Source organism: Paracoccus sp. R12_2, from assembly GCF_017744015.1.
Taxonomy (GTDB): Bacteria; Pseudomonadota; Alphaproteobacteria; order Rhodobacterales; family Rhodobacteraceae; genus Paracoccus.
In genome coordinates this window covers 113,757-342,797 of record NZ_JAGHRA010000002.1, presented here as the reverse complement: position 1 = coordinate 342,797, position 229,041 = coordinate 113,757, and the positions used below count along the sequence as shown (strand labels likewise).

Below are 229,041 nucleotides of genomic sequence, written 5' to 3'. Positions count from 1 at the left end.
CCTCGTCATCGTCGTCACTGAGCGGCGCGGCACTGGGGCCGCTGGCGAAACGCTCCATCAGGGCGTTTTCCAGATTGCGATTCAACTCTCGGCTCAGCTGCACATATTCCGGGTTTTCGTCCAGCGGTACACCCGGTTTCCAAACCTCTGCCAGTTCGCGCAGGGACGCGCGATCGAGGCGATAGAAGATCCGCTCCAACTCGGACGCCTCGTATTCGGAAAGCCCCGCATTTTCGAGGACATAACGACCGGCCCGCAGAGAGCTGTCGAAGGTTTCGCGGACGATGTCGTTCGCGCCTGAACTGTAAAGCTGATAGACATTCACGCGGTCGCGCGCCCGCGCCACGATATGCAGGTCGGGGCGGCGTTCGCGGGCATAGCGGATCAGCTTGAGATTTGCCTCGGGATCGTCCAGCGCGGCGACCAGGATGCGCGCCTTGTCCAGCCCGGCGGCCGTCAGGATCTCGGGACGGGTCGGATCGCCGAAATATCCCTTGAACCCGAAACGGCGCATCAGCTGGATCAGCTTCAGGTCGTGGTCCAGTACGGTGGTCTGAAACCCCGACATGGTGACCATGCGGTTGATGACCTGTCCGAACCGACCCACGCCCGCGATGATGATCGGCTGCTGTTCCTCGATCTGGTCGGGATCCTCGGTCAGTCCCGTCTCGGATTTTCGCCGTGACAGCTGCTCGTGCAGGATGAACAGCAGCGGCGTAATCAGCATGGTCAGCGCCACGACCAGAAGAACCGATTTGGCCAGCGGTGTCGGCAGGATGGTCAAAGAGACCGCGTAGGAAATCAGCACGAAGCCGAATTCGCCCGCCTGCGCCAGTGACAGCGTGAACAGCGACCGGTCATTGCGGCCCATCTTGGTCGAACGCGCGATCACCCACAGGATCGCGGCCTTGGCGGCGATCACCCCTGCGGTGGCGGACAGGATGGGCACCGGCTGCTGCGCCAGAACCTCGAAATCCATACCCGCGCCGACGGTGATGAAGAACAGCCCCAGCAACAGCCCCTTGAACGGTTCGATCTGCGATTCCAGTTCGTGCCGGAACTCGGACCCTGCCAGCATCACGCCCGCCAGGAATGTGCCAAGCGCCGGAGACAGTCCGACAAGGATCATCAGCGAGGCGATGCCGACCACGATCAGCAGCGCCATCGCGGTCTCGATCTCTCGCAGCCGCGACGAGATCACGAAGCGAAAGACCGGGCGGATCAGATACTGACCCAGCAGGATCACTGCCGCCACGGCGGCAACCGTGACCAAAGTCGCGCCCCACGCAGGCAATCCCGCCATGAAGATTTCACCGATATGTTCCCCGCCATGGGTATCGGCGGCTGCATGTGCATCGGTGGCGACATTGCCGCCGAAGGGCGCCAGCAAGGGCATCAGCGCGATCATCGGGATCACCGCGATGTCCTGGGTCAGCAGAACCGAAAAGGCCGAGCGTCCGCCCGCCGTCTGCATCAGCCCCTTTTCCGTCAGCGTCTGCAGTACGATCGCCGTCGAACTGAGGGACAGGATCATCCCCAGGGCAACCGCCGTCGGCCAGCCCAGTCCGAACAGCATGGCCACACCCGCAACGGCGGCCATCGACAACAGCACCTGCGCACCGCCAAGACCGATCAGCCGGTGACGCATGTTCCACAAGCTGCGGGGTTCAAGCTCCAGCCCGATCAGGAACAGCATCATCACCACGCCGAACTCGGCGAAATGCTGAAGATCGGCCATCTGGTTTCCTGTCAGTTGCAGGACCGGGCCGATCAGGATGCCGCAGATCAGATAGCCCAGCACCGAACCCAGCCCAAGCCGCGCCGACAGCGGCACGGCGATCACCATGGTGATCAGATAGACCGTGGCAAGAAGCAGAAAGTTTTCCATCGTCGCCTGGTACCGTCCGCTTCGCTATTGTCCGTTCAGCACCGACAATTGCTGGGGCCGGCCGGCCTTGACATAGGTGATCCGGCTGTTGCCGATATCGGTGATCGTTCCGCCATTGATCTTGTCGCCCAGTCGCAGCGTGATCACGCGTCCGTTCGACAGCCGGACCAGCGCGCGGCTGGCCTTGCCGGCACCGACCGTGCCGATGATCTGGGTGCGGCTGAGGGTTATGCCGTCCTTGACAGTTGCATTGGCGGCGGCGCTGCCCTGTCCGCGTCCGACTGCCACATTGGCTGCAACCTCGGGCTCTTTCTCGGCCTCGGGCGGGGTATAGGTCTGTTTCCGCGCGGCGGCGGCGCGGGCTTCGGCCTCGGCCTGGGCGCGGGCGCGGGCTTCGGCCTGGGCACGGGCTTGCGCCTCGGCTTGAGCATCCGCGGCGGCGCGGGCACGGGCACGCGCCTCGGCCTGACGCTGCAGTTCCTCGTCCATCCGGGGTGGCAGAGCAGAGGCCTTGAGGGCTGTCAGCGCAACGGCCCCCGCGGGGGCCGGACTGTTCGCGACGGCTGCGGCGATCGCATCGTCGACTGCGCCGCTGGACAGGCTGGGATTGCCGGGACCGGAATCCGAGGGGCGGGTCCGGGGGCGCGCCGATCGGCTGAGCGATGCCTGGGCGCTGCTTGATGGCGCGGCAGCGGGTGGCGCGGCTGCTGATGTGTCCCGCGGGACAGGGCGTTCCGCAGTTGCGACAGCCTGCGCCACCGCGTCGCGAACCGCCTTGTCCGACGGGGCCGACACCGATACCGGCCGGCGCTGCGGGCGCGCATCCGCCAGCCGGATCAGCACATCATGCTCGGCATTGCTAAGACCCGTCGCACCGGCTTCGGCGGTGCGAAGATCGCGAAGCAATCCGGTCAGAAACGCTTCTTCGGCTGCGGTCAGCCGCGTCGGCGCGCCAGACTCGCTGGCACTGCCTTCCTCCAGCAGGGTCAGGCTTTCGGGCCGCACTGGCGGACGGCGCGACGATCCCAGCGGCTGCGCCGAGGGTGCGCGCTGCGGCGCGCTGGCGGCTGCCGGACGCGGCGCATCCGTCCCCGACGTGGCAGGGGCAGTGGCTTCAGGCCGCGGTGTCGACCGGGCTGCTGCGGCAGGACGCGCCGGGGGACGCGTGCCCGTCACGCGCGGCGGTTCCGGCTGAGTCCGCTGATCGAAGGGCAACGGGTTGGCCGGGACGGCGGGCCGGCTATCCGGCGCGGGCGGCGTTTCCGCGCGCACCGGCGCAGTGCCTGGCCGGACCGAGCGCGACAGCCGCAGCGTGCTTGCCGCAGCCGCCGCGCGGGCAGCGGCCTCGGGCGATGGTGCGGTGGACGATGTTTCGGGCGCTGCGGACGACGTCTCGGCACGAGGTGCGTCGGTGTCCTGCGCGGCAGCCTCGGATGTCGGGGTGTCCGCGATGCGCGGTGCTTGCGCCGAGGCTGTTTCGCGGGTCGTGCCGTCAAGGGCCTCGTTCAAGGCACGGGTCAAGGCATCGGAATCCGCCTCGTCGGTGGAAGGGGCCGCCGCGGCAGTTTCGGGGGCCTCCGTTGCCTCGGTTGGCGCGACAGGCTGTGCTTCGACTGATGTGGTATCGGGGGCGGTGGTATCGTCCTCTGCCATCGCGGGCTGTGTCGTTTCCGCGGGTGCGGCGGCGGGGTCCGTGACCGCGCTGTCCGGCAGGGCCGGTTCGCCGGCGATTTCAGAGGCAGGCTCTGACGCAGGAGAAATATCCGACGCCGCGGGACTTGCCGAGGACTGCGATGCGGACGACTGGTCTTCGGAAGGCTGGGGCGTTGACGACTGGGATGCGGGCGGCTGCGCGTCGCTTGCGATCTGCCGCGTGTCATCCGCGCCGCCGAAGAACAGCAGAACCGCGACCAGTGCCGCGACCAGCAAGCCCATCATGACCGGCAGACGTGCCGGGTCCATCCGCTTCAGCCGGGCCAGCAATGCCTGATGCGGTTTCAGCGCGGGTTCTTCGGTCGCGACGCGCCTCGCTCGGGCCTCGGCGGCGCGATCATGCACGGCCGCAGCGCGTGGCGACAGTCGGGGCGTGTCTGACGGCTTGCGGTCACCATGGCGGATGACCGGCGGGGCGGCCACCACCGGCGCAGCTGGTACAGTGGCCACCGAAGATTCGGGTTCGCTGGGACCGGCGGTCGACGGCTGGTCAGGAATCGGCTGCGGCTCTGGCGCGCCGGTGTGCGCGTGATCGGCTGCGACGACCGTTTCGCTGACCACAGGTTCGGGCAGGTGATGCGGCGTGATCCGCGATACGATTGGCGCCTCGGCGGGTTGCGAGGCCACAACGGGCGCAGGCTGATCCTCGATCACCGGTGCCGTGATCCGGGCCTGCGACAGGTCCGGCGCGCTGAAGGGCGGGATCGCCGCGTCGCGTGCGGCGGCGCGGCTGGGGCCGAAATCCGGCTGCCCTTCAAACCGTGCATCGCCGGGACGCGCCACGAAGCCGGTGGCAAAGAACCCCTGTGCGCGGGCGAATTCCTCGGCCTCGTCCAGCGTTCGGCGCGCAACCGCGGCCACGCGCAAGGTTTCGATATCGCCGGTCTCTGCGGGACACCAGTCGAAGGCCAGTTCGTCGGCCTGATAGGGCGTCATCGCCTCCAATGCGCGGGCCACCACCGCGCCGGTCTCGGCGCCGACAGGCACGGTCAATGTGGTGTAAAGAATCTGATCATCGGGGATCACCAGCACGGTGTCGGACTGGCCGGGTGCGCCGCCCGCCTCGACCCGCAGGGCGTTCAGTGTCGCACCCAGGTTTCCACCGCCGAACCGGGCCTGACCCAGCGGCAGCCAGTCTCGCCCGTCATGGCGTTCCAACAGGACGGCCTCTTGGGTGAAGCTCATCGCGAATTCGGGGGCAGGCGCGTGCTGGTTCATATCTATATATCATGCTCGAAATGGCGTCGCGGTTCTGTCTTGCCGCGATCTGGTGGGCCTAGTCTTGATCTACCCCAAATTGTGGTGTGAGAAAAGCGAATCTGGCGCAGGTGTGAACGCTTTTCGTCGAACGCTGCACTATGATCCCGCGTTGCGGCCGCAGTCGCGCAAACGAGAACAAAGGACAATTTTCATGACCCATCCGATCCACGTCATCACGCGCTCGGCGATGATCGCCTCGGCTGCCTTCGGGCTGGCGCTTGCAACGCCCGCTGTCGCGGCCCCCGGCAAGGGCATGATGCCCCATCATTGCGGCCCGGCCATGACCTCGCGTCTGACCGTCACGGGGCAGGGCGAGGCGCGCATCGCCCCCGACATGGCGACCATCCAGCTTGGCGTGACCAGTCAGGCCGATAGCGCGGCCGAGGCGATGCGCCAGAACGCAAGCCAGCAATCGGCGGTGATCGAGGCGCTGAAGGGTGCGGGAATTGCCGACACCGATATTCAGACCTCGGGGCTGAACCTGAACCCGATGATGGATTACGGCGAGAATCGGGCACCGTCCGTGACCGGCTATCAGGCAAGCAACATGGTCGCCGTCCGCGTGTCCGAAATGGGCAGCCTGGGCGAGGTGCTGGATGCGATCGTGGCGGCAGGCGCGAACCAGATCGACGGCATCACGTTCGGCCGGAAGGACGGAAAGGATGCCGAGGACGAGGCGCGCCGGGCCGCCGTCGCGGACGCACGCCACAAGGCCGAGATTCTGGCCGAGGCTGCGGGTGTGTCACTGGGACAGGTTCTGGTGATCGGGGACACGCAGATGTCCGGCGGACCGCGTCCGATGATGCGGATGGCCGCAGACGCCGCGCCGATGGCTGAAAGCATCCCCGTCGAGGCGGGCGAGTTGTCGGTGAATGCCGTCGTGCAGATTGAATATGCACTGAACGGCGGTCAGCAGGATTGCCGACCGCACAAGGGCAAAGGCAAGAAGGGCGGCAAGCACGGCAAGGACGCGGAAGATGCGGATGGCAGTACCGCGCCCGCAGATCAGGATGCCGTCGAGGCGCCCGAGAAAGATTCGAACTGATCGATCCAAGTCATTGGAATGAAAGGGGGCGATGGCGCCCCCTTTTTTCGTCACCGGGCGAGGATCAGCCGGCTGCCTTGGCCAGAGCCTGATCAAGATCGGCGATCAGGTCGTCTGCGTTCTCGATGCCGATGGACAGTCGAACCACCTCGGGCGCGGCGCCTGCGGCACGCTGCTGATCTTCGGTCAACTGCCTGTGGGTGGTCGATGCGGAATGGATCACCAGCGACCGCGCATCGCCAAGATTTGCGACATGGCTGAACAACTCCAGCCCATCGACCAGTTTCACCGCCGCGTCGTAGCCGCCTTTGATCGAAAATGTGAACAGCGAACCGGCGCCCTTCGGGTAAAGACGCTTGGCGGTCGCGTTCCATGGCGACGACGCCAGCCCGGCATAGGTCACGCTTTCGACACGTGGATCCTGTTCCAGCCATTCGGCCACCTTGAGGGCGTTTTCCACATGGCGCGGCATCCGCAGACCCAGCGTCTCGATCCCCATCAGCGTGTAATGCGCGCCTTGCGGGTTCATCGTCATGCCCAGATCCCGCAGCCCGATCGCGATCCCGTGGAAGGTAAAGGCCAGTGCGCCGAAGGTCTCATGGAACTTCAGCCCGTGATAGGCGGGTTCCGGCGCGGACAGGGACGGGAACTTGTCGCTGGCGGACCAGTCGAACTTGCCGCTGTCCACCACGACGCCGCCGGTCACGGTGCCATTGCCGGTCATGAACTTCGTCAGGCTGTGCACCACCAGCGTGGCGCCCATCTCGATCGGCTTGCACAGATAGGGCGTGGCCAGCGTGTTGTCGACGATCAGCGGAATGCCCGCCGCGTCGGCGACCTTGGCCACTGCCGGGATATCGGTCACATAGCCGCCGGGATTGCTGATCGACTCGCAGAAGATCGCCCGTGTGTCGTCGTCGATGGCAGCCTCAAGGGCTTGCGGGTCATCCATGTCGACGAACCTGGCAGACCAGCCGAAACGCCTGATCGTATGGCTGAACTGGGTGACGGTTCCGCCATAAAGCCTTGTCGACGCGACGATGTTCTTGCCCGGACCCATCAGCGGGAACAGCGCCAGGATCTGCGCGGCATGTCCCGATGAACAGCAGACCGCGCCCGCGCCGCCCTCAAGCATTGCGACGCGCGATTGCAGGGCGGCGATGGTCGGATTGGTCAGCCGGGAATAGATGTAGCCGACCTCTTGCAGGTTGAACAGCCGCGCCGCGTGGTCGGCATCGCGGAACTGATAAGAGGTCGTCTGATAGATCGGCGTCTGCCGCGCGCCGGTGGCCGGGTCGGGCGCCGCGCCCGCGTGGATCGTCAGCGTGTCGAAATCAAGGTCTTGTGTCATCGTCCCCTCCGTCTAGGTCGCCGGCAGCCTAGTCGCGTGGCGGGCACAGCGGCAATGGGCAATCCGCCGCAAACGCCTTGCGTGCTTCCCCAGACAGGTGGGTGCCGCCGCTATCGGCCCTGGCGGCGCGCAAGGAAGGCCAGCTTTTCGAACAATGCGACATCCTGTTCGTTCTTCAGCAGCGCACCGTGCAGCCGTGGCAGCATCTCGCCGGGCTCGCGCTTCAGATCCTCGGGCGACAAATCCTCGGCCAGGATCAGTTTGAGCCAGTCCAGCAACTCGCTGGTCGAGGGTTTCTTTTTCAGTCCCGGCGCCTCTCGCATCTCGAAGAACTGGCCCAAAGCCTCGTCCAGCAGGCGCGGCTTCAGGCCGGGATGATGCACTTCGACGATGGCCTTCAGCGTGTCTGCATCGGGGAACCGGATATAGTGGAAGAAACAGCGTCGCAGAAATGCGTCGGGCAGTTCCTTTTCGTTGTTCGAGGTGATGACGACGACGGGACGATGCGCCGCACGCACGGTCTGGCCGGTCTCGTAAACGTGAAACTCCATCCGGTCCAGTTCCTGAAGCAGATCGTTCGGAAACTCGATATCGGCCTTGTCGATCTCGTCGATCAGCAGAACCACGCGGGTTTCGGCGTCGAAGGCCTGCCACAGCTTGCCCTTGCGGATATAGTTTCCGACGTCATGGACGCGTTCATCCCCCAGCTGGCTGTCGCGCAGCCTGCTGACCGCGTCATATTCATACAGGCCCTGCTGCGCCTTGGTCGTTGATTTCACATGCCATTCGATGATCGGCATGCCAAGGCTTGCCGCGACCTGCCGGGCAAGCTCGGTCTTGCCGGTTCCGGGTTCGCCCTTGACCAGCAACGGCCGTTCCAGCGTGACGGCCGCATTGACCGCAATGGCCAGCTCTGGCGGCGCGACATACTGGTCTGTACCCGTGAATTGCATGAAAACTCTCCTTTCCCGTGAAAAGCTTGCCGGGATTAACGTCACCGGCGAGCCGCACGGCCGCATGTTCTGTATCAATCGCACAAATAGCGGTTCATCGACTAGTGACAAGCCTCACTTCATCCTTTAATGGGGCCGCAAGGTGCCGGATTTCAGATCCCGCCCGGCGCCGCCGGAGGACAAATGAAAGCCCAGACCTTCCTTCCCCAAGATTACCGCCCCGCCGAGGACGAGCCGTTCATGAACGAACGGCAGCTGGAATATTTCCGTCGGAAGCTGGAGGCCTGGAAACAGGAATTGCTGGACCAGTCGGCAGAAACGCTGGAAGGGTTGCAGGACAGTGCCCGCGCAGTGCCCGACCTGGCCGACCGCGCCAGCGAGGAAACCGACCGCGCGCTGGAACTGCGGACCCGCGACCGTCAGCGCAAGCTGGTCAGCAAGATCGATGCCGCGCTGCGCCGCATCGAGACCGGCGAATACGGTTACTGCGAGATGACCGGAGAGCCGATCAGCCTGAAACGTCTTGACGCCCGTCCGATCGCAACCATGACGCTGGAGGCGCAGGAACGGCACGAGCGGCGCGAACGCGTGCATCGCGACGACTGAGTGATCGGCCACCGAACCGATCGGCCGCGACACGATGAACGCCATGTGCCACAGACAGCGCGCCACGCCCGCAGCATCTGACACGGGCTTTGCAAATGGCCCGTCGATCCGTGTGATCGGCGGGCCTTTCCATTGTCGCACCGACGAGGCCCGCTGATGAACCACGGTGCGTTGCAGGGCAGGCCGGTCACCATTGTCGGTGCCGGGATCGGCGGGTTGACGACGGCAATCGCCTTGACCCGGCGCGGGGCCAGCGTGACCGTGCTTGAACGTGCGCCCGCGATCGAGGAGGTCGGGGCCGGGCTGCAGCTTTCGCCCAATGCCATGCGCGTTCTGCAGGCGCTGGATCTGGAACAGGCGGTCGAAGCCGTGTCCTTGCGCAGCCGCGCGGTCCAACTGCGCGATGCGACCGGGGCAGGGGTCGTCAGGCTGGATCTGGTCGGGCATCGTCCGCGGGCGCAGTTCCGGCTTGTCCATCGGGCGCGACTGATTGCGGTGCTGGAGGCCGCCGCGCGCCGGGCCGGTGTTCGCATTCTTCTGGACACCCCTGTATCCGAGCCTCCGGACGCCGCGCTGGTCGTTGGTGCGGACGGGCTGCACAGCGTGATCCGCCGCCATCTGAACGGTCGGGAAGTTCCCTTCTTCACCCATCAGACCGCGTGGCGCGCCGTCATTCCCGATGACAACCCGGACCCGGTGGCGGACATCTTCATGGGTCCGCGCCGACATCTGGTCAGCTATCCGCTGGCCGAAGGCAGACGCAATATCGTCGCGGTGCAGGAACGGCATGACTGGCAAGCGGAAGGCTGGTCGCATGCCGACGATCCGGCCAATCTGCGGGCGGCATTCGCAGGCTTCGGGGGGGCTGTGCCGCGCTGGCTTGCGGCGGTGGACAAGGTTCATGTCTGGGGTTTGTTCCGCCATCCGGTCGCGCCGGTCTGGCAGGACGGCAGATGCGTCCTGATCGGTGACGCGGCCCATCCGACCCTACCGTTCATGGCGCAGGGCGCGGCCTTGGCCATCGAGGATGCGTGGACCCTGGCAGCCTGCCTGAACGTCGGGACCGATCAGGCCGCCGCGCTGATCAGGTTCCAAGCGCTGCGCAGGCCGCGCGCCATCCGCGTGGTCGAGGCCGCGAACGCCAACGCGCGAAACTATCATCTGACGGGATCCAGGCGGCTTGTCGCCCACGCGGCGCTGCGGTTGGCCGGACGGCTGGCACCCGCCCGGCTGATATCGCGATTCGACTGGATCTATGACCATGATCCGGTCTCGGCGCCGGGCTGATCCATGCGAATACTGGCCCAATGATGGACCCGGCGCGGATCAGGCGGCCTGTTCGACCGCCGCGACGATGCCGTCGACGACCTCGTGCAGTACCGTCTCGTCCTCGGCCTCGGCCATGACGCGGATCAGCGGCTCGGTTCCCGATTTGCGGATCAGCACCCGGCCCGAACCGGCCAGCCGCAGTTCGGCGTCGGCGATCACCGCCTGGACCGCGTCGGCCGAGAGCGGGTCCGCCCCGGCGGCGTAGCGGACATTCTTCAGCAGTTGCGGGACCGGATCGAACTGGCTGGCCAGTTGGCTGGCCTTCATGCCGGTGTCGGACATCGCGGCCAGGAACTGCATCGCCGCGATCAGCCCGTCGCCGGTGGTGGCATAATCGGTCATCACGATATGTCCCGACTGCTCGCCGCCAAGGTTGAACCCTGCCTCGCGCATGCGTTCGACCACATAGCGATCTCCGACGCGGGTCCGCTCCAGCCGCAAGCCGCGCCCATGCAGGAAATGTTCGAGGCCAAGATTGGACATCACGGTTGCGACCAGCGCATCGCCCTTCAGTCGCCCCTGCGCCGCCCATCGCGCCGCCAGCAGCGCCATGATCTGGTCGCCATCGGCCAGCCGGCCCGTCTCGTCGATGATCACGACCCGGTCGGCATCGCCATCCAGGCTGATGCCCAGATGGGCGCCGTGTTCCAGCACCGCCGCCGCGCAGGCGCCGGGATGGGTCGATCCGACGCCGTCATTGATGTTGAAACCGTCCGGCTCGACCCCCAAGGGGATCACATCGGCACCCAGTTCCCACAAGACCTCGGGGGCGGCGCGATAGGCCGCGCCGTTGGCGCAGTCTACAACAACCTTCAGCCCGTCCAGCCGCTGACCGGCGGGGAACGTCGTCTTGGCATACTCGACATACCGGCCGCGCCCGTCGTCGATCCGCTTGGCGCGGCCGATATTGCGGGGCTGGGCCGGGTCAATCTGTCCTTCGACGATCGCCTCGATTTCGGTCTCGGCATGATCGGACAGCTTGAAACCGTCAGGGCCGAAGAACTTGATGCCGTTATCCTCGGCCGGGTTGTGACTGGCCGAGATCATGATGCCCAGATCCGCCCGCATCGACCGGGTCAGATAGCCGACCGCCGGCGTCGGCACCGGCCCCAGCAGCAGCACGTTCATGCCGGTGCTGGTCAGACCCGCCGTCAGTGCGTTTTCTAGCATGTAGCCCGACAGCCTGGTGTCCTTGCCGATCACCACGCGATGGCGATTGCGCCCGTCGCGGCGAAAGAAGCGCCCTGCCGCGGCACCCAGCCTCAATGCCATTTCCGCCGTCATCGGATGGCTGTTCGCGCGCCCGCGTACGCCGTCTGTTCCGAAAAGCTTTCTGCTCATTCCTGTGCCTCGTCATTCTTGTTGACGGCCTGCCAAAGCCGCAATCCCTGCGCGATCTCGGCCACGTCGTGGACCCGATGCAGCTGCACGCCCTGCGCCACCGCGGCCAGCGTCAGAGCAAGGGTTCCGGGCGACCGGTCTGCGGCGGTCTCGGCCCCACTGACAGTTCCTATGAACCGCTTTCGCGACACGCCCAGAAGGATCGGACATCCCAAACCGTGATACAGCGAGATCCGCCGCAAGATCGCCAGATTATGCGCCAGCGTCTTTCCGAAACCGATGCCCGGATCGATCACGATTTGTGACCGATCGATGCCAAAGCTTTCGGCGCGCGTGATCCGCGCCTGCAACGCGTCGTAGATGTCCAAGAGAACGTCGTCATAGCGCGGATCGTCCTGCATCGTCTGGGGCAGGCCCTGGGCATGCATCAGGCAGACCGGCACATTGGCCGCCGCGACCACGCCCGCAAGGCCAGGATCGAAGTCGAAGCCAGAGACGTCGTTGACCATCATCGCGCCGTCCGCCAGCGCGGCGCGCGCAACTTGGGCCTTGCGCGTGTCCACGGAAACCGGTGTCCGCCCGGCAAGCGCGCGTATGACGGGACTGATGCGGGCGATTTCGTCGGCCACCGACACCTCGACCGCGCCGGGGCGGGTGGATTCCCCGCCGATATCCAGAATATCCGCGCCAGCGTCCGCAAGCGACGCAGCTTGCGCAAGCGGATCATACGCGCCGCCATCCGAAAAGCTGTCCGGCGTCGCGTTCACGATTCCCATAAGCCGCGGTCGGTCCAGCGTCAGACCCAGCAACGGGCGACGCGGCGCCGTCAGCGCGGCAATCACCTTGGCCGGCGCCTCATCGACGATCTGTGGCGCGTGGCCGCGCCGCAGCCGCTCAAGATGTGAAAATCGCACCGATCCCCCGGCCAGCGGCCAGCGACCACCATGGGGCGACGGAACGGGACGAAAATAGGGACGTTCTTCAGTCATCGGACAACTTGGATCATGCGCGGCAGATCGTGACGGCCAGCCCATCCGGCGCCACGGGCAGCGGATCGGATTCCGCCAGTGAGAAGACGATCCGCCGAACCGACATCCGCGTGGCCAGCCAGAAGGCAAGGGGTTCCGCCGTCTCGCCGGCGGCGGCATCGTCGGCTGCAAGCCGCGCGGGCGCCCATATCACCGGGCGGCGATCGTGGATGGCAGCGTCAAGCTCTGTGCGGGTTTCGGCGATCTCAAGCCCGGTCCGCTCGGCCAAGGCCCATGCCGCCTGATCCAGCGTCAGCAGGGCGATACGGCGGCGCGCGATGCTGGTGGACGGCGGGGCAGGGTCGTGGATGGCGGGCAGGATGACGACGGCACCCCGCGGCACCTCTGTCGGTGCGCACCAGACCAGCAACTCGCAGGGCAGGTCCGGGGGCGTCGCTGCCACGCGGGGGGCATCGCGGCTGATGGTGATGCCAAGCGCACCCGGACCGCGATCCAGTTTCTCGACGCTGACCTCGGCGCGGGCCGCTGCGGGATGTGCCAGAATCTCGGCCGCGATCCTTTCGGCCAATGTCTCGACAAGCGCATATCTGCGGTCCGAAAGCGCCGTATCCACGGCCTGGGTCAGCACATCATAAGACAGGATGCGATCGACCTGATCGTCCGATCCGCTGACGGCATCGGCCAGATCGACGCTGATTGCGAATCTCAGCCGCTGGACTCGGCCGCGTTCCGATTGAAACGCACCGATCTCGGTCGACAAGACGTGATCACGCAGATGAATGCGGTCGGGCTTTTCCATGAAAGTCATTCACCTCAAAAAAAGGTGACTGACAAGCCCGAGTTGGATCAGTTCGATGCGACGCGCTGGCCGCGGCGATAGAAGATGTGGCGTCCGATCTGGACCGTCCGCTGGAAGCGATGCGACCATGCCGGGCGAACCGCAGGGGTGTGGAAATAGGTCGCGCCACTGGTCAGCACGCGGGGTGCCCCCGACAGTGCTGCCTCGGCGATCGCACGAGCCCGCATATAGGCCGCCTTGTTGCGGATCGCCTTGCGCCCGCCGATCGTATAGCTGAACTGGCTGGGCTGGTTCACCACGCCGCAGACCGTCGGCGGGAAGGCGCGGCTGTCCACGCGGTTCAGGATCACCTCGGCGACGGCGGCCTGGCCCTTGCTGCCCTCTCCGCGCGCCTCGTGATACAGCGCCTCGGCAAGGCACCCCAGATCCTCGTTCGAGTAGCGCGGGGTCGAGCGGGCAAGAAACACCTGCTCGGGTCCGTTTTCGATCTTCACAGGTTCGGCACCCGTGTATAGAAGCGGTTTCGGTCGCGGCAGATCCATCGGATTCGACGCGGCGGCGAACATCTGGGCATCGGTCGAAAACAGCGACCCGTTCCCCCCGGCAGAGGCGCTGTTCGTGATGGCAATGGTGGCAGCGGCGGTGCTGAGGCAGATCAGCGCCAGCCGCGAAAGCAGCGTTTTCATGTTTGGTCCTATAAACGGATCTCGTTGACAGGTGGTGAATGGCACCGCGACCGCGAGCAGGTGGCCCGGAACCAAGATCAGCGAGATGTCTAGGATTTTCAGGAACGAGAATTCCACGCTGTCGATGAGACAGACCCGGCTAACCCAGCGTTAACCAGTTTTCCGGCGGTTTTCTGCCGAGCCGTTCCCGCCCAACCGGCGAGAAACGGCAAGGTGCGGTTTGGAAAGGACCGTTTCGGACCGAAAATCAACAACTTGAAGTTGTTTTTCCGGGCTGGATCAGCGAATCGCAGGTCACGGCTGACTAGCGTTCTTCGCGCCGCGCCCGGATCGCCGATTGTGCTGCGGCAAGGCGCGCGACCGGCACCCTGAATGGCGAGCACGAGACATAGTCGAAACCGGCCTCGTGGCAGAAGCCGATCGATTCGGGATTGCCGCCATGTTCGCCGCAGACCGAAATCGTGATGCCCGGACTTTGCTGGCGCGCACGTTGCGCGCCCGTCAACAGCAACTCGCCCACACCGTCGCGGTCAAGGACGTGGAACGGGTCTTCGGCATATACGCCCTGTCCGACATAGGTGCCCATGAAGCGTCCTGCGTCATCGCGGGACAGACCGTAGGTCATCTGCGTCAGGTCATTCGTGCCGAAGGACAGGAACGCCGAATGCGCGGCGATGTCGCCTGCGCGCAGCGCCGCGCGCGGGGTTTCGACCATCACCCCAAGGCGATAGGTGAAGCTGCTGTGCCGTTCGTTCCGCACTGCCGCTGCCACCGCATCGACGCGGTTCTTGACAAGTTCGACCTCGCGCATGGCGCTGACCAGCGGGATCATGATCTCGGGCACGACCGGATCGCCCTTGCGGCTGGCTTCGACCGTGGCCTCGAAGATCGCCCGGGCCTGCATGTCATAGATCTCGGGCACCGTAATCCCCAGTCGGACACCGCGCATGCCCAGCATCGGGTTGAACTCGGACAGGGCATCCACGCGCCGCGTCACATCCGACAGGGGCAGGTCCAGCGATTCCGCAAGTTCGCGCAGCCCCTCGCGATCATGGGGCAGAAACTCGTGCAGTGGCGGGTCGAACAGCCGGATCGTGACAGGCAGGCCCGCCATGATCTCGAACAGCGCGGTAAAGTCCTTGCGCTGCATCGGCAGGATACGTTCCAGCGAAAGACGCCGGTCTTCGGGCGTGTCCGCAAAGATCATCTCTCGCATGGCGGGCAGGCGGTCGGCGTCGAAGAACATGTGCTCGGTGCGGCACAGACCGATGCCCTGCGCACTGAAATTGCGTGCGGTGCGTGCGTCCTCGGGGGTGTCGGCATTGGCGCGCACGCCGATGCCACCGGCCGCGTCCGCCCATTCCAGCAATTGCGTGAACGCATCGTCCAGCGCCGGTTCAAGCAAGGTCGCGGCCCCCGCCAGCACCTCGCCGGATGTGCCGTCGATGGTGATTTCCTCGCCCTCGCGGAATGTCCGCCCACCCGCCTGCAAGGTCCGGCGACGGCTGTCGATCACCAGCCCCGATGCGCCGACGATGCAGGGCAGGCCAAGCCCGCGGGCGATCACCGCCGCGTGGCTGGTGGTGCCGCCACGTTCGGTCAGCACGGCGACCGACGCGTGCATGCCGCGAATATCCTCGGGAACGGTTTCGCGGCGGACCAGCACGCAGGGTTCACCCCGCGACGCCGAGGCTTGGGCCGTCGCCGCATTGAAGACGATCCGCCCTGTGGCCGCACCCGGACTGGCATTGATGCCGCGCGTGATCAGATCCCGCGGTGCCCGAGGGTCGACCTGATGGTGCAGCAGGTCGGTCAGGGCGCGGGGTTCGACACGCATCACCGCCTCGTCTTCGGGGATCACCCCGTCGCGGGCCAGCGCCACGGCGATCCGCACGCTGGCACGGGAACTGCGCTGGACGCGAACTGCGTCGATGATCGATATGCGCCCCTCGGTCACGACGAATTCGATCTGCATTTCCTCGCGCAGGCGTTCGCGCGCCGCGACCCCGAAACGGACCAGATCGGCGAAGATGCCAGGTGCGACTTCCTCCAGCGAGGGGCCGCGCTGATCACGCGTCAGATACAGCGTCTCGGCGTCGCGACCGACCGCGCCTCCATGGTGCTGACCGCGAAACCGCCCGGTGACACGGGGTGTCCCAGTCACCGAATCGATGAACTGGATGCTGCCCGAACCCGAGAGACCGGGCCCCATTGCCAGCGCCATTTCCTGCACGACCAGTCCCAGCGGCGCATCCGCAGGCGCGCCCTTGGCCTGCCGCAGAAGCCGCGCGGTCGGACCCTCCCATGCGCGGGCCATGGATCTCAGGACGCCTGCCAGTTGCAGATACGGGTCTTGCGGGAATTCCTCGTCCATCTCGTCGCAATAGCAACGCAAGGCGTCCGCCAAGGCGCCCTTGCCCTCTTGCGCGAACATGTCGGGGTCAAGTCGGGCGATGTGGATCGCATAGCTTTGCACGAAATTCAGATAGATGGCATCCGCGTTCTCCGGGCCGATCCGTGCCGCAAGACGGGCATGGATCCTGTCGTTGATCCCGACATTCAGCACCGTTCCCGGACCGCCCCATTCGGGGGTGATGGCCGAAGGCCGAACGCTGACCAGCCCGTCACGGCTGTCGAACAGACCCGTGAACGCATCGATGGGCACCGCCTGGCCGGCCGCGATCGCCTGCACCCCATCGCCTGATATCGCGTGGCTGCGCGGCACCGGCAGGTCCATGCGGATCAGCCTTTGCAGACATTTCGCGCGCCAGCCATGACGCGATGTGTCGATTCGCGCCGATGGGGTGATTTCGGTAACGTCGCGTGGGTTGCTGATATCCATGGTGGCGCAGGATAGGCGCGCGCACCGTCACGCCGCAAGTGCGAAAAGGCCCCGCAAGGGGCCCCTTCGACTTGTCTTTTTCGCAGCCGAAGCAGCGGTTTATTCGGCGATGGTGACCTTCGCCATATAGTCGGGTGCCGTGACCGCGCCGTTCTGTGCGGAATCGCCCTTCTTGATCGCGGTCAGCACATCCCAGCCGTCGATCAGCTGACCGACCACGGTATACTGCCCGTCAAGGAACGTGGCCGGGGCCAGGTCGATGAAGAACTGGCTGTTGGCGCTGTTGGGGTCCTGCGCGCGGGCCATGCCGACGGTGCCGGCCTGGAATGACACATCACTGAACTCGGCCGGCAGGTCCGGCATGTCGGATCCGCCGGCGCCGGCCATCGACGTATCGCCGCCCTGCTTGCCGTGCTGAACGTCGCCCGTCTGCGCCATGAACCCGTCGATGACACGGTGGAACACCACACCGTCATAGGCGCCGGTCCCTGCCAGTTCGACAAGGCGTTCGACATGCTGCGGGGCCTTGTCGGCCAACAGGTCCAGCGTGATGGTGCCCTTGTCGTTGCCTTCGGCGTCGGCGATCTGGATGACCATGTTCGGGCCGGGGCCGTCCTCGTGCTGCGGCGCTGCAACCTGGGCGAATGCCGCGCCGGTACCCAGCGCCAGGAATGCGGGGATCAGGGCCAGATTACGCATCGGCGGCCACCTTGACCGAAATCATCCGGTCCGGATTCGCGGGCGGTTCGCCGCGCATGATCTTGTCCACATGCTCCATCCCTTCGACGACGCGGCCATAGACCGTGTACTGGCCGTTCAGGAAATGGTTGTCCTTGAAGTTGATGAAGAACTGGCTGTTGGCGCTGCTGGGGTTCTGCGATCGCGCCGCACCCAACGTGCCGCGATCATGCGGCAGCTTCGAGAATTCGGCCGGCAGATCGGGCAGATCGGACCCGCCGGTGCCGGCGCGGCCCGGATTGTAGTCCTTTTCCATGTTGGCGTGTTCCACATCGCCGGTCTGCGCCATGAAGCCGTCGATCACCCGGTGAAAGGCGACGTTGTCGTATTTGCCTGCGCGGGCAAGCTGCTTCATCCGCTCGGCATGCTTCGGCGCGACGTCGGACAGCAGTTCGACCACGACGGGGCCGTCCTTCAGTTCGATGATGATGGTGTTCTCGGGATCCTTGATCTCGGCCATGCGGCCCTCCTTTGCCACGTTTTGGCCAAGGTCTAGGTGCTCTTGCGTCCAAGGGCAACGCGCAACCGCGTCACGGCGGGATCACGCCCGCGTCAGGCCGCGGCGGCAGTTGACGCCGCGTGCGGCATGCGGGACAAGCGCGAGGCGACGCCCAACAGCCGGAAAAGGACGCGACATGGCCCAGTTCAAGACAATCGACGACATGGATCTGGACGGGAAAGTCGTCCTGACACGCGTGGACGTGAACGTGCCGGTCGAGGATGGCCGCGTCACCGATGCGACCCGGATCGAAAAGATCGTGCCCACCGTCAAGGATATCCAGGAAAAAGGCGGCATTCCGGTGCTGCTGGCGCATTTCGACCGCCCCAAGGGCAAGCGCGTCGACAGCATGAGCCTGAAGCAGATCGTGCCTGCGCTGGAACAGGCGCTGGGGCAGGATGTGGTTTTCGCCGATGACTGCATCGGCGGACCGGCCAAGCGTGCGGTCGCCGGGTTGCAGCCGGGCGATGTCGCATTGTTGGAAAATACCCGCTTCCACGCGGGTGAGGAACAGAACGATCCGACGTTCGCCGCCTCGATGGCCGCGCTTGGGGGCGCGTATATCAACGATGCATTTTCGGCTGCGCATCGCGCTCATGCTTCGACCGAGGGTCTGGCACGGCTGCTGCCTTCGGGGGCAGGGCGGTTGATGGAGGCCGAACTGAAGGCGCTGGACGCCGCGCTTGGAACGCCGCAGCGTCCGGTCATGGCCGTGGTGGGCGGGGCCAAGGTCTCGACCAAACTGGACCTGTTGATGAACCTGGTCGAGAAGGTCGATCATCTGGTGATCGGCGGCGGAATGGCCAACACCTTCCTGGTGGCCAAGGGCGTCGAGGTCGGCAAATCGCTGGCCGAACGCGACATGGCGGACACCGCACGGGCGATCATGGAGAAGGCCGAAGCCGGCGGATGTGCGATCCACCTGCCGCTGGACATCGTGGTGGCACGGGAATTCAAGGCAGGCGCCGCAAACGAGGTGCTGCCGGTCGACCAGTGCCCCGCCGATGCGATGATCCTGGACGCCGGACCCGACACGGTCGAGGCGCTGAAAGGTGCCATGGAAATCTGCAAGACCCTGATCTGGAACGGGCCGCTGGGGGCGTTCGAGATCGAACCCTTCGATCGCGCGACCAACGCCGCCGCGCAAGAGGCCGCGCGCCTGACCCGTGAACACGGGCTGATTTCGGTCGCTGGCGGCGGTGACACCGTTGCGGCGCTGAACAAGGCGGGTGCGGCGGCAGACTTCACGTTCATCTCGACGGCCGGCGGTGCCTTTCTTGAATGGATGGAAGGAAAGGAACTGCCCGGCGTCGCGGCCCTGCACGACTGACCGCCGCGCCGGTTCGCTGCCGCGCGCGATCAGTGCGAAGACAAGAAAGGGGCGGCATTATCGCGAAGACAAGAAAGGGGCGGCATTATCCGCCCCTTGTTCATGTCCGTGCCTCGGTTCAGCCAAGCAACCGCTGCAACAATCCCCCATTGCCGCCTGGCTGCGGATCCGCTGTCCCGTCGCCCTGCGAAGGCGCGTCTTCGCCGTCTGCGGCCGCTGCGCTTTCCGCCGGAGTGGGCGGTTCGATCGTGGCCTGATCGCCGCCGGGACCAGCCGGGGGCGGCACCGGGGACGCGCCATCAGCCTCGGCCTTGCGGGCTTCGTTGCGCAGCGCGGCGTTCCGGTAGATCAGCACCGTGTCCATCCATTTGTCGAAGGCCATCGGTGCCGTCTTCTTTTCGCCGGGTTGGACGACCTCGGCTGCGGGCAGTTCGGTGGTTTCGCCGCTGGCGGTGATCGGCCGCAGGAATATGCTGCGCTGATCGGCGCCGATATCGGTCGCCGAAGCGTTCGCCTGAAGGCCGAACAAAGGCAGTTGGAAATGCCCGAGGGACGAATTGGTAATCATCATAACTCCTTTCAAAATAAGCCCTCATATTCAGCTATGCAGATAAAATCCGCTTCAGACGATTCATTAATGGTTAAGGTTTTATGAATCGCCGGACGCGGATGAAGGCGGTGGGCGGATTCCGCAAGCGGTGGAAGATGCGGGGGTTTTGTTAGCGTCAACAGCGTTGTCACCGGCCATGTGCGTGCTATGGAAACGCCAACAAAGAGGAGACGTTTTCCATGCAGATGACCGATACGGTGCGGCGGATTCTGGCCAATTACGAGGGCGAGACGCCGGGGGTGAAGGCGCAGCTTGCGCGGATGCTGATGACCGGCAAGCTGGCTGGAACCGGCAAGATGATCATCCTGCCCGTCGACCAGGGGTTCGAGCATGGCCCGGCGCGCAGCTTTGCCCCGAACCCGGCAGGCTATGATCCGCATTACCACTATCAGCTGGCGATCGACGCGGGGCTGAACGCCTATGCCGCGCCGCTGGGAATGATCGAGGCCGGTGCCGACAGCTTTGCCGGCCAGATCCCGACGATCCTCAAGGTGAACAGCGCCAACAGCCTGATGTCGAACACGGCGGGCAAGAACCAGGCGATCACCGCCAGCGTCGATGACGCGCTGCGGCTTGGCTGCGCAGCGATCGGCTTTACCATCTATCCGGGGTCGGACATGGCGCTGGACATGTTCGAAGAGATCGTCGAGATGCGCCGCGAGGCTGCCGCCAAGGGCGTGGCGACGGTGATCTGGTCCTATCCGCGCGGCGAGGCGATCACCAAGGACGGTGAAACTGCCATCGACATCGCGGCCTATGCGGCCCAGATCGCGGCGCTGATCGGCGCCCATATCATCAAGATCAAGCTGTCCACCGACCACCTGATGCTGCCCGAGGCCAAGAAGGTCTATGAGGACAAGCCCATCGACATCGCGACCCAAGCCGCCCGCGTGCGGCACTGCATGGACGCAAGCTTCGGCGGGCGCCGGATCGTGGTGTTTTCGGGTGGGGCGGCCAAGGGTGCGGACGCGGTCTATGACGACGCGCGGGCGATCCGCGACGGCGGCGGCAACGGATCGATCATCGGGCGCAACAGCTTCCAGCGGTCGCGCGAGGATGCGCTGGACATGCTGGCCAAGCTGGTCGAGATCTACAAGGGCGCCTGATCTACCATATGGACGCGCCGCCAAAAGGCGGCGCGGCACGATCAGCGCCTGACGGCGCGGGTTTTGTCTTCCGCGTGCCCGACGGGGGTGTTTTTCAGCCCGTCAGTCCTGAATCCGACCGAAATCCGCGATCTGGCGGCCGGCATCGCGGATCCGCGACAGCAGGTTCAGACGGTTGCGGCGCAGGATCTGGTTGTCGCTGTTGACCTGAACCGCATCGAAGAAGGCGTCGATGGGCGCGCACAGACCGGCGATGGCGGCCATCGCGGCGGGGAAATCCTCAGCGGCCATGGCTTTCCTGATCGCCGGTTCGGCGGTGTCCAGCGCGGCGAACAGGGCACGTTCCTCGTCGGTTTCCGCGAATTTCACATCCGCACCGAAGCTGTATTCGACGCCGTCCTTTTCCTCGGCCTGCGACAGGATATTGCTGGCGCGTTTGAGGCCCTGGGTCAGGTTCTTGCCATCCTCGGTCGCCAGCATGTCGTTCAGCGCGGTGGCGCGATTGACGACCTGCACCAGATCGTCATTGCCGGGCTGGGCAAGGACGGCGTCGATGATGTCGTGGCGGATGCCCTGGTCGCGAAGGTGGACCTTCAGGCGGTCGTGGAGGAAGGCGAGGAGGTCTGGACAGGCTTCGGTGAGCACAAGGGCAAGATGATCAGCGTTTGCAGCCCCGCACGCGTCATCGAACTCACGATCTTCATACTTGTCAAACCCAGCGTCGAAAACCTCAGCGCGAGACGATGCATGGACAGAAACCTCATCGAACACTGCTGACTTGACTCCCTTGGCATCGAGCCAAGCTCCAAATCCGCGTGCAGCTTCTCGTGCCACCAACGCGCCCAATGGGCCGAAAGCAACCTGCGCGTTACGGATAAGTTGAGCAGCTATGAGACCACTCACTTCAATCCGCACGCCATTCCCCAGCACCAATCGAATAACCCCCAGCGCCGCCCGCCGCAGAGCGAACGGATCCTTCGACCCCGTGGGCTTTTCGTCAATCGCCCAGAACCCGGTCAGCGTGTCGATCTTGTCGGCCAGAGCCACGGCGACCGACACCGGGGCGGTGGGCACCGTGTCCGAAGGCCCAAGCGGCGAGTAATGGTCGCGGGCGGCGTCTGCCACCGCCTCCGGCTCGCCCGCAGCCAGCGCATAGTAGCGGCCCATGATCCCCTGCAGTTCCGGAAACTCGCCGACCATGGCGCTGCGCAGGTCCAGCTTGGCCAGCTTCGCGGCCTGTTCGGCCTGATCGGGATCGGCGCCGACCAATGGCGCGATCTCGCGGGAAAGCGCGGCGATGCGGGCGATGCGGTCGGCCTGCGAACCCAGCTTGTTGTGGAAGGTCACGGATTTCAGGCCCTCGGCCCAGGCCTCCATGCCCGATTTCGCCTCGCGCAGGTCGTTTTCCCAGAAGAAGGCGGCATCCGACAGGCGGGCGGCCAGCACGCGCTGGTTGCCGGCCAGGATCGTCGCGCCGTCATCCTGTGTTTCGATGTTGGCGACGGTGACAAAGCCTTCGATCCGCCCGGTTTTCGGGTTGCGGGCCGAGAAGAATTTCTGGTGTTCCTTCATCGATGTCTGCAGCACCTCGGGCGGCAGGTCCAGAAATCGGTCCTCGATCACGCCCATCAGCGGCACCGGCCATTCGACAAGGCCCGCGACCTCGGACAGCAAACCGTCATCCGCGACAATTTCCCAGCCCCGCGCGAAGGCAAGGTTGTCGGCCTGGCTGCGGATCGCCTCGCGCCGTTCCGCGGGGTCCAGCATGACACGGGCGCGGCGCAGCCTGGCGGCGTAATCATCGAATCCGATCACGGTGAAGGCATCCGGCGCCATGAAGCGATGCCCGCGGGTGCTGTCGCCTGCGGTGATGCCCTCGACCGTCAGTGGCACGACGGTCGCGCCGGTTTCGTCGCTGAGGATGCACAGGATCGAATGCAGCGGGCGGACCCAGCGCAGGGCGCCCGTGCCCCAGCGCATGGATTTGGGCCAGGGGAAGTTGCGGATCGTGCCGTCCAGAACCTTGGCCACGATTTCGGCGGCGGGGCGGCCGGGTTTTTCGATGGTGGCGAACCAGACCTGGCCCTTCTTGTCGTCGCGGGCCTCAAGCTGATCCCGGCTCAGCCCGGTGGACCGCAGAAACCCTTCCAGCGCCTTTTCTGGCGCGTCGGTGCGCGGACCCTTGCGTTCCTCGCGCGTGGTGGGGCTGCCTGCCGTCAGCCCCTCGACCGCCAGCGTCAGCCGGCGCGGGGTGCTGAACGCGCCCGCGCTTGCATAGGTCAGACCGGCCTCGACCAACCCATCGGTGATCAGCCGCTTCAGGTCGTCGGCGGCGCGGGCCTGCATGCGGGCGGGGATTTCCTCGCTGAAGAGTTCGATCAGCAAATCGGGCATCAGTCCATCACTCCGCGTTCCGGGGTCTTGTCGTTGAATTGGTGCCAGCCATAGGCGCGGCCGTCGGGATAGACCGCAAGAACGCGGTCCACATCGGGCCGAATCTCGGACTGGCTGAGGACGGCGCGTGCGGCGCCGCGTTCCAGGTCGGCGCCGATCTGCGCGGCGTCATAGCAATCGAACCAGTTCGGGCCGTTCAGTGGCGTGGCACCGTCGAAGGGCACCGCGTCGTCGGGCCATTCGCCCTCGATGCGGAAACAGGCGCGCCAACGGATGGGCGAGCTGTCGGCGTCGATCCCGTCGAAGCCGATCATGTCCAGCCGGACCGGCCCGTCCGATGTTTGGATCAGCACGACCGATTCCGGGCTGCCATCCTCGATCCGGTCATAGAAGCCGTATTCCTGCGCATACCAGACCCCGGCCCCCGCCGCGACGGATGCCAGCACCAGCGCGATCGTGGCGATCTTGCCCCAGTTCACGCCGTCGCCCCTGCGGCATCGGTGGTCAGGAACAGGTCCGCACAGGATTTCGCCAGCGCACGGACGCGGCCGATATAGGCCTGCCGCTCGGTCACGCTGATGACGCCGCGCGCGTCCAGCAGGTTGAAGATGTGGCTGGCCTTGATGCACTGATCATAGGCCGGATGCGCCATCGGGATGCGCCGGCCGGCGCTGTCGGTGTCCGCGGCGGCGATGATCCGGGCACATTCGGCCTCGGCATCCTTGAAATGCTGAAACAGCGTGTCGGTGTCGGCCTGATCGAAGTTCCAGCGCGAATATTCCTGTTCGGTCTGGCGAAAGATGTCACCATAGCTGAGCGGAATGGCCGCGTCGGGGTCGTTGAAGGGCATGTCCATCACATGTTCGGCCCCCAGCACATACATTGCCAGTCGTTCAAGCCCGTAGGTCAGCTCGCCCGAGACCGGTTTGCAATCGTGGCCGCCGACCTGCTGGAAATAGGTGAACTGGCTGACTTCCATCCCGTCGCACCAGACCTCCCATCCCAGGCCCCAGGCGCCAAGCGTCGGGCTTTCCCAGTCATCCTCGACAAAGCGCACGTCGTGGATCATCGGGTCCAGACCGATGGCGCGCAGGCTGCCCAGATACAGCTCTTGCAGGTTCTCGGGGCTGGGCTTGATGATGACCTGGTACTGATAATAGTGCTGCAGTCGGTTGGGATTGTCGCCGTAGCGGCCATCGGTGGGCCGGCGCGACGGCTGGACATAGGCCGCAGCCCAGCTTTTGCCGCCAAGCGCGCGCAGGGTCGTGGCCGGATGAAACGTGCCGGCGCCCACTTCCATGTCATAGGGTTGCAGCACCGCGCAGCCCTGACCCGCCCAGTAGGTCTGCAGGCGCAGGATAATCTCCTGAAAGCTGCGGGGTCGGTTGGGGCTGGTCATCGGGCCATCCTTTTGCGTAGATCAGGCAAAGCTTTCGCGCCTTCTAGGCGCGGCATCGGACAGGGTCAATAAAGGCCCACTGGGCAGGACCGGCGGACAGGGCCGGGAAGGAGTGCGGAATGCGGCGTTTGGGTGTCATGGTGCTGGCGGCGGTCTTGCCGGTCGCGGGGTTCGCGCAGGACGCGGTGATCCGGATCGAGGCGAAGCGCGGCGGCGATGCGGCCGCACAGGCGGCGGCAACCTGGGGCGCGCAGTTCGACGACGTCGTGACGTTTCCGCTGCCGCGCGGCTGGGTGGCGATCGGTCTGGGACCGCTGAGCCCCGACGAGGCCGAGGCACGTCTGGCGGCCCTCAAGGCGTCGCGACAGATCCCGCAAGACAGCTTCGTGGCTTTGCCGGGCGGATCGGTCGCGCTGACGCCGTTCGAAGGCGAGGGTGAAGAAGCCGTATCCGAAGCCGAGGCCGAAGAGGCGACCGATGGAGCGGCGCAGGACGATTCCGAGCCCGAAACGGCGTCCCCGGAAGAGGTAACCGTCCAAGCCGATGTTGCGCCGCCCGGAAGCTATATCCGCCTGCAATCGCTGCAATCGCGAACGGATGCCGAGGCCGCGTTGCAGACATGGCGCGAGAAATTTCCCGATGCCGGGCTGTGGTCGTTGCCCGGCGGCTGGTTTTCGGTCGCGCTTGGCCCGTTGGAACCTGCCGCGGCACAGGGTTGGCTTGGGGCGTTCAAGGCCAGCGGCGATCTGCCGCGCGACGCTTTCGCCTCGGATGCAGCCGAGATGGGGACGGCGATCGAACCGGGCGAGACACCCGATCTGCCGGCTGCGCCGGATCAGCCCGCCACCATGCCGCCGCTGGATCAGGTGCAGCGGGCCCTGCGTTGGGCGGGCCGGTATGATGGCGCGATCGACGGCAAGTCAGGGCCGGTGACCCGCGATGCGATCGCACGCGAGGTGGCAGCATTGCGGGTCTCGCCGGACGAGGGCACGGCGATGCAGAAGTTGATCGAGCGTCGCGAGGACTGGCGGCGCGAGATGGGTCTCAGCACGCTGCGGGATGAGGCGACCGGACTTTCGGTCAACGCGCCGATGGACAAGCTGCAGTTCGACCGGGCAGAGCGGGCGTTGTCGATCTATGGGCCGAAGGACGGCTCGGGCGCGGCGCTGATCCTGTTCAGCCAGCCCGGCGGTCAGCAGGAGCTGCTGGACCTGTCAGGGCTGGTGACGGCACTTGGCTGGGTGCCGCAACCCGAACGCACCATCGAGCGGGGCCATGTCCTGCTGGAAGGCGCCAACGAAAACCATCGCAGTCTGGCAGAAGGCTGGGTCCGCGACGGCCGCGCCGAGGGTTTCGTTCTGATCTGGCCCGCCAACGAAGCAGAAGATCAGATGCGCATCGCGGCCGAGCTGTCTGACAGTTTCAGCCGCTTTGCGCCGGCGGCGAACGACACCGCGGCGACCGCACCCGCGACACCGACCCAGACAGCGGATTGACATCTCTGATTGATCGGGGAATTTAGCTGACTACAGTCAGTTAAATTTGTTCGGGGGCTTTCCATGCATGACGATCCGATCCGGCGTTTTCGCCGATTCAGCCGCGCCGTCACAACTGAAGTCGGGGCCCTGGACGCGTCGTTCCTTGGGCGGGGTCGTCCGCTTGGCGCGGCGCGGGTGCTGAACGCAGCCGGCAAGGGACGGCGCGAGGTCGCAGAGATCCGCGACTATCTGGGGCTTGATACCGGGTTGATGAGCAGGCTGCTGCGCAGCCTGGAATCCGAAGGGTTGATCGAACTGAGTGCCGATCCACAGGATGCCCGGCGGCGCGTGGTCACCCTGACATCCGCAGGGCAGGCCGAATTCAAAGCCTACGAGGCGTTGTCCGACGAACAGGCGCGGGCCGTGCTGGACCGAAACAAGCGCGCGGATGCCCTGCTTGCGGCGATGGATCTGGTGGCGACCGCGCTGGGTCGCGACCGGATCGAGCTGAAGCCCGAGGATCCGCGCGCTCCTGCGGCCCTGCATTGTCTTGGCCGGTATTATGACGAGCTTGCGCGCCGCTTCGATCAGGGCTTCGACGTGTCCCTGTCCTGTGACCCCGAGGCGGGCGACATGATGCCGCCACGCGGTGTCTTCCTGATCGCGTGGTCCGACGATCTGCCGGTCGGATGTGGCGGGCTGAAGGGGCATGGCGGTGACACGGCCGAGGTCAAGCGCGTGTGGGTCGCGCCAGCCGCGCGCGGCCTTGGATTGGCGCGGCGCCTGATGGCCGCGATCGAGACGGCGGCGCGCGCACAGGGCGTCACCCGTCTGCTTCTGGACACGAACAGCCGGCTGCCCGAGGCGGTCGCGATGTATCGACACAGCGGCTGGATCCAGATCGAGCGGTTCAACGACGATCCCTATCCCGATGTCTTCTTCGAAAAGCGGCTTTAGCTGCGCCAGAATCGCGGCAGCAACAGGACCAGGACCGAGACCAGTTCTAGCCTGCCCAGATACATGCCGAAGATCATCATCCACTTGGCCGAGGTCGGGAACTCGGCAACCGAGCCATTCGCGGTCAACTCGGGTCCCCAGGCGGGGCCGATATTTGCGATGGCTGTCCACGCCGCGGTCAGCGCCGTCTTGGGGTGAAGGCCGGTCAGCGACAGGCCGACGATCAAGAGCCCGAAGGACAGCATGAACAGCGTGAAGAATGCCATGACCGAATCGACCACGTCCTTGTCCAGCGGCCGCCCCTCGTAGCGCAGCGGATAGACGCGGTGCGGCGAATGCATCCGACGCACCTGCGCGCGCACCGCCTGGAACAGCACCAGATAGCGAAACACCTTGACCGAACACCCGGTCGAACCCGTGCAGCCGCCGATCAGCCCGCAGACGATCAGCAGCGCAAAGGGCAGATGCCCCCAGGCCAGCATGTCGGTCGACGCGAAGCCGGTGCCCGAGAAGGTCGAGATGGTGTTGAAAACCGTCTCGCGCACGACTTCGACCGGATGCATGTCCTGATGCATGTAAAGCAGCCGATAGACGACGATGATCGCACAGGCATAGAAGATCCAGCGCAGATAGGCCCGGATCTGGGTGTCCTGCCAGATCGGCACGAAATTGCCGCGCATCGCCTGGACCATCCGGATGAACGGGATCGAGGCCAGGACCATGAACACAGATGCCGCCCATTCCGGGGCGCCCAGATAGGCCCCGAAGCTGGCGTCATAGTTCGAGAACCCCCCGGTGGAACATGTCGTCAGCGCGTGCACGACGGCGTCGAATCCCGACATGCCCAGAACGATATAGGTCAGGATGCAGGCGGCGGTCAGCAGGATATAGATGCGGGTCATCTCGCCCGCGATTTCTCCTGCGCGCGGCAGCACCTTGCCAAGCGTGTCGAAGCCTTCCGACCGGAAGAACTGCATGCCGCCGACCTTCATCACCGGCAGGAACACCATCGCAACGACGACGATTCCCAGACCGCCGGACCATTGCAGGATCGCCCGCCAAAGATGGGTTCCCATGGGCAGGCCGTCCAGGTCAGGAAACGCCGTGGTACCGGTCGTCGTGACCCCGGACATCGCCTCGAAATACGCGTCCGGAATGGATGCCTGCGGTTCGCCCAGGATGAAGGGCAGGGCGCCGAACACGGGCAGCACCATCCACAGGCCCGACGTGATCAGAAAGGCCTGCTGAATATTCAGCGATTCATGCCGCCCGCGCGTGGCGACCGTCATCAGCAGTCCGATCACGACGGTCAGGACACCGGTTTGCAGGAAAACGGCCCAGTGCGGGTTTCCGTGCCACCAGTCAACAGCCATCGGCAAGGCCATCCCCGCGCCCAGAGCGACGACGATCTTTCCGATCGGATGGACTACCGGGCGCAGGTCTATCATGGCGACTGCTTGCCGCGCGTCCTTGCCTGCGTCAAGCGCCCATCTTGGCAAGTCCGCGCTGCGACACCCTGTCTCGGTCAGTCTGATCTTGACATATTGAACATTGAATATGAATATCGGGTCGAGACGGGGCGCCATGCCGCGATCCCGGAACCGTGCATTCAGGCGCTACGCGCCCGAGCAAGAAAGAGAGGCCTGCCATGACCGACTATCCGGCCGATATGTCCGTTCACCCGGATGTCAGTGCGCATTTCGATCCGGCTACCAACACGATCAGCTATATCGTCAAGGATCCGGCTTCGGATGCCTGCGCGATCGTCGATTCCGTGATGGATATCGACTATGCCGCCGGGCGGATCACCTATGAACACGCCGATGCGCTGATCGCCGAGGTGACGAAGCGTGGACTGACGCTGGAATGGATCATCGAGACCCATGTCCATGCCGACCACCTGTCCGCCGCGCCCTATATTCAGGATCGTCTGGGCGGCAAGGTCGGCATCGGCGAGAATATCCTGATCGTGCAGGACACATTCGGCAAGATCTTCAACGAGGGAACCGAATTCCAGCGCGACGGCAGCCAGTTCGACGCGCTGTTCAAGGACGGCGATACCTACATGATCGGCGGCATGAAGGCATTCGCCATGCATACGCCGGGTCACACGCCTGCCTGCATGACCCATGTGATCGGTGACGCGGCCTTCGTGGGAGACACGTTGTTCATGCCCGATGGCGGATCGGCGCGGGCGGATTTTCCCGGTGGTGACGCCGGTATTCTGTATGACAGCATTCAGAAGGTGCTTTCGCTGCCCGACGACATGCGGCTGTTCATGTGCCACGACTATGGTCCGAACGGGCGCGACATCCAGTGGGAAACCACGGTGGGCGAGGAAAAGGCCAACAACATCCATGTCGGCGGCGGCAAGACGAAAGAGGAATTCGTCAAGTTCCGCACCGAACGGGATGCGACCCTGGACATGCCCAAGCTGATCATCCCGTCCCTGCAGGTCAACATGCGTGCGGGCGAAGTCCCCAAGGACAAGGATGGCAGACCGATGCTGAAAGTGCCGGTCAACGGTCTCTGAGACAAACAGGGAGGAAAGGAACGCGCAATGGAACTTCGCCAACTCGACGGGGGCGTCTATGTCGCCCCCCAGATCGCCGTGTCCGATATTCCCGCGCTGAAGGCGCAAGGCATAAGGGCGATCATCTGCAACCGGCCCGATGGCGAATCCGGCGATCAGCCGGGCTTCGAAGAAATCGAGCAGGCAGCCCGTGCCGAGGGAATCGAGGCGCGCTATCTGCCGGTCGTGTCAGGCAAGGTCAGCGACGAATCGGCGGTGGAATTCGGATCTGCCCTGGACGAAATGCCCGGTCCGGTGCTGGCCTATTGCCGCAGCGGGATGCGCAGCGCGACGCTGTGGGCGCTGTCACAGGCCGACCGCCGACAGCCGGCCGATCTTCTTGCCGCTGCAAAGGGCGCAGGCCACGACATCGGCGGCGTCGTGCGGCGCATCGTCAATGGCGGCCGCACGCCGACCGACACCGGCGACGCCAGTTTCGACATCGTCATCGTGGGCGGCGGCGCTGCGGGGATCGCGGTCGCTGCCAGCCTTTTGGGTCGGGTGAAGGATCAGTCCATCGCGATCATCGAACCGGCCGACGTGCATTACTATCAGCCGGGCTGGACCATGGTCGGCGGCGGGATCTTCCAACCGCAGGAAACCGCCAAGGTGATGGGCGGGCTGATCCCCAAGGGGGTGCGCTGGATCAAGGCCGCCGTCGCGGCGTTCGAACCCAGGGACAGCGCCGTGCTGCTGGATGGGTGCCGGGTCGTGAAATACCGCAGGCTGGTCGTCTGTCCGGGACTGAAGCTGGACTGGCACAAGGTCGAGGGGCTGGTCGAGACACTGGGTCGCAACGGTGTCACCTCGAACTATCGCTATGATCTGGCCTCCTACACATGGGAGCTGGTGCAGAAAACCCGGCGGGGACGGGCGATCTTTACCCAGCCGCCGATGCCGATCAAATGCGCAGGCGCGCCGCAGAAGGCCATGTATCTGTCCTGCGACGCCTGGCACAGGGCAGGCGCGCTGAAGGATATCGACGTGCATTTCTGCAATGCCGGCGGCGTGCTGTTCGGGGTCAAGGAATATGTCCCGGCACTGATGGAGTATGTCCGGAAATACGACGCGTCGCTGGACTTCTTTCACAACCTGGTGGCCATCGACGGACCGGGCAGGCGCGCCACGTTCGAGGTCAAGGCACCGGACACCGAACCCAGCACCGTCGAGATGGATTTCGACATGATCCATGTCTGCCCCCCGCAGACTGCACCCGACTTCATCCGCGTCTCGCCGTTGGCAGATCAGGCCGGCTGGGTCGATGTCGATCAGGCCACGCTGCGTCACACGCAATGGGACAATATCTGGTCGCTGGGTGACGTGATGAACGCGCCGAACGCCAAGACGGCGGCGGCGGCGCGCAAGCAGGCGCCGGTCGTCGCCGAAAATATCGCGGCCGACATCGCCGGGCGATCGGCAACGGCGCAATATGACGGCTATGGGTCGTGCCCCCTGACGGTCGAGCGCGGCAAGATCGTGCTGGCCGAATTTGGCTATGGCGGCAAGCTGCTGCCATCATTTCCGAAGTGGCTGGTGGACGGCACAAGGCCGACCCGAACCGCGTGGCTTCTGAAGGAACGCATCCTGCCGCCGATCTATTGGCGCGGAATGCTGAAGGGCCATGAATGGATGGCCAAGCCCGAAAAGCTGGCCGTGGACGCCTGAGGGCAGGCGTTCCAGACGAAAGGGACCAAGATGAAACGACTGGCCCGCTTTCTGCCGATCCTGGACTGGGGTCGGCAGTATGATCGCGGTGCGTTGCAGAACGACCTGATCGCGGCGGTGATCGTCACGATCATGCTGATTCCGCAATCGCTGGCCTATGCGATGCTGGCGGGGTTGCCGCCCGAGGCCGGGATCTATGCGTCGATCCTGCCGATCATCCTGTATGCGATCTTCGGAACCTCGCGGGCCCTGGCGGTCGGACCGGTGGCGGTCGTGTCGTTGATGACGGCTGCGGCGGTCGGCCAGATCGCGCAAAGCGGCACGGCAGGCTATGCCGCTGCCGCACTGACGCTGGCATTGCTGTCGGGGCTTTTCCTGCTGGCGCTGGGGTTGTTCCGGTTGGGGTTCATCGCCAATTTCCTGTCCCATCCCGTTATCGCAGGGTTCATCACCGCATCGGGCATCCTGATCGCGACCAGCCAGTTGAAACATATCCTCGGGGTGAAGGCGTCCGGGGACAACCTGCCCGAAATGATCGCCTCGCTGATCGAGAATCTGGGGCAGACGAACCTGATCACCCTGGTCATCGGGGTGGCCGCGACGGCATTCCTGTTCTGGGTTCGAAAGGGGCTGAAACCGGCGCTGAGAAGGGCCGGGCTGTCGGACGGCGTGGCGACCATCGCCACGCGTGCGGGGCCGGTTGCTGCCGTCGTCGTCACGACGCTGGCGGTCTGGGTGCTTGGGCTGGACGGGTATGGCGTCAGCATCGTCGGCAGCGTGCCGCAAAGCCTTCCGCCTCTGACCATGCCGGATCTGTCGCCCGAACTGCTGCGCCAACTGGTGGTGCCGGCGATCCTGATATCGATCATCGGGTTCGTCGAATCGATCAGCGTCGCCCAGACACTGGCGGCCAAGAGACGTCAGCGCATCAACCCGGACCAGGAGTTGATCGGCCTTGGGATGGCCAATATCGGCGCGGGATTCACCGGCGGCTACCCGGTGACGGGCGGGTTCGCGCGTTCGGTCGTGAACTTCGATGCCGGTGCCGAAACACCCGCGGCAGGTGCGTTTACCGCGCTTGGTCTGGCCATTGCCGCGGTCGCCCTGACGCCGCTGGTCTATTACCTGCCGAACGCGACGCTGGCCGCGACCATCATCGTGGCGGTGCTGTCGCTGGTGGATTTCGGCATCCTGCGCCACGCTTGGGCCTATAGCCGCGCCGATTTCGCCGCGGTGGCGGGAACGATTCTGCTGACCCTGATCTTCGGCGTGGAAACCGGCGTGTCGGCGGGCGTCATTCTGTCGATCCTGCTGCATCTCTATCACACCTCGCGACCGCATATCGCCGAGGTCGGCCTGGTCCCCGGAACCCAGCATTTCCGGAATATCCGCCGCCATGACGTGCATACCGATCCCGCACTGCTGACGATGCGCGTCGATGAAAGCCTGTATTTCGCCAATGCGCGCTATCTCGAGGACAAGGTGCTGGATCGGGTCACGGGGGATACGGCGATCCGGAACGTGGTGCTGATGTTTCCGGCGGTGAACGCGGTTGATCTGTCCGCCCTGGAAACGCTGGAGGCGCTGAACGAGCGTCTGCGCGACATGGATGTGCAGCTGCATTTGTCCGAGGTGAAGGGCCCGGTGATGGACCGGCTGCGGCGCAGCCACCTGCTGGACCACCTGACCGGGCAGGTGTTCCTGTCGCAATGGGATGCGGTCGAGGCGCTGACGCCATCGGTCTGCAAGGGCGGCGCGCCGGGTGTCCGCGACGCAGCGGCGCATTGACGCGCCGGATGCGCGGGGCAACACAGGGTCCATGGCCCCAACGAACACCGAAATCGCCCATCGGCTTTCGGCGCTGACAGCGCCGCAGCGCCGCCGTCTGAACCGGTCTGCGGTTGCTGCGGTGGTGGCCGAGACGCTGTGGCTGCCGCAGGCGGCGTTGCTGGCATGGGGTCTGGCCGGGCTGGCCACCGGACAGCCGCTGCCGTTGACATGGATGGGTCTTGGCGTCGCCGGGCTGGGCCTTGCGCGCGCGGGGTTGGCAGTGTTCGGCGCGGCACAATCCGAGGCTGCCGCGGACGCGGTCATCGGCTCTGCCCGCCTCGACTGCCTGAGGCGCGCGGACCGGCGCGCGCCCGAGGCTTCGGCCCCGTCTTCCGCCGCCACCGCCGCGCTGATCGTGGACAAGCTGGCGATGCTGCGCCCATATCTTCTGCGCTGGCATCCAGCCCAGGCGCGCGTCGCGGTCGTCCCGCTGCTGATCCTTGGGATCAGCTTCGCCGTGTCGTGGGCGGCCGGGTTGATCCTTGCGATCAGCGGTCCGTTGATCCCGATCTTCATGGCGCTGATCGGACTGGCCGCGCGGGACGCATCCGCCCGCCAGATGGATGAGATCGCAGGCCTCAACGCGATGCTTATCGACAGGCTTGCGGCACTGATCGACATTCGTCTGCTGGACGCGCGCGACAGGATGCTGGCGGATTTCGAACACCGCGCCGATCACCTTCGTCGCCGCACGCTTGAGGTGCTGCGGATCGCGTTCCTGTCCAGCGCGGTGCTGGAATTGTTCGCCGCGCTTGGTGTGGCGATGATGGCGGTCTTCGTGGGCTTTTCGCTGCTGGGACAGCTTGGCTTTGGCACATGGGGCGAAGCCATCACCATCGGCGAGGGGATCTTTCTGCTGCTGATGGCACCGGCGTTCTTCCAGCCGTTGCGCGACATGGCGGCCGCCTGGCATGACCGGGTGGCGGCGCAGTCGGTCGCGCGCGATCTGCTGGCCGATCAGGCAACCGGGGACCCACAGATCATCGGGCAGGGCGGTTCGGCCCCGGCGCGCGGCGGCCCGATCGCCGTGCGCGGCCTGGTGCTGCGGGGCAGGGACATGCCGGATCTGGATATGGCGCCGGGCGAGGCGGTGGCGCTGACCGGCGTGTCGGGGGGCGGCAAGTCCAGCCTGCTGTTGGCATTGGCCGGGCTGATCCCGTCGGGCGGGGCGGTGCGGATCGGCGGCGCGGTTCTGGATGACAAGACGGCCGACGCATGGCGCGCCGGGCTGGCGCTGATCCCTCAGAAGATCCATTTTCTGGATGCAACGCTGCGCGAGAATCTGGCGCCCGACGCAAGCGACACGGAAATTGCCGCCGCCATCCAGCTTGCGCGCGCATCGGCGGTGGTCGCGCGATTGCCGGACGGATTGCAGACGCGACTGGGCGAGGAAGGCGCGGGTGTATCGGGGGGCGAGGCGCGGCGGTTGATCATCGCGCGCGCCGCTCTGCGCCGGCCGGCGGTAATTCTGGCGGACGAGCCGACGGCCGATCTGGACGACCAGACCGCGGCCGAGGTGATCGAGGGGTTGCTGGGCCTGCATCGCCGCGGCGCGACGCTGATCGCCGCCACCCACGATCCGCGCCTGATCGCGGCCCTTCCTCGCCAGATCGAGGTCGGGCCATGAGGTCTCTTTGGCATATCCTGCGCCTGATCTGGCGCGATCGCGGCGCGGCGATGCGTCGCGGATTGGCGTTGACGGTGGTGGTTTCGCTGTTCGGGATTGGGCTTCTGGCGCTGTCGGGATGGTTCATTGTCGCGGCGGGGATTGCCGGTCTTGCCGGGTTGGGCACCGTGTTCGACGTCTTTCGCCCCTCGGCCGGGGTGCGATTTCTGGCCATCGCGCGGACCGCCGCCCGCTATGGCGAACGTCTGCTGACCCATGATGCCACGCTGAAGGCGCTGGCAAGCCTGCGGGTCCGGTTGCTGGCAGGCGTTTCCGCTGCCGATTTCGCGACTTTGTCCCGCCTGCGCGCAGGCGGCGCGCTGAACCGGCTGACGGCCGATATCGACGCGCTGGACGGGCTGGCGATCCGGCTGATCTTTCCGGCGCTGGCGGGCCTGATCGCGTCGATCGCGACGCTGATTGGGCTGTGGTATCTGGTCGCGCCCGTCGTGGCACTGTGGGCGGTGGGGGTGACCGTGCTTGGCGGCGTCGTCGTTCTGGTTCTGGCTGGCCGCGCGGCCTTCGTACCAGCGTCGCGCGCCGAAACGCGGCAGCAGGCCCTGAGGGCCGGCGTGATCGCACATCTGCGTGGACGCGCGCAACTGGTGGTGGCCGGCAGGCTGCTTGATTCCCGTAACACCTTGCTGGACCAGGACCGCGCGGCGCGTCGCGACGCGCTGCAGCAATCTCGCGTCGAATGGCGCGCGGCGGCGATGTTGCAGGCGGTGGCTGCCGTGGCCCTGTCCGGGACTTTGGTCCTGGCCGGACAACATGTGCTGGACGGTCGGATCGGACCGGCTCAGGCGGCGCTTGCGGTTCTGGCCACGCTTGCGATGGCGGAACTGACCGCCGCACTGCAACGCGGCGCGGCCGAACTGGGACGCATGCGCGACGCCGCGGGGCGGGTCGCCGCAGCGTTGGAAACGCCCCCCACGGTCCAAATCGCTGCGTCCGAAACTGCACCGGGGCTGCAGCTGTGCGGGCTTTCCGTCGCCCCGTTGCCGGGACTTCAGCCGGTGGTTGCGGATCTGGATCTGACCATTCTGCCAGGCGAGACGGTTGCGCTGACCGGTCCAAGCGGACGCGGAAAAACGGCTGTCCTGAATACCGTCGCGGGCCTGGTCCCAGCAATGTCGGGCAGGGTCCGTGCGGGCGGTCTGGTCGGCTATCTGACGCAGAGGCCGGCGTTGATCGCGGGCACCGTTCGCGACACGCTGAAGCTGGCCAGCCCCGATGCCGATGATGGCCCGATGCGCAATGTGCTGGCCGCGTGCGCGCTGGATCTACCGCTGGATACCCGCCTGGGCGAGGGTGGTGCCGGCCTGTCCGGAGGTCAGAGCCGCCGCCTGGCGCTGGCACGCACATTGATCCGCCGCCCCGACATCCTGCTTCTGGACGAGCCGACGGAAGGGCTGGATGCACCGACCGCCGCCGCGATGATGCGCGGGATCCGCGAATGGCTGCCGCAAGCCGCCATTCTGATCGCCGCCCATCGCGACCATGACCTGATCCCGGCCACACGGATCGTGGTGTTGTAAGCCGCAGGATCCCGCGACCGCGACACAAGCCGAGGGGATCAGAACAGAATGATCTGGGAAAGACTGGGTGAGAGGCTGGACAGCGACCCAAGCGGGGCTCGTTGCGGCTGCTTCCTTCCGGACCTGACCGGGTTGGCGAGGCGCTTGCCCGCGCCAACCTCTCGCGGCGACAGATAGTCAAGCGGCGCAGGCGATGCAACCCCTGCGCCGACATCGATTACAGGAACATCCGCAACTGCGCAAAGCCATCGGGCGCGGTGCCGACATGTTCGATCCGGGCGCCACGGCGTGCCTGCACATCGGGCAGGAAGCGCAACCCGGCGGGACCGGTCTCGAACAGGACCGAGGTTTGCGGCATCGGCGCAAAGCACCAATGCGGCGACGTGTCGATGGACAGGTGGCGCCGCCGCCGGACATAGTGTCGCAGGATGTCGCGGGTCAGCCCTCCGTCCTTCAGGGCGATATCGTTGCCGGACACCAGCGGGCTGTAAAGACCGCAACTTGCCAGCCGATAGGAGTTCGTCGCCAGCACGAAACGATCCTCGGCGGTGACCGTGAAACCCCGCCAGCGCAGATCGCGAACGCGGCGCGCGTCGGGATCGGCCAGACGGCCATCGGGCGCGAACCGCGCAGGCCGGGACAGGTCGATCTGCCAGGTGACCCCATCCACCACATCGAAATTGTAACTTGGGAAACCGGGGTCGATCAGCGTGGCGTCGGTCGCGCCGGGTTCGACCTGCCGGAACATGCTGGCCGAACGTTCAAGCCAGTCGGCAAGCTGCGCACCGCCGAGGCCAATGGCGCAGATCCGGTTGGGGAAAACATACAGATCGGCGAGGTTGCGAAGGCTCAGCCTTCCGGGGGGCACGTCGGTGTAGAAACCGGGACCGCCGCGCCCGCCGGCGCGGAACGGCGCCGAGGCGGAGAGCACCGGCAAGCCGTCCCATTCCGTCCCGCGCAGGCGTTGCCGCACGTGCCATCGCTGCGCCATGTTGACAAGCCGCAATCCCGGATCGTCGCCGATCAACGCGAAAAAACTGTTCAGCGGCGTGGCGCTGCGCCCGACCCTGCGGCGCAGGCGGCGCAGTGTTTCGCGATGGGCCTGTATCGCGGGCCGGGCAACGGATGCAGCGGTCGGCAGGGACGGATGCACCGGGTCGGCCCGGCTGCGCGCGGCTGCGATCCGCCACCCGCCCTTGGGTTCGGGCCTCAGATGCAGGTCGATCACACCCAGATGCGAGCCGCCGAAACCTGCCATGACCGCCGGTTTTCCCGCCAGAAGACCTGCAACCGGGTCGACCCCCGGTGCGGTGGCGATGTCCGGTCCGGGGAACACCTCATGCGTGTGTCCGGCGATGACCGCGTCAATGCCCGGCAATGCCGCAAGCGCGGCGGCGGCATGGTCGCTGCCACGGACGGGCGAGATCGTCCCGATGCCACAATGTGCCAGCGCCACCACGATATCGGCGCCCGCTGCACGGATCAGCGGAACAACGCGCCGCGCGGCCTCAAGGATATCCTCGCAATGCATCTGGTCGGAGAGGTCGCTGTCCCATTCCGGTGTCTGGGGGGGCAGAAACCCGACCACGCCGATCGACAGCGCGTGATCGCGCCCATGCCAGTCCTTGACGCTTCGGCGCAGCATCACGTGACCGGGAAAGTCCTGACCATGCCGCAGACGCAGATTCGCAGCCAGGAACGGAAAATTCGCCTGCCCTGTCACCATTCGCAGAAACGGCAAGCCGAAGCTGAAGTCGTGGTTTCCCAAGGCGGCGGCATCATAGCCCATGGCATTCATCGCGGCGATGGCGGGATGCACCCGGCGGAAGACCGACCCAAGCGCATCTGCGGCGATATCGCCGATCGGCGTGCCTTGCAGGAAATCGCCGTTATCCAGCAGCAGGCAGTTCGGAACCTCGGCCCGGAGCCTCGCGATCAGCGATGCGGTGCGGGCCAGGCCACCGCGGTCGCAGGGACGATCGGCAAGGTAGTCATAGGGCAGCACATGCATGTGCATGTCGGTGGTCGCAAGCAGGCGCAGCGTGACCATGGTGTCAAGTTCTTGACCCGCCGATGATCCGTGTCCTGTCGTCTCGCCTGTGCCGTCCGGCATCCCGTTTCTCCATCGGCGCGGGGCGTTCGTGAACGGCCATCAAGGCGCCTGCGGCATGACCTTAGGGCGGGGCCGGAATCTTCTCAACCCTTGATTGAACTGATTAATTTACTCGATCTTGAATCGTGTTCCGAACAAATTGACCAAAAGAACAGGATTTCAGCCCGGGGTTTTTCTGACATGGTCCAGTTGTGTAAAGAGTGAGTTCCGGCAATGTTGACGACTTGGTTGAACAGTACACCGTGTTTGGACTATGAGCGCGCTTGGGTTGCCCATGGTCGGGTTTGCGGCAGTATTGCCAACGGATTGTTTGTGATGAAATTTTCCACGCGTCACGACGCCGATTGTACGGCGGACGAACTTTTCGATGCGATCGGCGATTTCGGTCGGATCGAAAGGATGTTGATCGGTCGCGGTGCCAAGGTCACCCGCATCGATCCTGCACAAGAGCCGGGCACCGGCATGGGCTGGCAGATCGGCTTCGACTGGCGTGGCCGGCCTCGGAACCTGCGGCTTGACGTGACGCGCCACGACCGCCCCGAGCGGCTGTCGATGGCGGGAATGTCCGACGCGCTGGATATCACCATTGACGTGACCGTGATCGCCCTTAGCCGAACACGGTCACGTCTGATCTTCGAAACCGAGATCCGTCCGCGCAACATGAAGGCACGGCTGATGCTGCAGACGGCAAAACTTGCCAAACCGCAGCTTGACCGCAAGTTCGATCGCCGCATCGCAGAGTTCATTTCGGATCTGCAGCAAGCAGCATAAGAAATGGCGCGGCGCAGGCGTGCCGTCAGGGTCCGATGTTCGGATTCAACCGCCGTTGCGCTGGGTTTCGCGCAGCGGATCTGCCGGATAGACGCCGAGGACATTCAGCATCGACGTGAAATAACCCAGTTCTTCCAGTGCGCGGGCAACGGCGGGATCGTCGGGATGACCCTCGATATCGGCGTAGAACTGCGTCGCTGTGAAGACACCGTCCACCATATAGCTTTCCAGCTTGGTCATGTTGACGCCGTTGGTGGCGAACCCGCCCATTGCCTTGTAAAGCGCCGCCGGAATGTTGCGGACGCGGAACACGAAGCTGGTCAGCATCTGTTCGCCGCGCCGCGACAGATCCGCCTCGCGCGCCATGATCAGAAATCGGGTCGTGTTGTTCTGGCGATCCTCGATCCGGTCGGCCAAGCGGTCCAGACCGTAGATTTCGCCGGCCAGCGGTGCGGCAAGTGCGGCCAGGGCGGGATTGCCGCGCGCCGCGACGTCCTTGGCCGATCCGGCGGTGTCGGCACCGGTGATCGCATGGATGCCGTGCTGACGCATGAATCCCCGGCATTGTCCCAGAAGGACGGTGTGGCTCATGGCCTCGCGGACCTGTTCCAGACGGGTGCCCGGCACAGCAAGCAGGCTGATATGAACCCGCACGAAGGCTTCGTCGATGATGTGCAGCCCGGATTCAGGCAGCAGGTGATGGATGTCGGCCACGCGCCCATAGGTCGAGTTTTCGACAGGCAGCATCGCCAGATCCGCCTCGCCCGCGCGCACCGCCTCGATCACGTCCTCGAATGTCCGGCAGGGCAGGGCCTCCATCAGGGGGCGGGCCGTGCGGCAGGCTTCGTGACTATAGGCACCGGGTTCGCCCTGAAATGCGATGCGGTTGGTCGTCATGGGTCGTATTGTCCGAAATTTGACTGTCCGCAGGGTAACTATACCTTGATCCCGGAAAGCGAAAGCGGATAGATACCGGGCGAATTGACGAGCTTACCAGACGGGGATCGCCGCGATGTTCAACACCATGACCGTGACCAAGGCCGCCGGCGCGCTGATCGGGGCGCTGCTGTTTCTGATGCTGGCCAACTGGGCGGCCAGCGGCCTGTATCATGTCGGGTCCGCCGGCCATGGCGGCGAAGACGAAGAACATGCGCAAGCCTATTCGATCCCGGTCGAGGACAGCGGCGACGGCGGAGAGGCCGAGGCAGAAGAACAGATCGACTTTGCTGCGCTGATGGAAGCTGCCGATCCTGCCGCAGGCGAAAAGGGGTTCGGCAAGTGCAAGGCCTGCCACAAGCTTGACGGGTCCGATGGCGTCGGCCCGCATCTGAACGGCGTCGTCGGCCGTCCCGTCGCCTCGATCGGCGGATTTGCCTATTCCGACGCGATGGTCGCCCATGCCGACGAAGCGCCCGAATGGACGCCCGAGGCGCTGCAGGAATTCCTGACCAACCCCAAGTCCGACGTCCCGGGAACCAAGATGTCCTTTGCCGGTCTGAAAAAGCCCGAGGATCGGGCCGACCTGATCGCCTATCTTCAGTCCCAGCAGTAAGCCCGGGGCAACGGGGACGGCCAAGGCGCGGTGAAAGCCGCGCCTTTCCTGTTTGGGGTTGTCGCGCGTGGTTCACGAAAACGCGGCTTGATCCGCCGCATCGCGCTGGCCTAGCGTGTGCCGACATGTTTTCACGCCGGAGTCTGCCGATGCGCCATCTTGCCCTGACCCTTGCCCTGTCCCTTGCCGCGGCAACCGTGCCCGCGCTGGCGCAAGAGACTGCGGGGACCGACGAGGCCGGTGGCGAGAAGATCATCAAGACCCATGCCATCGCCCTGTTCGGCGAACCCGAACTGCCAGCCAATTTCGATCATTTCCGCTATGTGAACCCGCAGGCGCCGAAGGGCGGAGAGATCTCTTTTGCGGCGGTCGGAGGCTTTGACAGCTACAACCCGTTCACATTCCGGGGCCGCGCCATCGGCCTTTCGGTGATCCAGCTGGAACGGCTGATGGAAAGCCCGGCCGACGAACTGGGCGTCGATTACTGCCTGCTGTGCGAGACGATCGAGTATCCCGAAAGCAAGGACTGGGTGATCTTCAACCTGCGGCCCGAGGCGCATTTTTCGGACGGCACCCCGCTGACCGCGCATGACGTGCTGTTCTCGTTCGAGACGCTGCGCGATAAGGGGCTGTCCTCTTTCCGCACGGCCATGCAGCAGATGGTCGCCAAGGCCGAGGTGCTGGACGATCATCGCATCAAGTTCACCTTCACCGAAGACTATCCGCGGCGCGACGTGATTTCGCAAATGGGGTATCAGATCGTCTTTTCACGCAAGGACTTTCTGGACAACGAACGCGACCTTGAACAAAGCAGCGACACCCCGTTCATCGGGTCCGGCCCATACTTGTTCGACCGCGCCGACATGGGGCGCAACATGGTCGTCCGGCGCGATCCCGATTACTGGGGCAAGGACCTGCCGATCAATCGGGGGCGTCACAATTTCGACCGCATCCGCTATGAGATGTTCGGTGATTTCGATGCCGCGTTCGAGGCGTTCAAGGCGGGCGAATACACGTTCCGCAACGAAACCTCCTCGCTGCACTGGGCGACGCGGTACAACTTCCCGGCCGTCGAGAATGGCGCCGTGCTGCGCGAAACGCTGGCCGACGGCACCATCGCGAATGGCAAGGCCTGGGTGTTCAACCTGCGGCGCGAGAAGTTTCAGGACATTCGCGTGCGCGAGGCGATCGAGCTGATGTTCAATTTCGAATGGACCAATCAGACGCTGCTCTATGGTCTCGAGACGCGGGTGAATTCCTTCTGGGACAACAGCGAATTCAAGGCCGAGGGGGCGCCATCCGCGGCCGAGCTTGAGCTGTTGAAGCCACTTGCCGAGGACCTGCCCGAGGGTATCCTGACCGACGACGCCGTGCTTCAGGCGACGTCCGGAGATCGTCAGCTGGACCGGCGCAACATGCGTCGCGCCGCGCAGCTTCTGGATGAGGCGGGGTGGACGACGAATGGCAGCGACCCGCTGCGCCGCAATTCGCAGGGTCAGACCTTGCGCGTCGAGTTCCTGAACGACGATGTGGGAAATGACCGCATCATCAACCCGTTCGTGCAGAACCTTCGCGCGGTCGGCATCGACGCGGTCAACCAGCGCGTCGACAATGCAGAGATGGAGCAGCGCATCAGGGCAAAGAATTTCGACATCGTCGAAGACAATCTGGGCCAATCCTATGCGATCGGCGGGGGCACCGATCAGGTCTTCGGATCGGACAATGTGGGCGATGTGTTCAATCCGATGGGATTGGCCAACCCGGCCATCGATGCCTTGATGGAATATGGCCAGACGGTCGAGGACAAGGACGCCAACGTCACGGCCATCCACGCGCTGGATCGTGCGTTGCGCAGCCTGCGATTCTGGGTGCCGCAATGGTACAAGGCCGATTACACGCTGGCCTATTACGACATGTATCGTCACCCGGAAAATATGCCCCCCTATGAGTTGGGCGTTCTGGATTTCTGGTGGGCCGATTCCGACAAGGCCGCGGAGCTTCGCAGACAGGGCGCGATCCGGTAACAACCGGCGCTTGATTTCCTGCGGCGGATTGCCGAAAAGGCGTGACGATCGAACAGGGCCGCAAAGGCCCGCATTGACCCAAGGGGCGGGCAGAAGGACAGGCGGATGGGTGCCTATATCCTGCGGCGGCTGTTGCTGATCATCCCCACGCTGATCGGCATCATGCTGATAAATTTCACGCTGACGCAATTCGTCCCCGGCGGTCCGATCGAACAGATCGCCGCGCAGGTTCAGGGCGAGGGTGACGTGTTCCGCAACATCTCGGGCGGGGGCAGTGGCGGCGATACCGGCGCGACCGAAGGTCAGTACGAAGGCGCCCGCGGCCTGCCGCCGGAATTCATCGCGCAGTTGGAAAAGGAATTCGGCTTCGACAAACCCCCGGTCGAACGGTTTCTGAACATGTTGTGGAACTATATGCGCTTCGATTTCGGCACCAGCTGGTTCCGGTCGATCAGCGTCATCGACCTGGTGATCGAGAAGATGCCGGTGTCGATCACGCTGGGGCTTTGGTCCACGCTGCTGGCCTATCTGATCTCGATCCCGCTGGGGATCCGCAAGGCAGTGAAGGATGGCAGCCGCTTCGATACCTGGACCTCGGGCGTGATCATCATGGGTTATGCGATCCCGGCCTTCCTGTTCGCTGTGCTGCTGATGGTGCTGTTCGCGGGTGGCAGTTTCTGGCGGATCTTTCCGCTTCGCGGCCTGACCAGCGACAATTTCGCCGATCTGTCCACCTGGGGCCAGATCAAGGACTACGCCTGGCACGCGACCCTGCCGGTCGTCGCCTCGACGATTTCCAGCTTTGCGACGCTGACCCTGCTGACCAAGAACAGCTTTCTGGACGAGATCAACAAGCAATATGTCATCACCGCCCGTGCCAAGGGTCTGACCGAGGGGCGCGTGCTTTACGGCCATGTCTTCCGCAACGCGATGCTGATCGTGATCGCGGGTTTTCCGGCGATGTTCCTGGGCGTGTTCTTCGGCGCAAGCATCCTGATCGAGACGATCTTCTCGCTGGACGGGCTTGGCCGACTGGGATTCGAGGCCGCGGTCCAGCGCGACTATCCGGTGATCTTCGGCACGCTTTATGTCTTCGGCCTGATGAGCCTGATCGTCGGCATCCTGTCGGACATGATGTATGTCTTTGTCGATCCGCGCATCGACTTTGAATCGAGGGCCGGCTGATGGCGATGTCGGAACTGAACCGCCGCCGTTGGCGCAGCTTTCGTCGCAATGGCCGGGCCTTCTGGTCGTTGGTGATCTTCAGCGTCCTGTTCGTGGTCGCGATGCTGGCCGAGGTTGTGGCAAACGACAAACCCGTCGTCGTCAGCTATCGCGGAGAGCTGTTCTTCCCGGCCTATAAGTTCTATCCCGAAACCGCCTTCGGCGGCGATTTCGGGACCGAGGCGATTTATCGCGACGAGGCCGTGCAGTGCCTGATCGTCACCGGCGGGCGGCAGGAATGCTGGGACGAACCCGACAGCCTGAGCGCGGCGGTCAGGTCCGGCAGCAGCGATGTCCCCAAGGATGAACAGGGCTGGATGATCTGGCCGCCGATCCCCTTCCACTACAAGACGATCAACAATGTCGGCACCGCCCCCAGCCCGCCGGACGGCACCCATTGGCTGGGCACCGATGACACTGCGCGCGACGTTCTGGCCCGCGTGATCTACGGGTTTCGGATCTCGATCCTGTTCACGCTGATCGTGACCGTGATCGCCTCGACCATCGGTATCGCGGCGGGGGCGATCCAGGGATATTTCGGCGGCCGCACCGATCTGGTGTTCCAGCGCCTGCTGGAGATATGGGCCTCGACGCCGGGTCTTTACGTCATCATCATCCTGTTCGCGATCCTGGGCCGAAGTTTCTGGTTGCTGGTCTTCGTGACGATCCTGTTCGGCTGGCCGGCACTGGTCGGCGTGGTGCGGGCGGAGTTCCTGCGGGCGCGCAACTTCGAATATGTTCGGGCGGCCCGCGCGTTGGGGGTCGGTGACCGGACGATCATGTTCCGCCACATCCTGCCCAACGCGATGGTCGCCACGCTGACCATGCTGCCCTTTGTCGTGACCGGCACGATCAGCGGGCTGGCGGCGCTGGATTATCTGGGCTACGGCCTGCCGGCCTCGGCGCCCTCGCTGGGGGAACTGGCCCTGCAGGCCAAGCAGAACCTGCAGGCGCCGTGGCTGGCGTTCACCGCGTTCTTCACCTTTGCCATCATGCTGTCGCTGCTGGTCTTCATCTTCGAAGGCGTGCGCGATGCCTTCGACCCCCGAAAGACCTTCAAATGAGCCTGGGCAAATGACCGCGCGCGACGACGAGGCAGAACTGCACCCGACCCGCCCCGGCATCGCCAGCGCGGCGGCGGTGGCCGAGGATAACGCGCCCTCGCGCGGCATGCCGGGCGACGAGCACGGCCGCGCCGTTCCCGCGCCGCCTTCGGACGCGGTGCTGGCGGTGCGCGATCTGCGGATCAGCTTTGCGCAGGAAGGCCAGATCATTCCCGCCGTGAAAGGCGTCAGCTTTCACATCGGCAGGGGCGAGACGGTGGCTTTGGTGGGCGAATCCGGGTCGGGCAAGTCGGTCACGGCGCTGTCCACCGTGCGGCTTCTGGGCGAATCGGCACTGGTCGAAGGCTCCGTCCAGTATGAGGGACGCGAGATGATCGGCGCGCCAGACCGCGTCCTGCGCGACATTCGCGGTAACGATATCAGTTTCATCTTTCAGGAACCGATGACCTCGTTGAACCCGCTGCACACGCTGGAAAAGCAGCTTTCGGAAAGTCTTGCGTTGCACCAGGGGCTGACCGGGGCGAAGGCGCGGACCCGGATCGTCGAGTTGCTGACCCGTGTGGGAATCCGCGACCCCGAAACCCGGCTGGCCGACTATCCTCACCAGTTGTCGGGCGGGCAGCGCCAGCGCGTGATGATTGCGATGGCGCTGGCCAACGGGCCGGACCTGCTGATCGCGGACGAACCGACCACCGCGCTGGACGTGACGATTCAGGCGCAGATCCTTGATCTGCTGGCAGAACTGAAACAGGCCGAGGATCTGTCGATGCTGTTCATCAGCCACGATCTGGGCATCGTGCGCCGTATCGCGGACCGGGTCTGCGTGATGAAGGATGGCGAGATCGTCGAACAGGGCCCGGTCGAGGCGATCTTTTCCGATCCCCGGCACGATTATACCCGCAAACTGCTGGCGGCCGAGCCGACCGGCGTTGCCGATCCGGTTCCCATGGACGCCGAAACGATGGTCACGACCGATGATCTGAAAGTCTGGTTTCCGATCCAGCGCGGCCTGCTGCGCCGGACCATCGGTCATGTGAAGGCGGTCAACGGGGCGACGCTCAGCGTGCGGGCGGGTGAAACGCTGGGGATCGTGGGCGAATCCGGGTCGGGCAAGACCACGCTGGCACTGGCGATCATGCGGCTGATCGAAAGCGATGGCCCGATCCTGTTCATGGGGCAGGACATCGCGGGCTGGAACGGCAAGCAGCTGCGCAGGCTGCGCCGCGACATGCAGATCGTGTTCCAGGACCCGTATGGCAGCCTGTCTCCGCGCATGACGGTGGAACAGATCATCGCCGAGGGGTTGGGCGTCCATGGCATCGACAAGACCAGCGATCGGCGCAAGCTGGTCGCCGAGATCATGGCAGAGGTCGGACTGCGTCCCGAAACCATGCACCGCTATCCGCATGAATTCAGCGGCGGCCAGCGTCAGCGGATCGCGATCGCCCGCGCCATGATCCTGCGTCCCAAGGTGGTGGTTCTGGATGAGCCCACCAGCGCGCTGGACATGACGGTTCAGGTTCAGATCGTCCAGCTTCTGCGCGGCTTGCAGCGGAAATACGGACTGGCCTTCCTGTTCATCAGCCACGATCTGCGGGTGGTGCGCGCGATGTCGCACCAGATCATGGTGATGCGCGCGGGCGAGGTTGTCGAACAGGGCGATGCGGCGCGGATATTCGATGATCCCCAAAGCGACTATACTCGGACCCTTCTGAAGGCAGCCTTTGCGGATCGTTCATGAAAATCCTGTTCGTCCACCAGAACTTTCCCGGTCAGTTCCCCCATCTTGCGCCCGCGCTTGCCAAGCGCGGTCACGAGGTTCTTGCGCTGACCGATGAAAAGAACGAACGCACCGGGCCGGTGAAGACGGTCCGCTACAAGGCGCCCGAGCCTGTCCAGACCAACGGCGTGCTGGGGCGCAGCTATTCCAACCATGCCGAGCGTGGCTTGCTGGCGGCGCGCGGTGCGCGTGCGCTGCGCGACCGGCATGGGTTCACCCCCGACCTGATCATCGGCCATACCGGCTGGGGCGAGACGCTGTTCCTGCGCGAGATCTGGCCTGACGCGCGGCTGCTGGTCTATGCCGAATTGATGTATCGCACGCGCGGCCATGATGTCGGTTTCGATCCCGAGATTCACCCGGACAGCGACGAGGGTCGTTTCATGACCGTCGCGCGCTCGGCCCATCTGATCCAGGGGATCGTGCAGGCGGATGCGGCGATCGCGCCCACCGTCTATCAGGCCGACAGTTTCCCACCCGAATTGCGCGGAAAGATCACCGTCATTCACGACGGAATCGACACGTCGCGCGTGAAACCCGTTCCGAACGCGTGGCTGGAACTGCCGGGCGGGCAGCGTCTGGACGCGGGCGACGAGGTGATCAGCTTCGTGTCACGGTCGCTAGAACCCTATCGCGGCTTTCACATCTTCATGCGTGCGCTGCCGCAGGTGCTGGCCGCGCGCCCCGAGGCGCAGGTGGTGCTGGTCGGCGGCGACGGGGCCAGCTATGGCGGCCTGCCGCGCAACGCAAAAAGCTGGAAGGATGTGATGCTGGCCGAGTTGGGCGACCGGCTGGATCTGGACCGGGTACATTTCGTGGGCCGGCTGCGCTATCCGGACTATCTGGCGTTGATCCAGCTTGCGCGGGTCCATTGCTATCTGACCTATCCGTTCGTTCTGTCCTGGTCACTGACCGAGGCGTTGGCGGCAGGCGGCTATGTGGTGGCGTCCGACACGGCACCGGTGCGGGAACTGATCAAGGACGGCCAGAACGGAAGACTGGTGCCATTCTTCGACGTGCCGGCGTTGTCGGACGCGCTGATCCGGGGATTGCAGGGCGACCCCCAGGCCGAACGCCTGCGGGAGGCCGCCCGCCAGACCATTCTTGACGGCTATGACCTGCATCGCCACAGCCTGCCGCGTCAGATCGAATGGGTGGAAAGCTTCGATCCGATGCGCTAGAAACCGCGCTCTGGCAGACGAGGCGCAAAGATGGTCGAGATCCGGCTGACGAATACCCGCACACGCAAGAAAGAGGCGTTCGCGCCGCTGGATCCCCGCAATGTCCGGCTGTATCTGTGCGGCCCCACCGTCTATGACCGCGCGCATCTGGGCAATGCGCGGCCGGTGCTGGTCTTCGACGTTCTGGTCCGGCTGCTGCGGCATGTCTATGGCGCCGGTCATGTGACCTATGTGCGCAACTTCACCGATGTGGACGACAAGATCAATGCCAGGGCGGCAGCGACCGGCCGGACGATCCGCGAGATCACCGAGGAGACCATCGGCTGGTATCATGCCGACATGGACGCCCTTGGTGCCGAACGCCCCGACCACGAGCCGCGCGCGACCGACTATATCGCGCAGATGATCGCCATGATCGAACAGCTGATCGCCAGCCGCCACGCCTATGCGGCGGAAGGTCATGTGCTGTTCGACGTGCGGTCGTTCGCGGAATATGGCCGTCTTTCGGGTCGCTCGGTCGATGACATGATCGCGGGCGCACGGGTCGAGGTCGCGCCCTTCAAGCGCGATCCGATGGATTTCGTGCTGTGGAAGCCCTCGGACGCGGGTCAGCCCGGATGGGACAGCCCCTGGGGCCATGGGCGGCCCGGCTGGCATATCGAATGCTCGGCGATGGCGGCGGCGCTGCTGGGGCCGTCCTTCGACATCCATGGCGGCGGCATCGACCTGCAATTTCCCCATCACGAGAACGAGGTCGCGCAAAGCTGCTGCGCGCATCCCGACGCGGATTTCGCGCGTTTCTGGCTGCACAACGAGATGCTGCAGGTCGAGGGCAAGAAAATGTCCAAGTCCCTGGGCAATTTCTTCACCGTCCGCGATCTGCTGGACCGCAAAGACAGCGAGGGCGGCGGCGTCCCCGGCGAGGTGATCCGTTTCGTGATGCTTTCCACGCATTACCGCAAGCCGATGGACTGGACCGAATCCAAGGCGGCCGAGGCCGAAGCGGTGCTTCGGCGGTGGCATGGTCTCGTGGCGGGCATCGAACCCGCCCCGAGCCCGGCGCCCGCCGTCATCGCCGCACTTGCCGACGACCTGAACACCGCGGGCGCGATCGCGGCGTTGCACGAGCTTGCGGGGCAGGGCGATCTGCCGCTGTTCCTTGCATCGGCGCAGATGATGGGACTGTTGCTGCCTGAGATGGGCGCCTGGGCCGAAGCGGGTGACGACGCGGCGGCGCTGATCGAGGCGTTGCTGGCCGCGCGGGCAGAGGCCCGCAAGCAGCGTGACTTCGGCCGGGCAGACGCGATCCGCGATGGCTTCAAGGCTGCCGGTGTCGAGGTCAAGGATACCGCGGGCGGCGCCGAATGGTCCCTGTCGCCCGGCTATGATGCTGCGCGGCTGGCCGAACTGGCACGCGTGGTGGGCGCGTGACGCTTGAGGCCTGCACCGAGATCCTGCGGCAGCAGGATCCCGACCGCTTCGGCGCGGTGCTGGTCGCGGCCCCCGAACACCGCCCGGCGCTGGTCACGCTGTATGCACTGAATCTTGAAATCGCCCGCGCGCCGTTCCAGTCGGCCGAACCGATGCTGGCCGAGATGCGGTTGCAATGGTGGGCCGACCGTCTGGCCGAGATGGGGCGCGGCACCCCGCCGCCCTTGCACGATGTGCTGACCCCGCTTTGGGAGGCATGGGCCGAGGGTGCGGGTGAGCTGCTGCCGCTGGCCGAGGCACGGCGGCGCGATTGCGCGCGCGAGCCACTGGCCAGCACCGAGGCTGTCGTTGCCTATGTCGATTCGACCGCCGGGGCGTTGATGTGGCTGGCCGCACATCGTTTGGGTGCCCCCACCGCGGCCCGCGGCGTGGTGGCCGATCACGCGCTTGGGGCCGGGCTGGCCGCGTGGCTGCGCGCGCTGCCGCGACTGCAGAAGCTGGGCTTGGGCCTGGACGGCGCGCGTGCCGAGGACGTGCGGCGATTGACCGAGATCGCACGGGAATCGCTGCGCCGTGCCGCCCGCGGACGCCGCGCAGTGCCCGGATCCGCTGCCGCCGCGCTGTATCCCGGCCCCCGCGTGCCGCGTTTTCTGATCGAGATACTGCGCGGCAATATCGACTGCTTTGTCGAAACGCCCGAGATCTCTCCGTTTCAGCGCCGTGCGTCGCTGGCGCGCCTGGCCCTCAGCGGGCGTTGGTGGCGATAGACGCGCAGACGACTTTTCTCTTTTCATCGCGCGTTCGCTGTGGAAGGAATTGAGAAAAGAGCCCGCCGGAACCTCGGGCCGACAGGGAAGCAGACATGGCAAGACGCGGTTTGGATGCGGAGGCGAAGCAGGGGCTGACCCTGATTGCGCCGCCGTTTCTTTATGCCCTGCTGGTGCTGGCCGCGCCGGTCCTGACGATCCTCAGCTACAGCTTCCTGAAGGACGGCTATCTCGAGGTGATCCGAGAGTTCACCTGGGCGAACTATACGCAGGTCTTCACCGATCCCATCGTGCGAACGGTGATGCTGCGATCGCTGTTCGTGTCGGGGCTGGTGACGCTGGTGACGGTCGTTCTGGCGTTTCCGGTGGCGTACTATGTCAGCTTCGTGGTCCGCCCGGAACGCAAGTCCATGTGGCTGTTCCTGATCACCATACCGTTCTGGACCAGTTATCTGATCCGGGTGTTTCTGTGGAAGGTGATCCTGGGATATAACGGCGTCATCAACTCGTCGCTGACCGGCCTTGGGATCATCGACGAGCCGCTGACCTTCATCCTCTACAATGTGAACGCGATGGTCCTGACGCTGGCCCATGCCTATGCGCCCTTCGCGATCCTGCCGATCTTCGTCGCGCTGGAAAAGATCGATCGTTCGTTGCTCGAGGCCGGGCGTGACCTTGGCGAAAGCCGGTTGATGACGTTCTGGCGGGTCACCTTGCCGCTGGCGATGCCGGGGGTGATCGCGGCGACCCTGATCGTGTTCATTCCGACCATCGGCGACTATGTGACGCCCGAGGTGATCGGCGGCGGCAAGATCCCGATGATCGCCAACCTCATTCAGGTGCAGATGCTGGCGCTGGACAACAGGCCGCTGGGATCGGCGCTGGCGGTGACGGCGATGCTGATCGTGGCGGCGGTCAGCGTGGTGTTCCTGTTCGTGAACCGTCGTTTCCTGAAGGTGCGTCAATGAGACCCGGAGCGTTCGATGGCAGCGGTCTGCGGATCTACACGATCATGTATCTGCTGTTTCTTTATGCGCCGATCGCGCTGTTGCCGATCTTCGCGTTCAATTCGGGCACGATCATTGCCTTTCCGCTTCAGGGCTTCACCACTGGCTGGTTCACTCAGATGTGGGAAAACGCGACGCTGCGCAGGGCGCTGGCCAATTCGCTGACCATCGCGGTGTCCTCGGCGATTCTGGCGACCTGCCTTGGGATTTTCGCCGCCCGCGCCTCGACCAGGTTCGAATTTCCGGGAAAGGGCGGCATCATGGGGCTGATCATGGTGCCGATGGTCCTGCCCGAGATCATCGTGGCAATGTCGCTGCTGGTGGTGCTTCTGGGCGTGGGGGTCAACCTGTCGATCCTGACGGTCATCATCGGCCATACGCTGATCTGCATGCCCTACGGGATCGCGATCCTGTCCACAGCGTTTTCAACCCTCGACAAGTCGCTGGAAGAGGCGGCCTATGACCTGGGCGAAACGAAATGGGGTGCGTTCCGGCTGGTCACCCTGCCACTGGTCATGCCGGGGATCATTTCGTCTCTGCTGATCTCGTTCACGATCAGCCTTGATGAATTCATCATCGCGTTCTTCCTGTCGGGCAACGAACCCACGCTGCCCACCTATATCTTCAGCCAGCTTCGTTTCCCCAAGCAGATCCCGACGATCATGGCGCTGGGAACGGTGCTGGTCGCGTTGTCGATCGTCCTTCTGGCGGCCGGCGAGTATTTCCGTCGCCGCGGCATCGCGAAGATCGGCGGCAAGGACACCGGAGGCTTTCTGTGAGCGACGACCCCAAGGCCATGATCGAATGTCAGGCGGTGCAGAAATACTATGGCGACTACCACGCGCTGCGGGGCATCGACCTGACCATCCGGGCGGGTGAGTTCTTTTCGCTTCTGGGGCCGTCGGGCTGCGGCAAGACCACGCTGCTGCGCGTGATCGCCGGGTTTGAGGATATCTCGTCTGGTGCGGTGCTGATCGACGGAAACCGGATGGAGGACGTGCCCGCGAACAAGCGGCCGACAAACATGGTGTTTCAGTCCTATGCGATCTTTCCGCATCTGACGGTGGCCGAGAATGTGGCATTCGGCCTGCGCCGCGATCCGCGCGGCAAGGACGAGAAGGCGAAACTGGTCGAAGAGGCGCTGGGGATGGTCGGCCTCAAGGGCTATGGGGCGCGCGCGGCACATGCGCTGTCGGGCGGCCAGCGTCAGCGGGTGGCACTGGCCCGCGCGCTGATCCTGAAGCCCAAGGTCCTGCTGCTGGACGAACCGTTATCCGCGCTGGATCGCAAGATGCGCGAGCAGATGCAGGTCGAGCTGATCAAGCTGCAGCGTCAGGTCGGCATCACCTTCGTTCTGGTCACCCATGATCAGGAAGAAGCGCTGGTCATGTCCGACCGCATCGCCGTGATGTTCGAGGGCGAGATCGCGCAGCTGGACGGGCCCGAGGCGCTGTATGCCCGGCCCGCGAACCGGCGGGTCGCGGATTTCATCGGCGTCATGAACTTTCTGCCCGCGCGCATCCTGAACGACTTGCCGGACGGCGGCTTCCGGGTCGAGGTGGCCGGGCTGGGCGAGGTCGATCTGCCCGCCCGCCAGGTCAGCCGCGCGAACCCGGACGACGAAGGCGTAATGGTCGGGTTCCGTCCCGAGACGATGACCCTGATCGGTCCGGGGCAGTCCCACAACCAGGCCAGGGAAACCGCGGCGACCATCGACGAGGTCGTGTATTACGGCGACATGACGTATTACGATCTGCGATTGGACGGATCAGCGCGACTTGATGGCAACCCGCGCCCCGTCCGGATCTCGATGCGCAACGTCTTTGGCCGTGATGTGCAGGATGTCGGAACCCGCACGCGCCTGGCATGGTCACCCGGATCGCTGGTTCTGTTCCGCTGAGGCCCGACAGAAAACCGCGGGATCAGGTTCAGGATGGCCGCGGGTTCAGGCTTGCCTGAACTTTTCGCGGCAAGCTTTTGCGAATGTTGTCGTAACTGACCAGAATTCTGTGGCGCAGCTCATCTTCGGGGCAGTCCAGCGGCAACTCGACCCAACTGCGGTGGAAATAGGCGGCGCGCCGTGCGGGGCCTGCCTCGATCAGCATTTCTGCCGTTTCGATCCCGTCGGTCTTGACCGCGACCGCCTCGTTCATGGCGCCGATCAGTGCGAAGATCTTGCCGCCGATCTTCCAGCAATCATGTCCGCCGCCCCACGGGTCGCTGACCTCGGCGCCCGGCAGGTCGGCGCAGATCCTGTTGACGGTGGCGCGGGTCATGGCGTCTCTCGGGGTTGCAGCCGGATCAGGATGCCGTCGCGCCCGCGCACGGTCAAGCGCGCGACAGGAACGGGCGCCTGTTGGCCCGGCGACATACGGAATGCCGCAGTGATGCGCGCCAGCATGACCACACCTTCCAGCATCGCCAGACCCGCACCCGGGCAGGCACGCTGACCCGACGAGAAGGGAACATAGGCGTCCCGCGCGCTGGACCTTCCTTCTTCTGTGCTCCAGCGGGCGGGGTCGAACATGTCGGGACTTTGCCACAGTCTTTCGTGGCGATGCAGATGCCATGGCGACAGGACAAGCTGCGCGCCGCGCGGTACGGCGCGGTCCCGAAAACACTCGGGCTGCGCTGCCTCGCGCACCATCATCGGCACCGGCGGGTACAGGCGCAGCGTCTCGCGGAACACGGCACGTGTCGCCTTCAACGCGCTTACGGCGGAAAAGTCCGGGGTCAGGGCGCGACCCTCGGCGGCCACGCGATCCTGCCAGTCGGGGTTCGCCGCCAGCAGCCACAGCGCCCATGCCAGCGCCGATGCACTGGTTTCATGGCCCGCCAGAAAGAAGATTGCGACCTGATCCACCATCTCAGCGCCGTCAAAGCAGTGCCCGGTTTCGGGATCGGGCGTCGTCATGATCTTGGTCGCCAGATCGTCAGGCGCGGTTCCGCCCGCGATGGCCTGAAGGCGGCTGTCCACCAGATCCGCGATCAGTCCGCGAATCTGCGCCGCCGTGGCGCGCGTCCGACGCGAATGCCAGCGCGGCACCCACGTCGGCAGCGGCATCAGGGCGGCAAGGTTGACGATCGGCTGAGCCTCTTGATGGGCACGGAACGCGTGGAACACGCGCGCCGCGATCCGATGTTCGATCGGTAGCGAGAACAGCGCCCGGAAGATGACATCGGCGGCAGCGTGGCTGGTTTCCGGTTCGATGTCGATTTCGCCGGGATGCAGCCGCGCGATGGCCGCATCGGTGGCGTTCCAGATCGCCGGAAACAGTTCGCGCAGCCGACCACCTTCGAAGGCAGGGTCGATGATGCGGCGCTGATGCGCCCATTTGGCGCCGTTCGTCACGAAGACGGAATTGCCCAGCAGGGGCGCCAGCCCCTCGCGCAGCCTATCGGATTTCGGGAAATCGTTCGGACGATCCTGCAGGATCAGCTGGACCAGGGCAGGATCGTTGCATACGAAGCTGTGGATCAGCGGGCTTCGGAATTCCGCCATCCATGCCCGGTAAAGACGGGCGGGCAGGGCCGACAGAAGGTCGCGCCGAAACGCGAGCGCCAGACGCCAAACGGAACCGCGCCCTTCACTTGAACGAGGTTTCGGCGGGATCATCACGCGACGCCCCGTCCCGCAGGCCGCGTGATGCGACCGGGGGAATGCGGCCGATGCGCGAAACGCTGCGCCAGCGACAAAGGACCGCTGGTGATGGCGAAGTAATCATAGTCGCCGGGTCGGTCGAAGGCGCACAGATACTGGAAATGCAGCCGGAACCAGCGCCATTTCAGTTTCTTTTGTTCTTCGGCGGACAGGGTCTGAGTGAACGCGGCCGACATCACCAGCGGCCAACGCTGCGCCGGTCCGGCGACGCCGGTCACCGCGACCGGATCGCACAGTCCAAAACAGCAGGCATCGCCGGGCGCGCTGACATCCAGCCAGAAGATCTCGGGGCATTCGGACAGAAACGCCAGATCCGCGCGCAGCCTGTCTGCGCGCGGAAGGAACGAGGCCATCGGCACCACATGCCCCAGCGTCAGCAGGGACAGGGCGGGACCGTCTGGTCGCAGCCCTCCCGCGCGGATCACGTCGGCCAGCAGCGATATGGCCAGATACGCGCCCGAGGAATGCCCGACCACCAGCACCTCGTCCACCTCCTCGGCCAGCGCGTTGGCCAACCGATCGGCGAATTCGGCCAGCCGGGCTTCCAGCGCGCCCGGATAGGCGCCGCCATGGCGGGCGGTGAACGCATAGTCATGCATCAGGTAATAGGCGAAGATCCTGTTATCGATGCGCCGGAACCCGACCAGCACCGCCCATATCATCGCCAATCCGACCGGCACGCCCAGCCACCAGCCCGCAACCTCAGCCCCCAGCCATGCCGCAGCCGATGCGGCCAGCAGGGCGATGATCGCCTGAACCAGCAACACCGCGATCGGATACAGAGCCGCCAGAACCGGCCCGCGCCGCAAGCGCATCAGCCTGAACAGAGCCCCCGACCCGATATAGGCCCAGGCCGTCGTGACCAACTGAAGATAGGTGCCCGCGATGCCGCGCTGCATCGAATCCTGAACCAGATCGTCCCAAACCAGCACCTCGAATACAGCGTCGGCGGTGCCGTCCGCGAAGGCGCCATGGCTTTGCCAGCCGAATCCGACCGTTCGCGGCCGCGAAGTCATCTGGATCCTGTAGCCCGAGACGCGCGCCTGACGCGCCGCCTCGCGCCGATACAGTTCGCGATAGCGACGGGGCGGAATGGGATCGAAGCCGGGGATGTACAGGATCTGTCGGCGAAATGGACGCGTCATCGAATTCCTCATTGACACGCGGTAGTCTAGGAAAAATCCATGCGTCGGCAAGTCGTCGATCAGCGGTCGGACCAGCGCTGCTCGTGCGCCTCGATGGCGGCGATTCGGCGCGCGGTGGGCGGATGCGACAGAAGCCAGGCCGGCGCGCCGGCGCCGCGATTGCCGGACAGGGCGTCCAGCTTGCGAAACAGGGATTTTTGCGGCTCGGTCCCGAAACCCGCGCGGGTCATCAGGGCACTGGCGAACCGGTCCGCCTCGAATTCGTCCTGGCGCGACAGGCGTGCGGCAACCGCGCTGGCGACCATGCCCGCGATCCACGTTCCGAATCCCGGCAGGAACCGGCCCAGAATGCCGGCCAGGGCCAGCCGAATGGCATTCTGACCTGCGAAATCGATCATCCGGCGCCGGGCGTGGCCATGCGCCACATGGCCCAGTTCATGTGCGATCACGCTGGCAAGTTCTTCGGGGGTGACCTCGCAGGCATCCAGCTTGCGGATGAAGCCGCGCGTCAGAAAGATCCGCCCGTCGGGTGCGGCAAGACCGTTGACCGGCTCGACCTCGTAGATATGCGCCTTGACCGGCGGCAGGTCCATCGCCTCGCCCAGACGTTTCAGCATCGGCGTCAGGCGTGGATGGTTCAGCGGCGTCGATTTCTCGTTCAGTTCCTGCTTCAGGCGCCATGCGGAAAAGAACCACATGACGGCAAGATAGGCGATAAGCAGCAGGATCGGGGTCAGTTTCAGCATGTCGTCATATGTGGGGCGGCGGCGCGTGGGGATCAATCATGCATTTCGCGTCCCGCGGGCGATATCAGCAGGACGTCGTCCTTCGGTGCCACGCGCGGCGGATCAGCCAGAACAGCGCCGCCAGCGTCGCGCCGATTGCCACTGCCTTCAACGCCGCCGATTCGGTCCGGTGAACCTGCCGTCCAAGCACATGCCCGGCCAGCAGATGCAGGGCTGCCCATAACGCTTCGCCGGCCGCCGATGCGGCGACGAAACGCGGCAGCGCAATGCCGGACGCACCGGCGACATAGTTCATCGGCGGCCCCAATGGCGTCACAAGCCAGCGCGACAGGAATACCGCCAGCGTGCCGCGCCGTTCCAGCAGCCCGCGCGCCCGGTCCATGGCCCGCGCCGTGCGATGCCCGATCCGGCGCAGCCGCGGCCCGATCCGGCGCAGCCGCGGCTCGATCCGGCGCGCAAGCAGGAATGCCGTCGAGTCCCCCATCGTGCCGCCCAGGGCGGCGGCGATCATCAATTCTGGCAGTTGCAGATGGCCGGTGCCCGTCAACGCACCCGCCGTCAGCAGCAGGAACGAGGTCGGAACCGGGATCATCATGCATGACAGGAAGGCCGAGACCGCGACGATCCACGGTCCCCATTGCGGCAACAGGGCCAGCAATTCGGCTTTCATCTCAGTACGCGCATCGCCTGGGTCAGCCCGTCCAGTGTCAAAGGCATCATCCGGTTCTCGAAGATCTGTCCGATCATGGCGATCGATTGCGTATGACGCCAGTGTTTTTGGGGGACCGGGTTCAGCCAGACATGGTCGGGCCAGGTCTGGCACGCGCGGCGCAGCCAGGTCTCGCCGGTTTCGGGGTTCCAGTGTTCGTTGGCACCACCCGGCGCGACGATTTCATAGGGCGACATCGAGGCGTCGCCCACGAAGATGCATTTGTAGTCGCTGCCAAAACGATGCAGCACATCCCATGTCGGGGTCTGCTCGGCCCATCTGCGGCGGTTGTCGGTCCACACGCCCTCATAGAGACAGTTGTGGAAATAGAAGAACTGCATGTGCTTGAATTCGGCGCGCGCCGCGCTGAACAATTCGTTCACCAGCCGCGTGTGATCGTCCATGCTGCCGCCCACATCCAGAAACAGCACCACCTTGACGGCGTTGTGGCGTTCCGGCCGCGTCTTCACGTCGATATAGCCGTGTTCGGCGGTCGAACGAATGGTGGCGGGCAGGTCCAGTTCGTCCTCGGCGCCGTGTCGCGCCCATTGCCGCAATCGCTTCAACGCGACCTTGATGTTGCGGGTGCCCAATTCCACACTGTCGTCGAAATCGCGAAATTCGCGCTTGTCCCAGACCTTGACGGCGCGGCGGTGGCGGCTTGTGTCCTGGCCGATCCGCACGCCCTCGGGATTGTATCCATAGGCCCCGAAGGGCGAGGTCCCCGCCGTGCCGATCCATTTGTTGCCGCCCTGATGACGGCCCTGCTGTTCGGCCAGACGTTCGCGCAGTTTCTCCATCAGCTTCTCGAAACTGCCGCTGCCCTCGATCTGCGCGCGCTCCTCATCGCTGAGCAGCTTTTCGGCCAGTTTTTCCAACCATTCCCTGGGGATGGCCTGTTCATGGACCAGCGCTTCGACCGGGACCGCTTCAAGACCTGCGAAGCTTTCGGAAAAGGCGCGGTCGAAGCGGTCCAGATGACGTTCGTCCTTCACCAGCGCCAGACGGGCGAAGTGATAGAAACCGTCGACCGTCCAGCCGGTCAGACCGGCGCGCATGCCGGCCATCAGGTCCAGCCATTCCCTCAGCGACACCGGGACCCCGTTTCGCCGAAGCGCGTCGAGGAACGGCACGAACATCAGATCATCCGGTCGATGATGACGGTGACCAGGACGCCCGCGACACCAAGGGCCATCGCGAAGCCTGCAGCATACTGCAACCGGTCGCGGGTGTCGCCGCCCAGTTGCCCCGCGCGACGCCAGCCAAGGACTGCGCCAAGAAGAAGCGCTGCTAGTATGATCATGGCTGCCTCTGTTGATCTTTCCTGCCAGCAGATAGACCGTGGGGAAATTGCGCGCAACCGCCCGGCGATTCGCGGTGCTGCGCGGGCAGGGTACTGAGAGGAAGGCGACATGATCCAACTTGACCACATCCGTCAGACGATCCGCGAATTGCATCTGGGCGACGAAGAACAGCTGATCGCCGAATTGATGCGCGACCTTGCCCCCGATGAACCTGCCCGCATCCGCATCGCCGCCAGTGCCGCCGATCTGGTCCGCGCGATCAGGTCCGACCGCAAGCCGGGCATGATGGAAGTGTTTCTGGCCGAATACGGTCTTTCGACCGAAGAGGGCGTGGCGCTGATGTGTCTGGCCGAGGCCCTGCTGCGCGTGCCCGACGCCGAGACCATGGACGAACTGATCGAGGACAAGATCGCGCCGTCCGAATGGGGGCAGCACATGGGCAAGTCGTCCTCGTCGCTGGTCAACGCCTCGACCTGGGCGCTGATGCTGACGGGCAGGGTGCTGCGCGACGATCAGTCGCCGGGGATCGCAGGCCATCTGCGCAACGCCATCCGCCGCCTGGGCGAGCCCGTGATCCGTACCGCCGTTCACCGCGCGATGCGCGAGATGGGTCAGCAATTCGTGTTGGGCGAGACGGTGAAATCCGCCATCAAGCGCGGTCGCGAAAGGGTCGAGCAGGGTTATACATACAGCTACGACATGCTGGGCGAGGCGGCGCGGACCGAAAGGGATGCCCGCGCCTATCAGGCTGCCTACGAGGGCGCGATCAAGGCACTGGCCGGCGAGGCGAACAAGGGCGATATCCGCGACAATCCCGGCATTTCGATCAAGCTGTCGGCACTGCATCCGCGATATGAGGAAACCCAGCGGGATCGCGTGATGGCCGAACTGGTGCCGGTGGCCCTGCGCCTGTGCCGGATGGCGAAAGATGCCGGGATGGGCCTGAACATTGACGCCGAAGAAGCGGACCGGCTGGACATCTCGCTGGACGTCATTCAGGCGGTTCTGTCGGATCCTTCCCTGGCCGGATGGGACGGCTTCGGCGTCGTCGTCCAAGCCTATGGCAAGCGCGCCAGCGCGACCATCGACTGGCTTGATGCATTGGCCGAAAGACTGGACCGCAAGCTTATGGTCCGGCTTGTCAAGGGCGCCTATTGGGATACCGAGATCAAGCGGTATCAGGTCGAGGGTCTGCCCGGCTTCCCGGTCTGGACCCACAAGCCCGCGACCGACGTGGCCTGGATCTGCTGTGCGCGGAAACTGCTGGACAGCCCGCGCATCTATCCACAATTCGCAACCCATAACGCCCACTCCGTCGCCGCGATCCTGGAACTGGCGGGCGATGATCGGAACTTCGAATTTCAGCGTCTGCATGGCATGGGCGAGGCGCTGCACGACATCGTCAAGACGCGCCACAAGACCCGCTGCCGCATCTATGCGCCGGTCGGCGCGCACGAGGATCTGCTGGCCTATCTGGTTCGCCGCCTGTTGGAGAACGGCGCGAATTCCAGCTTTGTGAACCGCATCGTCGATGAGGATCTTCGCCCCGAGGATGTGGCGCCGGATCCCATTGCCGAATGGCAGGCGGCGGCCGGCACGCCAGCGCGCGGCGTGGTTCGCCCGGAAAAGCTGTTCGCACCCGACCGCGCGAACTCGAAAGGTTTCGATCTGCGCGATCCTCTGGAACTGGCGCAGATCGAACAGGCGCGTGCGCCATGGGCGGACCACCGGTGGCAGGGTGGCCCGCTGCTGGCTGCGGACCGTGACGGCGCGGACCGCGATACGATCGAACAGGTAAACCCCGCGCGCCCGAACGATCGGGTGGGGCAGGTGGGTTATGCCTCGCCGCAGGATATCGACGCTGCGCTGAACGCCGCCGGACCTTGGCAGGACGCCCCCGAGCGCCGGGCCGAGGTGTTGCGCCGCGCCGCCGATCTTTACGAGGAACATTATGGCGAGATGTTTGCCCTGATCGGTCGCGAGGCGGGCAAGTCGATGTTCGACGCCGTGGCCGAACTGCGCGAGGCGGTGGATTTCCTGCGCTACTATGCGAATTTCGCCACCGCAGACGCGCCGCGCGGGGTGTTTACCTGCATTTCGCCCTGGAACTTCCCCCTGGCGATCTTTACCGGCCAGATCGCCGCGGCTTTGGCCGCGGGCAACGGCGTGCTGGCAAAGCCGGCCGAAACCACCAGCCTGATCGCGTGGCGGGCCACGCAACTGCTGCACGACGCAGGGGTGCCGCGTCACGCCCTGCAATTGCTGCCTGGCGAGGGGCGTGTGGTCGGCACCGCGTTGTCCAGCGATGCGCGCGTGTCTGGCGTATGTTTCACCGGATCGCTGCCGACGGCGCAGGCAATCAACCGGGCGATGGCCGAAAACCTGTCGCCGGATGCGCCGCTGATCGCAGAGACCGGCGGGTTAAACGCAATGATCGTCGATTCGACGGCACTGCCCGAACAGGCCGTGCGCGACATCCTGGCCAGTTCGTTCCAGTCGGCTGGCCAGCGCTGCTCAGCGCTGCGCGTCCTCTATGTCCAGCAGGATGTCGAGGACAAGATCCTGGAAATGCTGCACGGGGCGATGGATGAGTTGCGGATGGGCGATCCGTGGCATCTGGAAACAGATGTCGGCCCGGTGATTTCGTCCGCGGCCAAGCAGGGGATCGAGGATCACATCGCCAAGGCGCGCAGCGATGGCCGCATCCTGCACCGGCTGAAAACCCCGGGGCGCGGTCACTATGTCGCGCCTGTCACCATCCGCGTGAACGGGGTCGAAGACATCGAGAAGGAAATCTTCGGTCCGGTTCTGCATGTCGCGCGGTTCGATGCAAGCGACCTGGATCGGGTTCTGGGTGCGGTCAATGCCTCGGGTTATGGGTTGACCTTCGGGCTGCATACGCGGATCGACGACCGGGTGCAGCATGTCGACAGCCGTCTGAATGTCGGCAACCTGTATGTGAACCGTAACCAGATCGGCGCCATCGTCGGCAGCCAGCCTTTCGGCGGCGAAGGGTTGTCGGGGACCGGACCCAAGGCCGGCGGGCCGCATTATGTCCCGCGTTTCCGCGCGGTTCAGATCTCTCGCAAGCCGTCCGTGGCCGGTGACGAGGCCGATCCAGTTCGGATCCAGAAGGATCTGGACGGCGCACTGACCGATACCGCGACACCGCGCGAGACGGTCGTCCTGCCCGGACCGACCGGGGAATCGAACCGCCTGACCACCCATTCGCGCGGCACCGTCCTGTGCCTTGGTCCGAATGCGGACGAACAGGCAGCCATTGCCGCGTCGCAGGGCTGCGCGGCGGTCGTCGTGGGTGGGCATCTGGACGCCAATGCGTTGAAATCGCTGTCCGGCATGGCCGTGGTGGCGTTCGACGGCCCCGAGGAACAGGCCCGCCACTATCGGCAGGCGCTGGCGGCGCGCGACGGGATCATCGTCCCGCTGGTCTGTTCGGCCGAGCTGGCGTCCTATGCGATCCTTGAACGCCATCTCTGCATCGACACGACTGCATCGGGGGGCAACGCCTCTCTGCTGGCCGCGGCGGAATGACATGACGGAGAAGCGGGGCGCGGCACTGGCGCCCCGCCGCATCCTGCCCTAGCTTTCCGTCAGGATTTCGGGGGGCAGGATGCAGGATTTCGGCGAATATGATTACATCATTGTCGGCGCGGGGTCGGCCGGGTGCGTGTTGGCCAACCGGCTGTCGGCCGATCCCAGGAACCGGGTCCTGCTGCTGGAAGCTGGCGGAAGCGACAACCGGCTGTGGGTGCATGTTCCGGTCGGCTATCTCTATGCCATGGGCGACCCGACGCTGGACTGGTGTTACCAGACCCAGCCCGAGCCCGGCCTGAACGGGCGTCGGCTGAGCTATCCGCGCGGGCGGGTGCTGGGCGGCTGTTCCTCGATCAACGGCATGATCTACATGCGCGGGCAGGCGGCGGATTACGACCGCTGGCGACAGATGGGCAATGCAGGATGGGGCTGGGATGATGTGCTGCCCTATTTCCGCAAATCGGAACGGCACTACGAACCCGGCAGCGATCTGCACGGCGACCAGGGCGAGCTGAGGGTCGAACGACAGCGGCTGAACTGGCCGATCCTTGATGCCGTCGCCGAGGCCGCGCAGGAACTGGGCTTGCCCGCCTGTACCGACTTCAACTGCGGTGACAACGAAGGCGTGGGTTATTTTCCGGTCACCCAACGCGCAGGCTGGCGCTGGAACGCGCGCAAGGCATTTCTTGATCCGGCCAGACGCCGCGCCAATCTGCGCATCCAGACCAACGCCCAGGTCAGCCGACTGACATTCGAGGGACGGCGTGCGACCGGCGTGATCTTCTCGCAAGGTGGACAAAGCTGGCACGCGCGGACCGGGTTCCAGATCGTGCTGGCTGCCGGTGCGATCAATTCGCCCGCGATCCTTGAACTCAGCGGGATCGGTCAGGCGCAGCGCCTTGCCGATCTGGGGATCCCGACAGTCCTGGATCTGCCGGGCGTGGGTGAGAACCTGCAGGATCACCTGCAACTGCGCACCGTCTTCCGCATCAGCGGGGCGCGGACGCTGAACGACAGGGCCAGGACCATCTGGGGCAAGGCCGGAATTGCGCTGGAATATGCGCTGCGCCGGTCGGGTCCGATGTCGATGGCGCCCAGCCAACTGGGGATCTTCGCGAAATCTTCCGACGCGTTCGAAACGGCGAATATCGAATATCATGTCCAACCATTGTCGCTGGAAAAGTTCGGTGACCCGCTGCATGATTTTCCGGCGCTGACCATCTCGGTGTGCAATCTGCGCCCCGAAAGCACCGGGCACAGTCATGTCACCTCATCCGATCCGGGTGCCGCGCCTGCCATCGCGCCGGGCTATCTTTCGACAGAAGGAGATCGACGGGTGGCCGTCGAAAGCCTGCGCCACGCGCGGCGGCTGATGCAGACGCGCCGGATGGCGTCGTTCAACCCGCAAGAGATGAAACCCGGCGCAGATCTGCAATCAGACGCAGAGCTTGCCCATGCTGCGGGCGATGTCGGCACCACCATCTTCCACCCTGTGGGCACCACGCGCATGGGACAGGATGCGGGCGCGGTGGTCGATCCGCAACTGCGCGTCAACGGGATCGACGGATTGCGCATCGCGGATGCCGGGGTCATGCCGTCGATCATCTCGGGCAACACCCATGCGCCGGTCACGATGATCGCCGAAAAGGCGTCGGACCTGATCCTGGCGGTCGCGCGGCGCGGCTGATCGGCCTGTGCCGATCAGGCCGTCAGCATGGCCCGGATCGCATGCCAGCTCGCTTTCGGAGTGCGCGTCATCGTGTCGTAATCCACATGAACAAGGCCAAAGCGCGGCCCGTAGCCGAAGGCCCATTCGTAATTGTCCAACAGCGACCAATAGAAGAAGCTGCGCAGGTTGACCCCTGCGTCCAGCGCCGCGCGTGCCGCCCGCAGATGCCCGGCGATAAAGTCGATCCGGGCTGCGTCTTCGATGATGTCGGCGCCCGCCGCCAGCGCCATGCCGTTTTCGGTGACGTGGATCGGCAGATTTCCGACATGATCGCGCGACAGCCGGATCAGGAACTCGGACAGGCCCTCGGGGCGGATTTCCCAGCCCATCTGGGTCTTGGGCAGCGGACCGTCGGCCGCTTCACTGCCCGGCCAAAGCCCCGGCGCCGGGCCGTGCAGCTTGCGCGTATAGTAATTGACGCCCAGCCAGTCCAACGGCGCAGCGATCAGGTCCATGTCCCGTTGCCAGCCATCCGGCAGATGCGGTTCGATCCCCTTCAGCGCGGCCTGTGGATAACCCTGACCGCAGAGGGCGCGAATGAACCACTGATTGTAGATCGCATCCTGTATCGCTGCGGCATCTTCGGCCTCGGGGCTGTCATCGACCGGATGGGCGGTCTCGAAGTTCAGGACGATGCCCAGGTTGCCCGCGCCCTCGGCGCGCAAAGCCTGCATCGCGGTGCCGTGGGCCAGCAGCACATGATGCATCGCGCGGCTGGCCGCGCGGATGTCGCGCAGGCCGGGCGCATGATGGCCCAGGAAATGCGACAGCCATGCGATGCACCACGGCTCGTTCAGGGTTGCGGTGCTGGCGACACGATCGCCAAGTCGCGCGTGAACGGCGCGCGCATAATCCGCGAACCACGACGCGATATCGCGGTTCCGCCAGCCGCCCAGGTCGGCCAGCGCGGCGGGCAGATCCCAGTGATACAGCGTCGGGAACGGCTGCAGCCCACGCGCCAGCATGCCGTCCACGAGACGGTCGTAGAAATCCAGCCCTTCGGAATTGAGATGCCGTCCGTCGGGCATGATCCGCGCCCAAGAGGTCGAAAAGCGATAGGCGTCGAAGCCAGCGTCGCGGACCAGATCCAGATCGGTTTGCCAACGGTGAAAATGATCGCAGGCGGTCGCGCCGCTGCTGTGGTCTTGGATGTTTCCCGGCGTCGCGGCGAAGCTGTCCCAGTGCGACGGACCCGCACCCCCGAACCGGGAACCTTCGATCTGATAGGCGGCGGTTGCGGCGCCGAAGACGAAATCCTGCGGAAAATCCGTGCGACGTGGCAGCATGTTCCCTCCATCCGTTTGTGCCATCACGCTGCCATGCCGTGCCTGTCTGTGGAAGAGGGTTTCCTTGCTGGACATCGCGCCCGCTGCAATGTTCGATACCCCTTCATGAACGAGGGGGAAACAAGATGCGTCACGCAATCCTGATCGCGGCACTCTGCGCAGGTCCCGCGGCTGCCTATGAGCCGCTGGTTGAGAAACAGGAATTCACCTTGGCCGATTTCACCACCCGCGGCGGCGAGGTGATCGGGCAGATGCGACTGGGTTATGAAACATACGGGACCTTGAATGCCGACCGGGACAACGCCATCCTGATCCCGCATTTCTTCAGCGGCAACAGCCACGCCGCCGGCAGATACGCGGCCGACGACGCGGCACCGGGATACTGGGATGCGATCATCGGATCGGGGAAACCCATCGATACAGACAAATGGTTCGTGGTATCGGTGGACAGCCCCGTCAATCTGGCGGCCCACGACCCCAATGTCATCACGACGGGACCGGCCAGCACGAACCCGGACACCGGAAAGCCGTGGGGCATGGATTTTCCGATCCTGACCATCGGGGACTTTGTCGATACGCAAAAGGGCCTGATGGACCAGTTGGGGATCCAGACATGGCATGCGGTCATGGGGGCCTCGATGGGCGGTTTGCAAAGCTATGAATGGGCTGCAAGCTATCCCGATCGGCTGACGCGCGTGATCCCGGTCATCTCGTCAGGGTGGGCCGACGCCGACCTGATCGCATGGCTGGACGTCTGGGCCTCACCCATCCGCCTGGACCCGAACTGGAACGGCGGTGACTATTATGACGGGGATGCGCCCGAGGCGGGCTTGGCCCAGGCGCTGAAGATCGTCACCCTGCATGCGCAGTCCGCCGAATGGTCGAACGGAACCTTCGGTCGCGACTGGGCGCTGGCCGACCGTGATCCGGCCACGGATTTCGCGAACGAGTTCGCCGTCGTCGACACACTGAATGCCGCCGGTGCGGCAAGGGCGAAGACCTCGGATGCCAACCATTTCCTGTATCTGGCTAAGGCCAATCAGCTGTTCGTCGCGGGCCACCCCGAGGAAGGGCTGTATCAAGGGCTGTTGGATATAGATGTGCCGGTGATGTTGATCCACTCAGACGAGGATCTGGTCTTTCCGGGAAACGCGGTGCGCGAGACAGGGGCCATCATCAAATCCGACGGAACGCCGGTCGAGATGGTCGAGATCGAGGGCACCCGCGGTCATCTGGACGGTGTTCTGAACATCGCTCAAGCCGGAGACCGTATCCGCGCCTTTCTGGAGGCCGAGTAGGTCGTTGGCCCCAAGCCCCCCACCGACCTCAGATCAGCGATCCGGTTGGTGCAGCGGTGGTGCCGGCCTGTGAAAGGGCGAATGACCGCCCTTTCACAAGGCAATGCCGCAGACCCTGCCGAAGCCGGCTGAATGCAGAACCGGGTCGCCCATGCCTTGGAAGTGGCGCGACGCCGGATCAAGGTCCCGGTCCGGCGTGCAACCTGCGCCGTTGGCGGTCCCGGTGGTTGCGTTGTCCTGTTCTAGAAAACTGCCAGATAGTCCGCCGAGACATATCCGGTAACCCCGGGCTGCGCGGCCAAAGAGACCCTGCACCAGGTTTCCCCAGCATCGGTCCGGCAGTCGCGGCGGGTCAGTTCGGTGCCATCCGGCAGGCCCACGATCACCCTGTGTTCAAGTCCCGGGCCTGATCGTAATTTCAGCAGGTCGTCCGGACCGGCCCCCTTGACGACAACGCGCCCGCCAGTTCCGGCGGTGCAACCTGCGACAAGAACAAGTGCCAGCAAGGCCGTGAATGCGGTTCTGCTCATGGTGTCACCTCGATCATTCTGTATGTCCGCCCTGCTTTCACGTCGAAGCAGGTTCCTGCAACAGCAACATGATTTCCGGCGCCCGGTCGAGCATTTTCGCAGTCTCGTGAGCAGGATCCAGCTACGCGAAATTTGCTGATCCATGCATGAAAGCAACGCGGCGAGGGATATGCTTGGCGGAGGGGGCGCGACAAGGGTCGAACCTTCTCTGACCTTCGTTCTGTAGCGCCAAGCGTCCCGAATGCCTAGCCGCCGTGGTCGAACCCGGCGAGTAGAACGGCGTCGCAGTCCGCAGCCTCAATCCTTTGGGTGAGAAGCGGCTCGTAAAGATCAGAAAAATACCATTCGCGTGCGGCCGCAACCGACTTGAACTCGATGAGCACTGGAATGTTCGGGCGCCAGCTCCCCTCAAGAACTGCCTCGCAGCCGCCAAGGACCCGGTACCGGCCGTCGAATCGCTCAACCGTCTCGAATACCCTGGACCTATATGTTGCCAGCAGGTCGGGATCCCGAACCTGCTTCACATCGAAGAACACGAATGCGGCCATGGCAAACCTCCTTTCCGACTACCGGGTGGTTTCGTCCGATGGTAGAATCAGGCATGCAAGCCGACCATGTCCCAGCGTCCGGATTTCGTGATCGATCGGCCGGTTTCGATCCTCTCTCGGATGTCCTCGAACTTGTGCACCTCGAAGGGGCGCTACTGTTCATGGTGGACGCCAGCGACCCTTGGTGCGTCGACGTCCCGCCCGTCGCTGCCTATGCGGAGATTCTCGGTGCGCCGCGCGGCCGAGTGATTTCATTTCACATCGTTCTGGAGGGCGCCGGCCTGGCCTCCGTGCCCGGTTCCAACCCGACCCGCTTCCAGCCCGGCGACGTTCTGGTCTATCCGAAGGGAGACGCCTATCGCATGGAGAGCGCGCTAGGCACGCCTCCCGAGTTCGATCGCGACGGGATGATTGCGTTCTTCGCTGCGCTTGCCGCCGAGAGGTTGCCGTTCGTCGTTCCCGAGGGCGGTGGCGGGACCCCGACCGCGCGCTTCGTCTGCGGCTTCCTGACGGCCGACGCGCCCCTCTTCGACCCACTGCTGTCGAATCTTCCCGCGCTGCTGAAAGTCGGGCGACCGAACCCGGAATCGGATACGCTCTCCGGCCTTGTCGATGCGGCGGGCGCGGCGTTCGCGCGGGACGGCCCCGGCCTGCGGACGGTACGACGGAGCATATGCCGACTGATGCTCGTCGAGACACTGCGGCAACACCTGATGAACGTTGGCGCGCAAGAGGCGGGATGGCTTGCTGCCCTTGCCGATCCGGTCGCAGGAGCAGCCATTCGGATTCTTCACGAGCGGCCATCGGAGGGGTGGACGCTGGCATTGCTTGCGCGGCAAGTCGGAACGTCGCGAAGTGTCCTCTCGGAACGGTTCACCAGGAAGGTCGGACGCTCTCCCATGGATTACCTTGCATTTTGGCGCGTACAACTCGCTGGCGATATGTTGATGCGTGATCGCGTTTCGATCGAAGAGGCCGCTGCGCAAGTGGGATACGCCTCGGCCCAATCCTTCAGCCGCGCCTTCAAACGCGTCGCGGGTGTTTCGCCTGCTGTTTGGCGCCGTGATGCGGGAACGCCGCCCGCTGCGCGGCGAGATGGAAGTTCCTGACTCTATGCGATAACAATAGATCTGAGTTCGATGCCGGTGGCATTCGATGGCGGAGGCGGTGGGATTCGAACCCACGGTGGGCGTTAACCCACGTCGGTTTTCAAGACCGGTGCATTAAACCACTCTGCCACGCCTCCGACCGGCGCAGACCTAGCCGGAGACACCCCGACGCGCAAGATGTTCAGCGACGGATCGTCACGACGTTCGAGGCACTTGCGATCTCGATGGCGGTGATGCCGGCAAGCTGACGATAAGACAAAGCGAACGCGGCCGTGATCTGATCCGTCTCGGCGCGCGCGGGCAGTCGCGCCGCCTCGCTGTCGGGCAACGGCGGCAGGCCGACCATTCTGAGGCGAAGGACGCCGTCCGCGTCAGGTGAAATGCGGCCACGGGGTTGGGGACGTGCGGTCACGATCTCGACCGAATTGTAACCCTTGGTCGGGGCCATCGCGGTGACGACCAGCAGACGCCCTTCGCCCAGTGGTTCCCAACGCGCCCCGGTGATCTGCGGAATTCCCGGCCTGCTGTCCGCGAGGCTCGCGTAGCCCTCTTCCGGCTCAAGCGTTGCGCGATCGGGCGTGCCACCGCCTCCGCCCAGCCAGCCCAGAGGGTTCCAGCCGCTGTCGCTGAAGCGCCCGCCGCAGCCAGACAGAACGAGGGTCGAGATCAGCAGCGGCGCGATCAGTTTCGTCATGTCACCATCCCTTCTTTCGCCCGATTGTTAGGCGAAAGCGCGGCGCGGTGAAAGCCTCTTTGACCTTGCCGGCGCATCGCGTTAACCCGGACGGCACAGACCGGAGAACCGACATGGCCAGCCCCGCCTTTGAAGACATCGCCGCCACATTCGATTTCCTCGACGATTGGGAGGAGCGTTATCGGCATGTCATCGAGATGGGCAAGGAGATGCCGCCGATGGACCCGGCGCTGCAGGTGCCTGCAACCAAGGTCGAGGGCTGCGCAAGCCAGGTCTGGATCATGCCAAGGATCGAGAGTGGTCGTTTCGACTTTCAGGGCGACAGCGATGCGATGATCGTGCGCGGGCTGATCGCCATTCTGCACGCGCTGTATTCGGGGCTGCCGCTGGAACAGGTGGCCCGGGTCGATGCGCATGCAGAGCTTGCGCGGCTTGGGCTGGACGAACATCTGTCGTCGCAGCGATCAAACGGTTTGCGCGCGATGGTCGAGCGGATCAGGCAGCTTTCCGACGCCGCAGCGTGATCCAGCCGCCCCCCAGGACGCGCGTGCTGTCGGGGGCGTAGAACACGCAGGCCTGACCGGGGCTGACACCTTCCTCGGCAGTCAACAGCTCGACTTCGGCGCGACCGGCACCTGTGGGGCGCAAGATCGCCGGACGGGGCGGACGTGTCGAACGAATGCGGACCATGCACGCGATTTCGCCCTCGAATGCGTCGTCGCCCAGCCAGTTCACCTCGGTGACCGGAACGATTGTCGTGGCCAGCGCTGATTTCGGGCCGACGACGACCCGGCGCGTCTCAGGTTCCAGGCGAACGACATACAGCGGATCGCCCAACCCACCGATTCCAAGCCCGCGCCGTTGACCGATCGTATAATGGATCACACCCCGGTGCTGGCCGAGGACGTTTCCGTCCATATCCACGATCTCGCCCGGATCGGCCGCACCGGGACGCAACTTCTCGATCACCGAGGCGTAATCACCATTCGGCACGAAGCAGATATCCTGGCTGTCGGGCTTGTCGGCCACCGACAGCCCGTACTCGGCAGCCAAGGCGCGCGTGTCGGCCTTGCTTTGCAGGTGGCCAAGCGGAAAGCGCAGGAAATCCAGCTGCTCTTGCGTGGTCGAGAACAGGAAATAGCTTTGATCACGGCCGGTATCGGCGGCCATGTGCAATTCGGCGCGCTGCGTGCCGTCCTTGCGCTGGATGTAGTGCCCCGTGGCCATGCAATCCGCATCAAGGTCCCGCGCGGTCTGCAGCAGGTCTCGGAATTTCACGCGCTCGTTGCAGCGGATGCAGGGAACCGGGGTCGCGCCGGACAGATAGGCATCGGCGAATTCGTCGATCACGGATTCGCGGAACTTGTTTTCGTAATCCAGCACATAATGGGGAAAGCCCATGCGTTCGGCCACGCGGCGGGCATCATGGATATCCTGGCCGGCGCAGCAGGCGCCTTTCTTGGCCAGTGCCGCACCGTGATCATACAGTTGCAGCGTCACGCCGATCACATCATACCCCTCGCGGCACAACATGGCCGCGACCACCGAACTGTCCACCCCTCCGGACATGGCGACGACCACCCGGGTTTGCGCCGGGGGCTTGGCAAAGCCCAGGCTGTTCAATGCGGTATCGCCCGCACTGGTGCGGGGCAGGGCTGTGGTACTGGTCATGATCTCGAAGGCCTGTCGCGAACTGTCTCGAGATATAGTCAAATGCGGCACATTCTCAACCCGAACCGGGCGAAAAAGCGGATCGGGCTAACGTCACCTTAAGGGCTTTCCACGACTTTCGCAGGACGCGATCAAAGGACAGGTGGAATGTTCGTGAAGAAAATCAGTGGCCCCCGCACCGTGACCCTGCCGAACGGGTCGATCCTGACTGTGGCAGACCTGCCGCCGGTGAACACCCGTTGGGTCGCCAGCCGGAAAGAAACGGTAGTACTGGCCGTCACACACGGAATTCTTGCCCGGGACGAGGCGCTGCGCCGCTATGGCCTCTCAGAGGAAGAGTTCGACGCCTGGACGGATGCCGTGCGGAAACATGGGCGCGCAGCGTTGAAAGTGACGGCTTTGCAAAGATTCAGACAACCATAAGTTGCGCGATCTTTTTTTCATGTCATAAGTAACGACATATTAACGAATTGGGTCAATTCTCGTTACAGGATATTGACGCGAATCAAGGGCGAAAAAAGTCATGCGAATACTTCTGGTTGAAGATGATGCCAGCACGGCGCGTGCCATCGAACTGATGCTGACAGCCGCCAGCTACAATGTCTTTCGCACCGACATGGGCGAAGAAGGCATCGATCTTGCCAAGCTTTATGATTACGATCTCATCCTGCTTGATCTGGATCTGCCGGACATGCACGGAATGGAGGTATTGCGTCATCTGCGTCTGGCCCGCATCGATACGCCGATCCTGATCCTGACGGGGTCCGACGACACCGAGAGCAAGCTGCGCGGGTTCGGTTTCGGTGCGGACGATTACATGACGAAGCCATTTCATCGCGAGGAACTGCAGGCCCGGATACAGGCGATCATCCGTCGTTCGAAAGGTCACAGCCAGGCGATCATCCAGACAGGCGAAATCATGGTGAATCTCGACGCGCGATCGGTCGAGATCAAGGGCAAGCCGGTGAACCTGACCGGCAAGGAATACCAGATCCTTGAACTGCTCAGCCTTCGGAAGGGCACGACCCTGACCAAGGAAATGTTCCTGAACCATCTCTATGGCGGCATGGACGAACCCGAGTTGAAGATCATCGACGTGTTCATCTGCAAGCTTCGCAAGAAACTTTCCGAAGCGCTGGACGGTGAAAATCACATCGAGACGGTATGGGGGCGCGGCTATGTGCTGCGTGATCCCCGTCCCGCCAGTGAAGGACGGCTGGCCCTGGGGGCATAGTCGCTGAAGCACGCCTCGACCGTATTACGTTTCCAGTCAGTCCCGCCGCGCGTTGCCATCGCGCCGGCGGGCTTTTGCGGCTTGGCTGTCGGCGGTGTCCTGCATGTCACAGATGATCATCGCGGCAATCGGCGCGATGCTCTGGCCGCGGCGGGTTTGGTCGTCGTATAGATCCCCTATCAAGCGAATGGCCGGGCAGGGCAGGCAAAGATGGTGAACGATACCGACCGGAACAGATCACAGCTATCCGACCTGGATCCGCAGCAGGCGGGCCGCGAGATCGCCGATCTTGCGGTGCAGATCAGCGCGGCCGATGATGCATATCACGGAAACGACACCCCGGTGATCAGCGACGCGGAGTATGACAGCCTCAAGCGTCGGCTGGCCGCGCTGGAAGCGGCCTTCCCCGAACTGGCCGCGTCCGAAAGTCCGACGGGCAAGGTCGGCGCGGCGCCGTCCGAGGGGTTCGGCAAGATCCAGCACGCCCAACGGATGATGTCACTTGGCAACGCCTTCGACGCCGAAGAGGTCTCCGATTTCGTCTCCCGGATTCGCAGCTTTCTGAACTTGCCCGATGACGCAGCCTTGGCTTTCACGGCCGAGCCCAAGATCGACGGTTTGTCGCTGTCGCTTCGCTATGAGCACGGCAAGCTGGTGCAGGCCGCCACGCGCGGCGACGGCACGGTGGGCGAGAACGTCACCGCGAATGCCCGCACGATCGCCGACATTCCGCAGGAATTGCAGGGTGATGCGGGTGCGGTCGTCGAGGTTCGCGGTGAAGTCTACATGGCGCATGATGATTTTGCGCGTCTGAACGCCGATGGCGGCGGCCGGACCTTCGCCAACCCCCGCAACGCCGCCGCGGGTTCCTTGCGACAGCTTGACCCGGCAATCACCGCCAGCCGTCCGCTGCGGTTTTTTGCCTATGGTTGGGGCGAGCTGTCCCAGCCGCTGGCCAACACGCAGATAGAGGCGGTTCGGCGCCTGGCCGCGTTCGGGTTTCAGACCAATGATCTGACCTGCCTGTGCGACAACGCGGAGCAACTGATCGAGGCGTGGGCCCGGATCGAACAGCAGCGCGCGACGCTGGGTTATGACATCGACGGGGTCGTCTACAAGGTCAACGATCTGGGCTATCAGGCGCGGCTTGGATTTCGTTCGACCACGCCACGTTGGGCGCTGGCCCACAAGTTTCCCGCCGAAACCGCGTGGACCCGTCTGAACCGGATCGAGATTCAGGTCGGGCGCACCGGGGCCCTGTCGCCCGTCGCCCGTCTGGAGCCGGTGACTGTCGGCGGTGTCGTTGTCTCGAACGCGACCCTGCACAACGAAGATTACATCGCCGGACGCGACAACACCGGCGGGCAGATCCGCGAGGGGCGGGATATTCGCGAAGGCGACTGGGTGATGGTCTATCGCGCAGGCGACGTGATCCCCAAGATCGCCGATGTCGATCTGTCGCGCAGACCCGACGAAAGTCAGCCCTACGTTTTCCCTGAACGTTGTCCCGAATGCGGATCAGATGCGATCCGAGAGCCGGGCGATTCCGTCCGTCGCTGCACAGGCGGCCTGATATGTCCCGCGCAGGCAATTGAAAAACTGAAACATTTCGTTGGTCGTGCGGCATTCGACATTGACGGTCTTGGCGCCAAGCAGATCGAGATGTTCTTTGCCGATGACCTGCTGCCCATTCGCGAGCCGGCCGATATCTTCACGCTTGCCGAACGCGATGCGCAAAATCTTGGCAAGCTGAAGAATCGCGACGGTTTTGGCGAACGCTCGGCGCAAAAATTGTTCGACGCGATCGAGGATCGCCGAAGTATACCCTTGAAACGTCTGATTTTTGCCTTGGGGATCCGTCATGTCGGAGAGGTTGCGGCGGGGACGCTGGCGCGCCATTTTGGAACCTGGGATGCGCTGGCCTCCACGGTTGACGCCGCCTCGCACGAACCGGCATTCGCAGCCAGCGACGACAAGGCACGTCGCACGGCGCTGCCGGACAGTCCGAACTGGGCCGATCTGACAGGGATCGACGGCGTCGGTGCCGTTCTGGTCAGGTCATTGGTGACAACCTTCCAGCAGCAGTCCGAGCGTGCCAGCATCGACCGGCTGGTCGCGCAGCTGGATGTTCTGCCCGATCAGACACAGAGCGCCGGTGATACCGAGATCAGCGGCAAGACGCTGGTCTTCACCGGCACACTGGAACGCATGACCCGGGCCGAGGCCAAGGCGGTGGCCGAACGAATGGGCGCGAAGGTTGCAGGCTCGGTCAGTGCGAAGACGGATCTGCTGATTGCCGGGCCGGGTGCCGGCTCCAAGGCCAAGAAGGCGGCCGATCTTGGTGTCGCCGTCATCGACGAGGACGAATGGCTGCGGATCGCAGGGCAATGAACCAGCCAAGGGGCCGGCCGCCGTCGCTTTTCCCGCTGTTTGCAGCGATCGACACACTGCCCGGCATCGGCCCCAAGGGGCAGGCGGCGCTGGCCCAGATGGGCGTTGAACGGCCACGCGACCTGGTTCTGACGTTGCCAGCCAGCGGCGTGACGCGGCGGCGAATCGATCGGATCACTGACGCCCGGGCGCCTGAGACCGTAACGCTGGCGATTACGGCGGGTCGTCACCATCCGCCGACGGTTCGGGGACGCCCGTGGCGCGTCCACTGCGGCGATGATCACGGCGGGGATCTGACGCTGGTGTTCTTTCATCCCCGCCGCGACTGGATCGAAAAACAGCTTCCAACCGGCCAGCGCCGCATCGTCAGCGGCAAGATCGAACTGTTCGACGGGCTGGCGCAGATGGTCCATCCCGATCACATTCTGCGCGAGGACGACCCCCTTCCAGCTGATTTCGAGCCGGTCTATCCGCTGTCCGCGGGGCTGACCCAGCGGATGATGGCCAAGGCGATCGAGGCCGCGCTGACGCGCGTGCCCGAGGTCGATGAATGGATCGACCGGCAGGTGATCACCTCGCGCGGCTGGCCGGATTTCGGGCAGGCGCTGCGCCTTGCGCATGCGCCGAATTCGCCGCGCGACCTGTCACCGGACAGCCCTGCGCGTGCGCGTCTGGCCTATGACGAATTTCTGGCCCATCAGATGACCCTGGCGCTGGTCAGACGGGAAAAGCGCCGGTCGCGCGGTCGGCCAACCGCGGGTGACGGGCGGCTGCGGCGCGCGGTTCTGGACAACCTGCCCTGGCCGCCGACCGGCGCGCAATCTCGCGCGGTCGAGGAAGTCGCCGCCGACATGGCCAGCGACCGCCGGATGAGCAGGCTTCTGCAGGGCGATGTGGGTGCAGGCAAGACGCTGGTCGCGATGCTGTCGGCACTGGTCGCGGTCGAGGCTGGTGGACAGGCCGTGCTGATGGCCCCGACCGAGATCCTTGCACGCCAGCATGCCCGCGCCTTGCAGCCTTTGGCGCAAGCGGCGGGAATACGCCTTGCCGCGTTGACCGGGCGCGACAAGGGCGAATTGCGGGCGCAGTTGCTGCAGGATCTGGCCGAGGGTCGGATCGATATTCTTGTCGGCACCCACGCGGTCTTCCAGAAAGATGTACATTTCAACGATCTGCGGCTGGCGATCATCGACGAACAGCATCGCTTTGGCGTTGCGCAGCGGCTGGAATTGTCGGCAAAAGGCACCGCGCCGCCCGACATGCTGGTGATGACCGCGACGCCGATCCCACGATCGCTGGCCCTGACGCAATATGGCGATCTTGATCTTTCGGTGCTGGACGAGAAGCCGCCCGGACGGCAGCCGATCACCACCGTCATGATCGGCGACCACCGGCTGGACGAGGTGACGGCGCGGTTGCGGCACGCGCTGGATCAGGGGGCACGCGCCTATTGGGTCTGTCCGCTGGTCGAGGAAAGCGAGGTCAGCGACCTGACCGCCGCCGAGGCCCGGTTCCAGTCGCTGCGCGCGCAGTTCGGCGATCAGGTCCGACTGATCCACGGCCAGATGCCACCCGATCAGCGCGATGCGGCGATGGCCGATTTTGCCGGCGGTCGCGCCACGATCCTGGTGGCGACGACGGTGATCGAGGTCGGGGTGGACGTCCCCGAAGCGACGATCATGGTGATCGAGCGTGCCGAAAGCTTCGGCCTGGCCCAGCTTCACCAACTGCGCGGTCGGGTCGGAAGGGGGCAGGGCGCCTCGACCTGTGTATTGATGTATCACGCGCCGCTGAACGACACCGGCGCGCGCCGCCTGACGACGCTGCGCGACACCGAGGACGGGTTCCGCATCGCCGAGGTCGATCTGGAGATGCGCGGCGCAGGCGACGTGATCGGCACGGCACAGTCCGGGTTGCCGCGCTTTCATATCGGCGATCTGGAACATCAGGCCGGTCTGATGGCGGTCGCACGGCAGGATGCCCGCGCGCTTCTGGAACGTGACCCTTCGCTGGACAGTCCGCGCGGGCGGGCGGTGCGGCTGCTGATGTGGATGATGAGCCAGGATGAGGCGATCCGCCTGATCGGCATCGGTTAAGAATCCTTAAGATGTTCCTAAAAAGTTCTTTACAGAACGCCAGGCGTGTGAGAACAAAGGGGCAACAAAGAGGAGTTGCCCATGCCGCCCCACTTCATGTCCCGCGAATTCGTCAGCGACGCCCTTGGATTGGCCGCGCTGTCAGTGACCACCATCGTCGTCTTGTGGCTTCCCGCCATCCTGCAAGCCTGATTTCTGCCCCGCGACGCAATCCGGTGCCACCGCCTGTGCACCGACCTGTCCCTGCTCGCGCAACTTGACCGGCCCTGCTTGGGCCGGTTTTTTCTTGCGGTGATCTGTGCTGATCTGCGGCGTCAGGCGGCGGCCAGCGCCTGGTCCAACGCCTCCAGCGTGGCGTCCCAGGCCAGCAGGATCGACGCATGGCGATTGGGGTATTCGCGCGCGGGCAGCAAAGCCTCGAGATCGGCGAAGGGCGCGGCGGGGGCGGGGCCGTCGTCCTTCAACATGGCGCGCAGTTGGTCGCGGGCGGCACAGATCTGGTCGCGGTCGCGTCCGATCACCGCTGAACCCAGCACGGCGGCTGAGGCCTGACCCAGCGCACAGGCCCGAACCTGCTGCGCGAAATCGGCAATCCGGCCATTCTGCACCACGACATCGACCGTGACCGAAGACCCGCATTGCGGCGAACGACGCATCGCGCTGCCATCGGGGGCGTCAAGCCGGCCCTGATGCGGAATCGCGGTGGTCAGCGCCAGAATGCGGCGCGAGTAAAGCTGCATCAGGTCGCTGTCGGCCATCGGTCCTTCCCCGCGCGGTCCATTCATCCTAGATAGGTGGCGCGTTTGCGAAAGGAAACCCGATGTTCGATCCGGCCAGCCTAAAATACGACATCAACGGCCTGATCCCGTGCATTGCGCAGGATGCGGATACGGGCGAGGTGCTGATGATGGCATGGATGAATGCGCAGGCGGTGGCACGCACGCTGGACAGCGGCAAGGTCACCTACTGGTCGCGGTCGCGCGCCGCGTTCTGGGTCAAGGGTGAAAGTTCCGGACACACGCAGCGCCTGGTCGAACTGCGGGTGGATTGCGACCGCGACTGCCTGCTGGCGCTGGTCAACCAGACCGGTCCTGCCTGCCACACCAACCGGCGCAGCTGCTTTTATACCGCGATCCGAGACAGAGAAGAGCGCGTGATCATGGAGCCCATGCAGCAGACCTAACGTGGATTGCCCCGGTGCGGATCATGCGCCCAGCAATTCGCGAATATCCTGCGGCGTGGCGCCTTCGTCGCGGAACATGCGGATAGCGCGGGCGTCGTCGCGTTTAGCCAAGCGTTTGCCCGCATCGTCGCGGATCAGCCGGTGGTGATGATACAACGGCGTCGGCAGAACCAGCAGGCGTTGCAAAAGCACATGGATCCAGGTCGAATCGAACAGATCCTTGCCGCGCGTGACCACCGTGATCCCCTGCGCCGCATCGTCGACCACGACGGCCAGGTGATAGGATGTGCCCATACCCCGCCGGGACAGGATGACGTCGCCGATCCCGTCCCGAAATTCGGCGCAGGTCAGGATGTGGTCGTGGTCGGGCAGGATGATTTCGTCCCGAAATCCGATTCGGTCGGTCCCGATCGCCGCAAAGGCGCGGGCCGCATCAAGGCGGATGACATCGTCCGGGCCCGCGTCGGACATCGCGCGTCCGCGGCAGGTGCCGGGATAGATCAACCCGTCCGGTCCGACCGGCAGGGCACCTTCTTGCGGTGCCGACAATGCCGCGCGGATGTCACCGCGCCGACAGCAGCAGGGATAGCACAGTGGCGCCAGTCGCTTCAGCGCATCGCGATAGGCCGACATGCGGTCGGACTGACGCATGACCGGGCGCGGCCACTCAACGCCCAGCCACGCCAGATCCTGATAGATCTCGGTCTCGAATTCGGGCCTGCAGCGGTCACGGTCGATATCCTCGATCCGCAGCAGGAATTCACCCCGGTCCGCTGCCCCCGACGCGACCAGCGCGGCGTAGGCATGGCCAAGATGCAGCGGGCCGGTGGGCGACGGCGCGAAGCGGGTTCGCCTTATTGCGCCGACAGCCATGCCGAGAAATCGTCCTTGGCGCGCTGGGTGTAGGCCGGATAGCGGTCCTTGCGTCCCTTGCGGCCGCCCCGCATCTGGTCCAGCGGCGGAAACAGACCGAAATTGACGTTCATCGGCTGAAACGTCTTCGCCTCGGCCCCGCCGGTGATGTGATTGACCAGCGCGCCCATCGCAGTGGTGAACGGCGGCGCGGTCAGATCCCCGCCTTGGGCGTCCGCCGCTGCCATTCTGCCCGCCAGCAGCCCCATGGCCGCACTTTCGACATAGCCTTCGACCCCTGTCACCTGACCGGCGAAACGCAGGTTCGGCTGGCGGCGCAACCGCATCCGGTCGTCCAGAAGCGTCGGAGAATTCAGGAACGAATTGCGGTGGATGCCACCCAGACGCGCGAATCCGGCGTTCTGAAGTCCCGGGATCATCCGAAAGACCTGCGTCTGCGCGCCGTATTTCATCTTGGTCTGGAATCCGACGATATTATACAGGGTTCCCAGTGCGTTATCTCGGCGAAGTTGAACCACGGCATAGGGTTTCTCAGTCGGATTGTGGGCGTTTGTCAGCCCGACCGGCTTCATCGGGCCGTGGCGCAACGTCTCGCGGCCGCGTTCAGCCATCACCTCGATCGGCAGGCAGCCGTCGAAATAGCCGGCGGTTTCGCCTTCGCGGAACTCGGTCTTGTCCGCGGTCAGCAGCGCGTCGATGAATGCCTCATACTCGGCTTTGGTCATGGGGCAGTTGATATAGGCGCGGCGTTCGACCTCGGTCTCGCCCTTGTCATAACGGCTTTGTTCCCACGCCACGCTCATGTCGATGGTGTCGGCATGAACGATCGGCGCGATCGCATCGAAGAAGGCCAGCGCCTCGGTCCCGGTCAGACGACGGATCGCGTCAGCCAGCTTGTCCGATGTCAACGGGCCGGTCGCGACGATCCAGTTGCCGTTATCGGGCAATTCCGCCACCTCGTCGGTCCGGATCTCGATCAGGGGTTCGGCACGCAACGCTTCGGTCACGGCCGCCGAAAACGCCTCGCGATCCACGGCAAGGGCGCCGCCGGCAGGCAGGCGGTGACGGTCCGCCATCGCCATAATCAGCCCGCCCGCCGCCCGCATTTCCCAATGCAGCTGTCCGACGGCGTTCATGACGTCGTCATCTGACCGGAAGGAATTGGAACAGACCATCTCGGCGCAGTCGCCGGTCTTGTGGGCGAAGGTGCCGGTATGGGGGCGCATCTCGTGCAGGATGACGGGCACGCCGGCCTGGGCCACCTGCCAAGCGGCCTCGGATCCGGCCAATCCTGCACCGATGATATGGACGGGCTGCATGCGGGATCTCCTTCGACAAGCCGGACGCATCTGCTAGCAGCGACCGCTGAATTTGAAAAGAGCGGCGCCAGCGGCGCCGCCCTTGAAGAAAGCCTGGGCCCAGGTCGGGCAAGGGCTTATTCTTCGGTTGCCTCTTCGGCTTCCGCGGCCTCGTCGGCATTGTCGGCTTCATCATCGCTGGAACGCAGCGCCGACGGTGCCGCGATATTGGCGATCACGAAGTTGCGGTCGATGGTCGGCTTGGCGCCGGCCGGAAGATCCACCTCGTCGATGTGGATACTGTCGCCGACTTCGTGATTCGACAGATCGACCGTGATATGGTCGGGAATGTCGCCCGCAGTCACCACCAGTTCAACTTCGGGACGCACGGTCACAAGCGTGCCGCCCTTGCGCAGACCGGGGCAGTTCTCCTGGCCGATGAATTCGACCGGAATGAACAGGTTCACCTTCGAGGTGCGGCGCAGACGCATGAAGTCGATATGGATCGGCAGATCCTTGACCACGTCCTTCTGGACGGCACGGCAGATCACGCGCACATCGTCCCGACCGTCAACCTTCAGGTTCCACAGGGTGGACATGAAGCGACCGGCACGCAGCTTGGTCAGCAGATTGTTGAAATCGAACGCAACGGCGACCGGTTCCTTGTGGTCTCCATATACGATGCCGGGCACCTTGCCTTCGCGGCGAGCTTGGCGGGCGGCCCCCTTGCCTGTCCCCGCGCGTGCCTCGGCCACCAGATCCGGGATCTCTTTGGCCATGATATATCATCCTATGATCAATGTTGACGCCGCCATCCTCCAAGGGTGCATGACGGCAGGATGCGGCGCATACTGCAATTCGGCATCGATGGGAAGAGACAAGTCTTGCCGCAAGTGAACAAAGATTGACTAGGCGAATAATTGCCGACTAGTGTAAGTTTCGATTCGTCGCCAGTTGTATTTTTGGAATTTCCATGAGCACCCGATATCACGGCATTGACTTCCTTCGGGTGATCCTGGTTTGTGGTGTCGCCTTCGCTCACGCTGCGATGCTGAACGGGCATTATGCCGATTGGGTGCCGATTTTCGGAAACGGCATCCTTCGATCGCTGGTCCCGACATTCGCGCTGATTTCCGGCTATGGTGCCTATCAGACCGTCAAGCGCGGAAGATTGAAGTCCTGGACCATTGGTCTGATGTGGCTCTATCTTCTCTGGTGCGTGATCTATGCGCCTTTGTGGTTGCGCGACATAGGCGGCGTTCAGGACTTCATCCGTCAGATGATCCTTGGGCCGATGCATCTGTGGTATATCGCCGCCTTGCTGCAGTCGGTGGCCCTGATGCTGCTGTTGTTCCTGCTGATCCCGGACCACAAGCGCGCAAGTCGTCTGGTCATGACAAGTGCGCTGGTCGTCGCGCTTCTGGGAAGCTTCCTGCAATACGGCTTCTATCTTGGCTTCATCGACCTGCATCTGGAGATGATCCGTTACAGTGCGTTCTTCATATATCCCTTCGTGGCCATGGGTTACCTGCTTGCGGAATGGATGGGGGACAGCGGACGGGACGTTCTGCCCGCAGCAGGATGGCTTTGGCTGGCGGTCATCGTGATGTCGGTCCTGCGGCTGCTGGAAGCGGGATATTTCCTGGGCCTGCCCGGAACACATGACTGGGATCCGCCAGAGTTTCCGTTGCTTGCATATGGTTATCCGCTGATTGTCATGCTGGCCTTCATGAGGCTGAACCTGCCGCAGCCACGCGTTGATCTGGTCACATTGTCGGTGATGATCTATCTGGCGCATCTTGGGGTCATTCTTGCCATGATGCATTTCGGGCTGAAGTCGCTGTGGCCGAATTTCGCGGCGTCGGTGCTGATTCCAACAGCGGTCGTTCTGGCGACGCCCGGCTTTCCGTGGCTTGGCGCGCGACACAGGAACCGCGATGCTACCCGGCACCCGCGCGACGGCGCATCGCGCGTGAACAGCCGCTGAATTTCGGCTCAGGCGCCGTATTCGGTCGTGAACCCCTGCGGGATCAAAAGGTTATGCCGGCCCAGGTCGGTGACCTTCCGTTCGCCGCACAGCGCCATGCTGATATCCAGTTCCTTCCGGATCACTTCCAGTGCCGAGGTCACACCGGGCTCGCCCATCGCACCCAGACCGTGCAGGAACGCGCGCCCAATCCATGTCGCATGTGCCCCAAGCGCCAGCGCCTTCAGCACGTCCTGACCGCTGCGAATGCCGCTGTCCATGTGGATTTCGACCCGGTCGCCGACAGCTTCGACGATATGCGGCAGCATCCTGATCGAGGACAGTGCCCCGTCAAGCTGCCGGCCACCATGATTGCTGACCACGATCGCGTCTGCGCCGAAATCGGCGGCGCGTCGCGCATCCTCGGGGTCCAGAATGCCTTTCAGGATCAGCTTGCCGCCCCACATGTCGCGGATCGCCGCGATCTTGCCCCAGTCCAGCCGGTCATCGAACTGTTCGGCGGTCCAGCTCATCAGTGACGAGGTGTCGCCAACGCCCTTCGCATGGCCGACGATATTGCCGAAATGGCGGCGGCTGGTCTTCAGCATGCCCAATCCCCAGCGCCACCTGGTCGCAAGGTCCAGCATCACCGGCAGGGTCAGCTTGGGGGGCGCGGACAGGCCGTTCTTCAGATCCTTGTGCCGCTGCCCCAGGATCTGCAGATCCAGCGTCAGCACAAGTGCGCTGCATCCTGCCTTCTTCGCGCGATCGACGATGGCGGCCAGAAAATCCTGATCCTTCATCACGTAAAGCTGAAACATGAAGGGCTTGCTGGTATGAGCCGCGACATCCTCGATCGAACAGATCGACATCGTGGACAGGGTGAAGGGCACGCCGAACTTCTCTGCCGCGCGCGCGGCATGGATTTCGCCGTCCGCGTGCTGCATGCCCGCCATCCCGATGGGCGCAAGACCCACCGGCATGCTGACCGGAAGGCCGGCCATGTCCGAGGCCGTGGAACGGTCGGACATGTCCACGGCAACTTTCTGGCGCAGCTTCAGCCGCGCGAAATCGGTCGTGTTCTCGCGAAACGTCTGTTCGGAATAGCTGCCCGATTCCGCATAGTCATAGAACATCTTCGGCGTGCGCGCCCGGTGCAGCGCCTTGAGGTCATCGATACAGGTTATGACGGGCATGTTCCGGCGCTCCGAACTGGTTCCGACCGTCTTAGCTGCGCTGTCACGTCGCTGCAATCATCCGGCGCTGCCGCCCATCCTGGCGCGGGATTCGGGTTCGATCACCGGACGCCGCAGCGCCTTTGCACGTCCGCGCAAGGCTTCGGCGCGATCCTCGGTTGCCGCATCGATGGCATCGGGATTCGCGGCGGCGTCCGCTGCATGATCCGGCAGCGTAGGTTCCGACAGGATCTGCTGCGTCGGCAACAATGTCGGATAGGGCGCGGCGTCGCGGTCGCAGCCCGCGGCAAGCAGCATGAGGGGCAGGGTGGCAAGGCGAACGACATGTCTCATGGCGGCAGGTTATGCGCCCCGTCCAGTGACGGCAACGGCGCATGTTGGGGCTTTCCGCGGGGCCGCGCGGGCTCTAGTAAGGCCAGATGGCAAGAACCCAGGGATCCCGCGCCGAAATCACCGGCCCTCTCATCCGCTCCGAGGCGCGCAAGCTGTTCGCCCGCAATGGGTTTGCGGCCGTTTCGATGCGTCAGATCGCAGCCGCCGTCGGGGTGCAGGCTGGCGCGCTTTACGCCTACACGCCCGACAAGCAGGCGTTGCTGTGCGATCTGCTGGAAAGCCACATGCAGGATCTTCTGGATGCATGGCAGGACGATCCGCACGCGGATCCGCTGGACCGGCTTGAACGCTTCGTGCGGTTTCACATCGGATTCAGCCTCGATCATTCCGACGCGGTTTTCCTGTCCTATATGGAATTGCGCAATCTCACCCCCCAGAATTACCGCAAGATCGCCGGACTGCGTCGCAGATACGAAGATCTTCTGGACGGAATCCTGCGTGACGGGATGTCTACCGGCCGCATGCACATAGATGATCGCAAGCTGGCGACCATGGCGCTGATCGCGATGCTGACCGGCGTGACCAACTGGTATCGCGAGGGGGGGCGGCTTGACCGCCAGCGGATCGGTGATGTCTATTGGGGCCTTGCGCGCGGTGCCGTCGGTGCCGATTGACCGCGGCCTCTTCATTGCCGAGATACGCCCATGGCGGCGCTTGCCGTCACCACCTGCCGTCCCGATAATCGCCCCATGAGTCTGCCGCCCGGCTTCCTTGACGAATTGCGCAATCGCGTCCCGATCAGCCGCGTGATCGGGCGCAAGGTGGTGTGGGATCAGCGCAAGTCCAATCAGGCTCGTGGCGACTGGTGGGCGCCTTGCCCCTTTCACCAGGAAAAATCGGCCAGCTTTCATTGCGACGATCAGAAGGGCTTCTACTACTGCTTCGGATGCCACGCCAAAGGCGATGCGCTGACCTTTTTGCGAGAGATTGACGGGCTGGATTTCATGGGCGCGGTCAAGGTGCTGGCGGCCGAGGCCGGCATGACCGTCCCCGAGCCTGACCCCGCCGCGCGCGAGCGCAGCGATCGCCGCAGCCGCCTGCTTGACGTGACCGAAGCCGCCTGCCGCTGGTTTCGCCTGCAACTGCAGACCGGCGCGGCCGCAGAGGCGCGCGATTATCTGGTCCGCCGCGGGCTGGATCGCGAGGCCGAGGATCGCTTCGAGATCGGCTTTGCGCCCGACAGCCGCACCGCCCTGACATCGGCGCTGCGCGAGAAGGGGTTCGATGAGTCGCTGATCGTCGAGGCCGGCATGGCCGCAAAGCCCGACAATGGCGGCGCGGCCTATGATCGCTTTCGCGGACGGATCATCTTTCCGATCCGGGACGGGCAGGGGCGCTGCATCGGCTTTGGCGGGCGGGCGATGGACCCGAATGCACGGGCCAAATACCTCAACAGTCCCGAGACGCCGTTGTTCGACAAGGGCCGCAATCTTTATCATCTGGCCCCCGCCCGGACGGCTGTGGCGCGCGGTCAGCGCCTTGTGGTCGCCGAAGGCTACATGGATGTCATCGCCCTTGCGCGGGCAGGATTCGAGGGTGCCGTCGCCCCCCTCGGGACAGCAGTGACCGAGGAACAGTTGCGGCTGATGTGGCGCATCTCGCCCGAACCGATCATCGCGCTGGACGGCGATGCGGCCGGACAACGCGCGGCGCAGCGACTGATCGACCTGGCGCTGCCGATGACCGGTCCGGGGCAGGCGCTGCGATTTGTCATGCTGCCAGCCGGGCAGGACCCCGACGACCTGATCCGTGCGGCGGGACCGGGTGCGATGGGGGCGCTGCTGGATCAGGCCCGGCCTCTTGTCGATCTGCTTTGGACGCGCGAGACCGAGGGGCAGATCTTTGACAGCCCCGAACGCCGCGCGGCTCTGGAACGCAGGCTGCAGGATGCGATCGCACGGATCCCGGACGAGTCGACTCGCCGACACTATGGCGACGAGCTTCGAGCCAAGCGCCGCGATCTGTTCGGGACCGCGTGGCGCGATCGCGGCAAGACGCGCGGCGCATCGGCGAAGGGCGCGAGCAAAGGACCGGCTGGTCGCGGACCCGCCACGCGCGCGCCGATTCCGGTTTCGGCGGCAGGTGCGGGCGGGCAGCCGGGCGAATGGCTGCTGGAAGGCGCAAGCCTGCTGATCTGCGCGCTGCGTCCTGATCTTGTGCCGTTGGCCGAGCGGAATCTGGAACGGCTGGTTCCCCACGATCCGGACCGCGCGGCTCTGCTGCATGACCTGTTGGCGGGCAGCGACAGCGCCGCGGGTCGCCGCGCCCTTGAAACGCTTCGCGCCGACGCCCATCTGGGCCTGACCCCGGCCGTGATCGAGGCGCAGGACGACGCGGCCGCCGCGGCGATCCTGACCAATCTTCTCGACCGGCTCGAGGCGCAACGTGCTGCGGGTGCCGAGCTTGCCCGCGCCGAGGCCGAAATCCAGGGAGAGGCCGACGAGGGTCTGACCTGGCGCATGCAACAGATCGCCCGCGCCCGTCATCGGGCCGAACGCCCGGACATGGAGGACAGCGGAGATCTGAACGAGGATCGCGACGCGTTGTCGGCACAGCTTGCCGGTTGGCTCAGCGATCAGATCTGGCGCAAGCCGCCGCGTCGCTGAACGCAGCACCTGGCAGGTGCGAATCGTTTCGCGAAGGCTTGCGAATCATCAAGCGGGGACGGCCTTTGATCCGGCCCCGGTTCGCGATAGAAGTAAGGGCGATTCGTGCTGATTCGCACCACCTCGCGAATCACCGCCCCGAGAAGGAGCCCTGGATGGCCGCCAAGGACGACGAACAAGACAAGACCGACAAGGACGAAAACGCGCATTCGCTGGACATGAGCCAGGCGGCCGTCAAGAAGATGATCGCCGAGGCGCGCGAGCGCGGCTACATCACCTATGATCAGCTGAATTCCGTCCTGCCGCCCGAGCAGGTCAGCAGCGAGCAGATCGAGGACGTGATGTCGATGCTGTCCGAAATGGGCATCAATGTCATCGAGGAAGAGGAAGGCGCCGAAGAGGCCGAGGGCGGGGCCGTCGTGACCACCGGCAGCGGTTCGCGCGAGGTCGCCGTCGCCGCGACCGAAACCGAAAAACTGGATCGCACCGACGACCCCGTGCGGATGTATCTGCGCGAGATGGGCTCGGTCGAGTTGTTGTCGCGCGAGGGCGAGATTGCAATCGCCAAGCGCATCGAGGCCGGTCGCAACACCATGATCGCGGGGCTTTGCGAAAGCCCGCTGACCTTCAAGGCCATCACGATGTGGCGGCAGGAACTTCTGGATGAAGAAATCCTGTTGCGCGACGTCATCGACCTGGAGACCACCTTCGGTCAGTCGATGGACGATGAAGAAGGCGCCGAGGAAGAAGAACTTGCCGAGGCCGGCACGACGGACGACGCTTCGCAAAAGCGCGAGGAACTGGACGCCGACGGCAATCCCATGTCGCGCGAAGACGACGAGGACGAGGACGACGGCGCCAATCTGTCGCTGGCCGCGATGGAGGCCAGCCTGAAGCCGAAAGTTCTTGAAACGCTGGAAGCGATCGCGCTGGACTATGAACGTCTGGCCGACATGCAGGATCAGCGGATGTCGGCGACGCTGAACGAGGACAGTAGTTTCTCCGCCACCGCCGAAACCGACTATCAGAAGCTGCGCAGCGAGATCGTCGTTCTGGTCAATTCGCTGCACCTCAACAACAGCCGTATCGAGGCGCTGGTCGACCAGCTTTACGGCATCAACCGCCGCATCGTCACGATCGATAGCGGGATGGTCAAGCTGGCCGACGCGGCACGCATCAACCGTCGCGAGTTCGTCGATGCTTATCGTGGCAGCGAACTGGACCCGAACTGGGTCGAACGCCTGTCGCAGAACGCCGGGCGCGGATGGCAAGCCCTGTTCGACCGCTCGCGCGACAAGGTCGAGGATCTTCGCGCCGAGATGGCGCAGGTCGGACAATATGTCGGCGTCGATATCGAGGAATTCCGCCGGATCGTCAGCCAGGTCCAGCGCGGCGAGAAAGAGGCCCGTCAGGCCAAGAAGGAGATGGTCGAGGCAAACCTGCGTCTGGTCATCTCGATCGCCAAGAAATACACGAACCGCGGCCTGCAATTCCTTGATCTCATTCAGGAAGGAAATATCGGTTTGATGAAGGCTGTCGACAAGTTCGAGTATCGTCGCGGCTACAAGTTCTCGACCTATGCGACGTGGTGGATCCGTCAGGCGATCACCCGGTCCATCGCGGACCAGGCCCGCACGATCCGTATTCCGGTCCACATGATCGAGACGATCAACAAGCTGGTCCGCACCGGTCGCCAGATGCTGCACGAGATCGGCCGCGAGCCGACCCCCGAGGAACTGGCCGACAAGCTGCAGATGCCGCTGGAAAAGGTTCGCAAGGTGATGAAGATCGCCAAGGAGCCGATCAGCCTTGAAACCCCGATCGGGGACGAGGAAGACAGCCAGCTTGGCGATTTCATCGAGGACAAGAACGCCGTCCTGCCGCTGGACAGCGCGATTCAGGAAAACCTGAAGGAAACCACGACCCGCGTTCTGGCCAGCCTGACCCCGCGCGAGGAACGGGTTCTGCGTATGCGCTTTGGCATCGGCATGAACACCGACCATACCCTGGAAGAGGTCGGCCAGCAGTTCAGCGTCACCCGCGAACGCATCCGCCAGATCGAGGCGAAGGCGTTGCGCAAGCTGAAGCATCCGTCGCGCAGCAGAAAATTGCGGTCCTTCCTTGACCAGTGATCCGATCATGTTCGACGGGCTGGGGTACTTCCTGTATCGCAGCACTGCGTGCGACGGTCTGAATGTCGGCGATCTGGAGGATATTCTTCAGGCCGCCCGCCAGCGCAACGAATCGGCAAGCCTGACCGGATGCCTGCATCACGAGGACGGGTTGTTCTTTCAGTGGCTGGAGGGACCGCAGCACCAGTTGCAGCACGTCATCCAGTCGATCCTTCGCGATACCAGGCACCGTGACATCACCGTGCTTGGCGAAGGCAGTCTGACGCAACGGCGGTTCCAGGACTGGCGGATGCGGTTTTCCGACCGCAAGCATGGCTCGTTGATGGACTGGTTTGCCAGTTCATCCGCCTCGACGGTTGATCGAAGCGACTATGCCGGCGGCGTGGCGGCGTTCCTGCAGTCGGTGGCGCTCTAGATCATTCGTTGCTATCCCGTCAGGCACGGGGTTGTATCGCAGCACAAAAAGTGAACACTGTCGCTTGAAAAGACGGAGCGTTCATGCCTGAGAACCTATCCCGGCAGATTGTCGCATTGTTCAACGATCTGGCGACGGTGCAGACGATGCTGGCGTTTGCCGTGGCCTGTTGGGTTCTGCTGTGGTTTGTCGCGGCAAACTGGCGGCGCGGACGCGCACAGGCGCAGGCGATCTTGCAGGAAAAGTCCGCGCAGCTTCACGATTTGCGCGCGGAACTTGACACGTCGACAGAACGCAACCGGCAGTTCGAGCTAGATCTGGGCCAACGCGAGGCGCGAGCCGAGGCGCAGGCGGCACGGCTTGCCGAGTTGGGTGACGAGCGCGACGGGCTTGCCGATGTTCTACATCAGACCCGGCAGCAACTGTCGCAAGCCCAGTCCGATCTGGCCGAGACCCGTCTTGGCGCGCGCAAGGATCGCGAAGCCGCAGAACGCGAAATCGCGACGCTGCGCGAGCTGCGCGAGGAAATGACAGGCCAGTTCAAGCTGCTTGCGGCCGAGACGTTGCGCGTTCAGCAGAACGATATCCAGAAGGCGCAGGGCGAACAGCTGACGGCACTGCTGAATCCCTTCCGCGAACAGGTGCATCGTTTCCAGACCGAATTGCAAAGCCGGAACAAGGTCTTGGACGAAGAAGGTGCGCGTCTGCGCGAACAGATCGCGTTCCTGCACAAACGGTCCGAGGATATTTCGCGCGAGGCCGTGAACCTGACCCGCGCATTGAAGGGCGACAAACAGCGGCAGGGCGCCTGGGGTGAAATGGTGCTGGAGCGTATCCTTGAAGGGTCGGGGCTGGAATCCGGCACGCATTACGACATTCAGGCCAGCTGGCGTGACGAGGATGGCAAGCTGTGGCGACCCGACGTCGTGGTGAAGATGCCGCGTCAGAAGATCATGGTGATCGACAGCAAGGTGTCGCTGAACGATTACGAAGTTTCGGTCAATGCCGAGGATCCGGCCGAAGTCCAGTCCGCGCTGCGTCGTCATGTCGCCGCGATTCGCGCCCATATCGTCACGCTGGGGGACAAGGGCTATCACCGCATGGACGACAATTCGGTCGATTATGTGCTGATGTTCATCCCGATCGAGGGCGCGTTCTCGGATGCGTTGCGCGCCGACCCGTCGCTTGCGGGCTTTGCGCTGGAACGCGGTGTCGGCCTGACCACGCCCACGACGCTGATGCTGACCCTGCGCACCGTCGAACATATCTGGTCGGTCGAGCGGCGCGAAAGCAACGCCATGGAAATCGCCAGCCGCGCGGGCGCGCTGTATGACAAGGTTGCGGGGTTCGTCGATTCCATGGAGGCCGTGGGCCGGGCGCTGGATCAGGCAAGCCGCGCGCACGGCCAGGCCGTGGATCGCCTGTCGCGCGGTCCGGGCAACGTCATCCGTCAGGTCGAGATGCTGCGCGATCTGGGCGCGCGGGCGCAAAAGCAGATCGCGATGGACCATGACCGACAGGATCAGCAGCAGCCCCTTTCACCGCCGCCCGCCGGCGCCAGCGAGGCGGCAGAATGAACCATGTCTTCCGCATCGAGACGCACGGTCCCGCCTGCCATGAGTTCACGCATGAAATTGCCGCGTGGCTCGGCAATTTGCAGGCCCGCGATGGGGTTCTGACGCTGATGGTTCGTCATACGTCGTGTTCGTTGCTTGTTCAGGAAAATGCCGATCCGGATGTTCAGGTCGATCTTCTCAACTGGCTGGACCGGATCGCGCCACCAGCCGATCACCCGACGATGGGGTGGATCAGCCACCGTGACGAGGGCCCGGACGACATGCCCGCACATCTGAAGGCTGCGGTGCTTCCGGTCAGTTTGCAGATCCCGGTCGTTGGCGGACGGATGCAACTGGGAACATGGCAGGGGATCTATCTGGTGGAACACCGTCGCGCGCCGCATCGGCGTCAGGTGGCGGCGATGTTCCAGTCAGCATGAACCGTTCTATGCCTGCGGCATCAGGAAGATTTCGCGGATCGCCGCGCGCTTCGGTGCATCGATGATCTGGATGACGGCATTCGCGACATCTTCGGGTTGCAACTTGTCCGGCGCACCCTGATCGAAGAACGGCGTGTCCACCATGCCGGGCGCAACCACTGCACAACGACCACCCCATTCGCGCATTTCCTCGGCCATGTTCCCGGCATAGCCGTGAACGAACCATTTCGTCGCGCCATATATTGACCCTGCGATATGCCGTCTGCCGGCGGCCGATCCGGTCAGCACCAGGGTGCCTTGGGTCTTCCGCAGTTCCGGCAGGGTTGCCCGCGCTGTCATTACCAGACCGGTGATATTCAGATCGATCATGCCGCGGATATCGTCCAGATCACCGCCCTCGGTCCCGGGCTTCGACAAGCCGCGACCGGCGTTGGCGAAAACCGCGTCAATGCCTCCGAAACGATCGACCGCACCGGATGTGGCGCGAAGAAGATCAGCCTCTTGCGTGACGTCGCCCGGAAAGATCGCCGCAGCATCGCCCAACTCGTTCTGCAGGGATCTCAACTTGTCCTCGGAACGCGCCATCAAAGCCACGTTCCAGCCACTGGCCACGGCGGCGTGGGCGGTTGCCGCGCCGATACCGGACGAGGCCCCGGTGATGAACAGGGTCTTGGGCATATCGCACCTTTCTTGAGCTGAAATCTGTCGCGTCGCTGCGCGATGAACGCGGCATTCGGGCCACAGGTTCCGCAGGCCGCATCTTGTGGGCTGTGGATAACGCTACCCAATCCCTGCGGTCGACCCTATAGTTCATGCGGAAGTCGCGGCCGAGGGGACATAGGGATGCGCTGCCCGTTTTGCGGAAATGTCGATACGCAGGTCAAGGATTCACGCCCGGCCGAGGACAATGTGGCGATCAGACGTCGACGTTTCTGCCCGGCCTGCGGAGGGCGCTTTACCACCTATGAACGGGTGCAGCTTCGCGATCTGGTCGTCGTAAAAAGCAATGGCAAGCGCGAGGATTTCGACCGCGACAAGATGGCCCGGTCGATCCGCATCGCCATGCAGAAACGTCCCGTCGAACCAGAACGGATCGAACAGATGATTTCGGGCATCGTGCGGCGGCTGGAAAGCACGGGCGAGACGGACATTCCCTCGAAGATGATCGGCGAGATCGTGATGGAGGCGCTGTCGCGGATCGATAATGTCGGGTACGTTCGCTTTGCCAGCGTTTACAAGAACTTCCAGGACGCCGACGATTTCGACAAGTTCGTGTCTGAACTGCGCCCCGGCAATCTGCCAGAGTGAGCCAAGACCTCGAAGACCGCCAACATATGGCCCATGCCCTGCGCCTGTCGCGGCGGGGGCTGGGCAATGTGTGGCCGAATCCGGCGGTCGGTTGCGTGCTGGTGCGCGCGGGCAGGGTGGTCGGTCGCGGCTGGACGCAGCCCGGAGGACGGCCGCATGCCGAACGTGTCGCCCTGGAATATGCGGGCGCGCAGGCGCGCGGCGCAACGGCCTATGTCACGCTGGAACCTTGCGCGCATCACGGTCGGACGCCGCCCTGCGCCGAGGCTTTGGTCGCATCCGGCATTGCGCGCTGCGTCACGGCCCTGACTGATCCCGACCCGCGCGTGGCGGGGCGTGGCCATGCGATTCTGCGCGAGGCGGGGATCAAGGTCACCGAAGGCATCTGCGAAACACAGGCGCGCGCCATTCAGGCGGGCTTCCTGATGCGCGTCACGCAGGGTCGGCCATTCGTCACGCTGAAACTTGCGACCAGTCTTGATGGACGTATTGCCACGCAACAGGGCGAAAGCCGTTGGATCACCGGCGCGGCGGCGCGGCGGCATGTGCATGCCATGCGTCTGCAGCATGACGCCATCATGGTGGGCGGGGGCACCGCGCGTGCAGATCATCCGGCACTGAATGTGCGCGGTTTCGGACCCGTTCGTCAGCCGGCGCGCGTCGTCCTGTCGTCGCGGAAGCTGCCCGAACTGCCGCCCGAGGGTCCGGATTACGGGCCCCTTTGGCATCTGTCGGGGCCGATCGACCCCATTCTTGACCAACTGGCCGACCGGGGGATTACCCGCGTCTTCTGCGAGGGTGGTGGGAAACTGGCCGCAGAATTGATCGCGGCGGATCGGGTGGACCAACTGCTTTGCTATTCCTCCGGGCTGGTTCTGGGCCAGGATGCTCGTGCGTCGCTTGGCGGGCTTGGGCTGGCGCGGCTGGCCGACGCGCCCCGTTTTCGCCTGCTCGAGACGCGGCGCATCGGCAATGACATCCTGCACCGTTGGGGCCGCGACTGATCGCGCGCAAGACCTATCTGCGCCAGATCCAGGAATGGCCGGACAGCGCGCCCTGCGCCTTCGACAGAATACGCAAACCCGCACCGCGTGGCACAAGCGACGGATCGGCCAGTCTTTCCAGTGCAACCTCGACAGGGCAGGGCAGCCCGGTGACCGGATCACGATAACGGGGATAGGCGATCAGACAGGCATGAACCAGCGCCGCAAGTGACGGGCGGGTCTGTCTGCGCGCGGGTTGCGTGCCCAGATCGCGGGTCAGCCCCCAACCGGCATAGAAGGGCGCGCCCAGCACCGTCACCGGCACGCCGCGCAGCAGGGCTTCGAACCCCAGCGTCGATGTGATCGTCCAGACCTCATCAACCACGGTCAGCAGCGCAGCCGCATCGGTCTTGCGCACCACCTGATCCGCCAGCCGCTGCAGATCCGTCTCGGCGATCACGCCGGGCCGCAACCCTGCCTCGACATCGGGATGCGGCTTGTAGATCAGATAGGCGTCCGGGTTCTCGGCGCGGGTTCGTGCAAGCAGATCAAGATTGCATTTCTCGCAACCGGCGCCCAGGCGGATCGAGGCGTCATCCTCGACCTGACCAGGAACCAGAATGACGCGCCGCCCGTCCGTGCCGGGAAGCGTCGGTGCCACCCCATCCAGATTGTATTTCGACAGGCCGGCTGCCCGGACCCGGTCGATCACCCGCAAGGCGCGCGCCTCGCCACCAGGCGGTGGGCCGGCTGCAATCAGTCTTTCAAGGCGGCTTTCACGTGTCGGATCGTAATAGATGCCCAGGTCATCCGCGACCAGCGACAGCGGAGGCGTCAGCGCCGCCCCCAGCCCCCGGGATCGCAGGAAACCGTCCTCCACGCGGGTCGCATGGGGGACATGATCGGCACGTCCGGCCCATCCCAGTGTAACCTGGGGCGAGGGCGTTGCGGTAAAGCGGACCGGATGGGCGTCGCCAAAGGCGCGGCTGATGAATGCCCGCTTCCACAGCCGCATGCCATAGGCCACGTGACCGGCGCGATCCTGTCGCCAGACCCGCGCCTCTGCATGGATCTGATCCACCGCGCCCTCGAAATCGGTCAGACGGTTCCGACAGGGATCATACCAGACGGGGCCAAGAAGATGACTGGCCGCGAACAGGGATTCGCGCGTGGCATGGCCGCGGCGCCCCTTGGGCAAGGCAAGTTCATCATCGCTGAGGCCCCAGCCCGCGTAGAAGGGTTGCCCGAACAATCGCGGACGACACCCTGCCAGGATCGCCTCGTACCCCAGCTGCGAACTGACGGCGTAGACGGCGCGGGCGTTCTCGACCAACCGCCACGGCGATACGGGCGCGCTGCAGATCTGGTCGCCCAGTTGCAGATCTTCGGGCCCGAAATGGCCCGGACGCAGCCCCGAGGCCGTCTCGGGATGCGTGCGCAGGACGATCCGCGCGCCCGGGTTTTCGGCGCGCGCGGTCATCAGCATTCTCAGGAATGTCGCGCGTCCTGCGCCCATCAGTGATGCGTCGCCTACTGTCTGATCGACGACCAGCACATATCCGGGCGGCGGCGCAGAAATATCGGGGTCGTGGGCGTTATACTTGGACAGGTCCAGATCGCGCAGCCGCTGAATGCCGCGTGCGGCGCGTTCCAGCAGTGGTGCGGGATGAGGCGCGGTGGCCAGGTGTTCAATCCGCGAGGGGCAAGCGGGATCGAAATGCACACCGTCGGGGTCGATGATCAGGCCGATCGGTCCGCGCCGCGCGACATGTCCCGATGCCCGCCCGGGCAGGATCGATCGCAGGAAAGCGTCTTCGACGGTGACCAGGTGGGCGGTGCGCGCCGCTGCAACCCGGCGGCCGCGCCAGGATGTGGGACTTGCGCCCCAGATGCCCACGCAATCCCGCCCTCTCGCAGGAAGGCCCGCAGACAGTCGCCATCCTGCAAGCCCCAGAATGCGCCGCAGGCGCGGCTTCCACCAGAATCCGCCATTGAATACGAAAAGCCGCCGGGGATCGTCCCCGACGGCCTGATCTTCGGTTTCGCGCATGCGCGGTTTATTCGCCGATCGAGGTCAGCGAGTCTGCCGAATCTGCGCTGCCCGTGACAGCGGCCAGGACTTTCGAGAACTGGACGTACGGCGCTTCGGTCACATAGACGGTGTCGCCGTCGCGGATCAGGAAGTCGCGCGCCAGGAACAACCCGTTCGGACGGGTCAGGTCCAGCACATAGGCGATCCGCTGCATGCCATTGACCGGCTTGCCCAGCACCTTGCTGGCAACCGATTCAGGTTCATCGCGCAGCACGAAGACCCCGGTCGGATCTGCCAGCGCCGAACTGAGGCCGCCGACCATCGCGATTGCTTCCACCCCGTTGATGGCTTCGTTCCCCAGTGGCACACGGGTCTGTCCGCCCAATGCGCCCAACGCGGTGAAGCTGCGCTGATCCTCTTCGACCAGGATGATGTCGCCCGGACGCAGCGCAATGTCATTGGATCTGCTGCCATACAGATCCGTCAACCAGACCTTGCCCTGCTGGTTGCCGCGCTTGACGGTAACCACCGCCACCTCGGGTTCGACCGAGACGCCGCCGGCGCGTGCAAGCATTGCCGACAGCGACCGCGTGGGCCGTTCGATGGGATAGACACCCTGCGCCATGACCTTGCCGATGACGGACACGGTCGCACCGTTCCCGGCGACGCGGCTGACGGTTACCTGAGGGTCGGGGGTCTGGGCGCTAAGCCGGTCCGTGATGATCTGGCGCAGCTGTTCGGGGCTGTTGCCGGCGGCGCGAATGCGACCTGCATAGGGCACGAAGATGTAACCGGCGCTGTCCACCTGAATTTCGGTCAGCGCGGTCGAACTGGATCCAAGCGCTGTCAGCAGGCCATCATCTACGTTTTCCCAGATCGACAGACCCAGCACGTCACCGGCGCGGATTTCATCGGCGCCGACCTGCCCGGCACTGAGGAAGCTGTTCGAGAAACCATAGGTCGGCGCAAAGTTCGTAGCGCGTGTCACATGATCGTTGACGTAGATCACATGGGCGTTTCCGCCGCGCTCGACCGCACCGGCGTAGATTTCCTTCTTGTTCGGTCCCGAGCGCGGCAATCCGCAGGCGCTAAGGACGACCAGCGCCGCAAGCATGCTCAGGCGCAGGATGCCGGCCCGTGAAGAAAAGACTGTCACCTCTGAAACTCCTGTTATTCTCGTGCCAGGTTATGATCTGGTTTCACACCCAATCTAGCCGCAGAGCCCCGCCGGCACCACCATTTCGTGTTCTTTCAGGATCCACGATCGAAAATCTGGTGCCGATGTGCGACACGACCCTGGGCAAGCGCCTCGTATGGATCCTCGGCCTGCAGGATCAGATCCGCGACAAGCCGCAAGGCGTGCGCCCGCGACCGTTGGGAATAAAATCCGCCGGGGATCTGGCTGGTCTGCAGAAGATAGTCGCGCAACACCCGATATGCGCCGGGATCGGGAGGTTGCGGGTCGGCGAAGAAATCTGGCAGCGACTGGTCTGCGATGATGCCCGGTTTGGCGTAGATCGCACGCCCCAGTGCCTTGACGGGAATGCCGCGCCACAGCGCCTGTTGTGCCGCCGTCGAGTTCACGGTGATCACCGATTTCGCATCGGCAAGCTGCGCTGCCAGCTTGCCGCCGCGCAGATAGTGCACGCGACCGGCGACCCCGAACCTTGCCGCGGCAGCCCGGACTGAACTGCGATTCCCCGCACGCCCATCCTCAAGCGGATGGGCCTTGAAAATCAGATGATGGTGGCGAGGCGCCGATCTGGCGAACTCTGCGACCACCGTGTCGATGAACTGCGCGTTGCTGCTGAACGCAGAATGGCCAAGGAAATTCGAATCGTGTTCAAGCTGCATCGGAACCAGCGAATACGGCCATCCCGCTAGCCTGCATTTGCGCCATTGCAATCGTGTCGTCAGGTTATACAGCGGCGACATCAGGAAACGCCGCAGATTCAGCCGGAACTCCTGCGCGACCGATATCGCACGGTGCCCCTGATACCGGCGATAGCCGCCATTCGCGACAAGCACCAGAAAATGATACAGGGCACCGTAAAACTTGTGGTGACGCATATCGCCCCAATGGGCCGGCGGGCGGTGTATCTCATTGCCCGAGTCGCGCAACGCGGCGCGCATCTGCGACAGCGGAATCCGAAGCATCGGCGAATGCCCGTTCGACCCGCCGCGTTCATAGCTGATCCAATACGGCCGAAGATAGCCTTCCTCGAAGACATGCAGGCGCAGGTCATCGTCCTGGGTGGCGCTGCGGGCGATGTCGTGGATCGGGCGCACATCGCCGTAAAGCACGATATCCGTTACGCCCTTTTCGACAAGGATCCTGTCCAGATGCGCCGGCCAATCCTGCATCGAGCCTTCATGACGAATGTAGTGCGCCTTGTCGGACCAGAAAAATTCGTCACCTGCGTTGAAGCCGCAGCGCCAGACCGAAGCGCCAGCATCGCGCAGCAGCCGTCCCAGTTGATCGAAGAACGGGCCGTGCGGTCCCTGAAGCAGCAGGAAGACGCGATCCGAAGGCGGATCACCATTCTTCTGGGTTCCAACGGGCACGGTCTGGTGAAGCATCCTGAAACGCGGCTCTGACGATTTCGGATCTCATCGCATGCAAGTGTTAAGATTTCCACAATTTTCGCGTGCAGCGTCATGGTTTGGACGGGTTGGTCCGCGTCTGCGGCGCTTGCGCGGGCGCGGGCGATGCCCTAGGTCAACCGCAACAAGGAATTGGGGGTTCGGGGATGTTCACCGGGATCATCACGGATATCGGAACCGTCCGCGCTGTCGAGATGCGCGGCGACATGCGTGCCCGTATCGGCTGCGGATATGACATTGCGACTGTCGATCTGGGTGCCTCGATCGCCTGCGACGGCGTGTGCCTGACCGTGATTTCAAAGGGCGCGGACTGGTTCGATGTCGATATTTCGGCCGAAACGATCGCAAAGACGAATATCGGTGCGAATGGATGGGCCGTCGGCAAACAGCTTAACCTTGAACGTGCATTGAAGGTCGGCGACGAGCTGGGCGGTCATATCGTCAGCGGTCATGTCGACGGCGTAGCGCGGATCGTCGACATGAGGTCCGAGGGCGACAGCCTGCGCCTGACATTCGAGGTGCCGGCGCAACTTGCGCGTTTCGTCGCGCAGAAAGGCTCGGTCGCGCTGAATGGCACGTCACTGACGGTGAACGAGGTGTCGGGCAACCGCTTTGGCGTGAACCTGATCCCGCATACCCGCCAGGTGACGACCTGGGGCGAGGTAGCCAAGGGCGATGCCGTCAACCTCGAGATCGACACGCTGGCACGCTATGTCGCGCGACTGGCCGAGGCCGGAATGACGGATCACTGAGGTGGAGCGCAGCGTGGACATGAACCGCAAATGGACGGGTACCAACCGGGCGCGACCGGCGGAATTTGCCGACAGCGCAGCGAATCTCGAGGGGAACCAGCATGCAGTATGAAAAACCCGGCCCGGTCGAAAGCGATCTTGGAGAGGCCATCTCGTCGATCGAGGAGATCATCGAGGATGCCCGCAACGGTCGCATGTTCATTCTTGTCGATCACGAGGATCGCGAGAATGAAGGCGATCTGGTCATTCCTGCGCAAATGGCGACCCCGGATGCGATCAATTTCATGGCGACGCATGGTCGTGGCCTGATCTGCCTGTCGCTGCCGGGCGATCGCATCGATGCGTTGGGCCTGACGCTGATGAGCCCGAAGAATTCCAGTCGTCACGAAACGGCGTTCACCATGTCGATCGAGGCGCGCGAAGGCGTCACGACCGGCATCAGCGCGCATGACCGGGCGCGCACGGTCAGTGTCGCCATCGATCCCGGCAAGGGTGCGGCCGACATCGCCACACCCGGCCACATTTTTCCGCTGCGCGCCCGCGAGGGTGGCGTGCTGGTTCGCGCCGGCCACACCGAGGCAGCGGTCGATATTTCGCGGCTGGCGGGGCTGAACCCGTCGGGCGTGATCTGCGAAATCATGAACGAGGATGGCAGCATGGCTCGGCTGCCCGACCTGGTGGCATTCGCGCAAAAGCACGGGCTGAAGATCGGCACGATCAGCGATCTGATCCGTTATCGCCGCCGCCACGACAACCTGATTGCCGAACGCAGTCAGCGCGCCGTCAACTCTTTGCATGGCGGCGACTGGATGATGCGTGTCTTCGCCGACGAGACGCAGGGTGCCGAACATATCGTGCTGACCAAGGGTGATCTGACTGCGAAAGGTCCGGTTCTGGTCCGCATGCATGCGCTGGATCCGCTGCACGACGTTCTGGGAATCGGTCGCGAGGACGCCGGCAGCCTGCCCGCGGCGATGGCCGAAATCGCGAAAGAAGGCAGGGGCGTCGTGGTGCTGATCCGTGACCTGACGAATGCCGTCGCGTCGCCGGGCGAGGTCGGGCCGCATACGCTGCGTCAATACGGTCTGGGTGCGCAGATCCTGTCGGCTCTGGGACTGTCCGAACTGGTGCTGCTGACGAATTCCGCCCCTGTGAAGGTGGTGGGGCTTGACGCCTACGGGCTTTCGATCCATTCCACGCGGCCTATTCCAAAGGACTGAGCGCATGGCATCGAACACCCAGCACCATCAGCTTGATCTGCCAGGCTTCGAACAACCGGTTCGGCTGCTGGCGGTGGTCGCGCCATACTACAAGGATATCGCGGACGCGCTGTTGCAAGGGGTGCGTGACACCGCACAACAGGCCGGCGCGGCGTTGGATGTGGTCGAGGTGCCGGGCGCGCTGGAAATTCCGACGGCCATCGGCATCGCTGCGCGACAGGCGAATTATCATGGGTTCGTGGCGCTTGGCTGTGTGATCCGGGGCGAAACGACCCATTATGATACGGTCTGCAATGACAGTTCGCGCGCGCTGACGCTGCTGGGATTGCAGGGTGTCTGCATCGGCAATGGCATCCTGACGGTCGAGAATGCTGCCCAGGCCGAAGTGCGGGCCGATCCGACCGGACAGAACAAGGGTGGCGGCGCAGCCGCCGCGGCACTGCATCTGGTGGCGCTGTCGCGCAAATGGTCGGGGCATCGCAGCCCGAACCGTCCCGGTGATCCGGATCTGATCCGCCTTGCGGGACAGCTGGAAGGGCAGGACCGGTCATGAGCGGACATGCCGACAAGGGGGCGACCCCACGCAGCGATCGCCGCACACTCAGCCGCGCCGCACGGCTCTATGCCGTTCAGGCGCTGTTTCAGATGGAATCCGCGGGACAATCCGCCGATCGCGTCCTCAAAGAATTCCGGACCTATCGCATCGGCGCCGAAGAGGCCGAGGGCGTATCGCCCGAGGCGGACGAGGCGTTGTTTGAACGGATTGTCGGCGATGCCGTTACCTGGCAGTCGAAGATCGACCAGGCCACAGATCGCGGGCTGGTCGCGAAATGGCCGATAGACCGGATCGACCCGGTGCTGCGCGCGTTGTTCCGCGCTGCCGGAGCAGAGCTGGTGACACCGCGAACACCGTCGCGCGTGGTGATTACGGAATATGTCCAGCTGGCCGAAGCCTTCTTTACCGAAGGCAAGGAGCCGAAATTCGTGAATGCCGTGCTGGATCATGTCGCGCGGCAGTTGCGCCCGGACGATTTCGCGAAAACATCAAACTGAGCTGTTCACTTCTTCGCGGGATCGGGTAAGGTGCTGGCAGCAATCATGCCGCCAGATCCGGGTCCGTCAATGCCGCGTCTTGTTCGCCTCTACATCATCAGCGCGCTTGTCGGGCTTGGCCTGTCTATCCTGTTCGTCTTGCTGCTGATGCTGCTGGATGTGGCCGGGCTGCGGCATCTGGTGCTGGGCAGCAGGGTCGGCTGGCTTGCCGGACTCATGCTGATCATCTTCAACATGATCGTTTTCACGGGCGTGCAATTCGGAATTGCCGTGATGCGGCTTGCCGATTCGAGCCCGCCATCCAGGGGGGGCGGGGTCTTCCCGGATCAGCTTCGGCCTGCAATTCTTCACGCGCGGGCCGGCAAATAGCCCGGATGGCGCTGCAACCTGCGGCAGAATTCATCCATCTCGTGTTGAATTTGCAACAGGAAGACGACAAGCAGGGCCGATAGAATTTGCCCATTTTTCAGGCAGTCACGGAAATATTTCGTTACAGCTGATCTGAAAACGCCCGAACACCGACCCGACCCGGGATGATTTTCGTTGCACGGTGCGCAGTTGGTGCGGCAATGAACTGGTTCCAACCTTTGCGGTCACAGTTGTGTTTCGGCATATATCCGCCGTCCTACAGCATTGCGTCCGCTCCTCACATTTTCGGCATTTTTCGATGTCTTGAGGCGGTCTATGAACCTTCGCCGGGCGACACTAATTCCTCCTCAGCAGAGATGCTCTGGCACCGAAAAACGGGTCAGGACAACGAAACTCAGCTCGTGAGGATAAAATGAAAAAAGTTACGCTGCTGACCGGCACCGCCGCAATTCTGGCCGCTCTGTCGGTTCCGGCTTTCGCCCAGACAGAAATCGCGACCGGCGCAAATGCGACCGGGGTTGCTGCGATCGACGATCGCATCACCGATATCGAAGACGACGTTACGGACGATTTTGACCGTTCGGCCGACGCTGACCGTTTCGGTCCGAGCGATCGTCGTCAGGGCCTGTTCGGTTCGATGTCGCTGCAGTACAGCGGTTCGACCGGCAACTCGGAATCGCAGGATCTGGCGATCGCTGGCCGCGTGTCCTATAATCAGGCACCCTTCGCCCAGTCGGTCGGCCTTGCCATTGAGTTCGGTGAGAACGAAACCGGCGACAAGGACAAGGAAGAAGTCAGCGCAATCTATGACGCGCAGTATTACTTCAATGACCGCTTCTATGCCTTCGCCCTGGGCCGTTTCGAAATCGACAGCCTGGTCGACGGTGAGGCCGAGGGTTCGGAAACCCCCGCAGACGTCGCCGACGAACTGACCGACCTGCGTCGCGATGGCTTCCTTGGCTTCGGTCCGGGTTACCGCATCATCAACACCGACACCACGACCTGGCGTGTTCAGGCCGGTGTTGGCGTTCGCTACACCCAGACGGGTCAGCAGTACATCGACGACGATTCGGAAACCGAAACCGGTTACATCGCGTCGTCGCGTCTGTATCACCGCATCAACGACATGATGTTCGTGACCAATGACACCGACTACTTGGGTTCCAGCGATGCCGATGACGTCATCACCAACGAACTGGGCCTGAACTTCAAGATGACGGATCAGCTGGCAACCCGCGTCAGCTACACGACCGAATATCAGGAAAACCGCGAGATCCGCACCGACAACACCCTTGGTGTGGCTGTGGTCTACGGCTTCTGATCCCAACCGGATCAATTGTCTCTCTGGAAGGGCGGGTTCACACCCGCCCTTTTCCATGTCTGCCATGTGACGGATACGCAAAAACCGCCGCTGCCGCAGGGCAGGGCGGTGATGGAAGTGGCGGGAACCGCAGCAGCCGCGGCAGCGCGAGATTTCCCGAAAGCCTGGAGTACCAGGTGGGTGCCAGGTAACGAGACCAGGGCCTCGACAGAGCCAGCCCCCTCGGAAAAGTTATAGGCCAGTGGAAAAATGGCCGCTCGCGAGCAGAGCAGAAACCCGCCACCGTCGACAGATAGGGCGCAGTTGCCGCGCTTTCAAGTCATGTCTTCAGGAATCGAGACGCCGTCGACCTTGCGCAATGTTGCCGCTTCGTTCTAGTCTTTCGGGATGCAAACCATTGACCCGACCGATCCCCATGACATCTCTCCGGGCATGCCCGGACAACGCCTCGCGCGCGGCGTGGCGCGGCTGCTGCACAGCATGAACCACGCCGCGGTGACCGAGTTCGTTCCACGTCGCGGTCTGAGGGTGGATCTGATCAGCATCGGTCCCAGGTCGGAAGTCTGGATCATCGAGTGCAAAAGCAGCCGTGCCGACTTTACATCGGACCGGAAATGGCAAGGCTATCTTGATTGGTGTGATCGCTATTTCTGGGCTGTCGATTCCGATTTTCCGGCCGAGCTTCTGCCTGACGACACCGGGCTGATCATGGCAGATCCGTATGGGGCCGAGATTGTGCGGATGGCGCCAGAGACCCGGCTTGCCGGTGCCCGGCGCAACCGTCTGATCCGTGACATTGCTCGCATCGCCGCCTTGAGATTGCAGATGCAGAACGATCCCCAAGCGTTTAGCGGCGCGGTTTCTTAGGCTTGTCTGATTTGCTGCGGATCTGCCGCACGGCCTCGGCGGCGGCCATCAGTTCTTCGGCGATCTCGACTGCCTCGTCGGGGTCGAAGTCCAGCGGCAGATCGACACCCTCTGCCTCGACATAGATCCGCACCATGCCCTGATCGGTGGGGCCGACCTGCAGGTTGGCGGAGATATTGCTTTCGCTATTGATGCTCACGTTCGCTGTCCTCGCTTTCGCTGACGCTTTCTGTATCCTGTGAGGAAATTCACGGCAAGTCGGGCTTGCAACCTGATGCGGGCCGGTTTACAGAACGCTCCCGTGCCGCCTTAGCTCAGTTGGTTAGAGCGCTGGATTGTGGATCCAGAGGTCCCCCGTTCAAGCCGGGGAGGCGGTACCATTCCCCAAGATAAGAAGACACGATTTTCAGACCCGGATGCCGCTTCAGGCTGTGCGTTGCGGCGGAAAGTCGCGCAATAGGCAACCCTGCCTACTGAAAAGGGCAGGTCTTCATCTGCTAACGTCACTGATAGAATACCCTCAGGCGCTCAGGAACGCCCGGTTGCCGCGCCGCGACGCGGAATTTTACGTGGGCAGGCGATGTGCCACCGCATCGGATGGAGCCGGAAATGACGATACTGGATGCGGCCGCGCTACAGTTTCTCGCCAGCCTTTCCGGTTCATGCCAGTCACGTCAAGACATCGCCGACCTGATCGCACGGGAAATGTCACCCGAGATGGGGGCGGGGGTGTTGCTGATGTATGCACAACATGCCGAGCATGCGACGACCGATCCAGTCTCGAAGGTAATCGTTCTTGCCAGCCGCAAGCTAGCTGGTCCCTGAAGGCGACGTTTCTGTTCCGGCTGAGCAATTTTCTTCGTTGCAGTGGAACGAAGCGGTATCGCCGCGGGTTTTCCACATGAAACGCAACTTCGACCTTCGGAAAGGATATTTCCATGGCTCAATCGAACCCCAGCGCCGAGCAACTTCAGCGTGACGCCGAATCCGCCGCCCGCGAGGCGCGTGACGACCTGCGTGACGGCGCCCGCAAGATCGCCGACGATGTCCGTGACACGGCCCGCGATCTGACCGACAATTCGGGTGCCGAAAAACTGCGCCAGCGTGGCTCAGAATTGGCTGAAAATGCGCTTGAAACCGGTCGGCATTACGCCGAGCAGGCACGCGATAAAGGCGAGGAATATGCCGACCGCGCGCGCGCCGAGGCAGATCGCCTGTATGCGAAGGGTCAGCGGACGGCTGATGAGGTCGCGCATTATGCCGAAGATCGGTATGATGAACTGTCCGACATGGTGCGCCGCAACCCCGCCCAGTCGCTTGGCATTGCCGCTGGCGTGGGCTTCCTGGTCGGGCTGATCCTGGCACGGCGCTAGGGTTCCGGAATGTTCGACTACGCGCAAAGACTGCAACTGGCGCTGGGTGATATTGCCCGGCGCTCTGTTCTCAAGGTCGTTGCAGGGGTGGTTCTTGCCGTCGCGGTAGGATTCCTGATCGCAGCCCTTTGGTCTTGGCTGGCCTATGGTCTTGGCTGGGGTGCGACCTTGGCATCTCTTGCCGTCGGTGGCGGATTTGCCTTGATAGGCTGTGCAATCCTGCTTGTAGCCTCGAAGCCCAAGCACACGATGCCGACGGGCGACGATCTTCGCCGTGAAGTCGGGGCTCGGGTCAGCCTGGCAACCGACGCTGCTGTAGGCCGTGCACAATCCGAGGCGCTGCGCGTCGCCGACATGGCCGAGAACAAGGTGCATTCGCTGATGGACCGCGTCGGCTTCCGGTCCAAGGACACCGCGAACCGCGCCGAAAGGGCGGTCCACGGGTTTGTCCGCAAACGTGCCGAGGATGTCGGGCTGGATTCCGAAAACGTGGCCGATGCGCGCGAACGCGTGACACGTGCGTCCGAAAGCAACGCGGGCAGCATGGCCAAGCTGATCGGAGCCTTTGCCATTGGCATCACCCTTGCAGCGAAGCTGCAGGAAAGGCGTCGCTCGGACGATGATATCGACGATTTCCTTTAGGCACCCAACAAACAGGGGACGCGCAAATACGCGCGTCCTCTTTCTTGTGGATGGGCTGGCCTGATTACATCGTCACGCTGCGCGACGACAGAGCGCCCACCAGATCGGCAAGATCGTCCCAGGTGAACGGTGATTCAAGGCTGAACCAGCCTCGCCGGGTGATTTCCTCCTTTGGGTCTTCACCAAGCCGGACCACGATTTCGGCACCACGTTGCTGCGCCAGATTCGACAGGCCAGTTTCCTCAAGCTGTGAAAGCGACAGCTTGGTGATCAGCACCGTACGCGCGTCGGCCGCAGCAGATGGAAGCTGCTCAACGACATCGCTGACATTCGGTAGCCATCTTGTATCGCAATCGGGCACGGCAGCCTGCAGCCCACTTTGCATGTCGTGGGCGATGAAGCTGTCCTTTTCGATGATGACGAAGCGGAGCTTTGAGTCGGTCATAATGCACACAGCATCACATTCCGCATATGCTAAGGCAATTAAACCTTTGTCAGCTTTTCGTAAGCCGGATCCGATCTAGTCATCTGCGCTTGCTGGACAGGGGCGCAGGGAAATCGCTTCGCCCGAAACCACGCCCAATTCGTGGCAGGCCAGCGCGCTGTCACAGATCCGCCAGCCGCCGCCCGTCGCGCCGCTGGCGGCCAACAGCAGTTCGCGCTGCGGCGCAAGATCGGGCGTCCAGACCCACCAGCCATCGCGCAGCACGGCGTCCGGACCAGGTTCCATGCCGGCACCAGACCCTTTTATCGCGGCACCTGTCAGAGACAGCTGCTCTGCCTCGACCCGCCAGAATTCGCGCCAGACCACATGCTCGATCGAATGTGTCCATTCCAAGGTGAAGTCCGGCGCGCTCAGGGTCAGGGCCATGGCCCCTGCCAGAAGGCAAGTGCTCATGCGCGACGCGTCCGCAGCCACCAGAGCCCGACGAACAGCGCCGTGAACGCCAGGCCGATCTCGTCCGTCAGCGGCAGTGCTGCGATCAGCGTGAATGCGGCGACCGCTGCCAGCACCCGATGCCAGATTGGCAGTCTTTGCCCCAGCCATCCGATCACGGCGATGCCCCACAAGCCAATGGCGATCACGCATTTCGCCACGATATATGCGACGGCGGCGGGATATCCGATAGCCTGCGCCAGCGGGCCGCCATCCTGCAGCATCAGGGCGGGCGTATAGACCGCCATATATGGGATCACGAAACCGGCGGCGGCCACCTTCAGTGCCTCGAAGCTGATTTTCAGCCCGTTCTCTTTCGCGATCGGCGCGGCGGCAAAACAGGCCAGCGCAACGGGCGGGGTCAGGTCGGCCAGGATCCCGAAATAGAACACGAACATGTGGCTGACGATCAGCGGCACACCCAGTTCCAGCAGGGCAGGCGCCGCGATGGTCGAGGTGATGATATAGTTGGGGATCGTCGGGATCCCCATACCCAGAACGATACAGGTGATCATCGTCAGGATCAGTGACAGGATCAGGCTGTTCTGGCCAACTGACACGATATACAGGCCAAAGGTGTTCGCGGCCCCGGTCAGCGTCATGGTGCCGATGATGACGCCGACAAGCGCACAGGCGACGCCGACGGGCAGGGCGGTCTTGGCCCCTTCGGCCAGGCTTTCGATGACCTGCCAGATCGTCTTTCGCCCGCCCGCATGGATCATGTTCCAGACCAGCAGCGCGGCGATCCCGCCCCACAGCGCGGCATTGCCAAAGCGCAGGAAACTGGCTGCCACAAGCCCCAGTCCGATCCAGAAGATCGCCTTCAGCACCGTTCCCGGCAGTCCCAGCGCGGCCGAGGCGCCAAGGATCAGCATGATGGTCAGTCCAAGGCCAACGGTGCCCGCAAACAGCGGCGTGTAGCCCGAAAACAGCAGATAGACCAGCACTGCCAAAGGAAGGATCAGATACCAGCGTTCGCGCAGCGCCTTGCGCGCCGATGGAAGGTCCTCTTTGGACATGCCGCGCAGATCGCGACGGCCCGCCTCGAGATGGACCATCCAGAAGGCGCTGGCGAAATAGAGGATCGCGGGAATGATCGCGGCACGGACGACCTCGACATAGGCGACGCCAAGCGTCTCGGCCATGATGAATGCGACCGCGCCCATCACGGGCGGCATGATCTGGCCACCCATCGACGATGTGGCCTCGACCCCGCCAGCGAATGCGGATCGATAGCCGAAACTTTTCATCAGCGGGATCGTGAATTGTCCGGTGGTCACCACATTGGCCACGCCCGAACCCGAGATCGTGCCCATCATGCCCGAACTGACGACGCTGACCTTGGCCGCGCCGCCCATGCGGTGCCCGACCATGCCCAGACTGACATCGGTGAACAGACGGATCATGCCGGCCTTTTCAAGAAACGATCCGAACAGGATGAACAGGAAGATGTAAGTCGCGCTGACATACAGCGGCGTGCCATAGATGCCCTCGGTCCCGAAGGACATCTGTTCGACCACCTGGGCGAAATCATACCCGCGCGTCACCAGCGGTCCGGGGAAATACTGCCCGAACAGGGCATAGACCAGAAACAGCCCCGCAACGATCGGCAGCGCCGGCCCCATCACGACATAGGCCGCCCCGAATGTGGTGATCAGCGCCAGCACGCCGACCACGACATCCCACTGGTTCAACATCCCGGAACGCATCATCAAGGGAACATATTCGACCCACTGATATCCCGCGACCACGACGCCAAGCCCCGCCAGCGCCCAGGACAACAGCTTGCCCATCCGACCGGGCCCACGCAGCGCCGCCAGCAGCGGAAAGCAAAGCAGCATCAGAAAGCCCAGATGCAGGGCCCGCTGGATCTGGCTGCTGAGGGTCACCAGATGGGCGGCGATAGCGATCTGGTACAGCGAGAATGCCACGGCAACCCAGAACAGGGCACGGCCTTCCCGTCCTTCGGGAAAGCTTTCGGCCAAAGGATCATGGATCGCCAGATCGGCATCGCCGACGGGGGCAGGGTGTCGCAGGTCGGTCATGATGTCATCCGATGTGGTCCAGGCGGGCCGGGATGCGTGATCCCGGCCCCCGACATTGGCGGCAGATGCGCCAGATCATTCGGCGCTGACACCGACCTCGTCGTAATAGCGCTTGGCACCGGGATGGACCGGCACCGGCATTCCGGTCAGCGCATTCTGGACATCGATGCTGGCAGTGGCGGCATGCGCGGCCTTCAACTCGTCCAGGTTTTCATACATCAGCTTGGTCATCTGATAGGCCGTGTCATCGCTGACCTCGGTCGAACTGACCAGGAAATTGATCACGGCGACGGTCGGGACATCCTCGGTCTGGCCGTCATAGGTGTTCGCGGGGATGGTTTCGGCGACATAGGGCGCCCCCAGAGTCGAGGCGATGTCCGCCGGGACCGAGACGACGGTGATCGGGATCGACGTGGACAGATCCTTCAACGAGGCGACGCCAAGACCCGCCGATTGCAACGTCGCATCAAGCTGACGGTTCTTCATCAGTTCGACGGATTCCGCAAACGGCAGATATTCGACCTTGCCCAGATCGTCATAGGCCATGCCAGCCGCCTGCAGGATCGCGCGTGCGTTCAATTCGGTCCCCGACTTGGGCGCCCCCACGGACAGGGCCTTGCCACGCAGATCGTCCAGCGTCTTGATGCCGGATTCCTCGCTGGCGACGATCTGGATGAAATTGGGATACATTGCTGAAATTCCGCGCAAGTTCTCCAACGGTTGCGGGAAACCGGCCTCGGGGTTGCCTTCCGCCGCGAACTTGACCGAATCGCCAAGCGCGATCCCGATCTCGCCCTTGCCCTGCTGCAACAGGTTCAGGTTTTCGACGCTGGCCTTGGTTGACTGGACCTGAACCTTCGCATCGGGGATCCCGTCCGTGTAGATCTTGGACAGTGCGCCACCCACCGGATAATAGACGCCCGAGGTTCCGCCGGTCAGAATATTGATGAATTGCTGTGCCCCTGCCGCGAACGGCACGGCGCCAAGCGACACCACGGCGGCGGCGGCCGCCAACTTGCTGCGAAGCGTCATTTTTTCCTCCCTGATTGCTTATGAGGCAGCAGGTTAGGAGGCTTTCCGACACAGGTCAAAGCAGAAAGCGCCGGCTTCGCGGGTTACCCTGCGGGCAATGCAAACGGCCGGGCAGGGTGCCCGGCCGCGCGTTGCGTCAGGTTGTCAAAGCCCCAGAAAATCAGGCGTTGGCTTCGCGGATCTTCTCGGCTGCCGCCTTGTCATAGGCGACCTTCTTCTGATCGAACAGCTGGTCCAGCTCTCCGGACAAGGTCATTTCGGTGATGATGTCGCAACCTCCGACGAATTCACCGGCGATATACAGTTGCGGGATTGTCGGCCAGTCGGAGTAATCCTTGATACCCTGCCGGATTTCCTCGTCAGACAGCACGTTCACGTCGCGGTAATCTACGCCCATATAGTTCAGAACGCCGGCGACGCGGCTGGAAAACCCGCATTGCGGCATTTCCTTCGTGCCCTTCATGAACAGCACGACATCTGCGGCATCCACCATATCCTGGATCCGGGTCTTCACATCGCTCATCTGGTCGGTCCTTTCGGTCGGAAACCCGCCCACGGGCGGGTCGATGTCATCTTGTTGCAGGTCGGGCGTCCGATCAGTCAGGCGCCTTGGTCGTCAGGGCCAGGGCGTGAAGTTCGCCTGCCGAGCCATCCATCTTGCCTTGCAAGGCGGCATAGACGGCCCGCTGCTGCTGCACCCGGTTCTTGCCGCGAAAACTTTCGTCGATGACCTCGGCCGCGTAGTGGTTCCCATCGCCGGCCAGATCGGTGATCGTGATCGCGGCGTCGGGGAACGCCCGACGGATCAGCATTTCAATGTCATGAGCTTCCATCGCCATGGCATAGTCCTTCCTGGTTCCTCGCCAGATGTAGGGGATGCAGGAAAGCGCCGCAAGGTCGCGGAAGAATGGCCGCCGCAAGGATGCGCAGTCGCAGCGGCCCGAAACCTGCCTATTCCGCGGTCGCGGCGCCGACCGTGCCACCGACGACGGCGCCAGCAGGGCCCCCGACTACGGCGCCACCCAAGCCGCCAGTCGCGGCGCGTTCGGTGGCATTGTTTCCACAGGCAGCAATCACAAACAGCATGCCGCCAACAAGCATCGAGGTCAGAGTACGCATGAGACGTTCCTTTTTTGTCGATCTTGATGAAAGATCTCTTGGAAGATGACGCCTGAAGCGGCCTGAGGGTTCCGAGCGTGGATGAGCGGGCCTGCGTGGCGGACAGGTGTTGACGAGGAGAAGTATGGGATCGACGCGACAAAACTGACCGAGAGAAGCAAAGGATTGAGGTCATCTTAAATCTGGATAATCAGTATTATGGAACATTAATGCGATATGCCAGCATTACATCCTTATGTTAGCATGTGTTCTACTGGAGGACTCCGATGAAAAACCTGACCCGCCGCCATCTTCTTCACTGTGCTGCCGCACTCGGATTTGTTGGTTCCCGTGCCTGGGCAATCACCGAGGCGGAGTTCGATGGCTTCTCGACCCAAACGCTTTCGGACGGCAAACTCGTATTGCCCATGGATTTCCTGATCCCAGAGAGCGTCAGTCGCGACCAGGTCGACGACATCCTGACAAACGCCGGGCTTGACGGCGACAGCTACGATTCCCCGCTGAACCTGACGCTGATGCGGCGCGCCGAAGATCTGATCTTGTTCGATGCAGGTTCGGGGCCTGATTTCATGCCAAGCGCAGGCAAGCTTCCCGAAGCGCTGGATGCTGTCGGAATCTCAGCCGATCAGATCACGCATGTTGTCTTCACCCACGCGCATCCCGACCATATCTGGGGCGTTCTGGATGATTTCGATGAGCCGCTGTTTAGCAACGCGCGCCACCTGATAAATCGTGTCGAACGTGACTACTGGATGGATCCCGCGACAATGGAAAATATCGATCCGTCCCGGCAAAGCTTCGTTGCGGGTGCGCGGCGGCGGATCGAGACACTTGGTGACCGGCTTGAAACATTCGAGGACGGTGACGAGGTCGCAAGCGGTATCAAGGCCATCCTGACCCCGGGACATACGCCGGGCCATACAAGTTTCGACCTTGCCGGCAAAGCATTCGTCGCTGGTGATGTGGTCACGACGCCGCATCTGGCCTTTCAGCGTCCGGGCCTGCCGTCTGGCAGCGATCAGAACCCTGAAAAAGGTGCGGAAACCCGTCAGAAAGTCTTGAATCAGCTTGCAGAATCAGGATCAATGATCATCGGGTATCACCTTCCCGACGGTGGAATCGGCAAGGTAGTCCGCGATGGAGATGCCTTCGTGTTCCGGGCCGACCAAGATTAACCCTGCGACCATTTACAGACTTGTCCCGGCTTCCACGCTTCCCCAAGATCGCCCCGAACAGCATGAAGGAGGATCACATGGCAGTTTCACCACCCGTGTGCGATTTCGGCGCGCCTTGGCATGATTTCACCCTGCCCGGCACGGATGGACGCAGCTACAGCCTGGACGATGTAACCGGTCCGAACGGCACCTTGATCATGTTCATCTGCAACCATTGCCCCTATGTCCAGTCGATCATTGACCGGATCGTTCGCGACGCGAAAGAAATGCAGGCCGCCGGCATCGGCGTCGTCGCCATCTCGGCGAACGATGTCGCGGATTACCCTCAGGACGGACCCGAGCACATGAAGACCGAAGCCGATCGTCACGGCTTTACCTTCCCGTATCTCTATGACGAAACGCAGGCTGTTGCACAGGCCTATCGTGCGGAATGCACCCCGGATTTCTTTGGCTACAACGCCGCCGGTCAGCTGCAGTATCGCGGCCGGTTCGATTCGTCAGCCAGAACTGCCGGCCCTCAGGATGCGCGCCGCGAGCTGCTGGAGGCAATGCTTGAAATCTCCGAGACCGGAAAAGGTCCGAAAAATCAGATGCCTTCGATGGGTTGTTCAATCAAGTGGAAAGCTGCATGAATGTCTGCATGGCGCCCTGCCCGGTCGTTTTCGATCTTGACGGCACGCTGATCGACAGCGCGCCCGATATCCATGCCTGCGTGAACGCGGTGCTGCGTGAGAACCAGATTGCCCCTCTCAGCCTCGACCGTGTGCGCAGCTTCATCGGCGGCGGTGTGGACGTGCTGTGGACCAAGGTCGTCGCGGCGACCGGGGTCGATCCGTCGCACCAGCGCGATCTGATCGCGTCGTTCATGACCCGATATCACACGGCGACTTCGCTGACGCGAATGTTTCCCGGGGTGCCAGAGGCGTTGGGGCAACTGGCGGATCGCGGGCATTCGCTGGGGATCTGCACGAACAAGCCGCTTGGACCGACACGGGCGATACTGGAGCATTTCGGCATCGACCGAATGTTCGCAGCCATCATCGGCGGCGATTCCATGCCCGAGAAAAAGCCCGATCCCGCGCCGTTGCGTGCCGCCCTTGCGGCGCTTGGCGCCGACCCGGAAAACCCGAAGGCGATCTATGTGGGTGACAGCGAATTCGATGCGGCTTGTGCTGCCGCGGTGCCGGTCCCGTTCCTGATCTATGATCGAGGTTACCGGCAAACTCCGTTGGAAAAGCTGATATTTCGCGAATCTTTCGGTGATTTCGAAAGACTTCCCGGCCTGATCGAAACCGAAGCGTTGCGATAAAACCCCAGTGTCGTGATCGGTGCGTGGCTGACTGAAGCCTGGGCAATCTTGCGGCTTTTTTCGCGGCACGCTGGTCGCAAACTTGACATCACGGTCGCAATGACGGCACTGCGGCAGTCGCATTCGACAATGAAAGGGTCGTCATGGATCTGCGTCAGCTCAGCCCCAATCTTGCCGTATCCGCGCAGATCAGGCCCGAGGATGTGGCCGATCTGGCCGCGGCAGGCTTCAAGGTTCTGATCAACAACCGCCCCGATCAAGAAGTCGGTGCCGATAGCGATCACGAGGTGATGGCGAAGGCGGCAGAGGCGGCCGGGATGCAGTATCACTATCTGCCGTTCCATCCCGGTCAGATCACGCCTGAACTGATTACCGATTTCAGCGCCGCGTCCGCCGGACATGCGCCGGTCATTGCCTATTGCCGTTCTGGACACCGCTGCACGGTTCTTTGGGCACTCAGCCAGGCCGGCCGGCGGCCCGAAGCGGAAATCCTGGAGACCGCCACGGACGCAGGCTACGATCTGTCTCCGGTCCGGCCCCTGTTGGCGTCGCTGGCCAATCGAAAGCTGTGATCGGCGCGTCGGGCGTCAGGCCGGCACGTCCAGCGCACGTTTGACATTCGCGGTCCAGCCAAGCAGCCGCAGGTCGTCGGCCATGATCGCCGGCCGCTTCATGACACTGGGCTTCTCGCCCATCATGGCGACCGGTTCGGCCAGACGTTCCTGTTCGGACATGCCGCGCCAAGTCAGGCTGGCCCGGTTGATGATCTTGTCGCCGAACTCGGCCACCAGCCTTGTCCGTTCGTTCTGGGACAATGGCTCTTTCTGGACATCGCGAAATTCGACCGACCAGCCGTGGTCCTGCAAGGCGGCCTGGGCCTTCTGGCAGGTCGAACAATGGGCCAGCCCGTACATCGTCAGTTTCCTGGACAAATCCGCATCTCCATATGGTTCAGATGAACGGCACGAAGGGCACGCCGCATGCCGACAGGGTCAGCACAGCCAGAAGCCCGAGATATCGTCGCATCGCCGCTTTCCCTTGCAAGTCCCCTGCCCGCGTTATCGCGTTCGCAAACGCGACCCGCAAGTCACAAATGCCCGCGTTCGCCGGGCTGCTGAAGGCGCCGTCGCACCTGCCGCATGGCCCACCAGACCAGCAGCACCGCAACGGGCGTGATCCCGGCGATCAGGTAGGACTTGTCCAGACCGACGGCATGGGCCAGCGGCGACAAGGCATAGGACAGCAGCCCGACCGCGTAATAGCTGATCGCGACGACCGACAAACCTTCGACGGTATGCTGCAGTCGCAGTTGCAGATCGGCCCTGCGGTCCATTCGTTCCAGCAGATCCTGGTTCTGCGCGGATCGTTCGACATCGACCCTGGTGCGCAGCAACTCGCCCGCGCGGGCGGCGCGTTCGACCATTGTCTTCAGGCGCGTCTCGTTCGATTTGACCGTCCGCATCGCAGGTTGATACCGGCGGCGCATGAATTCGGTCAGCATCTGCCGCCCCATGAAGCGCGTCTCGCGCAGCGCACTGATCCGATCCATCACGATGGCTTCATAGGCCGCGGTGGCCCCGAACCTGAACGAATGCTGGACCGCCTGCGCCTCCAACTCGGCCGAGACCGACAACAGTTCCTGCAGCAGCGCATCTGCGGGCCTGTCCTCGGTCATGCCATCGACGATCGCGGACAGGCGCGGCTCCAACTCGTTCAGGCGGCGCGACAGGCTGCGCGCGCGCCCAAGCCCCAGCATCGACATGGCGCGATAGGTTTCCAGTTCGACGACCCGATGGACAATCCGCCCGATCCTGCCGGAACCGGTGTCCGGCCTGACGAACAGCGCAAAGCGCATCCAGCCATCCGCATCGATGCGGAAATCGCCGGCGATCATCGCCGTCTCTTCCAGCACCCAGACGGCGGTCAGGCTGTCGCGTGCGAACCAGTCACCAATCCTGTCCAGCGCTTCTTGCGGATCCTCGGGCAGCAGGTCGATCTGGACCAGCACCGCCGCCACCCGCTTGCCCGGTGCCGCCTGTTGCCATTCCTCGGGAAAAATCGCGGCCGCCGAAGGATCGAAGGCGCGCCCGGGAAGCCCAGGGGTGGTGGCCATGTAGGTCACGAACTCGGTATGGCTTTCCCATTTCAGTTCGTGCCGTCCCAACTGGCCCTGATAGTGGCTTTCGTCGGGGTCGGGCCGCGGCGCGCCGTGACGGCCGGTCAGTTGTTCCAGATGGGCCACATCGCGGCCGCGATCACGGTTGACGGCGTCGCGGGGTTCCTTGAAGGCGACGAAGGCGCAGGTTGACGGCGCCCCCAGACGGGGCGAGGGCCGGGCATGAAGTTCATTCACCAGCGCATAGCGCAAGGGATGTTCGGTTGCCGGGCCCACGCCTGTCTCCTTTATCTTCTGCCGCACAGCACGATGTACAGCACCCCGCCCAGAACCGCGCCGATCAGCCAGCCAAAGCCCGACAGGGCCTGCAGTGCCGGAAGCCAGACAGTCCCGATCGAGAACAGGGCCGCAAGCCCGACCGCTGCGATCGCGCGCATGTTCCAGCCGCCATCATAGTAATACCGGCCCGCCGGGTCTTCGGTGAAAAGCTGATCTATGACCAAGTGTCGCTTCTGAACCACATAGTAGTCCGCGATCAGGATCCCGTAGAGCGGCGCCAGGATTGCCCCCAGCGTGTCCACGAACCCCGCGATCCCGATGGTCGAGATCAGAGACACCCACAATGCGCCGATCACGAAGGCGATGGCAGCCGTGATGATGCCGCCGGTCCGGGCGCTGATGGTCGAGGGCGACATGTTCGCGATGTCATAGGCCGCCGGGATGAAGTTGGCGACCAGGTTGATCCCGACGGTCGCGGCGAAGAATGTCACCGCCGCAATCAGCGTCAGCGCAAGGCTGTCCACCCGTTCGACGATCGCTGTGGGATCGGTCAGCCGCTCACCGAACAGCACGACCGCGCCTGCGGTGATGAACAGCGCGATGAAGCTGAAGAACGCCATCGACACCGGCAGTCCCCAGAAGTTGCCGGCCCGCATCTGCCCTTCGGTCTTCACGAAGCGCGAGAAATCGCCGAAGTTGATGACCACTGCGGCGAAATAGGCGACCATCGTGCCGACAACCGCGACAAATCCCGAAATGACCTGACCTTCGGTGTCGTCGCCCTGGAAGATCACCCCGATCTCAGAGAAGATACCGTTGCCGGCCTTCCACCAGATCATCAGCGCCAGCGAGATCATCACCACATAAACGAAGGGACCGGCCCAGTTCAGGAACTTGCCGACCCATTCGATGCCCATCAGGAACAGCCCGATCTGGAAGCCCGCGACGATGACATAGGCGATCCAGTCGATACCGGTCAGGCCCAGAAAGCCCCCTGCCCCATGTTCGATCCCGAACAGCGCATGGATTGCCAGCGCAACGGCGGTCGAGGCGAAATAGGTCTGCACACCATACCAGAAGATCGCGACGATCCCGCGCACAAGTGCGGGAAACCGCGCGCCCTTCACCCCCATCGCCGAACGCGCCATGACCGCATATGGAATGCCGTAACGGACAGACGGGCGCCCCGACAGGTTCACCAGCCACATCACCAGAAGCCCGGCCACCACGATTGCGGCGAAGGTCAGCCAGCCATTCAGCCCGTATGACAGGAACAGCGACGCCGCCAGCGTATAGCCGAACAGGCTTTGAATATCGTTGTTCCAGACATTGAAGATCTCGAAACTGCCCCAGTTTCGCCGCTCGTGCGGGACTGGCGCAAGATCCTCGTTATACAGCGACGGATCGCCGCCGCTGATATGAACATAATCCGCGTGATTCATTTTTCCGCCCCTGCTGAATTGTTAACAATTTCATCTCAGCGCGGGGAAAGGCAGCGACGCAAGCCTGTTGGCAAAGTGAAGGCTGCGGAATTCGTTGATACAGTATTTACGATTTCTTGCTAGTCGCATTGCCCGGATGGCGGGCAAGCCATGCACGAATCGATCTGGAACAGGAAAGGGGCACCCGCAGGCGCCCCTTTCTTTGCTCAATCCAGCAGCGGCAGCAGCTTGTTCACGCTGTCCTTGGCATCGCCGTAGAACATCCGGGTGTTCTCCTTGAAGAACAGCGGGTTCTCGATGCCCGAATAGCCGGTGCCCTGCCCGCGCTTGCTGACAAAGACCTGCTTGGCCTTCCAGACTTCCAGAACCGGCATGCCGGCGATCGGGCTGTTGGGGTCGTCTTGCGCGGCCGGGTTCACGATGTCGTTCGATCCGATGATGATGACCACATCGGTATTCGGGAAGTCATCGTTGATCTCGTCCATTTCCAGAACGATGTCATACGGCACCTTCGCCTCGGCCAGCAGCACGTTCATGTGGCCCGGCAGACGGCCTGCCACCGGATGAATGGCGAAGCGCACCTCCTTGCCGGCAGCACGCAGCTTGCGGGTCAGTTCGCTGACTGCCGACTGCGCCTGCGCCACGGCCATGCCATAGCCCGGAACGATCACGACGCTGTCGGCATCGTTCAGCGCCGACGCCACGCCGTCCGCGTCGATGGCGATCTGTTCGCCCTCGATCTCGGCTGCGGGTCCGGTATCGCCCCCGAAACCGCCAAGGATGACGCTGACAAAATGCCGGTTCATCGCCTTGCACATGATGTAGGACAGGATCGCACCCGACGAACCGACCAGCGCCCCGGTGACGATCAGCAGATCGTTGCCAAGGGTAAAGCCGATGGCGGCGGCGGCCCAGCCAGAATAGCTGTTCAGCATCGATACGACCACGGGCATGTCGGCGCCGCCGATCCCCATGATCAGGTGATAGCCGACGAAGAACGCCAGCAGCGCAATCAGCATCAGCCAGAACACGCCCGGCCCGACGCCGGTGCAATACAGAATGCCAAGCAGCAGCGACAGACCGACCGCGCCGGCATTCAGCATGTGTCCGCCGGGCAGTTTCTTCGGCTTGCCGTCGACCTTGCCGGCCAGCTTGCCGAACGCCACCACCGATCCGGTGAAGGTCACGGCACCGATGAAGATGCCCAGGAACACCTCGATCTTCAGCATGCCGATCTCAGCCGGGGTCTTGTGCGCCAGGACCGCCGCGAAACCCTGAAATTCATGCGCCGCGTTCTCGGCCTTCAGGCGCAGGACGCGGGCCAGTTCGATCTGTGCGTTGAAGCCCACGAAGACAGCGGCCAAACCGACCAGGCTGTGCATTGCGGCGACCAGCTGCGGCATCTCGGTCATCTGGACGCGTTTTGCCACGACCCAGCCGACGCCGCCGCCGATGGCGATCATGATGACCGACAGCAGCCAGTTGCCCGCACCCGGTCCGAACAGCGTCGCCAGAACGGCCAGCCCCATGCCGACAATGCCATACCAGATCGCCCGTTTCGCGCTTTCCTGACCCGACAGCCCCCCAAGCGAGAGGATGAACAGGATCGCTGCGACCACATAGGCGGCAGTGGTAAATCCGTATTCCATATGCCCTCTCCCTTACGACTTCTGGAACATGGCCAGCATCCGGCGCGTCACCAGGAAGCCGCCGAAAATGTTGACGCCCGCCATCAGCACCGCCAGTGCCGCAAGGATCAGAACCCAGGCCGAGCCCGAGCCGATCTGCATCAGCGCGCCAAGAATGATGATCGAACTGATCGCGTTGGTAATCGCCATCAGCGGCGTGTGCAGCGAATGGGCGACGTTCCAGATCACACGGAAGCCCACGAAACAGGCCAGCACGAAGACGATGAAGTGCGACATGAAGCTGGCAGGTGCGACAAGCCCGACCAGCAGCACCAGGATCGCCCCTGCCGCAAGCAGGGTAACCTGTGACTTGGTTTCAGCCTTGAAGGCTGCGATTTCCTGCGCCCGGCGTTCTTCGGGCGTCAGTTCCTTCTTCTTTTCCTTCGGCTTCTGTGCCGCGATCGCCGCGACCTTGGGCTTTGGCGGCGGAAAGGTGATGTCGTGATCATGCGCCACGGTGGCGCCGCGGATCACATCGTCATCCATGTTGTGGTCGATCACGCCGTCTTTCTTCGGCGTCAGGTCCGCCATGAAGTGACGGACATTGTTGCCATACAGCTCGGAGGACTGGGCGCCCATGCGGCTGGCGAAATCCGTATAGCCGATGACGACCACGCCATTGTCGGTCACGACGCGTTGGTCGGCGACGGTCAGTTCGCAGTTGCCGCCCTTTTCGGCGGCCAGATCGACGATGACGCTGCCCTTCTTCATCGCCTCGACCATGTCCTTGGTCCACAGCACCGGCGCGTCGCGGCCGGGGATCAGGGCGGTGGTGATGACCACGTCCATGTCCGGGGCCAGCTCGCGGAACTTCTTCAGCTGTGCTTCGCGGAATTCGGGGCTGGATGGCGCGGCATAACCGCCCGTCTCGGCACCGTCCTTGGTCTGTTCCTCGAAATCGAGATAGACGAACTCGGCACCCATGGACTCGATCTGTTCGGCCACTTCTGGGCGGACGTCGAAGGCGTAGACTTGCGCGCCAAGGCTGGTCGCGGTGCCGATGGCGGCCAGACCCGCCACACCCGCGCCGACCACCAGGATCTTGGCCGGCGGAACCTTGCCCGCCGCCGTCACCTGACCGGTAAAGAATCGACCGAAATTGTTCGCGGCCTCGATCACCGAACGATAGCCCGCGATATTGGCCATCGAGGACAGGGCGTCCATCTTCTGCGCGCGGCTGATCCGCGGCACCATGTCCATCGCGATCGCCGTGATGCCCTGCTGCTTGGCCTTTTCCAGCAGTTCGGCGTTCTGAGCAGGATAGAAGAACGAGATCAGTGTCTGACCTTCGCGCATCTCACCTATCTCGGACTCGGATGGCTGGCGCACCTTGGCCACGACATCCACCGCCTCGATCAGCGCGCCCGCCGTTTCGGCAACCGTTGCACCGGCCTTGCGATAATCGTCATCCGAAAATCCGGCCGCTTCGCCTGCGCCGCTTTCGACGAAGACCTCGTGCCCCAGTTTCTGAAGATGCGCGGTAGATGCCGGCGTGATCGCCACCCGTGCCTCGCCTTCGAAACTCTCCTTCAAAGCGCCAATCTTCATGGCGTTCAAGCCCCCCGATATCCCAGTTCGCAGTCGCGTCTGCATAGCATCGCGTCGCAAACAATCACAAGGCCGCGATTCGTCCGACCCACGGTCCCGACCGCAGATCGGCACGAGAAACGTGGTCCGATGTCGGCTGCCGTCGAATATTCATCCGTCAAGGTGTTGATAAAAAAGGCCGCGCGTTCGAAACGCGCGGCCCTCGTTCTCAAGTCTCGGCAAATCCGAGACTTTAGTTGGTGTTGGTCGTTTCCGCCGGGGTTTCGGTGGTCGTCGCGTCGTCGGTGACTGCAGGCTCTTCTTCCACCGAGATGGCGTCGTCCAGAGCATCGCCGGCGTCCTGTGCGGCGTTCTCGGCGGCGGTTGCAGCATCCGAAGCGGCTTCAGACGCGGCTTCACCAGCGTTGTCCAGCGCCTCACCAGCCGCGTCGGCGGCGTTATCGGCAGCAGTTGCAGCGTTGTCAGCCGCGTTCTCGGCCGCACTGGCAGCGTCGCCCGCAGCGTCTTCTGTCGCTGTGGCTGCGTCGTCCGCCATGTTCTCGGCACCTTCGGCAGCATCCTCGGCAGCGTTCTCGGTCGCGGTCGCAGCGTTGTCAGCGGCGGTCTCGGCCTCGGATGCAGCTTCGTCCGCTGCGGCTTCGGCGTCGGCGGCGGCGTTTTCGGCAGCAGCCTCGGCATCATCGGCGGCGTCTTCGACTTCGACGGCGGCTTCGTCGCCGACGGTCGCGTCTGCAGGCGCCTCTTCCGTGGTCGTGACGGTGGTGGTGTCACCCTCAACCGCGACGGTATCATCGGTCATGAAACGCTGCAGCACGAAATATGCCAGCGCCAAGGCCAGAAGCACGCCGATGATCAGCGGCAGCGGCGACGAGCGGCGTTCGACCGGCTCGACATAGGCTTCCTTCGGGGTCGCCGGATCGCTGTCCACCGGATTGGTGCGCTTGGGATCGTTGGGGTCGTAGGTCATCACTGGCCTCCATTATGACTGTCAGAACACCGGATTAGCGTCGCTACCCTGTGGTCCAGCCGCCCGCGCCTGTCAATCGGATAGGCGAACGCGGCCTGTCTTGCGACCCGGCTTTCAGCCGACTAACACAGGCAAAGACGAACAGGTTCCGCCTGCCGCACAGGTTTTTCAGCCGGAGAGCGCCATGACCCAGCCCGACAACCCGGATACGCGATATCTTGCCGATTACCAGCCGTTCCCCTTCATTCTCGAAGAGACGCGTCTGCATTTCGACCTGGCGCCGGATGCCACGCAGGTCCGCGCCGAGATGAGGATGCGCCCCCGCGACGGGATCAAGGATCTGGTTCTGGACGGTGGCGGCGCGGTCGAATTGCTGTCGCTGCATATCGATGGCAAGGTGCCTGACCCGGCGCTGGTCGCCCGCGACGATGAGACCCTGACGATCGCCGCCGCAGCCCTTCCCGACGCGCCGTTCAGCCTGACCACCGAGGTGCGCATCGATCCCTCGTCCAACACCGCGTTCGAGGGGCTGTATCTTTCGGGCGGCATGTTCTGCACCCAGTGCGAGGCCGAAGGGTTCCGACACATCACCTTCTATCCCGATCGCCCTGATGTCATGGCGCCTTTCCGCGTGACGATCCGGTCTGACAAGCCGATCCTGTTGTCGAACGGGAACCCGGTCAGCGCGGGCGATGGTGTCGCCGAATGGCATGACCCGTGGCCGAAACCGGCCTATCTGTTCGCGCTGGTCGCAGGTGACCTGGTGGCCGTCAGCGACGTCTTCACCACCCGGTCCGGACGCCGCGTCGATCTGAATGTCTGGGTCCGTCCGGGTGATCAGGATCGCGCCGGATTTGCCATGGAATCCCTGATCAAGTCGATGAAATGGGATGAAGACGTCTATGGCCGCGAATACGATCTGGACGTGTTCAACATCGTCGCGGTCGATGACTTCAACATGGGCGCGATGGAAAACAAGGGCCTGAACATCTTCAACTCGAAGCTGGTTCTGGCCACCCCCGAGACCGCAACCGATGCCGATTACGAGCGCATCGAAAGCGTGATCGCGCACGAGTATTTTCACAACTGGACCGGCAACCGCATCACCTGCCGCGACTGGTTCCAGCTGTGCCTGAAGGAAGGCCTGACCGTGTTCCGCGATCAGCAGTTCACCAGCGACATGCGCAGCGCGCCGGTCAAGCGGATCGAGGATGTGCGCGCCCTGCGGGCCCGTCAGTTCCGCGAGGATCAGGGCCCGCTGGCGCATCCGGTGCGACCCGACAACTATCAGGAAATCAACAATTTCTACACCGCGACCGTCTATGAGAAGGGCGCCGAGGTGATCGGCATGCTGAAACGGCTGGTCGGCGATGACGGCTATGCCAGGGCGCTGGATCTGTATTTCGACCGCCATGACGGCGAAGCCGCGACCATCGAGGACTGGCTGAAGGTCTTCGAGGATGCGACCGGCCGGGATCTGGCCCAGTTCAAGCGGTGGTACACCGACGCCGGCACGCCGCGCCTTGCCATGGCCGAGGACTGGGACGAGGCCGCGTCGGGCGGTCGGCTGACCCTGACATTCACCCAGCGAACACCACCGACACCCGGTCAGGACGACAAACCGCCGCGTGTGATCCCGGTTGCGGTCGGCCTGATCAGCCCGAACGGGGCTGAGGTGCAGGCCACCCGGATGCTGGAAATGACCGAGGCGCAGCAAAGCTTCAGCTTCGACGGCCTGGGCGCCCGGCCCGTCGTCTCGGCGCTGCGCGGGTTCTCGGCCCCGGTGGTCCTGGACCGCAATATCGACGATGCGACGCGCGCTTTCCTGCTGGCGCATGACACCGATCCGTTCGCGCGATGGGAGGCCGGGCGCGATCTGGCGATGTCTGCGCTGGTTTGCCTGTCGCAGGGACAGGCGGCTGGCGCCGACTATGTCGATGCGATCGGGCGTCTGGCCGCGGACGACGGCGCAGATCCCGCCTTTCGCGCGCTGTGCCTGATGCTGCCGGGCGACGAGGAAATCGCGACAAGGCTTGCTGCGGACGGCGTGACCCCGGACCCCGACGCGATCCACGTGGCCCGTGACGATCTTGCCCGCCGCGTGGCGGACGCGCATGCGGATCTGTTGTCCGATCTTTACGACAGCATGGCCGTTTCCGGGGCATATTCCCCCGATGCCCGCTCGGCCGAGCGGCGCTCGTTGCGGATCTCCGCGCTGGGATTGCTGAACCGGATCGACCGTGGCGACCGGGCCGAGGTGCTGTTCGGCACGGCCGGCAACATGACCGAGCGGATGGCCGCCCTGATCTGCCTGATCCGGCGCGGTCGCGGTCAGGCCGCGCTTGAAGCCCTGCACGACCAGTTCGGCGAAAACCGGCTGGTGATGGACAAGTGGTTCTCGGTCCAGGTGATGGTCGTCGATCCTGCCCAGGCGACCGGCATCGCGCAACGTCTGGCTGCCCGCAAGGATTTCGACTGGAAGAACCCCAACCGATTCCGCGCCCTGCTGGGGGGGCTGGCCGGCAATCACGCAGGCTTCCACGCGGCGGACGGGTCGGGATATGACTTCACCGCCGACTGGCTGATGCGGATGGACAAGGTGAACCCGCAGATCGCCGCGCGGATGTCGACCGCCTTCGAGACATGGCCCCGTTATGATGCCGGACGGCGCGAAAACGCGCACGCCGCATTGCAGCGAATGGCGGCGATGGACGGCATCAGCCGCAACCTTCGCGAGATGGTGTCGCGGATGATTGCCGCCGGAGAAGCGCGTTCATGACGGCGCTTGCGGGCGCGCGCGGGGCGATGCAAGATGCTGCAGATGAGTGACCGATACGCCGACGCACGGGCCGAGATGCAGGCCAGACTGGACCCGCTGATTGCCGAGCGGGCACCTTGGCTTTACTCGAACCGGCTGCATCACCGGATCGCACGGCGAGCGATGATGGGGTTGCTGCGCTATCCCCGCACGATCGAACTGGGGGCGGAATTCCGTGACCTGCCCGCGCCCGAGATCATGCGCCGGATGACCGATCTGATCGTCCGCGACGTGCGCGTGACCGGGATCGAACATATCCCGGCGACCGGGCCGGCGCTGATCGTGTCGAACCATCCCACCGGCATCGCGGACGGGATCGTGATGCACGCGGTTCTGGCGCAGATGCGCGACGATCTGTTCATTTATGCCAATCACGACATGATCCGCGTCCTGCCGCAGGTCGAGGATATGATCGCAGGGGTCGAGTGGCGGCAGGAAAAGCGCAGCCATGCCAAGACCAAGGCGACGATGGATTATACCCGCACCGCGTTGGAAGCAGGGCGGATCGGCCTGATCTTTCCCTCGGGACGGCTGGCCAAGCGGCGCGGACTGACATTGACGGAACGGCCATGGATGGCCAGCGCGGCGATGATCGCGCGGAAGTTCGGCGTGCCGGTCATTCCGCTGCGGATACGGGCGCGCAACTCCGCGCTGTTCTATTTGCTGGACGCGATCCACCCGACGCTGCGGGATGTCACCCTGTTCAACGAGGTGCTGAACAAGGCCGGTCAGACCTATCGGGTCAGCGTCGGCAGGCCGATCGATCCGGCAACCCTGCCACGCAGCAGCGAAGAGGCGATTGCGACCCTGCGCGACGCGGTGCTGGCATTGCCCGCACCGGGCGAGGATGCACCAAGGCTGACGCGCGGTGCGACCGGGGCGCGTTTGTCGCGGCCGTCGAAAAGCGTCGCCTGATCCTGGGGATCTTCTGCTGATGGCTTGGGCGCCCTGGCTGTGCAGACCTTCCGCTCAGCCTTTGCGGCTGTCGCGATCCAGATGTCCCAAGGATCGTTCCGGTGCGATCCGGTCGCGGATACGCTGCTTCAGCGTCCTGATATCCGGAAAACCGCCATCCGCCTTGCGTTCCCAGATCTGCTGGTCGTCCAGCGTGATGCGGAACACCCCGCCGCTGTCATCAGGCACGATCGTGACGCGCAGCGACGTGCCGAAGGTGGACAGGCATTCCTGCGCATACCAGCCCGCGCGCAACAGCCAGTTGCATCCCGTGCAATAGGTGATCTCAAGATGCGCCATCACAATGCCATGTCGTCTCGGTGGATCAGGGCCGCCCGGCCGGGATAGCCCAGGATGGTCTCGATCTGGGCAGAGCGGTGTCCGGCGATCAGACGCGCCTCGGTCGCCGTATAGCGGGTCATGCCCTGCCCCAGCGTTTCACCCGAAGGACCAGTGATCGCGACCGGATCGCCGCGACCGAAATCGCCCGAAACGGCACGCACCCCGGCGGGCAGCAACGACTTTCCGCTGCGCAACGCCTGTGCCGCGCCGTCATCGACGATCAGCGTGCCCTTGGGTTTCATTGCCGCGATCCAGCGTTTGCGCGCCGCCTGTGGATCGCCTTCCGGCAGGAACCAACTGGACCGCGCACCATCGGCCACCGCCGACAAGGGCCGCATCACCGACCCCTCGGCTATCGCCATCGCGCAGCCGCCCGCTATCGCCGTGCGCGCCGCCATCAGCTTGGTCCTCATGCCGCCTTTCGACAACCCCGAGACCGGATCGCCGCCCATCGCCTCGATCTCGGGCGTCAGGCGGTCGATTACCGGCAGATGACGCGCGTCGGGATCGGTCTTGGGGTTCGCGGTATACAGCCCGTCGACATCCGACAACAGCAGCAACTGGTCCGCACCACAGGTCACGGCGATCTGCGCGGCCAGCCGGTCGTTGTCGCCATAGCGGATCTCGTCGGTGGCGACGGTGTCGTTTTCGTTCACGATGGGCACCACACCCAGCCCCAGCAGCGTCTGCAGCGTCGCACGGCTGTTCAGATAGCGGCGGCGGTCGGCACTGTCTTCCAGCGTCAGCAGGATCTGCGCCGTCTTGACGCCATGCGGGGCCAGCGCCTCTTCATAGGCGCGCGCCAGCCGGATCTGGCCGACCGCTGCGGCCGCCTGCGCCTGTTCCAGCGGCAGCGCGCCCGGCGGCAGGTCCAGCACCCGCCGTCCCAGCGCGATCGAGCCCGAAGACACCAGAACGATATCGCTGCCGCGCCGCCGCCAGTCGGCCACGTCATCACACAGGCCGCGCAGCCAGTCGGCGTTCAGCCCGTCCGGCCCGACCAGCAGCGCCGAGCCGATCTTGATGACCAGACGCCGTGCCCGCGTCAGCGATGGTGCTAGGGTTGCCATGGCGCGTCAGGCTCGTCCTCATCGATGATCCGGGTGGGCGCGATCTCGGTCCACAAGGCACGCAGAACCTCGGTCACGCCCAGCTTGGCGACGCCGGACATCAGATGGACAGTGCCGCCGATCTCTGCCTCCAGCGCGGCCCTGCGTTCGGCGATGGTGTCGTCGTCCAAGGCATCGATCTTGTTCAGCGCAGTGATGCGCGGCTTTTCCATCAGCACCGGGGAATAGGCCGCAAGCTCGGTCAGGATGGTTCGGGCATCGCCCGCAACATCCTCGGCCGTGCCGTCCACCAGGTGCAAAAGCACGTTGCTGCGTTCGACATGACCAAGAAACTGGTCGCCCAGCCCCCTGCCCTCGCTGGCGCCTTCGATCAGGCCGGGAATGTCAGCCATCACGAATTCGCGCCCATCGACGCCGACCACGCCCAGATTCGGGTGCAGCGTCGTGAACGGGTAGTCCGCGATCTTGGGCCGGGCATTGGAAACGGCCGCGAGGAAGGTCGACTTGCCGGCGTTCGGCAACCCCACCAGCCCCGCATCCGCGATCAGCTTCAGCCGCAGCCAGATCGTCCGTTCGATCCCTGGCTGGCCCGGGTTTGCGTTGCGCGGCGCACGGTTGGTCGATGACTTGAAATGCAGGTTGCCCCAACCGCCATTGCCGCCGCGCGCCAACAGGACGCGCGCGCCCGGTTCGGTCAGGTCGGCGATGACCGTCTCTTCGTCTTCTTCCAGGATCTCGGTCCCGACCGGCACCCGCAGCACGATGTCGTCGCCCGATCTGCCGGTCATCTGGCTGCCCATGCCGTGCTGACCGGATTTGGCGAAGAAATGTTGCTGGTAGCGGAAATCGATCAGGGTGTTCAGCCCTTCGACCGCCTCGGCCCAGACATCACCGCCATTGCCGCCATCGCCGCCGTCCGGGCCACCATATTCGATGAACTTCTCGCGCCGGAAAGACACGCAGCCTGCGCCGCCTCCGCCCGAACGGATATAGACCTTGGCGAGATCGAGGAATTTCATGACGCAGCTCCTGTTCCGGGGGATGCGATACGCGCGCTGCCCCGATCGTGCAAGACCCGGGACGGCAGGGTTCGGGGCTGCCTTTGTGACATACCCTGCGATGCCGACCCTTTTCCGCGCGGGCTCCAGTCCCTAGATGTCAAGCAGGAGGCCCCCATGATCCACTTCGACAACAGCTATGCCCGTCTGCCCGATGGATTCTTCGCGCGTGTCGATCCGACGCCCGTGACCAAGCCGGTGTTGCTGGCACTGAATGAGGGATTGGCAGGCCGGCTTGGTCTGGATCCGGCATGGCTGAGCGGCCCGGAAGGCACGGCGATGCTGGCCGGGAACGCCATGCCAGACAGCGCCGAACCCATCGCCCAGGCCTATGCAGGACATCAGTTCGGAGGGTTCGTTCCGCAACTTGGCGACGGGCGTGCCGTGCTTCTGGGCGAAGTCGTGGCGCCGGACGGTGCCCGCTTCGATATTCAGTTGAAGGGCAGCGGCAAGACACCTTTTTCGCGCCGCGGCGACGGCCGGGCCTGGATCGGACCCGTGCTGCGGGAATACGTCGTCAGCGAATTCATGTCCGCCATGGGCGTGCCCACCACCCGCGCGCTGGCCGCCGTCGCGACCGGTGAAACCGTGTGGCGCGAGGACGGGTTTCCTGGCGCTGTGCTGACCCGTGTCGCATCCAGTCATATTCGGGTCGGCACGTTCCAGTACTTCGCCGTGCGAGGCAACGAATCGGCACTGGCAGCGCTGACCGACCATGTCATCGAACGGCACTATCCGCAGGCGACCGGGCCGTTATCGCTGCTGGATCATGTCGTCGCGCGGCAGGCCGAAACCATCGCGCAATGGATGGCGCTGGGATTCATCCACGGGGTCATGAATACCGACAACATGGCCATATCGGGCGAAACGATCGATTACGGCCCCTGCGCCTTCATGGATGGATATCATCCTGACACGGTCTTCTCATCAATCGATCACGCGGGGCGCTATGCCTGGGCACAGCAGCCTCAGGTTGCGGTCTGGAATCTGGCGCAGCTGGCCACCTGCCTGATCCCGCTGATGGGTCAGCGCGATGCGGCGATCGAGGCGGCGACGAAATCCGTGCACGGTTTTGCGCCGCTGTATCAGGCCGCTTGGTGTCGCCGCTTTGGCGAGAAGCTGGGCCTGACCGAGGCCGCCCCGGTGCAGGAACTGGCCGAGGAACTGCTGAGCCTGATGGCCCGCGACCGGGCGGATTTCACGCGGGTTTTCGCCGGCCTGCGCGACGGCACGGCACGCGGCGAATTCAAGGATCCGGCGGCATTCGACGACTGGGCGCTGCGCTGGCAGGAACATGACCCGGACCCGGCGCTGATGGCCCACGCCAACCCAAGACGCATTCCCCGCAACCACCGGGTCGAACAGGCGATCCAAGCTGCCGTGAATGACGATCTTCAGCCTTTCCGGCTGCTGTTCGATGCTGTCACGCATCCGCGTGAGGATCGTCAGGAATGGGATCATCTGGCACGCGCGCCGCTGGCGTCCGAGGCTGTGCGGCAGACATTCTGCGGAACCTGAGCATCCCTGCTTTCTTTGGCCCGACATTCCCCTGTCGTTCGGGGGAAGTCCTCTTGCGACCAGGCATCGTCGCGATATCTTCTGACGAACCTGATGAGGGCGCGACGTGGCGGTCATTCGAGTAGCGAGTTACAACCTGCACAAATGCCGCGGCCTGACCGGTCCGCACGCCCCCGAGAGGAATCTGGCCGTCATCGCGGCCATGCGGCCCGATATCATTGCCCTGCAAGAGGTCGATTTCCGCTTCGGCGCCCGCCCCGAGGCGCTGCCGCGGGCGCTGATCCAGGACCAGACCGGTCTTGTGCCCGCCGATATCAGCAGACCAAGCGGCGAGAACTCACTTGGCTGGCACGGCCAGACCATCCTGCTGCGTCCCGAACTGGCCCAGAACGCCGTCGTGCGGCGGCTTCCCCTGCCGGGATTGGAACCGCGCGGGGCGCTGGCCTTGCGTTTGCCCGGGCTGACGATCATCGGGGTTCATCTTGGACTGGTGCGGTCGTCGCGTCGCGCGCAATTGGCCCGGATCAGCGCGCAGGCCGCGCGGATCGCGGACGACAACATCGTGCTGATGGGCGATTTCAACGAATGGCATGATGAGCGCGGGTTGGAATCGCTTGCCGGATTCCGGGTCATTGCGCCCGGCCCGTCCTATCCCGCCCCGCTGCCGCGTTTCCGGCTGGACCGCATCGCGATGTCGCGACATCTGGAACTGCTGCGGCACGGGGTGTTCTCGGGTGCGGGGGCGCGCGATGCCTCGGATCACCTGCCGATCTGGGCCGAGATCGCCCTGCCCTGACAAATTGCGGCTTTCGACTTGCCGCCACGGCAGCTATGTAGGCGCTAACGCAAGCCAATGGAGGAGCCGATGAGCGCCATTATCGATATCTTCGCCCGCGAGATCCTGGACAGCCGCGGCAATCCGACTGTCGAGGTCGACGTGACGCTGGAAGACGGCACGATGGGCCGTGCGGCCGTGCCGTCGGGCGCATCGACCGGCGCCCACGAGGCGGTCGAGAAACGCGACGGCGACAAGGCCCGTTACATGGGCAAGGGCGTGCTGGAAGCCGTCGCGGCCGTCAACGGAGAGATCGCCGAGAACCTGATCGGCGAGGACGCGACCGAACAACGTGCCATCGACGCGATGATGTGCGATCTGGACGGCACACCGAACAAGGGCCGCCTGGGCGCGAACGCGATCCTGGGCGTGTCTCTGGCCGTGGCAAAAGCCGCTGCCGAAGACTGCATGCAGCCGCTGTATCGCTACGTTGGCGGCACCTCGGCGCGGATCCTGCCGGTGCCCATGATGAATATCATCAATGGCGGCGAACATGCCGACAACCCCATCGACATCCAGGAATTCATGATCATGCCGGTCAGTGCGGAGAATATCCGCGAAGCCGTGCGCATGGGGTCCGAGGTGTTCCACACGCTGAAAAAGGAACTTTCGGCGGCTGGCCTGTCCACCGGGATCGGCGACGAGGGCGGCTTTGCGCCGAACCTGTCGTCGACCCGCGACGCGCTGGATTTCATCCTGAAGGCGGTCGAGAAGGCCGGCTACAAGCCCGGCGACGACATCATGCTGGCGCTGGACTGCGCCTCGACCGAGTATTTCCGCAACGGCAAATACGAAATGAAGGGCGAAGGCGCATCGCTGTCGCCTGCCGAGAATGTCGACTACCTCGCGGCGCTGTGCGGTGACTATCCGATCCTTTCGATCGAGGATGGCTGCGCCGAAGACGACTGGGACGGCTGGAAGCTGCTGACCGAGAAACTGGGCGACAGGGTGCAGCTGGTGGGCGACGATCTGTTCGTGACCAATCCCACGCGTCTGGCCGATGGCATCGCCAAGGGCTGCGGCAACAGCCTGCTGGTCAAGGTCAACCAGATCGGAACCCTGTCCGAAACGCTGGATGCGGTGCGGATGGCCGACCGCGCGGGATATACCAGCGTGATGTCGCACCGCTCGGGCGAAACCGAGGATGCGACCATCGCCGATCTGGCGGTGGCGACCAATTGCGGCCAGATCAAGACGGGCAGCCTTGCGCGTTCGGACCGGCTGGCGAAATACAACCAGTTGATCCGGATCGAGGAGATGCTGGGCGAGACGGCCGAATACGCGGGCCGTTCGATCCTGCGCTGACATTCCCACCCTGTCCGCGAGCCCGTCGCGGGCAGGGTTTTTCCGGGCGCCAACGCCCGGATTTCGACCAATGCCGCGCCGTGGCGTGACATTGACGCCAGGGCAGCGCCCAATCCCGAAAATCTGTCCGCTCTGCCCCCTCGACAGGCGTCGATCAGTGGCTAAACTGCGGCGCCATGCAGGGCGGAAATTCGTCGGGGCAAAAGCTCCATCCGACCCGCTTGGAGGAGATTACATGAAAGATTCCAAAAGCCTGGACCGGCGTTCCTTCCTGACACGCGCCTCGGTCGGCGGGGCTGCGGCGGCAGCCGGAACGGCACTTGCGGCACCGGCGATCGCGCAGGAGATGCCGACGATCAACTGGCGGCTGGCCTCGTCCTTCCCGAAATCGCTGGACACGATCTATGGCGGCGGGGAAGAGCTTTCGACCCGGCTGAAGGAAGCCACCGACGGCAAGTTCAACATCCAGGTCTTCGCGGCCGGCGAGATCGTTCCAGGACTTGATGCGATCAACGCGGCAACCGACGGGACCGTCGAATGCGCGCATTCGGTCGGCTATTACAACTGGGGCAAGGACCCGGCCTTCGCCTGCGGCGCCGACCTGCCCTTTACCTTCTCGGCCCGTGCCAAAGCCGCCTACAACTATCAGGGCGGCGGCATCGAAAACTATAACGAATTCCTCGAACAATACAGCCTCGTCAGCTTCCCCGGCGGCAATACCGGTGTCCAGATGGGCGGCTGGTATCGCAAGGAAATCAACACCCTGGCCGACCTTCAGGGGCTGAAGATGCGGATCTCGGGTCTTGCGGGTCGCGTCGTGGAAAAACTGGGCGTCGTGCCCCAGCAGATCGCGGGCGGTGACATCTATCCGTCGCTGGAAAAGGGCACGATCGACGCCGCCGAATGGGTCGGCCCCTATGATGACAGCAAGCTGGGCTTCCAGAAGGTTGCACCGTACTACTACTATCCCGGTTTCTGGGAAGGTGGCCCGACGGTCAGCTTCTTCATCAACAAGGCGAAATGGGACGAGCTTCCCGACAGCTACAAGTCGCTGGTGCGGTCCTGCTGCCAGGCCACCGACCAGAACATGCTGGCCAAATACGACATGAAGAACCCGACCGCCCTGAAAGAGCTGGTCGGATCCGGCGCGCAGCTGCGTTCCTTCAGCGAGGAAATCCTGACGGCCGCCTTCGCCGCCTCGAACGAAGTCTATGCCGAACTGTCCAGCGAGAACGCATCGTTCAAGAAGCAATATGATGCGATGCAGCAGTTCCGCGACGACTGGTATCTGTACGCCCAGACGGCAGAATACACGTTCGACACGTTCATGATGATCCAGCAGCGCAACGGCAAGCTTGCGCCGGGCGGCGGGCAGTAAGCCCTTAGTTCACGATCCGACGCCCGCCGCGATCCCTCGCGGCGGGCGTTTTCGATTCCCGAAGCTGTGATGAAAGAAAAGGGCCGGTCTGGACCGGCCCCGTTAGATCAATTGCCGCCGCCCAGGCCCGGCGGCGGTCCGTCAAGGCCCATCCCGCCAAGCCCGCCGGACGGTTCATCTGCAGGCGCGTCCTGATCGGACTGCTGCGTGGGCGCAGGTGCATCCGCGGCTGCATCACCGGCGCTGCCGCCGAAATTCGGGGTGCCACCCAGACCGCCAAGCCCGCCGGATGGCGTACCGGCACCATCGCCGCCGGACGCCGGTGGCTGCCCGAACGGCGAGCCGCCAAGGCCGCCGCCAAGTCCACCGCCAAGACCACCCAGCCCCCCGCCATTCGAGGGGATCTCGATCCTGATATTCGAGGTATCCACCGGCGCGCCCTTGTAGTGCATGACCATCTGCGGAAACGCGATCACCAGCGCGATCATCATGACCTGCAGTCCGACAAAGGCGACCGCACCGCGGTAGATGTCGACGGTGCTGACGGCCCCGATTTCCTTGCCGGTGACGGCATCGCGATAGGCTTTGCGCGGCGCCACCGATCGCAGGTAGAACAGCGCGAAACCCACCGGCGGCGTCAGGAACGATGTCTGCATCGTCATCGCCAGAATGATGCCGAACCAGATCAGGTCGATCTCCAGCGCGTTTGCGGCAGGGATCAGCAGCGGCACGATCACGAAGGCCAGTTCGAAGAAGTCCAGGAAGAAGGCCAGAAAGAAGATGATCGCGCAGACCGCAATCAGGAACCCGTATTCGCCCCCCGGCAGCGCGGTCAGCAGATCGCGCACCCAGATATGGCCATTGATCGAATAGTAGGTCAGTGAAAAGACCGTCGCGCCGATCAGGATGAACATGACGAAGCTGGAAAGACGCGTCGTGGACAGCAGGGCCTGACGCACGACATCGACCGTCAGCCTGCCCTTGATCGCAGTCAGCGCCAACGCACCCACCGCGCCCATCGCGCCCCCCTCGGTCGGGGTGGCGATGCCCAGGAAGATCGTGCCCAGCACAAGAAACACAAGGGCCAGCGGCGGGATCATCACGATGATCACCTCTCGCGTCATCGGCGACATCAGCCCCAGCTTCAGATACCGGTCGGCCAGCGCCACGATCAGCATGACACCGACCGACAGAGTCGCCGCCCAGATGGCACTGTCATCGCCCAGGGTTGCACCCAGGTAACGCTCGGCCAGCCAGTAGATGGCGATTGCGGCGACGATCGACACGATCAGCGACCAGCCGCCGCCGCCAAGGGTGCGCGCCTCTGGCGGCAATGCGGGCATCGTCTTGGGGCGAATGATGGACAGCACGGCGATATAGGCCAGATAGATCCCCACCAGGACGAATGCCGGGATCAGGGCGCCCTTGTACATGTCGCCGACGGAACGGCCCAACTGGTCGGCCAGCACGATCAGCACAAGCGAGGGCGGAATGATCTGCGCCAGCGTGCCGGACGCGGTGATGACCCCGCTTGCCAGCCGCTTGTCATAACCATAGCGCATCATGATCGGCAGCGAGATCAGCCCCATCGAGATGACCGATGCCGCCACGACGCCGGTGGTCGCGGCCAGCAACGCCCCGACCAGAACCACCGCGTAGGCCAGGCCGCCGCGAACAGGACCGAACAATTGCCCGACGGTATCCAGCAGTTCCTCGGCCATGCGCGACCGTTCCAGAACGATCCCCATGAAGGTGAAGAACGGAATGGCCAGCAAGGTGTCGTTGCGCATGACCCCGAAGACCCGGTCGCCAAGCGCACCAAGCAGGTTCCAGCCCAGGTTGACCTGATCGGTATAGGGCGTGATGAAGACGCCGAAGAAGAAGAACAGCAACCCGTTCGCCGCCAGCGCGAAGGCGATCGGATAGCCGAACAGCAGAAAGACGACCATCGAGAAGAACATGATGGGCGCAAGATTATGGGCGATAAGGTCGATCACGCGCGGTTCTCCCGATCGTCGCTGATTTCGTCACGGCTGTGGTCCTGCGCTGTGCCGACAGTCATCAGCCGGGCCTCGTGAAGGGCGCTGTCGTGGGTCCCGGCGGGACCATGCGGGTCGGGGATCACGCCGCGCATCACGGCGATCTTCTTGACAAGTTCCGACAGTCCCTGTGCGAACAACAACACGAACCCGGCCAGCAGCACGGCCTTGGCCGGCCAGATCAGCAGCCCGCCCGCATTCATCGAGATTTCATGCGTGCGCCACGAACTCATCAGCGAGGGATAGACCAGCGATATCATGATCGCCGAGAAGGGCAGCAGGAACAGCGTGGTCCCCACAAGGTCGATCCAGTGCTGCACGCGGCGCGACCACCGCCCGTAGATCACGTCGATCCGGATATGTTCGTTTTCCAGCAGCGTATAGGCCGCCGCCAGAAGAAACGCCCCGCCATAGAGATACCATTGCAGTTCAAGCCAGGCGTTCGAAGATACACTGAAGACCTTGCGCACCACCGCGTTTACGGCGCTGACAAAGATCGCCAGCAGGATCAGCCACGACGCGGTGCGACCGATCAGCGTATTGATGCGGTCTATGCCGCGCGAAAGGGCCAACAGGCTGCCCATGATATCCTCCCCGGTTCGTTGGCAGGCAGCCTTGTTCGGATATGCCGCCTTGCGCTGCATTCTCGCACCGTCCCGGGGGTATGCGCGAGGGTTTTTGCAGCGTCAAGCGTGACCGCTGAGGGGTTCAGCCAGCCATCGCGAATGCTGCAAGAATTGCGGTTTCGGTCAGGATCGAAGCACTGCCCAGCACATCCCCGCTTTGCCCGCCCAGCCAGATCCGGGCCTGCCGGATCACCGCCGCGACCGCCACAATTGCCGCGATCAGAGCGATGACGCTGCCCGGTCCGGCGCAAAGCACCGCGACAAATGCGATCAGGCATGCAAAGGCTACGCCGGCCCAGGCAGGGCGACCGGCGGCGTGGCCCAGCCCGTCCGGTCGCGCGGGCGGCAGCGCCGTCATGACCACAACGCTTGCCGCGCGCCCCGAGGCCGCGGCGGCGATCAGCGCCGCCGGTCCCAGCACGGTCAAGGACGCCACCCGCACAAAGGACACCAGGATCAAGGCCATGACCCCATAGCTGCCGATGCGGGAATCGCGCATGATCCGCAGACGGGATTCGGTATCCTTGCCGCCGCCTGCATCGGCCAGATCGGCCAGGGCATCCTCGTGCAGCGCGCCGGTCAACCAGACGGCCAACGCCACCGACAGCGCCGCGGTCAGCATCGGCGGCCCCGGCAGCAACAGCGGCAGCGATGCGATTGCCCCAACCGCCGCGCCGACCAATGAAAAAGCCCATGCGCTGTGCGCCAGCCGCATGATGCGCGGCGGCAGCGCGTGTCCCAGCGGCAGCCGGGTCAGAAAGACCAGCGCCAGCAGAAACTGATGCCAGCGCCTAACCAATCCCTGCCTCGGCGAAGGTGGCCATGCCGTCATGGCAGGCGATCGCGGCACGCAGAACCATCAGCGCGACCCCAGCGCCCGAGCCTTCGCCCAGACGCATGTCCAGCGACAGGACCGGGCGCATCCCCAACGCCGCAATCAGGCGACGATGTCCGGGCTCGGCGCTTTCATGACCGATCAGGCAATGGGCCAGCGCCTCGGGGTCGTCGCGCCGCAGCACCGCCGCGGCTGCGGTGCAGATGAACCCGTCCAGGATCACCGGCAGGCCCAGTTCCTTTGCGCGCAGGATCGCACCGCAGATCGCTGCCTGTTCCCGTCCGCCGAACGCAGCCAGTGTTTCGCGCGCAGTGCCGGGGGAATGCAGGGCGATGCCTGCGGCCACCGCGCGCTGCTTGCGGGCAAGGACATCACCTTCGGCGCCGGTTCCGGGCCCGACCCAGTCTTCCGCCCTGCCTCCGAAAACGGACGCCGCCTGCGCCGCCGCGATTGATGAATTGCCGATCCCCATTTCGCCAAGGATCAGGATGTCGGCCTTGGGATCGACCGAATCCGCGCCGATCGACATGGCCGCATCGACCTCGGCCATGTCCATCGCCGCAGCTTGGGTGAAGTCGCGGGTCGGCCGGTCCAGGTCCAGCGGAACGATGGCAAGTTCAGCCCCGGCGACCGCGCAGATCTGGTTGATCGCCGCACCGCCAGCGGCGAAATTCTGAACCATCAACGCCGTCACATCGGCCGGAAACGGGTTCACGCCCTGCGCGACGATGCCATGATTGCCTGCGAAAACCAGCGCCTGCGCCCGGTTCAACTCGGGGCGATCCCGGCCCTGCCATCCCGCCATGAAGACGGCCAGTTCCTCAAGCCGCCCCAGAGATCCGGGCGGCTTGGTCAGCTGGTTCTGGCGATCGCGCGCACACTGTGCCGCGGCTTCGTCAAATGATCTCATCCGGTGACTCCCGCATAGGTTTCAGACGCAAGGGCTGGCCGCTGACCGATATCCAGACCTCATCGGCGATATCCCCGACGGCCTGATTCATCCAGCCGTGCTGATCGCGAAATTTGCGTGCCAGTGCGTTGTCCGGCACGATGCCCTGGCCCAGTTCGTTGGTCACAAGGACAACAGGACAGCATTGTTGACGCAACGTCGCGACCAATGCGCCGAAATCTGCCGATCCAAGACAGTTCGACAGCCACAGCGTCAGGCAATCCACCAGCCGAACCCCCTGCCCGTCGCTGGCGCGCAGCGCCCCGGCCAGATCGTGCGGCGCCTCGATCGTCGTCCAAGCGTCATTGCGACGCCGTTGATGTAATTGTATTCTTTCCGCCATCTCGGCATCGCCCGCCTGCGCGGTCGCGATGTAGATGCGCGGCCCATCATGCCGCACTACCAGCCGTTCGGCCAGTGCGGATTTCCCCGAACGGGCACCGCCGGTCACAAGGGTGATATGCCCGCTCTTCGTCATTGCCGCCCCATCTTCCACAAGCCCGAGGGCGATGAAAGCCGAAACCCGCTTTACCCCGCCGGATGATCTACTACCTTCGCGCCATTCCGGTGCAGAAGACACCGCACTCAACTTGGAGGAGATGCCTCATGACGAAGTTTTTCGCAACGACCGCCCTGGTCGCCTCGCTCGCCATGCCCGCCTTTGCCGTGCAGCCGGCCGAGGGCGAGCAGCTGGCAGAAAATCAGGTCTATAACTTCTGGCTGCTGGACGCGATCAAATCGGTCGACCCGGCAAAGAACACCGATGTCGAGGGTTCGGACGTGCTGCGTCAGCTGTTCGAAGGTCTGATGAACGAGGATGAAAAGGGCGCGATGGTGCCCGGCGTTGCCGAAAGCTTCGAGGAAAGCGACGACAAGCTGACCTACACCTTCAAGCTGCGCGACGCCAAATGGTCGAATGGCGAGCCGGTGACCGCGGGCGATTTCGTTTATGCCTGGCGACGCGCCGTGAACCCGGAAACTGCGTCCGAATATGCGTGGTTCATGGAACTGATGAACATCGTCAACGCCACCGATATCGTGAAGGGCGAAAAATCCCCTGAAGAACTGGGCGTGAAGGCGATCGACGACAAGACGCTGGAAGTCACGCTGACGACGCCGACCCCTTATTTCATCAAGACGCTGTCGCATGCCACGACTTTCCCGGTGCCGCAAAAGGTGATCGAGGAACACGGCGATGCCTGGACTCAGCCCGGCAATCTGGTCGGCAACGGCGCCTTCGTGCTGAAATCGCACAATCTGGGCGTCGATATCACGATGGAAAAGAACCCCGAATACTGGGACGCCGAGAATGTCGTGATGCAGACCGTCAAGGGCATCACCGTCAATGACAACAATGTCGCACTGACCCGTTATCAGGCCGGAGAGCTGGACCGTGTGCAGATCCCGGCCGGTCAGTATCCGCGACTGGAAAAGGAAGCCCCGGATCAGGCGGTTTCACTGCCTTATGCCTGTTCCTATGCCTATGTTTATAATGTGTCCGAGAAGGGCCCCGAGGCGCTGAAGGATGTGCGCGTCCGCGAGGCGCTGTCGCTGGCGCTGAACCGCGACATCATCGTGAACAACGTTTTGCAGGGTGGTCAGAAACCGGCGACCACATGGACCCATTGGGCCATCGAGGGGTTCGATCAGCCCGAGACCGAGCTTGCGACCCTGAGCCAGGAAGAAAAGACCCAGCGCGCGCAGGAATTGCTGACCGAGGCCGGCTATGGCCCCGACAATCCGATCTCGTTGACGCTGCAGTACAATACGGATGAGAACCACAAGAAGCTGGCGATCGCCGCGCAGCAGTTCTGGAAGCCGCTTGGCGTCAACATCACGCTGAACAATGTCGAATGGAAAGTGCATACCGACCGGATGCAGAACCAGGATTTCGACATGGCCCGCTATGCGTGGTGCGCCGATTACAACGAAGCCTCGACTTTCCTCGACTGGTTCCGGACCGACGGATATAACAGCGGCAAATGGTCGAATGCGGAATTCGATCAACTTATGGCAGATGCCAAGACGGCCGAGGACACCACGCCGATCTATACCCGTGCCGAGGAAATTCTGGCTGAAGAAGTTCCGGCAGCCTTCGTCTATCACTACGCCAAGGTCGATATGATCAGCCCCGACATCAAGGGCCTGCCGACCGAAAACGTGTTGAACTCGTGGTACGCCAAGGACCTGTATCGTCTGGCCGACTGATCCCGACCAGGAACACTGGCTTTCCGGAAGGGGCACTATTCCCTTCCGGACTCTGGTCATGGACGCTTAACTTTCCTTTGCAGGGAGGCTGCACGCGATGTTCGCATATATCATGCGGCGCTTGGCTGTGGCGGTACCCACGCTGCTGCTGCTGATCGTCTTTTCCTTCATCCTGATGCATCTTGCGCCGGGCGGGCCGTTCACGCAGGAACGTGAATTGCCGCCGCAGGTTCTTGCGAACCTGAATGCCAAATACGGCCTAGACGATCCGCTTTGGAAGCAGATCATCAGTTATATCTGGGGCATCGTCGCGCATTTCGATTTCGGACCCAGCTTCGTCTATCCCGACCGCAGCGTGAACGAACTGGTCGCCGCAGGTTTTCCGGTGACGCTGACCTATGGCTCGCTGGCATTCATCGCTGCGGTGGTGATGGGCGTCGGCCTGGGTGTCGTCGCCGCGATCTGGCACAACAGCTTTCTGGACTATCTGGCGGTGGGTATCTCCATCGGCGCGCAGGTGCTGCCGAATTTCGTGATGGCGCCGATCTTGGTGCTGATCTTCACGCTGTGGTATGGATTGTTGCCGGGCGGTGGCTGGTCTTTCAGCGATCCCAGCTTCTGGATCATGCCGGTGATCGCGCTAGGCACCAGCTACATGGCCTCTATCGCGCGGATCACCCGCTCATCGATGCTTGAGGTTCTGGGCAGCAACCATATCCGCACCGCCCGCGCCAAGGGCATGCCCGAACATCGGGTCATCATTCGCCACGCCCTGAAACCCGCGATGTTGCCGGTGATCAGCTATCTGGGGCCGGTCTTCGTGTCGATGATCACGGGTTCGGTGGTGATCGACATCTATTTCTCGACCGGGGGCATCGGAAAGGCCTTCGTGGATAGCGCGCTGAACCGCGACTATGCGGTGATGATGGGCGTGACCATCCTGGTCGGCGCGCTGACCATCGTGTTCAACCTTGTCGTCGATGTGCTGTACGCATGGATCGACCCAAAGATCAGGTACTGAGCCATGGTCATTCAACAAGACAAGATGCAATCGCTTGCCACCCGCATGTCGCAGGACGAGGTGAAGGGCCGCAGCCCTTGGGCGGATGCCCGCAAGCGTTTCCTGCGCAACAAGGCGGCGATGACCGGGCTGATCATCCTGATCGGGGTGGCGCTGTTCGCGCTGCTTGGCAACCAGTTCGCCCAGTGGTCGAACGAGGATCTGGATTTCACCGTCATGGGTCAGGTCGCAACCATGGGCATGCCCTCTTTGGAGAACGGGCATTATTTCGGCACCGACGATCTGGGCCGCGACCTTTTCGCGCGCACCGTGCAGGGCACGCAGATCAGCCTGATGGTCGGCATCGTCGGCGCCGCGATTGCGGTGATCGTCGGCACGCTTTACGGCGCGACGGCGGGCTATGTCGGCGGGCGGACCGATCAGATCATGATGCGGGCCGTCGATATCCTGATGTCGATCCCCTACATGTTCGTGCTGATCCTGTTGCTGGTGATGTTCGGGCGGTCCATCGCGATGCTGTTCCTGGGCATCGGCCTGATTTCCTGGCTGGACATGAGCCGCATCGTCCGTGGCCAGACCCTGTCCCTGAAGAACCGCGAGTTCATCGAGGCCGCGCGCGCCACCGGCGTCCCGTCATGGAAGATCATCATCCGCCACATCGTGCCGAACCTGCTTGGCCTCGTCGCGGTCTATGCCACGCTGCTGGTGCCGCTGATGATCCTGACCGAAAGCTTCATCAGCTTCCTGGGCCTTGGCGTGCAGGAACCGCTGACCAGTTGGGGTGCGTTGATCTCTGAAGGCGCGGGGACGATGAACTATGGCACGCTGTGGCAGCTGGCCTTTCCGCTGTTCTTCTTTGTCATCACTCTGTTCGGCTTTTTCTTCGTGGGCGATGGCCTGCGCGATGCCCTTGACCCGAAGGATCGTTGATATGGCGCTGCTGGAAATAGACGACCTTTCCGTCCGCTTTGCCACCAATGATGGCGAGGTGCAGGCCGTCAACCAGGTGAACCTGTCGGTCGAGGCCGGCGAAACCCTTGGCATCGTCGGCGAATCCGGGTCGGGTAAATCGCAGCTGTCCTTCGCATTGATGGGGCTTCTGGCCAGAAACGGTCGGGCCAGCGGCAATGTGCGCTTCGACGGGCAGCAGATCCTGAACGCCCCGCCCAAGGTGCTGAACCGCATCCGGGCCGAAAAGATCGCGATGATCTTTCAGGATCCGATGACGTCGCTGAACCCCTATATGCGCGTCTCGGACCAGATGGCCGAGGTTCTGACCCTGCACAAGGGCATGTCCAAGAAGCAGGCGGTGACCGAGGCGGTGCGGATGCTGGACGCGGTCAAGATCCCCGATGCCAAGGGACGCGTGCGTCTTTATCCGCACGAATTCAGCGGTGGGATGCGGCAACGGGTGATGATTGCCATGGCTTTGCTGTGCCGTCCGCAACTGCTGATCGCGGACGAACCGACCACCGCGCTGGACGTGACGGTGCAGGCGCAGATCATGACGCTGCTGGCCGATCTGCAGCGCGAATTCGGCATGGCGATGATCCTGATCACGCATGACCTGGGCGTCGTCGCGGGATCTTGCGAACGTGTCGCCGTCATGTATGGCGGGCGCATCCGCGAGACCGGCCCGGTCGGGCCGTTGTTTGCCGAGCCCGCGCACCCCTATACGCAGGGCTTGCTGCACGCGATTCCGCGCATCAACCAGGACGGCGACGAACTGTCCGCGATCCCCGGATCGCCCCCCAACATGACACAGCCGCCCGCCGGCTGCGCATTCGAGCCGCGCTGCCCCTATCGTCGCGAAGGCTGCGACAGCCAGCGCCCGCCGCTGGAGGTGTTCGCGCCGGGCCGCGCGCGCGCCTGCTTTGCGCCGCTGCCCGATGTTTTGGCCCGACAGCAGACCGTGCATCTGCGCGACATCGCGATCGGCGCGGAAGATCCGGTACAGGAAGAAGCCACGCCGATGGCCGCGATCGCGGGCGCCGGAATGGCCGGAACCCCAAGCAAGGTGGACGAATGATGACGAAACCCCTGCTCGATGTGCGCGACCTGCGCGTGACTTTCCAGATCCGCCGCGAGGGGGCGATGCCCTGGTCCGCCCCCCTGCCCCTGCATGCCGTCGGCGGCGTCGATTTCACCCTGAACCCTGGTGAGACTCTGGGCGTCGTCGGAGAATCCGGTTGCGGCAAATCCACCCTTGCCCGCGCCCTGATCGGCCTTGTCCCGGCCGAGGGACAAGCGGAGTGGATCGACGGGCGCGACCTGATCGGCCTGTCACCACGGCAGATGATGAAATACCGAAGCGATATCCAGATGGTGTTTCAGGATCCGCTGGCCTCTCTGAACCCGCGCATGACCGTGGGCCAGATCATCGCCGAGCCGCTGAGGACCCACCACCCCGGCCTGAAATCCGCCGAGGTCAAGGACCGCGTCAAGGCGATCATGGAAAAGGTCGGGTTGCTGCCCAACCAGATCAACCGCTATCCGCACGAGTTCAGCGGCGGGCAATGTCAGCGCATCGGTATCGCCCGTGCCCTGATCGTCGAACCCAAACTGATCATCTGCGACGAACCCGTCAGCGCCCTTGACGTGTCAATTCAGGCGCAGGTCATCAACCTGTTGATCCGGCTGCAAAAGGAACTGGGTCTTGCGCTGGTCTTCATCGCGCATGACCTGTCGGTGGTGAAGCATATCAGCGACCGGGTGATGGTCCTGTATCTTGGCAAGGTCATGGAGATCGGAAGCTCGGCCGACCTCTTTGCCGATCCGCAGCACCCCTATACGCAGGCGCTGCTGTCGGCGGTTCCGGTGCCCGATCCCGCGCATGATATGGCCGGTTCGGTCGTGCCACTGTCAGGCGATCTGCCGTCGCCCATGAACCCGCCCTCTGGCTGTGTCTTCCGCACCCGCTGTCCGCGGGCCCAGGCAGCCTGCGCCGAACAGGTGCCGGCGCTTCTTGGCCAGGATCACAGGACAGCCTGCCATTTTCCGGGCCCGCTGACCGACGCGGAAATCGCCCGCGCGCGCAACATTGAGGCCGCCTGAGCGTGGCCTCGTCCGACGCGCCCGCCTATGCCGCGCGTTGGGCCGCGCTGAAGAACATCCCGCCATTCCTGGGCATGGTCTGGCGTGCCAGTCCGGGCCTGACCGGTACCATGATCCTGCTGCGGCTGGCGCGCGCCGTGATGCCGGTCGCGATGCTGTGGATCGGCAAGCTGATCATCGACGAGGTGGTGCGCCTGATGGCTGCGGACGCGCGCCCCGACACGCTGGCCGAATGGTGGCAATCGGGACTTGCAGTCCAGTTGATCCTTCTGATCGCGGCCGAGCTTGGTCTGGCACTGGCCTCGGACATCTTCGGGCGGCTGGTGACCTATGCAGACAGTCTGCTGCAGGAACGCCTGGTCATCTCGTTGTCGATGCGCCTGATGAACCATGCCGCCGATCTGGATCTTGCCAGTTTCGAGGATGCCGGGTTTCAGGACCGGCTGGACCGCGCCCGCCGCCAGACCATGGGCCGGATTCCGCTGGTGGGTCAGGTCATGCAGCAAATGCAGGACGGCGTTACGGTCGTCAGCTTCGGCGCAGGGCTGATCGCCTATAACCCGTGGCTGGTGGTGCTGCTGCTGGTCGCGCTGATCCCGACGCTGGTCGGGCAGATGCATTTCAACGCCGAACTTTACGCGATGAACTGGCGCCGCGCGCCCGAACGGCGCGAACGCGACTATCTGCGGATGATCGGTGCGACATCCGAGTCCGCGAAAGAGGTCAAGATCTTCGGTCTCAACGCCTTTCTGCGCGACCGCTATCTGGAACTGGCCGAACGGTTCTACGCCGAGAACCGGGTGATCAACAGGCGGCAGCTTGTGGTGATGGCCGCGCTGACGGGCATCGGAACGCTGTGCTACTACGGCGCCTATCTCTGGATCATCGGCCGCACGCTCACCGGCACGCTGTCACTTGGCGATCTGACATTCCTGTCGGGCAGTTTCCTGCGCCTGCGCGGCCTGATCGAAGGATTGTTGTCATCATTCTCGAGCATGGCCTCGCAGGCACTGTATCTGGACGACCTCTACCGCTTTTTCGACGAACGTCCCGGTATCGCCTCGCCCCCCGACGCGTTGCCGGTGCCGGCGCCGATCCGCCACGGCATCACGTTCGAGAATGTCGGCTTTCGCTATCCCGGTGCCGGTCGATGGGCCGTGCGCGATCTGTCATTCCACCTGAACGCGGGCGAAACCGTCGCATTGGTGGGCGAGAATGGCGCAGGCAAGACCACGATCGTCAAGCTTCTGGCGCGGCTCTATGATCCGACCGAAGGCCGCATCCTTTTGGATGGGCGCGACCTGCGCGACTATGATCTGGACCAGTTGCGCGCGGCGGTGGGCGTGATCTTCCAGGATTTCGTGCGTTACGCCATGTCGGCCTCGGACAATATCGCCGCCGGTCGGATCGAGGCACGCACCGACCGTCCACGGATCGAAACCGCCGCCGAACGTGCGCTGGCCGATCAGGTGATCGCGAAACTGCCCGCCGGATATGATCAGATGGTCGGCAAGCGTTTTGCCCACGGGCTGGACCTGTCCGGCGGCGAGTGGCAGAAGCTGGCGATCGCGCGCGCCTATATGCGCGACGCCCAGATCCTGATCCTCGACGAACCCACCGCAGCGCTGGACGCCCGCGCGGAATTCGAGGTCTTCCAGCGCTTCAACGACCTGTCCACTGGCCGCACCGCGCTGCTGATTTCGCACCGGTTTTCCAGCGTTCGCATGGCCGACAGGATCATCGTGATCGAACATGGCCATGTGCAGGACGAAGGCACGCATGACCAGCTTGTCGCCCGCGAAGGGCGCTATCGCGAGCTGTTCGAATTGCAGGCACAGGGCTATCGCTGACGGGCTTCTTCCTTGCCCAGATACCCGGCTGAGCGTGCCGCCCGGAACATCGGAAGGATCAGCGCAGAAGCAACCGGCCCGCGCCCTCGGCGGCCTCGCCGATCACGGCTGCTTCGGCAAACCCGTGATCACGGAAAATCTGCAGAACCCGATCCGCACTTTTTGCGTCGCAGGCCACCAGAAGTCCGCCACTGGTCTGCGGGTCCGACAACAGATCCCGGTCGATCTGCCGAAAATCGTCTGCCAGAACCACGTCGCTGCCATAGCTGGCCCAGTTCCGGCCCGATGCGCCGGTGACAAAGCCCTGTTCGGCCAGATCGCGTGCCCCCGACAAAAGCGGCACGGCCGACCAGTCCAGCCGGATCTCGCAGCCCGATCCGCGCGCCATTTCCAGCGCGTGGCCCGCCAGCCCGAACCCGGTCACATCGGTCATCGCATGAACGCCCTGCAACCTCGCCAGATCGGGGCCGGGCGTGTTCAGCCGCGTCGTCGCCGCGATCATCGCCTGATATCCCTCGGCGGGCAGCGCCTCTTTCTTCAACGCCGCCGAGAAGACCCCGACGCCAAGCGGCTTGCCAAGGATCAGCAGGTCGCCCGGTCTGGCGCCCGAGTTCCGCTTGACGTGATCGGGATGCACGATGCCCAGTGCCACCAACCCATAGATCGCCTCGACCGAGTCGATGGTATGCCCGCCGCCGATGGGAATGCCTGCATCGCGACAGGCCGCAGCACCGCCCTCAAGGATGCGCGCGATCGTCTCGGACGACAGCGTGTTGATCGGCATGCCGACCAGCGACAGCGCCATGATCGGCGTGGCCCCCATTGCATAGACGTCGCTGATCGCGTTGGTCGCCGCGATCCGGCCGAAATCCAGCGGATCATCCACGATGGGCATGAAGAAATCGGTCGTGGCCACCAGTGCCTGTTCGTCGTTCAGGCGATAGACGGCGGCATCGTCCGAGGTCTCGATCCCCACCATCAGCTCCTCGGGGACGGGCAGCATCGCGGTGCCGCGCAGCAGCCCGGTCAGCACGCCGGGGGCAATCTTGCAGCCGCAGCCGCCGCCATGAGAAAGCGATGTCAGCCGGGGCTCGCCGGCGCTTGCGTGATCCATCGGAACTCTCCTTCTTTGGGCGGGCCGCCGAGAGGTTGATACGCGGCCCGCCGCCAGCCGACAAGACTGGCGGCGCCCGCAATCAGTCGGTCGGCTCGGCAGTGCCCGGCCGTGGAAAGGCCGTACCCCGGCCCTCCTGGGGCGAGGTGACCCTGGCGATGGCGCGATCAAGCGCGGCGATGCCCTGCTGCAGCGCGTCGCGGTCCGCCACGGGCATCGCCTCCAGAATCTCGGCGGCGCGCGCCTCGACCCCGCCGAAGGCACGCTGGAACACCCGACGCCCTTCCTCGGTTACCGCATAGTTCCGCAGCCTGCGATCCGATCCCAGCACCTCGCGGGTGATCAGCCCCTTGGCTTCCAGCCGCGAGGCCGCGCGACTGACCTGCACCTTGTCCAGAGAGGTGCGCTGTGACAACTGCAGCGAATTCAGCGTTCCGGCATCCTCCAGCAGGAACAGCAGCCGCCATTCCTCGCGCGTCAGGCCGTGTTCGCGACCGTAAACGGCGACAAGCTGGCGCGAAAACGCCTCGGCCACGACGGCGAGGCGATAGGGAAAGAACGTCTCGATACGCATGGCTGCCACCTTTCTGGGCGGATGACGTTACGGATGCACCGGATGCCGTGCGGACGGCCGGAAAGCAAGTTCCCGAACGGCCCTGCGGGCCGTTCAGGTGGCCAGATACAACGAAAGGACGGGCAGCATGATGATCAGCGCCAGACGCAGCAGGTCGGCCAGCCAGAACACATACACACCCCGGAATATCGTCCCCAGCGTCACATCCGGCAGCACAGAACGCAGCACGAAGACATTCATGCCGATGGGCGGTGTGATCAGGCTGATCTCGGTCACCACCACGACGATGATCGCGAACCAGATCAGGACGGCATCGGGATCCTGCAGGATGGCCAGCCCGAAATCCAGGTCCGAAACCAGCGGATAGAACACCGGCACGGTCAGCAGGATCATCGACAGGCTTTCCAGGAAACAGCCCAGCACCATGTAGATCGCCACGATCACCAGCAACACCACCCAGGGCGACAGGCCCAGATCCGTCACGATGGCGGACAATGCATCGGGAAGCCCCGCGAATGTGACGAAGTTGCTGAAGATTTCGGCCCCGATGATGATGGCGAAGATCATCGCCGAAGCGGTGGCGCTGTCCAGAAACGCCGTCCACAGCGCCCCGCGTGTCAGACCGCCGGTCGCGAATGCGATCAGCAGCGCGGCGGCGGCCCCCATCCCGGCAGCCTCGATCGGCGTGAAGAACCCGCCATAGATCCCGGCCATGATGAAGACGAACAGGGACAGGACGGCAACGACACTGATCGCATCACGCCGTGTCATCGGGTGAACCTCGCCGACCTTCGGGGCCAGTTCCGGCTTCAGGCGGACCGCGACCATCACGGCCAGAAGATAGCCGATGATGCCCAGGATGCCGGGGATGATCCCGGCAAGGAACAGCTTGCCGATATCGGCCTCGGTCAGAAGTCCGAAGATGATCAGCACGACCGACGGCGGGATCAGGATCCCCAGCGTGCCGCCCGCGGCAATCGCCCCGGTCGCCAGACTGTCGGAATAGCCGAAGCGCCGCATCGAGGGCATCGTCACCTTGGACATGGTCGCCGCGGTGGCCAGCGACGACCCGCAGACCGCCGAGAAGCCGCCGCAGGACAGGATCGTCGCCATGGCCAGCCCGCCGCGCATCCGGCCGAAGATCCGGTCCGCGGCCGAGAAAAGCCCCTGCGCGATGCCCGACCCTGCCAGCACATTGCCCATGAAGATGAACAGCGGCACGACCGATAGGGAATAGTTCAGCCCCGTTTCGAAGACCGCGTTGCCGACCATGGCACCGGCAGGGCCCCAGCCCCGCAGCAGCGCGAAGCCCACACCGCCGACGACCGCCATCGCAAACGCGATCGGGATGCGGATGAAGACCATCCCCAGCAGGATGGCGAAGGCAATCAGGGAAATGGTCATGCTGTCTCCTACCGCAGGATCATCGCGATGGCCGAGGCGACGCAGCTGATCGATGCCAGAAACGCCAGCGGCGCCATCGGAATGGCCAGCGATGCGCTGCGCGCGCCGTCATGCAACTGGTCCAGGCCGATCAGCGTCAGCCGCCAGGCGAAATAGACCAGCACCACCGCCGAAACACCTGCCGCCAGTCGTCCCAGCAGGCGCTGGACCCGGCGCGGCAGCAGGTGCAGTGCCAGATCGACCTCGACATGGCCGCCATCGGCGCTGGTCAGCGGCAGCGCCGCGAAGACCAGCGCAGCCAGCAGGATCTGGGTCAGCTCATACGCGCCGCCGAAGGGCCGGTTGAACAGATAGCGTCCCACGACATCGACGCAGGTCACGCCGATCAACAGCAGGATCAGAACTGCCGAGACGCCGGCCAGAACCCGATACCACCGCCTGTGGCGATGCGGGGTCCGTCCCGGCATCATCTCGGGTGCCGGGACGTCATTGCCATGTCCCTGCGTGGTCATTCCGCGACCGAAGTGCCGGTCATCTCGCGGAACCGGGCCAGCGCGGCGGCTCCGTCATAGCCGTCCCCCAGGCTGTCGGCCCAGGCCTGTTCCAGCGTCGCCGCCGCGTCACGCAGCGGTGCGACGACCTCGGCGCTGGCCTGATAGAAATCGACCTTGTCGCCGATCTCGGTCTTGGCGGCGGTATCGGCATCGTTCCAGGCCTGCCCGACGCGTTCGGCGAATGCCTCGCCCGAAATCGCGTCGATGGCCGCGCGGTCTTCGTCGGAAATCCCGTTCCAGCGGTCTTCGTTGACCACGAAGAACCAGGTCGTGTTGTAGATGCCGCCGGGCACCGTCATCGAATACTTGATGTCATCGACCAGGTTGAAGGCGGTCATCGCCTCATAGGTAAATGCCACCCCGTCGATCACGCCGCGCGACAGTTTTTCATAGACCTCGGGCGAGGACATGAACAACGGCGTGGCGCCAAGTGCAGACACCAGATCGGCGACATACCCGCCCGGCACGCGGATCTTGAGGCCCTGCATGTCGGCAGGCGTCTCGATCTTGCGGACATTGTTGTGCAGCAGGCCCGGCCCGTGCATGAACAGGCCCAGAAGATGCGTGCCCTTGTGTTCCTCGGCCGCATTCAGATCGGTTCCGTAGATCGACCAGTAAGCCTTGGAATTGGCGATGGCATCGTCGCCCAGAAAGCTGAACTGGCCCAGCTTGGCGCGGGTGAATCGGTCGTCCTCGGTAAAGGAATGCAGCCCGTAGGTGATGTCGGCGATGCCGTCGCGCGCCATGTCGAAATGTGCGGGCGGGCTGCCAAGCGGCTTGCCCATGATCCGCACCGTCACGCGGCCATCGGTGACCTTTTCGACCTCTTCGGCCCAGGGTTCGAAGGCATTGACGACGATGGGGTGTTTAGGCGGCAGCCACGAGGACATGATCAGTTCCTCGGCCAACGCCGGCTGCGCGGCAAGCAGCAGACCGGCAAGGGCGAATTTCAACGGTTTCATCGGCTCTCCTCCTGTGATGCCTTCGCCTGTCGCGAAGGGTCGGATCTGTCGGGATGTGCCCCGGCAAAGGCCGGCAACGTGGCGCAGTGTTCCGCCACCGCCGCAATGCGCGGCAGGTGGTCGAAGCCGACGCCCCAGCGGGCGGCATTGTAAAGCTGCGGGATCAGCGTGCAGTCGGCAATCGACGCCGCGCCGCCGTGGCAGAACCTCCCGTCGAACTGCGGATGGTCCAGCATCGCCTCGAACGCGCGCAGTCCGCGTTCGATATTGGTACGATTCCAGTCGCTGCGTGCCCCGGCGCCCGCCAACGCCTCGACCCGGCCAAGTACGGCCAGATTGGACAGCGGGTGGATCTCGCAGGCGATGGCAAGGGCGAGGGCGCGGACATGGGCGCGCGTGGCAGGGTCAGCCGGCAGCAGCGGCGGTTCGGGGCGGGTTTCGTCAAGATATTCCACGATCGCCAGCGACTGGGTCAACAGAAGGCCGTCGATCTGCAGGACCGGCACCAGGCCCTGCGGGTTGCGGGCCAGGTGATCGGCTGCGTGCTGTTGGCCGATGACCAGATCGACCGGGATCGCTGTATAGCTTATCCCCTTCAACCCCAGCGCGATCCGCACCCGGTAGGATGCCGAGGACCGCCAGTAATCATGCAGGACGATGTCGGTCATCGTCAGTTCGCCGGAAGGATCTTGCCGGTGCAGGGACCGAACCCGATGCGGTAACCGTCGCCTTGTGCGAATCCATAAAGCCCGATCCGGTCGCCATCCTCGATGAAGGTCCGGTCGGCGCCATTCACCTTGACCGGAGACTTGCCGCCCTGCGTCATTTCCAGCAGCGCGCCTGTCTGATCGGCGGTTGGTCCCGAGATGGTGCCCGACCCCAGCAGGTCGCCAACCCGCATCGGACAGCCGGACTCGGTATGATGGGCCAGTTGCTGGGCGCTGGAATAATACATCACGTTGTAGTTCGTCTCGCCCATCTTCTGGCCGTTCATGGTCCAGCCGACCGTCATGTCATAGAAGCCGGGACGTTCTTCACGCAGATAGGGCAGCAGGTCGTTGACCCGCGCCGCGCCTTCGCTTCGGAACGGTTCCAACGCGGCCTGGGTCACGATCCAAGGACTGATCGTCGTTCCCAGCGCCTTGGACTGGAACGGACCCAGCGGCTGGTATTCCCATGCCTGGATATCTCGCGCCGACCAGTCGTTCAGCAGCACATAGCCGAAGATCATCTGCTCGGCCTCTTCGACGCTGACGCGCTGCCCCATGGCACTGTCGGCGCCCACGATTGCGCCCAGTTCCAGTTCCAGGTCCAGCCGACGGCAGGCCGTCCATTCAGGGCCGTTCTCGGCCTTCACCTGACCCATCGGACGACGGATATCGGTGCCCGAGACCACCACCGAGGATGCCCGGCCATTATAGCCGATCGGCATATGCGTCCATTGCGGCGGCAAGGCGTTCTCGGGACCGCGAAACAGCACGCCCACGTTGAAGGCATGGTTCTTCGATGCGTAGAAATCCGTGAACTCGGTGACCCTGATCGGCATATGCAGCGTGGCCTTGTCCATCGGCACCAGCGGCACATCCTCGTCCGCGCTCTCTGTCAGCAGTTCGGTCAGCCGGGCACGAACCCGGTCCCATGCCGCCCGACCCAGCGCGATGAAATCGTTCAGCTGCGGTGCCCGAAAGGTGCCGCCCGCCTCAAGCATGCCGCGCGCCTCGCACTCGGCCAAATCAAGGATCATGTCGCCGATCGCGACCCCGCAGCGCGGCCCCTGCCCGTCCGAGAACACGCCGAACGGCAGGTTCTGGATCGGAAAATCACATCCTTCATCGTTCGCAGCCGATACCCGGCTGCGCAATGGCTGTTCGACCATCGGCATCTGATGTCCCCTGTGTCTGCTTCAGGTCCTGCCGGGCACACGAACGGACGCGTGGCAGGCAATCCCTTTTCCTGATCTGCTTAGCAGATTTCGTTTCAATTGCAACCATTATCGCGACGGCGTTATCGCGCGGTCGGAAACAAGGAAAGGATGTGGCCTATCCCGTCGTCCGACGGTCCATACACAGGGTTCGGTGTTACGAAGGAACTGCGGAACGGCGTCGTCACCGCCGCGCTGTCCAAAAAAGTCACCCCCCGCGATTGCTGCCACAACGCGGGGGGCGGGATGTCAGGATGCGCGCCTCTTGCCGGGCGGCTGGCTGCTTCGATAGGCGCGCGGGTAGGAGGGAGCCCCGCGCCCTTCGCCTGACATAAACTCGGGGGCCGCCGCAGCGGCCCCGGCTAGATCAGCTGCACCCCGAGGTGCCGCCGCAGGTATTGCACTTCATGCAGGTGCCGTTGCGGACCAGCGTGTAGTTGCCGCATTCTCCACAAGGATCGCCCTCGTAGCCCTGCATCCGCGCCTTGGTGCGGACATCCATCGCGGTGCTGGCGACCGAGGCGACCTGATAGCTGGCCGCCGCTTCGGACATGCCGCTGGCAACCGCCGATGACGATACGCCCCCCTGCAGCACCATCAGTTCCTGTGGCAGGCGCTTGCGCAGGTAACCCGCGCTGCTGATCTGTTTCAGCATCGTCAGGGATTTCAGTTCGGACTGTTCGCTGACGGGCGCGACGTTCTGACCCTCTTCCTCGCCGCCGCCCATGTCGTCGAAGCGCGCCCCTTCGGGCTTTACATGCGCCAGATCGGTGCGGTCCAGATAGCTGACGGCCAGTTCACGGAACACGTAGTCGAGGATCGAGGTCGCGTTCTTGATGCTGTCATTGCCCTGCACCATCCCCGCCGGTTCGAACCGCGTGAAGGTGAACGCGTCCACGAACTCGTCCAGCGGCACCCCGTATTGCAGCCCGACCGAGACGGCGATGGCGAAGTTGTTCATCATCGCCCGGAAGCCCGCACCTTCCTTGTGCATGTCGATGAAGATCTCGCCCAGCTTGCCGTCGTCGTATTCGCCGGTGCGCAGATAGACCTTGTGTCCGCCCACAACCGCCTTCTGGGTGTAACCCTTGCGGCGCTGGGGCAGTTTCTCGCGGTGGCTGCGCACAGCCTCCTTGACGATGATCTTTTCGACGATCTTCTCGGCGATGACGGCGGCCTTTTCCTGGGCGCTTCCGGTGGCAAGGATTTCCTCGGCCTCCTCGTCGTCTTCGACCAGCGCCGCGGCCAGCGGCTGCGACAGCTTCGATCCGTCGCGATACAGCGCGTTGGCCTTGATCCCCAGCGACCAGGACAGTTCATAGGCGGCCAGCGCATCGGCGATGGTGGCGCTGTTGGGCATGTTGATCGTCTTGCTAATCGCGCCCGAGATGAAGGACTGCGCGGCGGCCATCATGCGGATATGGCTTTCGACCGACAGATACCGCGTGCCCTTCTTGCCGCAGGGATTGGCGCAGTCGAAGACCGTCAGATGTTCGTCCTTCAGGAACGGCGCGCCTTCCAGCGTCATGGTGCCGCAGACATGGTCGTTGGCGGCGTCGATCTGGGCGCGGGTAAAGCCCAGGTGGCGCAGCAGGTCGAAGGTCGGATCGTTCAGCTTGTCTGAGGGAATGCCCAGGGTCTGCTTGCAGAACTCTTCGCCCAGGGTCCACTGGTTGAAGACGAAGCGGATGTCGAACGCCGTGGCCAGCGCCGCCTCGACCTTCTCGATCTCGCGCGGTCCGAAACCGTGACCGGCCAGCGCCGTGTGGTTGATGCCGGGGCAATTGCCCAGTGAGGCATGACCTACCGCATAGGCGATGATTTCCTCGATCTGGGCGCTGCCGTAGCCAAGCGTCTCCAGCGCCGCGGGCACCGACTGGTTGATGATCTTGAAGTAGCCGCCGCCCGCAAGCTTCTTGAACTTGACCAGCGCGAAATCGGGCTCGATCCCGGTCGTGTCGCAATCCATCACCAGACCGATCGTGCCCGTGGGCGCGATCACCGTGGACTGTGCGTTGCGGAAGCCGTGATCTTCACCCAGGGTCAGCGCCTCGTCCCAGGCCTCGCGGGCGATGGCGACCAGCCGCGCATCCGGGCAGTTGTCGGCGTCCAGTTCCACGGGGCGGACATTGATGCCGTTATAGTTGCCGATCCCGTGCGCGGCGGCGCGGTGGTTGCGGATCACCCGCAGCATGTGATCGGCGTTCTTGGCATAGCCCGGAAACGCGCCCAGTTCCGCCGCCATCTCGGCCGAGGTCGAATAGGCGACGCCGGTCATGATCGCGGTCAGCGCGCCACACAGGGCGCGGCCCTCTTCGCTGTCGTAACCAAGGCCCATGTTCATCAGCAGGCCGCCGATATTGGCATAGCCCAGACCAAGCGTGCGGAAATCATAGCTGCGCTGTGCGATCTCCTTGCTGGGAAACTGCGCCATCAGCACGCTGATTTCCAGCGTGACGGTCCACAGCCTTGTAGCATGCACATAGCCGTCGGCGTCGAACTGGTCGCCGGTCCAGAACTTCAGCAGGTTCATCGAGGCGAGGTTGCAGGCGGTATCGTCCAGGAACATGTATTCGCTGCACGGGTTCGACCCCCGGATCGGCCCGTCGGCGGGGCAGGTGTGCCAGGAATTCACCGTGTCGTGGAACTGGATGCCCGGATCGGCGCAGGCCCAGGCGGCGTGGCCGACCTGATCCCACAATTCGCGGGCGCTGACCGTTCTGGCGGTCTTGCCGTCGGTGCGACGCAGCAGTTCCCAGGGCTTGTCCTCTCGGACCGCCTCGAGGAACGCGTCGGTGACGCGGACCGAATTGTTCGAGTTCTGTCCCGAGACGCTGACATAAGCCTCGCTGTCCCAATCCGTGTCGTAGGTCGGGAATTCGATGCTGTCGAAGCCCTGCCGCGCATATTGCAGCACACGGTTGATATAGGTTTCCGGGATCATCGCGCGCTTGGCGGCGCGGATCGCGGTTTTCAGCCCGGCATTGGTGGCCGGATCGGTGGCGTCCGCCATCTCGCCGTCCCAAGCACGGATCGCGGCGAAGATCTCGTTCAGCTTTGCCTCGTGGGTCTTGGACCCGGCGACGAGGCTGACAACCTTCTGTTCCTCGATGACCTTCCAGTTGATGAAGGCTTCGATATCAGGGTGATCCATGTCGCAGATCACCATCTTGGCCGCCCGGCGCGTGGTGCCGCCCGACTTGATGGCGCCCGCCGCCCGGTCGCCGATCTTCAGGAAGCCCATCAACCCGCTGGACTTGCCGCCGCCCGACAGGCTTTCGCCCTCGCCGCGCAGGCTGCTGAAATTCGTGCCGGTGCCCGAGCCGTATTTGAACAGCCGCGCTTCACGGACCCACAGATCCATGATGCCGCCCTCGTTCACCAGATCGTCGCTGACCGACTGGATGAAGCAGGCATGCGGCTGGGGATGTTCATAGGCGCTGTTGGACTTGACCAGCTTGCCGGATTTGTAATCGACGTAGAAATGCCCCTGCGACGGACCGTCGATGCCATAGGCCCAGTGCAAGCCGGTATTGAACCATTGCGGGCTGTTCGGTGCGGCCATCTGGCGGGCCAGCATGTGGCGCATCTCGTCGTAATAGGCGCGGGCGTCTTCCTCATTGGAAAAATATCCGCCCTTCCAGCCCCAGTACGCCCAGGCGCCAGCCAGCCGGTCAAAGACCTGCCTTGCGCTGGTTTCACCGACATAACGCTGATCTTCGGGCAGATCGGCCATCGCGTCCGTGTCCGCTACGCTGCGCCACAAGAATTCCGGCACGCCCTTTTCCTTGACGCGCTTCAGGGCCGCCGGAACGCCGGCCTTGCGGAAATATTTCTGTGCGATCACGTCGCTGGCGACCTGGGACCAGCCCTTCGGCACCTCGACATTCTCGTTGCGGAACACGATCTTGCCGTCGGGATTGCGGATCTCGCTGATCGTGGTGGTGAAAGCGATGTCCCCGTAGGCCCCGCCGTCTGCTGTCGTAAAACGCCGTTCGATCTTCATGCCTGCCCTCTGGTCCTGATCTCTCTTGTCCCTCATCGGAAACCGGAACCGGACGCGCAGTCGGCCACCCCCGGACCTGCGGCAGATGCCGCAAGCCGGATGGTCAGGGACCACAGTCGTTGAAGTTCCAAATTCCCAGCCGTGCCGCGTCGGTGGTGGTCAGTGGCAGCTGCCACCATATCTTGTGCCGCTTTGGCCGTAGCACACAACCTGCCGCCTTCTTTCATCGCTTTCAACAGATTTTTTGCACGCGGCCGAGAGTGTTTTCCGTTGACAGAAGCGTGGACGGACGCCGCGCAGATTCGCACACAGCAATGTCCGAACAGAGTTGTCAGATCAGGGCACAGTAGGAAATTTCGTTTCGTTTACAATGCAGTACGAATTTGTCTTCAGGGTTTTTCCACAGGGTTATCCCCGATTCATCCTCAGGTTGCGCACAGCTGATGCAAAGGCGCAACAGCGTGCCGAGCTTCGTGCGGCAAACATTCGCGGGCCGCGATCCAAGGCTGCGGGGGCGCGTGTTCTTCCGATTCACCTCGACTCACTGGTCGAATAAGCCGTCGATCAGCTAGTGCCCGACGCCCCACCAGCGCAGCGTTTGCCCCAGATGACGTTCGATCTGTTCGACGGCCTCGCCAACATCGCCGTTCTGCAGCGCGGTGATGATATCCAGATGTTCCTGCATGGCGGGAACGACGCGGTCCGGCAAAAAGCTGCGCGCGTTCTGGATGACGGTGATTCGATTGCGATTGGACTGATAGGCTTGACGCAGGAATGGATTATCCAGGCCCGTCGCCATGAAATCATGCAGCGAAAGATCGGTGGCAAGCGCCCGGATAGACAGATCAGATGCGGGCTGAGAGCGCGCCTCTTCCAGCAAACGCTCGTGATTGTCGCGCAGTTGCGCCAGATCCTGCCGGCCTGCCGACAGAAGACGACGCACCCCCTCTTTCTCAAGCGCGGCGCGCATGTCCATGCAAGCCCGGGTTATCTCGGGCCCCGCGTCCATGATCATCACCCCGCGTTTCGGCAGGATCGTCAGCAGCGATTGCTCCTCCGCGCGCTTCACCGCCTCGCGGGTCGAGGCGATGGGAAATTCCAGAATCGCGGAAAGGCCCGGCATTGTCAGGAATTCGCTGCTGCGGACCCTGCCCGCTTTCAGCGCCTGCAGCAGCGCCGTAAACGCCTGTTCCGATTGCAGTTCCCGCGCCACATCCATGAAACACCCTTTCGATACGCGTTGATAGACTTTCAAGAATCCATAGCGAAACCATTCCGGAAACGCGCATAGTCAGAAGACTGACCTATCATGTAACATTTTACCAGAAATAAAACAAAGAATGCCAGATTCAACCGGCATCAGGAACAAGTCCAACTTGGCAAGACGACAGGGAGAAAAACATGTCGGACACGACCCACGAATCAACCGATGACAAGGCGTCGCGCGGTTTCCGCATGCCGCATATCTACGTCATCCTTTTCGTCTTCACCGCCATCGCCGCGCTGCTGACCCACGTGATCCCCGCCGGGATGTATGACCGGATCACGCTGCCGAACGGTCGGGTCGCGGTGGACCCGGACACGTTCCGCTATGTCGAGGCCGCGCCGGTCGGGCTGGAACAGTTCATGCTGGCGGTGCCGCGCGGGCTGATGGATGCGGCCCAAGTGGTGTTCTTCACCCTGATCATCGGTGGCATGTTCATGGTGATCCGCCGCACCGGTATCATCGATGTCGCGGTGGACAAGCTGACCCGTCGTTTTGCTGGGCGCAGCGTGCTGATGATCCCGGTGCTGATGACCACCTTCGCGGTCATTGCGACGCTGATCGGCACGCAGGAACTGGCGCTGGTCTATGTGCCGGTGATCCTGCCCCTGATGATCGCGCTGCGCTTCGATTCGGTCGTGGCGGTCGGCACCGCGCTGCTGGCGACGACGGCGGGGTTCACGGCCGGCGTGCTGAACCCGATCAATACCGGGCTGGGCCAGACCATTGCGCAGTTGCCGTTGTATTCGGGCTTTGGGCTGCGCGCATTGCTGTTGATCTGCCTGACCGTCGCCGCCATCGCCTATCTGATGCGCTATGCGCTAAAGGTTCGCGCCAATCCCGAACTCAGCCTGATGGCGGACGACGCGAAAGAGGCCGAAAAGCGTCGGGTCTATGTCCATGACGACGAAGCCGACGCGATGCGGTTTTCGCCCCGCCAGAAATGGGCCGGCATCGCGACGATCGGCTTTTTTGCGATCATGGTTTGGGGTGTGCTGACGCGTGGCTGGTTCATGACCGAGATGGCAGGTCTGTTCGTCATCATGGGCATTTCGGTCGGCCTGATCGCGGGGCTTACGACGACCCGGATCTGTGACGCCTTCAACGAAGGCTTCCAGGACGTTCTGGTCGGTGCGATCATCGTCGGTCTGGCGCGCGCCGTCGCTGTGATGCTGGAACAGGGCCAGGTCATGGACACGCTGGTTCACGGCCTTGGAAACCTTGTGGGCGGCCTGCCCTCGACCTTCTCGGCGCTGGGGATGTTCGCCTCGCAGTTCGGGTTCAATTTCGTGGTGCCGTCGGGCAGTGGTCAGGCGCTGGTGACGATGCCGATCATGGCGCCCCTGTCGGACTTGATCGGGGTCACGCGGCAAAGCTCGGTTCTGGCCTATCAGCTGGGTGACGGGCTTTCGAATATCTTCTTCCCGACCTCGGGCTATTTCATGGCGACCCTGGCGCTGGCCGGGGTCAGCTGGGATCGCTGGGTGCGCTTCTTCCTGCCGTTGCTGGGAATCTGGATCGCGATCGCGTCCATCTTCCTGATCTATGCCCAGTTGGTTGGCTGGATCGGCTGACCGGACCTCCCTTCCGGCGCGCGGGGTCTTGAACCGCGCCCCGCGCCTGATCCACGACCTGCGGCCGCGCCACCCATGGTGGCGCGGCCGCGAATGTTCATCATCAACATTGACTGCAAGTCCTCGTGAGGTCGGACCGCAGGCCTTTGGCGGGCGCCCCTTTCGCGCTAGGATCACTCCCGATGATGGGCGGCGGATGAGGCCGCCGTCCGAAAATCTGCACGCAGGAGGAAATGACGATGACCGATATCCTGCATGATCGCCGGACGCTGATCGCTGGCGGAACCGCCCTGCTGGTTGCCGGCGCGACCGGGCTGACCGTCCCAGCCAGGGCGCAGGGCGTGGCTCCGACCGCTTCGATGCGCGGAGGCGCCAACAACTATCTTCCCGGCGCACCGATCGTGGACCGCATCGGGGGCGGCGGCTTCTGGATGACGGGGACGGTGCGGCGCGCGGGCGATGGCGCACCGCTTGCAGGTCAGCGCATCCAGATCTGGGCGCACACCACCGAGGGGCACGAACGCGATCCGCACAGTCACGGCGCGACGCTGACCGACGCCGAAGGCGTGTTCCGGCTCGAGATGCCGCAGATCGTCCCGGCCTTTGGCCAGCCTCATGGCCATCTCGCCTATGACAGCGGGGATTTCGCGACCGTTTTCCTGCGCCCGGTGATGAGCAGCGCGGGCGACACCTCGCTGGAAGCTCATTTCGTGCTTCAGCAGGCCTGAACCGCTTGAGCCTTGGATCAATCCGCGCGGTCCTGACCTGGATCTGCATCGCGCTGCTGATCGCCGTGCCGGTCTTGATCGCGGCCCAAAGCCCGCTTCTGGCCTGGCGGAGGCCTGTCTATATCGTGGCCGGTTTTGCGGGAATCGTCGGAATGGCGCTTCTACTGCTGCAACCGATGCTGGCGGCGTCGATGCTTCCCGGATTGGGCGGCAGTCGCGGCCGCAGGCTGCACAGGCTCGTCGGCGCCGGCTTGCTGCTGGCGGTGATCATTCATGTCGCGGGGCTGTGGATCACCAGCCCGCCCGACGTGATTGATGCATTGCTGTTCACATCCCCGACGCCCTTTTCGGTGTGGGGCGTCATCGCGATGTGGGCGCTGTTCGTCACGACCTGTGTCGCGGTGTTTCGCCGCAAACTGCCGGGGTGGCGCGGGATTCATCGAAACCTGGCGATCGCCATCATGACCGGCAGCATCGTTCATGCGATGCTGATCGAGGGCACCATGGGGCCGACGTCAAAGGCGATGCTTTGCGCAGCGGTGTTCCTGGCGACGTTCATCGGGATCTTTTGGTCACGGCGCGCCCGCCGATCATGGCTGCGCCGCTAAGGCGCGATGCATACCGTTCTGACCGTTTCCCACTACGTTGGGGAGCACCTGAAACATCAGGCCGGACCACGCTTGCCGGACATGCTGCCGCCTGTGACGATCAAAGCTGCTTTCTTGATCTACAATTAAAGGTTGCAAGACGGGCGGCCCTTGTATTAGCCACACCGTTGCCCGATTGGATATCGAAGTCGGCTGCCGCCAGGCGCGAACCCACCCGGCCGAATATATATACACGACGTCGGATATGCGATAAACTTGCAAATAGTTGAAATTCAAACCGAGGCTGCCATCCGGCCAGGGATTAACGCACAGGCTTTCGGGCTATCATGTCGCGTCGGTCAGCCCCGTTGATGCGCAGGGAGGCTGTGTTTCCAGAATGATCCTCGTTCCCGCACTGATTGTCGCCGTGATATCCGGCCTCGTCGGCGCGGTGGCCTGCCTGATCGCCGGATACGGCATCAGGGCTTCGCTTGTCGCGTATTGGCTGTCGGGAAATCTGGGACTTATGGCTACAATGATGCCATCGCTTCTGTCGCTGGGGCCAAGTTCGGGAAATGCCGAAACAGTTCGCAAACCTCGGGTCGTGTTTCCGGCACTTTGGGCGGTGGCATGGATTTCTCTGGGGTTGGCCCTGATCGCCTGGCAACAGTTTCTTCCGGATCTGCAGGGCAATACGGTGGTCCGGCATGACGTCGCGGCGCTGTTCCACATCGCGCCGATCGGTGACGAACTCTCGATTGCCGAAGACCAGGGCGGAAAATTCATGGGCGCGATCATGTCGGTCGCGGCGTGGCTTGGTCAGTTGCCGATCTGGCTGCTTGGCCTGCTGGCCTATCTTTACGGGCTGACCCGGTTCTTCCTGACCGCCGCGAACCGCCTGACAGCTTCCGATTAGACCCCACGTTGTTGCGCCGCCGCTGCGCCCGTCTATGCTGCGCCAACCGGGCAGGAGGAGCGGGTTGCAGCTGGATCTGGTCATATTCGATTGCGACGGCGTGATTGCCGACAGCGAGGTTCTGTCGGCGACGGTGCTGATCGAACAGCTTGCAGCGTTGGGCATAGATGTCAGCCCCGGCTATGTCCGCCAGTATTTCCTGGGCCGCAGCTTTCCGACCGTCGCCGGGCTGATACGCGATCGGTTTCGCCGCCCGCTTCCGGATGATTTCGAAGCCCAGTATCGCCGCCGCCTGCTGGAATGCTATGAAACCGAACTGCACCCCACCCCCGGATTGATGCCGATCCTGTCATCCCTGACCGTGCCCTTCTGCATCGCCAGTTCGTCCTCACCGCCACGGGTGGCGCGGACGCTGCAGATCCTGGGGCTGGCCGGACGTTTTGGCGGCAATGTCTTCACCGCAAGTCAGGTCGCGCGCGGCAAGCCTGCGCCCGACCTGTTCCTGTTCGCGGCAGACAGCATGTGCGTATCGCCGGCCTGCGCGCTGGTGGTCGAGGACAGCCGCCCGGGCATCGACGCGGGGCTGGCGGCAGGAATGCGGGTGCTTCACTTCACTGGTGGATCGCATCTGCGCGGCGCGCCCGATCAGGTTGCCGATGTCCGGTCCTTTGACAACTGGTCGGAATTCCCGCAACTCTTGCTGGATCTTGAACAGGGGGCAGAACAGCCGTGAATTCTGGGCGCTTCACACCCGAGGCGTCGCGTCTGGACGATGCGGCGCGGGCGGGCTGGCTGTATTATGTTGCCGGCAACACGCAGGACGAGATCGCGCGCAAGCTGGGCGTCAGCCGCCAGTCCGCTCAGCGCCTGGTGGCGATGGCCGTCAGCGAAAAGCTGATCAAGGTGCGGATGGATCACCCCATTGCCCACTGCATGGATCTTGCCAGTGCGCTGTCCGACAGGTTCGAACTGAAGATCTGCGAGGTTGTTCCGTCTGATCCCGATGCGCCCGATCTGTTGACCGGCATCGCGATCGCCGCCGCGGCCGAGCTGGAAAAGACCCTGAAATCGCCGGATCAGAAGATCGTCAGCCTGGGCACCGGTCGGGCCCTGAAGGCAACCGTCGAACAGCTGCCGCGCATGGCCTGTCCGCAGCATATCGTGGTGTCGCGGCTGGGAAACATGATGCAGGACGGCTCGGCCTCGCCCTATAACGCGACGATCCGGCTGGCCGAACGGATCGGCGCACCGCATTTCCCCTATCCGCTGCCGGTTCTGGCCCAGGACGCCGAGGAACTGGCCGCGATGCAGCAACAGAAGGCCGTCGAGAACACCATCGCCCTGTGCCAGCGCGCCGATCTGTCGCTGGTCGGGATCGGGCAGATGGACCGCAGCGCACCACTGTTCGTGGACGGCTTCGTCAGCAGCGCCGAAATGGATCAGCTGGCCGCAGCCGGCGCCGCGGGCGAAATCACAAGCTGGGTCTATGACAGCCAGGGACGGGTGATCGACTGCGCGTTCAACGCCCGCGTCGCCTCGGCCCCGCTGCCCCGCGCCGCCGAACGTCCGGTGATCGCCGTCGCAACGGGCGAAGCGAAGCTGCCGGCGATTCGGGCGGCGCTGGCCGGAAAGCTGGTCAACGGGCTGATTACCTCGGAAGCGACTGCCTCAAAGCTTTTGAACGCTTAAATTGTGCAACTCCACGAATTCCGTGCGACAATCGACGACAATGCTGCCCTGATCACCTGTCAAGGAAGGCGCTGCAGGGTTCGGCATTGACATGTGTCGTCGAATGCGTGAGTATTTGCCCATCGGCGTGGCAATTGCCCACGCCGCCAAGGGAGGACATCATGAACAGGACTATCCGTGCCCTGATGGGCGCGACGGCGCTGTGCGCCACCGCCGGAATCGCCGCTGCCCAGGACACCACGCTGACCGTCGCGACCGTGAACAACGGCGACATGATCCGTATGCAGGGCCTGACCAGCGACTTTACCGAGAAGCATCCCGGTATCACCGTCGAATGGGTCACGCTGGAAGAAAACATCCTTCGCGAGCGGGTCACGACCGACATCGCCACGCAGGGTGGCCAGTACGACGTGCTGACCATCGGCACCTACGAGGTTCCGATCTGGGCCAAGCAGCAATGGCTGGTTCCGCTGGACGGCATGCCCGACGATTACGACGCCGACGACCTGCTGCCTGCGGTCAGCGAAGCGCTGTCCGTCGATGACAATCTTTACGCGGCGCCGTTCTATGGCGAATCCGCGATGGTCATGTATCGCACCGATCTGGCCGAGGCCGCCGGGATCACCATGCCCGAAAGCCCGACCTGGGCCGATATCAAGGCCGCGGCCGAGGCGATGACCGACAAGGACAACGAAGTCTATGGCATCTGCCTGCGCGGCAAGCCGGGCTGGGGCGAGAACATGGCCTTCCTGACCGCGATGGCCAATAGCTATGGCGCGCGCTGGTTCGACATGGACTGGCAACCCCAGTTCGAAAGCGAGGAATGGAATGCGGCGCTGACCGACTATCTGGACCTGATGACCAATTACGGTCCTCCGGGCGCCTCGTCGAACGGCTTCAACGAAAACCTGTCGCTGTTCCAGCAGGGCAAATGCGGCATGTGGATCGACGCCACCGTTGCTGCCAGCTTCGTGACCGACCCGGAAAGCTCGACCGTGGCCGACAAGGTCAGCTTCGCTCAGTTCCCCAACAAGGAAGGCATGGACAACCACGGCAACTGGCTGTGGGCATGGAGCCTTGCCATCCCGGCCTCGTCGCAAAAGCAGGATGCTGCCAAGCAGTTCATCGCATGGGCGACCTCGAAGGGCTACACCGAACTGGTGGCCAGCAAGGACGGCTGGCGCGCGGCACCTCCGGGTACCCGCACCTCGCTCTATGAGAACGCGGACTATCAAAGCGAAGCACCCTTCGCGGCAATGACCCTGCAGGCCATCAATGCGGCCAATACGCAGAAATCCTCGGTGCAGGACATCCCCTATACCGGCGGTCAGTTCGTGGCGATCCCCGAATTTCAGGGCATCGGCACCGCGGTCGGGCAGCAGTTCTCGGCGGCACTGGCAGGTCAGATGTCGGCTGAGGACGCGCTGAGCGCGGCTCAGGCCAACACCACGCGCGAAATGACCCGCGCGGGATACATCAAGTAAGTCACGCGACCGCGTCGCCCGGTATTGTCCGGGCGACGCCCTACGGGGGAAGCGCGCGGGCCGGACGCCCCGCCGCTGTCGGAGGAGGACACACGCCATGGCGACCCGCCAAACCGCGAGCCTTGCGCGGCTGATGCGCGCACCTGCCATCATTCTGCTGCTGATCTGGATGCTGATCCCGCTGGGGATGACGCTTTACTATTCGTTTCTCAATTACAACCTGCTGAACCCGGCGAACACAAGCTGGGCGGGCTGGTTCAACTATCAGTATTTCTACACCGACCCGGCCTTTTTCGAGGCGATCTGGAACACCATCGTCCTGGTCATGGGCGTGCTGTTGATCACCGTCTGCGGCGGCATCGCGATCGCCATGCTGATCGACAAGCCGATCTTCGGACAGGGCATCGTGCGGATCCTCGTGATCAGCCCGTTCTTCGTCATGCCGCCTGTCGCCGCGCTGATCTGGAAGAACATGATCATGCATCCCAGCTATGGCGTCTTCGCGGACATCGCCAAGTTCTTCGGCGCCTCGCCTGTGGACTGGTTCGCGACCTATCCGCTGCTGTCGATCATCATCATCGTGGCGTGGCAGTGGCTGCCCTTCGCGACACTGATCCTGCTGACCTCGCTGCAATCGCTTGACGGCGAACAGATGGAGGCAGCCGAGATGGATGGCGCACCCGCCATCAGCCGCTTCATCTATCTGACCCTGCCGCACATGGCCCGCGCAATCACCGTGGTCGTCCTGATCCAGACCATTTTCCTTCTGGGGATCTATGCGGAAATCCTTGTGACCACCAATGGCGGACCGGGCTACGCCTCGACCAACCTGACCTTCCTGATCTATCGCGCCGCCCGACTGAACTTCGATATCGGTGGTGCAGCCGCTGGTGGCATCATCGCGGTCATCCTGGCCAACTTCGTCGCCATCTTCCTGATGCGCGCCGTCGGCAAGAACCTGGACTGAGGAGGTCGGACATGGCACGCGCAATCTCTCGCAACAGCAAGATCGGGTGGACCGTCGCCGCATGGCTCGTGGCGCTGATCATCTTCTTCCCGATCCTCTATACCATCATTACAAGCCTCAAGACCGAACAGGAGGCGATCGCCGGTTTCGACCTGATCCCGTCCTTCTCGTTCTCCAGCTACGAGACGGTCCAGAACCAGAACAACTATTTCCGGCCGTTCATGAACTCGGTTGTCATCGCCGTGGGGTCCACCCTGCTGGCGCTGATCGTCGCGATCCCGGCCGCCTGGGCCATGGCATTCTCGCCCACCAAGCGGACCAAGGACATCCTGATGTGGATGCTGTCCACCAAGATGATGCCCGCCGTCGCGGTGCTGGTGCCGATCTACCTGATCTTCCTGCGCACCGGGCTGATGGATACCCGCACCGGTCTGGTCATCATCCTGATGCTGATGAACCTGCCGATCGTCATCTGGATGCTGTACACCTATTTCCGTGAAATTCCGGGCGAGATCCTGGAAGCCGCGCGGATGGACGGTGCGACGCTGCGCGACGAGATCCTGTATATACTGACCCCGATGGCCGTGCCGGGCATCGCCTCGACCATGCTCTTGAACATCATCCTGGCATGGAACGAAGCGTTCTGGACGATCCAGCTGACCACGACAAACGCGGCGCCGCTATCTGCGTTCATCGCGTCCTTCAGCAGCCCGCAGGGTCTGTTCTGGGCAAAGCTGTCGGCGGCATCCACCATGGCCATCGCGCCGATCCTGATCCTTGGCTGGTTCAGCCAGAAGCAACTTGTCCGCGGCCTGACCTTCGGCGCGGTTAAATAAGGAGAACCACGATGGGACGCATTACCCTTGAAGGCGTGGCCAAGCGTTTCGGCGATGTCGAAGTCATCCCGCCCCTGAACCTGGACATCGAAGACGGCGAGTTCGTGGTCTTCGTGGGCCCGTCGGGCTGTGGTAAATCCACCCTGCTACGGCTGATCGCGGGATTGGAGGATGTCAGCGACGGGCGCATCCTCATTGACGGGAAGGATGCCACCGACGAATCCCCGGCCAAGCGTGGCCTGGCGATGGTGTTCCAAAGCTATGCGTTATATCCGCACATGTCGGTCAGAAAAAACATCGCCTTCCCGATGAAGATGGCCAAGGTGCCGCTGGATGAACAGAACCGCCGCATCGATGCCGCGGCCAAGGCGCTGAACCTGACGGATTATCTGGAACGCCGCCCCGGCCAGTTGTCGGGCGGTCAGCGCCAGCGCGTGGCGATCGGCCGGGCCATCGTGCGCGAACCCTCGGCCTTCCTGTTCGACGAACCGCTGTCCAACCTGGATGCCGCGCTACGTGTGGGCATGCGGCTGGAAATCAGCGAACTGCACAACCGTCTTGAAACGACGATGATCTACGTCACCCACGACCAGGTCGAAGCAATGACCATGGCCGACAAGATCGTCGTTCTTCACGCAGGCCGGATCGAGCAGGTGGGATCGCCGCTGGAACTGTATCTGCGCCCCAAGAACGCCTTCGTCGCCGGGTTCATCGGCAGTCCCAAGATGAACCTGTTTTCGGGCGAGACGGCGGCGGAATACGGCGCCGCGACCATCGGCGTGCGCCCCGAACATATCGGCGTCTCGACCGAGGGCGGGAAATGGAAAGGCCGCGTCGGCGTCAGCGAGCATCTGGGATCCGACACGTTCCTCTATGTCGAGGACACCGGGCTGGCCGAGACGATCACCGTCCGTTCTGACGGTGAGGTTCGCCTGCGCCACGGTGACACCGTCTGGCTGACCCCGAACGAGGACAAGATCCACAAGTTCGACCAGGGCGGCGATCGCATCGACTGATCTGCCCTCAACCGCAGTCGGAGGCCCTCACACAAGGCGATCCGGCTGCGGTTTCCGGACCCGCCGCCTCGCCGCACAGCAGAACCGATCCGCGCCCGACCGGCGTGACATACCCGATGAAAGGTCCAGACATGGCCATCGCCCTGACGAGTTCCGCACTGAACGATCTGCCCGCCACGGTCGATCGTCCCGGCTATGACCGGGCCGGTCTGAAGCCCGGCATCCTGCATGTCGGCGTGGGCAATTTCCATCGCGCCCACATGGCCTGGTATCTGGATCAGCTTTTCGAGGCGGGCGAAGGGCATGACTGGGCGCTGGTCGGCGCCGGTGTCAGGCCGGGCGATGCAGCGATGCGCGACCGGCTGGCCGCGCAGGACTGGCTGACGACCGTGGTCGAACTGGATCCCAAGGGTCTGAACGCCCGCGTCATCGGCTCGATGATCGACTTCGTCGAGGTCGAACCCGCGAAGGTCATCGATGCAATGGCCGATCCCGCGATCCGCATCGTGTCGCTGACCATCACCGAGGGCGGGTATTACGTCGATGCCAAGACCGACGGTTTCGACGCCGCGCATCCCGACATGGCCCATGACGCCGCCCATCCCGACGCGCCGCGCAGCGTGTTCGGCATGATCCTGGCCGCGATGCGCAAGCGTCGCGCGGCGGGGCACGATCCCTTCACCGTCATGTCCTGCGACAACCTGCCGGAAAACGGCCATGTCTGCGCGCGGACGGTGACCGAACTGGCCCAGCTTTCCGATCCCGCGCTGGCCGAATGGGTCCGCCAGAACATCGCCTTCCCGAATTCAATGGTGGACTGCATCACGCCCGCGACCTCGGACCGTGAACGGGCGCTGGTGCGCGACAGGTTCGGGATCACCGATGCGGTGCCGGTTGTATGCGAGCCGTTCCGCCAATGGGTGCTGGAAGACAATTTCCCGCAGGGCCGCCCGCAGCTGGAAAAGGTCGGCGCCGAATTCGTCGCCGATGTCAGCAAGCACGAATTGATGAAGCTGCGCATCCTGAATGGCGGCCACGCAGCCATCGCCTACCCCTCGGCGCTGCTGGGGCACCATTTCGTGCACGACGCCATGGCCGATCCGCAGATCGAGGCGTGGCTGCGCGCGCTGGAATCGCGCGAGATCGTTCCGACCCTGACGCCGATCGACGGTGTGGATTATGCCAACTATCTGGAACTGATCGTCAGCCGCTTCGCCAATCCCGAGATCGGCGACACGATCCCGCGCCTGTGCCTGGACGGATCGAACCGGCAGCCGAAATTCATCCTTCCGACGCTGGCCGACGCGCTGCGTCATGATTTCCCCATCGACGGGCTGGCCCAGGAGGTCGCCTTCTGGTGCCGCTATTGCGAACGCACCGATGAGGCCGGCAACGAGATCGCCCCGAACGACGACAACAGCGACGCCTTGCGGGAATTCGCGCTGGCCTCGCGCAAGGATCCCTTGGCCTTCCTGTCGAACCGCACCGTGTTCGGGCCGCTGGCCGACAATCCCCGCTTTCAAGAGGCGTTTACCCGCAAACTGAAGCTGGTCCAGGAACAGGGCGTGGCGGCGGCGATCAAGGCCTATCTGGGCTGATCGCGACGCACCGACCTGAAGACGAACGCAGATCGACGTCGCACAGGACCATAAAAAACGCGGACAACCCCTTCACATATTCGCATTCATGATTGACTGTTTTCCCTCGTCAAACGACGATGCGCGTGAAGGGGGATCGACATGCTTGAGATCGGCTATTGGGGCGCTGCCGTCGCGGGCATCCTGTCTTTTCTGTCGCCGTGCATCCTGCCGATGGTGCCGTTCTACCTGTCCTACATGGCCGGCATCTCGATGGCGGAATTGCGCGGGGATGGCCGGATCGCGCCGGGCGCACAGCGCCGCCTGATCGCGTCCTCCATTGCCTTCGCGTTGGGGGTGACGTCCATCTTCGTGCTGCTGGGACTGGGCGCAACCGCCCTTGGCCAGGTCTTTGCGCAATGGAAACAGCCGCTGTCCTATGTGGCGGCAGCAATTCTGTTCGTGTTCGGGCTGCATTTTCTGGGCGTCATCCGCATTCCTTTTCTGTACCGCGAGGCGCGGCTGGACGGCCCGGCCAAACCCTCCAGCATGCTTGGCGCCTATGTCATGGGTCTTGCATTCGGCTTCGGCTGGACACCCTGCGTGGGACCGGCGCTGACGGCGATCCTGCTGGTCGCGTCCGGCACCGGCGATCTGCTGCGCGGCGGCACATTGCTGCTGGTTTACGGGCTGGCGATGACGCTGCCCTTCGTTCTGGCGGCGTTCTTCGCCCGCCCCTTCCTTGCCTGGGCCAATCGCAACCGCAGATATCTGGGCTATGTGGAAAAGGTGATGGGGGTCATGCTGATCCTGTTCGCCGTTCTCATCGCCACCAACACCGTCAACCTGATCGCCGACTGGATGATCCGGAATTTCGACTGGTCAGCGACCATCACCTGAGGAGGCACCAAGATGAGCTTTATCCGCATCACCCTGCTGGCGCTGTCGCTGGCCCTGCCCGTCCAGGCCGCGACGATCGGCGATGACGGGCTGCACAAGGAACCCTGGCTGCGCGAGACCTTCAAGGATCTGCGCGAGGATCTGGCCGAAGCCAATTCGGAAGGCAAGCGCCTGATGATCCTGATCGAACAGCGCGGCTGCATCTATTGCAAGAAGATGCATGAAGAGGTGTTTTCCGACCCCGAGATCGCGCAGGACATCACCGACAACTATTTCGTCATCCAGATCAACATGTTCGGAGATGTCTCAGTCACCGATTTCGACGGCACCGAACTACCCGAAAAGGAAATGGTGAACCGCTGGGGCGCGATGTTCACGCCGACGATGATCTTCCTGCCCGAAGAGGTGGCCGAAGGCCAGACCGCCGCGCAGGCCGCGGTGGCCACCATGCCGGGCGCCTTCGGCAAGGGAACCACCGCGGCGCTTCTGGAATGGGTTCGCGACCACGGCTATGAAAACGGCGAGAATTTCCAGAAATATGTGGCCGAAAAGATGAATGCCGCCGAATAGTCGAGGACTGCGGCTGCGCCTGAGGCGGATCGGAACGAAATCAGCGTATCCAGACGCTACCTTGTGCCGCCGTCTCGCCTATGCACTCTGATCGCCAAGCCCGGTTTCGCGCAGATACAGCCGCACCGCATCCGCGACATGGCGGAACCTGTCGCCGCCCAGATGTTTGCCGCCATACCATCGGGTGACGATCACGACGTGATCGACAAGCCCCGCACGTTCCAGCATCTGCAGCATAAGGGCGCCTGCCCCCGCCTCGCCATCGTCATCTTTCACCGGCTCGCCCGACAGGATTGCCGCCCATGTGTTGTGTGTGGCCTTCGCGAAACGCTTGTTGCGCTTCAACTGCGCCAGCAACGCCGCCGCCTCTTCGCGGCTGGTGGCCGTCCCGCCCGACACTGCATATCGTGACCCGCGATCCGAGATGATCTTGTCAAAGACCTGCATTTCTTCTTTGTCCAAATACCTCGCAATATCTATCACTTGCGGGACGTTTGCGCCATGGTGCCGATCCCCGAACCTTGCGGATCTGCATCGTGGTCCGGGCATCGCCTATTCCGACGGTGTCGCCGCCCCACGCTTTGGCCGGGCAAAGGTGTCGCGCCACAGCGCAAGGAAATTTGCCCGCTTCTGCCGGTCAAGCCCGACCAGCAGAACCGGCGACAGCGGAATGGGGCGCAGAACCGCCTCGTTCTGTCCCAGGCTGTCCGGCGCCACCGCCGTGGCATCGCCATACAGATGTTCGGCGGCCATGGCCCGCCGCCCCTGATCCGAGACCAGGAAATCCAGAAGCAGGCCTGCCGAAACCGGGTTCGGCGCATTCCGGGGGATCATCGCGCCGCGCGACAGAACCAGCGTATAGTCCTGCGGCGCCACGACGACCAGGTTGTCCGCCTGCTCGGCACGGTCCAGCGCATAGGATCCCAGAACATTATAGGCCAAGACATATTGCCCGCTGGCCACGCCGTCGATGATCTCGGCCGAACAGCAGGTGGATACGGCACGGCTGCGCGCGAAGGCCTCGATCAGGCTGCCGAAGGTGGTCGCCTGCTGTGCGTCCACGAATGCGAACAGATAGCCAAGCCCGGATTCCTCGATGTCATAGGTCGCGACCTTTCCCTCGTACCGGCTGCCCTCTGGCCGCAGCAGGTCGATCAGATCGAAACGCGTGCGCGGCGCCTCCTGCGCGGGCACGACGTCGCTGTTATAGACCATCACCGCAGGCTCCTGCGTGATTCCGAACAACTCGTCGCGCCAGTTCGCCTCGGCCGGCAGCGCCTCGGTCAGGGGCGAGATGTGCGACCGCGCGCAACCGTCATTGACCAGCTTCACCTGATGATCGACAGCAGAGCTGATCAGCAGATCCGCCGTCTCTGCGCCGGACCTGCACTCGGCCAGGGAAACGGCGTAAAGATCATTCGATCCCCATTGCTCATAATCGACGCGGATATCGGGATTGGCGGCCACGAACCCGTCAAGCACCGGGCCGAACAGGGCGATGTCGGTGGTGCTGCGAACCAGGATGGCAAACGGCGCGTCGGACCGGCCATAGTCCTGCGTGGCTTCCGGCACGGGCTGCGCCAGCGCCGGCGCAGCCAGGCACGAAATCAAGGGCAGCAGCATCCTCCAGCCAGCCATCATCGCGCCCCGTTTTCGGCAAGGGGCAGCACGATCGCCGCCTCGAACCCGGACGGCGTGCCCGTCCGAAATTCCAGCCGGCCGTGATGCGCCGCCGCGACCGACTGCACGATCGCGAGACCAAGCCCCGCGCTTTTCGCGGATACGCCGCTGCTGCGGGCAAAACGCGTCCCGGCCTCGTCCCAGTAATCGTGCGGTATCCCCGGACCGGCATCCCGCACCAGGATCCGCGCGCGGTCCCCATCCTGCGCGACCGAGACCCGAACCGGATCGACCCCGTGACGCAGCGCGTTTCCGGCCAGATTCTTCGTGGCCTCGATCAGCGACAGGGCATCGCCGTCGCACCATACCGGGTCTTCCGGCAGGTCCAGCATCGCAGCCGTCCGGCCATCCCGCACCGCATGATCGACATGTTCGATGGCGTCGATCACCACCTGTCGCAGATCCACGCGCGCCAGCGGCACGGAATCCGCGCGATGAATGATCAGGGCATGGTTCAGAAGCTGGTCGGTCAGATGGCTCAGATTGACCGCGCGGGCGTGAATCCGGTGAACGATCCTGCGCAGTGCCTCGGGATCGTTTTCTTCTTCTGCAAGTTCGGCCTGCACCCGCAGCGCGGCGATCGGCGTGCGCAGCTGGTGCGAGGCATCGGCGATCAGGTTGCGCATGATCCCCACCTGCCGGTCAAGCCGCCCCATGAAGCGATTGAGCGCCTGCACAAGGCTGGAGATCTCGCGCGGGACGGCGACATCCAGCGGGGTCAGGTTCTGCGGCGAGCGGCCTTGCAACGCCGTCCCGACCCGGTTCACCGGCGCAAGCGCCGCTCGCACGGCCAGAACCGCCAGCCCCGCCATCACCAGGGCGACCAGCCCGGCCGCGATCACGGCGTTGCGGGTAATCTGCGCGGCCATTTCTGCGCGGGCGCGCAGCGTATGGCCCACGACCACCTCTACGGTGCCGGCATAGCTTTGCTCGGCGAAGGGGCGGGTGACGCGGATGGCGCGGATCGGCTCGCCCGCGAATGTCGCGTCGTGAAATCGCCGGCCCTCGGGAAATGGCTCCAGCCCTTCATAGCCGGTGACCAGCCCGCCATCGGCCCCATAGACGGCGTAGATCACACGATCCTCCGGCGCCAGGGACAGCAGCTCGAACGCGCCGACCGGCAGATCGACCGACACCGCGCCATCCTGCAGCGTGATCGAACGTGCGATTTGATCGGCCGCCCCGACAAGCAGTCGGTCAAAGCTTTGCTGCGCCGCCTGACGACCGTAGGAAAACGCCGCCACGGCGACGGCGACCCCGCCAAGCGCGAAGATCAACGCGAAAGCCAGCGCAAGGCGAAGGGTCAGCGACCCGCCTTTGCCCGCGATCTCACGATCAGCTATCTGCGACAAGCTGGTAACCCAGGCCCCTCAGCGTGCGGATGGCCACACGGCTTGGCTGCAACTTGCGGCGCAGCCGGGCGACATACAGCTCCACCGTGTTGGTGCCCACCTGTTCGTGATCAAAGGCATACATGCGTTCGAGAATGCGTTCCTTTGGAATCACCCGACCGCGATTGGCCAGCATGATCTCAAGCAGGCTGAATTCGCGGCGCGTCAGCGTCACCGGCGCGCCACCGATCTCAAGGCTGCAACCGGCCGGATCGAACAGCAGATCGGCGAACTCGATGCAGCCCGCGACATCGCCGCTGTTGCGCCGCATCAACGCACGCACCCGCGCCTCCAGCTCGCGCAGATCAAAGGGCTTCACAAGATAATCGTCGGCCCCGCTGTTCAGCGCCGACACCCGGTCATCGATATCCGATTGCGCGGTCAGCATCAGCACCGGCGTGGCCTTGCCCGCGGATCTCAACGCGGCAAGCACCTCGGTTCCCAGGCCGTCGGGCAATCCGACATCGAGAATGGCGATGTCATAGTCCTGCACCGCAAGATAATCCTGCGCGGCAAGAACGGTCGCGGCATGATCGACGGCGTCACCGCGCCTAGTGAACATGGCCGAGATCGCCTCGGCGACATCCATCGCGTCCTCGACCAGCAGGATACGCATCGGACACTTCCTCCCCACGGCCCCCTCTGCCGTGACGGCCCAGTATAGGCCTTCGACCCTTTCTGACAATTGCGGATTGCGCGGTGTGACAGCTTCGCGACAGCCTCGCGTAGTACCACAGGGAAGGTCCGGCGCGGAGAGAGGCGTCCGGACGCCACACGACCCCGACGGGAGGAGTAACAGCAAGATGAAACCGAACATGATTTTCGGCCGCGCCTTTGCGGCGGCGATCCTGGCCACGACCATCATCGGCGGCCCTGCGGCGGCCTTCGAACCCGAGGCGACCGAATGCATCGCCCCGGCCAACCCGGGCGGCGGCTGGGACTTTACCTGCCGGCAGTTCGGCAAGGTCGCCCAGGATATAGGCGCGATCCCCGGCACGATGCAGGTGGTGAACCTGTCCGGCGGCGGCGGCGGCGTCGCCTTCGCCGAAGTGGTGAACAAGCGCAACGACAGCAACGATCTGGTGGTCGCGGCCTCGACCGCCACGGCGACGCGGCTGGCACAGAAGGCCTATCCCGGCAACACCTCTGATCAGGTGCGCTGGCTGGGATCGCTTGGCGCCGATTACGGTGTCATCGCGGTTGCCGCCGACAGCGAGGTCGAGACGCTGCCCGAACTGCTGGACATGATCAAGCAGGACCCACGGTCGATCTCGATCGGTGGCGGTTCGGCGGTCGGCGGCTGGGACCATCTGAAGGTGCTGATCGCCGCGAACGAGGCCGGCATCGAAGACGTGCGCAGCGTCAAGTATATCGCCTTCGCGGGCGGCGGCGAGGCGATCACCCAGCTTCTGGCGGGATCGCTGCAGGCCTATACGGGCGATCTGTCCGAAGCCAAGGGCTTTGTCGATTCCGGCGACATCAAGGTGATCGCCGTGCTGGCGCCCGAGCGTCTGGACGGTGAATTCTCGGAATTTCCGACCGCCATCGAACAGGGCATCGATGCGGTGGGCGCCAATTGGCGCGGTTTCTATGCCCCCGGCGGGATGAGCGACGAGGCCTATGAATACTGGGCCACGACCATCCACGACGTCTATGAAAGCGACGAGTGGAAGCAGGTGATGCAGACCAACGGCCTGGCGCCGCTGGATCTCAGCGGACCCGAGTTCCAGGAATATGTGGACGCCTCGATCGCCCGCATCGAAGAGCTGTCGCGCGAGATCGGACTGATCAAGTAACCATGCCGCATCCGCCAACGTGCTTCCGGCCGCGTGGCCGGAAGCCTTGGGCACATCATCAAGGGAGGTCACAATGAGCGACCGCATCTTCGGCGGGATCGGGCTTGTTCTCGCCATCTTCTTCGGCATTCAGGCGACGATGATCGAAGTCGCCTTCATGAGCGACGCCGTGGGGCCGTCGGTCTTTCCGATCATCGTTGCCACGATCATGGGACTTGCCTCGATCTATTTCCTGGTGAAGCCGGATCCCGCGCCGGACTGGCCGCAGGCCGGGCGACTGGCTGAAATCGGCTTCGCGGTCCTGGTGCTGTTCGCCTATGCGCAGCTTTTGCCGGTGCTGGGCTTCGTCGTCGCGACCATGTTCGCAGCCGGATATCTGGCCTGGCGGCTTGGATCGAAACCCCTCGAGGCAGTGCTGGTCGGCATCGGAACCTCGGTCGGCATCTATGTGGTGTTCCGGCTGATCCTGGGCCTGTCGCTGGCCCGTGGCCCCTTCGGATTCTAGGACCCTGATCAATGGAGCTTCTTTCATCTCTCGGCGACGGATTTCTTGTCGCTCTGACCTTCCAGAATATCGGACTGGCGCTTCTGGGCTGTCTTCTCGGCACCATAATGGGCGCCCTGCCCGGTCTTGGTCCCTCGAACGGGGTCGCGATCCTGATCCCGCTTGCATTCACGCTTGGCCTTGACGCCACGCCGGCGCTGATCCTGCTGACCTCGGTCTATTACGGGGCCATGTATGGCGGGCGGATTTCATCGATCCTGCTGAACATTCCCGGCGACGAGCCGGCGATGATGACCTGTCTCGACGGCTATCCGATGGCGCGCAAGGGCCAGGCGGGCGAGGCGCTGGCGCTGTCGGGCATCGCATCCTTCGTGGGCGCGTTCTTCGCGACCTGGGGCCTGGTCTTCCTGGCGCCACAGCTTGTGAAGGTGGCGCTGCTGTTCGGTCCGGCCGAATATTTCGCGCTGTTCGTTCTGGCCTTCGCCACGCTTGGCGGAATCAGTTCGACCAACCAGGCCAAGGCGGCCTTCGCGGCTGCACTTGGGTTGGGGCTGGCGATGATCGGTGTCGATACGCAGACCGGGGTTCCGCGCTTTACCTTCGGCGAGGTGCATCTTTACGACGGGATCGACTTCCTTGTCGCCATCGTCGGACTTTTCGCCCTGTCCGAAGTGTTCATCTTCCTGGAACATCGCGGCACGGATAAGGATTCCTCGACCGGGCCCAAGGTCCAGATCGGGCGCATCATTCCACCCTGGAGCATGGTCCGGTCCTGCATCCCGACCATGGCGCGCACCTCGGTCCTTGGCTTCATCGCCGGTGTCCTGCCGGGTGCCGGGGCCTCGCTTGGCTCGTTCATCTCCTACTCGATGGAAAAGCGCCTCGTGGACCGCGAAAACACCTTCGGAACCGGGGATCCGCGCGGTGTCGCCGCCCCCGAGACCGGCAACAACGCCGCTGCGGGAGGCGCGCTGGTGCCAATGCTGGCGCTGGGGGTGCCGGGGTCCGGGACCACGGCCGTTCTGCTGGCGGTGTTGCTGGCGTTGAACATCACGCCGGGGCCGTTGCTGTTCACCAACAACCCCGACGTGGTCTGGGGCCTGATCGCGGCCCTGTTCATCGGCAACGTCATGCTGCTGGTCCTGAACATCCCGATGATCGGTCTGTTCACGCGGGTGCTGATGGTGCCGCCGCGGATCCTGATGCCGATCGTCGCGATGATTTCCTTTGTCGGCATCTACGGCATCTCGGGCTCGACCTTCGATCTGGTCGTGATGATCCTGTTCGGCATCGGCGGCTGGGTGTTGCGCAAGCTGGATGTCCCGCTGGTCCCGATCATCCTGGGCACGCTTCTGGGCAACGAGATGGAGGTCAATCTGCGCCGCGCCGTCACCATCGCCGATGGCGATTATTCGGTGCTGTTCGGATCACCCCTGACCATCGGCCTGTGGAGCATCGCGATCATCGGCTTCATCATGCCCATGGTCGCCGGCAAGATGCTGAAGCGGCGCATGCAGCTGGCGAAGAAGACCGGCGAAGACACCGATCTGGTCGACTGACACCTGTCTTCCGTGTGAAAAACCAGCCCGCCCGGCGCCAGCCTGGGCGGGTTTTCGTTCCGGAAGGCCCCGTTGCCACGCAAAAAGCCCCCGGGCATGTGCCGGGGGCTTGGGCTTTCGGAACATGGCGACGGCCGGCAGACCGACCGTGGCGTTGACGCGATCAGACCTGCCGTTCGACCATCATGTGCTTGATCGACGCGATCGCCTTGGCAGGGTTCAGGCCCTTGGGGCAGGTATTGGTGCAGTTCATGATCGTGTGGCACCGATACAGCTTGAACGGGTCTTCCAGCTCGTCCAGCCGCTCGCCCGTGGCCTCGTCGCGCGAATCGATGATCCAGCGATAGGCCGTCAACAACGCGGCCGGACCCAGATAGCGGTCCCCGTTCCACCAATAGGACGGGCACGCCGTCGAGCACGAGGCGCAAAGGATGCACTCGTACAGCCCGTCCAGCTTCTTGCGGTCCTCGATGGACTGCTTCCATTCCTTGCCCGGCGTCGGCGACTTGGTCTGCAGATACGGGTTCACGCTGGCATGCTGGGCATAGAAATGCGTCAGATCGGGGATCAGGTCCTTGACGACCGGCATATGCGGCAGCGGATAGATCGCCACATCCCCCGCAATCTCGTCGATGCCGAAGATGCAGGCCAGCCGGTTGCCGCCGTCGATGACCATTGCGCAGGAACCGCAGATCCCCTCGCGGCAGGACCGCCGGAAGGACAGGGTCGGATCGATCTCGTTCTTGATCTTGATCAGCGCGTCCAGAACCATCGGTCCGCATTTGTCCAGATCCACGAAATAGGTATCCAGCCGGGGGTTCTCGCCGGTGTCGGGATCCCAGCGATAGATCTGGAATTTCTTCACATTGGTGGCGCCGTCCGGCTTGGGCCAGGTCTTGCCGACCCGGATCTGGCTGTTCTTGGGCAAGGTGAACTGGACCATTGGGTGCTCCTTTCAGGAAGTGCCTTCGGAGGGTGCGCAAAGCACGCCGCCGCGATGCACGGGCGCAGGACGGTCGACCGCGCGTGTCATCGCGATCCGCCCTGGCCCGTCTGGCTGTAATAAGGCTGCCGCGGCAACTGGCCGGAACGGCGCATCACGCAGCTTCGATAGACTTCGGCAGGATCACGGCCCATCAGATAGTCGCTGCTGATATCCAGCTCGACCCGGCCGAACCCGCCCGAGAATCCGTCGGAGCCCGCGCCGGCGCCCATCGTCACGCTGCCGCGCGGACGCTCGGCAAGACGCGCATTGCTTTGGCAGCTGGCCTCGGCCTGATCGACCGGGACCGGCCCGCAGGCCGACACGGAAGCAGCCAGCGACAACAGCGCCAGAATCGCAATGCGCGCCCGCCTCATCGCGTCACACGGACTGCGCGGCGTTGGCGATGCACTGGGTCGTCGAAGGCCGCGACACGATCGACGCAACGCTGTCGGCGGTGCCCATCGTGCCCGACCGGGCCATCTGTGCAATGTCGATCAACTCGGCCGTGGTGGCGTTGTTGATGACGCAATCGCTGTAAGGGGCGACGTTCACGCCGGGCAGACGCTTTTCCATCTCGGAATTGACGACGCTGCGCGCCAGCGACCGCGATGCGGCGTCCAGCGTGGTCGGCGCGGTCGTGGTCGGGGTGGAGGGGCCAGGCGCGGTCGTGGGCATCGGGGCGACACAGCCCGCCAGCGCCAGTGTACCCGCAGCAAGAACGGCAGTCAGATTGAAACGCATCAGTAAACCCTTTTCTTGGGAGCAATCTTCTTCAGGTCGATCCCGCCTTCTTGTTCCGTCGTCAGCGGGTCCATGTGGACAGGGCGGTAGTCCAGTTTAACCTTGTTCCCCTCGACCCACGCAAGCGAATGCTTGCGCCATGTGGCATCATCCCGCTCGGGGTAGTCCTCGTGGGCATGGGCGCCGCGGCTTTCCTTGCGTGCCTCGGCGCCGACGATGGTCGCCAGCGCGTTGGGCATCAGGTTCGCCAGTTCCAGCGTCTCCATCAGGTCGGTGTTCCAGATCAGCCCGCGATCGGTGACATGAATATCGTCCAGTTTCGCGGCGATCGCCTCCATCTTGCCGCAGCCGTCGGCCAGCGTCTTGTCAGTGCGGAAGACGGCGGCATCGGCCTGCATCGTCTTCTGCATTTCAAGCCGCAGTTCCGCCGTGGGCGTGCCCCCGTCGGCGTTGCGAACCCTGTCGAACCGGTCCAGCGCGCGATCCACCTCGGTCTGATTGGTGGACGGGATCGCGCCCTCGCGATCGACGACCTGACCGGCACGGATCGCGGCGGCGCGACCGAACACGACAAGATCGATCAGGCTGTTCGATCCCAGACGGTTCGCACCATGAACGCTGGCACAACCAGCCTCACCCACGGCCATCAGGCCCGGGAACACGGCGTCGGGGGTATCCTCGGTCGGGTTCAGCACCTCGCCCCAGTAATTCGTCGGGATGCCGCCCATGTTGTAATGGACCGTCGGCAGGATCGGGATCGGATCCTTGGTCACGTCGACCCCGGCAAAGATCTTGGCCGATTCGCTGATGCCGGGCAGACGTTCGTGCAGGGCCTCGGGCGGCAGGTGCATCAGGTTCAGATACATGTGGTCCTTGTGCTCGCCCACGCCACGGCCTTCGCGGATCTCGATGGTGATGCAGCGGCTGACGACATCGCGGCTGGCCAGATCCTTGTAGGTAGGGGCATAGCGTTCCATGAACCGCTCGCCCTCGCTGTTGGTCAGATAGCCGCCTTCGCCGCGCGCCCCCTCGGTGATCAGGCAGCCCGAGCCGTAGATGCCGGTCGGGTGGAACTGCACGAATTCCATGTCCTGAAGCGGCAGTCCCGCACGGGCCACCATCCCGCCACCGTCGCCGGTGCAGGTATGGGCACTGGTCGCGCTGAAATAGGCGCGGCCATAACCGCCGGTCGCCAGCACCACCATCTTGGCGTTGAAGACATGCATCGTGCCGTCGTCCAGCTTCCAGCAGACGACGCCGGTGCAGCGGCCATCGGTGATGATCAGGTCCAGTGCGAAATACTCGATGAAGAATTCCGCATTATGCTTGAGGCTTTGACCGTAAAGCGTGTGCAGGATGGCGTGGCCGGTGCGGTCGGCCGCGGCGCAGGTGCGCTGGACCGGGGGGCCTTCACCGAATTCGGTCGTGTGTCCGCCGAACGGGCGCTGATAGATCTTGCCCTCTTCGGTGCGCGAAAACGGCACACCGTAATGTTCCAGCTCGTAGACCGCCTTGGGCGCCTCGCGCGCCAGGTATTCCATCGCGTCGGTGTCGCCCAGCCAGTCCGACCCCTTGACGGTGTCGTACATGTGCCACTGCCAGTTGTCGGGTCCCATGTTCGACAGCGATGCGGCGATGCCGCCCTGCGCGGCCACGGTATGCGACCGGGTCGGGAACACCTTGGTCACGCAGGCCGTGCGCAGCCCCTGTTCGGCCATTCCCAGCGTGGCGCGCAGACCCGCGCCGCCCGCGCCCACCACGACCACGTCGTAATCATGCGTCTGAATTTCATATGCAGCCATGTCGTCCTCAGATCGCGATGGTGATGAAGGCCATCTTCGCCAGCGCGAAGACCGCGGCGGCGATGACCGCCCAACTGAAGATCACCGAAACGATGATCGCGCCCTTGCGGGCGGTGCCCTGGAAATAGTCGTCGATCATGATCCGGGTGCCCTTGATGAAATGGATCATGCCCACAATCACGAACAGCGCCGTCACGATGCCCGGATAGGGCCGGCCGAAATAACCGATCAGCGCCTCGCGCGGCAGGCCGATGGCGCTGCCGACGACCAGCAGGAAGGCGGGGGTCAGCAGGATCAGCGCGCAGGCACTGACCGTCATCGCCCAGTGATGGCCCGTGCCGCTATGGGCGGAACCCAGACCGGCGGCGGCTTTTCTTGGGGTGATATAGCGCATCTTCGAACCCTCGCCTCAGCCGATGAAGAACAGGATCAGGGACAGCAGCGTCAGCACGCCCGATCCGATGATGATCGCCCAGGACGACTTGCGGGCCTCGTCGATTTCCAGCCCGATCCCGGCGTCGTAGAACAGATGCCGGATCCCGGCCAGCGTGTGATACCACAGCGCCCACGCCGATCCGGTCAGGATCAGAAAGCCAAGCCAGGACCGCACGACCCAGTCCGCCATCGCGAAGGCCTCGGGCCCGCTGACGGCGCTGACCAGCCACCACACGATCAGCAGGATTCCCGCGACCAGCGCGTGCCCGGTGATGCGTGTCAGGATCGAGGTAACTGCCGCGACCGGCAGGCGATAGACCTGAAGATGGGGGGAAAGCGGCCGGTTTCCCCGATTCACGTCAGCCATGAAGCGGCCCTCCTTTGTCGGTTCTCACACGTCCCGTCGCAGGCTTTGGGCTGGCCTCGCGGGCTGGCGATTGGCGCATCATCTGTCGGCTTTTGTGCCATCTGTCACCCGCAGATACCAGTGCCTTGCAAGAAAAGTCGTGGATTCGCAGATTTGTGATCACGCGTGCCGCAGGCGTGATCACAACACCCGCGAAACGAAGGATGCGATCGTTCCGGCCACACGACAGCACGGCGGCAGCGCCTGCATCGCGCCTGAAACCTGCGGGAATCACGGCTTGCCTCGGTCGTCGCGCGGATCACCGGACAGGATCAGCCCCGGCCCCGGCATCGCGGGTCGGGTGGTCGCAAGAAAGCCGCGCAACTCGGCCGCACCGCGCAGATGTACGACCTGCAGATGTGCGGGCGCGGCGTCCAGCACGCGCAGCACGGCCTGCCGTCCGGTCTCGCGCGTGCGCCAGATGAAGTGCAGGAAATCGACCGTCTGTCTGCCGAGCGCCTCGGGGCATCCTGCGGCCATGTCCGGGCGCACCTTGCCGTGATGGAGGATCGCGCGCCACAGGACGCGCCGGATCCTCAGCCCGACCGGCAGATCCAGCCAGACCAGCAACTGCGCCCGCGCGGCGCGTTCGCGATAGGTCCGCGAATGCCCGCCCTCGAAGATCCACGCGTCGCGGGCGTGAACCTCTCGGGTCAGCATGTCCTTTTCCAGCCTGTCACGTTCCACCCATCCGGGCAACCAGTGGATGTGATCCATGTGCCAGACCGGCAGGTCGCTGACCGCCCCCAGACGCCGCGACATCCAGGACTTGCCCGATCCCGGCCCTCCGACGATCATGATTCGCTGGATCGCCCGTGCCACGGCCTAGACCGGCATCAGAGCCCAGTAGTCCAGGTCCAGCAGGACGTCGGGCGCATATCTGTCGTCCTGCCCCCGCAGCGGGAACGCCGCGCTGTCGCCGGTGGTCGCGACCAACCGCAACCGGATCGCGCCGACACCGGGCGCGGGCGTCGCGGACTTGTCCAGCACCTCGGACCAGGCGCGCACCGTGTCACCCGCAAAGCAGGGATTGGCATGCGCACCGCCATTCAGCGCCACGATCATCTGCGCGTTGGCCAGCCCGTTGAAGGACAGCGCGCGCGCCATGCTGATCACGTGGCCGCCATAGATCAGCCGCATGCCGTCTTCGCGATTGGTGGCATCGAAATGCACCTTGGCGGTGTTCTGCCACAGCCGCGTGGCCAGCATATGTTCGGCCTCTTCGACGGTGACGCCATCGACATGATCGATCTTCTCGCCGATCTCGTAATCGCCCCAGCGATGCGGCTCGCCGGCAAGATCGAAATCATAGCCGGTGAAATCCAGCCCCTCGGGAATGACCAGATCGGCCGGATCGACGACCTGCGCCAGGTCGGGCACCACCGTCTCGGGGGCTACCGCTTCGGGGTCGCGCTTGCGCACCATCACCCAGCGAACATAGTCCAGCACCGGTTCGTCCATCTGGTTCAGGCCGCGCGTGCGCACCCAGACCACGCCGGACTTGCCGTTGCTGTTCTGCTTCAGTCCGATCACCTCGGATTCCGACCGCAGCGTATCGCCGGGCCAGACCGGCCGTAGCCACCGCCCCTCGGCATAGCCGAGATTGGCGATCGCATTCAGGCTGACATCCGGCACGGTCTTTCCGAAGACGATGTGAAAGGCGATCAGATCGTCCAGCGGGCTGCTTTCCAGCCCGGACGAGGCCGCGAATTCATCGCTGGAATACAGCGCGTGGCGCGCCGGATACAGCGCGTGATACAGCGCGCGTTCGCCCTCGGCCACGGTGCGCGGCACCGCGTGGCGGATGATCTGGCCGATCGTGTAATCCTCGAAGAAGCGGCCCGGATTGGTCTTCGTCATTGCGGCCCTTATTGCTGTCCCAGTTTCATGTCGGGGTGATATTCGGCATGGATGTCCTTGGTAATGGCCTGCCCCATCCGCATGACGCCCTTGACCGGGTCGAAAGCCATCGACGGGCTGCCATGCAGCTGCCAGCCGCGCGACAGCGCCTCGGTCACCCGGTGACAGAACTGCGCGGTGTCATCTTCGGTGATGCAGCGATAGATCGTGGTCATCTCAGCCTCCGAACGGCCAGTAGCCCAGCCAGCCATGGATCATGCCGACGACCAGCATGACGATGACGGCCCCGGCGGCGGCCATGGCTTCCTTCTTGGCGGGGAACGGTCCCGCAGGCGGCGTCCAGGGCGTGCGGTTGATCAGCAGGATCTGGACCTGCGCCCAGACCAGAAGGCCGCCGAACAGGATCAGGCTGGGCAGATCGCCGTTGACCAGCAGATGCGCGAACGCCCACAGCGAGAACCCGATCAGTTGCGGGTGGCGGGTCATTGCGGTGACGCGGGTCTTCATGCCGCTGGCCGCGAACAGATAGAACGCGATCAGCACAAGCAGGTTGTTGATGCCGACCGTCGCGGCCGAGCGTCCCCACCAGACCGGCCCGTCGGCGATCTTGTAGCCCCAGATCATCAGCAGCACCGACAGGATCAGGGCGCCGGTGACCAGCCCCTTGCCCTTTTCTCCGAATTCGGCCCGGCTTGCGGGCGCGACACGTTTCCACAGATGCGCGGCCCACCACAGGGCGACGCCTAGGATCAGGATCAGCATCTGGCTTCCTTTCGCTGGACGTGAATCGTGCTCACCCTGCCCTTATCCGGCCATGGCCGCAATCGCCTGCGCGCGGTCCAGCGTTGTGCGGGCCGTCTCGACATGCAGGTTCTCGACGATCCTGCCATCTACTACGGCGACCCCCCTGCCCTCGGCCGAGGCCTGCTCGAACGCGTCGATCTGCCGTCGCGCCAGATCGACCTCGGCCTCGGTCGGCGCGAAGCATTCATTGGCAATGGCCAACTGCGCGGGATGGATCAGCGTCTTGCCGTCAAAGCCCATGTCGCGGCCCTGTTCGCATTCGGCCCGCAACCCGTCCTCGTCGCGAAACGCATTGAACACTCCGTCCACGATCAGCTTGCCATGGGCTTTCGCCGCCAGCAGGCAGAGACCCAGCCCCGCCTGCATCGGCAGACGATCCGCGCGAAAGCGGCTGTTCAGCTCCTTGGCCAGATCATTGGTGCCCATCACCATGCCGGCCAGACGCGGATGGGCCGCGATCCCTGCGGCATTCAGCATCCCCAACGGGGTTTCCATCATTGCCCACAGCGGGGTGTCGGGAATCAACGCAGCGACCTTGTCCAGATCGGCGGCGGAATCGACCTTGGGTATCAGCACAGCATCGGCACAATCGCCCAGCCCTGCACAGAACCTTGCGTCGTCTTCGCCCCATGCGCTGTCCAGCGCGTTGATCCGGACGATCCGTGCCCGCGGGCCATAATCCGCGTTCAAAGCCACCTTAAGCGCATCGCGCGCCGCCGATTTCTCGCCGGGTGAAACGGCGTCTTCCAGATCGAAGATGATCGCGTCGGCGGGCAGACCCTGCGCCTTTTCCATGGCGCGGGCATTGGCGGCGGGAATATACAGGACGGACCGGTACGGGCGGGCCATGGACACCTCCGAGAAATTTTCTTGCGCGAAACTGCCGCGCCGCGTCAGAAATGGCAAGGGGAATTTCGCCGCAGTGCGGCATCGACACACGCGCAGCCCTGACCGCGCGCCCGAATCCACCCAACAATACGGCTCTGGCCGCACACAGATGGGCCCCGCGCCGCCGCTGTTAGGGCCATCAGCGCCGCGGTGCAGCGCGGGAGGCTTGCGATTCGTTGCGCAAAGTTCTAACCACCGCGCAACAATCATCCTTGAAATCGGAGGTTATCCATGGCCCGACCCAAAATCGCACTGATCGGTGCGGGGCAGATCGGCGGAACGCTGGCACATCTGGCCGCGATGAAGGAACTGGGCGACGTGATCCTGTTCGACATCGCCGAAGGCACGCCGCAGGGCAAGGCGCTTGACATCGCGGAATCGGGCCCCGCCGAGGGGTTTGACGCGGCGCTGAAGGGCACCAACGACTATGCCGACATCGCGGGCGCCGATGTCTGCATCGTCACCGCAGGCGTGCCCCGCAAGCCGGGCATGAGCCGCGACGACCTTCTGGGGATCAACCTCAAGGTCATGAAATCGGTCGGCGAAGGCATCGCCAAGCACGCCCCCGACGCATTCGTCATCTGCATCACCAACCCGCTGGACGCGATGGTCTGGGCGCTGCAGAAATTCTCGGGCCTGCCCGCCAACAAGGTCTGCGGCATGGCCGGCGTGCTGGACTCGGCCCGCTTCCGCCACTTCCTGTCACTGGAATTCGGCGTGTCCATGAAGGACGTGTCGGCCTTCGTGCTGGGCGGCCACGGCGACACCATGGTGCCGCTGACCCGTTATTCGACGGTGGCGGGCATCCCGCTGCCCGACCTGGTCAAGATGGGCTGGACCACGCAGGACAAGCTGGACGCCATCGTGCAGCGCACCCGCGACGGCGGCGCCGAGATCGTCGGCCTGCTGAAGACCGGCAGCGCCTTCTATGCCCCCGCCACCAGCGCGATCGAGATGGCCGAAGCCTATCTGAAGGACCAGAAACGCGTGCTGCCCTGCGCGGCGCATGTGGACGGCGCTTACGGGCTGAAGGGGATCTATGTCGGCGTGCCGACCGTGATCGGCGCCAGCGGCATCGAGAAGGTCATCGACATCAAGCTGGACAAGGACGAACAGGCGATGCTGGACAAGTCCATCGACGCCGTCAAAGGCCTGATCGAAGCCTGCAAGGGCATCGACAGCAGCCTGGCCTGATACAAAGCGGCTGATTGCACTGACAGCGGCGCGCCCTATGGCGCGCCGTTTTTTTTGCTTTGCACGCCTGCGAATCAGATCAGACCCGCCCGATCCCACGCTTTGTGATCACGGCATTTCCGCCTGTGATCACAATATGCGGGTTCCTGCCGGTTTTGACATTTTTACCGGGAAATCGTTTCGCCGCCATGCCAGTTTGTGCCAATACACCCGCAAATCTGCAGAACCGATAAGGGGGTCGCGATGAACATCCACGAATATCAGGCCAAGGCGCTGCTGCGTCAGTATGGCGCGCCGGTCAGCGATGGCCGCGTGGTGATGAAGGCCGACGAGGCGAAATCGGCAGCCGGCGAAATGGACGGCCCGCTTTGGGTCGTGAAGGCCCAGATCCATGCGGGCGGCCGCGGCAAGGGCAGCTTCAAGGAAGCCGCCGCCGGTGAAAAAGGCGGCGTCCGGCTGGCCAAATCGGTGGCCGAGGCCGAGGAACTGACCCGGCAGATGCTGGGCCGCACCCTTGTCACCCACCAGACCGGCCCGGCCGGCAAGCAGGTCAACCGCATCTATATCGAGGACGGCAGCGACATCGAACGCGAGCTGTATCTGGCCCTGCTGGTCGATCGCCAGACCAGCCGCGTCAGCTTCGTCGCCTCGACCGAAGGCGGCATGGATATCGAGGAAGTCGCGGCCTCGACCCCGGAAAAGATCGTCAGCTTCAGCGTTGATCCCGCCTCGGGCCTGTCGGATTTCCACGGCCGCCGCGTGGCCTTCGCGCTGGGACTTGCGGGCCAGCAGGTCAAGCAGTGCGTGGCACTGATCCGGAACCTGTATCGCATGTTCATCGAGAAGGACATGGAGATGCTGGAGATCAACCCGCTGATCGTGACCACCGACGGCAACCTGAAATGCCTCGATGCGAAGATGGGCTTCGACAACAACGCGCTGTACCGCCATTCCGACATCATGGCGCTGCGCGACGAGACCGAAGAAGACAGCAAGGAACTGGCGGCGTCCAAGTTCGACCTGAACTATATCGCGCTGGACGGCGAGATCGGCTGCATGGTCAACGGCGCGGGCCTGGCGATGGCCACGATGGACATCATCAAGCTGTATGGCGCCGAACCCGCCAACTTCCTTGACGTGGGCGGCGGCGCGACCAAGGAAAAGGTCACCGAAGCCTTCAAGATCATCACCAGCGACCAGAACGTCAAAGGCATCCTGGTCAACATCTTCGGCGGCATCATGCGCTGCGACATCATCGCCGAAGGCATCGTTGCCGCCGTGAAGGATGTCGGATTGCAGGTTCCGCTGGTCGTGCGCCTGGAAGGCACGAATGTCGAAAAGGGCAAGCAGATCATCAGCGAAAGCGGCCTGAACGTGACCTCGGCCGACGACCTGTCGGACGCGGCCGAGAAGATCGTGAAGGCGGTTAAGGGATGAGACGTAAAGGTCTCATCACCGCCGCTCTGTGCGCGTTGGCGCTGAGCGGCTGTGCGGATACTGCGACAACCGGTCAATCAGCGGGCCCGACTGCTCAAACCCCGTCCGTGGGTGCGTCGCCCGAACTGATCGCCCAGGCCGCCGAGGTAGCTCAACTTTGTCAGGCGACCATGCCAGACAGTCAGGCGTTCCAGACGCAGTTGAGGGCCAAGGGCTATCGGTTCGAAGGTATCGCATCGGGTTATCGCATTCTCAGCCTCGACCGGCGCAAGCTGGTTGCGGCGGCCTCGACCGGCGCCGCCCGTCATACGGCGTGCGGCGTTACTGTGGGGGAAATGACGACCGAACAAGCGATCGCGTTGGCGCAGCCTTGGATCAAGGCTACGGGCGCGGAGCAGATACCCCTCGAAAACACACGCATGCGGTCGGGTGCCGCTTTTGACGGCGTTTTCAAGGGCACGCCCGTGCGCATCGCGATCATACCAAACACTGACCTTGCGGGTCTGCGCGGCACCATGCTGGTCGCCGGCGAAATCGAATAAGGTAGGGAATTATGGCAATCCTCGTAGATAAAAGCACCAAAGTCATCTGCCAGGGGATCACCGGATCTCAGGGCACCTTCCACACCGAACAGGCGATCGCCTACGGCACGCAGATGGTTGGCGGCGTCACGCCCGGCAAGGGAGGCACCGAACATCTGGACATGCCGGTGTTCAACAGCGTCCACGAGGCCGTCGCCAAGACCGGCGCGACCGCCAGCGCGATCTATGTCCCGCCGCCGTTCGCGGCGGATTCGATCCTGGAAGCCATCGACGCCGAAATCCCCCTGATCGTTGCGATCACCGAGGGTATTCCGGTTCTGGACATGATGCGCGTCAAGCGCGCGCTGGAAGGCAGCGCCAGCCGCCTGATCGGGCCGAACTGCCCCGGCATCATGACCCCCGACGAATGCAAGATCGGCATCATGCCGGGCAGCATCTTCCAGCGCGGCAGCGTCGGCGTCGTCTCGCGCTCGGGCACGCTGACCTACGAGGCGGTCAAGCAGACCACCGACGTGGGGCTGGGCCAGTCCAGCGCCGTCGGCATCGGCGGCGACCCGATCAAGGGGATGGAACATATCGACGTGCTGCGGATGTTCCTCGATGACGACGAAACCGAATCGATCATCATGATCGGCGAGATCGGCGGTTCGGCCGAAGAGGAAGCCGCCGAATTCCTGGCCGAGCAGAAGAAGAAGGGCAAATGGAAGCCCACCGCCGGCTTCATCGCGGGCCGCACCGCGCCTCCGGGCCGCCGCATGGGCCATGCCGGCGCGATCGTGTCGGGCGGCAAGGGCGACGCGGAATCGAAGATCGAGGCCATGAAGAAGGCCGGGATCGTCGTCGCCGACAGCCCCGCCGGTCTCGGCGAAGCCGTGCTGAAGGCTATCAAGGGCTGATGATTTGACACCCCGCGCGCCCCACCTAAGTATGGGGCGCGGGACACCCACCGCGCGAGGCAGGAATTGAGCCAGCAGGAACCAGAGCCCGACCCGGCCCGCAGCGCGGCGACGCGCACGGCGGTCGGCTGCGGCAGAGCCGCCCCACTGTCACTGGCCGCGCTTCTGACCCTGGGCGCCTGCGGCGACCGCATGACCGACCTGATCCTGCCCGGCGGCATCCCCGCCCGGACCGACCTGCATCAGGCCAGCACCCTGCCCCCCGACTCGGTGCGCACCGTCGCCCGTCGCGATTACGGCTGGCGGCTGATCTATCACCCCGCCCGTGCGCCCGTGAATGCCGACAGGCGCGCCGCAAGCGCGCTGTGCGGGCTGGAACGCCGCGCCGTCGCCGGCATCGACCGAATCCCGCGCCTCGATCCCTATTCGGATCCCGGCGCGGCCATCATCGACATTACCTGTGCCTGATTTCCTGACCCTGAACCGGGGATGAGCCCATGACCGACCAACCCAAGAACTCTGACTTCCACGATTCGTCATTCCTTCAGGGCCACAACGCGGCCTGGGTGGAACAGCTTTACGGCCAGTGGGCCAAGGATCCCGCCGCCGTCGATCAGGCGTGGGACGAATTCTTCCGTGGCCTGGGCGACCCCGAGGCCGATGCCGTGCGCGAGGCCGAAGGCGCCAGCTGGAAACGGTCCGACTGGCCGCCCGCGCCAAGCGACGACAACCTTGCCGCGCTGACCGGCGAATGGCCGCAAAGCGACAAGGCCGACGCCGACGCAGCGATCCGCAAGATCGCCCGGAAGGCGGCAGACAAGGGCGTCGAGATGACCACCCAGCAGATGCGTCAGGCGGTGCTGGACAGCATCCGCGCGCTGATGCTGATCCGGGCCTTCCGGATCAGGGGCCACCTGCACGCCAAGCTGGACCCGCTGGGGCTGCGCGACGTGCCCGACCATGGCGAACTGAACCCCTCGACCTACGGGTTCGGGCCGGATGATCTGGACCGGCCGATCTTCATCGACAATGTGCTGGGCCTCGAGATCGCCACGATACGGCAGATCACCGACCTGATGAGCCGCACCTATTGCGGCACCTTCGCGCTGCAATACATGCATATCTCGAACCCCGAGGAAGCCGCCTGGCTGAAGGAACGGATCGAGGGGTACGGCAAGGAAATCGCCTTCACCCAGAACGGCCGCCGCGCCATTCTGAACAAGCTGGTCGAGGCCGAGGGATTCGAAAAATTCCTGCATGTGAAATACATGGGCACCAAGCGGTTCGGCCTTGATGGCGGCGAGGCGCTGATCCCCGCGATGGAACAGATCATCAAGCGCGGCGGCGCCCTGGGCGTAAAGGACATCGTCGTCGGCATGCCGCATCGCGGCCGCCTGTCGGTTCTGGCCAATGTTCTGTCCAAGCCCTATCGGGCGATCTTCCACGAATTCCAGGGCGGCAGCTTCAAGCCCGAGGACGTGGACGGGTCGGGTGACGTGAAATACCATCTCGGCGCCAGCTCGGACCGCGAATTCGACGGCAACAATGTCCACCTGTCGCTGACCGCGAACCCCAGCCACTTGGAAGCAGTGAACCCCGTCGTTCTGGGCAAGGCACGCGCCAAGCAGGACCAGCTGGACGACCAGTCCGAGCGCACCGCGGTGCTGCCGATCCTTCTGCATGGCGATGCGGCCTTCGCGGGTCAGGGCGTCGTCGCGGAATGCCTGCAATTGTCTGGCATTCGCGGCCACCGCACCGGCGGCACGATCCATATCGTCGTGAACAACCAGATCGGCTTCACCACCGCGCCGCATTTCAGCCGGACCTCGCCCTATCCGACCGACATCGCGCTGATGGTCGAAGCGCCGATCTTCCACGTCAACGGCGACGACCCCGAGGCGGTCGTCCACGCCGCCCGCGTGGCCACCGAATTCCGCCAGAAGTTCCACAAGGACGTGGTGCTGGACATCTTCTGTTATCGCCGCTTCGGCCATAACGAGGGCGACGAGCCGATGTTCACGAACCCGGCCATGTACACCAAGATCAAGGGTCACAAGACGACCCTGCAGCTTTATACCGACCGGCTGGTCGCCGACGGGCTGATCCCCGAGGGCGAAATCGAGGACATGAAGGCCGCCTTCCAGGCCCACCTCAACGAAGAATTCGAGATTGGCAAGAACTACAAGCCGAACAAGGCCGACTGGCTGGACGGCAAATGGTCGGGCATCGAACGCGAGGGCGCCGAATATATCCGCGGCGACACCGGCATCCCGGAATCCGACATGACACAGATCGGCCGCGCGCTGACGACCGTCCCCGAAGGAGTCGGGCTGCACAAGACGGTCGGCCGCCTGCTTGAAGCCAAGCGAAAGATGTTCGAGACCGGCGAGGGCTTCGACTGGGCGACCAGCGAGGCACTGGCCTTCGGATCGCTGCTGCTTGAAGGTCACCGGGTCCGGCTGGCCGGTCAGGACAGCACCCGCGGCACCTTCAGCCAGCGCCATTCGGCGATCATCGACCAGAAGACCGAGGATCGTTACTATCCGCTGAACAACATCGCCGAGGGCCAGGGCCGCTACGAGGTGATCGACAGCATGCTGTCGGAATACGCGGTGCTGGGTTTCGAGTATGGCTATTCGCTGGCCGAGCCGAACACCCTGACCCTGTGGGAAGCGCAGTTCGGCGACTTCGCCAACGGCGCGCAGATCATGTTCGACCAGTTCATCTCGTCGGGCGAAAAGAAATGGCTGCGCATGTCCGGCCTGGTGATGCTGCTGCCCCACGGTTTCGAAGGCCAGGGCCCCGAGCACAGCTCTGCCCGTCTGGAACGCTTCCTGCAGCAATGCGCCGAGGATAACTGGATCGTCGCCAACTGCACGACGCCCGCGAACTATTTCCACATCCTGCGCCGGCAGTTGCATCGCGGCTTCCGCAAGCCGCTGGTGCTGATGACACCCAAATCCCTGCTGCGTCACCCCTTGGCGATCAGCAAGGCCGAGGAATTCCAGACCGGATCTACCTTCCACCGGATCCTGTGGGACGATGCGCAGCGCGGATTGTCGGACACCAAGCTGGACAACGACGACAAGATCAAGCGCGTCGTGATCTGTTCGGGCAAGGTCTATTACGACCTGCTGAAGGCGCGTGACGAAGCCGGCATCACCGATGTCTATCTGCTGCGTCTGGAACAGTTCTATCCCTTCCCCGCCCAGGCGATGGTGAAGGAACTGGGTCGCTTCAAGCAGGCCGAGGTGATCTGGTGCCAGGAAGAGCCCAAGAACCAGGGCGGCTGGACCTTCGTCGATCCGTATCTGGAATGGGTGCTGGAACGGCTTGGATCCAAACATTCCCGCGCACGTTATGTGGGCCGCAACGCCGCCGCATCGCCCGCCACCGGACTGGCCTCGCGCCACAAGGCCGAACAGGAAGCGCTGGTGAACGAAGCGCTCGATATCGAAGGATGATCCGATGACCACCGAAGTCCGCGTGCCTACACTGGGCGAATCCGTCACCGAGGCGACCGTCGCGACCTGGTTCAAGAAACCGGGCGATTCCGTCGAGGTCGATGAAATGCTGTGCGAGCTGGAAACCGACAAGGTCACGGTCGAGGTGCCCAGCCCCGCCGCAGGCGTCCTGGCCGAGATCGTCGCCGCCGAGGGCGAGACGGTCGCGCCGGACGCGCTGCTGGCCCAGATCGACGAAGCCGGCGCCGCCTCTGGCGACGCCCCGAAGAAGACCGAAAAACCGCAGGCCGACAACAAGGCCACAGAAAGCCCGGAGGGACAGAAGGACATGAGCGGCAATTCCGTTGACGTGATGGTGCCGGCGCTTGGCGAAAGCGTCACCGAGGCCACCGTCGCGACCTGGTTCAAGAAGGTCGGCGATCAGGTCGAGGCCGACGAGATGCTGTGCGAACTGGAAACCGACAAGGTGTCGGTCGAAGTTCCCGCTCCGGCCGCCGGCGTGCTGGCCGAGATCGTGGCCGAGGAAGGCGCGACCGTTGACGCCAAGGCGAAACTGGCCGTCATCAGCGAAGGTGCGTCGGCAGGCAAGCCCGCCCCTGCCACGCCCGACGAGAAGGCCACCGACGCCGGCCCCGAAGAGATGACTCCACGCTCCGAAGCCGACGCCAAGGATTTCGAGGATGCGCCCTCGGCCAAGAAGGCGATGGCCGAGAAAGGCGTCAGCCGCGATCAGGTCGAAGGATCGGGCCGCGATGGCCGCGTGATGAAGGAAGACGTGGCCAAGGCCTCGTCGGCACCGAAATCCGCGCCGGCCGCCCCTCGCGCCCCGTCCAAGCCCGAGGATGCGGCGCGCGAGGAACGCGTCAAGATGACCCGTCTGCGCCAGACCATCGCACGGCGCCTGAAGGACGCGCAGAACACCGCCGCGATGCTGACCACCTATAACGAGGCCGACATGTCCGGCGTCATGGGTCTGCGCAACGAATACAAGGACGCGTTCGAAAAGAAGCACAAGGTCAAGCTGGGCTTCATGTCGTTCTTCGTGAAGGCCTGCTGCCACGCGCTGAAAGAAGTGCCCGAGGTCAACGCCGAGATCGACGGCACCGATGTGGTCTACAAGAACTACGTCAACATGGGCGTCGCCGTCGGCACGCCCTCGGGGCTGGTGGTGCCGGTCGTCAAGGATGCCGACCAGAAAAGCTTCGCCGAGATCGAGAAAGAGATCGGTGAACTGGGCGCCAAGGGCCGCGACGGCAAGCTGTCGATGGCCGAGATGCAGGGCGGCACCTTCACCATCTCGAATGGTGGTGTCTATGGTTCGCTGATGTCCTCGCCGATCCTGAACCCGCCGCAGTCCGGCATTCTGGGCATGCACAAGATCCAGGAACGTCCGATGGTCGTCGGCGGCGAGATCGTGATCCGTCCGATGATGTATCTGGCCCTCAGCTACGATCACCGCGTCGTGGACGGCAAGGGCGCCGTGACCTTCCTCGTGCGCGTCAAGGAGGCGCTGGAAGATCCGCGCCGCCTGCTGATGGATCTGTGATCCCGGCGCCGCGCGCCGTGCCTGCAAGGGACGTGGCGCGCGGCAATCGCATCACACCGGTCCTGTCCCGCACTGTCCCGAGGTCGATCATGGGTTTTCGCACAGATACTGCCCGCAGCGCGACGGTTTGTGCGGATGCGCACGAAGCGGCAGCGCAACGCGCGCAAGCTGTGTACGCGCTGTGCACCCGCGGTGTACGCGCGGTGCATCCCCTGTGCGACGAAAATTCCAGCAATCGCAGGCGCTCTGACCCACGCCAGGGAACAGGCGCCCTGCGCGCAACGCACGCTGCCGTTGCGCAACAGGCGACGCTTCGGGGTCGGCGTCCTCAGGCAACCATCCGCGCCCCGGAACCGTTGGTCGGAAGGCAGAGGATACTCAGCCTCGTTCACCCGAAAGGCAGGACCAAGACATGCAGATGATCGCCCATTATTCGGTCGGCGACTACGCCGCCTTCAAGACCGCCTTCGATGCCGATGCCGAGGATCGCGGCAATAACGGACTGGCGCTGCTGCAATTGTGGCACGAGAATGACGGCAGCGCCTGGGCGCTGTTCGACATAAGCGACGCCAAGGCGGCGCGCAACTATCTGGACGGCGCGGCAGCCGTGTTCAACTCGCAGGCTGGCGTCACCGCCACCAGCTTCCATTTCGTCGAGACCGCCTGATGATGACCACCGAACTTACCGTTCTGGCCTTGGCCGGGCTTCTGCAAGTGGCTCAGTTCGTGGGCTTTTCCATCGCAGCCAATCGGCAGGTCGGCCCCAAGGTCGCGATGGGAACACGCGACAACCCGCCCGCCCTGACCGGCACGGCAGGCCGGCTGCAAAGGGCCCTGAATAACCATTTTGAAGGTCTTGTGATGTTTACGCTGGCGGTCGTCGTCGTCACGCTGGGTGGCGCGGCTTCTGCGTTCACCGCGGCCTGCGCGTGGGCCTATCTGATCGCCCGGATTGTCTATGTTCCGGCCTATGTGCTGGGCTGGGTTCCGTGGCGGTCGTTCATCTGGGCGGTCGGTTTTGCGGCCACACTGCTGATGATTATCGCAAGCCTGTTCTAGACCGGCTTGAACCGACGACCCGGCGCGGGATGCGAAAAATCCGTCTGCCGCCACTGAAAGAAGGGACATGAAACATGTATGACCTGATCGTGATCGGCGCCGGCCCCGGCGGCTATGTCTGCGCCATCCGCGCCGCCCAATTGGGCCTGAAAGTCGCCTGCGTCGAGGGCCGCGAGACGCTTGGCGGAACCTGCCTTAACGTGGGCTGCATCCCCTCCAAGGCACTGCTGCACGCCAGCCACATGCTGCACGAATCGCACGAGAATTTCGACCGCATGGGCCTGACCGGCGCCAAGGTGAAGGTCGATTGGACCAAGATGCAGGGCTACAAGGCGGAAACGGTCTCGGGCAACACCAAGGGCATCGAATTCCTGTTCAAGAAGAACAAGATCGACTGGCTGAAGGGCTGGGCCAGCATCGAGTCGCCGGGAAAGGTGAAGGTCGGCGACAAGGTGCACGAGGCGAAGAACATCGTCATCGCCACCGGGTCGGACCCGGCCAAGCTGAAGGGCGTCGAGGTCGACAATGCGGGTGGCGTCATCGTGGATTCGACCGGCGCGCTGTCGCTGCCGAAGATCCCGAAATCCATGGTGGTGATCGGCGCTGGTGTGATCGGGCTTGAACTGGGTTCGGTCTATGCCCGTCTGGGCGCCGAAGTGACCGTGGTCGAATATCTGGACGAGATCACCCCGGGCATGGACGCCGAGGTGCAGAAACAGTTCCAGAAGATCCTGACCAAGCAGGGGCTGAAATTCATCCTTGGTGCCGCGGTGAAATCCGCCGAAGCGGCAAAGGGCAAGGCGCGGATCGCCTATAGTCTGAAAAAGGACGACAGCGAACACAGCATCGACGCCGATTGCGTGCTGGTGGCCACCGGCCGCCGTCCGCAGGTCGATGGGCTGGGGCTTGACGCCTTGGGCGTGCAGATGACCGATCGTGGCTTCGTCAAGATCGACGAACACTGGGCCACCAACGTCAAGGGCGTCTATGCGATCGGTGATTGCGTTCCCGGCCCGATGCTGGCCCACAAGGCCGAGGATGAAGGCATGGCAGTGGCCGAGGTGATCGCCGGAAAGCATGGCCATGTGAATTACGACGTGATCCCCGGCGTGATCTACACCACCCCCGAGGTTGCCAATGTCGGCATGACCGAAGCGGCCGCGAAAGACGCCGGCCGCAAGGTCAAGATCGGGAAGTTTCCGTTCATGGGCAACGCCCGCGCCAAGGCCATGATGCAGGCCGACGGGTTCGTGAAGCTGATCGCGGACGCGGAAACCGACCGGATCCTGGGCTGTCATATCATCGGCCCGAACGCGGGCGAGATGATCCACGAAGTCTGCGTGGCGATGGAGTTCGGCGCCGCGGCCGAGGATCTGGCCCTGACCTGCCACGCGCATCCGACCACCTCGGAAGCCGTCCGCGAGGCCGCGCTGGCCTGCGGCGACGGTCCGATCCATGTCTGATCGACCTGCGGGGGCCATGCCCCCGCACCGCGCCGCATCCGCCAGCCTCAACCGCATGGGCCGGCGCAGCTTCGTGATGGCTGCGCTGATCCTAGCCGCATGCGGCACAGGGCGGTCCGGATCGGGCGATACTCGTGCCGGGTTGCGCGCGTCCGGGCTTTACCCGAACGAAACCCCTTATCTCAGATCACGGATCAATTTCTGGGCCCGCCACTACGAGGTGCCAGCCGAACTGGTCCAGCGCGTCGTGATACGCGAATCGCGTCACCGCCCTGATGCCCGCAACGGTCCCTATTACGGCCTCATGCAGATCCTGCCGCAGACGGCCCGGACGATGGGCTATCGTGGACCTGCGTCGGGGCTGTTGGATGCCGACACCAATCTGCGATACGGCGTCAAGTATCTGCGCGGCGCGTGGCTGGTGGCCGAAGGCGATCCGGATGACGCGGTCATGTGGTATGCCCGGGGCTATTATTACGAGGCAAAACGCAAGGGACTGCTGAAGCGCACCGGCCTGAGAAGTTAGGCCCGGCCTCCCTGCAACGACGGCATCGCGCATGTCATCGCAGCCACGTGCAAGCGGCGGTATTTACAATATTTTCAGATGATCCTGTCTGGTGGAGCCGAGGGGAATCGAACCCCTGACCTCATCATTGCGAACGATGCGCTCTACCAACTGAGCTACGGCCCCATGACGCAGCCCTCTTAACCCGCGACGCAGCGATGTCAAGTGGACCGAGGCTGCAGGGTCATCTGGCTAGCTGGATTGTTGGCCGGTGAGGCCGCGTCCGCTCTGACGCTCTCGGTAGAAGACATACATTCCGGCACCCAGAATGATTGCCGTTCCCAGCCAGGTCAGCGCGTCGGGAAGGTCGCCGAAGACCAGATATCCCACGATCGTGGCGCCGACGATCTCAAGATACTGGAACGGCGCCAGCACCCCCGCCTCGGCCTTGCTGAACGCCACGGCGATCAACACGAAGGTGAACGCGGCCAGCGCCCCGGCCGCAAGCAGCGCACCGACCGCCCATGCCGGAAGGTCGAAGGGGTTGGGAATCGCCCGATCGAAGGCGACGCCGGCCAGCACCTGCACGCCGATCAGCAGCAGCGCCGCCGAGATGGTGGCGCCGATCTGGACGGACAGGGCCGACCGGGTCCGCGTCGCCTTGCGCAGCACGATCATGTTCAGCGCGAACGCCAGCGCCGCCCCCAGAGGCCACAGTGCAACCGGACCGAAGGTGGCAAGATTTGGCCTGATCACGATCAACGCGCCGATCAGGCCGATCCCGACCGCGATCAGCCGCCGCCGTCCCGGCACCTCACCCAGAAGCGGCGCGGCAAGCAGTGTCAGCAGCAGCGGTTCGATGAAGAATATCGCGATCGCGGTGGCGATCGGCATCTGCTGGAAGGCGCTGATCAGAGAGAACATCGCGGCCGAGATCAACGCCCCCGACAGCAGGGCGGGCCAAGAGAAGACCGCCCCCGTCAGCCGATTGCGCAACAATATCGCAACCGGGATCAGAAACATCGCCTGCATGACGGTCCGCCACGCGGTCACATCGAACGGCGGCACGATCCCTGTCAGCAATTTCGACAGCGCATCGCCAACCGGCAAAAGCAGCGTCGCAGCCACCATCGCGACCATGCCCTGACGCGTCAGGCGATCCGCAGGGCTATCTTCATTTATCCGTGCCATGCCGCCTTGTCGCACCGCGACTGAACAGGATGCAAGTTCGGCGATGATTACCGTCTAAGATCCACGTTCTCCATGAAATCCAGAAAATGGCGCATCGCTGCGGTGATCAGCTTGCGCGACGGATAGACCAGGCTGATCGGCAGATCCGGAAGCCGATAATCCTCAAGGACCGAAACCAAGTGTCCCTGTTCGATCTCGTCGCCGATGACGAACTGGGGCAGCATGGCGATGCCCTTTCCGCCAACGGCCATCGCCCGCAGCATTTCGCCGTTGTTGCTGGAAAATACCGGCTGAATCCGCTGGTGGATCATCTCGCGGCCACGCTGCATGGGCCAGGTTCCGGCACCGCGCAGGTTGCTGTAGTGCAGGCAGCGGTGCCGCAGAAGATCGGTGGGCTCTTGCGGGATGCCGCCCGTTTCAAGATAGGCAGGCGCGGCGACCAGCATCACCGGCACTTCCTGCAGGCGCCGGGCAAGCAGCATGGAATCCTCAAGCTGGCCGATCCGGATCACGGCATCATAGCCCTCGCCGATCAGATCGGCGCGGCCATCGTCCAGCACGACCTCCAGCCGGATATCGGGATAGGTTTCCATGAACCGTAGCAGATGCGGTTGCAGGATCTTCAAGGTATAGGCGATGGGCGATCCGATCTTCAGCGGGCCCGCCGGGTGTCCGGACACCGCACGCACGGCCTCGGTCGCCTCATCCAGCCGACGCAGCGCATCGCGCACCCGCGTTGCATAGAATGTGCCTGCGGCGGTTGGGACGACCGATCGCGTCGTGCGGGTGAACAGACGCGTCCCCAGATCAGCTTCGAGATCCGAAACATACTTGCTGCACAGGCTTCTGGATATGCCCATGCGCCGGGCGGCGGCGGCAAAGCCACCCTCTTCCAGAACACTGACAAAACAACGCAGTACTGCGATATCCATGATTCTTTCCAGGCGCTGAAGGGGTGGGCGAGCATGATGCGAAGACCCTTCCCGGCGGCCCTTATTGGAACCAAATCGACGAAAAGAAAAGTCCGCGCCGAACCTTTGCAGGTTCGGCGCGGCCGCGTGTCCCAGAATGTCAGGTGTCAGGCGATCACCGATCGGCCCGCATCCACGCCCGGGCTTACGCCCACGGGCTATCAGTCGTTCCGGCTTGGCGGATCGATGCGATCGCTCGACGGAAAGCTGGTCACCTCGATCACGGCGTCGGGGGCGATGTCTCGCTGGTTCAGCTCGCGCGGCGACAGGACTTCGTCGGCCCGGACTTGCGAGGTCTGTTCGGCCGTGAAGGGACGAACAGGGCTGTTGTGCGGCTCGTCAAAACTTGCGGCCTGTGCGGCACCGGCGGCAAGTCCAAGGGCGGTCAAGACAATGGCAAAGCGTTTCATGATTTTTTCCTTTCAGGTTCGGCGCGTCTCGCGTCATGGCAACGAGATATGCGCCCTCAAGCGCCGCGATTAGGCCTGCTGCTTTGCGCTGACTGTTCGAGCAGAGTGGACAAACACTTGCGACGATCATGCTGTTAAGCTGCGCCTATGCGTCTGAACGCGCTGTCGTCATTTCTGGCGCTGTTCCTGTTTGCCGCCCCCTTTCCGCTGCTGATCGCACTTGCGGCGCTGGTTGGGAGGATAGGCGCAGCGGCTTGGCATGGCCGCGACGTTGACCGGCGCTGCGCTGGCCGGTCTGGCCCTGCATCTGGTGGGTCCGCACTGATCGCTAGAACCGCGCGAACCGATAACGCGTGACCTCTTGATATTCGCACCCCGGCCGCAGGATCGCGCTGGGAAAGCCCGCCCGGTTCGGCGCGTCGGGCCAGAACTGCGTCTCCAGCGCCAGTCCCGCGTGAGGGCCATAGCGGCGGCCATCCAGTCCACCGATCCCGTCGATATGCACGCCATCATACATTTGCAGCCCGCAGGCCGTCGTTTCGACCACCATCGACAGCCCGCTTTCGCCGGTCAACCGCGCGACCGGGCGCAGAGGCTGCTGCCCATCGGACAGGCAGAAATTGTGGTCATAGCCGCCGGTGCCGATCATCCGGTTCTTGCGGAAATCGAAGTCTGTGTCGGTCACCGTCGCCGCCTCTCCTGTCGGGATCAGGTCGGCATCGACCGGCAGATAGCGGTCGGCGGCGATCATCAGCGCATGACGGCGAACGTCACCCTGCCCGTCCAGATCGAAGAACCCGTGATGCGCCAGACTGCAGATCGTCGGAGCATCCGTCACCGCGCTCAACCCGATTTCCAGTGCGTCGTCCTTCAGTGCGATCCGGGCCGTGATGCGCAGATCTCCGGGAAATCCCATATGCCCGTCGGGCATCGTGAGGCCCATGATGACATGATCATCGGCCTGCGCCTCGACCTGCCAATTCTGGACATCCGCACCGTCCGCGCCGCCATGCAGAGTGTGACGGCCCAGAAAATTCGCATCGGTGCGATAGTCGCGCCCGTCCAGGGTGAAGCAGCCATTCCCGATCCGGTTGGCGAAGCGCCCGACGAGGGCGCCAAAATAGCGCGCCGGTCCCAGATACGAGGTGACGTCCGGACATCCCAGCACCAGCGGGTGGGCGACCCCGTCCAGACGCAGATCCTGCACGATCGCCCCCAACGTCAGCACCTGCGCGCTCAGCCGTCCGGCCTGCAGGCTGATCCGGTGCACGTCGCGCCCATCTGGCAGCGTTCCAAAAACCTGTATCACAGGATCACCCGCGGCTCGGGAAGGCCGGGAACGGCGGCGCGGATCAGATAGGGAAGACCCTGCGCCGCGTCAGGGTTCTTGATACCCTCCTGCGCGGTGGTCACCAGCAGATCGCGCATGTCCGGGCCGCCGAAGGCCGGGCAACTGCTGTGGCGTCCGCCAACGTCGTAGCTGTCGATGCGCGTGCCGTCGGTCGCGAAGCGGATCACCGCGCCCGATCCCCAACAAGCGACGCAGAACGCCCCATGGGAATCGATGACCGCGCCATCGGGGTTCAGCCCCATCGCCGCGCAATCCAGATACAGCGCCGGCGCCCCCTGCGGCCAGCCGTCATTGTCCAGCGCCTGCCGCCAGACCTTGCCCGCGCGCGTGTCGGCATAATGCGCGACGGAGCCATCGGGCGAAAAGCAGATCGCGTTCGGGATGGTGATACTCTCGACCAGCCTGCGCAGTTCGCCACGATACCAGCGCCAGATCGCGCCCGCGCCGTCTGCCGCCTGCTTGCCCATGGTTCCGATCCAGAACCCGCCCTGGCGGTCCGCGCGCCCGTCATTCGACCGTGTCTGGGGATTGTCGGATTCGATCTGGGCGATCTCATGCAGATCACCATCCCGCAGGTCCATCAGCGCCAGCCCGGTTTCGGTCGCGATCAGCAGACGATCATGATCGACCCAGCCCGCCGCAGAGGCCATCCTTTCAAAGCGCCATTCCCACGCACGGTCCGCATCGCGGGACAGCAGGCGCCGGTTCAGGATATCGAACCAGAAGAACTGTTCGCGCGCCGGATGCCAGATCGGGCCTTCGCCCAGTTCGCAGATACGGGTGTCGAACGGGATCATGCGGATGCTCCGGTCAGTCTGGATTGCGACAGCTTCAGCAGACCCTTCTGCAGCAGAATGAAGACCAGCAGCAGGATGCCGATGACGATCTTTGTCCACCAGCTGGAAAGGCTGCCGTCGAACACGATGTAGGTCTGGATCAGCCCCATGGTCAGCACGCCGACCAGCGTGCCGAACATGTAGCCCGCGCCCCCCGTCAGCAGCGTGCCGCCGATCACCACCGCGGCGATGGCGGTCAGTTCGGTGCCGACCGTGGCCAGCGAATAGCCAGACCCGGTATAGATCGAAAAGACGATTCCAGACAGACCCGCCATCAATCCCGAGAACGCATAGACAAGCATCGTGGTGCGTCCCTGCCGGACGCCCATCAGCCGGGCCGTCTGTTCGCCACCGCCAAGCGCATAGACCGAGGCGCCGAAACGGGTCTTGTGGGCGACGATCATGCCGACGATCACCGTCAACACCATCACCACGCCGATCAGGGTCAACCGCCCCTTACCCGGCATCAGGTAATAGGTCGATTGCAACGCCTTGTAGAACGGATGCTGGATCGGCACGGAATCGATCGACAGCATGTAGGCCGCACCCCGCGCCAGGAACATGCCGGCCAGGGTGACGATGAAGGCGGGCATGGCCAGCCGGTCGATCAACACCCCCATCGCCGCACCGAAGGCGGTCGTGATGGCCAGCAGCATCGCGAAGACCAGCAGCGGATGCAGCGATGTGTCGCGCAGCACCACGGCGATGAACACGCCGGAAAAGGCGATGACGGATCCGACCGACAGGTCGATCCCGCCCGACAGGATCACCAGCGTCATCCCGACCGCCACGATTCCCAGATAGGCGTTGTCGGTCAGCAGGTTGCCGATGACGCGTGTGGACAGAATATTCGGGAACTGCAGCCAGCACAGCAGATAGGCGATCAGGAAGATCGCGATAGTCGCATACAGGGGCAGCGCGCGGGTGTTCATGAATGCCTCCGTTGCGCCTGCACCTCGCGGCTGGCGCGCTGGCTTTCGCGCCACAGCCGCCATTCGGCGGCGATGCGCGGCGATTGCAGGACAAGGATGACCAGCACCAGCCCCGCCTTGATGACCAGGTTGTATTCCGACGGGAACCCCGCCAGCAGGATGCCGGTATCGATGGTCTGGATGATCATCGCCCCCAGAAGCGAGCCGATGATCGAGAACCGGCCGCCCAGCAAGGAATTGCCCCCGATGACCACCGCCAGGATCGCGTCCAGTTCCAGCCACAGCCCGGCATTGTTGGCATCAGCACCGCGGATATCGGCGGTCACGATGATCCCCGCCAGCGCCGCACACAGCCCCGATGCAACATAGACCGCGATCAGCAGCACGGTCGCGTTGACGCCCGCCAGCGCGCTGGCACGCCGGTTGATGCCGGTGGCCTCGATCAGCATGCCAAGCGCGGTTCGCCGCATCAGGGCTGCGACCCCTGCCCCGGTCAGCAGCCATAACCATGCCGGAACCGGCAGGCCCAGCACGGTGCCAGATCCCAGAAACGCAAAGCCCGGGTCGGTGAATGTCAGGATGCGCCCCTCGGTGATCAGCTGCGCGATGCCGCGACCCATGGTCATCAGGATCAGCGTGGCGACAAAGGGCTGGATGCCGACGATGGCGACAAGCGCGCCGTTCCACAGGCCAGCAGCCGCCCCCGCCAGCAGCCCTGCCGCCAGCGCCGGCACCAAACCCATGCCGCCCGCAATGCTGGCGGCAGAAACCGCACCGCAGATCGCCATGATCGTGCCCACCGACAGGTCGATGCCGCGTGTCGCGATGACCAGCGTCATGCCGATCGACAGCAACGCCACCGGAGCGCCGCGTTTCAGCACGTCGATGACCGGCCCGACCAGACGGCCGTCATTGATCTGCACGCTGAGGAAACCGGGAAAGAAAGCCGAGACCAGTGCGATCAGCGCGGCCAGCGCGAACAACTGTGGCGCGATGCGTCTCAGCAGGGTCATGCCGCGTCTCCTTCCTCGTCGTCGCTGGCAATGGCGCGCATGATCTCGTCGCCGGTCACGCGTCGGCCCGATAATTCCGCGACATGGCGGCGGTCGCGGACCACGATCACGCGGTCGGCCACGGCGACCAGCTCGTCGATCTCGCTACTGATGACCAGGACCGACATGCCGGCCTGGGTCAGTTCGCGGATCAGGCGCAGGATTTCGGCATGCGCTCCGACGTCGATACCGCGGGTGGGTTCGTCAAGGATCAGAAAGCGCGGGTTCATCGCCAGCCAGCGGGCCAGAACCACCTTTTGCTGATTGCCGCCCGACAGATCCCCGATCGCCTTTTCGCGTCCCGAAGTGCGGATATCCAGCCGCGCGATGTAGTCGTCGGCCAGCCGGTTCTGTTCGGCACGCGCGATGGGCCGCGACCAGCCCCGCCGTGCCTGCAGGCCAAGGACGATGTTCTCGCGGATCGACAGATCCGCCACGATCCCGTCGGTCTTGCGATCCTCGGGCGCGAAGCCGAAACCGGTGGCGATGGCGGCGCGCGGACCGGACAGGTCCAGCTTGCCCGCCTGATCGCGCGCCTCGCCGGTCTGGGCCGAACGCACACCGAACATCAGTTCCGCGCTTTCCGTCCGCCCCGATCCCAGCAGTCCCGCCAGGCCGACGACCTCGCCCTGGGCCACGTCCAGGTCAAACGGTTCGACCACGGCTCGCCGACCGAAGTTCCGGAAGGACAGCATCTCTGGCCGACGGTGAGGGGTCTCATCGGCGGACTGGTCCGAAACCTCGTCGTCCAGCGCACGGCCCAGCATATGTTCGATCAGCCTGACACGGTCCAGATCGGCGGTGCTTTCGGTCGTGATCTTCTGGCCATTGCGCAGCACCGTCACGCGATCGGACAGTTCGAACACCTGATCCAGAAAATGCGATACGAAAACGATCCCCAGCCCGCGTTCGCGCAGCGACCGCACCACGTCAAAGACCATCCGCACCTCGGCGGCATCCAGACTGGCGGTCGGTTCGTCAAGGATCAGCACCTTGCCCGACAGCGACACGGCCCGCGCGATGGCGATGATCTGCTGGATCGCGACCGAATAGCTGCCCAGATCACGATCGACATCGACCCCCAATCCGTAGCTGGCCAGCACCTCGCGTGCTTCGGCCCGCATCGCGTGGCCGTCGATCAGTCCCCAGCGACGCGGTTCACGGCCGAACATCAGGTTTTGCGCCACGGTCAGATTGGGCAGCAGATTGACCTCTTGATAGACCGTGCCGATCCCCAGTTCCTGCGCCTCGACGGTTGAACGGGGCGCGATCTGCGCCCCGTCCAGCGTCACGGTTCCGCCATCGCGATGATAGGCACCCGTCAGGCACTTGATCAGTGTCGATTTCCCGGCGCCATTTTCGCCCAGAAGGGCATGCACCTCTCCGGCACGCAGGTCGAAATCGACCGCGTCCAGCGCACGTGTGCCGGGGAAGGTCTTGGTCATCGCCTGCACGGACAGAAGCATGTCGGAACCTCGGGGGTAGTGCCGGGCCGCCATCAGACGGCCCGGCATGTTCGGCCTAGTAACCCAGACCCTTGCGCGCTTCGTATTCCCCGGCCGGGTCGTCCGATTGGGTATACAGCTTCGATTCCGTCTGGATGAACTTTTCAGGCATGGTGCCGTCGACCCAATAGGCCTCGAGCGCATCGAAGGCCGGTCCTGCCATGTTCGGGGTCAGTTCGACCGTTGCGTTGGCTTCACCGTCAGCCATGGCCTTGAAGATGTCGGGCACCGCATCGATCGACACCACAAGGATATCCTTGCCCGGCGCAAGCCCGGCCTCCTTGATCGCCTGGATCGCGCCCACGGCCATGTCGTCGTTGTGGGCATACAGCGCGCAGATGTCCTGACCGCCATTCTCGGCCTGCAGGAAGCTTTCCATCACCTCCTTGCCCTGTGCGCGGGTGAAATCGCCGGTCTGGCTGCGCACGATGGACAGGTTGTCATGGCCGCTGATCGCGTTTTCGAATCCGGTCTTGCGGTCGATGGCCGGGCTTGATCCCGTCGTGCCCTGCAATTCGACGATGCGGCATTCCTTGTCCCCCACCGCATCGGCCAGCCACTGACCTGCAACCTCGCCTTCGTGGACCAGATTCGATCCGACCGCTGTCAGGTAAAGATCGTCGCTGCTGTCCACCTGGCGGTCCAGCAGGACGACCGGGATTTCGGCCTCCTTGGCCTCCTCCAGAACGGAATCCCAGCCCGTTGCGACGACCGGAGCCAAGAGGATCGCATCGACGCCCTGCGCGATGAAGGATCGGATCGCCGCAATCTGGTTTTCCTGCTTCTGCTGCGCGTCCGAGAATTGCAGCTGATATCCCCGTTCTTCCGCCTGGTTCCGGGTCAGCGTCGTTTCCGCCGCGCGCCAGCCGGATTCCGATCCGATCTGCGAGAAGCCAATCGTCTCGCCCTCGGCCATAGCGGCCGTGGCAGAAATCGCCAAAGCGGCGGCCGTCGTCATCAGTGTCTTGATAGTCATGTTATCCTCCCTTGGTGTTTTGATTTCAAACAGGCACGTTCAGCCCCGCAAATCGTCGTGCAGCAGGTTCTCGGGGATGTTCTGGAAACAGACCGGGCGCAGGAACCGGCGGATCGCCAAAGTTCCGACACTGGTCGCACCGAAATTGGTGCTGGCCGGATAGGGGCCGCCATGCACCATCGCGTCGCTGACCTCGACGCCGGTCGGAAAGCCGTTGGCAAGGATGCGGCCGGCCTTGCGTTCAAGGACCGGCAGAAGACGCGCAGCAAGTGCGGCATCCGCGTCGTCCAGATGCAGTGTAGCGGTCAATTGCCCCTCGAAGGCGTGGGCCAGTGCAACGATCTGATCGTCATTCGCCGCCGTCACGATCAGTCCGAGCGGGCCGAACACCTCTTCCGACAGGGTATGATCTTCCAGCCAGTCCGCAGCTTCGACCATGTAAAGCTGCGGCGCCGCCTGACGGCGGTCGCAGGTCTGGCTCAGCAGATCGCGAACCCCCGACTGTCCCTTGACCCGGTCGCGTACCTTCGCGAAGGATTCCGCGATACCATCGCTCAGCATCACCTGCGCACCCGTCTCACGAAGTGCGTCCACGGTTGCGGCGGCGAATTCCCCGGCCTGATCGGCGCGGATGACCGCGATTCCTGGATTGGTGCAGAACTGCCCTGCCCCCATGGACAGCGATCCGGCCCAGCCCCGCGCAAGGTCGTCACGACGGGCGGCGACCGCGTTTGGCAACAGGAACATCGGGTTGACCGACCCCAGTTCACCGAAGAACGGAATCGGCTCGGGCCTTGCGGCGCACAGATCAAACAACGCCCGGCCACCGGCAAGACTGCCGGTGAAGCCCACGGCCCGGATCAAGGGATGCTGGACCAGCGCCTGTCCGACCTCGTGGCTGTCGCCGTGGATGAAGCTGAAACTGCCCGCGGGTATGCCGGTCCTGCGGATCGCGGCGTCGATGGCTTCTGCCACGATCTCACCGGTGCCGGGATGGGCGGGATGGCCCTTGACGACGACAGGGCAACCCGCAGCGAGGGCCGATGCGGTATCACCACCCGCGGTCGAAAAGGCCAACGGGAAATTCGAGGCCCCAAACACCGCCACCGGACCGATCGGGCGCTGGATCATCCGCAGATCCGGCCGCGGCAGCGGCTCGCGGTCAGGCAGTGACGGATCATGGCGGCGGTCAAGATAGTCGCCCTTGCGGATATGCGCCGCGAACAGCCGCAGTTGCCCTGTGGTGCGGCCCCGTTCGCCTTGCAGCCGGGCGTCGGGCAATCCGGTTTCCTGCGTGCCGATCAGGGTGATCTGTTCGGCCCGCGCCTCGATCTCGTCGGCGATGGCGTCAAGAAACGCGGCACGATCTTCGCGCGAGGTGTAGCCAAAGGTCCAGAACGCGTCCTCTGCGGCCCTGGCCGCGCCGTCGACCATTCGGGGCGTTCCGGAACTGAATTCATGCGCCGGCCCCGATGCGGGTCGCGAGGTGAAATGCCGGTCCCCCGCGATCCACTCGCCCGCGATCAGATGCTTGCCATGAGGGGTGAAAGCCATTGTCTCTCCTTCAGAATTCGAACGGTTCGACGATGCCGCGGCGGCCCAGGGTAAAGGCGTCCGCGACCAGCACCATCGGCGACAGATCCACATCTGACGCACCGTCCCGCACCAGTTCCGCCATGCGCGCGTAAAGCGCCGGGTATTCGCCCATGATGCTGTCGTCGCCCCCGGCCTTGTGGCCGTCTGTTTCCAGCAGGTTGCCACCCATCCGCAGGGCGACGATGCCTTGGTCGGTGTGAAATTCCATGTCCCAGGTCTGCGGGCCTTGCTGCCGGAAATCGAAATCGGCAGTAATCCCGCCCGAGAACGTCAAGCGCGCGGCGATCGGTGCCTGACGATTTGCAGGAAAGTCCAGATCGGCCTCGGTCAGATGAACCGGAACCGGCAGGATCCGGGTCAGGATCGACAGCGCGTTGATGCCCGGATCGAAGACCCCCATCCCACCGGCCTCGAAGATCCAGTTCTGTCCGGGATGCCATTTGCGCACATCCTCGCGCCATGTGATCCGGCCTTCTTGTATCGCACGATCTGCCAGCAGGCGGCGGGCGGCCTCGACACCCTCGGCCATCCTGCTGTGCCATGTGGCATACAGGCTGACACCATGCGCCTGCGCCAGGTCACGCAGGATATGCACCTCGGCCAGCGTCGCGCCGGGTGGTTTTTCCAGCATCAGGTTACGACCTGCCCGCAGCACCGCCTGCGCGGCGTGAAAACGTGGCACGGGCGGCAGGCACAGGCTGACCGTGCCGATTTCCGGGCGCTTATCCAGCATGGTCTGGATGTCCGCAAAACCCTCGATCCCCTCGACCGATCCATGGCGGCTGACCGTCGCGGCCAGTTCCCAGTCGGGGCTGGCCGCCAGCGCGGGCACGTGCTGGTCCAGAGCAATCTTTCCGATGCCGACAAGGGCAAGTTTTTTCCGTGCCATCAGTGGCTGTCCTTTCCGACCGGGTTGCCGCGACAGCCGCGCAGGAAGTCCATGTCCGCACCGGTATCCGCACCCATCACATGCTGCTGATGCAGCCAGGCGTAGCCGCTTTCGGGCAGGCCAGCTTGTGGCTGCCATTTTGCCAGACGCGCGGCCATTTCCTGATCGCTGATCTCGACATGCAGGCGGCGGTTGGGCACGTCCAGTTCGATCATGTCGCCGTCCCGGACCACCGCCAGCGGGCCGCCGGCCGCTGCCTCGGGGCTGGTATGCAGGACCACGGTGCCGTAGGCGGTGCCGGACATGCGCGCGTCAGAGATGCGCACCATATCGGTGATGCCCTTTTTCAGAACCTTGGGCGGCAGGCCCATATTGCCGACCTCGGCCATGCCCGGATAGCCGCGCGGGCCGCAGTTCTTCAGCACCATCACGCAGGTCTCGTCTATATCCAGGTCGTCGTCGTTGATCCTGGCCTTGTAGTCGTCGATATCCTCGAACACGACGGCGCGACCGCGATGGGTCAGCAGATGCGGACTGGCCGCGGAAGGCTTCAGGACCGCGCCATTCGGCGCCAGATTGCCGCGCAGCACCGCGATACCGCCCTGGTCGGTCAGCGGCTGATCAGCAGGCAGTATCACGTCCTCGTTCCAGTTGGTGACGTCCTTCACCTCGTCCCAGATCGGGCCACCGCTGACGGTCAGCGCATCCCTGTGCAACTGTCCCGCCTCGCCCAGACGACGCAGGACGACAGGCAGGCCACCCGCGTAGAAGAATTCTTCCATCAGATACTTGCCCGATGGCATCAGGTTCACGATGGTCTTCACGTCGCGCCCGCAGCGGTCCCAGTCGTCCAGCGTCACATCGACCCCGACCCGACCGGCAAGGGCCAGCAGATGCACGACCGCGTTGGTGGATCCGCCGATCGCACCATTCGTCCGGATCGCGTTCTCGAAGGCCTGCTTCGTCAGAATGTCGCTGGGTTTCAGGTCGTCCTTGACCATCTGCACGATCCGTCGACCGGACAGTTGCGCCATCACCCGGCGGCGGCTGTCCACCGCCGGGATGGCGGCATTGCCGGACAGCGCCATGCCAAGCGCCTCGGCCATCGAGGCCATGGTCGACGCCGTGCCCATCGTGTTGCAGGTGCCCGAGGATCGCGACATCGATGCCTCGGCCTCCAGGAATTCGTCCTGCGTCATGTCGCCGGCTTTCACGGCTTCGGAAAATTTCCACAGATGGGTGCCCGATCCGACACGTTCGCCCCGGAACCAGCCATTCAGCATCGGCCCGCCGGTGACGACGATCGACGGGATGTCCGTCGATGCAGCCGCCATCATCAGCGAAGGCGTGGTCTTGTCGCAGCCGACCAGCAGCACCGCCCCGTCCATCGGCTGTCCGCGTATCGTTTCCTCGATCGCCAACGCCGCCAGATTGCGAAACATCATCGCCGACGGGCGGAAGGTGTTTTCGGACGCCGAGAACACCGGAACCTCGACCGGAAAGCCACCGGCTTCCCAGACGCCGGCCTTAACCTTCTCTGCCAGTTCGCGCAGATGCCCGTTGCATGGCGTCAGGTCGGACCATGTGTTCAGGATGCCGATGATCGGGCGGCCGTCGAACAGGTCATGCGGATAGCCCTGATTTTTCAGCCAGCCGCGGTGATAGATCGTGTCACGCGAATTGCCGCCATACCATTCCTGCGAGCGCAGTTTGCGGGGCCATTTTGCGGGGGTGAAGGACATGGCGCACCTATAGGGCTGCGACTGCGACCGGGGTCGCGTCATTGGGGTCTTGGGTGATGGCGTTGCGCAAAGGCAGGCCAAAGGCTGTGCATTCGATCTGGAATTCGTCGCCGGGGCGGGTCGAGATGCCGTCGGCGAACGACAACGTCGCCGTCCCGAAGAAGTGGACATGCACATCGCCCGGCTGGCGGAACAGCGCATATTTGAAATGGTGATGTTCCAGGTTGGCAAGGCTGTGGGACATGTTCGCCTCGCCTGACAGGAAGGGCTTTTCCCAGATCGTCCTGCCGTCCCGGATCACCCGGCTGACGCCTTCGACATGCGCGGGAAGATCGCCGACCAGCATCTCGGGGCCAAAGCTGGCTGGGCGCAGCTTGGAATGTGCCAGCCACAGATAGTTGCCGCGTTCGGTCACATGATCCGAAAATTCATTGGCAAGGGCAAAGCCAAGACGAAAGGGTCGGCCATCCGGCGCGATGACATAAAGACCCGCGATTTCAGGCTCCTCGCCCGCGTCCAGCGCAAAGCCGGGGCTGGTCAGCGCCGCGCCCGGGGCAACGGCGGCATATCCGTTGCCCTTGTAGAACCATTCGGGCTGCGCGCCGATCTGCCCTGCCGCGGGCTTGCCGCCTTCCAGCCCCATGCGGAACATCTTCATGCTGTCGGTCAGATCCTCGGGGTCGGTCTTCTGATGCATCGCGTCGCGGGTCGAGGCGCTGCCCAGATGCGTCAGCCCGGTGCCGGTCATGTGCAGATGTGCGGGATCGATGTGATCGACCGGCGGCAGCATCCGCCCCTGCGCCAGCGCCGCTGCCAGATCGACGGGATCGCCCACACCCCGGAAGGCGACCTCGTCCGCCAGGCTGCGCCCGGCCTCGATGGCCGCCAGCGCCAGTTCGCGGGTGCCTGAGGCACCGCGCACCAGATGCGCCGCCTCGCCTTGGCGCATCGCCACGACACGCGTTCCATCGGGCAAGTGAAGTTGCGACAGAAACATGGCTCAGGCTTCCTTGTTCTTGTTGTAGACGTCGAAGAAGACCGCGGCCAACAACACCAGTCCCTTGATGACCTGTTGATAGTCGATACCGATCCCCATGATGGACATGCCGTTGTTCATCACACCCATGATGAAGGCGCCGACCACCGCGCCGACGATCTTGCCAACGCCGCCCGACATCGACGCACCGCCGATGAACACCGCCGCGATCACGTCCAATTCGACCGCGAACCCCGCCTTGGGCGTCGCCGTGTTCAGCCGCGCCGCAAAGACCAGCCCGGCCAGTGCAGCCAGAAGACCCATGTTGACGAAGGTCAGGAAGGTCAGGCGTTCGGTCCGTATGCCCGACAGCTTGGCGGCCTTGGCATTGCCGCCGACCGCATAGATCCGGCGGCCAAGCGTCGTGCGCTCGGTGATGAAGACATAGATCACCGTCAGGATCACCATCGACAGCAGCACATTCGGCAGGCCGCGGAACCAGGCCAGCTTCCAGGTCACGAACAACAGCGCCGCCGCCACGATGGCGTTGCGCAGGATGAACAGGCCCCATGGCTCGTCCTCGATGCCGTAGCGGGCGTTCCGGGCGCGCGTCCGCAGCCCCAGCCACAGGATCAGCAGAACGGCGGCAACGCCGATCGTCATGGCCAGCGCGTTCGGCCGGCCCACCCCGAACAGGTCGGGGATGAACCCGGTGGACAAGGCCTGGAAGCTGCGCGGGAACGGCCCGATGGATTGTCCCGCCAGCAGCCACAGCGACAGCCCGCGAAAGACCAGCATCCCGGCCAGCGTCACGATGAATGACGGGATTTTCCAGTAGGCCACGAAATAGCCCTGGATCCCGCCGATCACCATGCCGACCACCAGGCAGACCAGCATCGCCACGCCGACCGGAACCTGCCAGCTGACGATCATCACGGCAGCCAGCGCGCCGATGAACCCCATGACCGAGCCGACCGACAGGTCGATATTGCCGCCCACGATCACCAGCAGCATCCCCAGCGCCATGATGATGATATAGCTGTTCTGCAGGAACAGATTGGTGATGTTGACGGGTTTCAGCAGAACGCCGCCGGTCACGATCTGAAAGAAGGCCATGATCGCGATCAGCGCGAAAAGCAGCCCGTATTCGCGGATATGCTTGGCGATATAGGCACCGATGCCGATCCCCGGCGCGCGGGCGGTCTGGTCGGTCTGGTTGGCGGTCATGATCCTATTCCCTTACGATCAGCGACATGATGGCTTCCTGACTGGCCTCTTCGGCGGTCAGTTCGCCCACGAAACGGCCCTCGTTCATCACGTGGATCCGGTCGCACATGCCCAACAGTTCGGGCATCTCGGACGAGATCATGATAACGGCCTTACCCGCAGCGCTGAGATCGTTGATGATGCTATAGATTTCATATTTCGCGCCGACATCGATGCCACGCGTCGGCTCGTCCAGGATCAGCAGGTCGGGTTCGGTGAACAGCCATTTGGCCAGAACCACCTTCTGCTGGTTGCCGCCCGACAGGTTCATCACCTTCTGGAACACCGACGGCGTGCGGATCGACAGCACGTCGCGATATTTTTCGGCCACGGCGGTTTCGCGCCCCTCCTCGACCACGCCGCGCGTGGCGACCGCATCAAGATTGGCCAGCACCGTGTTCCGGCGGATGGTTTCTTCAAGGATCAGCCCAAGCGACTTGCGATCCTCGGTGACATAGGCCAACCCGGCTTTGATTGCGCGATCCACCGTCGAGACATCGACAGGCTTGCCGTGCATCAGCACCTGCCCCGAGATGTTGCGCCCGTAGGAACGGCCGAAGATACTCATCGCCAGTTCGGTCCGCCCGGCCCCCATCAGCCCGGCGATGCCAACGACCTCTCCGGCGCGAACGGTCATCGACAGGTCTTGGATCATCTGGCGATCGGCATGTTCGGGATGCCAGACATTCCAGTTCTTCATCTCGAACACGGTGTCGCCTGCGCGTCGATCCCTGTCGGGATAGCGGTGCGCCATGTCGCGGCCGACCATGTCGCGCACAATCCGATCCTCGGTCAGGTCGCCGCCGCGCGCATCGATGGTGGAGATCGTCGCCCCGTCACGGATCACCGTCACGCTGTCGGCGATGCGGCGGACCTCGTTCAGCTTGTGACTGATGATGATGCTGGTCACACCCTGCGATTTCAGTTCCAGAAGCAGATCCAGCAGCGCCTGACTGTCGCCTTCGGAAAGGGCCGCCGTCGGTTCGTCCAGGATCAGCAGGCGGACATTCTTGGACAGGGCCTTCGCGATCTCGACCAGTTGCTGCTTGCCGACACCGAGACTGTCGACCTTGGTGCCCGGCGTTTCGCGCAGACCGACCTTGGCCAGCAGTGCCTCGGTCTGTCGAAATGTCTCGGGCCAGTCGATCACACCGCGACTTGCACGTTCGTTTCCGAGAAAGATGTTCTCGGCCACGGTCAGCAGCGGCACCAGCGCAAGTTCCTGGTGAATGATGATGATGCCCCGGTCCTCGCTGTCGCGTATCCCGGAAAAGCGGGCAGGCTGACCGTCATAGACGATCTGACCCTCATATGTGCCAACCGGATAGACACCCGAAAGCACCTTCATCAGCGTCGATTTTCCGGCACCGTTTTCGCCGCAGATCGCGTGGATCTCGCCCTCGCGGACATCAAGGCTGACATTGTCCAGCGCCTTCACACCGGGAAAGGTCTTGGTGATGTTGTGCATTTCCAGAAGCGCGGCCATGCCTGTCTTCCCTTCACAGCGGGGCCACGCATCGTGGCACGCGGCCCCGTCCCCCCGAGGAACGCAGTTACTGGATCTGATCGGCGGTGTAGTAGCCCGATCCGATCAGCACCTCTTCCCAGTTCGACTTGTCCACGCCCACCGGCTCCAGCAGGTAGGACGGCACGACCTTGACGCCGTTGTCGTAGGTTTCGGTGTCGTTGATCTCCGGCTCACCGCCCTTCAGCATTGCCTCGACCATGCCCACGGTGACACGGGCCAGTTCGCGCGTGTCCTTGAACACCGTCGAATACTGTTCATCGGCAAGGATGGATTTCACCGACTGAACCTCGGCGTCCTGGCCGGTGACGATCGGCATCGCCATGTCGCCCGAGCCATAGCCGACGCCCTTCAGCGACGACAGGATTCCGATGGACAATCCGTCATAGGGCGACAGCACGCCCTGCACCTTCTTGTCGGTGTAGTTTGCCGACAGCAGGTTATCCATCCGCGCCTGCGCAACCGCGCCGTCCCAGCGCAGCGTGCCGACCGTATCCATGCCCATCTGACCGGACGGAATCGCGATGTCGCCTGCGTCGATCATCGGCTGCAGCACCGACATCGCCCCGTCATAGAAGAAATAGGCATTGTTGTCGTCGGGGCTGCCGCCGAACAGTTCGACGTTCCACGGCTTCTCGTCGGGGAACCGTTCGCTCAACCCTTCGACCAGCGAATTCGCCTGTTCCACCCCAACCTTGAAATTGTCGAAGGTCGCGTAATAGTCCACGTCCGGCGTATCGCGGATCAGACGGTCATACGCGATCACCTTGATGTCGGCGGCCTTCGCATTGGCCAGCGCGTTGGACAGAGTGGTGCCGTCGATGGCGGCGATCACCAGGACGTCCACACCCTTGGTGATCATGTTCTCGACCTGCGCAAGCTGGTTGGGAATGTCATCCTCGGCATATTGCAGATCGGTGTCGTAGCCCGCGTCCTGAAACTGCTTGACCATGTTGTTGCCATCGTCGATCCAGCGGGCCGAGGATTTCGTCGGCATCGAGATGCCCACGGTTTCAGCCATCGCGCCGGACGCCAGCCACGAGACTCCGATCGCCAGCGCGACCGCGGCGTTTCTGATTTTCATGATATTTCCTCCCTGCCGTGCCCGGTCCGGGTCACGTCCCTGTGTCGGTGAGAAAGTTGTAGCAGGGAAATCACATGTCGGTAAAATGAGAAATCGTGCAATTTACATACCGGTAATGTTATGTCCACCCCTCGGCTGACCCTGAAACCCGCGCAGCTTCGGTTGATCCACCAGATCGCCACCCATCATCAGCTGCAGGTCGCGGCCGAGGCGCTGGCGATGACCCAACCGGCCGCCTCGCGCATGCTGGCAGAGACCGAACGCCAGATCGGCGCGCCGTTGTTCATCCGACAGCCCAAGGGAATGGAACCGACCGAGATCGGGATCGCGGTCCTTCGCCGCGCCCGTGCCATCATCCGCGAAATGGCCAGTATCGAGACCGATGTTCGTGGGTTGCGGGAAGGCTATGCCGGTGCGGTGCGCGTGGGCGCGGTCACCGGACCGGCTGTCAGCCACCTGGTCGGCGCGATAAGGCGGATCAAGCACGAAGCGCCCGAGGCGGACATCACTGTTGACGTGATGCCGTCGCGCGAATTGCTGACCCATCTGGAAGCCGGAGAGATGGATCTGGTGCTGGCGCGCATTCTGCCGGAATTCGACAGCCATGATTTCAACATTCTGCCGATGCGCGACGAACGAGTCGTCTTCATCGCCCGCTCGACCCATCCGTTGGCCAGATCGCATTCGGTCACGTTGACCGAACTGGCAGGCAGCGAATGGATCATGCAGCAGCGTGGTGCCCCGATCCGAGAGGCGACACTGGCCGCCTTTGCGAATGTCGGGCTGCCCGAACCGGCGAATGTCGTCAACAGCCCGTCACTTCTTCTGACCATGGCCTATCTTGCGCAAAGCAATGCGATCGCCCCGGTTTCGGACGAGGTTGCCGACCTGCTGATCGAACCGCCCGTTTCCGCCGGATTCAGCCGGCTGAGCGTGCGCCACGATCTGCGGGTGTCGCCGTATTATCTTCTGGACCTGCGGCGGCGTCCGCTGTCGCCGCTTGCCTTGCGCCTGCGCGAACGGCTTGCGCAAAGCTCGCAAAGTCCGATCCGCGAAGCCTGGCAGTATCAGGGGCACGACAGGCCGCACAGGCCGCACAGGCCGTGAACCGCAGAGGGGATTTCGGAAAGCCGTCAGCGCAGCCAGATTTCAACCGTGCCCCTGCGCGGTGCGGGCGAGTAATGGGTAAAGTCCTGCACCTCGGCGCTTCGCTCGGGCGCGATCAAGGTCCCGATATCTTCCGAAACGCCGCGATCGGCCCCGAAGAAAAAGCGGATGCTTTCCTGATCAATCCCGAACGGAACCCGTCTTATCTCGACCTCGCCCGCCCCTGCGTTGCGCAGACGGTTGGCTACGGCCTGCGACACCGCCTCACCGGACGATGACGGATGATGGATGACGACCCGGGCCTGGGCAAGCGAAGCCCCATCCGTCTGCGCGACGGGGCGGTGGGACGGCCGGTCGCCATCGACCGCTGTTGTCATCTCTTCGGCTGGCGCGGGTCCTTCGTTTTCCGCCCCGTCTTCGGTCAACGGATTGTCCAGCAGGTGACGCCAGATCCGCTGCGCCGAGGGAACGTCGTCGCCGGCCCCGGCCTGCGCAGACGCTTGCGAACACGGCACGGCGAGAAGTACCGCGAACGCGACAAAAGCCGACAGGGCATTTGTTCTGCCGCGCAGGATCAACCCTGTCGCCGGAGTGGCCGCATTTCGAGCCGCCGGAAGCTTGCAGCGAGCATTCATTGTCAACTTCCCCATGGCGAGATACCGCGCGGCGGTCAGCATAACCGGACACGAGAAGATGTCATCATTTCATCCGCAGCCTCAGACGATTGTGAAGCCAGTCGGCGCTTGCGACGCTAGAGGTCAGGGCCCAGCTTGATCCCCGAACCATCCGAGAAGCGGCTGAACCGGAAACGCGTCAGATCGTGGCCGGGATCGACCCCTCGGATCAGATCGGCCATCACGCGGCCGACCCCCGGCCCAATTCCAAAGCCGTGACCGGACAATCCGGTCGCGACAAAGAAACCCGGCAAAGTGGTTTGATCCAGGATAGGCACCTGATCGGGCAGCGTGTCGATCATCCCGGCCCATGCCGCCCGTATCCTGGGGCGGCCGACCTGTGGAAAAGCTGCGGCGAAGTCATCCTGCAGCCGCGCGACGCGCGCGAGGTGCGGCGCAGGCGACAGCACGCGCATCGCCTCGAACGGGGTTTTCCGGTCGGGCGACCAGCGTCGCGCCGTGGTCCATGCGTCGGGAAAGCCGCGCGGCGCGGCGGGTTGCAGACGGGTCAGGCGCAGGTCGCGGCGCATCATCGGCAGATAGGCGCGCAGATGGCGGAATGCCGCGGGGCCGATCCAGAAATCATGCGCCATTCCAGGCGCCAGTGTATAGCCGCCATCCTCGCGGCGCCGGAAGGTGAAACTCGACCCCGCAGCGGCGCCGGTCCAGAAGTCTGGCATCTTTTCGGTCGCCGCGACCGTGGCCCGAACCGAAAGCTGCGGAACGGACAGTCCCGCATTGCCGGCGAACACCCCCGACCACGCCCCACCGGCCAGCAACACACGGTCGCAGCGGACAGGTCCATCCTCGGTCAGCACGCCCGAAAGATGTCCGGCGCTGAAATCCAGGGCACGTACCGCACAGTGTTCGCGTATGACCACCCCGTCAGCCGCGGCAAGCCGCGCGATGGCGGGCACGGCGAACGCCGGCTCCGCCCGCATGTCGGAAGGCGTGATCAAACCGCCGATCCAGCCCGCCCGATTTGGCAGCGCTGTCGTCAGTTCGGCCCGTCCCATCAGCCGGCTGTCCAGCCCGTGCTGCCGGGCAATTCCCAACCAGGCCTCATAGCGGTCCATGGCAGCGCGATCATCCGCCAGATATGTGACACCGCAAACCCTAAGGCCAAGTTCGTCGCCCAGTTCCCGCGACAGGTCGCGCCACAGATCCCTGGCCTGCATCATGATCGGGATTTCGGCTGCATCGCGACCCTGCGCCCGGATCCAGCCCCAGTTTCGTGACGATTGTTCGCCCGCGATCACGCCTTTTTCGCACAGCACGACCGAAAGCCCCTCGCGCGCCAGATACAGCGCCGTCGTGACCCCCGCGATACCGCCGCCGATGACCACGACATCCGTCGCATCGGGCAGAGGGTCACGAAAACGCGGCGCACGGTCCGGGCCGATTGGCGGGGCTGTCCTCACGAATGGGTTACTGGATCGACCAGAACACGATGCCCCGGTGCGACCTCGCGATAGACCGAGGGTTGAGCCACGTGATCCACCGGATGGATCGGCGACGGGATCGGCGTGAAGCTCAGGTCCTCGCTGATCTTCTTCTGACGCGGATCTGCGACCGGTACGGCCAGCATCAGCTGTCTGGTGTAGCTGTGCTGGGGATTTTCGAAGACCTGCTGCCTTGTGCCCATCTCGACGATGCGGCCCAGATACATCACGCCGACATGGTGGCTGACGCGTTCCACGACCGCCATGTCGTGACTGATGAAGAGCATCGAGATCCCCAGATCCTGCTGCAACTCCATCAGCAGGTTCAGCACCTGCGCCTGCACGGATACGTCCAGCGCGGACACCGCCTCATCCGCGACGATAAGCTTCGGGTTCAGTGCAAGTGCGCGGGCGATGGCTATTCGCTGGCGCTGCCCGCCCGACATTTCGTGCGGATATCGCCGCATGAAGCTGCGTGGCAGTTCGACTCGGTCGAAAAGCTGCGCGATCCGGTCCTCGCGTTCGCTGCGGCTGCCGATGCCGTAATTCTGCATCGGCTCGGCGACCTGATCATACAGTTTCATATGCGGATCGAGGCTGGCGAACGGATCCTGAAAGATCATCTGCATGTCGCGACGCGCCTTGCGCAGATCTGATTGCGACAGTGCCAGAATATCCGTGCCGCCAAGGGTGACATGACCCGAATTCGGTTCGACCAGCCGCAGGATCGACCGGCCGCAGGTCGATTTTCCGCAACCCGATTCGCCCACCAGCGACATCGTCTCGCCGGCGTTGATGGTGAAGCTGACATCCTCGACGGCGTGGACATTCGCCACGACGCGCCGCAGCAGGCCGCCCTTGACCGCAAAGCGCGTGATCAGGTTCTGGATCGTCAGCAGCGGCTTTGGGTCCTTGACGATGATCGGTTCGGGTTGTCCCATGGTGCCGTCGCGCATCAGGCGCAGCCTTTCGGGCGCGGCCTTGCCGGTCATCTCGCCCAGACGCGGGACGGCGGCCAGCAGCATCTTGGTATAGTCTTCGCGCGGGTTTTCGAAGATGTCGGTGACCGGCCCCTCTTCGACCTTGTCGCCGCGATACATCACCACAACGCGGTCGGCCATCTGCGCGACCACCGCCATGTCATGCGTGATGAACAGCACGGCGATCTGCTTTTCGCGTTTCAGCCTGTCGATCAGGGCCAGGATTTCGGCCTGGATCGTCACGTCCAGCGCGGTGGTGGGTTCGTCGCAGATCAGCAGACGTGGCTCGCAGGCCATCGCGATGGCGATGACGACGCGCTGGCGCATGCCACCTGACAATTCGTGCGGATACTGATTCAATCGACGTTCAGGCTCGGGGATGCGGACCTGTTTCAGGATCTCGAGCGCGCGGGCGCGGGCCTGTTTCTTGTCCATCCCGCGATGTTCGATCAGCCCCTCGGTCAACTGATCGCCGACGGTGAAGACCGGGTTCAGCGCGGTCATCGGCTCCTGGAAGATCATGCCGATCTTGTTGCCGCGGATATCGCGCATCGTGGGGGACGATTGCTGCGCCAGATCAAGCATGGTTCCGTCGCCGGGATCGAACATCAGCCTGCCATTAGTGATCGTGCCGCCGCCGAATTCGACTAGCCGCATCAGCGACAGCGAACTGACCGACTTGCCGGATCCGGATTCCCCCACCACGCAGACGCATTCGCCAGGCTTGATGTCGAAGCTGACATCCTTGACGCCCACCACCACACCGTCGTTCGTTTCAAACTCGACACGAAGTTTCTCAATGGAAACAAGCGGCTTTTCGTCCAGCATGCGGCACCCCCAGATCAGGTCTTCCGCGAAGGCTAGCGGGCGTGCGGCGAAAGTCAAAGACGAAACCTCGCGGCAACCACCGCGCGATTGGACTTGCTTTCCAAATGGGCTTCGTTTGAAACTGATCGCAGTCCGCAGGGATGACGGCACTTAAAGAACACACCCGGCCAAACGGGGAAGGCAGTGAATAATGAAAGCCAGACAACGGCTTGGGAAAACCGCCTGACCGGAATCCCGCGGGTTCGGACACCCAACAGGAGCAAGCGATGAAACTGAGAACCTTGTTGATGAGCGCGGCGGCCACGATGACGCTTGCGCCGGCGGCGATGGCCGAGCGAGGCGCCGATGGTCAGGTCAATGTCATCATGTGGCAGGCACCATCGACGATGAACCTGTATCTGTCCAGCGGCACCAAGGACATCATTGCCGCCAGCATGACGCTGGAGCCGCTGGCAAGTTTTACCCCCGAAGGCACGCTGACGCCGCGCCTGGCGACCGAACTGCCCTCGATCGAGAATGGCGGCATCTCCGAGGATCTGAAGACCGTCACATGGAAGCTGAAAGAGGGGATCAAGTGGTCCGACGGGACCGACCTGACCGCCGATGACGTGGTGTTCACCGCCAATTATTGCATGCATCCCGATGGCGGCTGCGCACAGCTGGCAAAATTCGAGGGTGTCGAAAGCGTTGAAGCCGTCGATCCGCTGACCGTCAAGGTCACCTTCACGGAACCGCACCCCGATCCGTTCTCGGCCTTTGTGGGCGGTCAGTCCCCGATCCTGCAAAAGGCGCAGTTCGAACAATGCATCGGTTCGGCGGCCCCCACCTGCACCGACCAGAACTTCAACCCGATCGGCACCGGCCCGTTCAAGGTGGTCGAGTTCAAGACCAACGACGTCATCACCTTCGAGGCCAATCCCGAATATCGCGACCCCGACAAGCCCGCCTTCGCGACGCTGACCATGAAGGGCGGCGGCGATGCGGCGGCAGCGGCGCGTTCGGTGCTGGAAACGGGTGAATTCGACTATGCCTGGAACACACAGCTTGCACCCGAGGTGCTTGAAGGGATGGAGGAGAATGGCAAGGGTCATGTGCAGGCGGCCTTTGGCAGCCTTGTCGAACGGATCCATGTCAACCTGACTGATCCGTCGTCCTCGCTGCCCGAAGGCGAGCGGTCGACAACCAAGCATCCGCATCCGTTCCTGACCGATCCCGCCGTGCGCAAGGCGCTGTCGATGGCAATCGACCGCAACCTGCTGACCGAGATCGGTTACGGTCAGGCCGGCAAGCCGACCTGCAATCTTGTTCCCGCACCCGCGGCATGGGCCTCGGACAACACCGAATGCCTGACCCAGGATATCGAGGGTGCCAAGGCATTGCTGGACGAGGCTGGCTGGGTGCCGGGCGGTGACGGCGTGCGCGAAAAGGACGGCGTGCGCCTGTCGATGGTCTTCCAGACCTCGGTCAACGCGGTGCGTCAGGATTTTCAGGCGCTGATCAAGCAGTGGTGGTCGGAAATCGGAATCGAGACCGAGTTGAAGACCGTCGATGCCTCGGTGTTCTTCGGCAGTGACGCAGGCTCGCCCGACACGCTGCAGAAATTCTATGCAGATGTCGAGATGTATGCCAACAACTTCGAAGGCAACAACCCCGAGCCATATCTGGCGAAGAATACCTGCAACAAGGCGCCCGGACCCGAGAACCAGTGGCAGGGCGAGAATACCAGCCGCTTCTGCGATCCGAAGCATGACGAACTGCTTGCGGAACTGGGAAAGACGGTCGATCTGGAAGCTCGCGGCAAGCTGGGCCAGCAGATGAACGACCTGATCACCAAGGACAGCAACGCCATCATTCCGCTGGTCTATCGCGGCACCGCCTCGGCCGTCAGCGATACGCTTGGCGGGGTCGAGCTGAACGCCTGGGATACGGAACTGTGGAACGTCGCGGAGTGGTATCGCAAGACGGAATGACCTGATCATGCCCGCCGCCACGCCGGTCATTGATCGGCGTGGACCCTTGGGCAAGCGGCGATCCAGGATCGACGCGCACAAGGGAAAGGATCGGGGTTTCCGTCCCGTCCCCGAAAACGGCGCCCTGCCCCGACGGTCCCGCAGACCGGCACAGCCGGAAGCCATGTCACATCGTCCGCGCCAGACCCACGGCAATACCGGTGCGGGCAGATCTCAAGACCTGTGAAAGAGGTCCAGATGCTCAACTTCACCATCCGCCGATTGCTGCTGGCCATTCCGACGCTGCTGTTCATTTCACTGGTGATCTTCCTGCTGCTCGAGGCGTCGCCCGGCGACCCCTTGGGTGATGTGCCGCTGACCGTGCCACCCGAGGTGAAGGAAAGGATGCGCGAGGCGCTGGGTCTGGGCCAGGCGTGGTATATTCGCTATGTGCTTTGGCTGAAGCAGTTCTTCTGGGTCGAGCCGTTGTTCTGGTTAGATCAGGTCTTCGGGACGTCCTTCAGCGACGGCATGCAGCGGATCATCAGCTTCCAGTCCCGCAGCCCGGTCTTCGACGTGATCGCGCAGCGCGTGCCGCAGACGCTGATCGTGGTGGGAATGTCCTATGTCGTCGGCGTGATGATCGCGATTCCCATCGGCATCCTGTCGGCCTACAAGCAGTATTCATGGTTCGATCAGGTGGGCACCTTCGTCTCGATGATCGGCTTCTCGATGCCGACCTTCTTCACCGGCGTCGTCATGATCATCATCTTCGGCGTCAAGCTGCAGTGGTTTCCGTCGGTCTATGACACGACGCTGGAAGTGCGCGACTGGGACAGCTTCACGGCCCAGGTCCGACAGATGGTGATGCCGGTGACGGTGCTGGCACTGTATAATGCCGCGCAGGTCAGTCGTTTCATGCGCGCGTCCATGCTGGACAATCTGGGACAGGACTATGTCCGCACCGCGCGTGCCAAGGGCCTGGGCGAACGGACAGTGGTGTTGAAGCATGTGCTGCGCAACAGCCTGATCCCGGTGGTGACGGTGATCGCGCTGGGGTTGCCGACCGTCTTTGGCGGCGCACTGATCACCGAACAGGTGTTCAAGGTTAATGGGTTGGGGCAGCTGCTGATCACCGCCATCTATGCCAACGACCTGCCGATGGTGCTGACGGTGACCTTCCTGTTCGCGATTCTGATCGTGATGTTTACCCTGATCGCCGACATACTCTACGGCGTGCTCGACCCGAGGATCCGCTATGACTGAGACCGACCGCCAGGCACGGCTGGATACCCAAGAACTGGTCGATGAAACCGCTTCGGCCGCGCCCGTCACCAGCGACCTGCCGCCCGACGACCCGGTGCATGCGGGTGATCAGACGCGCAGCCAGTGGCGCGATGTCTGGCGCCAGTTCCGCAGCCACAAGGGGGCCATGGTGGCGCTAGTGCTGTTCGCCGGCGTGCTTCTGTTCGTGTCGATCGGACCGCTTCTTTGGACCATCGACCCGACCTATGTCGATATCCGCGCGCGCAATTCCGGCTTTGTCGCAGCCCATCCCCTGGGCACCGATCAACTGGGCCGCGACATGCTGGCCCGCCTGATGGCGGGCGGGCGAGTGTCGATCGCGGTCGGACTGACCGCAATGATCATCGCCGTCACCCTTGGCAGTTTCATCGGCGTGATGGCGGGCTATTTCCGGCGTCTCGATGCGCCGCTGATGCGCATGACCGAATTGTTCCTGGCTCTGCCGCTTCTACCGCTGCTTCTGCTGATGGTGACGCTGTTCCGCGAACCGCTGTCGCAGAACTTCGGTCCCGCGATGGGGATCTTCATCCTGATTGTATCGGCCATCGGCGCAACCAGCTGGATGCAATCGGCGCGGATCGTGCGCGGCGATGTTCTGGGACTGAAGGAACGCGAATTCATCCTGGCGGCCAGATCCATCGGCACGCCGCCTCGCCGGATGATCCTGCGTCATATCCTGCCCAACGTGATGTCGCCGATCATGGTCGCCGCGACGCTGGGGATCGCCACGGCGATCATCACCGAAAGCGCGCTCAGTTTTCTGGGTCTTGGGTTTCCGCCCGATTTTCCGACCTGGGGTCGGCTGCTTTACGACGCCGTTGACCAGATGGTGCTGTATCCCAGCCGGGTGATCCTGCCGGGTGTCTTCATCTCGCTGACGGTGCTGTGCGTGAACTATATCGGTGACGGCCTGCGCGACGCGATGGATCCGCGGATTCGAGGTCGCTGACCGTCCCGCAGATCCTCTGGCACTGCTTCTTTGCGAAAAATACCCTCAGGGGTGAATTGGCCACGGGCCACGAGGGGGCGGACAGCCCCCTTCATCTCAGTAGGCCGCGCCGCCGCTGCCTTCGGGCAAGGCGCCGTAAGGCAGCCAGATCGTCTTCCACTGGATCGCGTGGCGCAGGAACATGGCGCCTTGCGCATCAGGCTTGGTCCAGTCGCGATTTGCGGGCGACCAGACGGGTTTCAGGTTTCCGCCCGCCTCGCGTTCGACAGATGCCAGCCCGTCACGATCCCCGACATACCACATCGCGGCCACGCCATCATGCGCGGCGGCGGTGCGGGCCAGTTCATCGCGGACGCCCGTGACGATGTTGACCACACCGCCCGGCAGGTCCGAGGTATCGAACACCTGATACAGGTCCGACAGCACCAGCGGATCGTCCTGCGCGGGAATGACGACGACATTGTTGCCCATCGCGATGGCGGGCAGCACCAGCGACATGAATGCCGCCAGCGGTTGGGTGTTCGGACAGGCGATGGCCATCACGCCGTACGGTTCGGGCAGCACATTGACCAGATGGCCGGGTTTTGCCTGCACATTCGCACCGTCGAACTTGTCGGCCCAGGCTGCATAGTGGAACGCGCGGGCGATGGCCGCATCGGTTTCCTGGCGATTGGTTCGCTTGGCGAAATCGTCGGCGCGGGCGGACAGGTTCTCGGCGATGTAATACATCACCTGCGCACGCGCATGACCGCCCATCGCGGCCCATTTTCCTGATTTGGCCGCAGCCTCGACGGCGTTGCGAATGTCCTTGCGGTTGCCCAGGGGCGCAAGCCCGCCGGGCACCTTGTACATGGCCCCGCCATCGGGGCGCTTCTGCGCGCCGCGCAGATAAAGCTTCATCGTGCGGTCGATATCGTGGCCCTTGCCTTCGGCACCGTCGATCAACACGGGCTGCCTGGGCGCCGGGTCCCTGACGGATTTCACCTGCGACTCGGAAAGATAGTCCAGCATGCCTGCGCGTCCGCCCTCGCGGCCGAAGCCGCTTTCGCGATATCCGCCGAATGGGGCGCTGGCGTCGAACATGTTCGCGCAGTTGATCCAGATGACCCCGGCATTGATCCGCGCGGCGATATCGGTGGCGACCGTCGCGCTTTCCGACCAGACCGATCCCGCCAGCCCGTAGCGGGTGTTGTTGGCCAGTTCGACCGCCTCATCCGCGGTGCGAAACGTCGAAAGCGTGGCGATGGGGCCGAATATTTCCTGCTGCATCCCCGGATTTGCGGGCGCGATGTTGCGCAGATAGCCCGGCGCGATAAAGCAGCCTTCGCCCGGCTGACCGCCGATCAGTTCTGCGCCCGCCCCGATTGCCTCGGCGCAGATCGACAGGATCCGGTCCTTCTGCACTGGATCGACGATGGCGCCGATATCGGTGGATTTGTCCAGCGGCTGTCCGATACGCAATCTTTCCATCCGCGCGCGCAGCAGGGACTCGAAGCGTTCCGCCACCGCTTCGGCCACCAGGATGCGCGAGCCTGCGCAGCAGACCTGCCCCTGATTGAACCAGATCGAATCGACGACGCCTTCCACCGCGGCGTCCAGATCGGCGTCATCCATCACGACGAACGGTGACTTGCCGCCCAGTTCAAGGGTCAGCTTCCTGCCAGCTCCCGAAAGGCTGGCCGCGATGGCGCGCCCCACCTCGGTCGAGCCGGTGAACGCGATCTTGTCCAGTTCGGACTGAACCAGCGCCGCGCCCGTCGCACCGTCGCCGGTCACGATATTGACGACGCCTGCGGGCAATCCGACCTCTTGGCAGATCTCGGCAAAGGCCAGCGCGGTCAGCGGTGTATATTCGGCAGGCTTCAGCACGACGGTATTCCCGGCCGCCAGCGCTGGTGCGATCTTCCAGGCCAGCATCAGCAGTGGAAAGTTCCAGGGGATGATCTGTCCGCAGACGCCAAGCGGCGCGTGGCCGGGAAATTCGCTGTCGCGCAATTCCGCCCATCCGGCGTGGTGATAGAAATGCCGCGCAGCCAGCGGAATGTCGATATCGCGGCTTTCTCGGATCGGCTTGCCATTATCCAGGGTTTCCAGAACCGACAGGAACCGTTCGCGTTTCTGGATGTGACGCGCGATTGCATAAAGATACCTTGCGCGCTCGTTGCCCGATAATCCCGACCATTTGTTTTGCGCCTTGCGGGCGGCCCTGACGGCCTCGGCCACGTCTGGGTCGCCGCCTTGCGTAACCTCGGCCAGCACCTCGCCCGTGGAAGGATCGCGTGTAGTGAAGGTCGTGCCTGACCCTGTGAACTTGCCGCCGATGAAGTGGCCGAAGGGGCTTCGGTCGCGCAACCAGTCGCGCACCGCACCGCTGTCCTCGACGGACGGACCATATTCCATGTTTTCCATGATTTCGCTCACGCGGCTCATATCTTCCTCAGGCGATGGCTTGACGATGACCGGCGGCGTATCGGCCGGTGACGTGGTGGCTGATCTGTCTTTCGATATCGCCCAGAAGACTGCTGGCGCCGATGCGGAACAGGTCCGGCGACAGCCAGTCGCGTCCAAGTTCCTCGCGCATCAGCACCTGCCAACTGATCGCATCCTTGGCAGTCCGCAATCCTCCGGCGGGTTTGAAGCCGACCTTGTGTCCGGTCCGCATGCAATAGTCGCGGATCGCCCGGCACATCACCAGCGAGACGGGCAGAGTGGCGTTGACGCCCTCCTTCCCGGTCGATGTCTTGATCCAGTCGCTGCCCGCCTGCATCGCCACATGACTGGCACGCGCAACATTCTCCAGCGATTTCAGATCGCCAGTCGCTAGAATGGACTTCATCCGCGCGGTGCCACAGGCTGCACGCATGGCCCGCAATTCATCATACAGGGCGCCCCAGTCGGCGCGCAGGACATGGGCGCGGGTGATGACGATGTCGATCTCGTCGGCACCCTGGTCGACGGCATAGCGGATTTCGGCCAGCCGCAGATCCAAGGGCATCAGCCCGGCGGGAAATCCGGTCGCGACGCTGGCCACCGGTATGCCGGAATTTCCCAGTGCCGTCTTGGCGGCGGCGACCATCGTCGGATAGACGCAGACCGCACCGGTGGTCAGACCTTCGACGCCCATTGCGGCCAGCAGATCCGCGGCAATCGGCTGACGTGCCTTCGCGCACAGGCGCGCGACGCGATCCGGGGTGTCGTCGCCCGCGAGCGTCGTCAGGTCGATGCAGCGCACCGCGTTCAGAAGCCATGCGGCCTGCCAGTCCTTCTTGAGGCTGCGACGCACCGGCAAGGTCGCCGCGCGTCGTTCGACCGCGGGCGTATTGACGCGGATATCCGCGAAAAATGACGTGTCCAGATCAATGCCGGGATTGCGACGGTCTGACATGGCCTGTCCTTGCGGCTGATTGGCTGGGCCCCACGGTAGCCGCAGCGACAGTCCCCGGCAAGGCGTGACGCCACGCACACGACAATGGTGACTTGACAGAATCCCGAGCTTATATATTCATTAACATGAATGATAAATGGGAGATCTGAAGATGACCCGGAATGTCGGCGGCGCGGACCGTATCCTGCGCATCCTGATTGGCCTGTCCCTGATCGCGGGGTTCTTCCTGGACGGTGATGCAACCTATCGCTGGCTGTATCTGCTTGGCATCGTGCCGCTGCTGACGGGCATGCTCAGAACCTGCCCCGCCTATTCGATCTTCGGGATCAGCACCTGCAAGCTTACCCGCTGAGAAGCGCGCGGGCGGCTGCGGTCGCGGCGTCGGTGATCCTGTCGCCCGACAGCATCCGCGCGATTTCCTCGATCCGCGCGCCGTCGGGCAGCGCCGTTACCGTGGATGTCGTCATCCCGTCGGCGACCGACTTGGCGACGCGGAAATGCCTGTCTCCTTGCGCGGCGACCTGCGGTGAATGCGTGACGACCAGCACCTGGGAATCCTGGGCAAGACGTTTCAAACGGCGGCCAACGGCATCCGCGGTGGCCCCACCGACGCCACGATCGATTTCGTCGAAGATCATAACAAGCGCGTCGTTGCCGCGTGCAAGGCAGACTTTAAGCGCCAGCAGAAACCGGGACAGTTCCCCACCCGAGGCGATCTTGTCCAAGGGTCCGGCCGGGGCACCGGGATTGGTCGCGACGGTGAAAGCCACGCTGTCCTTGCCGTCCGGGCCGGGATCGGCCGGCGAAAGGCGCGTCTCGAACACCGCGCGATCCATCTTCAACGGCGCGAGTTCGGCTGAAACCGCACGGTCAAGCCGTATCGCCGCCTGATGCCGGTCGAGGCTAAGTTTGTCGGCCGCAGCATGATACGCCTCTTCCGCGCGACGCGCCGCAGCACGCAGATCCCCGATCCGCGCATCCCCTGCGTCGATACGGTCCAGCCTGTCGCGGAACTGGTTCGCCAGGCCGGGCAGGTCATCGGCCAGCACATCATGTTTGCGCGCCAGTGCGCGCAGGGCGAAAAGCCGCTCCTCGGCGGCCTCATGAGCGCGGGGATCGAAATCCATCGCGGACAGGGCATCCTCGACACCATGATGCGCCTCGCCCAGTTCGATCAGTGCGCGGGACAGTGCGGCGATGGGTTCATCCAGACGGC

Annotated in this window: 209 protein-coding genes, 3 tRNA genes and 2 other RNA genes (2 of these 214 running past the window's edge); 102 read left to right on the top strand and 112 right to left on the bottom strand. The window is 63.8% G+C overall.

Features of this window, described 5'->3' with window-relative positions; translation table 11 throughout:
* A protein-coding gene (locus tag J7359_RS04250; protein ID WP_209055281.1) for a monovalent cation:proton antiporter-2 (CPA2) family protein crosses the window boundary here: on the bottom strand, positions 1-1,888 show its 5' portion. It extends 68 nt beyond the left edge of the window; 1,888 of the gene's 1,956 nt are visible here — the first part of the coding sequence; its start codon is at positions 1,886-1,888; its stop codon lies off the left edge, out of view.
* A 24-nt stretch (positions 1,889-1,912) separates the two neighbouring features.
* Positions 1,913-4,819, bottom strand: coding sequence for a hypothetical protein (locus J7359_RS04245; protein ID WP_209055280.1), 2,907 nt, complete (start codon positions 4,817-4,819; stop codon positions 1,913-1,915).
* Positions 4,820-5,012: 193 nt separating this feature from the next.
* Between J7359_RS04245 and J7359_RS04240 the strand changes: the two genes are divergently transcribed.
* Positions 5,013-5,906 carry an SIMPL domain-containing protein gene (locus tag J7359_RS04240; RefSeq protein ID WP_247740167.1) on the top strand — a complete coding sequence of 298 codons (894 nt, stop codon included), beginning with the start codon at positions 5,013-5,015 and terminating at the stop codon, positions 5,904-5,906.
* Positions 5,907-5,970: 64 nt separating this feature from the next.
* On the opposite strand, the gene J7359_RS04235 is transcribed toward J7359_RS04240, so the two are convergent.
* Both J7359_RS04235 and J7359_RS04230 read right to left on the bottom strand, forming a co-directional pair.
* Positions 5,971-7,257 (bottom strand): O-acetylhomoserine aminocarboxypropyltransferase/cysteine synthase family protein, encoded by a 1,287-nt coding sequence (locus J7359_RS04235; protein ID WP_209055279.1) that lies wholly within the window; start codon positions 7,255-7,257, stop codon positions 5,971-5,973.
* Between the two features lie 110 nt (positions 7,258-7,367).
* On the bottom strand, positions 7,368-8,210 hold the full coding sequence (locus J7359_RS04230) for a MoxR family ATPase (protein WP_209055278.1): 843 nt from the start codon (positions 8,208-8,210) through the stop codon (positions 7,368-7,370).
* Positions 8,211-8,393: 183 nt separating this feature from the next.
* Between J7359_RS04230 and dksA the strand changes: the two genes are divergently transcribed.
* Both dksA and J7359_RS04220 read left to right on the top strand, forming a co-directional pair.
* A complete protein-coding gene (gene dksA, locus J7359_RS04225) occupies positions 8,394-8,816 on the top strand; it encodes an RNA polymerase-binding protein DksA (RefSeq protein ID WP_209055277.1) in 423 nt (140 codons plus the stop codon).
* Positions 8,817-8,972: 156 nt separating this feature from the next.
* Positions 8,973-10,103, top strand: coding sequence for an FAD-dependent oxidoreductase (locus J7359_RS04220; RefSeq protein WP_209055276.1), 1,131 nt, complete (start codon positions 8,973-8,975; stop codon positions 10,101-10,103).
* A 39-nt stretch (positions 10,104-10,142) separates the two neighbouring features.
* On the opposite strand, the gene glmM is transcribed toward J7359_RS04220, so the two are convergent.
* From glmM to J7359_RS04185, 7 genes are all read right to left on the bottom strand, one after another.
* Complete coding sequence (glmM, locus tag J7359_RS04215; RefSeq protein WP_209055275.1) at positions 10,143-11,486, bottom strand: phosphoglucosamine mutase; 1,344 nt, start codon at positions 11,484-11,486, stop codon at positions 10,143-10,145.
* Positions 11,483-12,475: a dihydropteroate synthase gene (gene folP, locus J7359_RS04210; RefSeq protein ID WP_209055274.1), complete on the bottom strand. Its 993-nt coding sequence runs from the start codon at positions 12,473-12,475 to the stop codon at positions 11,483-11,485. The genes glmM and folP overlap by 4 nt, the downstream gene beginning before the upstream one ends.
* A 13-nt stretch (positions 12,476-12,488) precedes the next feature.
* Positions 12,489-13,274, bottom strand: a complete 786-nt coding sequence (locus J7359_RS04205; RefSeq protein WP_209055273.1) for a dihydroneopterin aldolase — start codon at positions 13,272-13,274, stop codon at positions 12,489-12,491.
* Positions 13,275-13,321: 47 nt separating this feature from the next.
* A complete protein-coding gene (locus J7359_RS04200) occupies positions 13,322-13,960 on the bottom strand; it encodes a cell wall hydrolase (protein WP_247740166.1) in 639 nt (212 codons plus the stop codon).
* A gap of 304 nt (positions 13,961-14,264) precedes the next feature.
* The gene (locus J7359_RS04195; RefSeq protein ID WP_209055272.1) at positions 14,265-16,802 is read right to left on the bottom strand and encodes a putative PEP-binding protein; all 2,538 of its coding nucleotides are present in this window, start codon (positions 16,800-16,802) and stop codon (positions 14,265-14,267) included.
* A gap of 99 nt (positions 16,803-16,901) precedes the next feature.
* Positions 16,902-17,399, bottom strand: a complete 498-nt coding sequence (locus J7359_RS04190) for a peptidylprolyl isomerase (RefSeq protein WP_247740190.1) — start codon at positions 17,397-17,399, stop codon at positions 16,902-16,904.
* A 94-nt stretch (positions 17,400-17,493) separates the two neighbouring features.
* Positions 17,494-18,000, bottom strand: coding sequence for a peptidylprolyl isomerase (locus J7359_RS04185; RefSeq protein WP_209055270.1), 507 nt, complete (start codon positions 17,998-18,000; stop codon positions 17,494-17,496).
* Between the two features lie 175 nt (positions 18,001-18,175).
* Here J7359_RS04185 and J7359_RS04180 point away from each other — a divergent pair, with 175 nt between their 5' ends.
* A complete protein-coding gene (locus J7359_RS04180; RefSeq protein WP_209055269.1) occupies positions 18,176-19,369 on the top strand; it encodes a phosphoglycerate kinase in 1,194 nt (397 codons plus the stop codon).
* A 118-nt stretch (positions 19,370-19,487) separates the two neighbouring features.
* On the opposite strand, the gene J7359_RS04175 is transcribed toward J7359_RS04180, so the two are convergent.
* Positions 19,488-19,937 (bottom strand): hypothetical protein, encoded by a 450-nt coding sequence (locus J7359_RS04175; protein WP_209055268.1) that lies wholly within the window; start codon positions 19,935-19,937, stop codon positions 19,488-19,490.
* Positions 19,938-20,158: 221 nt separating this feature from the next.
* Between J7359_RS04175 and J7359_RS04170 the strand changes: the two genes are divergently transcribed.
* On the top strand, positions 20,159-21,085 hold the full coding sequence (locus tag J7359_RS04170) for a class I fructose-bisphosphate aldolase (RefSeq protein WP_209055267.1): 927 nt from the start codon (positions 20,159-20,161) through the stop codon (positions 21,083-21,085).
* 102 nt (positions 21,086-21,187) lie between these two features.
* Here the strand turns inward: J7359_RS04170 and glyS are convergent, their stop codons facing one another.
* From glyS to J7359_RS04155, 3 genes are read right to left on the bottom strand one after another with little or no spacing between them, the layout of a single operon-like run.
* Positions 21,188-23,479, bottom strand: coding sequence for a glycine--tRNA ligase subunit beta (gene glyS / locus J7359_RS04165; protein ID WP_209055266.1), 2,292 nt, complete (start codon positions 23,477-23,479; stop codon positions 21,188-21,190).
* Positions 23,479-23,958, bottom strand: coding sequence for a DUF6446 family protein (locus tag J7359_RS04160; protein ID WP_209055265.1), 480 nt, complete (start codon positions 23,956-23,958; stop codon positions 23,479-23,481). The genes glyS and J7359_RS04160 overlap by 1 nt, the downstream gene beginning before the upstream one ends.
* On the bottom strand, positions 23,955-24,878 hold the full coding sequence (locus J7359_RS04155; protein ID WP_209055264.1) for a glycine--tRNA ligase subunit alpha: 924 nt from the start codon (positions 24,876-24,878) through the stop codon (positions 23,955-23,957). Before J7359_RS04155 ends, J7359_RS04160 begins: the two co-directional genes overlap by 4 nt.
* A gap of 119 nt (positions 24,879-24,997) precedes the next feature.
* On the opposite strand from J7359_RS04155, the gene J7359_RS04150 reads away from it, so the two are divergent.
* Both J7359_RS04150 and J7359_RS04145 read left to right on the top strand, forming a co-directional pair.
* The gene (locus J7359_RS04150) at positions 24,998-26,374 is read left to right on the top strand and encodes a peptidoglycan-binding domain-containing protein (RefSeq protein ID WP_209055263.1); all 1,377 of its coding nucleotides are present in this window, start codon (positions 24,998-25,000) and stop codon (positions 26,372-26,374) included.
* Between the two features lie 63 nt (positions 26,375-26,437).
* Positions 26,438-27,313, top strand: coding sequence for a helix-turn-helix domain-containing GNAT family N-acetyltransferase (locus J7359_RS04145; protein WP_209055262.1), 876 nt, complete (start codon positions 26,438-26,440; stop codon positions 27,311-27,313).
* On the opposite strand, the gene J7359_RS04140 is transcribed toward J7359_RS04145, so the two are convergent.
* The gene (locus J7359_RS04140) at positions 27,310-28,761 is read right to left on the bottom strand and encodes a TrkH family potassium uptake protein (protein ID WP_209055261.1); all 1,452 of its coding nucleotides are present in this window, start codon (positions 28,759-28,761) and stop codon (positions 27,310-27,312) included. The genes J7359_RS04145 and J7359_RS04140 overlap by 4 nt on opposite strands.
* Positions 28,762-28,961: 200 nt before the next feature.
* On the opposite strand from J7359_RS04140, the gene J7359_RS04135 reads away from it, so the two are divergent.
* From J7359_RS04135 to J7359_RS04115, 5 genes are read left to right on the top strand one after another with little or no spacing between them, the layout of a single operon-like run.
* On the top strand, positions 28,962-29,846 hold the full coding sequence (locus tag J7359_RS04135; protein WP_209055260.1) for an MBL fold metallo-hydrolase: 885 nt from the start codon (positions 28,962-28,964) through the stop codon (positions 29,844-29,846).
* 27 nt (positions 29,847-29,873) lie between these two features.
* On the top strand, positions 29,874-31,550 hold the full coding sequence (locus J7359_RS04130; RefSeq protein WP_209055259.1) for a bifunctional protein tyrosine phosphatase family protein/NAD(P)/FAD-dependent oxidoreductase: 1,677 nt from the start codon (positions 29,874-29,876) through the stop codon (positions 31,548-31,550).
* A 30-nt stretch (positions 31,551-31,580) separates the two neighbouring features.
* On the top strand, positions 31,581-33,338 hold the full coding sequence (gene sulP, locus J7359_RS04125; protein ID WP_209055258.1) for a sulfate permease: 1,758 nt from the start codon (positions 31,581-31,583) through the stop codon (positions 33,336-33,338).
* A 31-nt stretch (positions 33,339-33,369) separates the two neighbouring features.
* On the top strand, positions 33,370-35,007 hold the full coding sequence (locus J7359_RS04120; protein WP_209055257.1) for an ATP-binding cassette domain-containing protein: 1,638 nt from the start codon (positions 33,370-33,372) through the stop codon (positions 35,005-35,007).
* Positions 35,004-36,584 carry an ATP-binding cassette domain-containing protein gene (locus tag J7359_RS04115; RefSeq protein ID WP_209055256.1) on the top strand — a complete coding sequence of 527 codons (1,581 nt, stop codon included), beginning with the start codon at positions 35,004-35,006 and terminating at the stop codon, positions 36,582-36,584. Before J7359_RS04120 ends, J7359_RS04115 begins: the two co-directional genes overlap by 4 nt.
* A gap of 66 nt (positions 36,585-36,650) precedes the next feature.
* Here J7359_RS04115 and ffs read toward each other — a convergent pair.
* Both ffs and J7359_RS04105 read right to left on the bottom strand, forming a co-directional pair.
* Positions 36,651-36,747, bottom strand: an RNA gene (gene ffs, locus J7359_RS04110) — signal recognition particle sRNA small type.
* A gap of 54 nt (positions 36,748-36,801) precedes the next feature.
* Entirely contained in the window at positions 36,802-38,634 is a 1,833-nt protein-coding gene (locus J7359_RS04105) for a bifunctional 2',3'-cyclic-nucleotide 2'-phosphodiesterase/3'-nucleotidase (protein WP_247740165.1), read from the bottom strand.
* Positions 38,635-39,012: 378 nt separating this feature from the next.
* Here J7359_RS04105 and J7359_RS04100 point away from each other — a divergent pair, with 378 nt between their 5' ends.
* Positions 39,013-39,468, top strand: a complete 456-nt coding sequence (locus J7359_RS04100) for an SRPBCC family protein (protein ID WP_209055254.1) — start codon at positions 39,013-39,015, stop codon at positions 39,466-39,468.
* A 45-nt stretch (positions 39,469-39,513) separates the two neighbouring features.
* On the opposite strand, the gene J7359_RS04095 is transcribed toward J7359_RS04100, so the two are convergent.
* The gene (locus J7359_RS04095; RefSeq protein WP_209055253.1) at positions 39,514-40,365 is read right to left on the bottom strand and encodes a prephenate dehydratase; all 852 of its coding nucleotides are present in this window, start codon (positions 40,363-40,365) and stop codon (positions 39,514-39,516) included.
* Between the two features lie 115 nt (positions 40,366-40,480).
* On the opposite strand from J7359_RS04095, the gene J7359_RS04090 reads away from it, so the two are divergent.
* From J7359_RS04090 to J7359_RS04040, 11 genes are all read left to right on the top strand, one after another.
* Positions 40,481-41,020 carry a cytochrome c family protein gene (locus J7359_RS04090; protein ID WP_209055252.1) on the top strand — a complete coding sequence of 180 codons (540 nt, stop codon included), beginning with the start codon at positions 40,481-40,483 and terminating at the stop codon, positions 41,018-41,020.
* Between the two features lie 149 nt (positions 41,021-41,169).
* Positions 41,170-43,044, top strand: a complete 1,875-nt coding sequence (locus tag J7359_RS04085; protein ID WP_247740164.1) for an extracellular solute-binding protein — start codon at positions 41,170-41,172, stop codon at positions 43,042-43,044.
* Positions 43,045-43,149: 105 nt separating this feature from the next.
* Positions 43,150-44,229: a microcin C ABC transporter permease YejB gene (locus J7359_RS04080; RefSeq protein WP_209055250.1), complete on the top strand. Its 1,080-nt coding sequence runs from the start codon at positions 43,150-43,152 to the stop codon at positions 44,227-44,229.
* Entirely contained in the window at positions 44,229-45,332 is a 1,104-nt protein-coding gene (locus J7359_RS04075; protein ID WP_209055249.1) for an ABC transporter permease, read from the top strand. Before J7359_RS04080 ends, J7359_RS04075 begins: the two co-directional genes overlap by 1 nt.
* 106 nt (positions 45,333-45,438) lie before the next feature.
* The gene (locus J7359_RS04070) at positions 45,439-47,073 is read left to right on the top strand and encodes an ABC transporter ATP-binding protein (protein ID WP_209055340.1); all 1,635 of its coding nucleotides are present in this window, start codon (positions 45,439-45,441) and stop codon (positions 47,071-47,073) included.
* Entirely contained in the window at positions 47,070-48,293 is a 1,224-nt protein-coding gene (locus J7359_RS04065) for a glycosyltransferase (RefSeq protein WP_209055248.1), read from the top strand. Before J7359_RS04070 ends, J7359_RS04065 begins: the two co-directional genes overlap by 4 nt.
* A 30-nt stretch (positions 48,294-48,323) precedes the next feature.
* A complete protein-coding gene (cysS, locus tag J7359_RS04060) occupies positions 48,324-49,724 on the top strand; it encodes a cysteine--tRNA ligase (protein ID WP_209055247.1) in 1,401 nt (466 codons plus the stop codon).
* Positions 49,721-50,491, top strand: coding sequence for a squalene/phytoene synthase family protein (locus J7359_RS04055; RefSeq protein ID WP_209055246.1), 771 nt, complete (start codon positions 49,721-49,723; stop codon positions 50,489-50,491). Before cysS ends, J7359_RS04055 begins: the two co-directional genes overlap by 4 nt.
* Before the next feature lie 95 nt (positions 50,492-50,586).
* Positions 50,587-51,459 (top strand): ABC transporter permease, encoded by an 873-nt coding sequence (locus J7359_RS04050; protein ID WP_209055245.1) that lies wholly within the window; start codon positions 50,587-50,589, stop codon positions 51,457-51,459.
* On the top strand, positions 51,456-52,277 hold the full coding sequence (locus tag J7359_RS04045) for an ABC transporter permease (protein ID WP_209055244.1): 822 nt from the start codon (positions 51,456-51,458) through the stop codon (positions 52,275-52,277). The genes J7359_RS04050 and J7359_RS04045 overlap by 4 nt, the downstream gene beginning before the upstream one ends.
* Before the next feature lie 17 nt (positions 52,278-52,294).
* The gene (locus J7359_RS04040) at positions 52,295-53,398 is read left to right on the top strand and encodes an ABC transporter ATP-binding protein (RefSeq protein ID WP_209055339.1); all 1,104 of its coding nucleotides are present in this window, start codon (positions 52,295-52,297) and stop codon (positions 53,396-53,398) included.
* Positions 53,399-53,426: 28 nt separating this feature from the next.
* On the opposite strand, the gene J7359_RS04035 is transcribed toward J7359_RS04040, so the two are convergent.
* The 7 genes from J7359_RS04035 to J7359_RS04005 form a co-directional block, all read right to left on the bottom strand.
* Positions 53,427-53,774: an MmcQ/YjbR family DNA-binding protein gene (locus tag J7359_RS04035; protein ID WP_209055243.1), complete on the bottom strand. Its 348-nt coding sequence runs from the start codon at positions 53,772-53,774 to the stop codon at positions 53,427-53,429.
* Positions 53,771-55,114 (bottom strand): cytochrome P450, encoded by a 1,344-nt coding sequence (locus tag J7359_RS04030; protein WP_209055242.1) that lies wholly within the window; start codon positions 55,112-55,114, stop codon positions 53,771-53,773. The genes J7359_RS04035 and J7359_RS04030 overlap by 4 nt, the downstream gene beginning before the upstream one ends.
* Positions 55,114-56,304 carry a hypothetical protein gene (locus tag J7359_RS04025; RefSeq protein ID WP_209055241.1) on the bottom strand — a complete coding sequence of 397 codons (1,191 nt, stop codon included), beginning with the start codon at positions 56,302-56,304 and terminating at the stop codon, positions 55,114-55,116. The genes J7359_RS04030 and J7359_RS04025 overlap by 1 nt, the downstream gene beginning before the upstream one ends.
* Positions 56,305-56,363: 59 nt before the next feature.
* Positions 56,364-57,050: a M48 family metallopeptidase gene (locus J7359_RS04020; RefSeq protein ID WP_209055240.1), complete on the bottom strand. Its 687-nt coding sequence runs from the start codon at positions 57,048-57,050 to the stop codon at positions 56,364-56,366.
* A 64-nt stretch (positions 57,051-57,114) separates the two neighbouring features.
* Complete coding sequence (locus J7359_RS04015; protein ID WP_209055239.1) at positions 57,115-57,720, bottom strand: VTT domain-containing protein; 606 nt, start codon at positions 57,718-57,720, stop codon at positions 57,115-57,117.
* On the bottom strand, positions 57,717-58,898 hold the full coding sequence (locus J7359_RS04010; protein WP_209055238.1) for a VWA domain-containing protein: 1,182 nt from the start codon (positions 58,896-58,898) through the stop codon (positions 57,717-57,719). The genes J7359_RS04015 and J7359_RS04010 overlap by 4 nt, the downstream gene beginning before the upstream one ends.
* Complete coding sequence (locus J7359_RS04005; protein WP_209055237.1) at positions 58,898-59,062, bottom strand: hypothetical protein; 165 nt, start codon at positions 59,060-59,062, stop codon at positions 58,898-58,900. Before J7359_RS04005 ends, J7359_RS04010 begins: the two co-directional genes overlap by 1 nt.
* A gap of 109 nt (positions 59,063-59,171) precedes the next feature.
* Here J7359_RS04005 and putA point away from each other — a divergent pair, with 109 nt between their 5' ends.
* Both putA and J7359_RS03995 read left to right on the top strand, forming a co-directional pair.
* A complete protein-coding gene (gene putA / locus J7359_RS04000) occupies positions 59,172-62,615 on the top strand; it encodes a bifunctional proline dehydrogenase/L-glutamate gamma-semialdehyde dehydrogenase PutA (protein WP_209055236.1) in 3,444 nt (1,147 codons plus the stop codon).
* 79 nt (positions 62,616-62,694) lie between these two features.
* A complete protein-coding gene (locus tag J7359_RS03995) occupies positions 62,695-64,305 on the top strand; it encodes a GMC family oxidoreductase N-terminal domain-containing protein (protein WP_209055235.1) in 1,611 nt (536 codons plus the stop codon).
* 14 nt (positions 64,306-64,319) lie between these two features.
* On the opposite strand, the gene J7359_RS03990 is transcribed toward J7359_RS03995, so the two are convergent.
* Complete coding sequence (locus J7359_RS03990; RefSeq protein ID WP_209055338.1) at positions 64,320-65,633, bottom strand: GH1 family beta-glucosidase; 1,314 nt, start codon at positions 65,631-65,633, stop codon at positions 64,320-64,322.
* Between the two features lie 125 nt (positions 65,634-65,758).
* Here J7359_RS03990 and J7359_RS03985 point away from each other — a divergent pair, with 125 nt between their 5' ends.
* The gene (locus J7359_RS03985) at positions 65,759-66,931 is read left to right on the top strand and encodes a homoserine O-acetyltransferase (RefSeq protein WP_209055234.1); all 1,173 of its coding nucleotides are present in this window, start codon (positions 65,759-65,761) and stop codon (positions 66,929-66,931) included.
* A gap of 242 nt (positions 66,932-67,173) precedes the next feature.
* On the opposite strand, the gene J7359_RS03980 is transcribed toward J7359_RS03985, so the two are convergent.
* A complete protein-coding gene (locus J7359_RS03980; protein ID WP_209055233.1) occupies positions 67,174-67,461 on the bottom strand; it encodes an SH3 domain-containing protein in 288 nt (95 codons plus the stop codon).
* Positions 67,462-67,706: 245 nt separating this feature from the next.
* Positions 67,707-68,009, bottom strand: coding sequence for a DUF1330 domain-containing protein (locus J7359_RS03975; protein ID WP_209055232.1), 303 nt, complete (start codon positions 68,007-68,009; stop codon positions 67,707-67,709).
* Positions 68,010-68,062: 53 nt separating this feature from the next.
* Between J7359_RS03975 and J7359_RS03970 the strand changes: the two genes are divergently transcribed.
* Positions 68,063-69,118 (top strand): AraC family transcriptional regulator, encoded by a 1,056-nt coding sequence (locus tag J7359_RS03970; RefSeq protein WP_209055231.1) that lies wholly within the window; start codon positions 68,063-68,065, stop codon positions 69,116-69,118.
* A gap of 47 nt (positions 69,119-69,165) precedes the next feature.
* On the opposite strand, the gene J7359_RS03965 is transcribed toward J7359_RS03970, so the two are convergent.
* Together J7359_RS03965 and J7359_RS03960 are read right to left on the bottom strand one after the other, a co-directional pair.
* Positions 69,166-69,255 (bottom strand) — tRNA-Ser (locus tag J7359_RS03965).
* A 44-nt stretch (positions 69,256-69,299) separates the two neighbouring features.
* Complete coding sequence (locus J7359_RS03960; RefSeq protein ID WP_209055230.1) at positions 69,300-69,812, bottom strand: hypothetical protein; 513 nt, start codon at positions 69,810-69,812, stop codon at positions 69,300-69,302.
* 113 nt (positions 69,813-69,925) lie between these two features.
* On the opposite strand from J7359_RS03960, the gene J7359_RS03955 reads away from it, so the two are divergent.
* Entirely contained in the window at positions 69,926-70,336 is a 411-nt protein-coding gene (locus J7359_RS03955; RefSeq protein WP_209055229.1) for a SufE family protein, read from the top strand.
* Here the strand turns inward: J7359_RS03955 and mnmA are convergent.
* The gene (gene mnmA, locus J7359_RS03950; RefSeq protein WP_209055228.1) at positions 70,308-71,483 is read right to left on the bottom strand and encodes a tRNA 2-thiouridine(34) synthase MnmA; all 1,176 of its coding nucleotides are present in this window, start codon (positions 71,481-71,483) and stop codon (positions 70,308-70,310) included. The genes J7359_RS03955 and mnmA overlap by 29 nt on opposite strands.
* A gap of 147 nt (positions 71,484-71,630) precedes the next feature.
* On the opposite strand from mnmA, the gene J7359_RS03945 reads away from it, so the two are divergent.
* From J7359_RS03945 to recG, 4 genes are all read left to right on the top strand, one after another.
* Positions 71,631-71,906: a DUF1153 domain-containing protein gene (locus J7359_RS03945; RefSeq protein ID WP_209055227.1), complete on the top strand. Its 276-nt coding sequence runs from the start codon at positions 71,631-71,633 to the stop codon at positions 71,904-71,906.
* Positions 71,907-72,006: 100 nt separating this feature from the next.
* Positions 72,007-72,717, top strand: coding sequence for a response regulator transcription factor CtrA (locus J7359_RS03940; protein ID WP_209055226.1), 711 nt, complete (start codon positions 72,007-72,009; stop codon positions 72,715-72,717).
* A 210-nt stretch (positions 72,718-72,927) separates the two neighbouring features.
* On the top strand, positions 72,928-75,108 hold the full coding sequence (ligA, locus tag J7359_RS03935; protein ID WP_209055225.1) for an NAD-dependent DNA ligase LigA: 2,181 nt from the start codon (positions 72,928-72,930) through the stop codon (positions 75,106-75,108).
* Positions 75,084-77,204: an ATP-dependent DNA helicase RecG gene (gene recG, locus J7359_RS03930; protein ID WP_209055224.1), complete on the top strand. Its 2,121-nt coding sequence runs from the start codon at positions 75,084-75,086 to the stop codon at positions 77,202-77,204. Before ligA ends, recG begins: the two co-directional genes overlap by 25 nt.
* 314 nt (positions 77,205-77,518) lie before the next feature.
* On the opposite strand, the gene J7359_RS03925 is transcribed toward recG, so the two are convergent.
* Complete coding sequence (locus J7359_RS03925; protein WP_209055223.1) at positions 77,519-77,962, bottom strand: iron-sulfur cluster assembly scaffold protein; 444 nt, start codon at positions 77,960-77,962, stop codon at positions 77,519-77,521.
* Positions 77,963-78,024: 62 nt separating this feature from the next.
* Here J7359_RS03925 and hisI point away from each other — a divergent pair, with 62 nt between their 5' ends.
* Positions 78,025-78,387 (top strand): phosphoribosyl-AMP cyclohydrolase, encoded by a 363-nt coding sequence (gene hisI / locus J7359_RS03920; protein WP_209055222.1) that lies wholly within the window; start codon positions 78,025-78,027, stop codon positions 78,385-78,387.
* A gap of 21 nt (positions 78,388-78,408) precedes the next feature.
* On the opposite strand, the gene gluQRS is transcribed toward hisI, so the two are convergent.
* The 3 genes from gluQRS to J7359_RS03905 form a co-directional block, all read right to left on the bottom strand.
* Positions 78,409-79,260 (bottom strand): tRNA glutamyl-Q(34) synthetase GluQRS, encoded by an 852-nt coding sequence (gluQRS, locus tag J7359_RS03915; protein WP_209055221.1) that lies wholly within the window; start codon positions 79,258-79,260, stop codon positions 78,409-78,411.
* Positions 79,242-80,579 (bottom strand): methylenetetrahydrofolate--tRNA-(uracil(54)-C(5))-methyltransferase (FADH(2)-oxidizing) TrmFO, encoded by a 1,338-nt coding sequence (gene trmFO / locus J7359_RS03910; RefSeq protein WP_209055220.1) that lies wholly within the window; start codon positions 80,577-80,579, stop codon positions 79,242-79,244. Before trmFO ends, gluQRS begins: the two co-directional genes overlap by 19 nt.
* Before the next feature lie 116 nt (positions 80,580-80,695).
* A complete protein-coding gene (locus J7359_RS03905) occupies positions 80,696-81,337 on the bottom strand; it encodes a 50S ribosomal protein L25/general stress protein Ctc (protein WP_209055219.1) in 642 nt (213 codons plus the stop codon).
* A 194-nt stretch (positions 81,338-81,531) separates the two neighbouring features.
* On the opposite strand from J7359_RS03905, the gene J7359_RS03900 reads away from it, so the two are divergent.
* Complete coding sequence (locus J7359_RS03900; protein ID WP_209055218.1) at positions 81,532-82,545, top strand: acyltransferase; 1,014 nt, start codon at positions 81,532-81,534, stop codon at positions 82,543-82,545.
* An 8-nt stretch (positions 82,546-82,553) separates the two neighbouring features.
* Here J7359_RS03900 and J7359_RS03895 read toward each other — a convergent pair whose 3' ends face one another.
* Both J7359_RS03895 and J7359_RS03890 read right to left on the bottom strand, forming a co-directional pair.
* Entirely contained in the window at positions 82,554-83,720 is a 1,167-nt protein-coding gene (locus tag J7359_RS03895) for an alpha-hydroxy acid oxidase (RefSeq protein ID WP_209055217.1), read from the bottom strand.
* A 57-nt stretch (positions 83,721-83,777) separates the two neighbouring features.
* A complete protein-coding gene (locus J7359_RS03890; RefSeq protein ID WP_209055216.1) occupies positions 83,778-84,053 on the bottom strand; it encodes a hypothetical protein in 276 nt (91 codons plus the stop codon).
* Between the two features lie 86 nt (positions 84,054-84,139).
* On the opposite strand from J7359_RS03890, the gene J7359_RS03885 reads away from it, so the two are divergent.
* The 6 genes from J7359_RS03885 to J7359_RS03860 all read left to right on the top strand — a co-directional run bounded on the left by J7359_RS03885 (position 84,140) and on the right by J7359_RS03860 (position 91,262).
* Positions 84,140-84,727, top strand: coding sequence for a TetR family transcriptional regulator (locus tag J7359_RS03885; RefSeq protein ID WP_209055215.1), 588 nt, complete (start codon positions 84,140-84,142; stop codon positions 84,725-84,727).
* 75 nt (positions 84,728-84,802) lie between these two features.
* Positions 84,803-86,719 carry a DNA primase gene (gene dnaG / locus J7359_RS03880; protein ID WP_209055214.1) on the top strand — a complete coding sequence of 639 codons (1,917 nt, stop codon included), beginning with the start codon at positions 84,803-84,805 and terminating at the stop codon, positions 86,717-86,719.
* Positions 86,720-86,874: 155 nt separating this feature from the next.
* Entirely contained in the window at positions 86,875-88,851 is a 1,977-nt protein-coding gene (gene rpoD / locus J7359_RS03875; RefSeq protein ID WP_209055213.1) for an RNA polymerase sigma factor RpoD, read from the top strand.
* Positions 88,852-88,858: 7 nt separating this feature from the next.
* Positions 88,859-89,266: a BLUF domain-containing protein gene (locus tag J7359_RS03870; protein WP_209055212.1), complete on the top strand. Its 408-nt coding sequence runs from the start codon at positions 88,859-88,861 to the stop codon at positions 89,264-89,266.
* A gap of 83 nt (positions 89,267-89,349) precedes the next feature.
* Positions 89,350-90,843, top strand: a complete 1,494-nt coding sequence (gene rmuC / locus J7359_RS03865) for a DNA recombination protein RmuC (protein WP_247740163.1) — start codon at positions 89,350-89,352, stop codon at positions 90,841-90,843.
* Positions 90,840-91,262 carry a secondary thiamine-phosphate synthase enzyme YjbQ gene (locus tag J7359_RS03860; RefSeq protein ID WP_209055211.1) on the top strand — a complete coding sequence of 141 codons (423 nt, stop codon included), beginning with the start codon at positions 90,840-90,842 and terminating at the stop codon, positions 91,260-91,262. The genes rmuC and J7359_RS03860 overlap by 4 nt, the downstream gene beginning before the upstream one ends.
* A gap of 6 nt (positions 91,263-91,268) precedes the next feature.
* Here J7359_RS03860 and J7359_RS03855 read toward each other — a convergent pair whose 3' ends face one another.
* Positions 91,269-91,940 carry an SDR family NAD(P)-dependent oxidoreductase gene (locus J7359_RS03855; protein ID WP_209055210.1) on the bottom strand — a complete coding sequence of 224 codons (672 nt, stop codon included), beginning with the start codon at positions 91,938-91,940 and terminating at the stop codon, positions 91,269-91,271.
* A gap of 165 nt (positions 91,941-92,105) precedes the next feature.
* Here J7359_RS03855 and nrdR point away from each other — a divergent pair, with 165 nt between their 5' ends.
* The gene (gene nrdR, locus J7359_RS03850) at positions 92,106-92,570 is read left to right on the top strand and encodes a transcriptional regulator NrdR (RefSeq protein WP_209055209.1); all 465 of its coding nucleotides are present in this window, start codon (positions 92,106-92,108) and stop codon (positions 92,568-92,570) included.
* 26 nt (positions 92,571-92,596) lie between these two features.
* On the top strand, positions 92,597-93,574 hold the full coding sequence (gene ribD / locus J7359_RS03845) for a bifunctional diaminohydroxyphosphoribosylaminopyrimidine deaminase/5-amino-6-(5-phosphoribosylamino)uracil reductase RibD (RefSeq protein WP_209055336.1): 978 nt from the start codon (positions 92,597-92,599) through the stop codon (positions 93,572-93,574).
* A 13-nt stretch (positions 93,575-93,587) separates the two neighbouring features.
* Here ribD and J7359_RS03840 read toward each other — a convergent pair whose 3' ends face one another.
* The 3 genes from J7359_RS03840 to J7359_RS03830 form a co-directional block, all read right to left on the bottom strand.
* On the bottom strand, positions 93,588-95,603 hold the full coding sequence (locus J7359_RS03840; RefSeq protein WP_209055208.1) for a capsular polysaccharide biosynthesis protein: 2,016 nt from the start codon (positions 95,601-95,603) through the stop codon (positions 93,588-93,590).
* A gap of 7 nt (positions 95,604-95,610) precedes the next feature.
* Complete coding sequence (locus J7359_RS03835; protein WP_209055335.1) at positions 95,611-96,699, bottom strand: polysaccharide biosynthesis/export family protein; 1,089 nt, start codon at positions 96,697-96,699, stop codon at positions 95,611-95,613.
* A 137-nt stretch (positions 96,700-96,836) separates the two neighbouring features.
* Positions 96,837-98,165 carry a capsule biosynthesis protein CapA gene (locus tag J7359_RS03830; protein WP_209055207.1) on the bottom strand — a complete coding sequence of 443 codons (1,329 nt, stop codon included), beginning with the start codon at positions 98,163-98,165 and terminating at the stop codon, positions 96,837-96,839.
* A 170-nt stretch (positions 98,166-98,335) separates the two neighbouring features.
* Between J7359_RS03830 and J7359_RS03825 the strand changes: the two genes are divergently transcribed.
* The 6 genes from J7359_RS03825 to J7359_RS03800 all read left to right on the top strand — a co-directional run bounded on the left by J7359_RS03825 (position 98,336) and on the right by J7359_RS03800 (position 102,904).
* Positions 98,336-98,941 (top strand): riboflavin synthase, encoded by a 606-nt coding sequence (locus J7359_RS03825; RefSeq protein ID WP_209055206.1) that lies wholly within the window; start codon positions 98,336-98,338, stop codon positions 98,939-98,941.
* Positions 98,942-99,042: 101 nt separating this feature from the next.
* Positions 99,043-100,161 carry a 3,4-dihydroxy-2-butanone-4-phosphate synthase gene (ribB, locus tag J7359_RS03820; RefSeq protein ID WP_209055205.1) on the top strand — a complete coding sequence of 373 codons (1,119 nt, stop codon included), beginning with the start codon at positions 99,043-99,045 and terminating at the stop codon, positions 100,159-100,161.
* A 4-nt stretch (positions 100,162-100,165) separates the two neighbouring features.
* Positions 100,166-100,714: a 6,7-dimethyl-8-ribityllumazine synthase gene (locus J7359_RS03815; RefSeq protein ID WP_209055204.1), complete on the top strand. Its 549-nt coding sequence runs from the start codon at positions 100,166-100,168 to the stop codon at positions 100,712-100,714.
* Complete coding sequence (gene nusB / locus J7359_RS03810) at positions 100,711-101,214, top strand: transcription antitermination factor NusB (protein WP_209055203.1); 504 nt, start codon at positions 100,711-100,713, stop codon at positions 101,212-101,214. Before J7359_RS03815 ends, nusB begins: the two co-directional genes overlap by 4 nt.
* 69 nt (positions 101,215-101,283) lie before the next feature.
* Positions 101,284-101,583, top strand: coding sequence for a hypothetical protein (locus tag J7359_RS03805; RefSeq protein ID WP_209055202.1), 300 nt, complete (start codon positions 101,284-101,286; stop codon positions 101,581-101,583).
* Positions 101,584-101,995: 412 nt separating this feature from the next.
* Entirely contained in the window at positions 101,996-102,904 is a 909-nt protein-coding gene (locus J7359_RS03800) for a DUF481 domain-containing protein (RefSeq protein ID WP_209055201.1), read from the top strand.
* A 120-nt stretch (positions 102,905-103,024) separates the two neighbouring features.
* On the opposite strand, the gene ssrS is transcribed toward J7359_RS03800, so the two are convergent.
* A non-coding RNA gene (ssrS, locus tag J7359_RS03795) (6S RNA) lies at positions 103,025-103,182 on the bottom strand.
* Between the two features lie 109 nt (positions 103,183-103,291).
* On the opposite strand from ssrS, the gene J7359_RS03790 reads away from it, so the two are divergent.
* Entirely contained in the window at positions 103,292-103,771 is a 480-nt protein-coding gene (locus J7359_RS03790; protein ID WP_247740162.1) for an MmcB family DNA repair protein, read from the top strand.
* Here the strand turns inward: J7359_RS03790 and J7359_RS03785 are convergent.
* Entirely contained in the window at positions 103,752-103,970 is a 219-nt protein-coding gene (locus J7359_RS03785) for a DUF6324 family protein (RefSeq protein WP_209055200.1), read from the bottom strand. The genes J7359_RS03790 and J7359_RS03785 overlap by 20 nt on opposite strands.
* 104 nt (positions 103,971-104,074) lie before the next feature.
* On the opposite strand from J7359_RS03785, the gene J7359_RS03780 reads away from it, so the two are divergent.
* The 4 genes from J7359_RS03780 (at position 104,075) to J7359_RS03765 (ending at position 105,786) form a co-directional block, all read left to right on the top strand.
* Positions 104,075-104,151: transfer RNA gene (locus J7359_RS03780), tRNA-His, on the top strand.
* A 229-nt stretch (positions 104,152-104,380) separates the two neighbouring features.
* Complete coding sequence (locus J7359_RS03775; protein ID WP_209055199.1) at positions 104,381-104,596, top strand: hypothetical protein; 216 nt, start codon at positions 104,381-104,383, stop codon at positions 104,594-104,596.
* Positions 104,597-104,709: 113 nt separating this feature from the next.
* Positions 104,710-105,144 (top strand): DUF883 family protein, encoded by a 435-nt coding sequence (locus J7359_RS03770; protein ID WP_209055198.1) that lies wholly within the window; start codon positions 104,710-104,712, stop codon positions 105,142-105,144.
* A gap of 9 nt (positions 105,145-105,153) precedes the next feature.
* The gene (locus J7359_RS03765; RefSeq protein ID WP_209055197.1) at positions 105,154-105,786 is read left to right on the top strand and encodes a phage holin family protein; all 633 of its coding nucleotides are present in this window, start codon (positions 105,154-105,156) and stop codon (positions 105,784-105,786) included.
* Between the two features lie 64 nt (positions 105,787-105,850).
* On the opposite strand, the gene J7359_RS03760 is transcribed toward J7359_RS03765, so the two are convergent.
* The 7 genes from J7359_RS03760 to J7359_RS03730 form a co-directional block, all read right to left on the bottom strand.
* Positions 105,851-106,231: a hypothetical protein gene (locus J7359_RS03760; RefSeq protein ID WP_209055196.1), complete on the bottom strand. Its 381-nt coding sequence runs from the start codon at positions 106,229-106,231 to the stop codon at positions 105,851-105,853.
* 75 nt (positions 106,232-106,306) lie between these two features.
* Positions 106,307-106,684, bottom strand: a complete 378-nt coding sequence (locus J7359_RS03755; protein WP_209055195.1) for a DUF1850 domain-containing protein — start codon at positions 106,682-106,684, stop codon at positions 106,307-106,309.
* Positions 106,681-108,768 carry a TRAP transporter permease gene (locus J7359_RS03750; protein ID WP_209055194.1) on the bottom strand — a complete coding sequence of 696 codons (2,088 nt, stop codon included), beginning with the start codon at positions 108,766-108,768 and terminating at the stop codon, positions 106,681-106,683. Before J7359_RS03750 ends, J7359_RS03755 begins: the two co-directional genes overlap by 4 nt.
* Positions 108,769-108,843: 75 nt before the next feature.
* Positions 108,844-109,800, bottom strand: coding sequence for a TAXI family TRAP transporter solute-binding subunit (locus J7359_RS03745; protein ID WP_209055193.1), 957 nt, complete (start codon positions 109,798-109,800; stop codon positions 108,844-108,846).
* Between the two features lie 160 nt (positions 109,801-109,960).
* Positions 109,961-110,323, bottom strand: a complete 363-nt coding sequence (grxD, locus tag J7359_RS03740) for a Grx4 family monothiol glutaredoxin (protein ID WP_209055192.1) — start codon at positions 110,321-110,323, stop codon at positions 109,961-109,963.
* Positions 110,324-110,396: 73 nt separating this feature from the next.
* On the bottom strand, positions 110,397-110,639 hold the full coding sequence (locus J7359_RS03735; RefSeq protein WP_209055191.1) for a BolA/IbaG family iron-sulfur metabolism protein: 243 nt from the start codon (positions 110,637-110,639) through the stop codon (positions 110,397-110,399).
* 112 nt (positions 110,640-110,751) lie between these two features.
* Complete coding sequence (locus tag J7359_RS03730; RefSeq protein WP_209055190.1) at positions 110,752-110,919, bottom strand: hypothetical protein; 168 nt, start codon at positions 110,917-110,919, stop codon at positions 110,752-110,754.
* A gap of 266 nt (positions 110,920-111,185) precedes the next feature.
* Here J7359_RS03730 and J7359_RS03725 point away from each other — a divergent pair, with 266 nt between their 5' ends.
* The 4 genes from J7359_RS03725 (at position 111,186) to J7359_RS03710 (ending at position 113,975) form a co-directional block, all read left to right on the top strand.
* Positions 111,186-112,094: an MBL fold metallo-hydrolase gene (locus J7359_RS03725; protein WP_209055189.1), complete on the top strand. Its 909-nt coding sequence runs from the start codon at positions 111,186-111,188 to the stop codon at positions 112,092-112,094.
* 77 nt (positions 112,095-112,171) lie between these two features.
* A complete protein-coding gene (locus tag J7359_RS03720; protein ID WP_209055188.1) occupies positions 112,172-112,726 on the top strand; it encodes a thioredoxin family protein in 555 nt (184 codons plus the stop codon).
* A complete protein-coding gene (gene gph, locus J7359_RS03715) occupies positions 112,723-113,403 on the top strand; it encodes a phosphoglycolate phosphatase (RefSeq protein ID WP_209055187.1) in 681 nt (226 codons plus the stop codon). Before J7359_RS03720 ends, gph begins: the two co-directional genes overlap by 4 nt.
* A 143-nt stretch (positions 113,404-113,546) precedes the next feature.
* A complete protein-coding gene (locus J7359_RS03710; protein ID WP_209055186.1) occupies positions 113,547-113,975 on the top strand; it encodes a TIGR01244 family sulfur transferase in 429 nt (142 codons plus the stop codon).
* 15 nt (positions 113,976-113,990) lie between these two features.
* On the opposite strand, the gene J7359_RS03705 is transcribed toward J7359_RS03710, so the two are convergent.
* The 6 genes from J7359_RS03705 to J7359_RS03680 form a co-directional block, all read right to left on the bottom strand.
* The gene (locus tag J7359_RS03705; protein WP_247740161.1) at positions 113,991-114,335 is read right to left on the bottom strand and encodes an ArsC/Spx/MgsR family protein; all 345 of its coding nucleotides are present in this window, start codon (positions 114,333-114,335) and stop codon (positions 113,991-113,993) included.
* 155 nt (positions 114,336-114,490) lie between these two features.
* Complete coding sequence (locus J7359_RS03700) at positions 114,491-115,795, bottom strand: DUF3422 domain-containing protein (RefSeq protein WP_209055185.1); 1,305 nt, start codon at positions 115,793-115,795, stop codon at positions 114,491-114,493.
* A gap of 11 nt (positions 115,796-115,806) precedes the next feature.
* Positions 115,807-117,240, bottom strand: a complete 1,434-nt coding sequence (locus J7359_RS03695) for an NCS1 family nucleobase:cation symporter-1 (RefSeq protein ID WP_209055184.1) — start codon at positions 117,238-117,240, stop codon at positions 115,807-115,809.
* Between the two features lie 206 nt (positions 117,241-117,446).
* Entirely contained in the window at positions 117,447-118,889 is a 1,443-nt protein-coding gene (locus J7359_RS03690; protein ID WP_209055183.1) for an NAD(P)(+) transhydrogenase (Re/Si-specific) subunit beta, read from the bottom strand.
* A 12-nt stretch (positions 118,890-118,901) separates the two neighbouring features.
* Complete coding sequence (locus tag J7359_RS03685) at positions 118,902-120,476, bottom strand: Re/Si-specific NAD(P)(+) transhydrogenase subunit alpha (protein WP_209055182.1); 1,575 nt, start codon at positions 120,474-120,476, stop codon at positions 118,902-118,904.
* Between the two features lie 232 nt (positions 120,477-120,708).
* A complete protein-coding gene (locus J7359_RS03680) occupies positions 120,709-121,443 on the bottom strand; it encodes a hypothetical protein (protein WP_247740160.1) in 735 nt (244 codons plus the stop codon).
* 184 nt (positions 121,444-121,627) lie between these two features.
* On the opposite strand from J7359_RS03680, the gene pepN reads away from it, so the two are divergent.
* A complete protein-coding gene (pepN, locus tag J7359_RS03675) occupies positions 121,628-124,222 on the top strand; it encodes an aminopeptidase N (RefSeq protein ID WP_209055180.1) in 2,595 nt (864 codons plus the stop codon).
* Positions 124,223-124,264: 42 nt separating this feature from the next.
* Positions 124,265-125,176: a lysophospholipid acyltransferase family protein gene (locus J7359_RS03670; RefSeq protein ID WP_247740159.1), complete on the top strand. Its 912-nt coding sequence runs from the start codon at positions 124,265-124,267 to the stop codon at positions 125,174-125,176.
* A gap of 54 nt (positions 125,177-125,230) precedes the next feature.
* Here J7359_RS03670 and J7359_RS03665 read toward each other — a convergent pair whose 3' ends face one another.
* Genes J7359_RS03665 through obgE form a run of 3 tightly spaced genes read right to left on the bottom strand, consistent with a single transcriptional unit; the run spans position 125,231 to position 127,646 of the window.
* The gene (locus tag J7359_RS03665) at positions 125,231-125,515 is read right to left on the bottom strand and encodes a SelT/SelW/SelH family protein (RefSeq protein WP_209055179.1); all 285 of its coding nucleotides are present in this window, start codon (positions 125,513-125,515) and stop codon (positions 125,231-125,233) included.
* Entirely contained in the window at positions 125,515-126,627 is a 1,113-nt protein-coding gene (gene proB / locus J7359_RS03660) for a glutamate 5-kinase (protein WP_209055178.1), read from the bottom strand. Before proB ends, J7359_RS03665 begins: the two co-directional genes overlap by 1 nt.
* A complete protein-coding gene (obgE, locus tag J7359_RS03655) occupies positions 126,615-127,646 on the bottom strand; it encodes a GTPase ObgE (RefSeq protein ID WP_209055177.1) in 1,032 nt (343 codons plus the stop codon). The genes proB and obgE overlap by 13 nt, the downstream gene beginning before the upstream one ends.
* Before the next feature lie 156 nt (positions 127,647-127,802).
* On the opposite strand from obgE, the gene J7359_RS03650 reads away from it, so the two are divergent.
* From J7359_RS03650 to J7359_RS03635, 4 genes are all read left to right on the top strand, one after another.
* Positions 127,803-129,203, top strand: coding sequence for a protein adenylyltransferase SelO (locus J7359_RS03650; RefSeq protein ID WP_209055176.1), 1,401 nt, complete (start codon positions 127,803-127,805; stop codon positions 129,201-129,203).
* A gap of 106 nt (positions 129,204-129,309) precedes the next feature.
* Positions 129,310-129,999 carry an endonuclease/exonuclease/phosphatase family protein gene (locus J7359_RS03645; protein WP_209055175.1) on the top strand — a complete coding sequence of 230 codons (690 nt, stop codon included), beginning with the start codon at positions 129,310-129,312 and terminating at the stop codon, positions 129,997-129,999.
* A 69-nt stretch (positions 130,000-130,068) separates the two neighbouring features.
* Complete coding sequence (eno, locus tag J7359_RS03640) at positions 130,069-131,343, top strand: phosphopyruvate hydratase (protein ID WP_209055174.1); 1,275 nt, start codon at positions 130,069-130,071, stop codon at positions 131,341-131,343.
* A gap of 253 nt (positions 131,344-131,596) precedes the next feature.
* Entirely contained in the window at positions 131,597-132,721 is a 1,125-nt protein-coding gene (locus tag J7359_RS03635; RefSeq protein WP_209055331.1) for a TRAP transporter substrate-binding protein, read from the top strand.
* Positions 132,722-132,828: 107 nt separating this feature from the next.
* Here the strand turns inward: J7359_RS03635 and J7359_RS03630 are convergent, their stop codons facing one another.
* The 5 genes from J7359_RS03630 to cobU all read right to left on the bottom strand — a co-directional run bounded on the left by J7359_RS03630 (position 132,829) and on the right by cobU (position 137,648).
* Positions 132,829-134,718 (bottom strand): TRAP transporter large permease subunit, encoded by a 1,890-nt coding sequence (locus J7359_RS03630; protein WP_209055173.1) that lies wholly within the window; start codon positions 134,716-134,718, stop codon positions 132,829-132,831.
* A complete protein-coding gene (locus tag J7359_RS03625) occupies positions 134,715-135,344 on the bottom strand; it encodes a TRAP transporter small permease subunit (protein ID WP_209055172.1) in 630 nt (209 codons plus the stop codon). Before J7359_RS03625 ends, J7359_RS03630 begins: the two co-directional genes overlap by 4 nt.
* 124 nt (positions 135,345-135,468) lie before the next feature.
* Positions 135,469-136,185 (bottom strand): adenosylcobinamide-GDP ribazoletransferase, encoded by a 717-nt coding sequence (gene cobS, locus J7359_RS03620; RefSeq protein WP_247740158.1) that lies wholly within the window; start codon positions 136,183-136,185, stop codon positions 135,469-135,471.
* Positions 136,178-137,131, bottom strand: a complete 954-nt coding sequence (cobT, locus tag J7359_RS03615) for a nicotinate-nucleotide--dimethylbenzimidazole phosphoribosyltransferase (RefSeq protein WP_209055170.1) — start codon at positions 137,129-137,131, stop codon at positions 136,178-136,180. The genes cobS and cobT overlap by 8 nt, the downstream gene beginning before the upstream one ends.
* Positions 137,118-137,648: a bifunctional adenosylcobinamide kinase/adenosylcobinamide-phosphate guanylyltransferase gene (gene cobU / locus J7359_RS03610; RefSeq protein ID WP_209055169.1), complete on the bottom strand. Its 531-nt coding sequence runs from the start codon at positions 137,646-137,648 to the stop codon at positions 137,118-137,120. Before cobU ends, cobT begins: the two co-directional genes overlap by 14 nt.
* A gap of 128 nt (positions 137,649-137,776) precedes the next feature.
* Here cobU and J7359_RS03605 point away from each other — a divergent pair, with 128 nt between their 5' ends.
* From J7359_RS03605 to J7359_RS03580, 6 genes are all read left to right on the top strand, one after another.
* Positions 137,777-139,378, top strand: a complete 1,602-nt coding sequence (locus tag J7359_RS03605; protein WP_209055168.1) for a peptide ABC transporter substrate-binding protein — start codon at positions 137,777-137,779, stop codon at positions 139,376-139,378.
* Between the two features lie 97 nt (positions 139,379-139,475).
* Positions 139,476-140,399, top strand: a complete 924-nt coding sequence (oppB, locus tag J7359_RS03600; RefSeq protein WP_209055167.1) for an oligopeptide ABC transporter permease OppB — start codon at positions 139,476-139,478, stop codon at positions 140,397-140,399.
* A 3-nt stretch (positions 140,400-140,402) separates the two neighbouring features.
* Entirely contained in the window at positions 140,403-141,329 is a 927-nt protein-coding gene (locus tag J7359_RS03595) for an ABC transporter permease subunit (protein WP_209055166.1), read from the top strand.
* Position 141,330: 1 nt separating this feature from the next.
* A complete protein-coding gene (locus J7359_RS03590) occupies positions 141,331-142,428 on the top strand; it encodes an oligopeptide/dipeptide ABC transporter ATP-binding protein (protein WP_209055165.1) in 1,098 nt (365 codons plus the stop codon).
* Positions 142,425-143,453 carry an oligopeptide/dipeptide ABC transporter ATP-binding protein gene (locus tag J7359_RS03585; protein WP_280637475.1) on the top strand — a complete coding sequence of 343 codons (1,029 nt, stop codon included), beginning with the start codon at positions 142,425-142,427 and terminating at the stop codon, positions 143,451-143,453. The genes J7359_RS03590 and J7359_RS03585 overlap by 4 nt, the downstream gene beginning before the upstream one ends.
* A 2-nt stretch (positions 143,454-143,455) precedes the next feature.
* Positions 143,456-145,303: an ABC transporter ATP-binding protein gene (locus J7359_RS03580; RefSeq protein WP_348524332.1), complete on the top strand. Its 1,848-nt coding sequence runs from the start codon at positions 143,456-143,458 to the stop codon at positions 145,301-145,303.
* A 58-nt stretch (positions 145,304-145,361) separates the two neighbouring features.
* On the opposite strand, the gene selD is transcribed toward J7359_RS03580, so the two are convergent.
* The 9 genes from selD to J7359_RS03535 all read right to left on the bottom strand — a co-directional run bounded on the left by selD (position 145,362) and on the right by J7359_RS03535 (position 157,057).
* Positions 145,362-146,417: a selenide, water dikinase SelD gene (selD, locus tag J7359_RS03575; RefSeq protein WP_209055163.1), complete on the bottom strand. Its 1,056-nt coding sequence runs from the start codon at positions 146,415-146,417 to the stop codon at positions 145,362-145,364.
* A gap of 82 nt (positions 146,418-146,499) precedes the next feature.
* Positions 146,500-146,991: a MarR family transcriptional regulator gene (locus J7359_RS03570; protein ID WP_209055162.1), complete on the bottom strand. Its 492-nt coding sequence runs from the start codon at positions 146,989-146,991 to the stop codon at positions 146,500-146,502.
* Between the two features lie 93 nt (positions 146,992-147,084).
* On the bottom strand, positions 147,085-148,395 hold the full coding sequence (locus tag J7359_RS03565; RefSeq protein ID WP_209055161.1) for a TRAP transporter large permease: 1,311 nt from the start codon (positions 148,393-148,395) through the stop codon (positions 147,085-147,087).
* Positions 148,396-148,403: 8 nt separating this feature from the next.
* Complete coding sequence (locus tag J7359_RS03560) at positions 148,404-148,907, bottom strand: TRAP transporter small permease (RefSeq protein WP_209055160.1); 504 nt, start codon at positions 148,905-148,907, stop codon at positions 148,404-148,406.
* A complete protein-coding gene (locus J7359_RS03555; protein ID WP_209055159.1) occupies positions 148,904-149,911 on the bottom strand; it encodes a TRAP transporter substrate-binding protein in 1,008 nt (335 codons plus the stop codon). Before J7359_RS03555 ends, J7359_RS03560 begins: the two co-directional genes overlap by 4 nt.
* The gene (gene maiA, locus J7359_RS03550; protein WP_209055158.1) at positions 149,908-150,579 is read right to left on the bottom strand and encodes a maleylacetoacetate isomerase; all 672 of its coding nucleotides are present in this window, start codon (positions 150,577-150,579) and stop codon (positions 149,908-149,910) included. Before maiA ends, J7359_RS03555 begins: the two co-directional genes overlap by 4 nt.
* A 2-nt stretch (positions 150,580-150,581) precedes the next feature.
* Positions 150,582-151,793 carry a fumarylacetoacetase gene (gene fahA, locus J7359_RS03545; RefSeq protein ID WP_209055157.1) on the bottom strand — a complete coding sequence of 404 codons (1,212 nt, stop codon included), beginning with the start codon at positions 151,791-151,793 and terminating at the stop codon, positions 150,582-150,584.
* Between the two features lie 406 nt (positions 151,794-152,199).
* Entirely contained in the window at positions 152,200-155,838 is a 3,639-nt protein-coding gene (locus J7359_RS03540; protein ID WP_209055329.1) for a vitamin B12-dependent ribonucleotide reductase, read from the bottom strand.
* A gap of 568 nt (positions 155,839-156,406) precedes the next feature.
* Positions 156,407-157,057: a GntR family transcriptional regulator gene (locus J7359_RS03535; protein WP_209055156.1), complete on the bottom strand. Its 651-nt coding sequence runs from the start codon at positions 157,055-157,057 to the stop codon at positions 156,407-156,409.
* A 182-nt stretch (positions 157,058-157,239) separates the two neighbouring features.
* On the opposite strand from J7359_RS03535, the gene J7359_RS03530 reads away from it, so the two are divergent.
* The 13 genes from J7359_RS03530 to J7359_RS03470 all read left to right on the top strand — a co-directional run bounded on the left by J7359_RS03530 (position 157,240) and on the right by J7359_RS03470 (position 169,946).
* Positions 157,240-158,676, top strand: coding sequence for a YfcC family protein (locus J7359_RS03530; protein WP_209055155.1), 1,437 nt, complete (start codon positions 157,240-157,242; stop codon positions 158,674-158,676).
* Between the two features lie 239 nt (positions 158,677-158,915).
* Positions 158,916-159,404, top strand: coding sequence for a twin-arginine translocation pathway signal (locus tag J7359_RS03525; protein WP_209055154.1), 489 nt, complete (start codon positions 158,916-158,918; stop codon positions 159,402-159,404).
* Between the two features lie 5 nt (positions 159,405-159,409).
* The gene (locus J7359_RS03520; RefSeq protein WP_247740157.1) at positions 159,410-160,012 is read left to right on the top strand and encodes a ferric reductase-like transmembrane domain-containing protein; all 603 of its coding nucleotides are present in this window, start codon (positions 159,410-159,412) and stop codon (positions 160,010-160,012) included.
* 376 nt (positions 160,013-160,388) lie between these two features.
* On the top strand, positions 160,389-160,907 hold the full coding sequence (locus J7359_RS03515; protein ID WP_209055153.1) for a hypothetical protein: 519 nt from the start codon (positions 160,389-160,391) through the stop codon (positions 160,905-160,907).
* Positions 160,908-160,971: 64 nt separating this feature from the next.
* On the top strand, positions 160,972-161,640 hold the full coding sequence (locus tag J7359_RS03510; protein WP_247740156.1) for an HAD family hydrolase: 669 nt from the start codon (positions 160,972-160,974) through the stop codon (positions 161,638-161,640).
* Positions 161,637-162,596 carry a sugar-binding transcriptional regulator gene (locus tag J7359_RS03505; protein ID WP_209055151.1) on the top strand — a complete coding sequence of 320 codons (960 nt, stop codon included), beginning with the start codon at positions 161,637-161,639 and terminating at the stop codon, positions 162,594-162,596. The genes J7359_RS03510 and J7359_RS03505 overlap by 4 nt, the downstream gene beginning before the upstream one ends.
* A gap of 161 nt (positions 162,597-162,757) precedes the next feature.
* Positions 162,758-164,080 (top strand): sugar ABC transporter substrate-binding protein, encoded by a 1,323-nt coding sequence (locus J7359_RS03500; protein WP_209055150.1) that lies wholly within the window; start codon positions 162,758-162,760, stop codon positions 164,078-164,080.
* Positions 164,081-164,177: 97 nt separating this feature from the next.
* Positions 164,178-165,047: a sugar ABC transporter permease gene (locus tag J7359_RS03495; protein ID WP_209055149.1), complete on the top strand. Its 870-nt coding sequence runs from the start codon at positions 164,178-164,180 to the stop codon at positions 165,045-165,047.
* A gap of 11 nt (positions 165,048-165,058) precedes the next feature.
* Positions 165,059-165,883, top strand: coding sequence for a carbohydrate ABC transporter permease (locus tag J7359_RS03490; RefSeq protein WP_209055148.1), 825 nt, complete (start codon positions 165,059-165,061; stop codon positions 165,881-165,883).
* Between the two features lie 11 nt (positions 165,884-165,894).
* Entirely contained in the window at positions 165,895-166,899 is a 1,005-nt protein-coding gene (locus J7359_RS03485) for an ABC transporter ATP-binding protein (protein WP_209055147.1), read from the top strand.
* Positions 166,900-167,030: 131 nt separating this feature from the next.
* The gene (locus tag J7359_RS03480) at positions 167,031-168,497 is read left to right on the top strand and encodes a mannitol dehydrogenase family protein (RefSeq protein WP_209055146.1); all 1,467 of its coding nucleotides are present in this window, start codon (positions 167,031-167,033) and stop codon (positions 168,495-168,497) included.
* A gap of 141 nt (positions 168,498-168,638) precedes the next feature.
* The gene (locus J7359_RS03475) at positions 168,639-169,376 is read left to right on the top strand and encodes a cytochrome c biogenesis protein CcdA (protein WP_209055145.1); all 738 of its coding nucleotides are present in this window, start codon (positions 168,639-168,641) and stop codon (positions 169,374-169,376) included.
* Positions 169,377-169,388: 12 nt separating this feature from the next.
* The gene (locus J7359_RS03470; RefSeq protein ID WP_209055144.1) at positions 169,389-169,946 is read left to right on the top strand and encodes a thioredoxin family protein; all 558 of its coding nucleotides are present in this window, start codon (positions 169,389-169,391) and stop codon (positions 169,944-169,946) included.
* Positions 169,947-170,024: 78 nt separating this feature from the next.
* Here J7359_RS03470 and J7359_RS03465 read toward each other — a convergent pair whose 3' ends face one another.
* From J7359_RS03465 to J7359_RS03450, 4 genes are all read right to left on the bottom strand, one after another.
* Positions 170,025-170,393 (bottom strand): YigZ family protein, encoded by a 369-nt coding sequence (locus tag J7359_RS03465; RefSeq protein WP_209055143.1) that lies wholly within the window; start codon positions 170,391-170,393, stop codon positions 170,025-170,027.
* Between the two features lie 105 nt (positions 170,394-170,498).
* Positions 170,499-171,584, bottom strand: coding sequence for an ABC transporter substrate-binding protein (locus J7359_RS03460; RefSeq protein WP_348524331.1), 1,086 nt, complete (start codon positions 171,582-171,584; stop codon positions 170,499-170,501).
* Positions 171,584-172,978, bottom strand: a complete 1,395-nt coding sequence (locus J7359_RS03455; RefSeq protein WP_209055141.1) for a sensor histidine kinase N-terminal domain-containing protein — start codon at positions 172,976-172,978, stop codon at positions 171,584-171,586. Before J7359_RS03455 ends, J7359_RS03460 begins: the two co-directional genes overlap by 1 nt.
* The gene (locus J7359_RS03450; protein ID WP_209055140.1) at positions 172,962-173,633 is read right to left on the bottom strand and encodes a response regulator transcription factor; all 672 of its coding nucleotides are present in this window, start codon (positions 173,631-173,633) and stop codon (positions 172,962-172,964) included. Before J7359_RS03450 ends, J7359_RS03455 begins: the two co-directional genes overlap by 17 nt.
* 187 nt (positions 173,634-173,820) lie before the next feature.
* Between J7359_RS03450 and J7359_RS03445 the strand changes: the two genes are divergently transcribed.
* The 3 genes from J7359_RS03445 to J7359_RS03435 all read left to right on the top strand — a co-directional run bounded on the left by J7359_RS03445 (position 173,821) and on the right by J7359_RS03435 (position 176,877).
* Positions 173,821-174,813: a tripartite tricarboxylate transporter substrate-binding protein gene (locus J7359_RS03445; RefSeq protein WP_247740155.1), complete on the top strand. Its 993-nt coding sequence runs from the start codon at positions 173,821-173,823 to the stop codon at positions 174,811-174,813.
* Positions 174,814-174,886: 73 nt separating this feature from the next.
* On the top strand, positions 174,887-175,318 hold the full coding sequence (locus J7359_RS03440) for a tripartite tricarboxylate transporter TctB family protein (RefSeq protein ID WP_209055139.1): 432 nt from the start codon (positions 174,887-174,889) through the stop codon (positions 175,316-175,318).
* Between the two features lie 11 nt (positions 175,319-175,329).
* A complete protein-coding gene (locus J7359_RS03435) occupies positions 175,330-176,877 on the top strand; it encodes a tripartite tricarboxylate transporter permease (RefSeq protein ID WP_209055138.1) in 1,548 nt (515 codons plus the stop codon).
* A 163-nt stretch (positions 176,878-177,040) separates the two neighbouring features.
* Here the strand turns inward: J7359_RS03435 and J7359_RS03430 are convergent, their stop codons facing one another.
* The 11 genes from J7359_RS03430 to J7359_RS03380 form a co-directional block, all read right to left on the bottom strand.
* A complete protein-coding gene (locus J7359_RS03430) occupies positions 177,041-177,820 on the bottom strand; it encodes a succinate dehydrogenase iron-sulfur subunit (RefSeq protein ID WP_209055137.1) in 780 nt (259 codons plus the stop codon).
* Positions 177,821-177,906: 86 nt separating this feature from the next.
* Positions 177,907-178,236, bottom strand: a complete 330-nt coding sequence (locus tag J7359_RS03425; RefSeq protein WP_209055136.1) for a hypothetical protein — start codon at positions 178,234-178,236, stop codon at positions 177,907-177,909.
* Positions 178,237-178,240: 4 nt separating this feature from the next.
* Positions 178,241-178,603: a hypothetical protein gene (locus J7359_RS03420; RefSeq protein WP_209055135.1), complete on the bottom strand. Its 363-nt coding sequence runs from the start codon at positions 178,601-178,603 to the stop codon at positions 178,241-178,243.
* Complete coding sequence (gene sdhA, locus J7359_RS03415; protein WP_209055134.1) at positions 178,603-180,405, bottom strand: succinate dehydrogenase flavoprotein subunit; 1,803 nt, start codon at positions 180,403-180,405, stop codon at positions 178,603-178,605. The genes J7359_RS03420 and sdhA overlap by 1 nt, the downstream gene beginning before the upstream one ends.
* Before the next feature lie 7 nt (positions 180,406-180,412).
* On the bottom strand, positions 180,413-180,799 hold the full coding sequence (locus J7359_RS03410) for a succinate dehydrogenase, hydrophobic membrane anchor protein (RefSeq protein WP_209055133.1): 387 nt from the start codon (positions 180,797-180,799) through the stop codon (positions 180,413-180,415).
* 15 nt (positions 180,800-180,814) lie between these two features.
* Entirely contained in the window at positions 180,815-181,207 is a 393-nt protein-coding gene (gene sdhC / locus J7359_RS03405; protein ID WP_209055132.1) for a succinate dehydrogenase, cytochrome b556 subunit, read from the bottom strand.
* Between the two features lie 270 nt (positions 181,208-181,477).
* The gene (locus J7359_RS03400; protein WP_209055131.1) at positions 181,478-182,068 is read right to left on the bottom strand and encodes a DNA topology modulation protein FlaR; all 591 of its coding nucleotides are present in this window, start codon (positions 182,066-182,068) and stop codon (positions 181,478-181,480) included.
* 3 nt (positions 182,069-182,071) lie between these two features.
* Complete coding sequence (locus J7359_RS03395) at positions 182,072-183,106, bottom strand: MaoC family dehydratase (RefSeq protein ID WP_209055130.1); 1,035 nt, start codon at positions 183,104-183,106, stop codon at positions 182,072-182,074.
* An 8-nt stretch (positions 183,107-183,114) separates the two neighbouring features.
* A complete protein-coding gene (locus J7359_RS03390) occupies positions 183,115-183,321 on the bottom strand; it encodes a DUF1737 domain-containing protein (RefSeq protein WP_209055129.1) in 207 nt (68 codons plus the stop codon).
* A gap of 1 nt (position 183,322) precedes the next feature.
* Entirely contained in the window at positions 183,323-183,868 is a 546-nt protein-coding gene (locus J7359_RS03385; RefSeq protein ID WP_209055128.1) for an NnrU family protein, read from the bottom strand.
* A gap of 42 nt (positions 183,869-183,910) precedes the next feature.
* Positions 183,911-184,759 carry a CoA ester lyase gene (locus tag J7359_RS03380; RefSeq protein ID WP_209055127.1) on the bottom strand — a complete coding sequence of 283 codons (849 nt, stop codon included), beginning with the start codon at positions 184,757-184,759 and terminating at the stop codon, positions 183,911-183,913.
* Between the two features lie 270 nt (positions 184,760-185,029).
* Here J7359_RS03380 and mdh point away from each other — a divergent pair, with 270 nt between their 5' ends.
* The 11 genes from mdh (at position 185,030) to J7359_RS03325 (ending at position 196,925) form a co-directional block, all read left to right on the top strand.
* The gene (gene mdh / locus J7359_RS03375) at positions 185,030-185,992 is read left to right on the top strand and encodes a malate dehydrogenase (protein ID WP_209055126.1); all 963 of its coding nucleotides are present in this window, start codon (positions 185,030-185,032) and stop codon (positions 185,990-185,992) included.
* A gap of 243 nt (positions 185,993-186,235) precedes the next feature.
* The gene (gene sucC, locus J7359_RS03370) at positions 186,236-187,429 is read left to right on the top strand and encodes an ADP-forming succinate--CoA ligase subunit beta (RefSeq protein WP_209055125.1); all 1,194 of its coding nucleotides are present in this window, start codon (positions 186,236-186,238) and stop codon (positions 187,427-187,429) included.
* Complete coding sequence (locus J7359_RS03365; RefSeq protein ID WP_209055124.1) at positions 187,426-187,971, top strand: hypothetical protein; 546 nt, start codon at positions 187,426-187,428, stop codon at positions 187,969-187,971. The genes sucC and J7359_RS03365 overlap by 4 nt, the downstream gene beginning before the upstream one ends.
* Positions 187,972-187,982: 11 nt before the next feature.
* Entirely contained in the window at positions 187,983-188,867 is an 885-nt protein-coding gene (gene sucD, locus J7359_RS03360; RefSeq protein ID WP_209055123.1) for a succinate--CoA ligase subunit alpha, read from the top strand.
* A gap of 66 nt (positions 188,868-188,933) precedes the next feature.
* Entirely contained in the window at positions 188,934-189,335 is a 402-nt protein-coding gene (locus tag J7359_RS03355; protein ID WP_209055122.1) for a hypothetical protein, read from the top strand.
* Positions 189,336-189,364: 29 nt separating this feature from the next.
* A complete protein-coding gene (locus J7359_RS03350; RefSeq protein ID WP_209055121.1) occupies positions 189,365-192,331 on the top strand; it encodes a 2-oxoglutarate dehydrogenase E1 component in 2,967 nt (988 codons plus the stop codon).
* 4 nt (positions 192,332-192,335) lie between these two features.
* Positions 192,336-193,877 (top strand): 2-oxoglutarate dehydrogenase complex dihydrolipoyllysine-residue succinyltransferase, encoded by a 1,542-nt coding sequence (odhB, locus tag J7359_RS03345; protein WP_209055120.1) that lies wholly within the window; start codon positions 192,336-192,338, stop codon positions 193,875-193,877.
* Positions 193,878-194,289: 412 nt separating this feature from the next.
* The gene (locus J7359_RS03340) at positions 194,290-194,544 is read left to right on the top strand and encodes a hypothetical protein (RefSeq protein WP_209055119.1); all 255 of its coding nucleotides are present in this window, start codon (positions 194,290-194,292) and stop codon (positions 194,542-194,544) included.
* A gap of 2 nt (positions 194,545-194,546) precedes the next feature.
* A complete protein-coding gene (locus J7359_RS03335; protein WP_209055118.1) occupies positions 194,547-194,936 on the top strand; it encodes an MAPEG family protein in 390 nt (129 codons plus the stop codon).
* 74 nt (positions 194,937-195,010) lie between these two features.
* On the top strand, positions 195,011-196,399 hold the full coding sequence (gene lpdA / locus J7359_RS03330; protein WP_209055117.1) for a dihydrolipoyl dehydrogenase: 1,389 nt from the start codon (positions 195,011-195,013) through the stop codon (positions 196,397-196,399).
* Positions 196,392-196,925, top strand: a complete 534-nt coding sequence (locus J7359_RS03325) for a lytic transglycosylase domain-containing protein (protein WP_247740154.1) — start codon at positions 196,392-196,394, stop codon at positions 196,923-196,925. The genes lpdA and J7359_RS03325 overlap by 8 nt, the downstream gene beginning before the upstream one ends.
* An 89-nt stretch (positions 196,926-197,014) precedes the next feature.
* On the opposite strand, the gene J7359_RS03320 is transcribed toward J7359_RS03325, so the two are convergent.
* The 17 genes from J7359_RS03320 to chvE form a co-directional block, all read right to left on the bottom strand.
* Positions 197,015-197,090: transfer RNA gene (locus tag J7359_RS03320), tRNA-Ala, on the bottom strand.
* A gap of 66 nt (positions 197,091-197,156) precedes the next feature.
* Positions 197,157-198,095: a DMT family transporter gene (locus J7359_RS03315; protein WP_247740153.1), complete on the bottom strand. Its 939-nt coding sequence runs from the start codon at positions 198,093-198,095 to the stop codon at positions 197,157-197,159.
* A 47-nt stretch (positions 198,096-198,142) separates the two neighbouring features.
* Positions 198,143-199,027 (bottom strand): LysR family transcriptional regulator, encoded by an 885-nt coding sequence (locus J7359_RS03310; protein WP_209055116.1) that lies wholly within the window; start codon positions 199,025-199,027, stop codon positions 198,143-198,145.
* A gap of 200 nt (positions 199,028-199,227) precedes the next feature.
* Positions 199,228-199,476 carry a hypothetical protein gene (locus J7359_RS03305; protein WP_209055115.1) on the bottom strand — a complete coding sequence of 83 codons (249 nt, stop codon included), beginning with the start codon at positions 199,474-199,476 and terminating at the stop codon, positions 199,228-199,230.
* A gap of 328 nt (positions 199,477-199,804) precedes the next feature.
* Positions 199,805-200,785: an aldose epimerase family protein gene (locus tag J7359_RS03300; RefSeq protein ID WP_209055114.1), complete on the bottom strand. Its 981-nt coding sequence runs from the start codon at positions 200,783-200,785 to the stop codon at positions 199,805-199,807.
* On the bottom strand, positions 200,782-201,624 hold the full coding sequence (locus J7359_RS03295) for an SMP-30/gluconolactonase/LRE family protein (protein ID WP_209055113.1): 843 nt from the start codon (positions 201,622-201,624) through the stop codon (positions 200,782-200,784). Before J7359_RS03295 ends, J7359_RS03300 begins: the two co-directional genes overlap by 4 nt.
* Positions 201,621-202,595: a galactofuranose ABC transporter, permease protein YjfF gene (yjfF, locus tag J7359_RS03290; protein WP_209055112.1), complete on the bottom strand. Its 975-nt coding sequence runs from the start codon at positions 202,593-202,595 to the stop codon at positions 201,621-201,623. The genes J7359_RS03295 and yjfF overlap by 4 nt, the downstream gene beginning before the upstream one ends.
* Positions 202,592-203,608 carry an ABC transporter permease gene (locus J7359_RS03285; RefSeq protein ID WP_209055111.1) on the bottom strand — a complete coding sequence of 339 codons (1,017 nt, stop codon included), beginning with the start codon at positions 203,606-203,608 and terminating at the stop codon, positions 202,592-202,594. Before J7359_RS03285 ends, yjfF begins: the two co-directional genes overlap by 4 nt.
* A complete protein-coding gene (locus J7359_RS03280; RefSeq protein ID WP_209055110.1) occupies positions 203,605-205,113 on the bottom strand; it encodes a sugar ABC transporter ATP-binding protein in 1,509 nt (502 codons plus the stop codon). Before J7359_RS03280 ends, J7359_RS03285 begins: the two co-directional genes overlap by 4 nt.
* 55 nt (positions 205,114-205,168) lie before the next feature.
* Positions 205,169-206,128 carry a galactofuranose ABC transporter, galactofuranose-binding protein YtfQ gene (gene ytfQ, locus J7359_RS03275; RefSeq protein ID WP_209055109.1) on the bottom strand — a complete coding sequence of 320 codons (960 nt, stop codon included), beginning with the start codon at positions 206,126-206,128 and terminating at the stop codon, positions 205,169-205,171.
* A 39-nt stretch (positions 206,129-206,167) separates the two neighbouring features.
* Positions 206,168-207,682, bottom strand: coding sequence for an aldehyde dehydrogenase (NADP(+)) (locus J7359_RS03270; protein WP_209055108.1), 1,515 nt, complete (start codon positions 207,680-207,682; stop codon positions 206,168-206,170).
* Positions 207,683-207,692: 10 nt separating this feature from the next.
* Positions 207,693-208,613 carry a Gfo/Idh/MocA family oxidoreductase gene (locus J7359_RS03265; protein ID WP_209055107.1) on the bottom strand — a complete coding sequence of 307 codons (921 nt, stop codon included), beginning with the start codon at positions 208,611-208,613 and terminating at the stop codon, positions 207,693-207,695.
* On the bottom strand, positions 208,613-210,355 hold the full coding sequence (araD, locus tag J7359_RS03260) for an L-arabinonate dehydratase (protein ID WP_209055106.1): 1,743 nt from the start codon (positions 210,353-210,355) through the stop codon (positions 208,613-208,615). The genes J7359_RS03265 and araD overlap by 1 nt, the downstream gene beginning before the upstream one ends.
* A gap of 7 nt (positions 210,356-210,362) precedes the next feature.
* Complete coding sequence (gene araD1 / locus J7359_RS03255) at positions 210,363-211,352, bottom strand: AraD1 family protein (protein ID WP_209055105.1); 990 nt, start codon at positions 211,350-211,352, stop codon at positions 210,363-210,365.
* A 3-nt stretch (positions 211,353-211,355) separates the two neighbouring features.
* Positions 211,356-212,558 (bottom strand): multiple monosaccharide ABC transporter permease, encoded by a 1,203-nt coding sequence (gene mmsB, locus J7359_RS03250; RefSeq protein ID WP_247740152.1) that lies wholly within the window; start codon positions 212,556-212,558, stop codon positions 211,356-211,358.
* Positions 212,559-212,562: 4 nt separating this feature from the next.
* Positions 212,563-214,083, bottom strand: a complete 1,521-nt coding sequence (gene mmsA, locus J7359_RS03245) for a multiple monosaccharide ABC transporter ATP-binding protein (protein ID WP_209055104.1) — start codon at positions 214,081-214,083, stop codon at positions 212,563-212,565.
* Positions 214,084-214,150: 67 nt separating this feature from the next.
* Positions 214,151-215,206 (bottom strand): multiple monosaccharide ABC transporter substrate-binding protein, encoded by a 1,056-nt coding sequence (gene chvE, locus J7359_RS03240; protein WP_209055103.1) that lies wholly within the window; start codon positions 215,204-215,206, stop codon positions 214,151-214,153.
* Positions 215,207-215,326: 120 nt separating this feature from the next.
* Between chvE and J7359_RS03235 the strand changes: the two genes are divergently transcribed.
* Positions 215,327-216,313, top strand: a complete 987-nt coding sequence (locus J7359_RS03235) for a LysR family transcriptional regulator (protein WP_209055102.1) — start codon at positions 215,327-215,329, stop codon at positions 216,311-216,313.
* 26 nt (positions 216,314-216,339) lie between these two features.
* On the opposite strand, the gene J7359_RS03230 is transcribed toward J7359_RS03235, so the two are convergent.
* From J7359_RS03230 to J7359_RS03220, 3 genes are all read right to left on the bottom strand, one after another.
* Positions 216,340-216,990 carry a hypothetical protein gene (locus tag J7359_RS03230; protein WP_209055101.1) on the bottom strand — a complete coding sequence of 217 codons (651 nt, stop codon included), beginning with the start codon at positions 216,988-216,990 and terminating at the stop codon, positions 216,340-216,342.
* A 74-nt stretch (positions 216,991-217,064) separates the two neighbouring features.
* The gene (locus J7359_RS03225) at positions 217,065-218,408 is read right to left on the bottom strand and encodes an FAD-dependent oxidoreductase (RefSeq protein ID WP_348524330.1); all 1,344 of its coding nucleotides are present in this window, start codon (positions 218,406-218,408) and stop codon (positions 217,065-217,067) included.
* A complete protein-coding gene (locus tag J7359_RS03220; RefSeq protein ID WP_209055100.1) occupies positions 218,405-220,237 on the bottom strand; it encodes an ABC transporter ATP-binding protein in 1,833 nt (610 codons plus the stop codon). The genes J7359_RS03225 and J7359_RS03220 overlap by 4 nt, the downstream gene beginning before the upstream one ends.
* A 266-nt stretch (positions 220,238-220,503) precedes the next feature.
* On the opposite strand from J7359_RS03220, the gene J7359_RS03215 reads away from it, so the two are divergent.
* From J7359_RS03215 to J7359_RS03205, 3 genes are all read left to right on the top strand, one after another.
* Positions 220,504-222,207: a peptide ABC transporter substrate-binding protein gene (locus tag J7359_RS03215; RefSeq protein ID WP_209055099.1), complete on the top strand. Its 1,704-nt coding sequence runs from the start codon at positions 220,504-220,506 to the stop codon at positions 222,205-222,207.
* Positions 222,208-222,444: 237 nt separating this feature from the next.
* Positions 222,445-223,452, top strand: coding sequence for an ABC transporter permease (locus J7359_RS03210; RefSeq protein ID WP_209055098.1), 1,008 nt, complete (start codon positions 222,445-222,447; stop codon positions 223,450-223,452).
* Entirely contained in the window at positions 223,445-224,440 is a 996-nt protein-coding gene (locus J7359_RS03205) for an ABC transporter permease (RefSeq protein WP_209055097.1), read from the top strand. Before J7359_RS03210 ends, J7359_RS03205 begins: the two co-directional genes overlap by 8 nt.
* 96 nt (positions 224,441-224,536) lie before the next feature.
* Here J7359_RS03205 and J7359_RS03200 read toward each other — a convergent pair whose 3' ends face one another.
* Together J7359_RS03200 and deoC are read right to left on the bottom strand one after the other, a co-directional pair.
* The gene (locus J7359_RS03200) at positions 224,537-226,870 is read right to left on the bottom strand and encodes an aldehyde dehydrogenase family protein (protein WP_209055096.1); all 2,334 of its coding nucleotides are present in this window, start codon (positions 226,868-226,870) and stop codon (positions 224,537-224,539) included.
* Between the two features lie 7 nt (positions 226,871-226,877).
* Complete coding sequence (gene deoC / locus J7359_RS03195) at positions 226,878-227,825, bottom strand: deoxyribose-phosphate aldolase (RefSeq protein WP_209055095.1); 948 nt, start codon at positions 227,823-227,825, stop codon at positions 226,878-226,880.
* A gap of 151 nt (positions 227,826-227,976) precedes the next feature.
* Between deoC and J7359_RS03190 the strand changes: the two genes are divergently transcribed.
* Complete coding sequence (locus tag J7359_RS03190; RefSeq protein WP_209055094.1) at positions 227,977-228,177, top strand: DUF2892 domain-containing protein; 201 nt, start codon at positions 227,977-227,979, stop codon at positions 228,175-228,177.
* Here J7359_RS03190 and recN read toward each other — a convergent pair.
* Positions 228,167-229,041: the 3' portion of a DNA repair protein RecN gene (gene recN, locus J7359_RS03185; RefSeq protein WP_209055093.1), read on the bottom strand. Its footprint extends 772 nt past the window's final position; only the last 875 of its 1,647 coding nucleotides appear in the window; its start codon lies off the right edge, out of view; it ends in the stop codon at positions 228,167-228,169. The two genes, J7359_RS03190 and recN, sit on opposite strands and share 11 nt — an antisense overlap.

What these genes read in the sequence shown, in the direction of transcription:
- J7359_RS04245 (WP_209055280.1), bottom strand. Translation starts at nt 4,819, where the DNA reads ATGAACCAGCACGCGCCTGCCCCCGAATTCGCGATGAGCTTCACCCAA.
- J7359_RS04240 (WP_247740167.1), top strand. Translation starts at nt 5,013, where the DNA reads ATGACCCATCCGATCCACGTCATCACGCGCTCGGCGATGATCGCCTCG.
- J7359_RS04235 (WP_209055279.1), bottom strand. Translation starts at nt 7,257, where the DNA reads ATGACACAAGACCTTGATTTCGACACGCTGACGATCCACGCGGGCGCG.
- J7359_RS04230 (WP_209055278.1), bottom strand. Translation starts at nt 8,210, where the DNA reads ATGCAATTCACGGGTACAGACCAGTATGTCGCGCCGCCAGAGCTGGCC.
- dksA (WP_209055277.1), top strand. Translation starts at nt 8,394, where the DNA reads ATGAAAGCCCAGACCTTCCTTCCCCAAGATTACCGCCCCGCCGAGGAC.
- J7359_RS04220 (WP_209055276.1), top strand. Translation starts at nt 8,973, where the DNA reads ATGAACCACGGTGCGTTGCAGGGCAGGCCGGTCACCATTGTCGGTGCC.
- glmM (WP_209055275.1), bottom strand. Translation starts at nt 11,486, where the DNA reads ATGAGCAGAAAGCTTTTCGGAACAGACGGCGTACGCGGGCGCGCGAAC.
- folP (WP_209055274.1), bottom strand. Translation starts at nt 12,475, where the DNA reads ATGACTGAAGAACGTCCCTATTTTCGTCCCGTTCCGTCGCCCCATGGT.
- J7359_RS04205 (WP_209055273.1), bottom strand. Translation starts at nt 13,274, where the DNA reads ATGGAAAAGCCCGACCGCATTCATCTGCGTGATCACGTCTTGTCGACC.
- J7359_RS04200 (WP_247740166.1), bottom strand. Translation starts at nt 13,960, where the DNA reads ATGAAAACGCTGCTTTCGCGGCTGGCGCTGATCTGCCTCAGCACCGCC.
- J7359_RS04195 (WP_209055272.1), bottom strand. Translation starts at nt 16,802, where the DNA reads ATGGATATCAGCAACCCACGCGACGTTACCGAAATCACCCCATCGGCG.
- J7359_RS04190 (WP_247740190.1), bottom strand. Translation starts at nt 17,399, where the DNA reads ATGGTCATCCAGATCGCCGACGCCGAAGGCAACGACAAGGGCACCATC.
- J7359_RS04185 (WP_209055270.1), bottom strand. Translation starts at nt 18,000, where the DNA reads ATGGCCGAGATCAAGGATCCCGAGAACACCATCATCATCGAACTGAAG.
- J7359_RS04180 (WP_209055269.1), top strand. Translation starts at nt 18,176, where the DNA reads ATGGCCCAGTTCAAGACAATCGACGACATGGATCTGGACGGGAAAGTC.
- J7359_RS04175 (WP_209055268.1), bottom strand. Translation starts at nt 19,937, where the DNA reads ATGATTACCAATTCGTCCCTCGGGCATTTCCAACTGCCTTTGTTCGGC.
- J7359_RS04170 (WP_209055267.1), top strand. Translation starts at nt 20,159, where the DNA reads ATGCAGATGACCGATACGGTGCGGCGGATTCTGGCCAATTACGAGGGC.
- glyS (WP_209055266.1), bottom strand. Translation starts at nt 23,479, where the DNA reads ATGCCCGATTTGCTGATCGAACTCTTCAGCGAGGAAATCCCCGCCCGC.
- J7359_RS04155 (WP_209055264.1), bottom strand. Translation starts at nt 24,878, where the DNA reads ATGACCAGCCCCAACCGACCCCGCAGCTTTCAGGAGATTATCCTGCGC.
- J7359_RS04150 (WP_209055263.1), top strand. Translation starts at nt 24,998, where the DNA reads ATGCGGCGTTTGGGTGTCATGGTGCTGGCGGCGGTCTTGCCGGTCGCG.
- J7359_RS04145 (WP_209055262.1), top strand. Translation starts at nt 26,438, where the DNA reads ATGCATGACGATCCGATCCGGCGTTTTCGCCGATTCAGCCGCGCCGTC.
- J7359_RS04140 (WP_209055261.1), bottom strand. Translation starts at nt 28,761, where the DNA reads ATGATAGACCTGCGCCCGGTAGTCCATCCGATCGGAAAGATCGTCGTC.
- J7359_RS04135 (WP_209055260.1), top strand. Translation starts at nt 28,962, where the DNA reads ATGACCGACTATCCGGCCGATATGTCCGTTCACCCGGATGTCAGTGCG.
- J7359_RS04130 (WP_209055259.1), top strand. Translation starts at nt 29,874, where the DNA reads ATGGAACTTCGCCAACTCGACGGGGGCGTCTATGTCGCCCCCCAGATC.
- sulP (WP_209055258.1), top strand. Translation starts at nt 31,581, where the DNA reads ATGAAACGACTGGCCCGCTTTCTGCCGATCCTGGACTGGGGTCGGCAG.
- J7359_RS04120 (WP_209055257.1), top strand. Translation starts at nt 33,370, where the DNA reads ATGGCCCCAACGAACACCGAAATCGCCCATCGGCTTTCGGCGCTGACA.
- J7359_RS04115 (WP_209055256.1), top strand. Translation starts at nt 35,004, where the DNA reads ATGAGGTCTCTTTGGCATATCCTGCGCCTGATCTGGCGCGATCGCGGC.
- J7359_RS04105 (WP_247740165.1), bottom strand. Translation starts at nt 38,634, where the DNA reads ATGGTCACGCTGCGCCTGCTTGCGACCACCGACATGCACATGCATGTG.
- J7359_RS04100 (WP_209055254.1), top strand. Translation starts at nt 39,013, where the DNA reads ATGAAATTTTCCACGCGTCACGACGCCGATTGTACGGCGGACGAACTT.
- J7359_RS04095 (WP_209055253.1), bottom strand. Translation starts at nt 40,365, where the DNA reads ATGACGACCAACCGCATCGCATTTCAGGGCGAACCCGGTGCCTATAGT.
- J7359_RS04090 (WP_209055252.1), top strand. Translation starts at nt 40,481, where the DNA reads ATGTTCAACACCATGACCGTGACCAAGGCCGCCGGCGCGCTGATCGGG.
- J7359_RS04085 (WP_247740164.1), top strand. Translation starts at nt 41,170, where the DNA reads ATGCGCCATCTTGCCCTGACCCTTGCCCTGTCCCTTGCCGCGGCAACC.
- J7359_RS04080 (WP_209055250.1), top strand. Translation starts at nt 43,150, where the DNA reads ATGGGTGCCTATATCCTGCGGCGGCTGTTGCTGATCATCCCCACGCTG.
- J7359_RS04075 (WP_209055249.1), top strand. Translation starts at nt 44,229, where the DNA reads ATGGCGATGTCGGAACTGAACCGCCGCCGTTGGCGCAGCTTTCGTCGC.
- J7359_RS04070 (WP_209055340.1), top strand. Translation starts at nt 45,439, where the DNA reads ATGCCGGGCGACGAGCACGGCCGCGCCGTTCCCGCGCCGCCTTCGGAC.
- J7359_RS04065 (WP_209055248.1), top strand. Translation starts at nt 47,070, where the DNA reads ATGAAAATCCTGTTCGTCCACCAGAACTTTCCCGGTCAGTTCCCCCAT.
- cysS (WP_209055247.1), top strand. Translation starts at nt 48,324, where the DNA reads ATGGTCGAGATCCGGCTGACGAATACCCGCACACGCAAGAAAGAGGCG.
- J7359_RS04050 (WP_209055245.1), top strand. Translation starts at nt 50,587, where the DNA reads ATGGCAAGACGCGGTTTGGATGCGGAGGCGAAGCAGGGGCTGACCCTG.
- J7359_RS04045 (WP_209055244.1), top strand. Translation starts at nt 51,456, where the DNA reads ATGAGACCCGGAGCGTTCGATGGCAGCGGTCTGCGGATCTACACGATC.
- J7359_RS04040 (WP_209055339.1), top strand. Translation starts at nt 52,295, where the DNA reads ATGATCGAATGTCAGGCGGTGCAGAAATACTATGGCGACTACCACGCG.
- J7359_RS04035 (WP_209055243.1), bottom strand. Translation starts at nt 53,774, where the DNA reads ATGACCCGCGCCACCGTCAACAGGATCTGCGCCGACCTGCCGGGCGCC.
- J7359_RS04030 (WP_209055242.1), bottom strand. Translation starts at nt 55,114, where the DNA reads ATGATCCCGCCGAAACCTCGTTCAAGTGAAGGGCGCGGTTCCGTTTGG.
- J7359_RS04025 (WP_209055241.1), bottom strand. Translation starts at nt 56,304, where the DNA reads ATGACGCGTCCATTTCGCCGACAGATCCTGTACATCCCCGGCTTCGAT.
- J7359_RS04020 (WP_209055240.1), bottom strand. Translation starts at nt 57,050, where the DNA reads ATGCTGAAACTGACCCCGATCCTGCTGCTTATCGCCTATCTTGCCGTC.
- J7359_RS04015 (WP_209055239.1), bottom strand. Translation starts at nt 57,720, where the DNA reads ATGAAAGCCGAATTGCTGGCCCTGTTGCCGCAATGGGGACCGTGGATC.
- J7359_RS04010 (WP_209055238.1), bottom strand. Translation starts at nt 58,898, where the DNA reads ATGTTCGTGCCGTTCCTCGACGCGCTTCGGCGAAACGGGGTCCCGGTG.
- J7359_RS04005 (WP_209055237.1), bottom strand. Translation starts at nt 59,062, where the DNA reads ATGATCATACTAGCAGCGCTTCTTCTTGGCGCAGTCCTTGGCTGGCGT.
- putA (WP_209055236.1), top strand. Translation starts at nt 59,172, where the DNA reads ATGATCCAACTTGACCACATCCGTCAGACGATCCGCGAATTGCATCTG.
- J7359_RS03995 (WP_209055235.1), top strand. Translation starts at nt 62,695, where the DNA reads ATGCAGGATTTCGGCGAATATGATTACATCATTGTCGGCGCGGGGTCG.
- J7359_RS03990 (WP_209055338.1), bottom strand. Translation starts at nt 65,633, where the DNA reads ATGCTGCCACGTCGCACGGATTTTCCGCAGGATTTCGTCTTCGGCGCC.
- J7359_RS03985 (WP_209055234.1), top strand. Translation starts at nt 65,759, where the DNA reads ATGCGTCACGCAATCCTGATCGCGGCACTCTGCGCAGGTCCCGCGGCT.
- J7359_RS03980 (WP_209055233.1), bottom strand. Translation starts at nt 67,461, where the DNA reads ATGAGCAGAACCGCATTCACGGCCTTGCTGGCACTTGTTCTTGTCGCA.
- J7359_RS03975 (WP_209055232.1), bottom strand. Translation starts at nt 68,009, where the DNA reads ATGGCCGCATTCGTGTTCTTCGATGTGAAGCAGGTTCGGGATCCCGAC.
- J7359_RS03970 (WP_209055231.1), top strand. Translation starts at nt 68,063, where the DNA reads ATGCAAGCCGACCATGTCCCAGCGTCCGGATTTCGTGATCGATCGGCC.
- J7359_RS03960 (WP_209055230.1), bottom strand. Translation starts at nt 69,812, where the DNA reads ATGACGAAACTGATCGCGCCGCTGCTGATCTCGACCCTCGTTCTGTCT.
- J7359_RS03955 (WP_209055229.1), top strand. Translation starts at nt 69,926, where the DNA reads ATGGCCAGCCCCGCCTTTGAAGACATCGCCGCCACATTCGATTTCCTC.
- mnmA (WP_209055228.1), bottom strand. Translation starts at nt 71,483, where the DNA reads ATGACCAGTACCACAGCCCTGCCCCGCACCAGTGCGGGCGATACCGCA.
- J7359_RS03945 (WP_209055227.1), top strand. Translation starts at nt 71,631, where the DNA reads ATGTTCGTGAAGAAAATCAGTGGCCCCCGCACCGTGACCCTGCCGAAC.
- J7359_RS03940 (WP_209055226.1), top strand. Translation starts at nt 72,007, where the DNA reads ATGCGAATACTTCTGGTTGAAGATGATGCCAGCACGGCGCGTGCCATC.
- ligA (WP_209055225.1), top strand. Translation starts at nt 72,928, where the DNA reads ATGGTGAACGATACCGACCGGAACAGATCACAGCTATCCGACCTGGAT.
- recG (WP_209055224.1), top strand. Translation starts at nt 75,084, where the DNA reads ATGGCTGCGGATCGCAGGGCAATGAACCAGCCAAGGGGCCGGCCGCCG.
- J7359_RS03925 (WP_209055223.1), bottom strand. Translation starts at nt 77,962, where the DNA reads ATGGCCGACAGCGACCTGATGCAGCTTTACTCGCGCCGCATTCTGGCG.
- hisI (WP_209055222.1), top strand. Translation starts at nt 78,025, where the DNA reads ATGTTCGATCCGGCCAGCCTAAAATACGACATCAACGGCCTGATCCCG.
- gluQRS (WP_209055221.1), bottom strand. Translation starts at nt 79,260, where the DNA reads ATGGCTGTCGGCGCAATAAGGCGAACCCGCTTCGCGCCGTCGCCCACC.
- trmFO (WP_209055220.1), bottom strand. Translation starts at nt 80,579, where the DNA reads ATGCAGCCCGTCCATATCATCGGTGCAGGATTGGCCGGATCCGAGGCC.
- J7359_RS03905 (WP_209055219.1), bottom strand. Translation starts at nt 81,337, where the DNA reads ATGGCCAAAGAGATCCCGGATCTGGTGGCCGAGGCACGCGCGGGGACA.
- J7359_RS03900 (WP_209055218.1), top strand. Translation starts at nt 81,532, where the DNA reads ATGAGCACCCGATATCACGGCATTGACTTCCTTCGGGTGATCCTGGTT.
- J7359_RS03895 (WP_209055217.1), bottom strand. Translation starts at nt 83,720, where the DNA reads ATGCCCGTCATAACCTGTATCGATGACCTCAAGGCGCTGCACCGGGCG.
- J7359_RS03890 (WP_209055216.1), bottom strand. Translation starts at nt 84,053, where the DNA reads ATGAGACATGTCGTTCGCCTTGCCACCCTGCCCCTCATGCTGCTTGCC.
- J7359_RS03885 (WP_209055215.1), top strand. Translation starts at nt 84,140, where the DNA reads ATGGCAAGAACCCAGGGATCCCGCGCCGAAATCACCGGCCCTCTCATC.
- dnaG (WP_209055214.1), top strand. Translation starts at nt 84,803, where the DNA reads ATGAGTCTGCCGCCCGGCTTCCTTGACGAATTGCGCAATCGCGTCCCG.
- rpoD (WP_209055213.1), top strand. Translation starts at nt 86,875, where the DNA reads ATGGCCGCCAAGGACGACGAACAAGACAAGACCGACAAGGACGAAAAC.
- J7359_RS03870 (WP_209055212.1), top strand. Translation starts at nt 88,859, where the DNA reads ATGTTCGACGGGCTGGGGTACTTCCTGTATCGCAGCACTGCGTGCGAC.
- rmuC (WP_247740163.1), top strand. Translation starts at nt 89,350, where the DNA reads ATGCCTGAGAACCTATCCCGGCAGATTGTCGCATTGTTCAACGATCTG.
- J7359_RS03860 (WP_209055211.1), top strand. Translation starts at nt 90,840, where the DNA reads ATGAACCATGTCTTCCGCATCGAGACGCACGGTCCCGCCTGCCATGAG.
- J7359_RS03855 (WP_209055210.1), bottom strand. Translation starts at nt 91,940, where the DNA reads ATGCCCAAGACCCTGTTCATCACCGGGGCCTCGTCCGGTATCGGCGCG.
- nrdR (WP_209055209.1), top strand. Translation starts at nt 92,106, where the DNA reads ATGCGCTGCCCGTTTTGCGGAAATGTCGATACGCAGGTCAAGGATTCA.
- ribD (WP_209055336.1), top strand. Translation starts at nt 92,597, where the DNA reads ATGGCCCATGCCCTGCGCCTGTCGCGGCGGGGGCTGGGCAATGTGTGG.
- J7359_RS03840 (WP_209055208.1), bottom strand. Translation starts at nt 95,603, where the DNA reads ATGCGCGAAACCGAAGATCAGGCCGTCGGGGACGATCCCCGGCGGCTT.
- J7359_RS03835 (WP_209055335.1), bottom strand. Translation starts at nt 96,699, where the DNA reads ATGCTTGCGGCGCTGGTCGTCCTTAGCGCCTGCGGATTGCCGCGCTCG.
- J7359_RS03830 (WP_209055207.1), bottom strand. Translation starts at nt 98,165, where the DNA reads ATGCTTCACCAGACCGTGCCCGTTGGAACCCAGAAGAATGGTGATCCG.
- J7359_RS03825 (WP_209055206.1), top strand. Translation starts at nt 98,336, where the DNA reads ATGTTCACCGGGATCATCACGGATATCGGAACCGTCCGCGCTGTCGAG.
- ribB (WP_209055205.1), top strand. Translation starts at nt 99,043, where the DNA reads ATGCAGTATGAAAAACCCGGCCCGGTCGAAAGCGATCTTGGAGAGGCC.
- J7359_RS03815 (WP_209055204.1), top strand. Translation starts at nt 100,166, where the DNA reads ATGGCATCGAACACCCAGCACCATCAGCTTGATCTGCCAGGCTTCGAA.
- nusB (WP_209055203.1), top strand. Translation starts at nt 100,711, where the DNA reads ATGAGCGGACATGCCGACAAGGGGGCGACCCCACGCAGCGATCGCCGC.
- J7359_RS03805 (WP_209055202.1), top strand. Translation starts at nt 101,284, where the DNA reads ATGCCGCGTCTTGTTCGCCTCTACATCATCAGCGCGCTTGTCGGGCTT.
- J7359_RS03800 (WP_209055201.1), top strand. Translation starts at nt 101,996, where the DNA reads ATGAAAAAAGTTACGCTGCTGACCGGCACCGCCGCAATTCTGGCCGCT.
- J7359_RS03790 (WP_247740162.1), top strand. Translation starts at nt 103,292, where the DNA reads ATGCAAACCATTGACCCGACCGATCCCCATGACATCTCTCCGGGCATG.
- J7359_RS03775 (WP_209055199.1), top strand. Translation starts at nt 104,381, where the DNA reads ATGACGATACTGGATGCGGCCGCGCTACAGTTTCTCGCCAGCCTTTCC.
- J7359_RS03770 (WP_209055198.1), top strand. Translation starts at nt 104,710, where the DNA reads ATGGCTCAATCGAACCCCAGCGCCGAGCAACTTCAGCGTGACGCCGAA.
- J7359_RS03765 (WP_209055197.1), top strand. Translation starts at nt 105,154, where the DNA reads ATGTTCGACTACGCGCAAAGACTGCAACTGGCGCTGGGTGATATTGCC.
- J7359_RS03760 (WP_209055196.1), bottom strand. Translation starts at nt 106,231, where the DNA reads ATGACCGACTCAAAGCTCCGCTTCGTCATCATCGAAAAGGACAGCTTC.
- J7359_RS03755 (WP_209055195.1), bottom strand. Translation starts at nt 106,684, where the DNA reads ATGAGCACTTGCCTTCTGGCAGGGGCCATGGCCCTGACCCTGAGCGCG.
- J7359_RS03750 (WP_209055194.1), bottom strand. Translation starts at nt 108,768, where the DNA reads ATGACCGACCTGCGACACCCTGCCCCCGTCGGCGATGCCGATCTGGCG.
- J7359_RS03745 (WP_209055193.1), bottom strand. Translation starts at nt 109,800, where the DNA reads ATGACGCTTCGCAGCAAGTTGGCGGCCGCCGCCGCCGTGGTGTCGCTT.
- grxD (WP_209055192.1), bottom strand. Translation starts at nt 110,323, where the DNA reads ATGAGCGATGTGAAGACCCGGATCCAGGATATGGTGGATGCCGCAGAT.
- J7359_RS03735 (WP_209055191.1), bottom strand. Translation starts at nt 110,639, where the DNA reads ATGGCGATGGAAGCTCATGACATTGAAATGCTGATCCGTCGGGCGTTC.
- J7359_RS03730 (WP_209055190.1), bottom strand. Translation starts at nt 110,919, where the DNA reads ATGCGTACTCTGACCTCGATGCTTGTTGGCGGCATGCTGTTTGTGATT.
- J7359_RS03725 (WP_209055189.1), top strand. Translation starts at nt 111,186, where the DNA reads ATGAAAAACCTGACCCGCCGCCATCTTCTTCACTGTGCTGCCGCACTC.
- J7359_RS03720 (WP_209055188.1), top strand. Translation starts at nt 112,172, where the DNA reads ATGGCAGTTTCACCACCCGTGTGCGATTTCGGCGCGCCTTGGCATGAT.
- gph (WP_209055187.1), top strand. Translation starts at nt 112,723, where the DNA reads ATGAATGTCTGCATGGCGCCCTGCCCGGTCGTTTTCGATCTTGACGGC.
- J7359_RS03710 (WP_209055186.1), top strand. Translation starts at nt 113,547, where the DNA reads ATGGATCTGCGTCAGCTCAGCCCCAATCTTGCCGTATCCGCGCAGATC.
- J7359_RS03695 (WP_209055184.1), bottom strand. Translation starts at nt 117,240, where the DNA reads ATGAATCACGCGGATTATGTTCATATCAGCGGCGGCGATCCGTCGCTG.
- J7359_RS03690 (WP_209055183.1), bottom strand. Translation starts at nt 118,889, where the DNA reads ATGGAATACGGATTTACCACTGCCGCCTATGTGGTCGCAGCGATCCTG.
- J7359_RS03685 (WP_209055182.1), bottom strand. Translation starts at nt 120,476, where the DNA reads ATGAAGATTGGCGCTTTGAAGGAGAGTTTCGAAGGCGAGGCACGGGTG.
- J7359_RS03680 (WP_247740160.1), bottom strand. Translation starts at nt 121,443, where the DNA reads ATGACCTACGACCCCAACGATCCCAAGCGCACCAATCCGGTGGACAGC.
- pepN (WP_209055180.1), top strand. Translation starts at nt 121,628, where the DNA reads ATGACCCAGCCCGACAACCCGGATACGCGATATCTTGCCGATTACCAG.
- J7359_RS03670 (WP_247740159.1), top strand. Translation starts at nt 124,265, where the DNA reads ATGAGTGACCGATACGCCGACGCACGGGCCGAGATGCAGGCCAGACTG.
- J7359_RS03665 (WP_209055179.1), bottom strand. Translation starts at nt 125,515, where the DNA reads ATGGCGCATCTTGAGATCACCTATTGCACGGGATGCAACTGGCTGTTG.
- proB (WP_209055178.1), bottom strand. Translation starts at nt 126,627, where the DNA reads ATGGCAACCCTAGCACCATCGCTGACGCGGGCACGGCGTCTGGTCATC.
- obgE (WP_209055177.1), bottom strand. Translation starts at nt 127,646, where the DNA reads ATGAAATTCCTCGATCTCGCCAAGGTCTATATCCGTTCGGGCGGAGGC.
- J7359_RS03650 (WP_209055176.1), top strand. Translation starts at nt 127,803, where the DNA reads ATGATCCACTTCGACAACAGCTATGCCCGTCTGCCCGATGGATTCTTC.
- eno (WP_209055174.1), top strand. Translation starts at nt 130,069, where the DNA reads ATGAGCGCCATTATCGATATCTTCGCCCGCGAGATCCTGGACAGCCGC.
- J7359_RS03625 (WP_209055172.1), bottom strand. Translation starts at nt 135,344, where the DNA reads ATGGGCAGCCTGTTGGCCCTTTCGCGCGGCATAGACCGCATCAATACG.
- cobT (WP_209055170.1), bottom strand. Translation starts at nt 137,131, where the DNA reads ATGAGATCATTTGACGAAGCCGCGGCACAGTGTGCGCGCGATCGCCAG.
- cobU (WP_209055169.1), bottom strand. Translation starts at nt 137,648, where the DNA reads ATGACGAAGAGCGGGCATATCACCCTTGTGACCGGCGGTGCCCGTTCG.
- J7359_RS03605 (WP_209055168.1), top strand. Translation starts at nt 137,777, where the DNA reads ATGACGAAGTTTTTCGCAACGACCGCCCTGGTCGCCTCGCTCGCCATG.
- oppB (WP_209055167.1), top strand. Translation starts at nt 139,476, where the DNA reads ATGTTCGCATATATCATGCGGCGCTTGGCTGTGGCGGTACCCACGCTG.
- J7359_RS03595 (WP_209055166.1), top strand. Translation starts at nt 140,403, where the DNA reads ATGGTCATTCAACAAGACAAGATGCAATCGCTTGCCACCCGCATGTCG.
- J7359_RS03590 (WP_209055165.1), top strand. Translation starts at nt 141,331, where the DNA reads ATGGCGCTGCTGGAAATAGACGACCTTTCCGTCCGCTTTGCCACCAAT.
- J7359_RS03585 (WP_280637475.1), top strand. Translation starts at nt 142,425, where the DNA reads ATGATGACGAAACCCCTGCTCGATGTGCGCGACCTGCGCGTGACTTTC.
- selD (WP_209055163.1), bottom strand. Translation starts at nt 146,417, where the DNA reads ATGGATCACGCAAGCGCCGGCGAGCCCCGGCTGACATCGCTTTCTCAT.
- J7359_RS03570 (WP_209055162.1), bottom strand. Translation starts at nt 146,991, where the DNA reads ATGCGTATCGAGACGTTCTTTCCCTATCGCCTCGCCGTCGTGGCCGAG.
- J7359_RS03565 (WP_209055161.1), bottom strand. Translation starts at nt 148,395, where the DNA reads ATGACCATTTCCCTGATTGCCTTCGCCATCCTGCTGGGGATGGTCTTC.
- J7359_RS03560 (WP_209055160.1), bottom strand. Translation starts at nt 148,907, where the DNA reads ATGACCACGCAGGGACATGGCAATGACGTCCCGGCACCCGAGATGATG.
- J7359_RS03555 (WP_209055159.1), bottom strand. Translation starts at nt 149,911, where the DNA reads ATGAAACCGTTGAAATTCGCCCTTGCCGGTCTGCTGCTTGCCGCGCAG.
- maiA (WP_209055158.1), bottom strand. Translation starts at nt 150,579, where the DNA reads ATGACCGACATCGTCCTGCATGATTACTGGCGGTCCTCGGCATCCTAC.
- fahA (WP_209055157.1), bottom strand. Translation starts at nt 151,793, where the DNA reads ATGCCGATGGTCGAACAGCCATTGCGCAGCCGGGTATCGGCTGCGAAC.
- J7359_RS03540 (WP_209055329.1), bottom strand. Translation starts at nt 155,838, where the DNA reads ATGAAGATCGAACGGCGTTTTACGACAGCAGACGGCGGGGCCTACGGG.
- J7359_RS03535 (WP_209055156.1), bottom strand. Translation starts at nt 157,057, where the DNA reads ATGGATGTGGCGCGGGAACTGCAATCGGAACAGGCGTTTACGGCGCTG.
- J7359_RS03530 (WP_209055155.1), top strand. Translation starts at nt 157,240, where the DNA reads ATGTCGGACACGACCCACGAATCAACCGATGACAAGGCGTCGCGCGGT.
- J7359_RS03525 (WP_209055154.1), top strand. Translation starts at nt 158,916, where the DNA reads ATGACCGATATCCTGCATGATCGCCGGACGCTGATCGCTGGCGGAACC.
- J7359_RS03515 (WP_209055153.1), top strand. Translation starts at nt 160,389, where the DNA reads ATGATCCTCGTTCCCGCACTGATTGTCGCCGTGATATCCGGCCTCGTC.
- J7359_RS03500 (WP_209055150.1), top strand. Translation starts at nt 162,758, where the DNA reads ATGAACAGGACTATCCGTGCCCTGATGGGCGCGACGGCGCTGTGCGCC.
- J7359_RS03495 (WP_209055149.1), top strand. Translation starts at nt 164,178, where the DNA reads ATGGCGACCCGCCAAACCGCGAGCCTTGCGCGGCTGATGCGCGCACCT.
- J7359_RS03490 (WP_209055148.1), top strand. Translation starts at nt 165,059, where the DNA reads ATGGCACGCGCAATCTCTCGCAACAGCAAGATCGGGTGGACCGTCGCC.
- J7359_RS03485 (WP_209055147.1), top strand. Translation starts at nt 165,895, where the DNA reads ATGGGACGCATTACCCTTGAAGGCGTGGCCAAGCGTTTCGGCGATGTC.
- J7359_RS03480 (WP_209055146.1), top strand. Translation starts at nt 167,031, where the DNA reads ATGGCCATCGCCCTGACGAGTTCCGCACTGAACGATCTGCCCGCCACG.
- J7359_RS03475 (WP_209055145.1), top strand. Translation starts at nt 168,639, where the DNA reads ATGCTTGAGATCGGCTATTGGGGCGCTGCCGTCGCGGGCATCCTGTCT.
- J7359_RS03470 (WP_209055144.1), top strand. Translation starts at nt 169,389, where the DNA reads ATGAGCTTTATCCGCATCACCCTGCTGGCGCTGTCGCTGGCCCTGCCC.
- J7359_RS03465 (WP_209055143.1), bottom strand. Translation starts at nt 170,393, where the DNA reads ATGCAGGTCTTTGACAAGATCATCTCGGATCGCGGGTCACGATATGCA.
- J7359_RS03460 (WP_348524331.1), bottom strand. Translation starts at nt 171,584, where the DNA reads ATGGCTGGCTGGAGGATGCTGCTGCCCTTGATTTCGTGCCTGGCTGCG.
- J7359_RS03450 (WP_209055140.1), bottom strand. Translation starts at nt 173,633, where the DNA reads ATGCGTATCCTGCTGGTCGAGGACGCGATGGATGTCGCCGAGGCGATC.
- J7359_RS03445 (WP_247740155.1), top strand. Translation starts at nt 173,821, where the DNA reads ATGAAACCGAACATGATTTTCGGCCGCGCCTTTGCGGCGGCGATCCTG.
- J7359_RS03440 (WP_209055139.1), top strand. Translation starts at nt 174,887, where the DNA reads ATGAGCGACCGCATCTTCGGCGGGATCGGGCTTGTTCTCGCCATCTTC.
- J7359_RS03435 (WP_209055138.1), top strand. Translation starts at nt 175,330, where the DNA reads ATGGAGCTTCTTTCATCTCTCGGCGACGGATTTCTTGTCGCTCTGACC.
- J7359_RS03430 (WP_209055137.1), bottom strand. Translation starts at nt 177,820, where the DNA reads ATGGTCCAGTTCACCTTGCCCAAGAACAGCCAGATCCGGGTCGGCAAG.
- J7359_RS03425 (WP_209055136.1), bottom strand. Translation starts at nt 178,236, where the DNA reads ATGAGGCGGGCGCGCATTGCGATTCTGGCGCTGTTGTCGCTGGCTGCT.
- J7359_RS03420 (WP_209055135.1), bottom strand. Translation starts at nt 178,603, where the DNA reads ATGCGTTTCAATCTGACTGCCGTTCTTGCTGCGGGTACACTGGCGCTG.
- sdhA (WP_209055134.1), bottom strand. Translation starts at nt 180,405, where the DNA reads ATGGCTGCATATGAAATTCAGACGCATGATTACGACGTGGTCGTGGTG.
- J7359_RS03410 (WP_209055133.1), bottom strand. Translation starts at nt 180,799, where the DNA reads ATGCGCTATATCACCCCAAGAAAAGCCGCCGCCGGTCTGGGTTCCGCC.
- sdhC (WP_209055132.1), bottom strand. Translation starts at nt 181,207, where the DNA reads ATGGCTGACGTGAATCGGGGAAACCGGCCGCTTTCCCCCCATCTTCAG.
- J7359_RS03395 (WP_209055130.1), bottom strand. Translation starts at nt 183,106, where the DNA reads ATGACGAAGACCAATCCGGGCCGCTTCTTCGAGGATTACACGATCGGC.
- J7359_RS03390 (WP_209055129.1), bottom strand. Translation starts at nt 183,321, where the DNA reads ATGACCACGATCTATCGCTGCATCACCGAAGATGACACCGCGCAGTTC.
- J7359_RS03385 (WP_209055128.1), bottom strand. Translation starts at nt 183,868, where the DNA reads ATGCTGATCCTGATCCTAGGCGTCGCCCTGTGGTGGGCCGCGCATCTG.
- J7359_RS03380 (WP_209055127.1), bottom strand. Translation starts at nt 184,759, where the DNA reads ATGGCCCGCCCGTACCGGTCCGTCCTGTATATTCCCGCCGCCAATGCC.
- mdh (WP_209055126.1), top strand. Translation starts at nt 185,030, where the DNA reads ATGGCCCGACCCAAAATCGCACTGATCGGTGCGGGGCAGATCGGCGGA.
- sucC (WP_209055125.1), top strand. Translation starts at nt 186,236, where the DNA reads ATGAACATCCACGAATATCAGGCCAAGGCGCTGCTGCGTCAGTATGGC.
- J7359_RS03365 (WP_209055124.1), top strand. Translation starts at nt 187,426, where the DNA reads ATGAGACGTAAAGGTCTCATCACCGCCGCTCTGTGCGCGTTGGCGCTG.
- sucD (WP_209055123.1), top strand. Translation starts at nt 187,983, where the DNA reads ATGGCAATCCTCGTAGATAAAAGCACCAAAGTCATCTGCCAGGGGATC.
- J7359_RS03350 (WP_209055121.1), top strand. Translation starts at nt 189,365, where the DNA reads ATGACCGACCAACCCAAGAACTCTGACTTCCACGATTCGTCATTCCTT.
- odhB (WP_209055120.1), top strand. Translation starts at nt 192,336, where the DNA reads ATGACCACCGAAGTCCGCGTGCCTACACTGGGCGAATCCGTCACCGAG.
- J7359_RS03340 (WP_209055119.1), top strand. Translation starts at nt 194,290, where the DNA reads ATGCAGATGATCGCCCATTATTCGGTCGGCGACTACGCCGCCTTCAAG.
- J7359_RS03335 (WP_209055118.1), top strand. Translation starts at nt 194,547, where the DNA reads ATGACCACCGAACTTACCGTTCTGGCCTTGGCCGGGCTTCTGCAAGTG.
- lpdA (WP_209055117.1), top strand. Translation starts at nt 195,011, where the DNA reads ATGTATGACCTGATCGTGATCGGCGCCGGCCCCGGCGGCTATGTCTGC.
- J7359_RS03325 (WP_247740154.1), top strand. Translation starts at nt 196,392, where the DNA reads ATGTCTGATCGACCTGCGGGGGCCATGCCCCCGCACCGCGCCGCATCC.
- J7359_RS03315 (WP_247740153.1), bottom strand. Translation starts at nt 198,095, where the DNA reads ATGGCACGGATAAATGAAGATAGCCCTGCGGATCGCCTGACGCGTCAG.
- J7359_RS03310 (WP_209055116.1), bottom strand. Translation starts at nt 199,027, where the DNA reads ATGGATATCGCAGTACTGCGTTGTTTTGTCAGTGTTCTGGAAGAGGGT.
- J7359_RS03305 (WP_209055115.1), bottom strand. Translation starts at nt 199,476, where the DNA reads ATGAAACGCTTTGCCATTGTCTTGACCGCCCTTGGACTTGCCGCCGGT.
- J7359_RS03295 (WP_209055113.1), bottom strand. Translation starts at nt 201,624, where the DNA reads ATGATCCCGTTCGACACCCGTATCTGCGAACTGGGCGAAGGCCCGATC.
- yjfF (WP_209055112.1), bottom strand. Translation starts at nt 202,595, where the DNA reads ATGAACACCCGCGCGCTGCCCCTGTATGCGACTATCGCGATCTTCCTG.
- J7359_RS03285 (WP_209055111.1), bottom strand. Translation starts at nt 203,608, where the DNA reads ATGACCCTGCTGAGACGCATCGCGCCACAGTTGTTCGCGCTGGCCGCG.
- J7359_RS03280 (WP_209055110.1), bottom strand. Translation starts at nt 205,113, where the DNA reads ATGCTTCTGTCCGTGCAGGCGATGACCAAGACCTTCCCCGGCACACGT.
- ytfQ (WP_209055109.1), bottom strand. Translation starts at nt 206,128, where the DNA reads ATGACTATCAAGACACTGATGACGACGGCCGCCGCTTTGGCGATTTCT.
- J7359_RS03270 (WP_209055108.1), bottom strand. Translation starts at nt 207,682, where the DNA reads ATGGCTTTCACCCCTCATGGCAAGCATCTGATCGCGGGCGAGTGGATC.
- J7359_RS03265 (WP_209055107.1), bottom strand. Translation starts at nt 208,613, where the DNA reads ATGGCACGGAAAAAACTTGCCCTTGTCGGCATCGGAAAGATTGCTCTG.
- araD (WP_209055106.1), bottom strand. Translation starts at nt 210,355, where the DNA reads ATGTCCTTCACCCCCGCAAAATGGCCCCGCAAACTGCGCTCGCAGGAA.
- araD1 (WP_209055105.1), bottom strand. Translation starts at nt 211,352, where the DNA reads ATGTTTCTGTCGCAACTTCACTTGCCCGATGGAACGCGTGTCGTGGCG.
- mmsB (WP_247740152.1), bottom strand. Translation starts at nt 212,558, where the DNA reads ATGACCGCCAACCAGACCGACCAGACCGCCCGCGCGCCGGGGATCGGC.
- mmsA (WP_209055104.1), bottom strand. Translation starts at nt 214,083, where the DNA reads ATGGCCGCGCTTCTGGAAATGCACAACATCACCAAGACCTTTCCCGGT.
- chvE (WP_209055103.1), bottom strand. Translation starts at nt 215,206, where the DNA reads ATGAAAATCAGAAACGCCGCGGTCGCGCTGGCGATCGGAGTCTCGTGG.
- J7359_RS03235 (WP_209055102.1), top strand. Translation starts at nt 215,327, where the DNA reads ATGTCCACCCCTCGGCTGACCCTGAAACCCGCGCAGCTTCGGTTGATC.
- J7359_RS03230 (WP_209055101.1), bottom strand. Translation starts at nt 216,990, where the DNA reads ATGCTGACCGCCGCGCGGTATCTCGCCATGGGGAAGTTGACAATGAAT.
- J7359_RS03220 (WP_209055100.1), bottom strand. Translation starts at nt 220,237, where the DNA reads ATGCTGGACGAAAAGCCGCTTGTTTCCATTGAGAAACTTCGTGTCGAG.
- J7359_RS03215 (WP_209055099.1), top strand. Translation starts at nt 220,504, where the DNA reads ATGAAACTGAGAACCTTGTTGATGAGCGCGGCGGCCACGATGACGCTT.
- J7359_RS03210 (WP_209055098.1), top strand. Translation starts at nt 222,445, where the DNA reads ATGCTCAACTTCACCATCCGCCGATTGCTGCTGGCCATTCCGACGCTG.
- J7359_RS03205 (WP_209055097.1), top strand. Translation starts at nt 223,445, where the DNA reads ATGACTGAGACCGACCGCCAGGCACGGCTGGATACCCAAGAACTGGTC.
- J7359_RS03200 (WP_209055096.1), bottom strand. Translation starts at nt 226,870, where the DNA reads ATGAGCCGCGTGAGCGAAATCATGGAAAACATGGAATATGGTCCGTCC.
- deoC (WP_209055095.1), bottom strand. Translation starts at nt 227,825, where the DNA reads ATGTCAGACCGTCGCAATCCCGGCATTGATCTGGACACGTCATTTTTC.
- J7359_RS03190 (WP_209055094.1), top strand. Translation starts at nt 227,977, where the DNA reads ATGACCCGGAATGTCGGCGGCGCGGACCGTATCCTGCGCATCCTGATT.